Origin of the sequence: Streptomyces chisholmiae (genome assembly GCF_031845445.1) — a bacterium.
Lineage (GTDB): Bacteria > Actinomycetota > Actinomycetes > Streptomycetales > Streptomycetaceae > Streptomyces > Streptomyces chisholmiae.
Map to the genome: position 1 here is coordinate 1 of NZ_JAVREO010000016.1, position 200384 is coordinate 200384.

The 200384-nt window shown below is 73.8% G+C and carries 173 protein-coding genes, 3 tRNA genes, 5 pseudogenes and 1 riboswitch; of the genes and pseudogenes, 46 read left to right on the forward strand and 135 right to left on the reverse strand.

What is annotated here, in order from left to right; genetic code table 11:
* Window positions 1-273 precede the first annotated feature (273 nt).
* The 3 genes from RM844_RS23560 to thyX form a co-directional block, all read right to left on the reverse strand.
* Complete coding sequence (locus RM844_RS23560) at window positions 274-1959, reverse strand: ribonuclease J (RefSeq protein ID WP_311669357.1); 1686 nt, start codon at window positions 1957-1959, stop codon at window positions 274-276.
* Between the two features lie 130 nt (window positions 1960-2089).
* Window positions 2090-2989, reverse strand: coding sequence for a 4-hydroxy-tetrahydrodipicolinate synthase (gene dapA / locus RM844_RS23565; RefSeq protein WP_311669358.1), 900 nt, complete (start codon window positions 2987-2989; stop codon window positions 2090-2092).
* Between the two features lie 178 nt (window positions 2990-3167).
* A complete protein-coding gene (gene thyX, locus RM844_RS23570) occupies window positions 3168-3905 on the reverse strand; it encodes an FAD-dependent thymidylate synthase (protein WP_311669359.1) in 738 nt (245 codons plus the stop codon).
* Between the two features lie 158 nt (window positions 3906-4063).
* On the opposite strand from thyX, the gene RM844_RS23575 reads away from it, so the two are divergent.
* A complete protein-coding gene (locus tag RM844_RS23575; RefSeq protein ID WP_311669360.1) occupies window positions 4064-4285 on the forward strand; it encodes a hypothetical protein in 222 nt (73 codons plus the stop codon).
* 72 nt (window positions 4286-4357) lie between these two features.
* Window positions 4358-4924, forward strand: coding sequence for a PH domain-containing protein (locus RM844_RS23580; protein ID WP_311669361.1), 567 nt, complete (start codon window positions 4358-4360; stop codon window positions 4922-4924).
* A gap of 43 nt (window positions 4925-4967) precedes the next feature.
* Here the strand turns inward: RM844_RS23580 and RM844_RS23585 are convergent, their stop codons facing one another.
* The 5 genes from RM844_RS23585 to rpsO form a co-directional block, all read right to left on the reverse strand.
* Entirely contained in the window at window positions 4968-5456 is a 489-nt protein-coding gene (locus RM844_RS23585) for a hypothetical protein (RefSeq protein ID WP_311669362.1), read from the reverse strand.
* 2 nt (window positions 5457-5458) lie between these two features.
* A complete protein-coding gene (dapB, locus tag RM844_RS23590; RefSeq protein ID WP_311669363.1) occupies window positions 5459-6214 on the reverse strand; it encodes a 4-hydroxy-tetrahydrodipicolinate reductase in 756 nt (251 codons plus the stop codon).
* Window positions 6215-6275: 61 nt separating this feature from the next.
* Window positions 6276-7676 carry a M16 family metallopeptidase gene (locus RM844_RS23595; protein WP_311669364.1) on the reverse strand — a complete coding sequence of 467 codons (1401 nt, stop codon included), beginning with the start codon at window positions 7674-7676 and terminating at the stop codon, window positions 6276-6278.
* Window positions 7673-9907: a polyribonucleotide nucleotidyltransferase gene (locus RM844_RS23600; protein WP_311669365.1), complete on the reverse strand. Its 2235-nt coding sequence runs from the start codon at window positions 9905-9907 to the stop codon at window positions 7673-7675. Before RM844_RS23600 ends, RM844_RS23595 begins: the two co-directional genes overlap by 4 nt.
* 304 nt (window positions 9908-10211) lie before the next feature.
* Window positions 10212-10502 (reverse strand): 30S ribosomal protein S15, encoded by a 291-nt coding sequence (gene rpsO / locus RM844_RS23605; RefSeq protein ID WP_311669366.1) that lies wholly within the window; start codon window positions 10500-10502, stop codon window positions 10212-10214.
* Window positions 10503-10934: 432 nt separating this feature from the next.
* On the opposite strand from rpsO, the gene RM844_RS23610 reads away from it, so the two are divergent.
* On the forward strand, window positions 10935-11222 hold the full coding sequence (locus tag RM844_RS23610; protein ID WP_311669367.1) for a hypothetical protein: 288 nt from the start codon (window positions 10935-10937) through the stop codon (window positions 11220-11222).
* Between the two features lie 124 nt (window positions 11223-11346).
* Complete coding sequence (locus tag RM844_RS23615; RefSeq protein ID WP_311669368.1) at window positions 11347-11610, forward strand: DUF397 domain-containing protein; 264 nt, start codon at window positions 11347-11349, stop codon at window positions 11608-11610.
* A 13-nt stretch (window positions 11611-11623) separates the two neighbouring features.
* Here the strand turns inward: RM844_RS23615 and RM844_RS23620 are convergent, their stop codons facing one another.
* Complete coding sequence (locus tag RM844_RS23620; protein ID WP_311669369.1) at window positions 11624-12322, reverse strand: class I SAM-dependent methyltransferase; 699 nt, start codon at window positions 12320-12322, stop codon at window positions 11624-11626.
* Between the two features lie 269 nt (window positions 12323-12591).
* Between RM844_RS23620 and RM844_RS23625 the strand changes: the two genes are divergently transcribed.
* A complete protein-coding gene (locus tag RM844_RS23625; protein ID WP_311669370.1) occupies window positions 12592-15672 on the forward strand; it encodes an SCO5717 family growth-regulating ATPase in 3081 nt (1026 codons plus the stop codon).
* Between the two features lie 31 nt (window positions 15673-15703).
* Here the strand turns inward: RM844_RS23625 and RM844_RS23630 are convergent, their stop codons facing one another.
* The 8 genes from RM844_RS23630 to rimP form a co-directional block, all read right to left on the reverse strand.
* Window positions 15704-16648, reverse strand: a complete 945-nt coding sequence (locus tag RM844_RS23630) for a bifunctional riboflavin kinase/FAD synthetase (protein WP_311669371.1) — start codon at window positions 16646-16648, stop codon at window positions 15704-15706.
* Between the two features lie 124 nt (window positions 16649-16772).
* The gene (truB, locus tag RM844_RS23635) at window positions 16773-17678 is read right to left on the reverse strand and encodes a tRNA pseudouridine(55) synthase TruB (protein WP_311669372.1); all 906 of its coding nucleotides are present in this window, start codon (window positions 17676-17678) and stop codon (window positions 16773-16775) included.
* Window positions 17679-17686: 8 nt separating this feature from the next.
* Complete coding sequence (rbfA, locus tag RM844_RS23640) at window positions 17687-18190, reverse strand: 30S ribosome-binding factor RbfA (RefSeq protein WP_311669373.1); 504 nt, start codon at window positions 18188-18190, stop codon at window positions 17687-17689.
* Window positions 18191-18241: 51 nt separating this feature from the next.
* On the reverse strand, window positions 18242-18538 hold the full coding sequence (locus RM844_RS23645) for a DUF503 domain-containing protein (RefSeq protein ID WP_311669374.1): 297 nt from the start codon (window positions 18536-18538) through the stop codon (window positions 18242-18244).
* A 75-nt stretch (window positions 18539-18613) separates the two neighbouring features.
* Window positions 18614-21628: a translation initiation factor IF-2 gene (gene infB, locus RM844_RS23650; protein WP_311669375.1), complete on the reverse strand. Its 3015-nt coding sequence runs from the start codon at window positions 21626-21628 to the stop codon at window positions 18614-18616.
* Window positions 21629-21781: 153 nt separating this feature from the next.
* Window positions 21782-22060, reverse strand: coding sequence for a YlxR family protein (locus RM844_RS23655; RefSeq protein WP_311669376.1), 279 nt, complete (start codon window positions 22058-22060; stop codon window positions 21782-21784).
* A 127-nt stretch (window positions 22061-22187) separates the two neighbouring features.
* Window positions 22188-23180: a transcription termination factor NusA gene (gene nusA / locus RM844_RS23660; protein WP_311669377.1), complete on the reverse strand. Its 993-nt coding sequence runs from the start codon at window positions 23178-23180 to the stop codon at window positions 22188-22190.
* A gap of 3 nt (window positions 23181-23183) precedes the next feature.
* The gene (rimP, locus tag RM844_RS23665) at window positions 23184-23699 is read right to left on the reverse strand and encodes a ribosome maturation factor RimP (protein ID WP_311669378.1); all 516 of its coding nucleotides are present in this window, start codon (window positions 23697-23699) and stop codon (window positions 23184-23186) included.
* A 249-nt stretch (window positions 23700-23948) separates the two neighbouring features.
* On the opposite strand from rimP, the gene RM844_RS23670 reads away from it, so the two are divergent.
* Genes RM844_RS23670 through RM844_RS23680 form a run of 3 tightly spaced genes read left to right on the forward strand, consistent with a single transcriptional unit; the run spans window position 23949 to window position 25802 of the window.
* Entirely contained in the window at window positions 23949-24434 is a 486-nt protein-coding gene (locus RM844_RS23670; RefSeq protein ID WP_311669379.1) for a hypothetical protein, read from the forward strand.
* The gene (locus tag RM844_RS23675) at window positions 24431-24889 is read left to right on the forward strand and encodes a ferritin-like domain-containing protein (protein ID WP_311669380.1); all 459 of its coding nucleotides are present in this window, start codon (window positions 24431-24433) and stop codon (window positions 24887-24889) included. Before RM844_RS23670 ends, RM844_RS23675 begins: the two co-directional genes overlap by 4 nt.
* 4 nt (window positions 24890-24893) lie before the next feature.
* Window positions 24894-25802: an aminoglycoside phosphotransferase family protein gene (locus tag RM844_RS23680; RefSeq protein WP_311669518.1), complete on the forward strand. Its 909-nt coding sequence runs from the start codon at window positions 24894-24896 to the stop codon at window positions 25800-25802.
* Window positions 25803-25809: 7 nt separating this feature from the next.
* On the opposite strand, the gene RM844_RS23685 is transcribed toward RM844_RS23680, so the two are convergent.
* The 6 genes from RM844_RS23685 to RM844_RS23710 form a co-directional block, all read right to left on the reverse strand.
* Window positions 25810-26382 (reverse strand): GNAT family N-acetyltransferase, encoded by a 573-nt coding sequence (locus RM844_RS23685; RefSeq protein WP_311669381.1) that lies wholly within the window; start codon window positions 26380-26382, stop codon window positions 25810-25812.
* A 103-nt stretch (window positions 26383-26485) separates the two neighbouring features.
* Window positions 26486-27334: a GNAT family N-acetyltransferase gene (locus tag RM844_RS23690; RefSeq protein ID WP_311669382.1), complete on the reverse strand. Its 849-nt coding sequence runs from the start codon at window positions 27332-27334 to the stop codon at window positions 26486-26488.
* Window positions 27335-27425: 91 nt separating this feature from the next.
* On the reverse strand, window positions 27426-28580 hold the full coding sequence (gene ispG / locus RM844_RS23695) for a flavodoxin-dependent (E)-4-hydroxy-3-methylbut-2-enyl-diphosphate synthase (protein WP_311669383.1): 1155 nt from the start codon (window positions 28578-28580) through the stop codon (window positions 27426-27428).
* A 74-nt stretch (window positions 28581-28654) separates the two neighbouring features.
* The gene (locus RM844_RS23700; protein WP_311669384.1) at window positions 28655-29959 is read right to left on the reverse strand and encodes a M50 family metallopeptidase; all 1305 of its coding nucleotides are present in this window, start codon (window positions 29957-29959) and stop codon (window positions 28655-28657) included.
* Between the two features lie 79 nt (window positions 29960-30038).
* A complete protein-coding gene (dxr, locus tag RM844_RS23705) occupies window positions 30039-31313 on the reverse strand; it encodes a 1-deoxy-D-xylulose-5-phosphate reductoisomerase (protein ID WP_311669385.1) in 1275 nt (424 codons plus the stop codon).
* Window positions 31314-31387: 74 nt separating this feature from the next.
* Window positions 31388-33307 carry an acyl-CoA dehydrogenase family protein gene (locus tag RM844_RS23710; protein ID WP_311669386.1) on the reverse strand — a complete coding sequence of 640 codons (1920 nt, stop codon included), beginning with the start codon at window positions 33305-33307 and terminating at the stop codon, window positions 31388-31390.
* 396 nt (window positions 33308-33703) lie between these two features.
* Between RM844_RS23710 and RM844_RS23715 the strand changes: the two genes are divergently transcribed.
* Window positions 33704-34738 carry a LacI family DNA-binding transcriptional regulator gene (locus RM844_RS23715; protein ID WP_311669387.1) on the forward strand — a complete coding sequence of 345 codons (1035 nt, stop codon included), beginning with the start codon at window positions 33704-33706 and terminating at the stop codon, window positions 34736-34738.
* Between the two features lie 78 nt (window positions 34739-34816).
* Here the strand turns inward: RM844_RS23715 and RM844_RS23720 are convergent, their stop codons facing one another.
* The 5 genes from RM844_RS23720 to RM844_RS23740 are packed head-to-tail and all read right to left on the reverse strand — an operon-like array spanning window position 34817 to window position 41277.
* Window positions 34817-35530: a GH12 family glycosyl hydrolase domain-containing protein gene (locus RM844_RS23720; RefSeq protein WP_311669388.1), complete on the reverse strand. Its 714-nt coding sequence runs from the start codon at window positions 35528-35530 to the stop codon at window positions 34817-34819.
* A gap of 10 nt (window positions 35531-35540) precedes the next feature.
* Window positions 35541-37541, reverse strand: coding sequence for a beta-galactosidase (locus tag RM844_RS23725; RefSeq protein ID WP_311669389.1), 2001 nt, complete (start codon window positions 37539-37541; stop codon window positions 35541-35543).
* A gap of 33 nt (window positions 37542-37574) precedes the next feature.
* Entirely contained in the window at window positions 37575-38513 is a 939-nt protein-coding gene (locus RM844_RS23730; RefSeq protein ID WP_311669390.1) for a carbohydrate ABC transporter permease, read from the reverse strand.
* On the reverse strand, window positions 38510-39571 hold the full coding sequence (locus RM844_RS23735) for an ABC transporter permease (protein ID WP_311669391.1): 1062 nt from the start codon (window positions 39569-39571) through the stop codon (window positions 38510-38512). Before RM844_RS23735 ends, RM844_RS23730 begins: the two co-directional genes overlap by 4 nt.
* A gap of 35 nt (window positions 39572-39606) precedes the next feature.
* Window positions 39607-41277, reverse strand: a complete 1671-nt coding sequence (locus RM844_RS23740) for an extracellular solute-binding protein (protein WP_311669392.1) — start codon at window positions 41275-41277, stop codon at window positions 39607-39609.
* A gap of 304 nt (window positions 41278-41581) precedes the next feature.
* On the opposite strand from RM844_RS23740, the gene RM844_RS23745 reads away from it, so the two are divergent.
* Window positions 41582-44431, forward strand: a complete 2850-nt coding sequence (locus tag RM844_RS23745) for a glycoside hydrolase family 3 C-terminal domain-containing protein (protein ID WP_311669393.1) — start codon at window positions 41582-41584, stop codon at window positions 44429-44431.
* Window positions 44432-44459: 28 nt separating this feature from the next.
* Window positions 44460-45545: a TRM11 family SAM-dependent methyltransferase gene (locus RM844_RS23750; protein ID WP_311669394.1), complete on the forward strand. Its 1086-nt coding sequence runs from the start codon at window positions 44460-44462 to the stop codon at window positions 45543-45545.
* Between the two features lie 12 nt (window positions 45546-45557).
* Here RM844_RS23750 and RM844_RS23755 read toward each other — a convergent pair whose 3' ends face one another.
* The 3 genes from RM844_RS23755 to RM844_RS23765 form a co-directional block, all read right to left on the reverse strand.
* On the reverse strand, window positions 45558-47012 hold the full coding sequence (locus RM844_RS23755) for an aldehyde dehydrogenase family protein (RefSeq protein ID WP_311669395.1): 1455 nt from the start codon (window positions 47010-47012) through the stop codon (window positions 45558-45560).
* 167 nt (window positions 47013-47179) lie between these two features.
* Window positions 47180-48757: a PucR family transcriptional regulator gene (locus RM844_RS23760; RefSeq protein WP_311669396.1), complete on the reverse strand. Its 1578-nt coding sequence runs from the start codon at window positions 48755-48757 to the stop codon at window positions 47180-47182.
* Window positions 48758-48884: 127 nt separating this feature from the next.
* On the reverse strand, window positions 48885-51263 hold the full coding sequence (locus RM844_RS23765; protein ID WP_311669397.1) for an ATP-binding protein: 2379 nt from the start codon (window positions 51261-51263) through the stop codon (window positions 48885-48887).
* 205 nt (window positions 51264-51468) lie between these two features.
* Here RM844_RS23765 and RM844_RS23770 point away from each other — a divergent pair, with 205 nt between their 5' ends.
* Window positions 51469-52830, forward strand: a complete 1362-nt coding sequence (locus RM844_RS23770; protein WP_311669398.1) for an ABC transporter ATP-binding protein — start codon at window positions 51469-51471, stop codon at window positions 52828-52830.
* Between the two features lie 149 nt (window positions 52831-52979).
* Window positions 52980-54338 (forward strand): 4-aminobutyrate--2-oxoglutarate transaminase, encoded by a 1359-nt coding sequence (gene gabT / locus RM844_RS23775; RefSeq protein ID WP_311669399.1) that lies wholly within the window; start codon window positions 52980-52982, stop codon window positions 54336-54338.
* A 187-nt stretch (window positions 54339-54525) separates the two neighbouring features.
* Here gabT and RM844_RS23780 read toward each other — a convergent pair.
* Both RM844_RS23780 and RM844_RS23785 read right to left on the reverse strand, forming a co-directional pair.
* Window positions 54526-54969: pseudogene (locus tag RM844_RS23780) on the reverse strand (hypothetical protein); the annotation flags it as partial.
* A gap of 268 nt (window positions 54970-55237) precedes the next feature.
* Window positions 55238-56155 (reverse strand): DUF4190 domain-containing protein, encoded by a 918-nt coding sequence (locus RM844_RS23785; RefSeq protein ID WP_311669400.1) that lies wholly within the window; start codon window positions 56153-56155, stop codon window positions 55238-55240.
* A gap of 97 nt (window positions 56156-56252) precedes the next feature.
* Between RM844_RS23785 and RM844_RS23790 the strand changes: the two genes are divergently transcribed.
* A complete protein-coding gene (locus RM844_RS23790) occupies window positions 56253-57305 on the forward strand; it encodes an adenosine deaminase (protein WP_311669401.1) in 1053 nt (350 codons plus the stop codon).
* Entirely contained in the window at window positions 57293-58000 is a 708-nt protein-coding gene (locus tag RM844_RS23795; protein ID WP_311669402.1) for a glycerophosphodiester phosphodiesterase, read from the forward strand. Before RM844_RS23790 ends, RM844_RS23795 begins: the two co-directional genes overlap by 13 nt.
* A 64-nt stretch (window positions 58001-58064) precedes the next feature.
* On the opposite strand, the gene RM844_RS23800 is transcribed toward RM844_RS23795, so the two are convergent.
* Window positions 58065-59498, reverse strand: coding sequence for a gamma-aminobutyraldehyde dehydrogenase (locus tag RM844_RS23800; RefSeq protein WP_311669403.1), 1434 nt, complete (start codon window positions 59496-59498; stop codon window positions 58065-58067).
* Between the two features lie 334 nt (window positions 59499-59832).
* Here RM844_RS23800 and RM844_RS23805 point away from each other — a divergent pair, with 334 nt between their 5' ends.
* On the forward strand, window positions 59833-60549 hold the full coding sequence (locus tag RM844_RS23805) for an ABC transporter ATP-binding protein (RefSeq protein WP_311669404.1): 717 nt from the start codon (window positions 59833-59835) through the stop codon (window positions 60547-60549).
* Window positions 60531-61658: a hypothetical protein gene (locus RM844_RS23810; protein WP_311669405.1), complete on the forward strand. Its 1128-nt coding sequence runs from the start codon at window positions 60531-60533 to the stop codon at window positions 61656-61658. Before RM844_RS23805 ends, RM844_RS23810 begins: the two co-directional genes overlap by 19 nt.
* A gap of 101 nt (window positions 61659-61759) precedes the next feature.
* On the opposite strand, the gene RM844_RS23815 is transcribed toward RM844_RS23810, so the two are convergent.
* The 10 genes from RM844_RS23815 to rpsB all read right to left on the reverse strand — a co-directional run bounded on the left by RM844_RS23815 (window position 61760) and on the right by rpsB (window position 73084).
* The gene (locus RM844_RS23815; protein ID WP_311669406.1) at window positions 61760-63322 is read right to left on the reverse strand and encodes a family 10 glycosylhydrolase; all 1563 of its coding nucleotides are present in this window, start codon (window positions 63320-63322) and stop codon (window positions 61760-61762) included.
* Window positions 63323-63443: 121 nt separating this feature from the next.
* Entirely contained in the window at window positions 63444-64490 is a 1047-nt protein-coding gene (locus RM844_RS23820; RefSeq protein ID WP_311669407.1) for an ABC transporter ATP-binding protein, read from the reverse strand.
* A gap of 53 nt (window positions 64491-64543) precedes the next feature.
* Window positions 64544-66151, reverse strand: coding sequence for an ABC transporter permease (locus RM844_RS23825; protein ID WP_311669519.1), 1608 nt, complete (start codon window positions 66149-66151; stop codon window positions 64544-64546).
* 29 nt (window positions 66152-66180) lie between these two features.
* A complete protein-coding gene (locus tag RM844_RS23830) occupies window positions 66181-67263 on the reverse strand; it encodes a thiamine ABC transporter substrate-binding protein (protein ID WP_311669408.1) in 1083 nt (360 codons plus the stop codon).
* Window positions 67264-67499: 236 nt separating this feature from the next.
* Entirely contained in the window at window positions 67500-68606 is a 1107-nt protein-coding gene (gene rlmN / locus RM844_RS23835) for a 23S rRNA (adenine(2503)-C(2))-methyltransferase RlmN (RefSeq protein ID WP_311669409.1), read from the reverse strand.
* A 77-nt stretch (window positions 68607-68683) separates the two neighbouring features.
* Window positions 68684-69583, reverse strand: a complete 900-nt coding sequence (locus RM844_RS23840) for a phosphatidate cytidylyltransferase (protein WP_394814587.1) — start codon at window positions 69581-69583, stop codon at window positions 68684-68686.
* Window positions 69584-69631: 48 nt separating this feature from the next.
* Window positions 69632-70189 (reverse strand): ribosome recycling factor, encoded by a 558-nt coding sequence (frr, locus tag RM844_RS23845; RefSeq protein ID WP_311669411.1) that lies wholly within the window; start codon window positions 70187-70189, stop codon window positions 69632-69634.
* A 40-nt stretch (window positions 70190-70229) separates the two neighbouring features.
* Window positions 70230-70967: a UMP kinase gene (pyrH, locus tag RM844_RS23850; RefSeq protein WP_311669412.1), complete on the reverse strand. Its 738-nt coding sequence runs from the start codon at window positions 70965-70967 to the stop codon at window positions 70230-70232.
* A 207-nt stretch (window positions 70968-71174) separates the two neighbouring features.
* Window positions 71175-72011 carry a translation elongation factor Ts gene (tsf, locus tag RM844_RS23855; RefSeq protein WP_311669413.1) on the reverse strand — a complete coding sequence of 279 codons (837 nt, stop codon included), beginning with the start codon at window positions 72009-72011 and terminating at the stop codon, window positions 71175-71177.
* 170 nt (window positions 72012-72181) lie between these two features.
* Complete coding sequence (rpsB, locus tag RM844_RS23860) at window positions 72182-73084, reverse strand: 30S ribosomal protein S2 (RefSeq protein WP_311669414.1); 903 nt, start codon at window positions 73082-73084, stop codon at window positions 72182-72184.
* A 487-nt stretch (window positions 73085-73571) separates the two neighbouring features.
* Here rpsB and RM844_RS23865 point away from each other — a divergent pair, with 487 nt between their 5' ends.
* The 5 genes from RM844_RS23865 to RM844_RS23885 all read left to right on the forward strand — a co-directional run bounded on the left by RM844_RS23865 (window position 73572) and on the right by RM844_RS23885 (window position 78402).
* Window positions 73572-73958 carry a YraN family protein gene (locus tag RM844_RS23865; protein ID WP_311669415.1) on the forward strand — a complete coding sequence of 129 codons (387 nt, stop codon included), beginning with the start codon at window positions 73572-73574 and terminating at the stop codon, window positions 73956-73958.
* Complete coding sequence (locus tag RM844_RS23870) at window positions 73958-75565, forward strand: YifB family Mg chelatase-like AAA ATPase (protein WP_311669416.1); 1608 nt, start codon at window positions 73958-73960, stop codon at window positions 75563-75565. The genes RM844_RS23865 and RM844_RS23870 overlap by 1 nt, the downstream gene beginning before the upstream one ends.
* Entirely contained in the window at window positions 75562-76716 is a 1155-nt protein-coding gene (gene dprA / locus RM844_RS23875) for a DNA-processing protein DprA (protein WP_311669417.1), read from the forward strand. The genes RM844_RS23870 and dprA overlap by 4 nt, the downstream gene beginning before the upstream one ends.
* Before the next feature lie 143 nt (window positions 76717-76859).
* On the forward strand, window positions 76860-77702 hold the full coding sequence (gene whiG / locus RM844_RS23880) for an RNA polymerase sigma factor WhiG (RefSeq protein ID WP_311669418.1): 843 nt from the start codon (window positions 76860-76862) through the stop codon (window positions 77700-77702).
* Between the two features lie 139 nt (window positions 77703-77841).
* On the forward strand, window positions 77842-78402 hold the full coding sequence (locus RM844_RS23885) for a TetR/AcrR family transcriptional regulator (protein ID WP_311669520.1): 561 nt from the start codon (window positions 77842-77844) through the stop codon (window positions 78400-78402).
* A gap of 143 nt (window positions 78403-78545) precedes the next feature.
* On the opposite strand, the pseudogene RM844_RS23890 reads toward RM844_RS23885, so the two are convergent.
* From RM844_RS23890 to nsdA, 18 genes and pseudogenes are all read right to left on the reverse strand, one after another.
* Window positions 78546-79091, reverse strand: a pseudogene (locus tag RM844_RS23890) (peptidoglycan DD-metalloendopeptidase family protein); the annotation flags it as partial.
* Between the two features lie 109 nt (window positions 79092-79200).
* Window positions 79201-79536 carry a DUF2469 domain-containing protein gene (locus RM844_RS23895; protein ID WP_311669419.1) on the reverse strand — a complete coding sequence of 112 codons (336 nt, stop codon included), beginning with the start codon at window positions 79534-79536 and terminating at the stop codon, window positions 79201-79203.
* Window positions 79537-79549: 13 nt separating this feature from the next.
* Window positions 79550-80317, reverse strand: a complete 768-nt coding sequence (gene lepB, locus RM844_RS23900) for a signal peptidase I (protein ID WP_311669420.1) — start codon at window positions 80315-80317, stop codon at window positions 79550-79552.
* A 57-nt stretch (window positions 80318-80374) separates the two neighbouring features.
* Entirely contained in the window at window positions 80375-81103 is a 729-nt protein-coding gene (lepB, locus tag RM844_RS23905) for a signal peptidase I (RefSeq protein ID WP_394814583.1), read from the reverse strand.
* A 106-nt stretch (window positions 81104-81209) separates the two neighbouring features.
* On the reverse strand, window positions 81210-82532 hold the full coding sequence (gene lepB / locus RM844_RS23910; RefSeq protein WP_311669421.1) for a signal peptidase I: 1323 nt from the start codon (window positions 82530-82532) through the stop codon (window positions 81210-81212).
* Window positions 82525-83238, reverse strand: a complete 714-nt coding sequence (lepB, locus tag RM844_RS23915; protein WP_311669422.1) for a signal peptidase I — start codon at window positions 83236-83238, stop codon at window positions 82525-82527. The genes lepB (RM844_RS23910) and lepB (RM844_RS23915) overlap by 8 nt, the downstream gene beginning before the upstream one ends.
* A gap of 30 nt (window positions 83239-83268) precedes the next feature.
* Window positions 83269-83616, reverse strand: coding sequence for a 50S ribosomal protein L19 (gene rplS / locus RM844_RS23920; RefSeq protein WP_311669423.1), 348 nt, complete (start codon window positions 83614-83616; stop codon window positions 83269-83271).
* Window positions 83617-83747: 131 nt separating this feature from the next.
* Entirely contained in the window at window positions 83748-84557 is an 810-nt protein-coding gene (trmD, locus tag RM844_RS23925; protein WP_311669424.1) for a tRNA (guanosine(37)-N1)-methyltransferase TrmD, read from the reverse strand.
* On the reverse strand, window positions 84554-85123 hold the full coding sequence (rimM, locus tag RM844_RS23930; protein ID WP_311669425.1) for a ribosome maturation factor RimM: 570 nt from the start codon (window positions 85121-85123) through the stop codon (window positions 84554-84556). The genes trmD and rimM overlap by 4 nt, the downstream gene beginning before the upstream one ends.
* A gap of 124 nt (window positions 85124-85247) precedes the next feature.
* The gene (locus RM844_RS23935; RefSeq protein ID WP_122184000.1) at window positions 85248-85487 is read right to left on the reverse strand and encodes an RNA-binding protein; all 240 of its coding nucleotides are present in this window, start codon (window positions 85485-85487) and stop codon (window positions 85248-85250) included.
* A 1-nt stretch (window position 85488) separates the two neighbouring features.
* Window positions 85489-85914, reverse strand: a complete 426-nt coding sequence (gene rpsP / locus RM844_RS23940; protein WP_311669426.1) for a 30S ribosomal protein S16 — start codon at window positions 85912-85914, stop codon at window positions 85489-85491.
* Window positions 85915-86062: 148 nt separating this feature from the next.
* Window positions 86063-86662 carry a hypothetical protein gene (locus tag RM844_RS23945; RefSeq protein WP_311669427.1) on the reverse strand — a complete coding sequence of 200 codons (600 nt, stop codon included), beginning with the start codon at window positions 86660-86662 and terminating at the stop codon, window positions 86063-86065.
* Window positions 86663-86799: 137 nt separating this feature from the next.
* Entirely contained in the window at window positions 86800-88215 is a 1416-nt protein-coding gene (gene proS, locus RM844_RS23950) for a proline--tRNA ligase (protein WP_311669428.1), read from the reverse strand.
* Window positions 88216-88280: 65 nt separating this feature from the next.
* On the reverse strand, window positions 88281-89834 hold the full coding sequence (ffh, locus tag RM844_RS23955) for a signal recognition particle protein (protein WP_311669429.1): 1554 nt from the start codon (window positions 89832-89834) through the stop codon (window positions 88281-88283).
* Between the two features lie 77 nt (window positions 89835-89911).
* Window positions 89912-92389, reverse strand: a complete 2478-nt coding sequence (locus tag RM844_RS23960) for a [protein-PII] uridylyltransferase (RefSeq protein ID WP_311669430.1) — start codon at window positions 92387-92389, stop codon at window positions 89912-89914.
* 43 nt (window positions 92390-92432) lie between these two features.
* Entirely contained in the window at window positions 92433-92771 is a 339-nt protein-coding gene (locus RM844_RS23965; protein ID WP_122399767.1) for a P-II family nitrogen regulator, read from the reverse strand.
* Window positions 92768-94000, reverse strand: coding sequence for an ammonium transporter (locus RM844_RS23970; RefSeq protein WP_394814584.1), 1233 nt, complete (start codon window positions 93998-94000; stop codon window positions 92768-92770). The genes RM844_RS23965 and RM844_RS23970 overlap by 4 nt, the downstream gene beginning before the upstream one ends.
* A gap of 366 nt (window positions 94001-94366) precedes the next feature.
* On the reverse strand, window positions 94367-95881 hold the full coding sequence (gene nsdA, locus RM844_RS23975) for a transcriptional repressor NsdA (RefSeq protein WP_311669523.1): 1515 nt from the start codon (window positions 95879-95881) through the stop codon (window positions 94367-94369).
* Window positions 95882-96179: 298 nt separating this feature from the next.
* Between nsdA and RM844_RS23980 the strand changes: the two genes are divergently transcribed.
* The gene (locus RM844_RS23980) at window positions 96180-96884 is read left to right on the forward strand and encodes a bifunctional DNA primase/polymerase (protein ID WP_311669431.1); all 705 of its coding nucleotides are present in this window, start codon (window positions 96180-96182) and stop codon (window positions 96882-96884) included.
* A 36-nt stretch (window positions 96885-96920) separates the two neighbouring features.
* On the opposite strand, the gene ftsY is transcribed toward RM844_RS23980, so the two are convergent.
* From ftsY to RM844_RS24000, 4 genes and pseudogenes are all read right to left on the reverse strand, one after another.
* Window positions 96921-98129 (reverse strand): signal recognition particle-docking protein FtsY, encoded by a 1209-nt coding sequence (gene ftsY / locus RM844_RS23985; protein WP_311669432.1) that lies wholly within the window; start codon window positions 98127-98129, stop codon window positions 96921-96923.
* A gap of 120 nt (window positions 98130-98249) precedes the next feature.
* Window positions 98250-101813, reverse strand: coding sequence for a chromosome segregation protein SMC (gene smc, locus RM844_RS23990; protein ID WP_311669433.1), 3564 nt, complete (start codon window positions 101811-101813; stop codon window positions 98250-98252).
* 193 nt (window positions 101814-102006) lie between these two features.
* Entirely contained in the window at window positions 102007-102213 is a 207-nt protein-coding gene (locus RM844_RS23995) for a hypothetical protein (protein ID WP_311669434.1), read from the reverse strand.
* Between the two features lie 335 nt (window positions 102214-102548).
* Window positions 102549-102824: pseudogene (locus tag RM844_RS24000) on the reverse strand (acylphosphatase); the annotation flags it as partial.
* 242 nt (window positions 102825-103066) lie between these two features.
* On the opposite strand from RM844_RS24000, the gene RM844_RS24005 reads away from it, so the two are divergent.
* Window positions 103067-103885 (forward strand): CAP domain-containing protein, encoded by an 819-nt coding sequence (locus RM844_RS24005; RefSeq protein WP_311669435.1) that lies wholly within the window; start codon window positions 103067-103069, stop codon window positions 103883-103885.
* Between the two features lie 18 nt (window positions 103886-103903).
* Here the strand turns inward: RM844_RS24005 and mutM are convergent, their stop codons facing one another.
* The 10 genes from mutM to RM844_RS24055 form a co-directional block, all read right to left on the reverse strand.
* Window positions 103904-104764, reverse strand: a complete 861-nt coding sequence (gene mutM, locus RM844_RS24010) for a bifunctional DNA-formamidopyrimidine glycosylase/DNA-(apurinic or apyrimidinic site) lyase (protein WP_311669436.1) — start codon at window positions 104762-104764, stop codon at window positions 103904-103906.
* Window positions 104757-105590, reverse strand: a complete 834-nt coding sequence (gene rnc / locus RM844_RS24015) for a ribonuclease III (RefSeq protein WP_311669437.1) — start codon at window positions 105588-105590, stop codon at window positions 104757-104759. Before rnc ends, mutM begins: the two co-directional genes overlap by 8 nt.
* Before the next feature lie 19 nt (window positions 105591-105609).
* A complete protein-coding gene (rpmF, locus tag RM844_RS24020; RefSeq protein WP_311669438.1) occupies window positions 105610-105783 on the reverse strand; it encodes a 50S ribosomal protein L32 in 174 nt (57 codons plus the stop codon).
* A 2-nt stretch (window positions 105784-105785) separates the two neighbouring features.
* Complete coding sequence (locus RM844_RS24025; protein ID WP_311669439.1) at window positions 105786-106400, reverse strand: YceD family protein; 615 nt, start codon at window positions 106398-106400, stop codon at window positions 105786-105788.
* A 203-nt stretch (window positions 106401-106603) separates the two neighbouring features.
* The gene (locus RM844_RS24030) at window positions 106604-107707 is read right to left on the reverse strand and encodes a cell division initiation protein (protein WP_311669440.1); all 1104 of its coding nucleotides are present in this window, start codon (window positions 107705-107707) and stop codon (window positions 106604-106606) included.
* A gap of 82 nt (window positions 107708-107789) precedes the next feature.
* Window positions 107790-108269 (reverse strand): pantetheine-phosphate adenylyltransferase, encoded by a 480-nt coding sequence (gene coaD, locus RM844_RS24035; protein ID WP_311669441.1) that lies wholly within the window; start codon window positions 108267-108269, stop codon window positions 107790-107792.
* A 26-nt stretch (window positions 108270-108295) separates the two neighbouring features.
* The gene (gene rsmD, locus RM844_RS24040) at window positions 108296-108892 is read right to left on the reverse strand and encodes a 16S rRNA (guanine(966)-N(2))-methyltransferase RsmD (RefSeq protein WP_311669442.1); all 597 of its coding nucleotides are present in this window, start codon (window positions 108890-108892) and stop codon (window positions 108296-108298) included.
* 149 nt (window positions 108893-109041) lie between these two features.
* Window positions 109042-109524 (reverse strand): DUF6227 family protein, encoded by a 483-nt coding sequence (locus tag RM844_RS24045; protein ID WP_394814585.1) that lies wholly within the window; start codon window positions 109522-109524, stop codon window positions 109042-109044.
* 194 nt (window positions 109525-109718) lie between these two features.
* Entirely contained in the window at window positions 109719-111935 is a 2217-nt protein-coding gene (gene recG / locus RM844_RS24050) for an ATP-dependent DNA helicase RecG (RefSeq protein ID WP_311669443.1), read from the reverse strand.
* 82 nt (window positions 111936-112017) lie between these two features.
* Window positions 112018-113658: a DAK2 domain-containing protein gene (locus RM844_RS24055; protein WP_311669444.1), complete on the reverse strand. Its 1641-nt coding sequence runs from the start codon at window positions 113656-113658 to the stop codon at window positions 112018-112020.
* Window positions 113659-113885: 227 nt separating this feature from the next.
* On the opposite strand from RM844_RS24055, the gene rpmB reads away from it, so the two are divergent.
* Entirely contained in the window at window positions 113886-114071 is a 186-nt protein-coding gene (gene rpmB, locus RM844_RS24060) for a 50S ribosomal protein L28 (protein ID WP_097233003.1), read from the forward strand.
* A gap of 192 nt (window positions 114072-114263) precedes the next feature.
* Here the strand turns inward: rpmB and thiD are convergent, their stop codons facing one another.
* Window positions 114264-115067 carry a bifunctional hydroxymethylpyrimidine kinase/phosphomethylpyrimidine kinase gene (gene thiD, locus RM844_RS24065; protein ID WP_311669445.1) on the reverse strand — a complete coding sequence of 268 codons (804 nt, stop codon included), beginning with the start codon at window positions 115065-115067 and terminating at the stop codon, window positions 114264-114266.
* 27 nt (window positions 115068-115094) lie between these two features.
* On the reverse strand, window positions 115095-116084 hold the full coding sequence (locus tag RM844_RS24070; protein ID WP_311669446.1) for a thiamine-phosphate kinase: 990 nt from the start codon (window positions 116082-116084) through the stop codon (window positions 115095-115097).
* Window positions 116085-116219: 135 nt separating this feature from the next.
* Between RM844_RS24070 and RM844_RS24075 the strand changes: the two genes are divergently transcribed.
* Window positions 116220-116453, forward strand: coding sequence for an Lrp/AsnC ligand binding domain-containing protein (locus tag RM844_RS24075; RefSeq protein ID WP_311669447.1), 234 nt, complete (start codon window positions 116220-116222; stop codon window positions 116451-116453).
* Between the two features lie 20 nt (window positions 116454-116473).
* The gene (locus RM844_RS24080) at window positions 116474-117040 is read left to right on the forward strand and encodes a DUF3515 domain-containing protein (RefSeq protein WP_311669448.1); all 567 of its coding nucleotides are present in this window, start codon (window positions 116474-116476) and stop codon (window positions 117038-117040) included.
* A gap of 13 nt (window positions 117041-117053) precedes the next feature.
* On the opposite strand, the gene RM844_RS24085 is transcribed toward RM844_RS24080, so the two are convergent.
* The 3 genes from RM844_RS24085 to RM844_RS24095 are packed head-to-tail and all read right to left on the reverse strand — an operon-like array spanning window position 117054 to window position 120002.
* Window positions 117054-118208 carry a D-alanine--D-alanine ligase family protein gene (locus tag RM844_RS24085; protein ID WP_311669449.1) on the reverse strand — a complete coding sequence of 385 codons (1155 nt, stop codon included), beginning with the start codon at window positions 118206-118208 and terminating at the stop codon, window positions 117054-117056.
* A gap of 34 nt (window positions 118209-118242) precedes the next feature.
* The gene (locus RM844_RS24090) at window positions 118243-119244 is read right to left on the reverse strand and encodes an NAD(P)H-dependent glycerol-3-phosphate dehydrogenase (protein ID WP_311669450.1); all 1002 of its coding nucleotides are present in this window, start codon (window positions 119242-119244) and stop codon (window positions 118243-118245) included.
* The gene (locus RM844_RS24095) at window positions 119241-120002 is read right to left on the reverse strand and encodes a lysophospholipid acyltransferase family protein (protein WP_311669451.1); all 762 of its coding nucleotides are present in this window, start codon (window positions 120000-120002) and stop codon (window positions 119241-119243) included. Before RM844_RS24095 ends, RM844_RS24090 begins: the two co-directional genes overlap by 4 nt.
* A gap of 229 nt (window positions 120003-120231) precedes the next feature.
* Between RM844_RS24095 and cofC the strand changes: the two genes are divergently transcribed.
* Window positions 120232-120963 (forward strand): 2-phospho-L-lactate guanylyltransferase, encoded by a 732-nt coding sequence (cofC, locus tag RM844_RS24100; protein WP_311669452.1) that lies wholly within the window; start codon window positions 120232-120234, stop codon window positions 120961-120963.
* Here the strand turns inward: cofC and RM844_RS24105 are convergent.
* From RM844_RS24105 to leuC, 5 genes are all read right to left on the reverse strand, one after another.
* Entirely contained in the window at window positions 120935-121138 is a 204-nt protein-coding gene (locus RM844_RS24105; protein ID WP_311669453.1) for a hypothetical protein, read from the reverse strand. The genes cofC and RM844_RS24105 overlap by 29 nt on opposite strands.
* Window positions 121139-121425: 287 nt before the next feature.
* Window positions 121426-122010, reverse strand: coding sequence for an HU family DNA-binding protein (locus tag RM844_RS24110; protein ID WP_311669454.1), 585 nt, complete (start codon window positions 122008-122010; stop codon window positions 121426-121428).
* A 126-nt stretch (window positions 122011-122136) separates the two neighbouring features.
* Window positions 122137-122388 carry an SCO5555 family protein gene (locus tag RM844_RS24115; RefSeq protein ID WP_311669455.1) on the reverse strand — a complete coding sequence of 84 codons (252 nt, stop codon included), beginning with the start codon at window positions 122386-122388 and terminating at the stop codon, window positions 122137-122139.
* A 125-nt stretch (window positions 122389-122513) separates the two neighbouring features.
* Window positions 122514-123107, reverse strand: a complete 594-nt coding sequence (gene leuD, locus RM844_RS24120; protein WP_311669456.1) for a 3-isopropylmalate dehydratase small subunit — start codon at window positions 123105-123107, stop codon at window positions 122514-122516.
* A 5-nt stretch (window positions 123108-123112) separates the two neighbouring features.
* Window positions 123113-124537 (reverse strand): 3-isopropylmalate dehydratase large subunit, encoded by a 1425-nt coding sequence (gene leuC / locus RM844_RS24125; protein ID WP_311669457.1) that lies wholly within the window; start codon window positions 124535-124537, stop codon window positions 123113-123115.
* A gap of 163 nt (window positions 124538-124700) precedes the next feature.
* Here leuC and RM844_RS24130 point away from each other — a divergent pair, with 163 nt between their 5' ends.
* Entirely contained in the window at window positions 124701-125435 is a 735-nt protein-coding gene (locus RM844_RS24130) for an IclR family transcriptional regulator (RefSeq protein WP_311669458.1), read from the forward strand.
* A 25-nt stretch (window positions 125436-125460) separates the two neighbouring features.
* Here the strand turns inward: RM844_RS24130 and RM844_RS24135 are convergent, their stop codons facing one another.
* Window positions 125461-125964: a DUF4188 domain-containing protein gene (locus RM844_RS24135; RefSeq protein ID WP_311669459.1), complete on the reverse strand. Its 504-nt coding sequence runs from the start codon at window positions 125962-125964 to the stop codon at window positions 125461-125463.
* 147 nt (window positions 125965-126111) lie between these two features.
* Between RM844_RS24135 and RM844_RS24140 the strand changes: the two genes are divergently transcribed.
* On the forward strand, window positions 126112-126759 hold the full coding sequence (locus RM844_RS24140) for a MerR family transcriptional regulator (protein ID WP_311669460.1): 648 nt from the start codon (window positions 126112-126114) through the stop codon (window positions 126757-126759).
* Between the two features lie 73 nt (window positions 126760-126832).
* On the opposite strand, the gene RM844_RS24145 is transcribed toward RM844_RS24140, so the two are convergent.
* The 13 genes from RM844_RS24145 to RM844_RS24205 all read right to left on the reverse strand — a co-directional run bounded on the left by RM844_RS24145 (window position 126833) and on the right by RM844_RS24205 (window position 139755).
* A tRNA-Glu gene (locus RM844_RS24145) sits at window positions 126833-126905 on the reverse strand.
* A 24-nt stretch (window positions 126906-126929) separates the two neighbouring features.
* Window positions 126930-127002: transfer RNA gene (locus tag RM844_RS24150), tRNA-Glu, on the reverse strand.
* Window positions 127003-127033: 31 nt separating this feature from the next.
* Window positions 127034-127105: transfer RNA gene (locus RM844_RS24155), tRNA-Gln, on the reverse strand.
* 146 nt (window positions 127106-127251) lie between these two features.
* Window positions 127252-128727: a glutamate--tRNA ligase gene (gene gltX, locus RM844_RS24160; protein ID WP_311669461.1), complete on the reverse strand. Its 1476-nt coding sequence runs from the start codon at window positions 128725-128727 to the stop codon at window positions 127252-127254.
* On the reverse strand, window positions 128720-129502 hold the full coding sequence (locus tag RM844_RS24165; protein ID WP_311669462.1) for a fumarylacetoacetate hydrolase family protein: 783 nt from the start codon (window positions 129500-129502) through the stop codon (window positions 128720-128722). The genes gltX and RM844_RS24165 overlap by 8 nt, the downstream gene beginning before the upstream one ends.
* Before the next feature lie 162 nt (window positions 129503-129664).
* The gene (locus RM844_RS24170; protein ID WP_311669463.1) at window positions 129665-130258 is read right to left on the reverse strand and encodes a GTP-binding protein; all 594 of its coding nucleotides are present in this window, start codon (window positions 130256-130258) and stop codon (window positions 129665-129667) included.
* Entirely contained in the window at window positions 130239-130907 is a 669-nt protein-coding gene (locus RM844_RS24175; RefSeq protein WP_311669465.1) for a DUF742 domain-containing protein, read from the reverse strand. The genes RM844_RS24170 and RM844_RS24175 overlap by 20 nt, the downstream gene beginning before the upstream one ends.
* Window positions 130908-131011: 104 nt before the next feature.
* The gene (locus tag RM844_RS24180; RefSeq protein WP_062206445.1) at window positions 131012-131425 is read right to left on the reverse strand and encodes a roadblock/LC7 domain-containing protein; all 414 of its coding nucleotides are present in this window, start codon (window positions 131423-131425) and stop codon (window positions 131012-131014) included.
* A gap of 10 nt (window positions 131426-131435) precedes the next feature.
* Entirely contained in the window at window positions 131436-134417 is a 2982-nt protein-coding gene (locus RM844_RS24185; RefSeq protein ID WP_311669466.1) for a nitrate- and nitrite sensing domain-containing protein, read from the reverse strand.
* 297 nt (window positions 134418-134714) lie between these two features.
* The gene (locus tag RM844_RS24190) at window positions 134715-135323 is read right to left on the reverse strand and encodes a GTP-binding protein (RefSeq protein WP_394814586.1); all 609 of its coding nucleotides are present in this window, start codon (window positions 135321-135323) and stop codon (window positions 134715-134717) included.
* Entirely contained in the window at window positions 135304-135717 is a 414-nt protein-coding gene (locus RM844_RS24195) for a DUF742 domain-containing protein (RefSeq protein ID WP_311669467.1), read from the reverse strand. The genes RM844_RS24190 and RM844_RS24195 overlap by 20 nt, the downstream gene beginning before the upstream one ends.
* A gap of 68 nt (window positions 135718-135785) precedes the next feature.
* Entirely contained in the window at window positions 135786-136199 is a 414-nt protein-coding gene (locus RM844_RS24200) for a roadblock/LC7 domain-containing protein (protein ID WP_311669468.1), read from the reverse strand.
* 19 nt (window positions 136200-136218) lie between these two features.
* The gene (locus RM844_RS24205; protein ID WP_311669469.1) at window positions 136219-139755 is read right to left on the reverse strand and encodes a sensor histidine kinase; all 3537 of its coding nucleotides are present in this window, start codon (window positions 139753-139755) and stop codon (window positions 136219-136221) included.
* 534 nt (window positions 139756-140289) lie between these two features.
* Here RM844_RS24205 and RM844_RS24210 point away from each other — a divergent pair.
* On the forward strand, window positions 140290-140499 hold the full coding sequence (locus tag RM844_RS24210) for a hypothetical protein (protein ID WP_311669470.1): 210 nt from the start codon (window positions 140290-140292) through the stop codon (window positions 140497-140499).
* A gap of 170 nt (window positions 140500-140669) precedes the next feature.
* Here the strand turns inward: RM844_RS24210 and RM844_RS24215 are convergent, their stop codons facing one another.
* The 8 genes from RM844_RS24215 to RM844_RS24250 all read right to left on the reverse strand — a co-directional run bounded on the left by RM844_RS24215 (window position 140670) and on the right by RM844_RS24250 (window position 150261).
* A complete protein-coding gene (locus tag RM844_RS24215; protein WP_311669471.1) occupies window positions 140670-140882 on the reverse strand; it encodes an acyl-CoA carboxylase subunit epsilon in 213 nt (70 codons plus the stop codon).
* Between the two features lie 40 nt (window positions 140883-140922).
* Complete coding sequence (locus RM844_RS24220; protein ID WP_311669472.1) at window positions 140923-142518, reverse strand: acyl-CoA carboxylase subunit beta; 1596 nt, start codon at window positions 142516-142518, stop codon at window positions 140923-140925.
* Window positions 142519-142740: 222 nt separating this feature from the next.
* The gene (cimA, locus tag RM844_RS24225; protein ID WP_311669473.1) at window positions 142741-144357 is read right to left on the reverse strand and encodes a citramalate synthase; all 1617 of its coding nucleotides are present in this window, start codon (window positions 144355-144357) and stop codon (window positions 142741-142743) included.
* Window positions 144358-144679: 322 nt separating this feature from the next.
* The gene (locus RM844_RS24230; RefSeq protein WP_311669474.1) at window positions 144680-145786 is read right to left on the reverse strand and encodes a branched-chain amino acid aminotransferase; all 1107 of its coding nucleotides are present in this window, start codon (window positions 145784-145786) and stop codon (window positions 144680-144682) included.
* A 246-nt stretch (window positions 145787-146032) separates the two neighbouring features.
* Complete coding sequence (locus tag RM844_RS24235; RefSeq protein WP_311669475.1) at window positions 146033-147076, reverse strand: 3-isopropylmalate dehydrogenase; 1044 nt, start codon at window positions 147074-147076, stop codon at window positions 146033-146035.
* 83 nt (window positions 147077-147159) lie between these two features.
* A complete protein-coding gene (locus tag RM844_RS24240; RefSeq protein ID WP_311669476.1) occupies window positions 147160-147366 on the reverse strand; it encodes a hypothetical protein in 207 nt (68 codons plus the stop codon).
* Between the two features lie 272 nt (window positions 147367-147638).
* A complete protein-coding gene (gene pruA, locus RM844_RS24245) occupies window positions 147639-149270 on the reverse strand; it encodes an L-glutamate gamma-semialdehyde dehydrogenase (RefSeq protein WP_311669477.1) in 1632 nt (543 codons plus the stop codon).
* 64 nt (window positions 149271-149334) lie between these two features.
* Entirely contained in the window at window positions 149335-150261 is a 927-nt protein-coding gene (locus RM844_RS24250) for a proline dehydrogenase family protein (protein ID WP_311669478.1), read from the reverse strand.
* Between the two features lie 200 nt (window positions 150262-150461).
* Between RM844_RS24250 and RM844_RS24255 the strand changes: the two genes are divergently transcribed.
* Both RM844_RS24255 and RM844_RS24260 read left to right on the forward strand, forming a co-directional pair.
* On the forward strand, window positions 150462-151586 hold the full coding sequence (locus tag RM844_RS24255) for a PucR family transcriptional regulator (protein WP_311669479.1): 1125 nt from the start codon (window positions 150462-150464) through the stop codon (window positions 151584-151586).
* Window positions 151587-151702: 116 nt separating this feature from the next.
* Window positions 151703-152044, forward strand: a pseudogene (locus RM844_RS24260) (ATP-binding cassette domain-containing protein); the annotation flags it as partial.
* 136 nt (window positions 152045-152180) lie between these two features.
* On the opposite strand, the gene RM844_RS24265 reads toward RM844_RS24260, so the two are convergent.
* Window positions 152181-152546: a YybH family protein gene (locus RM844_RS24265; protein ID WP_311669480.1), complete on the reverse strand. Its 366-nt coding sequence runs from the start codon at window positions 152544-152546 to the stop codon at window positions 152181-152183.
* Between the two features lie 108 nt (window positions 152547-152654).
* Between RM844_RS24265 and RM844_RS24270 the strand changes: the two genes are divergently transcribed.
* The 4 genes from RM844_RS24270 to RM844_RS24285 all read left to right on the forward strand — a co-directional run bounded on the left by RM844_RS24270 (window position 152655) and on the right by RM844_RS24285 (window position 157061).
* Window positions 152655-153599, forward strand: coding sequence for a LysR family transcriptional regulator (locus tag RM844_RS24270; RefSeq protein ID WP_311669481.1), 945 nt, complete (start codon window positions 152655-152657; stop codon window positions 153597-153599).
* Window positions 153600-153769: 170 nt separating this feature from the next.
* On the forward strand, window positions 153770-154786 hold the full coding sequence (locus tag RM844_RS24275) for a glycoside hydrolase family 6 protein (protein WP_311669482.1): 1017 nt from the start codon (window positions 153770-153772) through the stop codon (window positions 154784-154786).
* Between the two features lie 278 nt (window positions 154787-155064).
* On the forward strand, window positions 155065-155832 hold the full coding sequence (locus RM844_RS24280; RefSeq protein WP_311669483.1) for an SDR family NAD(P)-dependent oxidoreductase: 768 nt from the start codon (window positions 155065-155067) through the stop codon (window positions 155830-155832).
* A gap of 188 nt (window positions 155833-156020) precedes the next feature.
* Window positions 156021-157061 (forward strand): NAD(P)-dependent alcohol dehydrogenase, encoded by a 1041-nt coding sequence (locus RM844_RS24285; protein WP_311669484.1) that lies wholly within the window; start codon window positions 156021-156023, stop codon window positions 157059-157061.
* Window positions 157062-157154: 93 nt separating this feature from the next.
* Here the strand turns inward: RM844_RS24285 and serA are convergent, their stop codons facing one another.
* From serA to RM844_RS24315, 6 genes are all read right to left on the reverse strand, one after another.
* On the reverse strand, window positions 157155-158744 hold the full coding sequence (serA, locus tag RM844_RS24290) for a phosphoglycerate dehydrogenase (RefSeq protein WP_311669485.1): 1590 nt from the start codon (window positions 158742-158744) through the stop codon (window positions 157155-157157).
* A gap of 213 nt (window positions 158745-158957) precedes the next feature.
* Entirely contained in the window at window positions 158958-159956 is a 999-nt protein-coding gene (gene ilvC, locus RM844_RS24295) for a ketol-acid reductoisomerase (RefSeq protein WP_311669486.1), read from the reverse strand.
* Between the two features lie 127 nt (window positions 159957-160083).
* Window positions 160084-160608, reverse strand: coding sequence for an acetolactate synthase small subunit (ilvN, locus tag RM844_RS24300; protein ID WP_311669487.1), 525 nt, complete (start codon window positions 160606-160608; stop codon window positions 160084-160086).
* A gap of 50 nt (window positions 160609-160658) precedes the next feature.
* The gene (locus RM844_RS24305; RefSeq protein WP_311669488.1) at window positions 160659-162548 is read right to left on the reverse strand and encodes an acetolactate synthase large subunit; all 1890 of its coding nucleotides are present in this window, start codon (window positions 162546-162548) and stop codon (window positions 160659-160661) included.
* A 235-nt stretch (window positions 162549-162783) separates the two neighbouring features.
* A complete protein-coding gene (locus RM844_RS24310; protein WP_311669525.1) occupies window positions 162784-165693 on the reverse strand; it encodes a putative bifunctional diguanylate cyclase/phosphodiesterase in 2910 nt (969 codons plus the stop codon).
* A gap of 107 nt (window positions 165694-165800) precedes the next feature.
* Window positions 165801-166751 carry a 2-hydroxyacid dehydrogenase gene (locus RM844_RS24315; RefSeq protein ID WP_311669489.1) on the reverse strand — a complete coding sequence of 317 codons (951 nt, stop codon included), beginning with the start codon at window positions 166749-166751 and terminating at the stop codon, window positions 165801-165803.
* 181 nt (window positions 166752-166932) lie between these two features.
* Here RM844_RS24315 and RM844_RS24320 point away from each other — a divergent pair, with 181 nt between their 5' ends.
* Together RM844_RS24320 and RM844_RS24325 are read left to right on the forward strand one after the other, a co-directional pair.
* Window positions 166933-167934, forward strand: a complete 1002-nt coding sequence (locus RM844_RS24320) for an aldo/keto reductase (RefSeq protein WP_311669490.1) — start codon at window positions 166933-166935, stop codon at window positions 167932-167934.
* 107 nt (window positions 167935-168041) lie between these two features.
* Complete coding sequence (locus RM844_RS24325) at window positions 168042-169238, forward strand: PQQ-dependent sugar dehydrogenase (protein WP_311669491.1); 1197 nt, start codon at window positions 168042-168044, stop codon at window positions 169236-169238.
* A gap of 130 nt (window positions 169239-169368) precedes the next feature.
* Here the strand turns inward: RM844_RS24325 and RM844_RS24330 are convergent, their stop codons facing one another.
* Window positions 169369-172365, reverse strand: coding sequence for a helix-turn-helix transcriptional regulator (locus RM844_RS24330; protein WP_311669492.1), 2997 nt, complete (start codon window positions 172363-172365; stop codon window positions 169369-169371).
* A 42-nt stretch (window positions 172366-172407) separates the two neighbouring features.
* Complete coding sequence (locus tag RM844_RS24335; RefSeq protein ID WP_311669493.1) at window positions 172408-172629, reverse strand: hypothetical protein; 222 nt, start codon at window positions 172627-172629, stop codon at window positions 172408-172410.
* A gap of 474 nt (window positions 172630-173103) precedes the next feature.
* Here RM844_RS24335 and RM844_RS24340 point away from each other — a divergent pair, with 474 nt between their 5' ends.
* Window positions 173104-173535, forward strand: a complete 432-nt coding sequence (locus RM844_RS24340; RefSeq protein WP_311669494.1) for an RDD family protein — start codon at window positions 173104-173106, stop codon at window positions 173533-173535.
* A gap of 25 nt (window positions 173536-173560) precedes the next feature.
* On the opposite strand, the gene RM844_RS24345 is transcribed toward RM844_RS24340, so the two are convergent.
* The 10 genes from RM844_RS24345 to RM844_RS24390 form a co-directional block, all read right to left on the reverse strand.
* On the reverse strand, window positions 173561-176566 hold the full coding sequence (locus RM844_RS24345) for a helix-turn-helix transcriptional regulator (RefSeq protein ID WP_311669495.1): 3006 nt from the start codon (window positions 176564-176566) through the stop codon (window positions 173561-173563).
* Window positions 176567-176682: 116 nt separating this feature from the next.
* Window positions 176683-176826, reverse strand: coding sequence for a hypothetical protein (locus tag RM844_RS24350; RefSeq protein ID WP_311669496.1), 144 nt, complete (start codon window positions 176824-176826; stop codon window positions 176683-176685).
* Between the two features lie 253 nt (window positions 176827-177079).
* Window positions 177080-178588, reverse strand: a complete 1509-nt coding sequence (gatB, locus tag RM844_RS24355) for an Asp-tRNA(Asn)/Glu-tRNA(Gln) amidotransferase subunit GatB (RefSeq protein ID WP_311669497.1) — start codon at window positions 178586-178588, stop codon at window positions 177080-177082.
* A 39-nt stretch (window positions 178589-178627) separates the two neighbouring features.
* Complete coding sequence (locus tag RM844_RS24360; RefSeq protein ID WP_311669498.1) at window positions 178628-178855, reverse strand: hypothetical protein; 228 nt, start codon at window positions 178853-178855, stop codon at window positions 178628-178630.
* Entirely contained in the window at window positions 178852-180345 is a 1494-nt protein-coding gene (gatA, locus tag RM844_RS24365) for an Asp-tRNA(Asn)/Glu-tRNA(Gln) amidotransferase subunit GatA (protein ID WP_311669499.1), read from the reverse strand. The genes RM844_RS24360 and gatA overlap by 4 nt, the downstream gene beginning before the upstream one ends.
* Before the next feature lie 5 nt (window positions 180346-180350).
* A complete protein-coding gene (gene gatC / locus RM844_RS24370; protein WP_311669500.1) occupies window positions 180351-180647 on the reverse strand; it encodes an Asp-tRNA(Asn)/Glu-tRNA(Gln) amidotransferase subunit GatC in 297 nt (98 codons plus the stop codon).
* A 244-nt stretch (window positions 180648-180891) separates the two neighbouring features.
* Entirely contained in the window at window positions 180892-183015 is a 2124-nt protein-coding gene (locus RM844_RS24375; protein WP_311669501.1) for a putative bifunctional diguanylate cyclase/phosphodiesterase, read from the reverse strand.
* Between the two features lie 451 nt (window positions 183016-183466).
* Complete coding sequence (gene ligA, locus RM844_RS24380; RefSeq protein WP_311669502.1) at window positions 183467-185797, reverse strand: NAD-dependent DNA ligase LigA; 2331 nt, start codon at window positions 185795-185797, stop codon at window positions 183467-183469.
* A 14-nt stretch (window positions 185798-185811) separates the two neighbouring features.
* Complete coding sequence (locus tag RM844_RS24385) at window positions 185812-186837, reverse strand: methionine synthase (protein WP_311669503.1); 1026 nt, start codon at window positions 186835-186837, stop codon at window positions 185812-185814.
* 26 nt (window positions 186838-186863) lie between these two features.
* Window positions 186864-187553: an SDR family oxidoreductase gene (locus RM844_RS24390; protein ID WP_311669504.1), complete on the reverse strand. Its 690-nt coding sequence runs from the start codon at window positions 187551-187553 to the stop codon at window positions 186864-186866.
* Between the two features lie 42 nt (window positions 187554-187595).
* On the opposite strand from RM844_RS24390, the gene RM844_RS24395 reads away from it, so the two are divergent.
* Window positions 187596-188396 (forward strand): carbon-nitrogen hydrolase family protein, encoded by an 801-nt coding sequence (locus tag RM844_RS24395; protein WP_311669505.1) that lies wholly within the window; start codon window positions 187596-187598, stop codon window positions 188394-188396.
* Between the two features lie 40 nt (window positions 188397-188436).
* On the opposite strand, the gene mnmA is transcribed toward RM844_RS24395, so the two are convergent.
* Together mnmA and RM844_RS24405 are read right to left on the reverse strand one after the other, a co-directional pair.
* Window positions 188437-189624 (reverse strand): tRNA 2-thiouridine(34) synthase MnmA, encoded by a 1188-nt coding sequence (mnmA, locus tag RM844_RS24400; RefSeq protein WP_311669506.1) that lies wholly within the window; start codon window positions 189622-189624, stop codon window positions 188437-188439.
* A 36-nt stretch (window positions 189625-189660) separates the two neighbouring features.
* The gene (locus tag RM844_RS24405) at window positions 189661-190830 is read right to left on the reverse strand and encodes a cysteine desulfurase family protein (RefSeq protein ID WP_311669507.1); all 1170 of its coding nucleotides are present in this window, start codon (window positions 190828-190830) and stop codon (window positions 189661-189663) included.
* 88 nt (window positions 190831-190918) lie between these two features.
* Between RM844_RS24405 and RM844_RS24410 the strand changes: the two genes are divergently transcribed.
* On the forward strand, window positions 190919-191593 hold the full coding sequence (locus RM844_RS24410) for an N-acetylmuramoyl-L-alanine amidase (protein ID WP_311669508.1): 675 nt from the start codon (window positions 190919-190921) through the stop codon (window positions 191591-191593).
* Window positions 191594-191663: 70 nt separating this feature from the next.
* Here the strand turns inward: RM844_RS24410 and RM844_RS24415 are convergent, their stop codons facing one another.
* Together RM844_RS24415 and RM844_RS24420 are read right to left on the reverse strand one after the other, a co-directional pair.
* Window positions 191664-191840 (reverse strand): hypothetical protein, encoded by a 177-nt coding sequence (locus tag RM844_RS24415; protein ID WP_311669509.1) that lies wholly within the window; start codon window positions 191838-191840, stop codon window positions 191664-191666.
* A gap of 58 nt (window positions 191841-191898) precedes the next feature.
* Window positions 191899-192990 carry a peptidoglycan recognition protein family protein gene (locus RM844_RS24420; protein WP_311669510.1) on the reverse strand — a complete coding sequence of 364 codons (1092 nt, stop codon included), beginning with the start codon at window positions 192988-192990 and terminating at the stop codon, window positions 191899-191901.
* 249 nt (window positions 192991-193239) lie between these two features.
* Here RM844_RS24420 and RM844_RS24425 point away from each other — a divergent pair, with 249 nt between their 5' ends.
* Window positions 193240-194181 (forward strand): endonuclease/exonuclease/phosphatase family protein, encoded by a 942-nt coding sequence (locus RM844_RS24425; RefSeq protein WP_311669511.1) that lies wholly within the window; start codon window positions 193240-193242, stop codon window positions 194179-194181.
* Window positions 194182-194361: 180 nt separating this feature from the next.
* On the opposite strand, the gene RM844_RS24430 is transcribed toward RM844_RS24425, so the two are convergent.
* The 3 genes from RM844_RS24430 to RM844_RS24440 all read right to left on the reverse strand — a co-directional run bounded on the left by RM844_RS24430 (window position 194362) and on the right by RM844_RS24440 (window position 196607).
* The gene (locus tag RM844_RS24430) at window positions 194362-194835 is read right to left on the reverse strand and encodes a Dps family protein (protein ID WP_311669512.1); all 474 of its coding nucleotides are present in this window, start codon (window positions 194833-194835) and stop codon (window positions 194362-194364) included.
* A 125-nt stretch (window positions 194836-194960) separates the two neighbouring features.
* Complete coding sequence (locus RM844_RS24435; RefSeq protein WP_311669513.1) at window positions 194961-195731, reverse strand: enhanced serine sensitivity protein SseB C-terminal domain-containing protein; 771 nt, start codon at window positions 195729-195731, stop codon at window positions 194961-194963.
* 108 nt (window positions 195732-195839) lie between these two features.
* Complete coding sequence (locus RM844_RS24440; protein ID WP_311669514.1) at window positions 195840-196607, reverse strand: enhanced serine sensitivity protein SseB C-terminal domain-containing protein; 768 nt, start codon at window positions 196605-196607, stop codon at window positions 195840-195842.
* Between the two features lie 200 nt (window positions 196608-196807).
* A riboswitch (glycine riboswitch) is annotated at window positions 196808-196902 on the forward strand.
* Between the two features lie 158 nt (window positions 196903-197060).
* On the opposite strand from RM844_RS24440, the gene gcvT reads away from it, so the two are divergent.
* The 3 genes from gcvT to RM844_RS24455 all read left to right on the forward strand — a co-directional run bounded on the left by gcvT (window position 197061) and on the right by RM844_RS24455 (window position 200044).
* Window positions 197061-198179: a glycine cleavage system aminomethyltransferase GcvT gene (gene gcvT, locus RM844_RS24445; protein ID WP_311669515.1), complete on the forward strand. Its 1119-nt coding sequence runs from the start codon at window positions 197061-197063 to the stop codon at window positions 198177-198179.
* An 88-nt stretch (window positions 198180-198267) separates the two neighbouring features.
* Window positions 198268-198654, forward strand: a complete 387-nt coding sequence (gcvH, locus tag RM844_RS24450) for a glycine cleavage system protein GcvH (protein WP_311669516.1) — start codon at window positions 198268-198270, stop codon at window positions 198652-198654.
* A 7-nt stretch (window positions 198655-198661) separates the two neighbouring features.
* The gene (locus RM844_RS24455) at window positions 198662-200044 is read left to right on the forward strand and encodes an L-serine ammonia-lyase (protein WP_311669517.1); all 1383 of its coding nucleotides are present in this window, start codon (window positions 198662-198664) and stop codon (window positions 200042-200044) included.
* A gap of 247 nt (window positions 200045-200291) precedes the next feature.
* Here RM844_RS24455 and RM844_RS24460 read toward each other — a convergent pair.
* Window positions 200292-200384 (reverse strand): annotated as a pseudogene (locus RM844_RS24460) (transposase); the annotation flags it as partial.

The following is a 200384-nucleotide window of genomic DNA, read 5'->3' on the forward strand; positions in this document are numbered from 1 at the left end:
TGAATGCTTCAAAAGAAAGCCACCCACAAAGATGCTCGAACATCCTCGCAAATAACTCAAAAATCTGGCATTGACTTTTGGCACGCTGTTGAGTTCTCAAGGAACGGACGCTTCCTTCGAACCTCTTTCGAGGCCCTCCGGGCTTCCCTTCGTACCGCCTCGCGGTGAGGCCCTGGTAGCGAGCTACCCGGGTTCCCCTTGCGGCGATGACGTAAACGTACTGGAGTGGAGCGCCCAGATGCAAATCCGGGCGCTCCACGGGCCGATGAGGCGTCAGACCTCCATGACCACAGGCATGATCATCGGCCTGCGACGGTAGGTGTCGGAGACCCACTTGCCCACGGTTCGCCGTACCAGCTGCTGGAGTTGGTGCGCCTCGACCACGCCGTCCTGGGCCGAGCGGGCCAGGACCTCGTCGATCTTGGGGATCACCGCGGCGAAGGCGGAGTCCTCGATGCCGGAGCCCCGCGAGTGGATGCTGGGCCCACTGACGATCTTGCCGGTGCTGCTGTCCACCACGAGCAACACCGAGATGAAGCCCTCGTCTCCGAGGATCCGACGGTCCTTCAGGCTGGCCTCGGTGACCCCGCCGACGGAGAGTCCGTCGACGTAGACGTAGCCGGCCTGGACCTTGCCGACGATCTTGGCCTTGCCGGCGATCAGGTCGACCGCGACGCCGTCCTCGGCGATCACGATCCGCTCCGCCGGGACGCCGGTCATGGCGCCCAACTCCGCGTTGGCGCGCAGGTGTCGCCACTCGCCGTGCACCGGCATCAGGTTCCTGGGCTGGCAGATGTTGTAGAAGTACAGCAGCTCGCCGGCTGAGGCGTGTCCGGAGACGTGGACCTTGGCGTTGCCCTTGTGCACCACGTTGGCGCCCCACCGGGTCAGGCCGTTGATCACGCGGTAGACCGCGTTCTCGTTGCCGGGGATCAGGGAGGACGCCAGGATCACGGTGTCCCCCTCCACGATCCTGATCTGGTGGTCCCGGTTGGCCATCCGGGACAGCGCGGCCATCGGCTCGCCCTGCGACCCGGTGCAGACCAACACCACCTCGCGGTCCGGGAGATCGTCCAGCGTCTTCACGTCGACGACCAGCCCCGGCGGCACCCTGAGGTAGCCCAGGTCCCGGGCGATGCCCATGTTCCTGACCATGGAGCGGCCCACGAACGCGATGCGGCGGCCGTGCTCGTGCGCGGCGTCCACGATCTGCTGGATGCGGTGCACGTGGCTGGCGAAGCTGGCCACGATGATGCGCTTGTCGGCACGGGCGAAGACCTGGCGCAGCACGCCGGAGATCTCACGCTCCGGGGCGACGAAGCCAGGGACCTCCGCGTTGGTGGAGTCGGAGAGCAGCAGGTCGATGCCCTCCTCGCCCAGCCGAGCGAAGGCCCGCAGGTCGGTCAGGCGCCCGTCCAGCGGCAGTTGGTCCATCTTGAAGTCGCCGGTGTGCACCACCATGCCGGCCGAGGTGCGGACGGCGACGGCCAGGGCGTCGGGGATCGAGTGGTTGACCGAGATGAACTCGCACTCGAACGGGCCGACGCGCTCCCGCTGCCCCTCGCGCACCTGGAGGGTGTAGGGGCGGATGCGGTGCTCCTGGAGCTTGGCCTCAAGGAGCGCGAGGGTGAGCTTCGAGCCGATGAGCGGGATGTCCGGCTTCTCGCGGAGCAGGTAGGGCACACCGCCGATGTGGTCCTCGTGCCCGTGGGTGAGGACGATGCCTTCGATATCGTCCAACCGGTTCCGGATGGAGCTGAAATCGGGCAGGATCAGATCGATTCCGGGCTGTTCCTCTTCGGGGAAGAGGACTCCGCAGTCGATGATGAGTAGCCGTCCGCCGTGTTCGAGGACGGTCATGTTGCGGCCGATCTCGCCCAGGCCGCCGAGCGGGGTAACGCGGAGGCCACCCTCAGGAAGCTTCGGCGGCAGGCCGAGTTCTGGATGGGGATGACTCAAGAGACTCTCCTGACCACGCGCGCCGCCGCCCGGTGACGGGGCGTCCCGACGCGCGTGACTGTGTGCATGGATCGGTATTCAGTTATCACCAATGTGTGCGGCGATGCGCGACGTCTGTCGTGTCCGTGGTCTAGATCTGTACCCCACCGGCGGCGAGATCCTTGCGCAGCTGCTCGAACTCCGCCGCGGCCAGGCCCACCAGGGGCAGCCGCAGCGGACCGCCCGGCAGGCCCTGGGCGTCCAGGGCGGCCTTCGAGGTGATCACGCCCTGGGTGCGGAACATCCCGGTGAAGACGGGCAGCAGCCGCTGGTGGATCTCGGTGGCCTTGGCGACGTCCCCGCCGGTGTGCGCCTCCACCAGGGCCCGCAGCTCCGGCGTGACCAGGTGGCCGACGACGGAGACGAACCCGACCGCGCCCACGGACAGCAGCGGGAGGTTCAGCATGTCGTCGCCCGAGTACCAGGCGAGGCCGGTGGTCGCGATGGCCCAGCTGGCGCGGCCGAGGTCGCCCTTGGCGTCCTTGTTGGCCACGATCCTGGGGTGCTCGGCGAGCCGGACCATGGTCTCGGTGTTGATCGGGACCCCGCTGCGGCCCGGGATGTCGTAGAGCATCACCGGCAGCTCGGTGGCGTCGGCCACCGTGGTGAAGTGCTGGTACAGGCCCTCCTGCGGGGGCTTGTTGTAGTACGGGGTCACCGTGAGCAGGCCGTGCGCGCCGGCGTCGGCCGCCGCCCGCGCCAGCTCGACGCTGTGCCTGGTGTCGTTGGTGCCGACCCCGGCGACCACATGGGCGCGGTCGCCGACCGCCTCGACCACGGCGCGCACCAGGGCGGATTTCTCCTCGTCGGTGGTGGTGGGGGACTCACCGGTGGTGCCGTTGACGATCAGACCGTCGTTGCCGGCGTCCACGAGGTGGCTGGCCAGGCGCTGGGCGCCGTCGAGGTCGAGCGATCCGTCCCCCGTGAAGGGCGTGACCATGGCGGTCAGGATCCGCCCGAAGGGGACGTGAGGTGTGGAGGTCGGAGCCATAGGTTCCACGCTACTCGTAGCTCAGCGTGCCGTGGCCCATCGGGGCTGGCAAGGTGTGGAACCCGGCACTGTCTGCTCGGGGGTTCAAACAGCGCCGGGTCCGTTCAATCACCCTAGATGAACTTCGCGAAATGTCGCAATACGGACACCTCCCCCCGGCCGGGAGCCGCCCCCGGGCTCAGGGCGCGACCCGGCCGTTGTCGTTGAAGGCCGCGTGGGTGACCGGCATCAGCCTGGCCCACTCGGCCTCCATGGCCTGGGCCACCAGCTCGATCTCGCGCTGCGGGAAGGACGGCACCCTGGCCCGCTCGTCCTTGGTGCGCAGCCCCAGGAAGTGCATCAGCGAGCGGGCGTTGCAGGTGGCGTACATCGTGGAGTAGAGCCCGACCGGCAGCGCGGCCCTGGCGACCTCACGGGCCACCCCGGCGGCCAGCAGCTCCTGGTAGGCCGCGTAGGACTGGCGGTAGGAGTCCTCCAGGACCTTGCCGACCAGGACCTGCTGCTCGACCGAGCCGGCGACGAACTCGTACTTCCCCGGACGACCGCGCTGGACCAGCGGACGCTCCGCGTCCGGGACGTAGAAGACCGGGGCCAGCTCGCGGTAGCGGCCGGACTCCTCGTTGTAGGACCAGCCGACCCGGTGCCGGTGGAACTCGCGGAAGACGAAGATCGGCGCGCTGATCAGGAAGGTCATCGAGTTGTGCTCGAAGGGGCTGCCGTGCCGGTCCCGCAGGAGGTAGTTGATCAGCCCCCGGGAGCGCTCCGGGTCCTTGCCCAGCTCCTCCAGCGACCGCTCCCCCGCCGTGGACACGCGAGCGGCGAAGAGCACGTCCGTGTCCGAGGCGGTGTGCTTGACCAGCTCGACGGTCATGTCGCTACGGAAACGGGGCGTCACGGTCTCGGGGGTCTCGCTCATCGGCGTCCTTCCGGGTGGTGCGATCGGAGCGGCACCCACCCTAAGGGGGACCACTGACAGTCCCCCGACCTCGGGGGGCAAATCGGACTGCTCGCCTGGAGTCGGACTCTTCCCCTGATATTTTTGTATCTAGGCCAATCAGGGGAAGGAGCGATCAGATGGCAGAGTCGGACTTCACGGGGTATCCGTGGCTGGACGACCCCGGGATCGCGGTGACCCCGCCCAGGCGGCGCCCCTCCGGAGTGCGGCTGCTGGGCAGCGCGCTGGTCGCCCTGGTGGTCATATCCAGCCTGATCGGGGCGTTGCTGCTGGCCATGCCGGCGATGGAGCCGTCGGACCCGGCCGTTCCCGAGGTGCCGGAGGCGGCCGAGAACCGCTGAGCACGGTAGCCTCACCGTTCGCAGGACCTCATCCCCCATGTGATGCGCTTGTGATACGAACGAGGACCAGCTGTGCCCCTGACTTTTCTCTCGGCTGAGCACGACGCGCACGTCAGCCCCACCGAGGCGCCCCTGCCGCACGGGCAGCAGGACCATTGGCGTCGTCCGTACCGACCGGGCCCGTGGCGGGTGGGTGGGGCGGCGATCGTCCTGCTGCTGGCCGCCTACCTGTTGATCTCCGCGGTGATCATCGCGGCGGCCGGCCCGCCCACGGGCGCCTCGGCCACCGCGGTCTGCGCCGCCGTCGCCATCGCCCTGGCCCTGCGCATGCTGCGGGTCGGGATCTGGGTCAGCCCGCGCGGGCTGCGCCGGGTCGGCCTGCTGCGCACCCAGACGCTGCGCTGGCGCGAGGTCGCCTCGGTGCGCACGGTGCAGCAGCCGGTGCGCTGGCTGGGGCTGCCCAGGAGCGTGCAGGGCCAGGCCCTTGAGGTCCACCCGCGCAAGGGTGAGCCCTGGCGGGCCCTGGTGACCGACCACAGCGCCGACTTCCTGCGCAGGTCGGACGCCTTCGAGCAGGCCGCCGACGTGCTGGAGGCCTGGGCCGCCGAGCACCAGGTCGAGGGCGGCCGACGGCGCTGAAACGTTCCCGCGCGTCGCGCCGGGGGCGTGCCCCCGGCGCGGCTCAGGCGCTTTCCGGCTCCGCGCGCCCCCGCCGACGCGGCGCGCGCGGCGTGCGGCCGGCGTGCAGCGCGATCGCGTGCTCCATCGCGCGGCGAGCCCGAGGGGTGTCCCGGGCGTCGTGGTAGGCGATGGCCAGCCGGAACCAGCAGCGCCAGTCCTCCGGTCGGGCCTCCACCTCGGCACGGCGCTCCGCGAACGCCGCGTCCGCCGCCGCCTGGTCGATCCGCCCGCTGGGCGTGCGCGGCAGGTCGTCCACCGGCAGGCCGCCCGCCGCGTCCAACTCCCGGCCCAGCCGGTTGGCGTGCAGCACGAACCGGAAGCTGCGCCACAGGAACCAGCCGCCGATCAGCGGGAGGGCCAGCACGGCCACCCCGAGGGTCAGCGTCACCCAGGTCCCCTCGCGGATCAGCAGGACCGCCCGGTGCCCGGCCAGGGCCAGATAGCCGACCAGCAGGGCGCTCACCACGAAGTAGCCGACCTTCGCCACCACGGCTAGTCGTCCAGGTCCAGGAAGTGCTCCAGGCCGAAGGTTAGCCCTGGCGTCTCGACCACCCGGCGCACGCCCAGCAGCACGCCGGGCATGAACGAGGACCGGTTCATCGAGTCGTGGCTGATGGTCAGCACCTCGCCCTCGTCGCCGAACCGCACCTCCTGGTGCGCGACCAGGCCGCGCAGCCGCACCGAGTGCACCGGCACCCCGTCGACCAGCGCCCCGCGCGCGCCGTCCAGCGCGGTCATGGTGGCGTCCGGCTGCTCCCCGCGGTCGGCCGCGCGGCGGGCCGCACCGACCAGCTGGGCGGTGCGCACGGCGGTGCCGCTGGGCGCGTCCGCCTTCCCCGGGTGGTGGGACTCGATGATCTCGACGGACTCGAAGAACCGCGCGGCCTGCTGGGCGAAGCGCATGGTGAGCACCGCGCCGATGCCGAAGTTCGGCGCGATCAGCACCCCCGTCGCCGGCGAGTCGGCCAGCCAGCCGCGGAGGCTGGCCAGCCGCTCCTCGGTCCACCCGGTGGTGCCCACCACCCCGTGGATGCCGCGCCGGACGCAGAACTCGAGGTTCTCCAGGACGGCGTCCGGATGGGTCAGCTCGACGGCCACCTGGGCGCCGGCCTCGACCAGTGCGTCCAGTCGGTCGCCCCGGCCCAGGGCCGCGACCAGCTCCAGGTCCTCGGCGGCCGTCACCGCCCGCACGGCCTCGGTGCCCATCCGTCCCTGGGCGCCGATCACGGCCACCCGCAGCTTGCCCATCGTCTGCCTCTCGTCTGTCGATCAGATGCGGTCAGGAATCCAACGGAAGCGACGCCGCCGGTCAGGCGGCGACCGCCGCGGCGAGCCGGCCGGCCTGCCGCTCGGTCAGCCGGCCGATGACGGCGAGCGAGGGCTGCTGCCCGAGCAGCTCGGCGGCCACCGCCCTGACCTCGTCCACGGTGACCCGGGTGATCCGTTCCAGCAGCTCGTCCACCGAGAGCTGCTGCCCCCAGCAGATCTCGCTCTTGCCGAGCCGGTGCATCAGCGAACCGGTGTCCTCCAGGCCGAGCACCGTGGACCCGGCCAGCTGGCCGATCGCCCGGCGGGTCTCGTCCTCGTCGATGCCGTGCGCGGCGACCTCGGCCAGCTGCGCCCGGCAGATCTTCAGCACCTCGTCCACCTGCGCGGGGCGGCAGCCGGCGTAGATGCCGAAGAGGCCGCAGTCCGCGTAGCCGGAGGTGTGGCTGTAGACGCTGTAGGCCAGCCCGCGCTTCTCCCTGATCTCCTGGAAGAGCCGGGAACTCATGCCGCCGCCCAGCGCCGTGGAGAGCACCGAGAGCGCCCAGCGGCGCTCGTCGTGCCGGGAGACCCCGGGCATGCCGAGCACCAGGTGCGCCTGTTCGGTGGCGCGGTCCAGCAGGTCCACCCGGCCGGCCGAGGTGACGGCGAGCCGGCCGCCGCGGTGCGGGGCCGGCTCGGCCGCGGCGTCGCCGCCGAGCGCGCCGCCCCGCTCGAATGCCTCCCTGACCTGGCGGACCACCGCGTCGTGGTCCACCCGGCCGGCGGCGGTGACCACCAGGCGGGTCGGGTCGTAGTGGCCGCGGTAGAAGTCGGCGATCCGGTCCCGGTCCAGGCCGTTGACCGTCTCCTCGGTGCCCAGCACCGGGCGGCCCAGCGGGCTGTCCCCCCAGAGTGTCTGGGCGAAGAGGTCGTGCACCCCGTCCCCGGGGTCGTCGTCGGTCATCGCGATCTCCTCCAGGATGACCCCGCGCTCCGCCTCCACCTCCTCGGGCGCGATCAGGGAACCGGTGAGCATGTCGCAGACCACGTCGATGGCCAGCGGCAGGTCGGTGTCCAGCACCCGGGCGTAGTAGCAGGTGAACTCCTTGGTGGTGAAGGCGTTCATCTCGCCGCCGACCGCCTCGACCACGGAGGAGATCTCCAGCGCGTCGCGGCGCTCGGTGCCCTTGAAGAGCAGGTGCTCCAGGTAGTGGGTGACGCCGTTCAGCTCCGGGGTCTCGTCCCGGGAGCCGACCCGGGCCCAGATCCCGAAGGAGACGGACCGGACGGTGGGCACCGACTCGGTGACCACCCGCAGCCCGCCGGGCAGCACCGTCTTGCGGACCGTGCCGGCGCCCGCGGACGCCTGGGGCAGACCCGTCCCGGAGCCACGCGGACGGGGCACGGCCCGCCCCACCGAGGTGGTGGGGCGGGCCGTCACATCACGAGGTGCACGGGTCACTTCTCGGCTGCGTCCTTCTCGTTCTTCGCTTCGCCGTCCGCCGCTTCCTCGGCCTCGTCGAGGACGGGGATCAGCGACAGCTTGCCGCGCTGGTCGATCTCGGCGATCTCGACCTGGACCTTCTGGCCCACGCCGAGCACGTCGTCGACGTTCTCCACGCGCTTGCCGCCGGCCAGCTTGCGGATCTGCGAGATGTGCAGCAGGCCGTCCTTGCCGGGCAGCAGGGAGACGAAGGCGCCGAAGGTGGTCGTCTTCACCACGGTGCCCAGGTACCGCTCGCCGACCTCGGGCATCGTCGGGTTGGCGATGCCGTTGATCGTGGTGCGGGCGGCCTCGGCGGCCGGGCCGTCGGCGGCGCCGATGTAGATGGTGCCGTCGTCCTCGATGGTGATGTCGGCGCCGGTGTCCTCCTGGATCTGGTTGATCATCTTGCCCTTGGGGCCGATGACCTCACCGATCTTGTCCACCGGGATCTTCACCGTGATGATCCGGGGGGCGTTCGGGGACATCTCGTCCGGAACGTCGATGGCCTCGCTCATCACGTCCAGGATGTGCAGCCTGGCGTCCCTGGCCTGCTTGAGCGCGGCGGCCAGCACGGAGGCCGGGATGCCGTCCAGCTTGGTGTCCAGCTGGAGGGCGGTCACGAACTGCTTGGTGCCGGCGACCTTGAAGTCCATGTCGCCGAACGCGTCCTCGGCGCCCAGGATGTCGGTCAGCGTCACGTAGTGCGTCTCGCCCTCGATCTCCTGCGAGATCAGGCCCATGGCGATGCCGGCCACCGGCGCCTTCAGCGGCACACCGGCGTTCAGCAGGGACATGGTGGAGGCGCAGACGGAGCCCATCGAGGTGGAGCCGTTGGAGCCCAGCGCCTCGGAGACCTGCCGGATGGCGTAGGGGAACTCCTCGCGGGTGGGCAGCACCGGCACCAGCGCCCGCTCGGCCAGCGCGCCGTGACCGATCTCGCGGCGCTTGGGCGAACCGACCCGGCCGGTCTCACCGGTGGAGTAGGGCGGGAAGTTGTAGTTGTGCATGTAGCGCTTGCGGGTCACCGGGGAGAGGGTGTCCAGCTGCTGCTCCATGCGCAGCATGTTGAGCGTGGTGACGCCGAGGATCTGCGTCTCGCCGCGCTCGAAGAGGGCCGAGCCGTGCACCCGCGGGATGGCCTCGACCTCGGCCGCCAGGGTGCGGATGTCGGTGACGCCACGGCCGTCGATGCGGACCTTGTCGCGGATCACGCGCTCCCGGACCACCTGCTTGGTCAGCGAGCGGTAGGCGGCGGAGATCTCCTTCTCGCGGCCCTCGAACTGCGACAGCAGCTTCTCCGCGGCGACCGCCTTGAGGCGGTCCAGCTCGGCCTCGCGCTCCTGCTTGCCGGCGATGGTGAGCGCCTGGGCCAGCTCGGCGCGGACCGCGCCGCTGAGCGCCTCGAAGACGTCGTCCTGGTAGTCCAGGAAGATCGGGAACTCGCCGGTGGGCTTGGCGGCCTTGGCGGCGAGGTCCGACTGGGCGCGGCAGAGCACCTTGATGAACGGCTTGGCCGCCTCCAGGCCGGCCGCGACGACCTCCTCGGTCGGCGCCTGGGCGCCGCCCTTGACCAGCTCGATGGTCTTCTCGGTGGCCTCGGCCTCGACCATCATGATGGCCACGTCACCGTCCGCCAGCACCCGGCCGGCGACGACCATGTCGAAGACGGCCTCCTCCAGCTCGGTGTGGGTGGGGAAGGCCACCCACTGGCCGCGGATCAGCGCGACCCGGGTGCCGCCGATCGGGCCGGAGAAGGGCAGCCCGGCCAGCTGGGTCGAGCAGGAGGCGGCGTTGATGGCCACCACGTCGTACAGGTGGTCCGGGTTGAGCGCCATGATCGTCTCGACGATCTGGATCTCGTTCCGCAGGCCCTTCCGGAAGGAGGGGCGCAGCGGGCGGTCGATCAGCCGGCAGGTGAGGATGGCGTCCTCGGAGGGGCGGCCCTCCCGCCGGAAGAAGGAACCGGGGATCTTCCCGGCCGCGTACATCCGCTCCTCGACGTCCACGGTCAGCGGGAAGAAGTCCAGCTGGTCCTTCGGGTGCTTCGAGGCCGTGGTCGCGGAGAGGACCATGGTGTCGTCGTCCAGGTAGGCGACGGCCGAGCCGGCGGCCTGCCGGGCGAGCCGGCCGGTCTCGAAGCGGATGGTGCGGGTGCCGAAGGAGCCGTTGTCGATCACGGCTTCGGCGTAGTGTGTCTCGTTCTCCACCTTGCTGTTTCTCCTCTTCTTCGCGTCCGCCGCCGTAGGCGGACGCGGGTGGGGTGGAGCACCTCCCGACGGGCCGGCCATCGATCGAAGCTCCCGGGACGCCGCCCGGGGGCCACTACCGAGGACCGGCGACGGTGGTGAAGGCGCTCCGCCTGGTCCTTATGGTCCGTATGGGGTGATGTCCGCTGGGCACCAGCCTACAAAGTGGTCGGTGTCCCAGCCTGTTCTCCGCCGCCCCGGGGGCGATCCCCGGATACGGCGAAGGGAGCGGCCCCACATGGGTGACCGCTCCCTCGGGGGCGTCTTACCGCGCGCCCGCCGCGCCACGGCGGATGCCGAGCCGCTCCACCAGGGCCCGGAAGCGCTGGATGTCCTTGCCAGCCAGGTACTGGAGGAGGCGACGGCGCTGGCCGACGAGCAGCAGCAGACCACGGCGCGAGTGGTGGTCGTGCTTGTGCTTCTTCAGGTGCTCGGTGAGGTCGGAGATGCGCCGCGAGAGCAGCGCGACCTGGACCTCGGGGGAGCCGGTGTCGCCTTCCTTGGTGGCGAACTCGGCGATGATCTTCTGCTTCGTGGCGGCGTCGAGAGACGACACACGTACTCCTTGGGGTGGTAGATCGTCAGCCACCGAGTGCCCCTGGTCTGAACCACAGGGGAGCTTCCGGAACTCGGGAGGCGGGGTCCGCTGAGCGCTTCCTCCAGAGATCTCCGGGGGCGCGTACGCAAACGGCCGTTACGCAGGCTACCTCAGGTCGACCCGCATCAGCACATCGGGCAGTCCGGAGCAAGATGATCATACCTACGCGCGGGCGCGGGCGCGAACCGCGCGCGGGCGCCGGCGTGGACGCGCGGGGTGCGCGGGGCGGGCACGCGGCGCCCGCCGGGGCGGCTCGATGGGGCGGCCGGCGAGCGCCCCGACGTGCCCCCGCGGCGGCCGGCAACTGCCGCCCGTCCGAGCCCCGTTGTGGCTCCACACCGGCCCCCTGCGGCCATTCGACGGCGCAGGGCGACGGCTTATGCTGCTGGGGTGACTTCGACACAGCAGGGCACGCGGCAGGGGCTCACGCCCAGACAGGCCCGCCGGTTGCGCATGGGGATCGCGGCGGCCGCGATGGCCGCGATGGCCGTGGTGCTGGTCGTGCGGCTCGGCGACGGTTCCTCGCTCCAGTCCGTCGGACTCTACGGCGCGGCCTTCGTCCTGTCCGGTGCCGTGATCGAGATGAGTCGCCGGGGACGGACCAGGCTGGGCATGGCGGTGCTGCTGGCCGGCTTCGTGCTGGTGCTGGGGGCCGACTGGTACCTGCCGGGCGTGTAGCCCGGGCGACGGCGGTCGACGGCCGGGTGCGGTGACAGTGCGCCGCGTTACGATCACCTAGCGGTTGGTGTCCGGCCGGCCGTCTGTCTCTCGTCGGGACGCCTGATCAGTGGGGAGCTGGGCTATGGCCACGACCGAAACACCGGAAGAGATCGCCGCCCGCAAGGAGCGCGAGAAGAACGAGCTGTACGCGTTGGACATCTCCGGGGTGGAGTGGCTCAGCGCGCCGGGCGGCCCGGAGGACGAGCGGGTGGAGATCGCCTACCTCCCGGGCGGTGGGGTCGGGATGCGCAACTCCAAGGAGCCGGAGACGGTGCTCCGCTTCACCGCCGCCGAGTGGGAGGCGTTCGTCCTGGGCGCCAGGGACGGCGAGTTCGACATCGACTGACGCCCGGGGCCGGTCAGCGGCGCCGACAGGTGTAGGTACCGAAGAGCCGCCCCGCGTAGTGGGCGTCCACGATCTCGAAGCCGGCGGCCTCCAGCATCGGTTCCAACAGCCAGCGGTAGGTGCTGTGTTCGGTGCGGATGTGCTCGGCGTAGTCCTCGGCGGTGTAGCCGACCGCCGGGTCCCGGCCGGCGCCGGCCAGCCAGCCGGCGAAGACCTCCGCCGCCTCGCCCGGGACGAAGTCGTAGACGAGGTCCCGCAGCCGCAGCACGCCGCCGGGGCGCAGCAGGGCGGCGGCGCGCTCCAGCGCGACGGCCTTCCAGAAGTCCGGCAGTTGGTGCAGCGCGTGCCGGGTGTGCACGGCGTCCACCGGCCCGCCCCGGTGCTGGTAGCTGAGGAAGCCGCCGCGCACACAGTCGAGGTTGGTCAGGCCGCGCTCGGCGATCCGCCGCTCGACCACCGCCACCATGGCCGGCGAGACGTCGACGGCGATCACCCGGGCGAAGACCCCGGCGGCGGCGAGGGCGAAGCGGCCGGTGCCGGCGCCCAGGTCGAGCACGGTCCCCGTCTCCGGCACGCCCTGGGCCCGCAGCGCGGCGAGGTCGTCGGCCGGGTCGGGGAAGCCCTGCTTCCGGTCGAAGTTGGCGACGAACTCCGCGTCGAGGTGCTCCGGCCCGGCGTGGGCCAGTTCATCGATCATCCATGGGGTCGACATGCCCCCGACTGTGCCAGGGCGGACGGCTGTGGCGCGCGGGGTTTCCGGCGGCGGGGCGCCGGCTCCCACCCCGTGGGCCACGGGGATCAGGGGAGGACTAGGGGAGTTGGATCGGGGCGATTAGGGTGAGGGTGGACGCGGCAGGAGACGCGTAGACATCGCCCCGCACCGGTGCCCGGCGGAACCGCTTGGGATACCCGGCCCGTCCTTGCGCACAGCGGCCCCGTGCGGAGCGGAGCAGAGCAGCAAGACCAGCAGCGGGAGGCGTCGTGAACAGCGATCGGGACCAGGTTCGCACCACCGGGGGGTCAACCTCCGGTGCCGAACAGCCCGATGACGAACTCCTTGAGGAGGAGTCCGAGCACACCGGGCAGTTCACCATCGACTACACCCCGCCTGCCTGGTACGCGGGCGGCGGGGCCGCCCAGCCGGGCGACCGGGAGCGGGGCACCGCGGACGGCGGCGACGCCGCTTCGAGCGAGCCGCCCGCGCCGGCCGCGCCCGCCTTCCCCGGCCCGCCGCCGACGCCGCGCCCCGCGCCTCCGTTCCCCGACCCCACGGCCGGCCGCGCCGGTTCCCCCGGTTCGGCTGGTGCTCCCGGCCCCTCCGGGCCAGCCGGTTCGGGCGGTTCGGGCGCTGTGTCCGACGCGCCGCTGGCCCGGGAGTCAGCGGCGGAGGACGACGAGGACGCCGTGGACTCCAGTGCGGGTGAGCTGGTGAGCGGTGCCACCATGCAGATCTCGGCCGCCGCCATCCGCAAGGCGCTGGGTGACCAGGCGCCGACCCCGACCCCCGCCGAGGGTGCCGCACCGCCTCCCGGGCCCACCCCCGCCAGCCCGCCCCCCGAGACGACACCGCCGCCCGCACCGGCCGGCATCACCCCGCCGCCGCTGCCCGAGCCGCCGGCCGCGACCGCGCCACGGCCGGCCGGTCCGCCGGCCGGCGGACTGCCCGGCGGACTGCCGCCGCTGCCGCCGGACTTCCAGCTCAAGCCGCCGACGCCCAGCTCGCCGCCCCCGCCACCGCCCGTGGCGGGCGGCGGCGGGCCGGCCGGGGCCGCCGGTGGAGTGTCCGAGCCACCTGAGATCGAGGTGGAATTCACCAAGCCTCCGGAGGAGCCCCCGTTGAACGCCGGGAAGTCGCCCGAGGACCCTGGCCCCAGCTCGCCGCCCCAGGGCCTGCCGGTGCCACCGCCGAAGCCGGCCGACGCGGACGAGCGGCCCGACCCGTTCACCGGTCGGCCCGGCCCCTCCCCCGACGCAGCCCCGTGGGGCGCGCCGCCGAAGCCCGCCGCTGAGCGGCGGGGTGGTCCCGCCGCCCCGCCACCCAGCCCGGCCGATGCCTGGCCCACTCCGCCCGACCCCACGTCGGGCGGCCTGGTCGCGCAGCCGCCGACGGCGGTCGGCAGCTGGCCGGCGCTGACCCAGGCCGGCGCCGCGCCGGAGAAGGAGCCCGAGCCGGAGGCGCCGCCAGCCGGCCCGCCGGCGCCCTGGGGCGCCCCGCCGGTGGCCAACCAGCCGGCCCCGCCCGGCCCCTGGGGCGCGCCACCCGGGCCGGCCGCCCAGACCCCGCAGACCCCGCAGGCCGAGGAGGGGCCGGCCGCGCCCGGTCCGCCGGCCCCCGGCCCCACGCCGTGGGGCGCGCCGCCGCCCGCGGCCGGCGCCGGCCAGCCGCCGCACCCGGCGGCGCCCCACCAGCCGTCGCCCGGGGTCGCGCCGCAGCTCGGCTTCCCCGGCCCGACCGGGCAGCCGGGCCCGCCGGCGCTGCCGCAGGCCGGGACGCCCGGACAGCCGGCCGGCCAGCCGGGTCAGCCCGCGCTGCCCCAGGGCCAGGGCGCCGAGCAGCAGCGGGCCTACCCGGCCCAGTTCGCGCTCGGCCAGGGCCAGCAGGCGCCGGCGCCGGAGGCGCAGCCCGCCAGCCCGTTCCCGGGCCAGCCTGGTGGGCCGGGCCAGCCAGGGCCGCCGGATCAGCAGGCGCAGCCGGGCCAGTTCCCGGGGCAGTTCCCCGGCCAGCCGGGTCAGCCCGGGCAGCCCGGCCCGTTCGGGGCGCAGGGCGCCCCGGTGGGTCAGCCCTACGCCGGCCCCGGCGGCGAGCCGCCCTACCCGAACCAGGTGCAGCCCGGCGCGCTCGGGTACACGGCGTCCGTCGAGCTGTCCTCCGAGCGGCTGATCCAGAACAAGCGTGCCAACAAGCAGCGTTCGCAGCCGGCGAGCCGCCCGGGATCGCGGTTCCGGCTGGGGGGCAAGGCCGCCGAGGCGGAGCGGCTGCGCAAGCTGCAGATCATCCGCACGCCGGTGCTCTCCTGCTACCGCATCGCGGTGATCAGCCTCAAGGGCGGCGTCGGCAAGACCACGACGACGACGGCGCTCGGCGCGACCCTGGCCAGCGAGCGGCAGGACAAGGTCATCGCCATCGACGCCAACCCGGACGCCGGCACCCTGGGCCGGCGGGTGCGGCGCGAGACCGGCGCGACCATCCGGGACCTCGTGGGCGCCATCCCGCACCTCAACAACTACATGGACATCCGCCGGTTCACCTCGCAGGCGCCCTCCGGTCTCGAGATCCTCGCCAACGACGTGGATCCGGCGGTCTCCACGACCTTCAACGACGAGGACTACCGCCGGGTCATCGACGTGCTCGGGCAGCAGTACCCGGTGATCCTCACCGACTCGGGCACCGGCCTGCTCTACAGCGCGATGCGCGGGGTGCTCGACCTGGCGCACCAGCTGATCATCGTCTCCACGCCCTCGGTCGACGGAGCCAGCAGCGCCAGCACCACGCTGGACTGGCTGGCCGCGCACGGCTACGGGGACCTGGTGCGGCGCAGCATCACGGTGATCTCCGGGGTCCGGGAGACCGGCCGGATGGTCAAAGTCGAGGACATCGTGGCGCACTTCCAGACCCGCTGCCGCGGCGTCGTGGTCGCCCCCTTCGACGAGCACCTGGCCGCCGGCGCCGAGCTGGATCTGGACCTGATGCGGCCCAAGACCCGGCAGGCCTACTTCGACCTGGCCGCGCTGATCGCCGAGGACTTCGCCCGGATGCAGCAGGAGCAGGGGCTGTGGACGCCGGACGGCGGGATGCCGCCGCAGGTGGCGCCGCCGCTGCCGGGCCAGCACCAGCAGCCGCCGGGGTACGGCTACCCGCAGCAGCAGGCCGCGCAGCCCGGCTACGGCTACCCCCAGCAGCAGGCGCCGCAGCCCGGCTACGGCTTCCCGCACCAGCCGCCGCCCCCGCAACAGCAACAACAGCAGCAACCGCCGCCGCCGCAGCCGGGTGGCCCCGGGGGCTACCCGGGGGCGCCCCAGCAGCCCGGCGCCTGGCGGCCGCCGCAGCCGCCGCCGGCCTGAGGCCCGCCCCGCGGGGGCCGGGCCGGCCGGCTCAGCCCTCGCGGGTCAGCTCCCGCACCCGCTCGATGTCGAGGTGGATCTGGTCCAGGAAGCCCTGGAGGGAGTCGAAGGACTCCTGGCCGCGCACGAAGGCGCCGAACTCCACGGCCACCCAGTCCCCGTAGAGGTCCAGGTCGGTGCGGTCCAGGGCGTACGCCTCCACGGTCCGCGCGGTGCCGTTGAAGTGCGGGTTGGTGCCGACCGAGACCGCCGCCGGCAGCCGCTCGCCGGCGGCCAGCAGCCAGCCGGCGTAGACACCGTCGGCCGGCACCGCCGAGTGCGGCACCAGGTCCAGGTTGGCGGTGGGGATGCCCAGGTCACGGCCGCGCCGGGCGCCGTGCACCACGGTGCCCTCCACCCGGTGCGGGCGGCCGAGCACCTCGGCGGCGCCGGTCACGTCGCCCTCCTGGATCAGCCGCCTGGCCAGCGAGGAGGAGAACGGCTCGCCGCCGCCCGCCGCGCCGCTGGCGATCAGGTCGACCACCCGCACCCCGAAGTCGTAGGTCTCGCCCAGCTCGGCCAGCGTGGCCACGGTGCCGGCGGCCCGGTGCCCGAAGCGGAAGTTCGGGCCCTCCACGACCAGCGCCGCGCGCAGCCGCTCCACCAGCACCTTCACCACGAACTCGGCGGGCGACAGCCGGGAGAACTCCTTGGTGAACGGCAGCACCAGCAGCGCGTCCACGCCCAGCTCGGCCATCAGCTCGGCCCGCCGGTGGTGCGGCGCGAGGAGCGGCGGGTGCGAGCCCGGGCGGGTGACCTCCTTGGGGTGCGGATCGAAGGTGACCACCACGGTGGGGAGCCCCAACTCCCGGGCGGCCGCGACCGCCTGCCCGATGATCAGCTGGTGTCCCCGGTGCACACCATCGTAGGAACCGATGGTGACGACGCTGCGCCCCCAGTCCCCGGGGACGTCCGCCATGTCACGCCAGCGCTGCACCGTTCTCGCTCCTCGCCGCATCAGGGGTGTCCTGCCGGTCCAAGGTACCCGGCGCCACTCTTACGGGGGACGTCCGCCTCACCTCAGCCGGGCGGCGGCGGGGGCCGGCCGGCGGCGGACCGGCTCAGACGAAGACGGCCAGGCTCCTGCTGCGCTCGCCGGCGGCCTCCACCAGGGCGATCAGCCGCTGGTCCGGGTCGAAGACCGCGACCGGCCCGGCCGGCAGCTCCGGGGTCTCGATCCGCGCCCCGTTGCCGAGCAGGGTGGCCTGCCGGCTGTCCACGTCCCAGCGGGGGAACGTCGCGGCGGCCGCGTCCGCCAGGGACAACGGCGCCAGCTCGGCGCGGAGTTGGTCCAGGGTGCGGGCGGCCGACACCTCGTGCGGGCCGACCCGGGTGCGGCGCAGCGCGGTCAGGTGGCCGCCGACGCCCAGCGCGGCGCCCAGATCCCGGGCGAGCGCCCGGACGTAGGTACCGGACGAGCAGACCACCCGGGCCGACAGGTCGGTGACCCGGGTCCCGTCGGGCAGGGTCAACTCGCGCGGCTCCCCCACCTCGAAGGCGTGCACGGTGACCGGCCGGGGCGGCAGGACGACCTCCTCGCCGTCCCGCATCCGCTGGTAGGAGCGCTTGCCGTCGACCTTGATCGCGCTGACCTTGGACGGCACCTGGAGCACCGCGCCGGTCAGCCGGGCGACCTCGGCCTCGATCGCGTCCGCGGCGAGCCCGGCGGCGCCGGGCGCCTCGGTCAGCTCCCCCTCGGCGTCGTCGGTGACGGTGTTCTGCCCCAGCCTGATGGTGGCCTGGTACTCCTTGTCGGTGAGCGCCAGGTGGCCCAGCAGCCGGGTGGCCCGGCCGAGGCCGAGCAGCAGCACGCCGGTGGCCATCGGGTCCAGCGTGCCGGCGTGCCCCACCCGGCGGGTGCGGGCGATGCCGCGCACCACGGCGACCACGTCGTGTGAGGTGTGTCCGGCGGGCTTGTCGACCACGACCAGCCCGTCCGGACCCCCCGTCGTCCTGCGACGGCTCATCGGCTCGGTCAGTCCTCGTCCGCGCGGCGGTCCTGCGCGGCCGGCGGCCCGTCGGGCGCCTCGTCCTCGTCCTCGCTCTCGGCCTCGTCCCGGTTGGGCTCCCGGTAGGGGTCGGCGCCGGCCGCGTAGCTGGCGCCGGCCGACTCCTGGCGGAGCCGCTCGTCGCGCTCCCGGGTCTGGTCGAAGAGGCTGTCGAGGTTGCGCGCGGTCTCCGGGAGCGCGTCGGGGACGAAGGTGAGGCTGGGGGTGTGCTTCACCCCGGCGGCTGCGCCCACGGCGGACCGCAGGATGCCCTTGGCGCTGCGCAGCCCGGCCGCCACCTCCTCCCGGTCGGCGTCGTCGCCGTAGACCGTGTAGAAGACGGTCGCCTCCCGCAGGTCCCCGGTGACCCGGGTGTCCGTGATGGTGACCCGGGTGCCGAGGCGCGGGTCCTTGATGTCCCGGTGCAGCTTCTCGGCCACCACCTCCCGGATGAGGTCGGCCAGTCGCTTCGCCCGTGCCTTGTCCGCCACGGTCCTTCTCCTCGCTCTTTCTTCACTGTCAAGCGGCGGCCAACCCGGCCGCTACTCGTCGTCCTCACCGTGGTAGCGCCGCCGTACCGACAGCAGGTCCACCTCGGGGCGGGCGGCCACCAGCCGCTCGCACTCGTCCAGCAGGCCGGCCAGGTGTCCGGCGTCGCCGGAGACCGCGGCCAGCCCGAGAGTCGCCCGGCGATGCAGGTCCTGGTCGCCGACCTCGGCGACGCTCACCCGGAATCTCTTGTGCAACTCGGCCAGGATCGGCCGTATCACGGCACGTTTCTGCTTGAGCGAATGGACGTCGCCCAGCAACAGGTCAAAGGACAGTGTCCCGGTATACATGCCGAAGATCGTAACGGGCAGGGCCGGGACGGCTCGACGCGATAAACGCCCGTCGAGTCGTCCCGGCCCCAGCGGTCAGGCGCGCGGCTTCTCGCGCATCTCGTAGGTGGCGATGACGTCGTCGATCTTGATGTCGTTGAAGTTCCCGAGGTTGATACCGCCCTCGAAGCCTTCCCTGATCTCGGTCACGTCGTCCTTGAAGCGGCGCAGGCCCTCGATGGTGAGGTTCTCCGCGATGACCTTGCCGTCGCGCACCAGGCGGGCCTTGGTGTTCCGCCGCACCTCGCCGGAGCGGATGAGGACACCCGCGATGTTGCCCAGCTTGGAGGAGCGGAAGACCTCGCGGATCTCGGCGGTGCCGAGCTCCACCTCCTCGTACTCCGGCTTGAGGAGACCCTTCAGGGCCGCCTCGATCTCCTCGATCGCCTGGTAGATGACCGAGTAGTACCGGACGTCCACGCCCTCGCGCTCGGCGGCCTGGGTGGCCCGCCCCTCGGCGCGGACGTTGAAGCCGATGACGATCGCGTCCGAACCGGCCGCCAGGTCGATGTCGGTCTCGGTGACCGCGCCGACGCCCCGGTGTAGCACCCGCAGGTCGACCCCCTCGCCGACGTCGAGCTGGAGCAGCGAGGCCTCCAGGGCCTCGACCGAACCGGACGCGTCGCCCTTGATGATGAGGTTGAGCTGCTGGACCTCGCCGGCCGCCAGCACCTTGTCCAGGTCCTCCAGGGAGACCCGGCGGGTGCGCTTGGCGAACGCCGCGTTCCGCTCCCTGGCGGCCCGCTTCTCGGCGATCTGCCGCGCGGTCCGGTCCTCGCCGACCACCAGGAAGTTGTCCCCGGCGCCCGGCACGTTGGTCAGACCCTGGACCAGCACCGGCGTCGCCGGACCGGCCTCCTGGACGTTCCGCCCGGCGTCGTCGAGCATCGCCCGGACGCGGCCGTGCGCGTCGCCGGCGACCATGGTGTCGCCGACCCGCAGCGTGCCGCGCTGCACCAGGACGGTGGCCACGGCGCCCCGGCCCCGGTCGAGGTGCGCCTCGATCGCGATGCCCTGGGCGGCCTGGCGGGGGTTGGCCCGCAGGTCGAGGGTGGCGTCGGCGGTGAGGATCACCGCTTCGAGCAGGCCCTCGATGTTGGTGCCCTGCTTGGCGGAGATGTCGACGAACATCGTGTCGCCGCCGTACTCCTCGGCCACCAGACCGAACTCGGTCAGCTGGCCGCGCACCTTCGCCGGGTCGGCGCCCTCGACGTCGATCTTGTTGACCGCGACCACGATCGGCACGTCCGCGGCCTTGGCGTGGTTGAGCGCCTCGACCGTCTGCGGCATCACGCCGTCGTTGGCCGCCACCACGAGGATGGCGATGTCGGTGGACTTGGCACCGCGGGCCCGCATGGCGGTGAACGCCTCGTGACCCGGGGTGTCGATGAAGGTGATCCGCCGGTCGTCGCCGTTGACCTCGGTCGAGACCTGGTAGGCACCGATGTGCTGGGTGATGCCGCCGGCCTCGCCCTCGATGACGTTGGTCTTGCGGATCGCGTCCAGCAGGCGGGTCTTACCGTGGTCGACGTGGCCCATGACGGTGACCACCGGAGGCCGGGAGACGAGCGCCTCGTCGCCGCCCTCGTCCTCGCCGAACTCGATGTCGAAGGACTCCAGCAGCTCGCGGTCCTCCTCCTCCGGGCTGACGATCTGAACCGTGTAGTTCATCTCGTCGCCCAGCAGCTGGAGGGTCGCGTCGGAGACCGACTGCGTCGCCGTGACCATCTCGCCCAGGTTGAACAGCACCTGGACCAGGGAGGCCGGGTTGGCGTTGATCTTCTCGGCGAAGTCCGTCAGCGAGGCGCCACGGGAGAGGCGGATCGCCTCGCCCTTGCCGCGCGGCAGCATCACGCCACCGATCGACGGGGCCTGCATGGCCTCGTACTCCTGGCGCCGCTGCCGCTTCGACTTGCGGCCACGCCGGGCCGGGCCGCCGGGGCGACCGAAGGCGCCCTGCGTGCCACCGCGGCCACCGGGGCCGCCGGGACGGCCGCCGAAGCCGCCACCCGGACGGCCGGCGAAGCCGCCGCCGCCACCGCCGGGACGGGTCCCGGTGCCGGGACGGCCACCGCCGCCGCCACCACCGAAGCCACCGCCACCGCCGGGACGACCGCCGCCGCCACCGGGACGGCCGGCGAAGCCACCGCCGCCGGGACGGCCACCGCCGCCACCGGGACGACCGCCGGGGCCGCCCGGGCCGCCGGGACGCCCGCCGGCCGAGGGCCGCTGCGGCATCATGCCCGGGTTGGGGCGGTTACCGCCGGGGCCGGGACGCGGGCCCGGGCCCTGCGGCCGAGGCATGTTGCCCGGCGTGGCGCGACCGCCACCAGGAGCCTGCGGGCGCGGCCCGCCCTGGGCCTGGCCGCCGCCGGGACGCGGCCCTGGGCCCTGCGCCGGGCCCGGGCGCGGCCCGGGACGCGGCGCCTGCTGCGGGCGCGCCATACCGGTGGAACCACCGGTGGAGAAGGGGTTGTTGCCCGGCCGGGGGCCGGCGGGGCGACCGCCCGGCTTGGCACCGCCGCCACCCGGCTTGCCGCCACCGGGCTTCTGCTGGGTGCTCGGCTTGGGCGCCGGGCGCACGCCCGGCTTGGGGCCCTGCTGGGCGGGGCGCGGCGCGGGCCGCGACGCCTCGCCCTGCGGGGCGGTGAACTCGGGGGTGGCCGGCGCGCTCGGGGCGGCCGGCGCGGCGGGCGCCGGGGGCGGCGCCTGCGGGGCCGGCGCGGCCGGACCCGGCTTGGGGCCGGGGCGGGGGCCGCCCGGCTTCGGGGCGGAACCCGCGGGCCGGGGCGCGCCCGGCTTCGGGGCCGCGCCACCCGGTCGCGGCGCGCCCGGCTTGGGGGCGGGGCCCCCGGGGCGCGGGGCGCCCGGCTTGGCGGACTTGCGGCCGCCGCCCGCACTCAACGCGTCAGTCAGTTTGCGTACAACCGGCGCCTCGATCGTCGAGGACGCCGAACGGACGAACTCACCCAGCTCCTGGAGTTTGGCCATGACGACCTTGCTCTCAACTCCAAGCTCCTTGGCGAGCTCGTATACCCGGACCTTAGCCACTTCGCTCCTTATACGGTCCGGGGGTCGGTCGTCCGCCGGACCTTCGCTACTTCACGGGCGTACTCATCGCGTACTCATCGAGTGCTCATCGCAATCTCGACCTACTTCCAACTCGCGAGGTACCTACCGTGCGGACCATCCGCACGACGCTTCTTACGGTGCCGCCTGGTCGAGCGCCACGCGCAGTCCGTCGGCATCGGGCGTCACCTGGGCCCGAAAGGCCCGGGGGAACGCCCGGCGACGAACCGCTTGCTCAAGACAGGTCGGCGTGGGGTGCAGGTACGCACCCCGACCGGGCAGCGTACCGCGAAGATCAGGGACACAGCGACCCCCGATCACCACCACACGCAACAGCCCGTCCCGGGCGGAACGCTGCCGGCACCCGATACAGGTGCGCTCAGGGCAGGCTCGTGCATGGCTCCGGCCAGACACTGCCGATTCTACCTCCCCTCGCACCGGCCCAACGAACGGGCCGGGCGCCTCGCTCTCCGCAACGCCGCGGGGCCGCCCGTTCTTCCCGGCGGCCGGCCCGCGGCCGTCTCCCGACCCACCGGCCGGGCTACTCCCCCGGCTGGGTGTCCGGGCGGATGTCGATCCGCCACCCGGTCAGCCGCGCGGCGAGCCGGGCGTTCTGCCCTTCCTTGCCGATGGCCAGGGAGAGCTGGTAGTCGGGCACCGTGACCCGGGCCGACCTGGCCAGCTCGTCCACCACCTCGACCTTGTTGACCCGGGCCGGGGAGAGCGCGTTGGCGACCAGCTGGGCCGGGTCGTCCGACCAGTCCACGATGTCGATCTTCTCGCCGTGCAGCTCGGCCATCACGGCCCGCACCCGGCCGCCCATCGGGCCGATGCAGGCGCCCTTGGCGTTCAGCCCGGACCGCGTCGAGCGGACCGCGATCTTGGTGCGGTGGCCGGCCTCCCGGGCGATGGCCGAGATCTCGACCGAGCCGTCGGCGATCTCCGGGACCTCCAGCTCGAAGAGCTTGCGGACCAGGTTGGGGTGGGTCCTGGAGAGCGTGACGGAGGGCCCGCGAGCCCCCTTGACGACCCGCACCACATAGCAGCGCAACCGCGCGCCGTGGCTGTAGTCCTCCCCCGGCACCTGCTCCTGCGGCGGCAGGATGGCCTCCAGCCGGCCGATGTCCACCAGCACGCTCTTCGGGTCCCGGCCCTGCTGCACCACGCCGGCGACCACGTCGCCCTCGCGGCCGGCGTACTCGCCGAAGGTGACGTCCTCCTCGGCGTCCCGCAGCCGCTGCAGGATGACCTGCTTGGCCGTGGTGGCGGCGATCCGGCCGAAGCCCTGGGGGGTGTCGTCGAACTCCCTGGGCTCGGCGCCCTCCTCGGCGTCCGTCAGGTCCTCCGGGTCCTCCTTGGCCCAGACCGTCACATGGCCGGTCTTGCGGTCCAGCACGACCCGGGCCGAGCGGCGGGAGCCCTCGGTGCGGTGGTAGGCGATCAGCAGCGCCGACTCGATCGCCTCGACCAGCAGGTCGAGGGAGATCTCCTTCTCTCGGACCAGCCCTCGCAGGGCACTCATGTCGATGTCCACGGCCTACGCCTCCTTCAGGCTCTCGTCGCCGGACGGCTGCCGCTCGGCCCTGCGGTTGAACTCCAACTCGACCCGCGCCTTCGCGATGTCGGTGAAGGCGAACCGGCGGGCGGTGGCCTTGCGGCCCTTCTCGCCCGGCACCTCGACGTCCACGCCGTCCTCGTCGACCGCGGTCAGCCGCGCGACGAGGTCGGCGCCCTGGTGCGGGCGCAGCCACAACAGCCGGCCGACGGAGCGGCGGAAGTGCCGCGGCTCGGTCAGCGGGCGCTCGGCGCCCGGGGAGGTGACCTCGAGGACGTAGGCGGGGGCGCCCATGATCTCGGTGCCGTCCAGCGCCTCCGAGATCTCCCGGCTCAGCTCCGCGCACGCGTCCAGGCCCACGCCCTCGTCCGTGTCCACCACGACCTGGAGGACCCGGCGCCGGCCAGCCGTGGTGATCTTCACTTCCTCAAGATCCATCTCGTGCTGGGTGGCCAGCGGCTGGACCAACTCCCGCAGCCTGTCGATCTGGGTGCTCATCCGGGTGACTCCTCGGCCGCGTCTGCTGTTGTCGAAACGGCGCTAGGTTGCTGTCTCGTGACGCCAGCCTATCGTCTGCCGCGTGCTTCGCCGACCGCCCTGGCCTGCGGGCTGGCGCGCCGGGAGGCGGGGTGGCACCGGCTCGGCGGGCGCGCCCGGGTACGCTCACGGGGCGGTGATCTTCCCGGCTCGCACCGGGAGCGCCGGCCGCCCCAACAAAGCGCTCCGACACGGAAACTGCGGGGAACCATGCCCATCGGCCTGCCCAGACGTTCGCTCCTGTCCGCCGGTGTCGCGGCCCCGCTGGTCGCGCTGTTGGCCGGCTGCTCGGCCGAGGCCGGCGTCCGGGCCGGTTCGCGCGGGGTCTCCGCGGTGAGTGTGCAGGGGTTGCGGCGGCGCACCGCCAGGGACAGCGCCGCGCTGCTGGCCAGGTACGAGGCGACCGAGGCGGCGCACCCCGCGCTGGGCGAGGCGCTGACGCCGTTCCGGGAGACCGTGGCGGCGCACCTGCGGGCGCTCGGCGACGACGCGTCGAGCGCGCCCGCCGGGCGGGTGCCCGAGGTGCCGGCCGAGCCGGCGGACGCGGTGGGCGCGCTGGTCGAGGCGGAGCGGCGGACGGCCGACCGCCGGCTGGCGGCGCTGGCCGACTCGCCACCCGAACTGGCCCGGCTGCTGGCCTCGTTGGCGGCGGCCGGGGCGGCGCAGGCGCAGCTGCTGGCGGAGGTGCGGGCATGAGGCGGCGGGAGACGGCGCCGGCGCTGGACGCGACGCAGGCGGCGCTGGCCGCCGAGCACGCGGCGGTCTACGGCTACGGCCTGGTCGGCGCCCTGCTGGCCGACGAGGAGCGGGGCGCCTGGGCCCGGGAGGCGTACGACGCGCACCGCGGGCACCGGGACACGCTCCAGGTGGCGGTGCGGGAGCTGGGGGCCAGCCCGGTCGCCTCGGCCGCCGGGTACGCGCTGCCCTTCGAGGTGGTCGACCAGGCCGGCGCGGTGCGGCTGGCGGCCGAGCTGGAGAGCCGGCTGGCCGGGGCCTACGCGGATCTGGTGCTGGCCGCCGAGGGGAACGCGCGGGCCGAGGCGGCCAGGGCGCTGCGGGACGCGACGGTGCGCGCGGCCCGCTGGTCGGGCCGGGTGGAGCCGTTCCCGGGGCTGGCCGAGTACGGCGAGGAGAGCGAGGGGGATGACTGAGCTGATGGAGTCGGCACGAGGTCTGGTGCCGCCGCGGCGGCTGGTCGAGGCGCAGCCGGCGACCGCCGCCGGGTGGCTGGCCGAGCTGCCGGCGCGGGCGGAGCGGCTGCTGGCGCGGTTCGGGCTGACGCTGGAGCGGCTGGTCGAGCCGGGCGGGCGGGCCAGCGTGGCGCTGCTGGTGCGGCGGGCGGACGGCGAGCGCGCCACGTTGAAGCTGCTCGCGCCCGGCGAACCGGAGCCGGCGGCCCTGGAGTTGGCGGCGCTGCGGCGCTGGGACGGGCTGGGCGCGGTGCGGGTGCTGGACGCGGCGCCTGAGGAGGGCGCGCTGTTGCTGGAGCGGCTGCACGGGGAGACCTCGCTGCGCTCGCTGCCGGACGCCAAGGCGACCCTGGAGGCGCTCTCCACGCTGCGCCGGCTGTGGGTGGCGCCGGGGGCGGGGCACCCGTTCCCCTCGGTGGCCGAGCGGACGGCCGCCGGTCTCGGCGCGCTGCGGGCGACGGCGGACGGCGAGGCGGGGCCGCTGGTGGCGCGGGCGCTGGAGGTGCGGGCCGAGTTGCTGGCCGCGCCGCCCGAGGAGGTGCTGCTGCACGGGGACTTCCGGCAGGGCGCGGTGCTGGCCGCGGACGCCGAGCGGGCGCCCTGGCTGGCGGTGGGCCCCGAACCGGTGGTCGGGGAGCGGGCGTTCGACCTGGCCCGGCTGGTGCGGGACCGGCTGCACGACCTGATGGCCTCGCCGGGGGCGCCGGCCATCGCCAGGCGCCGGGTGACCCGGCTGGCCGGGACGGTGGAGGCCGACCCGGAGCGGCTGCGTGGCTGGGCGCTCTACCGGGGGGTGGCCTCGGGGGTGCGGCAGCTGGCGGTGGGGCGCCGGGCGGACGGCGAGGCGTTGTTGGAGTTCGCCAGCTGGATGTAGCGCCGGCTCAGGGCCGCAGCAGCGGCAGGGGGGCGCCCATCACGGCGTAGGGGCGGGGCGCGGCGGGGAAGACCACCCGGCGGGCCAGGTCCTGGTAGCCGAGCTGGTGGTAGAGGGCGCGGGCCGGGGAGTCGGTGTCGATGGCCGACAGGATCGAGCGGGGCTCGCTGACCTGGTCGGTGATGGTGGTGATCAGCCGCCTGCCTATGCCCCGGTGCTGGTGGGCGGGGAGCACGTGCAGCTCGGTGATGGTGAAGGAGCCGTCCAGCCAGGACTCGTTGCCGGTGCGGCGGAGGTAGGGCTCCACCACGGACGACCACCACTGGCCGCGGTCGTTGGGCTGGCCGTAGACGAAGCCGACCAGCTCGCCGGTGGCGGGGAGGGTGGCGCCCAGGGCGCGGGCGCCCGGGGTGGCCAGATGGCGCAGCACGATGTGGCGGCGGACGTTCACCTCCTCCGGGCTGAGTCCGAACGCCTCGGTCTGGACGGCCAGCGCCTCGTCCACGCGCGCGGCGAGGTCGAGGGGGCCGACGTGCACGTCCTGGGTCTCCGTGCCGGCCTCACCGGGAGAAGGGGTCATGCCCGGAGGCTAACGCGCCGCGCCGGCGACGTCGCGCCCGGGCACCGGGGTCGGACGGCTCGGGGCGGCGCCGCGGCGGGGCGGGCGGGGCCGGGCGTCGGAATCAGAAGAGGACGCTCATCAGGGCGCCGCTCTCGGTGAAGCCGAGCCGCCGGTAGACGGCGAGCGCCGGGGTGTTGAAGTCGTTGGCGTAGAGGCTGACCAGGGGGGCGGTCTCGCCGATGGCGTGCCGCAGCACGGTGGCCAGGCCCCGGGTGGCGAGGCCCTCGCCCCGCCGGTCGGGGGCCGTCCAGACGCCCTGGAGCTGGCAGGTCTGGGGGGTGACGGCGCCGATCTCCGCCTTGAAGACCACCCGGCCGTCCTCCACCCGGGCGAAGCAGCGGCCGGCCCCGACGATCTCGGCGACCCGGGCCTGGTAGGTCAGCCCGCCGTCGTCGGCGTCCAGCGGGGAGATGCCGACCTCCTCGGTGAACATGTCGACCGCGGCGGGCAACACCAGCTCCATCTCGTCGCGGCGCATCCGGCGCACCAGGGGGTCGGGGGTGATGTCGGCCGGCGGGGTGTCGACCACCAGCAGGGGCTGGCGGCGGCGCAGTTCCCTGGCCGGGCCCCAGTGCGGCTCCAGCAGGCTCCACAGCCGGGCGGTCGGGGCGACCGGGCCGACGATGGACGAGCAGCGCCGGCCCTGACCGCGGGCGCGGGCGGCGAAGGCGGTGACGGCCTCGTCGTCGGCCTGGATGGGCACCAGGTTGGCGCCCGCGTAGCAGAGCGCGGCCAGCCGGCTGTCCCGGTAGTGGCCCCACATCTCGCCGCCCAGGTAGGGCGGTTCGAGGCGGGAGTCGAGGACCCGGGCGGTGACGAAGGCGTTGGCCACCGGGTCCTCGTTGAGCACGGCCAGCGCCTGGCCCAGCTCGGCGGGGCCGAGGAGGCGGACGGAAGGGGTGGTCAACACGGGGACGCCTCGCGGTCGCGGTGACGATGGTGCCCGCACTGTACCCCGGTCGCCAGCCGGGCACCCAGGGGTGCCCGGCGGCGGATCCGGCTCAGCTGACGGCCACCTGGGGCTCGCCCGAGGCGACGCCGTCGCGCTCCATCTGCTCGGCGATCTTCATCGCCTCCTCGATCAGGGTCTCGACGATCTTCGACTCCGGGACGGTCTTGATGACCTCGCCCTTGACGAAGATCTGGCCCTTGCCGTTGCCGGAGGCGACCCCGAGGTCGGCCTCGCGGGCCTCCCCCGGGCCGTTGACGACGCAGCCCATCACGGCGACCCGGAGCGGCACCTCCATGCCGGTCAGGCCCGCGGTGACCTCCTCGGCCAGCTTGTAGACGTCCACCTGGGCCCGGCCGCAGGACGGGCAGGAGACGATCTCCAGGCCGCGCTGGCGGAGGTTGAGGGACTCCAGGATCTGGCAGCCGACCTTGACCTCCTCGACCGGCGGCGCGGAGAGCGAGACCCGGATGGTGTCGCCGATGCCCTCGCTGAGCAGCGCGCCGAAGGCGACCGCCGACTTGATGGTGCCCTGGAAGGCCGGGCCGGCCTCGGTGACGCCGAGGTGCAGCGGGTAGTCACACTGGGCGGCCAGCTGGCGGTAGGCGTTGACCATGACCACCGGGTCGTTGTGCTTGACCGAGATCTTGATGTCCCGGAAGCCGTGCTCCTCGAAGAGCGAGCACTCCCACAGCGCGGACTCCACCAGCGCCTCGGGGGTCGCCTTGCCGTACTTGGCCAGCAGTCGCTTGTCCAGCGAGCCGGCGTTCACGCCGATCCGGATCGGCGTGCCGGCCTCGCCGGCGGCCTTGGCGATCTCACGCACCTTGTCGTCGAACTGCTTGATGTTGCCCGGGTTGACCCGGACCGCGGCGCAGCCGGCGTCGATCGCGGCGAACACGTACTTCGGTTGGAAGTGGATGTCCGCGATCACCGGGATCTGCGACTTGCGCGCGATGGTGGCCAGCGCGTCCGCGTCGTCCTGGGTGGGGCAGGCCACCCGGACGATCTGGCAGCCGGACGCGGTCAGCTCGGCGATCTGTTGCAGGGTCGCGCCGATGTCCGAGGTCCTGGTGGTGGTCATCGACTGCACCGAGACCGGGGCGTCACCCCCCACCGGCACGGAGCCGACGTGTATCTGCCGGCTGGCTCGGCGCTCGGCGAGCCTGGTCGGTACGGACGGAATTCCCAGCGAGATGGCTGTCATGGATGCGTGCAACCCCACGGTGCGGATCATGGTCCCGAACTTGGGCGGGCTCCGGCTTCAGAGCCTACGGCACCTCACCCGGCCAGCCGGACGGGGCTGACGATATCGGCCGCCAGCACCAGCAGGGTGAAGCAGATGAACACCCCCGCCACCACATACGCCAACGGCATGAGTTTGGCGACGTCGAACGGCCCGGGATCGGGTCGGCGGGTGAGCCGGGCGGTGTGCCTGCGCAGCGACTCCCAGAGCGCGCCGGCGATGTGGCCGCCGTCCAGCGGGAGCAGCGGCAGCATGTTGAACAGGAAGAGCGAGAGGTTGAACCCGGCCACCAGGAAGAGCGCCGTGGCCACCTGCTGACTGGCCGGAATCTCCAGGGTGAAGATCTCGCCGCCGACCCGGGCGGCGCCGACCACGCCCATCGGGCCCTCCTGGTCGCGCTCCTCCTTGCCGGTGATCGCGTGCCAGAGGTTGGGGATCTTGGACGGCAGGGCGACCATGGCGTCGACGCCGGTGCTCATGATGTCGCCCATGCGGTCCACGGCCTGCGGGAAGTCCTGTCGGACGATGCCGCTGGCCGGGGAGAAGCCGAGGAACCCGGCGGTGATGAACTCGCCCTCGACCAGGCCGCCGGCGCCGTCGGTCTTGCCGACCTGGTTCTCGATGAGGTTGGCGTGCAGGTCCAGCCGCTCGCCGTCGCGCTCCACGGTGATGGTGGCCGGGCCGACGGTGTCCCTGATGCTCTGCTGGAGCGGGCCCCACTCGTCGACCGGCTCGCCGTTGAAGGCGACGATCTGGTCGCCGTTGCGCAGGCCGGCCTCGGCGGCCGGGGCCGGGGTGTCGCCGGCGCGGCAGTCCCTGGGCTCCTCGCTCTGGGCGATCACGCACTCGGAGACGCTGGCCACCGTCGTGGTCTGGGTGCTGATGCCGAAGCCCATCAGCACGCCGAGGAAGATCACCACGGCGAGGATGAGGTTCATCGCCGGGCCGGCGAACATCACGATGACCCGCTGCCAGGGCTTGCGGGTGTAGAAGAGGCGCTTCTCGTCGCCGGGCTGGAGCTCCTCGAAGGCGGCCGCCCTGGCGTCCTCGATCATGCCGCGGAACGGGGAGGTGGAGCGCTTCCTGATGGCGCCGTCCTCGCCGGGCGGGAACATGCCGATCATCCGGATGTAGCCGCCCAGCGGCACCGCCTTGACGCCGTACTCGGTCTCGCCGCGGCGCCGGGAGAAGATCGTCGGCCCGAAGCCGACCATGAACTGCGGCACCCGGACGCCGAACAGCTTGGCGGTCGAGAAGTGTCCCAACTCGTGCCAGGCGATGGAGAAGAGCAGTCCGAAGACGAACAGGAGTATGCCGATGAGGAACATCAGAGCCGTCATACCGTCATCTCCTGGGTCGCCGATCGCCACGGCCGCGGGCGGCCCGCGGGCTCCGGCCAGCTGGCCGGCACCGCGTCGTTCACCGCCGTGCCTCCGTCGTGCTGCCGCCGGGGTGGCTCCCGACCAGCTCGCGGGCGCGCCGCCGCGCCGCGCGCTCCGCTTCGAGGACGTCCGAGAGGGTCAGTGAGGTTCCCGAACCGTCACCGCCCTGCTCGTCCACCACCCGCGCCACGGTGTCCACGATGCCGGTGAACGGCAGCCGGCCGGCGAGGAAGGCGTCCACGCACTCCTCGTTGGCCGCGTTGAACACCGCGGGTGCGGTACCCCCGAGGCTACCGACCCGGCGGGCCAGCGGCACCGAGGGGAAGGCATCGGTGTCCAGGGGGAGGAACTCCCAGCGGTGCGCCGTGCTCCAGTCGCAGCCGGGGGCGGCCTCGGGCACCCGGTCCGGCCAGCCGAGACCGAGCGCGATCGGCATCCGCATGTCCGGCGGGCTGACCTGGGCCAGCGTGGAGCCGTCCACGAACTCCACCATCGAGTGAACATAGGACTGGGGGTGGACGACGACGTCGATCCGGTCGAACGGGATGCCGTAGAGGAGGTGTGCCTCGATCACCTCAAGGCCCTTGTTGACCAGGGTCGCGGAGTTGACGGTGATCACCGGGCCCATCTGCCAGGTGGGGTGGGCCAGCGCGTCCTCGGGGGTGACCTGGGCCAGCTCGGCGCGGCTGCGACCGCGGAACGGGCCGCCGCTGGCGGTGACCACCAGCCGCCGCACCTCGGCCCGGGTGCCGCCGAGCAGCGCCTGGAAGAGGGCCGAGTGCTCGGAGTCCACGGGGATGATCTGACCGGGCTTGGCCAGCTCGGTGACCAGCGGGCCGCCGACGATCAACGACTCCTTGTTGGCCAGCGCCAGCAGGTGGCCGGCGGCGAGCGCGGCCAGGGTGGGGGCCAGCCCGATGGAGCCGGTGATGCCGTTGAGCACGGTGTGGCAGGGGCGGGAGGCCAGCTCGGCGGCGGCGTCCGGGCCGGCGAGCACCTCGGGCAGCGGGACGCCGACGCCGTACTGGGCGCGCAGCGCCTGGCGGAGGGCGTCGGCCAGCTCCGGCCTGGCCACGGCGACCGTGCCCACCCGCAGCCGGTGCGCCTGGCCGGCGAGGAGCTCCAGGCGGTCGCCGCCGGCGGACAGCCCGGTGACCCGGAAGCGGTCCGGGTTGCGCAGCACCACGTCGATGGCCTGGGTGCCGATGGAACCGGTGGAGCCGAGGATCACCACCTCGCGTGGCCCCTCGGGCGGTGGCTGGGCCGGGTACCTGAGATGCGGGTCGGCGAGACAGACGGGGCTCTCGGTCATCTGCCCATTGTCCCCGGGCCGGCGCGCCGTCCCGCGCCGGGGCGGTGGGAACAGTTGACGCGCGGGTGGGCCGCTCAGGCCCGCGGGACGGGGCGGTGCAGGTTGGGGTGCGGGGACGGGCCCTGGCCGGTCTCGGCGACCCAGGGACCGGGGGCGGAGTGGTCCTCGACGCCGGCTTCCAGCCAGGTGTGCCGGCCCTCCAGCACGGCGGTGGCGAGCCGGCCGTCCACGCCGTCGGTGTTGTGCCACAGCCGCGGGAACAGCTCCTCGATCCGCTGGTGCGCCTGGCGGCAGAAGGCGTCAGCGAGCTGGTAGGCCTCCAGGCCGCTCTCGCCGCGGGCGCGGAGCCGCTCGGCGTGCACGCAGGCGGCGGTGCTGGCGAACAGCTCGGCGCCGATGTCCACCACCCGGCCGAGGAAGCCCTGCCGCTGCTGGAGGCGGCCCTGCCAGCGGGTCATCCCGTAGAAGACGGACCGGGCCAGCCGGCGCGCGGTGCGCTCGACGTAGCGCAGGTGGAGCGAGAGGTCGGGGTGGCCGGAGATACGGAAGTCGCCGTAGGAGAGCGGGAGTTGTCCGCGTCCGGTGGCCAGGGTCGGGAGCCAGCGGACATAGAAGCCGCCGGCCGCGACGGCGGCCCGGCGCTTGCGGTTGTGGTTGGCCTCGGGGGCGACCAGGTCGCCGGCGACCCTGAGGTGGGCGTCGACCGCCTCGCGGGCGATCAGCAGCCGCATGATCTCGCTGGAGCCCTCGAAGATCCGGTTGATCCTGGTGTCCCTGAGCAGTTGCTCGACGGGGACGCCGCGTTCGCCGCGGGCGGTGAGCGAGTCCGCGGTCTCGAAGCCGCGGCCGCCGCGGATCTGGACCAGGTCGTCGACGATCCGCCAGGTCATCTCGCTGCCGAAGAGCTTGGCGAGGGCGGCCTCGACGCGGATGTCGGTGCGCGCCTCGTCGGCCAGCTCGCCGGCCAGCTCGACCACGGCCTCCAGCGCGAAGGTGGTGGCGGCGACGAAGGCGAGCTTGCCGGCGACGGCCTCGTGCTGGCCGATCGGGCGGCCCCACTGGACGCGTTCCGCCGACCACTCGCGGGCGATCCGCAGGCTCCACCGGCAGGCGCCGACGCACATCGCGGGCAGTGCCAGCCGGCCGGTGTCGAGGGTGCTCAGGGCGATCCGCAGGCCGGCGCCCTCCTCGCCGATCCGCTGGCCGGCGGGGACCCGCACCCGGTGCAGCCGGGTGACGCCGTTCTCGATGCCGCGCAGGCCCATGAAGGTGTTGCGGGCCTCGACGGTGACGCCCGGCGCGTCGGCCTCGACCACGAAGGCGGTGATGCCGCCGACGTGGCCCGGCGTCTCCGGCACCCGGGCGAGGACCACCAGGAGTTCGGCGATCGGGCCGTTGGTGGTCCACAGCTTGGTGCCGTCCAGCAGGTAGTCGTCGCCGTCGGGGGTGGCGGTGGCGCCGAGCCGGGCGGGGTCGGAGCCGACGTCGGGCTCGGTCAGCAGGAAGGCGGAGACGGCGCCGGCGGCGCAGCGCGGCAGGTAGGCGCGGCGCTGCTCCTCGGTGCCGAAGAGGGCCAGCGGCTGGGGAACGCCGATGGACTGGTGCGCGGAGAGCAGCGCGCCGAGGGCGGGGCTGGCGGTGCCGAGCAGGGCGAGGGCCCGCCCGTAGGTGACGTGGTCGAGGCCGAGGCCGCCGTACTCGGGGGCGATCCGCATGCCGAAGGCGCCCAACGCGCGCAGCTCGTTGACCACCTCGTCGGGGACCCTGGCCGCCCGTTCGATGGCGGCCGGGTCGAGCCGGGTGGTGACGAACTCGGTGAGCCGGGCGAGGAAGCGCTCGCCCTCGGCCCTGGCGCCCACGGTCGGCTCGGGGCCGGGCTGGAGCAGGTCGAGCCGGAGCCGGCCGAGGAACAGCTCCCGGGCGAAGCCGGGGCGGGTCCGGCCGCCGGCGCGGGCCGCCTCGGCGACTCTCCGGGCCTCCTCTTCACTGGTCATCGCTCGGTCACCTCACCGTCGTGGTGGAACGTGGGTGGGACTGGGGCCTCTCTCTCGGGTCCTCGCGGGCTCGCGACGATCCGAGGGAGAGACCCCCGGGCCCCGAACGGGGCGCCCGGCCGGCCGCGGGCCGACACCGACTACCGGTGGCTATGTACCCGTTACGCGGGGGATCGCACCCCTTCCCCGGGGTTTTCCGGGTGTGTGTACCGGGAGTTGAAGCGCTTCAACAGATCTCTGGACACCCCACCGTGGCCGGTCTAAGGTCAACGGCACCACGTGCGGCGAGCTGCCGGGTCGCCCGTCGAAGCGCTTCACAGGAGACGCTTCCCGGAGACCTCCGGCGCCTTCGGTCCGCCGCCCCCCACGGTGCACCGGGAGAGAACGGGAGAGTTTATGGTCACCCTCGCCGAGGTCGCCCGGCACGCCGGCGTCTCCGCCAGCACGGTGAGCTACGTCCTCAGCGGCAAACGGACCATCTCCACCCCCACCCGGGAGCGGGTGGAGCGCAGCATCAGGGAGTTGGGGTACCACCCGAACGCCGGGGCCAGGGCCCTGGCCAGCAGCAAGTCCAACATCATCGCGCTGATGATGCCCCTTCGGACTGACATGTACCTGCCGGTCATGATGGAGATCGCCATCGCGGTGGCCACCACCGCGCGCGAGCACGCGCACGACGTGCTGCTGCTGACCGGCCAGGAGGGCCCGGAGGCGGCCCGACGGGTGGTGGGCAGCGGGTTGGCCGACGCGATGATCCTGATGGACGTCGAGCTGGAGGACCAGCGGCTGCCGCTGGTCCGGGTCACCCCCCGGCCGGCCGTGCTGATCGGACTGCCCTCCGACACCACCGGACTGACCTGCGTCGACCTGGACTTCGCCGCCACCGGCCGGCGCTGCGTCGACCACCTGGCCGAGCTGGGCCACCGGGAGATCGCCGTGGTGGGCGAGGCCGCCGCGGTCTACGAGCGGCGCACCGGCTTCGCCGAGCGGACGGTGCGCGGGGTGCGGGAGCGCGCCGAGGAGCTGGGCACCCGGGTGCTGCACCGGCCGTGCGACGGCTCCTACGAGTCGGTCGCCGGCACGCTCGCCCGGATCTTCGACGAGCGGCCCGGCACCACCGGCATCGTGGTGCAGAACGAGGCGGCGATCGAGCCGCTGCTCAGCCTGCTGCGGCAGCAGGGGCGGGCGGTGCCGGAGGACGTCTCGGTGATGGCCGTCTGCCCCGAGCAGGTGGCGGCCGGCACCTCGGTGCCGCTGACCTCGGTGGCGATACCGGCCCAGGAGATGGGCCGGCTCGCCGTCGAGCTGGTGATGGCCAGGGCCGACGCGGGGGCCGGCCGGGACCAGGCCGCGGTGCCGCCGCGGATCGAGCTGCTGCCGCCAACCCTCACCGTGCGCGGCAGCACGGGCCCGGCGCCGACGCCCCGCTGACCCACGAAAGCGGGCCACCGCCCCGGGGGTTCCCCGGGGCGGTGGTCCGGCCGGCGGTGTCGGTCGGGCGAGGGCGGCTCAGTCGTGGGTGACCCGGAAGTCGTTGGTGACGAACTCCAGGCCGCCGGCGGACGAGGTGATCTCGTAGCCGAACTGCACGTCCCCGATGACCTCGTCCTGGCTCATCCAGCCGCGCTCGGTGATCCAGTCCAGGATCGGCAGGATGTCCACCTCACCCGCGGTGGAGTCGCCGTGCCGGAGGAACGAGTAGACGTTGTTGTGCCCGTTGCTGCCGTGGTAGACGTCCCAGGTGTGGCCGCCGAGGGTGGCCTCCCCGACCGGCTCGCCCAGCGGGCCGACCGGTCCGGTCCAGTTCATCCAGAGCATGATCTCGTGCTCGTAGTTCTCGTCCCAGACGTCGTAGGCCGTGTTGTAGGCCCCGGCGTCCGGGACCGTCACGTCGTAGGCGCTGGTGAGCGTCCCTATCTCGGCGATCGGCTCGCCGACGATCCACTTGGCGTTGGGGTAGGACTTGATGCCGCCGGTGTCGGGGTGGTCGGCGGTCACCGACCAGCTGGCGCCGGAGTCGGCGGCGACACACTGGGTGCCGGCGCCGGAGCCCCAGATGTTGTTGTAGACGATGTAGCCGTCGTCCGTCGTCCAGTTGCCCCACTGTTCGCAGGACTCCCAGACGGCGGCGTTCGCGGTCCCGGCCGACAGGCCGACCACGGTGGCCAGCGCGACGGCGGGGGCGAGCACCAGGGTGCGCGCCTTCGGGATGCGGCGGTTCATTGCGGCTCCTTCACTGTGTGGGGGTGAGGACGGCCGCTCCTCTCCGGTCGAGCGTGACCTCGCGCGGGTGGGAGTGGCCGGTGAGCAGGTCGGTCTGGGGGGACGGGAGGGGAACGGTGACCGGCTCGGTGGTGTGGTTCAGCAGGAACAGCGCCGGGCCGCGGCGGACGGCCTCCACGCCGTCCGGCAGTCCCGGCAGGACGGGGGTGACGCCGGCGGCCCCGGCGGCCTCGGCCAACAGGTCGGCCAGCGCCTCGGGGCGCGGTTGCGTCGACAGGTACCAGGCGGTGCCCGCGCCGCGCCGGGCGCGGGTGACGGCCGGGCCGCCGGCCAGCTCGCCCTCGGCGTAGCGGACCAGCACCTCGGCGTCGGCCGGCTCCAGCTCCTCGCTCCAGCGGACGCCGTGGGCGCCGTCGTCCAGCCGGACGGTGTCGCCGGCCGGCAGCGGCCACCACTCGTGGACGGTCGCCAGGCCGAGCAGCTCGCGCAGCTCGGGGGCCAGCCCACCGGGCCTGATCCGGTCGTCCTGGTCGGCGATGCCGGAGAAGAACCCGCAGACCAGGGTGCCGCCGCCGTGCACGAACTCGACGAGTCCGGCCAGCGCGGCGTCGCTGAGCAGCGGCAGGTGCGGCAGCACCACCATCCGGTAGCCGCTGAGGTCGGCCTCCGGGTGGGCCAGGTCGCAGGTGAGGTTGCGGCGCCAGAGCGCGTGGTGCCACTCGGAGAGCAGCTCCCGGTAGTCGATCTCGTTGGACGGGCGGCCCGGCTGCTGGCTGGCCCACCAGGACGACCAGTCGTGGAGCACGGCGATCTCGGCGTCCCGCACCGGCTCGCCGACCAGCCCGGCCAGCCGCGCCAGCTCCGCGCCGAGGGCCTGGACGCGGCCGAAGCCGCGGGAGCCGGCGCCGGCGTGCGGCAGCATCGCCGAGTGGAACTTCTCGCTGCCCTGCCGGGAGGCCCGCCACTGGAAGAAGCAGACCCCGTCGGCGCCCCTGGCCACCGACTGGAGCGACCACAGGCGGGTCACGCCGGCCGGCTTGGGCCGGTTGACCGGCCGGAAGTTGACGGCGGAGGCGGCCTGTTCCATCAGCAGCCAGGAGCCGCCGCCGGCCTGCGACCTGGTGAGGTCGGCGACCAGCGCGCCGTGCGCCGGGCCGGCCGGGTCGCGCCAGTCCACGGCCGGGTCCGGATAGACGTCGACCGAGATCACGTCCTGTTCCGGCGCCCAGCGCCAGCCGTCCAGGCCGGCGAAGAGCGGCATCTGGTTGGTGGTCACCGGCACGCCCGGGCTGTGCGCGGTCACGATGTCCCGCTCGGCCTGGAAGCACTCCAGCAGCGCGTCGCTGGTGAACCGGCGGAAGTCCAGCGACTGGGTCGGGTTGATCAGGTACTGGGCCCGGCGCGGCGGGATGACCTCCGACCAGTCGTCGTAGCGCTGGCTCCAGAAGGCGGTGCCCCAGGCCTCGTTGAGGGCGTCCAGGTCGCCGTACCTGGCGGCCAGCCAGCGGCGGAAGTGGGCGGCCGTCTCGTCGCAGTAACAGACCGTGCCGTACTCGTTGTTGATGTGCCACAGCCGCAGCGCCGGGTGCTGGCCGTAGCGGGCGGCCAGGTCGGTGGTGATCGCGGCGGCGTGCTCCCGGTAGACCGGGGACGAGGCGCAGAACTGGTTGCGGGCGCCGTACCAGACCACCCCGCCGTGCTGGTCGCGCGGCAGGGTCTCCGGGTGGCGGGCGCCCAGCCAGGGCGGCGGGGAGGCCGTCGGGGTGGCCAGGCAGACCCCGATGCCGGCCTCGTGCAGCCCGTCGAGCACCCGGTCCAGCCAGCCGAACTCCCGTGCTCCCGGGCGGGGTTCGAGGGTGGCCCAGGAGAAGACGCCGACGGTGGCGACGTTGACGCCGGCCTCCCGCATCAGCTTGATGTCCTCGCGCCAGACCGACTCCGGCCACTGTTCCGGGTTGTAGTCGCCGCCGAAGAGCAGCCGGCCGCGGGTCGCGTCCGTGAGCGCTGGCATGGAACCACGTCTCCTGTCGTTCGCGGGCGCCGGTCAGCCCTTGACGGCGCCGATCAGCATGCCCTTCTTGAAATGTCGCTGGACGAACGGGGAGAGTACGGCAACCGGGAGCAGAGCCAGCACCATTACCGCAGTCTGGACAGCCAGGCTGGGGATCTGCCCGGTGCCGATCACCTGGGCCATGCCGGCGGGGCGCTCGCCCTCGATCACGATCTGCTGGAGGACGTTCTGCAGCGGCAGCTTCTCCTGGTCCTGGATGTAGATGAAGCCGTTGAACCAGTTGCTCCAGTAGCCGACCGCGTAGAAGAGGGAGATCACCGCGAGGACCGCGCGGGAGAGCGGCAGCACGATCTGCCACAGGATGCGGAACTCCCCCGCCCCGTCGATCCGGGCGCTGTCCACGATCTCCTGGCCGACGTTCATGAAGAACGCGCGGAGCACCAGGATGTTGAAGACGTTGACCGCCATCGGCAGGATCAGCGCGGCGTAGCTGTTCATCAGGCCGAGGGTCTGGATGAGCAGGTAGGTGGGGATCAGCCCGGCGCCGCCGAAGAACATGGTGGCCAGCAGGGTCATCAGCAGCGGGCGGTGCCACAGCGAGCCCATCCGGGACAGCCCGTAGGCGGCCAGCACCGAGATGGTCATGCTGAACAGGGTGCCGACCACGGTGATGCCCACCGCGATCACCATGGACCGCGCCACCTGCCCGCCGCTGAGCAGTTCCTCGTAGGCGGCGAAGGTCAGCCCGCCGCTGGGCCAGAGCACCAGGCCGCCGGCGTCGGAGATGGCCTGGGCGTCGGAGAGGCTGGTGACCACGACGATCCACAGCGGGAAGAGCACCGCGAGCAGCGCGATGGACAGGATGGCGCCCTTGGCGGCGAGCCCGACCCTGGTGGGCGGCTCCTCCCAGACCGGCCTGCGGCGCTTGCCGATCGTCTCGTCGTCCTCGACCAGGACGCTGGTGTCACTCATCGGCGCTTGTACACCCCCTGCTCACCCATCGCGTGGGCGACTCGGTTGGCGGCCAGCACCAGCACCAGGCTGAAGATGCCCTTGACGATGCCGATGGCCGCCGCATAGCTGAACTGCCCGTTCTGGATGCCGGTGTTCCAGACGTAGGTGTCGAGCACCTCGGCGGCCCCCGGGCCGACGGCGGTTCGTTGGATCATGAACTGCTCCATGCCGACGGTCAGCATGTTGCCGACCTGGAGCACCAGCAGCAGGGCGATCACCGGACGCAGCGCGGGGAGGGTGACGTGCCAGGCGCGCCGCCAGCGGCCGGCGCCGTCCACGGCGGCCGACTCGTACAGCTCCTGGTTGACGGTGGAGAGCGCGGCGAGGAAGACGATGATGCCCCAGCCGGCGTCCTTCCAGATGACCTGGAAGGTGATCAGGAACTTGAAGAAGCCGGGGTCGGTCATCAGGTCGAAGCCGTCGTCCCAGCCGTTGTCCCGCATGGTCTGGGCGACCATGCCGGCGCCGCCGAGGATCTGCTGGAAGACCGTGATCACCAGCACCCAGGAGAAGAAGTGCGGCAGGTAGAGCACCGCCTGGGCCCAGGCCCGGACCTTGCTGTGCAGGATGCTGTTGATCAGGATCGCCAACGCGATCGGAATGGGAAAGAAGAAGAGCAGCTGAAGACCGGAGAAGACCAGCGTGTTCTGGACCGCGTCCCAGAAGTAGCTGTCGTTGACCATCCGGTCGAACTGGTCGAGTCCCACCCAGACGCTGTTGGCCATCGAGTCGAAGAACCCGTCGCCGGCGTACGGACTGAACGACTGGAAGGCGATGACGTTGCCGGCGATCGGGATGTAGGCGAAGACCAACAGCGCGATCACACAGGGCAGCGTCATGGCGATCAGCGGCCAGTCGCGGCGCAGCCGCTGCCGGAAGCCGACCCCGCCCTCCAGCCGGGGGTCGCGGCGGCGCCTGGCGCGCGGCCGGCCGACCGGCCGGCGCCCGGCCGTGGGCCGCTCGGCCGGGCGCTCCTCCTCGGGGGGTGCCGGCCGGGGAACCGTGCTGTGTGACACGGGGGCTCCTCGTGGGTGGTGGGTCGGGCGGCGGATCAGGCGGACTCTTCGTCGCGCAACCGCTGGTACCAGTCGCGCAGCTCGTCGCCGCCGTTGCGGCGCCACTCGGCCGCCGCGTCCTGCACGTCCCGGATCGAGCGGCGCCCGCGCACCACGTCGTCCTCCAGCGCCTCGAACTGGTCGTTGAGGTTGGTGAACTGGTCCGGCTCCTGGATCTGCCGGCCGTAGAAGAGCGGCTCCCGGACGTACGGCATCTGCCGCTTCAGCCAGCCCGTCTGGTCCTCCACCAGCTGCGGCACGTCGGACGCGGCGACGAAGTGCCCCGGCGTGGCGATGAAGGTGTAGGTCTCGGGGACCACCTCCTCCTCGCCCTGCGGGGTGCGCACCCGCTGCTCGTTCTCCACCGTGTAGTGCACGTCCTGCACCCCGTAGGTGCGCAGCAGCTGCTCCCTGGTGCCGTACGGCGCGGCGCAGAAGTTGGCGATCTCCAGCGCCTCCCTGATCCGCTCCTCGGGCAGGTCCTTGTTGACGAACGTCCAGATGGTGGCGCCGTTGCCGGCGTACAGCACCGGGTCGGCACCGCCGACGCCGAAGTAGTCGAAGGCGTTCATCCGGAAGTCGGGGTTGGCGGTGCGCTGTTCGGTGAGCGTGTTGTGCCAGACGCCCTGCCCGGTGTTGAACATCAGCGACTCACCCGAGGTGAAGCGGACCAGCGCGTCGCCCTGCACCGCGACCGCGTCCGGGTGCACCACGCCGGCGTCGTAGAGCCGCCGGGTCCACTCCAGCCCCTCCAGGTAGGCGTCGGTCTCGTACCGGTTGACCAGCCGGCCGTCCACCTCCTCCCAGTACTGCGGCCGCTCCGGCAGCACCCCGTGGATGATCCACGCGGACCACTTCATGTCCTCGCAGGCCCAGACCCGGTTGCGGGCCGAGGTGACGTCCTGGCAGAAGGAGAGGAACTCCTCGGCGTCGGTGGGCGGCGCCCAGCCGTTGGCCTCGAAGATGTCCTGCCGGTAGAAGGGCACCACGCCGCCGATGGGCGGGGAGGGCATCGGCAGGCCGCGCAGCGCGCCGCCGAAGACCGACGCCTCCCAGGCGGCGGTGGGCACCGCGGCGAGGTTGGGGTAGTCGAAGACCCGGTCACCGGAGAGGAAGGGACCGAGGTCGGCGAAGCGGCTGGAGATCGCCCGCGGTATCTGGCCGGTCAGCTCCCAGCCGGGGACGCAGACCAGGTCGGGGATGTCGCTGCCGGCGAGCACCGCACCCAGCTTGTCGCCGTAGGTGTTGCCGTCCTGGGTCTGCCACCTGACCCGGACCCCGATGGCCTCGTCCATCGCGGTCCAGTAGGCGTTGCCGTCGGACGGCGGGGTGCCCCACAGCGGGCTCATCACCCGGTACTCGCCGCCGTTGCCCTTGGGCTGGGGAACGGTGACGCCCAGTTCGTCCTCGGGAATGAAGGATGTGTAGCCGGGGCTCGACCCGTTCTCCGACGGGATGTCGGGCTCGACCGCGACATCGGAGGCCCGGTAGGTCGGCAGGATGCTCTCCAGCTCGTTCTCCGCGACCCTCCCCTCGCCGCCACCGCCGGCCGCGCCGTCCGAGCCGCACGCGCTCAGCAGGGGAATGCCACCCGCCGTCGCCGCCGCGGCAGCCGCCGTCGAGGTGAGGAATCGTCTCCTGCTGGGTGCGGAGGGGGAGTTCGACATGCGGAAACCCTTCAGAGGCTCGGCGCCTACGGCGACCCGCTGACTCACGCTGGTCGAAGCGCTTCGATGTTGCGCCGAGGTTAAGACCCGCCAGCGGGGCGCACAACCCCCGGTTCAGAGAAAGTTGTGGAAGCGCTCCCTCGGTTCAGACCTGAGGAAACGGCCCCGCATTTCCGCCGCTTCCACGTGGGTCTTGACAGGATGCCGACGGGAAACCGAGCATCGAAGCGCTTCGAATTCGACGCGGTAACAAGCCGGCGGACCTCCTGCCACCTGCCGCCTTTCCCTCCCTAAGGACGCTTCTGTGACTGCCCAGCGACCGCCGTTCCGCGACCCCGCGCTGACCGTCGAGGAGCGGGTCGCCGACCTGCTGGGCCGGCTGACCCTGCCGGAACGGGTCGCCCTGCTCCACCAGTTCGCGCCGGCCGTCCCCCGGCTGGGCGTCGGTGCCTTCCGCACCGGGCAGGAGGCGCTGCACGGGGTGACCTGGATGGGACGCGCCACCGTCTTCCCGCAGGCGGTCGGCCTCGGCGCCACCTGGAACCCGGAGCTGCTGCGCGAGGTCGGCGAGGCCGTCGGCCGCGAGGTGCGGGCGATGCGCGCCAAGGACCCCCGGGTGGGCCTCAACGTCTGGTCCCCCACCGTCAACCCGCTGCGCCACCCGCTGTGGGGCCGCAACGAGGAGGGCTACGCCGAGGACGCCAGGCTGACCGGCGAGCTGGCCACCGCCTACACCCGCGGCCTGGCCGGCGACCACCCGGTCTACCGGCGCACCGCGCCGGTGCTCAAGCACTGGCTGGCGCACAACCACGAGGTGGACCGGGACACCGCCAGCACCTCGCTGCGCCCGCGGGTGCTGCGCGAGTACGAGCTGCCGGCCTACGCCGGGCCGCTGCGCGCCGGCGCCGCGGCCGGCGTGATGCCCGCCTACAACCTGGTCAACGGCCGCCCCAACCACCTCTCCCCGCTGCTGGCCGAGCTGCGCGGCTGGCAGGACGAGCCGCTGGTGGTCTGCTCCGACGCCGGCGCGCCGTCCAACATCGCCGGCTCCCAGGGCTACCTGCCCGACCACGCGGCCGGCCTGGCCGCCAGCCTGCGGGCCGGCGTGGACAGCTTCACCGACCACGGCGAGGACTCGGCGCCCACGGTGGCCCGGCTGACCGAGGCGCTGGAGCGCGGGCTGATCGAGGAGGCGGACATCGACCGGGCCGCCGGCCGGCTGCTGGCGATGCGGTTCCGGCTCGGCGAGTTCGACCCGGAGCTGGACCCGTTCGCCGCCGACGACGCCCACGACACCGCCGAACACCGGGAGTTGGCACGGCTGGCCGCCGAGCAGGCGGTGGTGCTGCTGAAGAACGACGGGCTGCTGCCGCTGGCCGCCGGCCGGTCCGTCGCCGTCCTCGGGCCGCTGGCCGACGAGGTCAAGCTGGACTGGTACAGCGGCGCCCTGACGCACCGCGTCAGCCCGCTGGACGGGCTCCGCTCGCACCCCGCGACCGGCGCTGTGACCTGGCACGACGGCGCCGACGTGGTGCGGCTGCGGGCCGGCGACAGCTGGGTGGTGGTGCCGGCGGACGCCGGGGCGCCCACCGCCGACGACGCCGAGGGGGCACTGGACCCGGCGCTGCTGGCCGGCCGCACCGACCTGTCGCCGCTGACCGTCGGCCCGGCCGAAGCGGCCACCGAGCTGCGGCTGGTGGACTGGGGCGACGGGGCGGTCACCCTGAGCGCCCCCAACGGGCGGTACCTGTCGGTCGCCGAGGACGGCCTGCTGCGCGCCTCGGCCGAGCAGCCGGGCGGCTGGGTGGTCCGGGAGGTCTTCACCCTGCGGGCTCACGGTGACGGCCACCTCCTGGTGCATCGGGCGAGCGGTACCCCGGTGGTGGTCGCCGCCGAGGGGCTGAAGGTTGCCGCGCCCGGCGAGGACGGCACCGTGCTGACCGTGGAGACGGTGCGGGCGGGCACCGCCGCGGTGGCCGAGGCCGCGGCGGCGGCCGACGTGGTGGTCCTGGTGCTGGGCAACGACCCGCACATCAACGGCCGGGAGACGGAGGACCGCACCACCCTGACGCTGCCGCCGGCCCAGGAGGCGCTCTGGCGCGCGGCGCACGCCGCCAACCCCGACACCGCGCTGGTGCTCGTCTCCTCCTACCCGTACGCGGTGCCGGCCGCGGACGCGGCGCTGCCCGCGCTGCTGTGGACCGCGCACGGCGGGCAGGCCGCCGGCAGCGCGCTGGCCCGGGTGCTGCACGGCGAGGTGTCGCCGGCCGGCCGGCTGCCGCAGACCTGGTACGCGGACGACGCCGACCTGCCCGACATCCGCGACTACGACCTGATCAGCGCGCGGGCGACCTATCTCTACAGCGACGCCGAGCCGCTCTACCCGTTCGGGCACGGGCTGTCCTACACCCGCTTCGAGCACCGGGAGCTGACGGTGACCGAGGAGGCGGACGGGACGCTGCTCGCCGAGGTGACGGTGGTCAACGTCGGAGAGGTGGCCGGCGCCGAGGTGGTGCAGCTCTACGCCGGCGCCGTCGCCCCCGAACTGCCCAGGCCGCACCGCTGGTTGGTGGGTCACCAGCGGGTCGAGCTGGCGCCGGGCGAGAGCCTGCGGACCGCCCTGCGGATCGCCCCGGACGAGGCGCTGGGCCACTGGGACGTGGCGCACTCCCGCTGGACGCTGCCGCCGGGCGAGTACCGGCTGGCGGTCGGCGCCTCCAGCCGGGACCTGCGGGCCACGGTCTCCTGGCGGGTGGCGGGCGAGCCGGCCGGGCCGCGCCCGGTCCGGGAACTGGGCCTGGCCGCCGCGGACTTCGACGAGGTGTCCGGCGCCGAGCTGGTGGACCGCTCGCCGACCGAGGGGGACGCGGTCGCCCCGGCCGACCCCGCGGTGCCGGCCGAACTCCGCTACCGCGGCTGCGACCTGGCCGGCGGCGTACGCCGGGTGACGGTGTGGGCGGCCGCCCCCGCCGAGGGCGGCACGCTGACCGTGGCGCTGGCCGACGTCGAGGTGTCGGCCCGGGTGCCGGCCACCGGCGACCGGTACCGCTACCAGCCGGTGCCGGTGGAGCTGCCCCGCCAGGCGCGGGGCGTCCGGGAGCTGCGGCTGGTGCTCGGCGGCGCGGTCCGGGTGGATCGGCTGACGTTCGAGTGAGCCGCCGCGCCCGCTAAAATCCGGCGCGATGAACGCCACGCATGACTACGCCCTGCTTCTGCTCCCCTCGCACAACCGGGTCTACGCCCAGGAGTCGGCGCGCCTCGCGCGCGCCGAGCTGCTGGTGCTGGACGAGGCGGTGCTCGGGGGGCGGCTGCGGGACGTCGCGGAGACCACGCTCGGCGGCGTGCGCTACCTCACCTTCTCCGCCCCCCGGCTGACCGGGGACGACCTCGCCCAGCTGGCCAACCTCTCCGGCCTGTACGCCCTCTTCGAGCGGACCGGGCCGGCGCTGACCCCGGTGCCGGTCCGGCGGCTGGACGCCTTCCCCGACGACCTGATCACCATCCAGAAGTACGTCGGAAAGACCAACGAGGACTTCACCAAGCTGCTGCTCAACGTGACGGCCTTCTCCTGCGCCACCCCGGAGCGGCTGCTGACCGGCCGGCTGCGGGTCCTCGACCCGCTCTGCGGCCGGGGCACCACCCTCAACCAGGCGGTGATGTACGGCCTGGACGCGGCGGGCGTGGAGCGCGACGCCAAGAGCTTCGACGCCTACCAGAACTTCTTCCGCCAGTGGTTGAAGAACACCCGGCTCAAGCACCGGGCCAGCGTCGGCCCGGTGCGGCGCGACAGCCGGACACTGGGCCGCCAGCTGTCCGTGACGTTGGGCGTCGACAAGGAGCGGTACCGCGCCGGCGAGACCATCGAGGTCACCGCCGTCAACGCGGACACCACCGCCAGCGGGCGGTTCTTCCGCGCCGGCTCCTTCGACCTGGTGGTGACGGACGCCCCCTACGGGGTGCAGCACGGCAGCCGGTCCAGGGACGCGGACGGCGGGCCGGCGCTCTCCCGCAGCCCGCTGCCGCTGCTGGCCGAGGCGGTGCCGGTCTGGCGGCGGCTGCTGCGCCCCGGCGGCGCCCTCGGCATCTCCTGGAACACCCAGGTGGCCGACCGGGCGGAGCTGACCGCGCTGCTGACCGAGCACGGCCTGACCGTCCGGGAGAGCGAGCCCTACCTGGGCTTCGCGCACCGGGTCGACCAGGCCATCACCCGGGACCTGGTGGTCGCCACCAAGCCGACCCGCCGGCCGGCCGACGAGCCCAGGGGGTAGCGGCCCGGCGGCCTAGAGGTCCAGGCCGGTGAGGACCATGACCCGTTCGTAGGTGTAGTCCTCCATGGCGAACCTGACCCCCTCCCGGCCCACCCCGGACTGCTTGACCCCGCCGTAGGGCATCTGGTCGGCGCGGTAGGACGGCACGTCGCCGATCACCACGCCGCCCACCTCCAGCGCCCGGTGCGCCCGGAAGGCGGCCTGCAGGTCATGGGTGAAGACGCCGGCCTGGAGGCCGAAGGTCGAGTCGTTGGCGGCGGCGAAGGCGGCGGCCTCGTCGGGCACCCGGGTCACCGTGAGCACCGGGCCGAAGACCTCGTCGCAGGCCACCTTCGCGTCCGCCGGCACCCCGGCCAGCACCGTCGGCGCGTAGCTGGCGCCCGTCCGGGTGCCGCCGGTCAGCAGCTCGGCGCCGCCGGCGACCGCCTCGTCCACCCAGTCCGCCACCCGGCGGGCGGCCTCCTCGCTGACCAGCGGGCCGACATCGGTGGCCGGGTCCGACGGGTCGCCGGTGGCCAGCGCCTCGACGGCGGCCACCAGCCGGGGCAGCAGCCGGTCGTGGACGGCGGCGTCGGCGATCACCCGCTGCACCGCGATGCAGGACTGGCCCGCCTGGTAGTTGGCGAAGGTCGCGATCCGCTGCGCGGCCCAGTCCAGGTCGGCGTCGGACGCGTAGTCGGCGAGCACCACGGCCGCGCCGTTGCCGCCCAGCTCCAGGGTGACCCGCTTGCGCGGCACGGAGTCCCGGATGGACCAGCCGACCGGCACCGAGCCGGTGAACGAGATGATCGGCAGCCGCTCGTCCGCCACCAGCTCCGGCATCGCCTCGTTGGGCACCGGCAGCACGCTGAACGCGCCGGCCGGCAGCTCGGTCTCGGCCAGCAGCTCGCCCAGCAGCAGGGCGGAGAGCGGGGTGGCGGGCGCCGGCTTCAGCACGATGGGCACGCCGGCGGCCAGCGCGGGCGCCACCTTGTGGGCGCAGAGGTTGAGCGGGAAGTTGAACGGCGCGATGCCCAGCACCGGGCCGTAGGGGACCCGACGGGTCAGCGCCAGCCGGCCGGCGCCGCCGGCGTCGGCGTCCAGCCGCTGCGCGGTGCCGCCGTTGAACCGGCGCGCCTCGTCCGCCGCCCAGCGGAAGACCGAGCGGCAGCGCGCCACCTCGACGGTCGCCCACTTGATCGGCTTGCCGTTCTCGGCGGAGATCAGCTCGGCCAACTCGTCGGCGCGCTCGGCCAGTCGGGCCCCGACCTGGTCCAGCGCGCCGGCCCGCAGATAGGCCGGGCTGGCGGCGAACTCGGGCGCCACCCGGGCCGCGGCCGCCACCGCCTCCTCGGTCTGCGCCGCGGTCGGCACCGAGGCCACGCCCACCGTACGGCCGTCCCAGGGGGAGGTGACCTCCAGCGTGTGCTCGCCGTGCGCCGCCCGGCCGGCCAGCCAGAACGCCTGTGGGGAAGTGGCTTTGCTCATCACGGTCCGCCCTTTCGAGGTGCCAGACTTGAACCGGGCGAGGGCACCGACCGCTCGCCCCCTCCCACCGTAGGGGGTGCGCCGGCCGCGCCATCTTGTCCGGTTCGTAGCGGCGCGGCGGGCCGACGCGCCAATTGGTAGCGAACGAGCGGGCCCCGCCGGCCGGCTCAGGGGCGCGGCGGGCGGCGGGCGGCCAGGCCGCTGGCCTTGAGCGCCAGCCACAGCTCCATCCGCAGGTCCGGATCGTCCAGCGAACGCTCCAGGATCTCCTCCACCCGGCGCATCCGGTAGCGCAGCGTGTGCCGGTGCACCCCGAGGTCGGCCGCCGCCGCGTCCCACTGGCCGTGCCGGGAGAGCCAGGCCGCCAGCGAGGCCAGCAGGTCGCCCCGGCCGGACCTGTCGTGCTCACGCAGCGCCCGCAACAGGCCGTCGGCGAAGGCCCGCACCGCCTCGTCACCCAGCAGCGGCAGCAGCGAGCCGGCCGCCACCTCGTCGTGCTCCACCAGCGTCCGGCCGCGCCGCCTGGCCACCAGCAGCGCCTCCCTGGCCTGCTGGAAGGCGGTGCAGGTCTGGGCCAGGCCGGTGGGCGCCGACAGACCGAGCACCAGCCCCCACTCCGCCGGCTCCGGCGCCGTCGCGTAGTCGGCGCAGGCGGCCAGCGCGGCGCCGCCGTCGGCCAGCAGCAGCACCAGCCCGTCGCCGTCCGGCGCCACCAGCACCCACTCGCCGGCCCTGGCCGCCGCGTTCTCTATCACCTGCCCCAACTCCGTCAGGCCGGCCGACTCGACGCTCTCCGCGGCGAGCACCCGCAGCGGGGCGTCCAACAGGCCGCCGTACAGCTGCCCGGCGACCGCCCTGGCGTGGTCCGGCTCGCCACTGAGCAGCATCCGCAGCACCGCCTCGCCCAGCCGGGCCTCGGCCCGCTGGTAGGCGACCGACCGCTCGGTCACCAGCGTCAGCAGCGCGACGGCGGCCTGCACCGCGTACCGGCCCGAGGTGCCCAGCGGCGCCGCCGTGCCGATCGCCAGCACCGTCCGGCCCCGTTGGCCGGTGCCGACCAGCTGCAACTCCACCCGGTCGCCGCCGGCCTCCCGGCCGTCGGCCGGCACGGCGCAGACCGTGCTGGCCGGCGCCGGCCGGTCGCCGAGCCGACGGACCTCGTCGGCCAGCAGACCGGCCCGCCTGGCCGCCCAACCGGGCGCCACTGCGGTGACCGCGCCGGCCCGGTCGTACAGCGCGGCCCAGCCGTCCACCTGGCCGGCCAGCCGGCTCAGCAGCGCGCCCGACCCGTCCGGGGCCAGCGCCGCCCTGGTCAGCTCGCGCTGCGCGGCGAAGCCCGCGGTGACCGTGCGGTACTGCTCGGCGGCGATCGCGGCCGAGACCGCCTTGCTGATCGCGATGAACGGCGTCGGCCGCGGCACCTCAAGCAGCGGCAACCCGGCCCCCCGCACCGCCGCCAGCAACTCCGGTGTCACCTCCGGGTGGTGCACCCCGATCCCGAAGCCGAGCCCGACCACCCCGGCCTCGGCCAGCCGCGCCACATAGCGGCGCATCGCCTCAGCGTCGGCGACCGGCAGGTTCAGACCGATGGTCAACAGCAGCTCGCCGCCGTCCAGATAGGGCGTCGGATCGCTCATCTCGCTGGTGTGCGCCCAGCGCACCTCGGTGTCCAACCGGTCCTCCCCGGCCAGGACCCGAAGCCGCAGCGCGGAGTGGTGCACGAGGGCGGCGAGAGTGGGGCGCATGGATCACCTAGGGCAGCCGGGGCGACGTCACCGGAACCGTATCGTGGCCGGTCACGGCGGCCCACGGGCCCTCGGCCCGCGGGGTGCGGGAATCAGCCACCGGGGGCGGGGCGCCGCCCGGCGCGGCTCAGCCGAGCCGCACCAGCACCGGTGGCCCCGGCTCGCCGGCCGCCGACGTGGTGGAGAGCACCGCGTGCCGGGGCGGCACCCGGTGCGCCAGCTCCGAAGCCGACCAGCGCTCGCGCTCCACCCGGCGCACGGTGACCGCGTCGAGCGTGGTCTCCCGCCCGGTGAACAGCTTGCGCACCCCGCGCACCGCCTTGCGGACCAGGCCGCCGGAGCGCTCCGGCGTCCTGGTGACGTCCTGGTCCTCCGTCCAGGCGGTGCCCCAGACCCGGGCGAAGTGCTCGGCGTCCCAGGTGGTGATGCCGGCGAACGCCATCCGGCAGCCCACCGCGCCCAGCAGGCCGGCGCGCAGCTCGGCCGGCACGTCGTCCAGGGTGCGCAGGGCGAGCACCGCGCCGGCGTGAGCGCCGCGCAGCTGCGACAGCCCGCGCACCGTGCCCTGGGTGAGCGCGGCGGTGGCGTCGTCCAGCACCAGGGCGGCGAACAGCGAGCGGTCGGGGCGGCCGAGCGCGGCGGTGGTGAACTGCGCCAGCAGCAGCCGGGTGATGATCCGCCCGGCCTCCGCGTGCCCGGCGGCCGGCAGGTCGATCCGCACCCGCAGCGGATGCACCAGGCCGGCCATCGAGAAGGCCGGCGCCGCCGGCCCGGCCGAGAAACCGGCCCGGTCGAGCACGGCCAGCCGGTCGGCCAGTCGCTGCCCCGGGTCCTCGGGACGGGCCGCGGCCCGCTCCCGGGAGTCCAGCTCCCGCTGCTGGTCGTGGGCCCCGGCCAGGGCCAGGTCCTCGCGCAGCGTGGCCAGCAGCGCGGGCGCCCCGTCCAACATGGCGCGCAGCTCCGGCACGCCGGGCAGCCGGCCGTAGGCCGCGTGGTAGGGGCTGATCAGCTGGACCAGTACCGCCGCCGCCTCCCTGGTCTCGGCCTGGGTGCCGCCGAGCAGCGCCTCGGCCAGCAGTGCCGCGGCCTCGTCGGCGTCGGCGGCGCCCCCGTAGAGCGCGAGCTGGTGGGTGCTGTCCGGGTCGCCGACCCGGACCACGAGGTCGAACGCGGCGTCCGGGCCGAGGCCGCTGGCGGCGCTGCCCACCGCCACCACGGCGGCCTGGCCGGTCAGCGCCCGCAGGCACAGCGACTCCACCACCGGGCGCACCACCCGGCCGGTCTTGCCCGCGCCGGGCGGGCCGACCGCCAGCAGCGAGGTCGCCAACACCGCCGGGTCCAGGGCGATGTCGACGCCCCGGTAGTCGTAGGCGTTGCGCTCCTCGTCCACCGCGGTGCCGACCCGCACCTGCCCGGTCAGCAGGTCGTGCTGGGCGGCCCTGACCGGCAGGTCCCGGTCGCCCGACGGGTGCGTGAAGGCGCCGGCGCCGTGCCGCAGCACCGTTTCCTGGAAGGCCGGCAGCTCGGTGGGCCGGGCCCGGACGGCGCGCCAGCTGTGCTCGATCCGGACGTAGTCCAGATCGCTCATCCGGCCGGCCGCCACCTCCGCGAGCAGCTGCTCGGCGGCGGCCCCGGCGCCGGCCGCGCGCAGCTCGGTGAACTCGGTCAGCCGCGCGAACTCCGCCGCCTCCCGCTCGCCGCCCACCACCGACCGCCCGGTCAGCCGCGCCGGCGGGAACCGGCGCCAGACCCCGAGCCAGCCGCCGACGGCGCCGAAGACCAGCACCAGGACGAGGGCGTAGAGCAGGTAGTAGACGTTGTAGGCGACCACGTAGGCGGTGGTGTCCCCGTCCTCCCACCAGCCGTCGGGCACCAGGCCGTAGAACGGCTCCAGCCAGAAGGTCCACAGGCCGCGGAAGCTGAGCCGCCAGACCGCCCACCCGCCGAGCAGGGCGGCCGCGGCCCGCAGGGTGCGGCGGGGGTCCTGGCGTTCCAGGTCGGCGCGTCCGGTCCAGGCGTTGAGCAGGGTGGGACGCCAGCGCCGCCACAGCCGGGGGGCGTTGCCGAGCCGACCGAAGAGGTAGCAGAGCAGGCAGATCAGCAGCAGCTCGTAGCCGTAGACGACGGTGCCACGGAGGGTGCCGGAGTCCCAGGAGCCGACGTTCATCCAGCTCAACGGCCAGGTGGCCGGCGGGAGATAGCCGTTCTGGTAGAGCGACCACACCAGCAGCCCGGTCAGCAGGGCCAGCAGCGCGCCGCCGTGGAGTTCGCGGTCGTTGAGCTGGTCCGGGTCCTCCGGGGGCTTGCGGACGTGGCCGGCGCGCCAGACGCCGGGCCGGACCTCCGGCCGCGGAGTGCGCAACCAACGCTTGAGCGGCGGGAGTTCGACCTCGTCCGAGGGCTCCCTTGGGGCCGGTGGGGCGGCCGGGGGTGGCGGGACCACGGGGGTGCCGCCCGCCATGTCCTGGGGCGTGCGCCGTGGTTCCGTGGTGCCGTCGCTGTTCACAGTTCCCCATGATGCCAAGCGCCGGGCCCGGCATGTGGGTTGACGTCATGTCGACATCGCTGGCCGGGCCCGCAGGACGCCGACCGGCCGCCCGCGACGAATATGCGAGCGGGCAACTTGTGCGAAACCGTTCCGCTGGGACATCTGGTGCGCTACTTTCCTGGCCCACCTCCTGACTCAAGGACATCCAAACGGGCGGAACGGCATGACGCGCGCCATCTCCCTGCGAGACGTGACCAAGATCTACCCACGCGACGTGGTCGCGGTGAACCGGCTGTCGCTCGACATCGCCCCCGGCGAGTTCCTGGTCCTGCTCGGCCCCTCGGGCTGCGGCAAGACCACCGTGCTGCGGATGATCGCCGGTCTTGAGGACATCACCTCGGGGGAGCTGCTGCTGGACGGCGAGTTGGCGAACGGGATACCGCCGGGCCAACGCGGGCTGGCGATGGTCTTCCAGCACTACGCGCTCTACCCGAACATGACGGGCGAGCAGAACATGAGCTTCCCGCTGAAGATCGAGTCGCCCGGCCGGGACACCACCGCGCAGGTGCGGGAGACGGCGCGGCTGCTGGGCATCGAGGAGCTGCTGGACCGGTTCCCGGCGCAGCTGTCCGGCGGGGAGCGGCAGCGGGTGGCGATGGGGCGGGCCATCGTCCGCCGGCCCTCGGCGTTCCTGTTGGACGAGCCGCTCTCCAACCTGGACGCCAAGCTGCGCACCCGGCTGCGGGCGGAGATCGCCACGCTGACCCGCCATCTGGGCGTGACCACCGTCTACGTGACGCACGACCAGGCCGAGGCGATGTCCCTCGGGGACCGGGTCGCGGTGCTGAGGGACGGGGTGATCCAGCAGGTCAGCGCGGCACGGGAGGTGTACCAGCGGCCGGAGAACGTGTTCGTGGCGGCCTTTGTCGGCACCCCGCGGATCAACCTGCTGCGGGCCACCGTGCACGCCCCGCTGGACGGGCGGCTGAACATCGACTTCGGCACCCAGCGCATCCAGTTGCCGCAGCCGCTCTCCCCCGACCACCAGATGCTGCGGGTGCAGATGGGGCGGGAGATCACCGTGGGGCTGCGTTCGGAGGCGGCCAGGATCGCCGGCCCGCAGGAGATGCGGCCGACCGAGGCGCTGCTCAACGGCGTGGTGCAGCACGTGGAGTTCCAGGGCCACGAATCGCTGGTGCACGTCTCGACGGGCGCCAGGCCGGCCCGTGTCGAGGGCCTTGAGTCGCCACGCCCGCCGACCCGGGGCGGCTCCCGGGCGGCCCGCCGGGCGCGCGGCGCGAACCCGTTGCGGCAGTTGGTCGGCCGGGTGCTGGGGCGCCCGGCGGCGGACCAGGAGCCGGCGGAGCCGCCGGCGGAGGGGCAGCAGCACCCGGGCCAGCCGCCGGCGCCGACCGCGGCGGGCCGGATCAGCGACGGCCTGGTGGTGCGGACGGGGGCCGACGTGCATCCCCGGCTCGGGGAGCGGGTGCCGCTGTTGATCGACCTCGACCAGATGTACGTCTTCGACGAGGACGGCCGGCGCATCTGCCCGGCGCCGCTCCGGCCGGACCGGGCGCGCCCCTGAGCCGCGCGCCTCCGTGGGCCCGGCAGGGTGCCGAAGTGGCCAAAAGGGCGTCCGGTTGACTCCGTGGTGGCGCGTGCCTGTCGCGCCGGGCCGGCCCTAGCCTGCCGGGGAGTGCCCGATGCACCCCCTTCGTGACGAGGAGGCCACTCATGAGCGACCCGACCGAGCCGACCGGCGGACCCGCACTCCCCCAGCGGCGCCGGCTGGTCACCGAGATCCCGGGCCCGAAGTCCCGGGAACTGCTGACCCGCAAGCTGGCCACCGTGGCCCAGGGCGTCGGCACGGTGCTGCCGGTCTTCGTCCGGCGCGCCGGCGGCGGCATCGTGGAGGACGTGGACGGCAACGCGCTGATCGACTTCGGCTCCGGCATCGCCGTCACCTCGGTGGGCAACAGCGCCGAGGCGGTGGTGCGCCGCGCCACCGAGCAGCTGGCCCGGTTCACCCACACCTGTGCGATGGTCACGCCGTACGAGGGGTACGTGGAGGTCTGCGAGGAGCTGGCCCGCCTCACCCCGGGCGACCACGCCAAGAAGTCGATCCTGCTCAACTCCGGTGCCGAGGCGGTGGAGAACGCGGTCAAGATCGCCCGCTACCACACCAGGCGGCAGGCGGTGGTGGTCTTCGAGCACGGCTACCACGGCCGGACCAACCTCACCATGGCGCTGACCGCCAAGGACATGCCGTACAAGCACGGCTTCGGCCCGTTCGCCCCGGAGATCTACCGGGCGCCGATGGCCTATCCGTACCGCTGGCTGACCGGCCCCGAGCGGTGCGCGGAGGAGGCGGCGGCCCAGGTGATCGAGCAGATCAGCAAGCAGATCGGTGCGGACAACACGGCGGCGATCGTGGTGGAGCCGATCCTGGGCGAGGGCGGCTTCATCGTGCCGGCCCCCGGCTTCCTGCCGCGGATCGCCGAGTTCGCCAGGGAGCACGGGATCGTGCTGGTGGCGGACGAGATCCAGTCCGGTTTCTGCCGCACCGGGCAGTGGTTCGCCGCCGAGCACGAGGGCCTGGTGCCCGACCTGATCACCACGGCCAAGGGCATCGCCGGCGGCCTGCCGCTGGCGGCGGTGACCGGCCGGGCGGAGATCATGGACGCCGCGCACGTCGGCGGGCTGGGCGGCACCTACGGCGGCAACCCGGTGGCCTGCGCCGCGGCACTGGGCGCCATCGAGACCATGCGGGAGCTGGACCTGGCGGCCCGGGCCCGGCGGATCGAGGAGCTGATGCTCCCCCGGCTGCGGGCCATGCGGGAACGCTTCCCGGTGATCGGCGACGTGCGCGGGCGCGGCGCGATGCTGGCGATCGAGCTGGTGCGGCCCGGCGGCAAGGAGCCCGACCCGCAGGCCACCGCCGACCTGGCGGCCCGCTGCCACCGGGCGGGTCTGCTGCTGCTGACCACCGGCACCTACGGCAACGTGGCGCGTTTCCTGCCGCCACTGGTCATCGGCGAGGACCTGCTGGCCGAGGGGCTTGACATCCTGGAGGGCGCCCTGGCCGAGCTGTGACCCGGCCCCGGCCGGCGCGGGGAGCGGGGCGGGCGCCCCGCTCCCTGGGCGGTCACCAGGGCCACCGGCCGTCGGCCGCCGGCTCGACCGACCCGGCCGGGGCGACGTCCGGGTCGGCGACGGAGTCGGCGGGTTCGGAGTCGGGTTCGGAGTCGGGTTCGGAGTCGGGGGCGATCGCTCTCGCCCGGCGGGCGCCGGCGACGATCGCCGCGGCCTCGTGCATGGCCAGCTCCAGCAGGGCCGGGTCGTTGAGTGCCCCCGTGCCGTCCGGCGGCACCAGCCAGCGGGCCGCCGGGCCCGAGCGGTCCGGCCGGGGCACCACGATCCAGCTGCCCCGGCCCGCCGCCCGCACCCCGGTGCCCAGCCACCGCCCGGCGGTGCCCGGCGGCACGAAGAAGCCCACCCGACGGTGGCCACGGTCGGCCAACACCGGTCCCGGCGCGGCGACCTGGGCCAGCACCTCCAGGGTGGCCACCCCGAGCCCTCCCGGCAGGATCAGCACGTCCCACAGGCGTCCGGCCGGCAGCAGCGCCACCCCCTGCGGGTGCCGCTCCCACTCCCACCGGCAGACCGCCGGCCTCGGTGCCGCCGAGGCCAGCCACTCCATCGCCGTCCGCCGCTCGCCGCTCATCGCGTGTCCCTTCTCCCGCCCGCCCCGGCCGCTGCCGGGGCCCGTTGGTGCCTACGCGGGGGGAGAGGGCCGAACCATCCGTTCCTTACGCGACTTCGGAGAAGTTCGACGAAGCTCGTGCGAATCCAGGCGGCTCGCGGTCAGGAGCATGCGGGGAAAGGTCCCGATCGGCCCGGAAGCGTCCCGTTTTCGATCAGGGGCGCTCGCCGGCGGTGCTCGGGACCGCTCCCGTCGGTCCCTGGCGGGTCGGGCCGGGGCGCGCCGGCCGTCACACGTCCAGGCTGGTGCCCGGCGGGCCCTCGTCGTCCGGCTCGGCCGGCGGCCGCTCGGACTCCCGCTCGGCGGGCAGGAAGACGAACCAGTAGCCCCAGGCATAGGCGTCGGCCGGCCGGTAGTCGACGGCCAACGCGGTCATCCCCGGGTCCAGCGAGACCCGGTACTCGACCTCCGCCACCTCGCCGGGCGCCACCTCCCCGGCCGCGCCGGGCACCCGGGCGACGTAGTCGCGCGGCAGCATCTCCCCGTCGTCCAGCGCCCGCAGCTCGTCGTCCAGGGTGACGAAGCCGTCGGTGCGGTTGTCCACGGTGACGGTGAGCAGCACCTCGTGCGCGGTCCCGCCCGGCCGGGGCCTGGCCAGGGTGACCACCAGTCCGTCGGCGAAGACCACCTCGTCGCCCGGCTCGGCGAGGTAGTCGGAGCCGGCCGCCGAGTCCACCTCGGTCACCCGCAGCACGTCCACCAGCAGCAGCGTGGTCAGCACCGCGCCGACCAGCGCGGCGCCGGCGCCGGTCCACAGCCCGCCGAGCGCCACCGGCCGGTTGCTGGCCGCCCCGCGCTTGGCGCGGCCGGAGCCGATCAGCCCGAACGCCACGGCCAGCGCGCCCAGCGCCAGGCCGAGCGGGCTGAGGAAGTACGTCCAGCACACCGAGGCGCCCAGCACGCCGAGGACCAGCGCGGCCACCCCCGTGCCGTTCCGCTGCCGCAGCGGCACCGGCGGCGGCGGCCAGGGCAGCGGCGCGCCGTACCCGGCCCACGGGCCGGGCGCGGGGGCGCCGGCCGGCCAGGCCGGCACCGATCCGGGCAGCGGCGTGCCGCGCCCGCCGGCCGGCAGCGACGGCGGAGGCGGGGTGGCGGGCGGCTCCACCCCCGACAGCCGGCTCGGGTCTGGCTGCTGGTCTGTGGTCACGGCACCTCCACGATCGGGCCCCCATACCCTACGGGCCCGCGGCGCCCGGTGCGGCCACGCCTACCATGAGCCTTCGGTCCGTCTTCCAGGAGGGTTCGTGTCCCAGCTGCCGGAAGTCCCAGCCACCAGCGGTGATCTCGCCACGTTCGTCGCGGGACTGCCCAAGGCCGAGCTGCATGTGCACCATGTGGGCTCGGCCTCGCCCCGGATCGTGGCCGAGTTGGCCGCGCGCCACCCGGACTCGCCCGTCCCGAAGGACCCCGAGCGGTTGGCCGAGTACTTCACCTTCCGCGACTTCGCGCACTTCATCGAGGTCTACGTCTCCGTGGTGAGTCTGGTCCAGACGCCGGAGGACGTGCGGCTGTTGACCTACGAGGTGGCCAGGGACATGGCCAGGCAGCAGATCCGCTACGCCGAACTCACCGTCACGCCCTACTCGTTCGGGCTGCGCGGCATCCCCGACGAGGGGATCGTCGAGGCCATCGAGGACGCCCGGGTGGCCGCCGCCCGGGACCTGGGCGTGGAGCTGCGCTGGTGTTTCGACATCCCGGGCGAGCTGGGGCCGCCGGCCGGCGAGGGCACCGTGCGGCTGGCCCTGGAGCAACAGCCGGCCGGGCTGGTCTCGTTCGGCCTCGGCGGGCCGGAAGCGGGCTGGCCGCGGGCGCTCTTCAAGCCGTACTTCGACGAGGCGATCGCCGCCGGGCTGCACAGCGTGCCGCACGCCGGCGAGAGCACCGGCCCGGAGACCGTCTGGGACGCGCTGACCTCGCTGCGCGCCGAGCGAATCGGCCACGGCGTCAACGCGGCGCGCGACCCGGAGCTGCTGGCCCATCTGGCCCGCGAGGGCGTGCCGTTGGAGGTCTGCCCGACGTCCAACGTGGCGACCGGCTCGGTGCCGTCGCTGGCCGAGCACCCGCTGCCGCGGCTGGTGGAGGCGGGCGTCTTCGTGACGGTCAACACGGACGACCCACCGATGTTCGGCACCGACCTCAACCGGGAGTACCTGGTCGCCGCCGAGCTGCTCGGCCTGGACGCGGCCGGCGTCGCCGGGCTGGCCAGGAACGCGGTGACCGCCTCGTTCCTCGACCCGGCTGGCAAGGCGAAGCTGGTCGCCGAGATCGACGCGTACCTGGCCGCATGGGTGGGGTGACGGCGGTCGCCCACCGGGGCGACCCCTACCGCGTCCGGGAGAACACCCTGCCCTCCTTCACCTCGGCGGCCGAGGCCGGCGCCGACGCCGTGGAGTTCGACGTCCGGCTGACCGCGGACGGCGTGCCCGTGGTGGTGCACGACGCCACCCTGGACCGGCTGTGGGGCCACCAGGTGTCGGTGGCCGCGGTGACAGCGGCCGAGGTGCGGCGGCTGACCGGCGGCGGGGTGCCGACGCTGACCGCGGCGCTGGCGCACTGCGCCGAGCTGGGCGTGCGCGCGCTGCTCGACCTGCCGGAACGGTCCGCCTCCGACGCCCAGCGGGTGGTGGAGGTGGCGCGGGCGGCCGATCCGGCGGCCCGGGTCTGGTACTGCGGGGACCCGGGCGCGCTGCGCGCGGTGCGGCGGGCCGACCCGGACGCGGAGATCGCGCTCACCTGGAAGCGCACCGGCGGCCCGCGCCCCTCGCTGCTCGCCGAGGTGCGGCCGCGCTGGCTCAACTACCGCCTGGGGCTGGTCAACGCGGAGACGGTGCGGCGGGCGGCGGACGCCGGGTACCAGGTGTCGGCCTGGACGGCCGACAGCCGCCGGACCATGCGGCGGCTGCGGGACCTGGGGGCGACCGTGGTGATGAGCAACCGGATCGGGGTGCTGCGCTCCGTGCTCGACGAGCGGCGGGACGCCGGGGCGCGCTGAGCCGAGGGGGCGCCGGCGACGCGCGCCGGCGCCCCCTCGGTGGCCGGGGAGGGGCCCAGCGGCCTCAGAGGGCCGTCATCACGTGCTTGACCCGGGTGTAGTCCTCCAGCCCGTAGGCCGAGAGGTCCTTGCCGTAGCCGGACTTCTTGAACCCGCCGTGCGGCATCTCGCCGACCAGCGGGATGTGCGTGTTGATCCAGACGCAGCCGAAGTCCAGTGCCCGGGACATCCGCATGGCCCGGGCGTGGTCCCGCGTCCACACCGAGGAGGCCAACCCGTACTCCACGCCGTTGGCGTAGGCGACGGCCTGCTCCTCGTCGGCGAACCGCTGCACCGAGATCACCGGGCCGAAGACCTCGCGCTGGACGATCTCGTCGTCCTGGGCGCAGTCGGCGACCACGGTGGGGGCGTAGAAGTAGCCGCGCTCGCCCACCCGGTGGCCGCCGGTGGTGACCTTGGCGTGCGCGGGCAGCCGCTCGACGAAGCCGCTGACCTTGGCCAGGTGGTCGGCGTTGTTGAGCGGGCCGTAGGCGCAGTCCGGGTCGGCGCTGTCGCCGGTGCTCACCGCCGACGCGGCCTCGGTGAGCGCGGCGACGAACTCGTCGTAGCGGGTCTCGTGCACCAGCACCCGGCTGGCCGCGGTGCAGTCCTGGCCGGCGTTGAAGAAGCCGGCGTCCCTGATGCCCTCGACGGCCGCCGCCAGGTCGGCGTCCTCGAAGACCACGCAGGGCGCCTTGCCGCCCAGCTCCAGGTGGACCCGCTTGAGGTCGGCCGCGGCGCTGGTGGCGACCTCGGTGCCGGCGCGGACCGAGCCGGTGATGGAGACCATCGCCGGGGTCGGGTGCTCCACCATCAGCCGGCCGGTGTCCCGGTCACCGCAGACCACGTTGAAGACGCCCTTGGGCAGGATGTCGGCGAGCAGCTCGGCGGCGTGGGAGAGCGAGGCGGGCGTGGTGTCGGACGGCTTGATCACCACGGTGTTGCCGGCCGCCAGCGCGGGGGCGAACTTCCAGACCGCCATCATCAGCGGGTAGTTCCACGGCACCACCTGGGCGCAGACGCCGACCGGCTCGCGCCGGACGAAGGAGGTCAGGCCGGCCATGTACTCGCCGGCGGCCTTGCCCTCCAGCATCCGGGCGGCGCCGGCGAAGAAGCGGATCTGCTCCAGCATCGGCGGCAGCTCCTCCGCCCTGGTCAGCTCCAGCGGCTTGCCGGTGTTCCGGCACTCGGTGGCCAGCAGCTCGTCGGCGTGCCGCTCGAAGGCGTCGGCGATCCGCAGCAGCGCCAGCTGCCGGGTGGCCGGGGTGGCGTCCCGCCAGGCCGGGAAGGCGGCCTCGGCGGCCGCCATCGCCGCGTCCACGTCGGCCGCGCCGGAGAGCGGCGCGGTGGTGTAGGGCTCGCCCGTGGTGGGGTCGACCACCTCGGTGGTCCGCCCGTCGGCGGCCTCCCGGAACTCCCCGTCGATGTGGTTCCGCACACGGCGCGGTTCGGTGCTCACACCAGGCCTCCTGCCTTCCGGTCCGATGGCTCGGAACGCTCACCCTATGCCTCCGGCCCGGCGACACAACACCGCGCCGACCACAGATTCGACGCCCAGGCACCTCCGAGACGGGAAGAACGGCTCGAAAACCGCCACCGCGAGGGATTTCCTTCGCCGGGCCGCCGGTCGTTGTCCACCGTCCGGAGGATTCCTCGCACCGGTCGCCGCGCCGCCGAAGGGCGCGCCGGGCGCTGTGTCAGCGTGCAGGAGTGCCGTGCGCGGCCGGATGACCCCGCCTCCGGCGGACGGGGCGGGCGACGGCCGGCGAGACCAGCGGAAGGTGCCCCCGACGATGGCCCCACCCGACAACGACGTGCTCTGGGCGCGCGATCTGGAGCACGCCCACCGTGGCTCACCCGCCCTCCTCGGGGTCTCCCTTGGGGTGCGCCAGGGCGAGATCCTCGCCGTCACCGGACCGCGTGGCGCTGGCAAGACCACGTTGCTCGGCTGCCTCGCCGGACAGCTGCGCCCGGACCGGGGCGAGGTGTGGTTCAACGACGTCCCGGTGCACGAGCTGCCGCCGCCGGCGCGGGAGCGGCTGCGCCGGGAGAGCTTCGGCTGGGTGGGCGAGAGCCCCCAGCTGGTGCCCGAGCTGACCGCCTGGGAGAACGCGGCGCTGCCGCTGCTGCTCGCCGGGGTCGGCGGCCGGCGGGCCAGGGCCGCCGTCGGCGAGTGGCTGGAGCGCCTCGACATCGCCGACTGCGCCCGGCTCCGGCCCGCCGCACTGCGCCAGGCGCAGCGTCAACGGGTCGCCATCGCCCGGGCGTTGGCGCACAAGCCCGACGTGCTGTTCGCCGACGAGCCGACCGCGCCGCTGCACCGGGCGGACCGGGCGCAGGTGCTGCGCACCCTGACGACCGCCGGCCGCACCCACGCCATCACCGTGGTACTGGCCAGTCACGAACCGGAGATCGCCACCCTGGCCGACCGGACGGTGACCCTGGAGGACGGCCGGGCCACCGCGGTCGAGACCGTCGAGGACGAGGTGACATGCTCGCTCTCCGGCTAGCCCGAGGCTCCGACCCGGCGGCGCTGGCCCGCCGCCTGCTGCTGGCCTGCGCCACCGCCGGCGTCGGCTTCCTGCTGCTCAGCGCGCTGGCGCGGGCCGCCGCGCACCCCGAGGACGGCCGGCTGGCGGCGGTGCGGCTGCTGTGGTGCCTGGTGCCGTTGGCCAGCACCGCCCAGCTGGCGGTCGCGGTGGCCAGGGCCGATCCGGCCGGCTCGCCCCGCTCCGGGCTGGCCGCGGCCGGCCTCGGCCCGACCCGGCTGCCGGTGCTGGCCGCGCTGTCCACGGCGGTGGCCGGGCTGCTGGGCAGCGCGCTGGCGCTGCTGGTCTTCCTGCACCTGCGGGGCGACCTGTCCGGGCTGCCGTTCGACGGCGCCGCGACCGGCCCGCTGAACGGCGGTGGCTCGCTGCCGCTGGGCGCCGCGCTGACCCTGCTGGCGGTGGCGCCGGCCACGGCGGCGGGCGCCTCGGCGCTGGCGGTGCGGGGCACGGCGGCGCCGATGCCGGCGCCGGCCGGGCTGCCCTGGGGCACCGCGCTGATCGCCGGCGGGCTGGCGCTGGGCACGCTGGCCGGGGACGCGGCGGCGGAGGCCGGCTCGGGCTGGCTGCCGCTGCCGGCGCCGCTGGACGCGGTGCCGCTGGGGGTGGTGGCCGGCTGGGCGTCGATCGCGGTCGGGGTGGTGCTGACCGGCCCCGGCCTGAGTTTCCTCTGCGGCCGGGCGCTCGCCTTCGGCCAGCCGTCGGCGCTGCGGCTGCTGGCCGGCCGGGGGCTGGCGGAGGAGGCGCGCCGGCTGGGCCGGCCGGTGGCCGCGCTGACGGTGGCGCTCGGCGCCCTGCTGGCCGCCGAACGGCTCGGCGCGCTGGGTGCGTTCGGCTTCTTCGGCGGGCTGGGCGCGGCGGTGGTGCTGGCCGGGGTGGCGGGCACCGTGGCCACGGTCGCCCTTCAGGTGCGGGGCGAGCGGCGGGAGGCGGTCGCCGCCCTGACGAAGGTCGGCACCGGGCGCCGCACGCTGCGCGGCGCGGCGCTGCTGCGGGGCGCCGCGCTGGGCGCGGTCTTCGGGCCGCTGGCCTGGCTGACCGCCGAGTTGCTGCTGCTCGCCGCCCGCGCCTGACCGGCCGGCGCGCGCCAGGCGACGGACGGCGGACGGCCCCCCGAGCGCCGTGGCTCGGGGGGCCGTCCGGGTGCGCCGGGTGACGTCAGGGGAGGAGGACGTCAGTGGCCCGGCAGGGCGAGGTACGGCGGAAAGTCGACCTCGGTCAGCGAGCCGGCGCCGATCCGGGCCGGCAGCAGCGGCACCCCGACCACCCCGTGGGGCAGGCTGACCCGCACCAGGTAGTGGCCGGCCGGCAGGTGGGCGAAGCCGAACCAGCCGGAGCCGTCGGCCACCGCGGTGCGCCGCTCGCCGGCGCCCAGCGGCAGCAGGGTGACCTCGGCGCCGTCCAGCGGGGTGCCGTCGCGCAGCGTCAGCTCGCCGGTGAGGTGGCCGTCGTCGGGCGCCGTCTTCCAGGTCATCTCGGGCACCGCGGCCGGCTCGGCGAACGGCGCGTCCGGGCCGGTGGTCAACGCCTCGACCAGCGCCGCGCGTTCCTCGGTCGCCGGGGTGCCGGGCACGTCGAGCGAGGGGGTGGCGTAGGAGTAGCCGCTCCAGCCGGCGGCGGTGTTGCCGGCGGCGGTCGGGGCCAGCGAGAGCTGGGCCTGCCGGAGGCTGTCGGCGATGGAGTTGAGGTAGAGGGCCGGCCCGTTGACGGCCTGCCGGTCGCCCTGCGCGTCGGCCAGGAACTCGGTCCACTCGGCGAACATCTGGCGCTGCTCGGGCTGCCAGTCGCGCTTGTAGTTCATCGCCACGACGGTGTCGACGATGCCCTCGTCCAGCCAGCCGGCCCAGTCCTGGAGCACCTCGCGGTAGGTGCGGGTCTGCTCGAAGCCGCCGACCGCCTGGGGGCCGTTGGCGTAGGTGATGGCGTTGATCGACAGCCTGGCCCGCGGGTCCTCTTCCCAGATGCCGAGGTAGAGGCGGCGCACCAGGTTGGTCACCTGGTCCCGGCGCCAGTCGCTCCACTGCCCGTCGGCGGGCTCCGGCACGTCGTCCCGGCCGGTGGCGGCCTGGAACCTGGCGACCGAGACCTCGTTGTAGCCCCAGTCGCTGTGGGTGGTCGCGGAGCTGCCGTCGGGGTAGCGGATGTAGTCGAGGTTGACGCCGTCCACGTCGTACTCGCGCACGATGCTGCGGATCGCGGACTCGATGTAGTCCACGGCGGCCGGATGGCCCGGGTCGATGTAGGCGTTGGCACCGACGAACTCGGTGCCGTCCGCCTTCCGGTTGAGCCAGCGGTCGTAGCCCTCGGCGGTCGGCCCGTGCTGGTTGAAGGCGTGCTCCGGCGAGGTGGGCGGAGTCGCGCTGTTCCAGAGGGTGTTGACGTTCACCCAGGCGTGCACCTCGAGGTCGGCGGCGTGCGCCTGCCGGATCACCTCGTCCAGCGGGTCGTAGGGCGCCGGGTCGATCGCGGCGTCGGTGCGGGGGTAGAGCGCGCGGTTGCAGAAGCAGTCGTAGCGGCGGCCGGTCTGGACGATCAGCGCGTTGGCGTTGACCGCCTGGGCGTCCTCGATCAGGGTGGTGACCTGCTGCGGGGTGTAGATCCCGGCGTTGAACGCGTCGACCCAGTAGCCGCGCCACTGGCTGGTCTCGGGCTCGTCGGCCTGTGCCGGGGTCACGGTGGCGAGGGCGCCCAGCAGCAGGCTGAGACAGGCGAGCAGGGTGAGCAGGGTCCGTCTCATGCGGTTCTCTCCAGGGGGAGTTGACGACTGCGCCGACAATTTACTTCGCCAGACGCGGCCCGCATAGACGGAAACTTTCATCTTTTCAAGGAAGTTGATCGGCCGGGCGCGCCGGCCCCGGTCACCGCGTGGACTCCGTACCGGGCAGCACCACGACGTCCTCCGGTTCGAAGGTGACGCCCACCCGCGCGCCCACCTCGGGCGCCGCCCGCAGCGCGCAGCTGGCCTCCCACTCGGGCCCGCCGCCCTCGGGCCGCACCAGCAGCAGGACGTGGTCGCCACGGAAGGTGCGGGCCAGCACGGTGCCGGTCAGCCCGGCCCCTTCGGCCGTCGACAGCCGCACCCCCGAGGGCCGCACCAGCACCTCGCACCGGCCGGCCGGGGCGCCCGCCGGCACCGGCAGCGGCCCCCACGGGGTGTCCGCGACCGCGCCGCGCACCTCGGCGTCGACCACGTTGCGGAAGCCGAGGAAGCGGGCCACGAACGCGTCCGCCGGCCGCCGCCACACCTCGACCGGGCTGCCCAGCTGGACCACCCGCCCGGCCCGCATCACCACCACCCGGTCGGCGAGCGCGAACGCCTCCCCCTGGTCGTGCGTGACGGCCAGCACCGTGCTGCCCAACCGGGCGAAGAGCTGCCGCAGTTCGACCACCAGTCGCTCCCGCAGGTCCCGGTCGAGCTGCCCGAGCGGCTCGTCCAGCATCAGCAGCCGCGGCCCCGGCGCCAACGCCCGCGCCAGCGCCACCCGTTGCTGCTCGCCGCCGGACAGGGTGGCCACCGCCCTCGGCCCGGCGTCCGGCAGCCCCACCAGCTCCAGCAGCTCCGCCACCCGGCTCGCCACCGCCGGCTTCGGGGTCCGTCGCATCCGCAGCCCGAAGGCGATGTTGCCGGCCACGTCCCGCTGCGGGAACAGCTGGTGGTCCTGGAACATCAGGCCGAGGCCGCGCCGGTGCGCCGGCACCCCGCGCTGGTCCCGGCCGGCCAGCCGCACCGCGCCACCGGCCACCGGCGTCAGCCCGGCCACCGCGCGCAGCAGCGTCGACTTGCCGCTGCCGCTGGGCCCCAGCACGCAGACGGTCTCCCCCTCGGCCACCGTCAGCCGGACCGCGTCCAGCGCCAGGCGCTCGCCGTAGCGGACGCTCACCCCGTCCAGTTCCAGCAGGCTCATCCCCGCACCCTCCCGCTCGTCCCGCTCGTGCCGTGCCGGCGCCCCGCGCGCCATCAGAAGGTCCCGGCCAGCCGGCTGGGCGTGAGCCGCTCCAGCAGCAGCAGGGTGAGCGTGCAGACCAGCATCAGCAGCACGCTCAGGGCCATCGCCTGGCCGTAGTTGAGGGCGCCGGCCCGGCCCAGCAGCCGCGCCACCGCCACCGGCAGGGTCGGCTCGTCCGGCCGCGCGATGAAGACCGTGGCGCCGAACTCGCCCAGCGAGACGGCGAACGCGAACCCGGCCGCCACCAGCACCGACCGCCACACCAGCGGCAGGTCCACCTCCCGCCAGGCGCGCAGCGGCGAGGCGCCGAGCACCGCCGCCGCCTGCCGCAGCCGGTCGTCCACCGCGCCGAACACCGGCACCAGCACCCGCACCACGAACGGCACCCCGACCAGCGCCTGGGCCAGCGGCACCAGGATCCACGAGGACCGCAGGTCGAGCGGTGGCGCGTTGAGCGTGATCAGGAACCCGAAGCCGACGGTCACCGCCGAGGTGCCAAGCGGCAGCATCAGCAGCGCGTCGAAGCCCCGGGTCAGCCGCCCGGCGCGCCGGGTCAGCGCGACCGCCGCGCACCCCCCGACCAGCAGCGCGATCAGGGTGGCCACGGCGGCGAACCGCAGCGAGTTGCCGACCGCCTCCCAGGGCGCCACCAGGAACGTCCCGTCGGCGTGCGCCAGCGCCCGGTAGTGGTCCAGGCCGTACCCGTCCGGGGTGGCCAGCGAACGCTCCACCAGCACCCCGAGCGGCAGCGCCAGCAGCAGCGCCACCGTGGTCAACACCCCGGCCAGCGCCGTCCACTGCGCCCAGCCGCGCGGCCGGTGCGCCGTGCCCGCCGGGTCGACCAGCGACAGCGCGCCGGCCCGCCGCCGGGTCACCGCCCGGTGGGTCAGCAACAGCGCCAGCACAGCCGCCAGTTGCAGCAAGGTGAGGACGGCGGCGGTCGGCAGCCGCAGCAGCTGCGCGGTCTGCCGGTAGATCTCCACCTCCAGGGTGGCCTGGGTCGGCGAGCCCAGGATCTGCACCACCCCGAAGGAGGTGAAGGTGAAGAGGAAGACCATCAGCGCGGCGGCGGCCACCGCCGGCGTCAGCGCCGGCAGCGTCACCCGCCACCAGGCCGCGAACCGGCCCGCGCCCAGCACCCGGGCGGCCTCCTCCTGCCGCGGGTCGAGCTGCGCCCACAAGCCCCCCACGGTGCGCACCACCACGGCGTAGTTGAAGAACGCGTGCGCCAGCAGGATCGCCCACACCCCGTTGTCCAGCCGCACCCCGAAGGCGTCGTCCAACACCCCGCCCCGACCCACCAGGGCCAGGAACGCGGCCCCCGTGACCACCGTGGGCAGCACGAAGGGCACGGTCACCGCCGCGTGCAGCAGCCGCTTGCCCGGGAAGCGCAGCCGCGCGAAGACATAGGCCGCCGGCAGCGCCAGCACCAGCGTCAGCAGCGTGGAGGCCGCCGCCTGCCAGCAGGTGAACCACAGCACCCGCAGGGTCGACTCGTCGCCCAGCACCTCGGCCAGCTGTCCGAGCCGCCACTCGCCGTCCACCCGCAGCCCACGACCCACGATCGCGGCCACCGGGTAGCCGAAGAACACCCCGAAGAAGAGCAGGGGGACCGTCAGCAGCGCCCCCCTGACCCACGCCGACCTGGTCACCTGAGGGCCACGTCGGTCCACTCGTCGACCCAGCGGTCCCGGTGCTCGGCGATCGCCTCGGGCGCCAGCTCGTGCACCTCGGCCACCGGCTCCGCGTAGCGGGTGAACTCCTCCGGCAGCTCGGCGTCCACGCGCGCCGGGTGGACGAACATGTTCAGCGGCAGGTCCTCCTGGAAGTCCAGGCCGAGCAGGAAGTCCAGCAGCGCTCGGCCGCCCTCCGGGTTGGCCGCCCCGTCCAGCAGCCCGGCGAACTCGATCTGCCGGAAGCAGGTGCCGGTCGCGACGCCGGTGGGCGCCTGCTCCGGCCGCTCGTCGCCGCCGTAGACCACGCCGGCCGGCGGGCTGGTCGCGTAGGAGACCACCAGCGGCTTGTCCCCGCCCTGGCCGGCGCCGGAGAAGCGCTCGTTGTAGGCCTGCTCCCAGCCGTCCACCACCTCGACGCCGTTCTCCCGCAGCGCCTCCCAGTACTCCGCCCAGCCGTCCTCGCCGAAGGCGGCGACGGTGGCCAGCAGGAAGCCCAGGCCGGGCGACGAGGTGGCGGCGTTCTGCACCACCAGCAGGTCGGCGTAGGCCGGGTCGGTGAGGTCCGCCAGCGTGCTGGGCGGCGTCAGCTGGTGCTCCTCGAAGTAGGCCCGGTCGTAGTTGACGCAGATGTCGCCGGTGTCGACCGGGGTCACCCGGTGCTCCGCGTCGTCCAACCGCAGCTCGGCGGGAACCTGGTCGAGGCCGGCCGCCTCGTGTGGGGTGAAGATCCCAGCCTCCAGGGCGCGGGAGAGCAGGGTGTTGTCCACCCCGAACAGCACGTCGCCCTGCGGGTCCCCGGCGGTCAGCACCGCCTGGTTGACCACCACGCCGGCGTCCCCGGCCCGCAGCACCGAGACGGTGTGGCCGGTCTCCTCGGTGAACCGCGCCAGCACCTCGTCGGAGACCAGGAACGACTCGTGGGTGACCAGCACCACCTCGTCACCGCCCGAGCCGCCGGCCCCGTCGTCGCCACCGTCGGAGCCGCACGCGGTGAGCGCCCCGAGGCCGAGGGCGAGCAGGACGGCCGTCGCCCGGTGGAAGCTGCTGCGCTGCATGATGTCGCTTTCTACGCGCGGGCAGGCGCGGGCAGCACGAGAGAAGGTCCGAACTTCCTACCCAGCATGACCTGGGCGAGGTTCGAGGGTCTGCGGCCGGTGCCGCACTCTCAGCGCTGCGAGCGCTCCCCTGTCGGATCGTGCGCCCCGGCCGTCGTGACCAGGACACACGGGTGTTGTGCACGTGTTCGAAAGCCCACGATATCAGGCAACCCGGGACGAGCGCCCCGGCCGGCTCAGCGCTCCGCCGCCGCCAACTGCCCGCATGCGCCCTCGATCTCCTGCCCCCGGGTGTCCCGCACCGTCACCGGCACCCCCCGGGCCTCCAGCGCGGCGACGAAGGCCCGCTCGTCCTCCGGCCTGGACGCCGTCCACTTGGAGCCAGGGGTGGGGTTGAGCGGGATGAGGTTGACATGCGCGCCGCGGCTCTTGAGCAGCCGCCCCAGCAGGTCGGCCCGCCACTCCTGGTCGTTGATGTCCCGGATCAGCGCGTACTCGATGGAGATCCGCCGACCGGAACGCTCCGCGTAGGTCGAGGCCGCGTCCAGCACCTCGCGCACCTTCCAGCGGGTGTTGACCGGCACCAGGGTGTCCCGCAGCTCGTCGTCGGGGGCGTGCAGCGAGACCGCGAGCCGGCAGCTGAACCCCTCGTCGGCGAACCGCAGCATGGCCGGCACCAGGCCGACCGTGGAGACCGTGATCCCGCGCTGCGACAGGCCCACGCCGTCCGGCGCCTCGTCGGTCAGCCGGCGGATGGCGCCGACCACCCGGCGGTAGTTCGCCAGCGGCTCGCCCATGCCCATGAAGACGATGTTGGACAGCCGCGCCGGGCCGCCCGGCACCTCGCCGTCGCGCAGCGCCTTGACGCCGGCCACGATCTGGTGGGTGATCTCCGCCGTGGAGAGGTTGCGGTCGAGACCCGCCTGCCCGGTGGCGCAGAACGGGCAGTTCATCCCGCAGCCCGCCTGTGACGAGACGCACATGGTGACCCGGTCGGGATAGCGCATCAGCACTGACTCCACCAGCGTCCCGTCGTGCAGCCGCCAGAGGGTCTTGCGGGTCGCGCCCTCGTCACAGCTGATGTGCCGCACCACCCGCATCAGCGGGGGCAGCAGCTCGCCGGCCAGCCGCTCCCTGGCCGCGGCCGGGATGTCCGTCCACTCCGCCGGGTCGTCGGCGAACCTGGCGAAGTAGTGACGGGACAACTGCTGGGCGCGGAACGGCTTCTCGCCCAGCGCCACGACGGCCTCCCGGCGCTCCGCCGGGGTCAGGTCGGCCAGGTGCCGGGGCGGCTTGCTGGCGCCGCGCGGCGCGACAAAGGTGAGTTCTCCGGGTGCAGGCATGATGCTCCCAGTGTCGCAGACTCCCCGAGGTGGGGGCGCCGCCCGCCGGACCGCCCGGCCCCGCCCCGGCCGGGGCGTCAGTCGGCGCCGACGAAGACGGCCAGCAGCAGCCAGACCACCGGGGCGGTGGGCAGCAGGGAGTCCAGCCGGTCCATGATCCCGCCGTGTCCCGGCAGCAGCGAACCCATGTCCTTGATGCCCAGGTCCCGCTTGATCATGGACTCGCCGAGGTCGCCCAGCGTCGCGCTGACCGCCACCCCGAGGCCCAACAGCACCCCCTGCCACCAGGTGCCGCCGTCGATCAGCCAGAGCATCGAGAGGGCACCGGCGAGCGCCGCGAAGAACACCGCGCCGGCCAGCCCCTCCACGGTCTTGCCCGGGCTGATCCGGGGCGCCAGCTTGCGCCGGCCGAACCGCCAGCCCACCGCGTAGGCGCCGGTGTCGCTGACCACGGTCAGGAGTATGAAGACCAGCACCCGGCGATGCCCGTCGTCGGCGGCCAGCAGCAGCGCCACGAAGCTCGCCAGGAACGGCACGTAGAAGGCGGCGAAGACCCCGGCCGTCACATCCCGCAGGTAGTCCTCAGGGGCGGAGAACATCCGCCACAGCAGGGTCGCCAGCACGGTCAGCGCCATGGCCGTCCAGGCGCCGTCGGCGCCCTGCAGGTAGCCGGCGACGACGGTCGCGACACCGCCCACCGCCAGCGGCGGGAGCGGCACCCGGATCTGCTTCCGCTCCACGAGCCGGGTGGACAGCTCCCACAGGCCCACCACCACGGCCGCCGCTATCACGACCAGGAAGGCCGGCCGGTAGACGAAGAGCACGGCGAGCGCCGTGCCCCCCAGCCCCACCCCGACGCCCACGGCGGCCCGCAGGTCACGCCCGGCGCGCTTCTTCTGCGGGGGAGTCGGGGGCCCGACCGGCGCCTGCCCGGTGGCCGGGGCCGGCCCCCAGGTTGATTCGTTCACGGATGACAGCGTCTCTCTCGGTCCTGGTCGGTCGGTCCTACGCGGTGCTACCGACCGTCAGACCTCCAGCAGCTCGGATTCCTTGTGCTTCAGCAACTCGTCCACCTGCGCCACGTACTTGGCGGTGGTGTCGTCCAGCTCCTTCTCACCGCGCCGGCCCTCGTCCTCACCGACCTCGCCGTCCTTGATGGCCTTGTCGATGGTCTCCTTGGCCTTCCGCCGGACCCCGCGGATCGAGATCTTGGCGTCCTCGCCCTTGGTCTTGGCGACCTTGATGAACTCCTTGCGGCGCTCCTCGGTCAGCTCGGGCAGCACCACGCGGATGATGTGGCCGTCGTTGGTCGGGTTGACCCCCAGGTCGGAGTCCCGGATCGCCTGCTCGATGTTGCGCAGGGCGGTCTTGTCGAACGGCGTCACCACGGCCATCCGCGCCTCCGGCACGGAGAACGAGGCGAGCTGGTTGATCGGGGTCATGGTGCCGTAGTACTCGGCCACGATCTTGTTGAACATCGCCGGGTGCGCACGGCCGGTGCGGATCGCGGCCAGATCCTCCTTGGCGACCACGACCGCTTTCTCCATCTTCTCCTCGGCCTCGAGGAGGGCTTCTTCGATCACCACGTGCTCCTGGTTCGATGTGTTTTGCGCTGACGGCCCGTCAGGCCCGCCGGCCCTGGCTGTTGACGAGTGTGCCGATCTTCTCACCCTTTACCGCACGGGCGATATTGCCCTCGGCGAGCAGCTCGAAGACCAGGATGGGCAACTGGTTGTCCCGGCACAGGGTGATCGCCGTCGAGTCGGCGACCCTCAGGTCCCGGGTGATCACCTCGCCGTAGTCCAGGGCGTCGAACTTCACCGCGTCCGCGTTACGGGCCGGGTCGGAGTCGTAGACCCCGTCCACCCCGTTCTTACCCATCAGCAGCGCCTCGGCGTGGATCTCCAACGCCCGCTGCGCCGCGGTGGTGTCGGTGGAGAAGTACGGCATCCCCATGCCGGCGCCGAAGATGACCACCCGGCCCTTCTCCAGGTGCCGGACGGCCCGCAGCGGGATGTAGGGCTCCGCGACCTGCCCCATGGTGATCGCGGTCTGCACCCGGGAGTCGATGCCCTCCTTCTCCAGGAAGTCCTGGAGCGCGAGGCAGTTCATCACCGTCCCGAGCATGCCCATGTAGTCGGAGCGAGCCCGGTCCATGCCGCGCTGCTGGAGCTCGGCCCCCCGGAAGAAGTTGCCGCCCCCGATCACCACGGCGATCTGCGCGCCGTCCCGCACCACGGCCGCGATCTCCCTGGCCATCTTGTGCACGACGTCGGGATCGACCCCGAGCCCGCCACCGCCCGCGAATGCTTCACCCGACAGCTTCAGCAGGAAACGGCGGGGTTTGTCGACCTGGTTCATGGACCTCTCCTCGTGCACACGCCAAGGAGGCCACTGCCAGCGGACCTTGCGGTACCCCTGCTCGGCAATGGCCTCCTCGTCACAACTGCGGTCGCCCGGGCCGCCACGACACCGCGCGCGGCCGGACGGCCTTCCGCCCGACAATAGCGGTGACCCGCCCGGGACGCGGCCGACGGCGCGACCCGGGGCGCCACGCGCCGGGCGGGATCAGGCTCCGACGCGGAAGCGGGCGAAGCCCTCGACCGAGACGCCGGCCTCGGTGACGATCTTCTGGACGGACTTCTTGTTGTCCTTGGCGAAGGGCTGGTCGAGCAGCACCTTCTCCTTGAAGAAGCCGGTGACCCGACCCTCCACGATCCGCGGCAGCGCGCCCTCCGGCTTGCCCTCCTCGCGGGCGGTGGCCTCGGCGATGCGGCGCTCGTTCTCCACCACGTCGGCCGGGACCTCGTCGCGGGTCAGGAACTCGGGCGAGAACGCGGCGATGTGCTGCGCGACGTCCTTGGCCACCTCGGCGTTGGCCTCCGAGAGCTGGACCAGGACGCCGACCTGCGGGGGCAGGTCCGGGCTGGTGCGGTGCAGGTAGCTGCCCACGTAGCCGCCGGAGAGGCGGGCGAAGCGGTCCAGCACGATCTTCTCGCCCAGCGAGGCGTTGGCCTCGTCGACGAAGACCTGCACGGTCTTGCCCGGCTCGATCTCGGAGGCGAGCAGCGTCGCCAGGTCCGCCGGGGCGGTGGCGAAGACGTGGTCCGCGACCTGCTGGGCGACGGCCTGGAACTTGTCGCCCTTGGCGACGAAGTCCGTCTCGCACTTCAGCTCGACCAGCACGCCGGTGGTCTGGTCGTCGGCGATGACGGCGACGACGGCGCCGTTCTCGGCGGTGCGGCTCTCGCGCTTGGCCACACCCTTCTGACCCTTGACGCGGAGGATCTCCACGGCCTTGGTGACGTCACCCTCGGCCTCGTCGAGCGCCTTCTTGCAGTCCATCATGCCGGCGCCGGAGAGCTCACGGAGCTTCTTGACGTCGGCGGCGGTGAAGTTCGCCATGGTTACGTGATTCTCTTCCCGGATCTCGTCGTTGGGGTCGCTGGGCTCGCTTGGCGCTGCCGCCGCACCGACCGGAGACGGCGGTGCGGGGGCCGTCTGTCGAAAGACCCCGCACCGCCCGTGCTCTCTCAGCTGTCTTGCCTACCGGGCCCGGCGGGCCCGGGCCTGCGTCAGGCGTTCTCGCCGGCCGGCTGGGCCTCGGCGGCCTCCGGGGCGGCGGCCTCCGGGGCGGCCTCGGCGGCCGGCGCCTCGGCGGTCTCGGCCGCGGCCTCCTCGGCCGGCTTCTGCTCGGCCTTCTCCTCGGCACCGGTCAGCAGCGCGCGCTCCCACTCGGGCAGCGGCTCACCGGCGGGCTTGTCGCCCTCCTTGGCCTGGCTGGCACCGGAGCGGGCGATCAGACCCTCGGCCACGCCGTCGGCGATGACCCGGGTCAGCAGGGTGACCGAGCGGATCGCGTCGTCGTTGCCCGGGATCTTGTAGTCGACCTCGTCCGGGTCGCAGTTGGTGTCGAGGATCGCGACCACCGGGATGTTCAGCTTGCGCGCCTCGCCGACGGCGATGTGCTCCTTCTTGGTGTCCACGATCCAGACGGCGCTGGGCACCTTCTGCATCTCGCGGATACCGCCGAGGGTCTTCTCCAGCTTGGCCTTCTCGCGGGAGAGGACCAGCAGCTCCTTCTTGGTGAGGCCGGAGGCGGCCACGTCCTCGAAGTCGATCTGCTCAAGCTCCTTGAGGCGCTGGAGCCGCTTGTGCACGGTCGAGAAGTTGGTGAGCATGCCGCCCAGCCAACGCTGGTTCACGTACGGCATCCCGACCCGGGCCGCCTGCTCGGCGATGGCCTGCTGGGCCTGCTTCTTGGTGCCGACGAACATGACGGTCCCGCCGTGCGCGACGGTCTCCTTGACGAACTCGTAGGCGCGGTCGATGTACGACAGCGACTGGAGCAGGTCGATGATGTAGATGCCGTTGCGCTCGGTGAAGATGAAACGCTTCATCTTCGGGTTCCAGCGGCGGGTCTGGTGCCCGAAGTGGACGCCGCTCTCCAGCAGCTCCCGCATCGTGACGACGGCCATGGCCGTTCTCCTTGTGTGCAGACTCGGTTGTCAGCGCCGACCGGAGGGCCAGCGCTCCTGACGCCCCTGACGCGCGGTGCCGAGGCCGCCTTCGTGCGACTGCCACGGACCGAGACGCGCGGCCACCGAACACGCGCCGGGCGGAGCCGGCGCGCCCCCGACGGCGGGGCGTGCGAGGTCGATCCGGAGACCCGGATCGCCACGAGAAGTGTACGGGACCCCGGCAAGGCCGGGCGACAGCCCGTCGACGCCCCTCGACCGACCGCGGTCGGAACCGGCCACCACGCCCCCGCGAACCTCCGCGGGACCGCCCGGCGAGGCCTCCCGCCAGGATGCCCCACACCGGGCGACTCTCACGCAGGGTGATCACCGGGACGCCACCAACCACTCGAAAGGGTGAGGAAGTTATCCACAGGCCCCGGGTTTTCCACCAAGATCCACTTCGCTCGAACGGATCGGTCACAGTGCGTGACGGAGGTGATGCGGCATGAACGAGCGAGGTGCGCTGGGCCGCTTCGGCGAGGAGGTCGCCGTGCGTCGGCTACGCGGGGCGGGGATGGCCGTCCTGGAGAGGAACTGGCGCTGTCGCGCCGGAGAGATCGACATCGTGGCGGTGGAGGACGGCCCGGCCGGCCGGGCCGTGGTGGTGTGCGAGGTGAAGACCCGCCGGGCCAGCGGCTTCCAGGCCCCGTTGGCCGGACTGTCGCCGGCCCAGACGGGCCGGCTGCTCCGGCTGGCCGAGCGGTGGTTGGCCGAGCGCTGGCTGACAGCACACGCGGGCCCGCCGCTCGGCGGGGTGCGGATCGATCTGGTCGGGGTGCTGCTGCCGCGGCGCGGCGCCGCTCTGGTCGAGCATGTCCGGGGGGTGGCGTGATGGGGTTCGCGCGTACCTGTGCGGTGGCCCTGGTCGGGGTCGAGGGCGTGGTGGTCGAGGTGCAGGCCGATCTGGAGCCGGGGGTGGCCGCGTTCTCCCTGGTGGGGCTCGCCGACAAGTCGCTGTCCGAGAGCCGGGACCGGGTGCGGGCCGCCGTGGTCAACTCGGGCGCCCCCTGGCCGCAGAAGAAGCTGACGGTGGGGTTGAGCCCGGCCTCGGTGCCCAAGTGCGGGAGCGGGTTCGACCTCGCGGTGGCCTGCGCCGTGCTGGCGGCGGCCGAGCGGATCGACCCGAGGTCGATCGCCGACGTGATGATGATCGGCGAGCTGTCCCTGGACGGCCGGGTGCGTCCGGTCCGCGGCGTGCTGCCGGCGGTGCTGGCGGCGGCCGAGGCGGGCTACCGGCAGGTGGTGGTGCCGGAGGCGGCCGCGGCCGAGGCGGCGCTGGTGCCGGAGATGGCGGTGCTCGGCGTGCGCAGCCTGCGCCAGTTGATCGCGTTGCTGGCCGACGAGCCGGTGCCGGAGGAGCCGGCCGATCCGGAGCCACCGCTGCCGGGGCCGGGCCTGGGGCGGGGCTGGGCGCCGCCCGGGCCGCTCGGTGCGCACGGCTTGGATGCCGGCGAGTCGCCGGACCTGGCCGACGTGTCGGGTCAGGCGCTGGCCCGCCGGGCCCTGGAGGTGGCCGCGGCCGGGCGGCATCATCTCTTGCTCAAGGGCGCGCCGGGCGCGGGCAAGACGATGCTGGCCGAGCGGCTGCCCGGGCTGCTGCCGCCGTTGAGCCGGCGGGAGTCGCTTGAGGTCAGCGCGGTGCACTCGGTGAGCGGCTCGCTCCCGTCCGGGCGACCGATGATCGACCGGCCGCCGTTCTGCGCGCCGCACCACTCGGCCTCGATGGCCGCGCTGGTCGGCGGCGGCAGCGGGGTGCCGCGGCCGGGCGCGGTGTCGCTGGCCCACCACGGGGTGCTCTTCGTCGACGAGGCCGCCGAGATGAGTTCCCAGGCGCTGGACGCGCTGCGCCAGCCGCTGGAGTCCGGCTGCGTGGTCGTCGCGAGGTCGGCGGGCATGATGCGGATGCCCGCCCGGGTGCTGCTGGTGCTGGCGACGAACCCGTGTCCCTGTGGCCGCCACGGCTCGCCGCTGGGCGACTGCGAGTGCCTGCCGGGGACGGTCCGGCGGTACCGGGCGAGACTCTCCGGGCCGCTGCTGGACCGGATCGACCTGCGGGTGCCGGTGGAGCCGGTCAGCCGGGCGGAGCTGATCGCGCCCGCGGGCGGGGAGCCGACGGCCCTGGTCGCCGGGCGGGTCCTGGCCGCCCGGCGGCGGGCGGCCAGACGACTGGCCGACACTCCCTGGGAGACCAACAGCGAGGTGCCCGGGCACGCCCTGCGTGCCAGATGGGCGCCGACGCCCGGCGCCCTGGCCAGGGCCGAGCAGGACATGGACCGCGGGCTGCTCACCGCCCGCGGTCTGGACCGGGTGCTCCGGGTCGCCTGGACGGTGGCGGATCTGGCCGGCCATGACCGGCCCACCGCCACGGATGTGGACGCCGCCCTCGAGCTGCGTACCGGGGTGCGCCGGGGTGCCGGGCTCGCGGGGAGCCTGCCGTGAGCGCGGAGCGGCTCGCCCGGGCCGCGCTGGCCCGGGTCGTGGAGCCGGGGGACGTGCTGGTCGGGCGGTGGCTCGGGGAGTTCGGGGCGGTGGCGGTCTGGGAGGCCCTCAGCCGGCGGGGCCGGGCGCTGCCGGGGGCGAGCGCGGAGCGCTGGGCCGGCTGGTCGCTGCGGGCCGAGCGGGCGGAGCCGGCCGCCGATCTGGCGCGGATCGCCGAGCTGGGCGGCCGGTTCCTCTGCCCGGGGGATCGGGAGTGGCCTCGGCAGCTGGCGGATCTGGGGCCGGCGGCGCCGATCGGACTGTGGGTGCGTGGCCCCTGCTCGCTGCGCTTCGTCGCGGTCCGGGCGGTGGCCCTGGTGGGCGCCCGTGCCTGCACCGACTACGGCTCCCATGTGACGGCCGAGTTGGCCACCGGGTTGGCCGAGCGGGGGTGGACGGTGGTCTCGGGCGCCGCCTTCGGGATCGACGGGGCGGCGCACCGGGGTGCGTTGGCGGTCTCCGGGGTCACGGTCGCCGTGCTCGCCTGCGGGGTGGATGTCAGCTATCCGCTGGCGCACCGGGAGCTGTTGGACCGGATCGCCCGGGGTGGGCTGCTGGTCGCTGAGTTGGCGCCGGGCGACCATCCGACGCGCGCCCGCTTCGTCCAACGGAACCGCGTGATCGCGGCGTTGACCAGGGGGACGGTGGTGGTGGAGGCGGCGCGGCGCAGCGGCGCGCTGAACACGGCGCGGCACGCGACGGAGCTCGGTCGGCATCTGATGGCGGTGCCCGGCCCGGTGACCTCGGGGCTGTCGGCGGGGGCGCACCGGCTGATCCGGGCCGAGGCCACGCTGGTGAGCAGTGCCGCCGAGATCATCGAGTTGGTCGGGGAGATGGGCGAGTTGGCGGCGCCCGAGCCGGTCCCGCTGGTCCCGCGTGATCTGTTGGCGCCGCGGGCGGCCGCGGTGTTGGACGCCCTGCCGGTGGAGGCGGCCGCGTCGCTGCGGGAGGTGGCCAGGGAGGCGTGCACGGGCGAGGAGGAGGCGCGCGCCAGGCTGGGCGAGCTGGTCGCGCTCGGCTTCGTCGAACGGGTGGGCGAGCACTGGCGGTTGCCCACCGGGTCAACCCGACACGCGCGGGTGGTGATTGCGCGGGCCGCGGGTGGCGCGTAGCCCCAGCGTGCGGGCAGCGGAACGTATCTGCGGACCCGTGGCCGAACGATGCCTGCGCGATGCGACCTCCCAGTCACGCTACGCTCACAGTGTTCTATCGCCAGAACCCCCCAGACCCCCCGCAGAACGGCACAAGACGACGTATGCCCCAGCACTCCCCCGGGCCTTGGCACGTGGCGCAGGCTGCACCGGACGTGGCGGCGGGCGCCACGGTCCCCACGGCGCCCTCCGCGCTCGACGAGCTGTGGCGTGCCTACAAGTCCACCGGCGACGAGCGGCTGCGCGAGCAGCTGATCCTGCACTACTCGCCCCTGGTGAAGTACGTGGCGGGCCGGGTGAGTGTCGGGCTGCCGCCCAACGTCGAGCAGGCGGACTTCGTCTCCTCCGGGGTGTTCGGACTGATCGACGCGATCGAGAAGTTCGACCCGTCGCGCTCCATCAAGTTCGAGACCTACGCGATCACCCGCATCCGGGGCGCCATGATCGACGAGTTGCGCGCGCTGGACTGGATCCCGCGCTCGATCCGGCAGAAGGCCCGCGCGATCGAGCGGGCCTACGCCACGCTGGAGGCGTCGCTCCGGCGGACCCCTTCGGAGGCCGAGGTGGCCCGCGAGATGGACATCCCGCTGGAGGAACTGCACTCCGTCTTCAGCCAGTTGTCCCTGGCGAACGTGGTCGCCCTGGAGGAGTTGCTGCACGCGGGCGAGACCGGCGGAGACCGGCTGAGCCTGATGGACACCCTGGAGGACACCGCGGCGGACGACCCGGTGGAGGTGGCCGAGGACCGGGAGCTGCGACGGCTCCTGGCCCGGGCGGTCAACACGCTGCCGGAGCGGGAGAAGACGGTGGTGACCCTCTACTACTACGAGGGGCTGACGCTGGCCGAGATCGGCGCCGTCCTCGGCGTCACGGAGAGTCGGGTCAGTCAGATCCACACCAAGTCCGTGCTCCAGCTGCGGGCCAAGCTCGCCGACGTCACCGGCTGAGCGGCGCCCGGCGGTCGCCGGACGCGCCGGTCCCGGGGGCCGGCCGCGCGCGGAAGCCGTCGTGCGGCCCGTCGCCCGGCCGTCCGACGGCGCGCGGAGCCCCTAGAGTGGGAAGGTGCCCAGGATTCGAGCGGCCACGGTGGCCGAGCACCGCACGATGCAGCGTGGCGCCCTGTTGGAGGCCGCCCGCTCCCTGCTCGTCGAGGGGGGCGCCCGCGCGCTGACCTTCGCCGCGCTGGCCGAGCGCACCGGCCTGGCCCGCTCCTCGGTCTACGAGTACTTCCCCTCACGCGGCGCCCTGGTCGCCCAGCTGTGCGCCAACGACTTCCCGCTCTGGGCGGCCGAGGTCACCGCGGCGATGGACGCGGCCGACTCCCCCAGGGAGAAGATCGCCGCCTATGTGCGGCAGCAGCTGGCGCTGGCCACCGACCAGCGACACCAGGCCGTGGTGGCGATCTCGACCAGCGAGCTGGACGAGGCGGCCCGCGGCGAGATCAGGGCCGCCCACCGCGGGCTGGCCGAGTTGGTCGTCGAGCTGCTGCGGGAGCTGGGCCACCGGGAGCCGCTGGTGGTCGCCGGGCTGCTGCGCGGGCTGGTGGACGCGGCGGTCAGGGCCGCCGCCGGCCCGGACGCCCCCGCACCCGAGCGGATCGCCGAGCTGGCCGTCGCCGTCGCCCTGGACGGGGTCGCCGGCGCATAGCCGGTCGACGGCTCGGGCACGCCGAGGGTGGGCAGCAGCCGGGCCGGCCCGTGCCGCAGGAGCCGCTCGGGCAGCAGGGACAACGGGTCCTGGTAGGCCGTGCCACGCAGCAGACCCCAGTGCAGACAGGCCGGCCCGCAGTGCGACGCCGTCCCCGCCGTCAGCGTCCCCAGGGGCTGACCGGCGCTGACCCGCTCGCCCTCCCGCACCTGCGGCCGGACCGGCTCGTGGGTCAGCCGCAGCGGCGGCTCCCCCGTCCCGGCCAGCTCCACCGTCACCACGCCGCGCCCGCCCACCGGCCCGGCGAAGGCGACCCGGCCCTCGGCCACCGCCCGCACCGTGGCCCCCGGCGGCGCCGCGAGGTCCACCCCGCGGTGGCCGGCCGCCCAGGGCGTGGCCGGCGGGGCGAAGGCGCGCGTCACGGTGGGCCGGTCCCCGCCGTCCACCCCCGGCACCGGCCACTCCGAGGCCATCGGCTCGACGCGGGCCCCGGAGTCACCCCCGGCGGCGGGCCGGGAGCCGGTGGGGCCGGCCTGGGCCGGTCGGGCCATTCCGGCGCGCTCGCCGGCGAGCCCCCGGTCGGCGGCCGGGGCCAGGGCACGAAGGGCGGGCGCCCCGGCGGAGAGCACCAGCGGGAGCAGGAGCAGCGGGAAGAGCGGGACAGCCAGTCGGCGGGAACACAGACGCATACCCCGCAGCGTGACAGTGCGGCGACCTCAGCAGGGGGCGGAGCGCAAATCTGTGGACAACCAGGGCACTGACCGGAAAGTGCTCACCCGTGAGGGTGAAACCGATGCACTAGCCGCCGCGCCCGCCCCGGAAGCCGGAATCCTCCGGCAGGTCGAGCTCGCTGCGGTTCAGCTCCTCGATGTTCACGTCCTTGAAGGTGAGCACCCGCACCTGGCGGACGAAGCGGGCCGGTCGATACATGTCCCACACCCAGGCATCAGCCATGGTGACCTCGAAAAATACCTCTCCCTGGACCGAGTGGACCTGCATCTCGTAGTCGTTGGTGAGGTAGAAACGGCGCTCGGTCTCGATCACGTACGTGAAGAGCCCGACCACGTCCCGGTACTCGCGGTAGAGCTTCAGCTCCATCTCGGTCTCGTACTTTTCGAGATCCTCGGCACTCATGGCGTGATCCCCTTCAGCCGCGCGTCCCCTCATTGTGCGTCACCGAGGACCCGCGCACGCCATCGCGTCGGGAACGTGTGGTCAGCCGGGCGACCGGGCCGTAGAGACCGCCGAAGACGATCAGCACCGCGCCGCTGCCGGTCGCCCACACCAGGGGCCAGAGGGGCCCGTCGCCGGAGACCCCGCCCGGCTGCCCGGCGAAGCCGTCCGCGTCGGGCAGCGATCCGATCCGGTCGAACGGCCAGAGCGTGGCCGTGACCCGCCCCGAGACGGCCTCCCGCGGCACCGTCCCCGGCTCGCCCTCGGCCAGCAGGCTCCGGGAGTCCAGGGAATCGGAACGGTCGTCGCCCAGCAGGAACAGCTCACCCTTGGGAACCTCGGCGTCAAAACCGGTCGGGGAGGCCGCCCGCTCCCCCTCGTCGAGGTAGGGCTCCTCGATCGGCTCGCCGTTCACCAGCAACAGTCCCGTGTCGTCGTCACAGCAGGCGACCGTGTCGCCACCGACGCCGACCACCCGCTTGATCATCGGCAGGTCACCCCAGTCGGCGTCCCGGAAGACGACCACATCGCCCCGGTGGACCTCGTGCCCCTCGACCCGCTCGGCCAGCACCCGGTCCCCCGAGGCCACCGACGGCGCCATCGAGTCCGTCGGCACCGTGTACGGCTGGTAGAGAAAGGCGGCGAGTACGAAGCCCCCCAGGAACAGCACACAGCCGAGCCCGACGGCCAGATTGGACAGCGCGCGGCCGACCCGCCCACCACGGCGTGGCGTCCCGCTCATCGGCGCCCCCTCCTGATTGTTCTCAGGGGGTGACCCTACCCATCGGGGCGCCGCCGATCAGCCCACCGGGCCTCGCGTCCACGCCGGCTGGCCCGCCGCGGCGCGACGGCGCCGCCAGAGCACCAGCGGCACCGCACCGGCCAACGCCACCGCACCCGGCGCGCCGACGGCGGCCTGACCTGCCAACGCGTCCAGCGAACCCGGCACCGGCAGCGTCCCCCAGCGGCTCACCGGCCAGGCGATGACCACGGCCCGGCCGACCACGTCGTCCTCGGAGACGGTGCCCTGGAAGGCGAGGTTCTGGTGGTAACGGGAGTCGAGCGAGTCCTGGCGGTGGTCCCCCATGACCCACAGCCGGCCCTCCGGCACCTCGATCGGGCCGAACGGACGGTCGTCGCACGGGGTGTTGCCCGGGTAGAGGTAGTCGCTCTCGTCAACGGCCTCGCCGTTGACCAGCACCGAGCCGCCCTTGTGGCACTCCACGGTGTCCCCGCCGACCGCGATGACCCGCTTGATCAGGTCCTGGTCCTCGGCGGACGGCATCAGGCCGATGCCGCTCAGCACGTCCTGCACACGGGCGCCGAAGCCCTCGCTCCGCGGGGCCTCCCCCAGCCAGCCGCCCGGGTCGTGGAAGACCACGACCTCCCCGCGCTCCGGCTTGTTGCCGAACCACGGGGTGAGCTTGTCCACCAGCACCCGGTCACCGCGTTGCAGGGTGTTCTGCATCGAGTCCGAGGGGATGGAGAACGCCTGGAGCAGGAAGGTCTTGATGACGAGCGCCAGCACCACGGCGATGCCGATCAGGATCGGCAGCTCCTTCCAGAAGGAGCGCTGCTTGCGGGGGGCCTTGGGCCGGGCCAGGAACGGCAGCCTCCGGGCGAGGAAGCCCGGCTTACGCCTCCCCTCGGCCCGATGGCCCCCCGTCGGCTCCGTCGGCGACGCGGCATCCGCCGTCCCGGCAGCTCCCGCGCCGGGAGCGCCGTCCGCGCCGGCCCTGGCGGGCGGATCCGCCCCGGGGGGACCATCGCCGGGTGACCCGCCAGCCGGACTCACCGGACGGTCCTCCGGCCCCTCCGCGTCGGATCGAGCACCCACCGCCACATCCCCCACTTCCACTCCTCACGCTACGCGTTGACCGGTCCGCGGGCCGCAGAAGACCCACCACACCCATAACGAGCGGGAGTTCCGCAGGGATCGGGAGGGTGAGCTTTTCCTCGGCGCCGTCCGCGTCCCGGGCCCGCTGGGCCGCCCGGGTCTCGTCGGTGTCCCGGGCCTCGACGGCGTCGGGGTCCGGATCGGGGACCCCGGCGAACGCCTCCGCGTCGCCGAGCCGCTGCCAGTGCCCGAAGGGCCAGGCGATCACCATGGCCCGACCGACGACCAACTCCTCCGGTACCGTACCCTGCCAGCCGTCGTCGAGGTGGTAGCGGGAGTCCGCGGAGTTGGACCGGTGGTCGCCCATCACGAAGAGGCGGCCCTCGGGGACGACCACCTCGAACTCGATCTGCGAGGGTGGGTTCCCCGGGTAGAGGTAGGGCTCGTCCAGCGCGACGCCGTTGACCGTGATCCGGCCGTCCTCGGCGCAGCAGACGACGGTGTCCCCGCCGACCCCGATCACGCGCTTGATCAGGTCCTGGTCGTCCGCGGACGGCAGCAGACCGATCCAGGTCAGGAAGTCCCTGGCCTGTTTGATGCCGACCGGGGGGTCGCCGCCCGAGTCGGCGACCACCTCGGAGTCCAGCCAGCCGCCCGGGTCCTGGAAGACGATCACGTCCCCGCGCGACGCCTCCCAGCCGAACCAGGGCGTGAGCTTGTCGACCAGTACCCGGTCGTCGATCCGGATCGTCTCCTCCATCGAGCCGGAGGGGATCACGAAGGCCTGCACCAGGAAGGTCTTGAGCACCAGCGCGATCAGCAGCGCGGTGCCGATCAGGAGCGGTATCTCCCGGGTGGCGCGCAGCCGTCGACGGCGCTTGATGCGCTTGGCGGCCCGCCGGCGGGCCGCCCGGCCCTCGCCGGGCCCGCGCAGCGTGGCCGGGGGCTCGTCGGCCGCCGGCGAATCGGCCGGGGCCGCGCCGGGCCGGGCCGCGTGTCGCGCCCAGGGCGGCTCCTGGCCGGCCTCGGGCGTGCCGTCCGGGGCCTGGCCGTGCCCCTTCACCGGCCGACGCCCGGGCTCCTCGCCCCGACGCCCGCGCGGCCGGCCTCGCTCACCCATGGTCCGACCGGAGCGACGTCCAGTGACCGATGGGCCAACCCACCCACTCGGCCCGCCCGATGACCTTGTCCTCGGGAACGGTGCCACCCCCCGGGGAGCCCAGATACTCCCGGGAGTCCGCCGAGTCAGAACGGTGGTCGCCCATTACCCACAACCGTCCCTCGGGCACTCGAATATCAAACCTGACATTCGAAGGTTTGTCCCCCGGATACAGATATGGCTCCTCCAGCGGCTCGCCGTTGACCTCGATCCGACCCTCGCTGTCGCAGCAGCGCACCTGGTCCCCACCGATACCGATCACCCGCTTCACGAAGTCGGAGTCGGACGACCTGGCCAGCCCCACCGTGCTGGCGGCCGTCCGCAACAGGCCCTCCAACAGCCCGGGCTCGGCCTCCTCCGCGACGAAGGAGCCCGAGCCGTCGAAGACCACGACGTCCCCGCGCTGTACCTCGCCGCCGAAGCTGTAGGCCAGCTTGTTCACCAGGACGCGGTCGCCCACCCGGAGGGTGTTCTCCATGGAGCCGCTGGGGATCACGAAGGGCTGGATCACGAACCTGCTGACCAGCGAGGTGATCACCACCGTAGCCAACGCCACTGACAGCCAGAAACGCGTCGAGCGCGACCAGCGTCTCCTGGACTTCGGGGAGTCGGAGGGCTGGTCGCGCTCGGGAGGCTCGTCGGGAGCCGGCGCGGGTGAGTCGGTCACGCGGAGATGCTAACCGCCCGCGCGGGCGGGTCAGTTCTCCCGCTTCTCCTTGATCTTCGCGGCCTTGCCACGCAGGTTGCGCAGGTAGTAGAGCTTGGCCCGGCGGACGTCACCACGGGTCACGACCTCGATCTTCTCCGCCACGGGGGTGTGGACCGGGAAGGTGCGCTCGACGCCGACGCCGAAGCTGATCTTGCGGACCGTGAAGGTCTCCCGCACGCCGGAGCCCTGCCGGCGGATGACGACGCCCTTGAACTGCTGCACCCGGGAGCGGTTGCCCTCGATGACGCGCACGTGGACGTTGACGGTGTCGCCCGGCCGGAAGGCGGGCACGTCCTCGCGCAGGGAGGCGCTGTCGATGCTGTCCAGGAGGTTCATGGCCTGCTGCTTTCCTCGTCGCTGCCACAGGTCAGCGACGGAACGTCGAAGAGTGGGTGTGGTCCGGCCCGGCGCTCCGGCGGCGTTGGTCCCCCTGTGGCGGGGTCGCACGCCCGGCGTGGGCCAGCGGTCTATTCTTCCACGGCTTGTGACGCCCGCCAAAATCGGCCGTCCGGCCCCGGCGCCCAGCCCAGCTCGGCCAGCGTCGCCCGGTCGTGCTTGTCGAACCCCGCCGGGTCGCAACCGGCGATCAGGTCCGGCCGGTTGGCGCTGGTGCGGCGCAGCGCCTCGTCCCGCCGCCAGCGGGCGATCCGGCCGTGGTGGCCGCTGCTGAGCACCTCGGGGACGGGCCGGCCGCGCCACTCCGGCGGCTTGGTGTAGACCGGCCCCTCCAACAGCTCGGCCATCGCGCCGGGGGCGAACGAGTCGTCCCGGTGCGAGTCGGCGTTGCCCAGCACCCCGGGCAGCAACCGGGCGATGGCCTCGACCATCACCAGCACCGGGGCCTCGCCGCCGGCCAGCACGTAGTCGCCGACGGACAGCTCGCGCACGTCCAGCCGTTCGCCGTACTCCTCGATCACCCGCCGGTCGATGCCCTCGTAGCGGGCCGGGGCGAAGACCAGCCAGGGCTCGGCCGCCAGCGCCACGGCCTGTTCCTGGGTGAACGGCCGACCGCTGGGGGTGGGGACGATCAGCACCGGCCGGCCGGGGCCCGACCCCAGCACCTCGTCCAGCGCCGCGCCCCAGGGCTCCGGCTTCATCACCATGCCGGGGCCGCCGCCGTAGGGGGTGTCGTCCACCGTGTGGTGCCGGTCGTGGGTCCAGGAGCGCAGGTCGTGGACACGGACGTCGAGCTGGCCGCGGGCCCTGGCCTTGCCGACCAGCGAGACGTGCAGCGGCTCCAGGTACTCGGGGAAGATCGTGATGACGTCGAGTCTCATGCGTCGGCCTCGTCGGCCCGCCCGTCCCGCTCGTCCACGTCGTCGCCCTCGTCCACGTCGTCGAGCAGCCCGGGCGGCGGGTCGATGACCACCAGGCCGCGCTCCAGGTCCACGGTGGGCACGATGGCCTCCACGAACGGGACGAAGGCCTCCCGGCCGTCCGGCCTGGTCACCACCAGCAGGTCCTGGGCCGGCAGGTGGGCCATCTCCCGCACCTCGCCCACCCTGGCCTCGTCGCCGACGGTCACCACCGTCAGGCCGATCAGCTGGTGGTCGTAGAACTCCTCCGGATCGTCGGGGAGTTGGTCCGGGTCGACCTCGGCGACCAGCAGCGTGTCGCGCAGCGCCTCGGCCGCTTCCCGGCTGGTGACCCCGGCGAACCTGAGCAGCAGCCGACCGCTGTGCACCCGGCCGGTCTCGATGGTCAGCGGCCCGGTCTCGGCCGGCTCGGTGGCCAGCACCTGGCCCGGCGCCAGCCGCTGCTCGGGCTCGTCGGTGCGCACCTCGACGGTGACCTCGCCCTTGATGCCATGGGCGCGACCCACGCGCGCGACGACCAGTTGCACTGTGCTTCCGTTCCTCGCTGGATGATGGCCGCCGGGCCCGCGCGGTCGCGGGCCGGGCGGCGGAGATGACGTGAGGGCCGGGTGCGGTTCGCACCCGGCCCTCACGGTGATGCCACGTAACGCCTCAGCGGACCTCGTCCGCGTCGACCAGGTCGACGCGGATGCCCTTGCCGCCGAGCGCGCCCACGACCGTGCGCAGGGAACGCGCGGTGCGGCCGTTGCGGCCGATGACCTTGCCGAGGTCCTCGGGATGCACCCGGACCTCCAGCACACGTCCCCGGCGCAGGGTGCGCGAGGCGACCTGGACCTCATCGGGATGATCGACGATGCCCTTCACCAGGTGCTCCAGGGCCTCTTCGAGCATCTCAGCCCTCAGAGGACTCGGCCGGGGTCTCGGCCTTCTTCTCGGCCTTCTTCGCCTTGGGGGTGATGGCCTCGCCCTTGGGCTCGCCACCCGACTCCTTGGCGGCGGCCTCGAAGGCGGCGCGGCGGTCGGGGCGGGCGGCCGGCTGCTTCAGGGGCGGCGGGGCCGGCAGACCCCGGAACTTCTGCCAGTCGCCGGTGGCCTTCAGGATGGCCAGCACGGGCTCGGTCGGCTGGGCGCCGACACTCAGCCAGTGCTGCACGCGGTCCGAGTCGACCTCGATGCGCGACGGGTTCTGCACCGGGTGGTAGAGGCCGATCTCCTCGATGGCCCGGCCGTCCCGGCGGGTACGAGCGTCGGCGACGATGATGCGGTAGTGAGGCGAACGGATCTTGCCCAGACGCTTCAGCTTGATCTTGACTGCCACGGGTGTGGTGTCTCCTGCGTGATTGACGTGGTGGACCCGACAACGCCGCGTGGGGATGCGGCGGATCAAGGCCCGGTGGACGCGTCAGCCGAAGGAGAGAGGGTCCTGTGCGACTGTCGAGTTCAGCGGCCCATTCTGCCACAGCCGGTCAGGAGGACGCTCCCACGGTGACCGCTTCCACAATCTGGAAGGGCTTCTTGCAGGCTCCGCAGACGATGGGCGCCTGGGCGAGCACCGAGGGCACCACCCGGACGTTCCGACCGCACTCGCAGACCGCCTTGACCCGCACCCCGCCACCGGAGGAGCCGTGGCGGGCCGCCGGCCCGCGGAAGCTCCGCTTGGTGTCGCTGGCGGTGGCGGCCAGGTGGGCCTTGAGCGCCCGCTGGAGCCGCTCGGCGGTGGGGCGGTAACGGCGCTTGGTCTCCGGGCTCATGGTGACCAGGGAGAAGCCGCTGCTGGGATGCGGGTCCTCGGGGTGGTCGAGCCCCAGCTCCTCGGCGATCGCCAGGAAGCGGCGGTTGTGGTAGCGCCCGGCGCGCGAGGTGTCCCGGACACCCCGGGCGGCGGCGATGCCGTGCACCGCCTCGTGCAGCAGGCGTTCGAAGGAGAGTTCCGCGCCACAGGCGGACGAGGACTCCCCGATCAGCGATTCGGGCGCGGCCAGGTCCGGCAGCTCCGGGTGGTGCCTCTGGATGTCGGCCCACGCGTGTGCCAGCTCGGCGGCGAGAACTGGTGGTGTCGTGCTCACGTCGTCCTTAACGAGCGACTCCCCCGCTGTGTTCCGATTCCGGGGCAAGTCTGCGAATTTGCACTTACCCGTCAGTTCGGCGTGTACACGGGACGTGCCCGGGGCGGTGCCTGACCGTCCCGGGCACGTCCTGGGGCTCAGTAGGAACGGCCCACCACGGCGAGGGTGCCGGGGGCGTCGTCGGAGACCGGCACCGAGCCGTCCTCGGCGACCAGGCAGCGCACCGTGGCCGCGTCCTCGGCCAGCCGCTTCTCGCCCTCGGCGCCGACCTCCGACCAGGGCAGCCGGGCCCAGTTGCCGGACTTGGCGGCCTCGGCGGCCTCCTCGATCGTCCGCACGTCGAAGGTGCGGCTCTCCCGACGCTCCCTGGACTGCCGCAGCAGCGTCTCCTGGTCCTCCTCCAGCGCGGTGGGCACCACACTGGGCAGCGCGTCGATCGCGACCGGCTCCTTGCCGCCCGGGATGCGCCGGGCCAGCATCGCCGTGCCGGCCTCCAGGTCGCGCGGGCCGACCTCGACCCGGACCGGCACGCCCTTCAGCTCCCAGTCCACCGCGCGGCGGCCGAACGGCACGTCGGTGCGGTCGTCCACCTCGACGCGCACCCCGGCGGCGGCGAGCTGGGCGCCGATCTCCCGGACCCGGGCGAGCACCGCCTCGTCGCCCTTGATGGCGAGCACCACGGCCTGCACGGCGGCCAGTCGGGGCGGCACCCGCAGCCCGTTGTCGTCGCCGTGCGACATGATCAGCCCGCCGACCATCCGGGTCGAGGCGCCCCAGGAGGTCTGCCAGACCAGCTCGCGCTCGCCGTCCCGGCCCAGGAAGCGGGTGTCGAAGGCGCGGGCGAAGTTCTGCCCCAGCTCGTGGCTGGTGCCCATCTGGAGGGCCTTGCCGTCGCCCATCATCGCTTCCAGCGTGAGGGTGTTGATCGCGCCGGCGAACCGCTCGGACGGCGTCTTCCGCCCCAACACCACGTCGATGCCGAGGATGTTGGTCATCACGTCGGCGTAGACGTCGGTGTGGATCAGCGCCGCGAAGTCCCTGGCGTCCTCGTAGCTGGCGTGCGCGGTGTGCCCCTCCTGCCAGAGGAACTCGGTGGTGCGCAGGAAGACCCGCGGGCGCATCTCCCAACGGACCACGTTGGCCCACTGGTTGATCAGCAGGGGCAGGTCACGGTAGCTCTGCACCCACTTGGCGAAGTACTCGTTGATGATGGTCTCGGAGGTGGGCCTGACGACCGCGGGCTCCTCCAGCTGCTTGCCGCCGCCGTGCGTGACCACGGCCAGCTCCGGGGCGAAGCCCTCGACGTGCTCCGCCTCCTTGGCCAGGTAGGACTGCGGGATGAGCAGCGGGAAGTACGCGTTCCGCGCGCCGGCGGCCTTGATCCGGGTGTCCAGCTCGGCCTGCATCCGCTCCCAGAGACCGTAGCCGTACGGTCGGATGACCATGGTGCCGCGCACCGGGCCGTTGTCGGCCAGCTCGGCCTTGTTGATCACGTCCTGGTACCAGCGGGGGAAGTCCTCCGCCTGGGGGGTGAGTACGGGAGCCTTTGCCATGGCGCAGATGGTACGGGGGAACGGGCCGCAAGCGTGAATCGGTCGGCCCGCTCCCCCGCCCGGCGTCACTTCGGCGGCAGCATGTCCCGGAACTCCTTGGGCAGGTCGAAGTCGCCCGGGTCCTGGCCGGCGCCGGGGATGCCGAAGGTGCCGCCCTCGTCCTGCCGGGTCGCCGCCGCCTGCTCCTCGGCCTGGCGCTTCATCGGGTTGCCGGAACGCCGGCGCCCCTTGGCCTTCTTCTGCTGCTTGCCCTTGCGCTTGCCGGCGCCGGGGCCGCCCATCCCCGGGATGCCCGGCATGCCGGGCACGCCGCCGCCCTGGGCCATCTTGGACATCATCTTGCGGGCCTCGAAGAACCGCTCCACCAGGCCCTTCACGGCGCTGACGTCGACGCCGGAGCCGCGCGCGATGCGGGCCCGGCGGGAGCCGTTGATGATCTTGGGGTCGGCCCGCTCGCCCGGCGTCATCGACTTGATGATGGCGGCGGTGCGGTCCACCTCGCGCTCGTCGAGGTTGTTGATCTGCTCCCGCATCTGCCCCATGCCGGGCATCATCCCGAGCAGCTTGGAGATGGAGCCCATCTTGCGGACCTGCTCCATCTGGGACAGGAAGTCGTCGAGCGTGAACTCCTTGGGGCCCTTGGCCAGCTTGCTGGCGAGCTTCTCCGCCTCCTGCTGGCTGAAGGTCCGCTCGGCCTGCTCGATCAGGCTGAGCACGTCGCCCATGCCGAGGATGCGGGACGCCATCCGGTCCGGGTGGAAGGCGTCGAACTCGTCGAGCTTCTCGCCGTTCGAGGCGAACATGATCTGCCGGCCGGTGACCTGGGCGATCGACAGCGCGGCACCACCCCGGGCGTCACCGTCGAGCTTGGAGAGGACCACGCCGTCGAAGCCGACGCCGTCCCGGAACGCCTCGGCGGTGGTGACCGCGTCCTGGCCGATCATCGCGTCCACGACGAAGAGGATCTCGTCGGGGCTGACCGCGTCCCTGATGTCGGCGGCCTGCCGCATCAGCTCCGCGTCGATGCCGAGCCGGCCGGCGGTGTCGACGATGACCACGTCGTGCTGCTTGTCCCTGGCGTAGGCCACGGAGTCCTGCGCGACCCGGACCGGGTCGCCCACGCCGTTGCCCGGCTCGGGGGCGAAGACCGCCACCTCGGCGCGCTCGGCGACCACGGTCAACTGGTTGACCGCGTTGGGGCGTTGCAGGTCGCAGGCGACCAGCAGCGGGGTGTGGCCCTGGGCCTTGAGCCAGCGGCCCAGCTTGCCGGCCAGGGTCGTCTTGCCCGCGCCCTGGAGGCCGGCGAGCATGATCACCGTCGGCGGGTTCTTGGCGAACCGCAGCCGGCGGGTCTCGCCGCCGAGGATGCCGACCAGTTCCTCGTTGACGATCTTGATGACCTGCTGGGCCGGGTTGAGCGCCTTGGAGACCTCGGTGCCCTGGGCGCGCTCCTTCACCTGCTTGATGAAGGCCCGGACGACCGGGAGGGCGACATCGGCCTCAAGCAGGGCGATGCGGATCTCCCGCGCCGTGGCGTCGATGTCCGCCTCGCTCAGCCGGCCCTTGCCCCTGAGGTTCTTGAACGTCGCCGCAAGGCGATCGGAGAGTGTGTCGAACACGGCGCTGGCGAATCCTTACACATCGGCGGTCTGGTCGGGCGGTGCCCTCCAGCGTATCCGCCCGGCGGGCCAAGGTGTCAGCCCGTGCCGGCGGCACCCCCGTCCGCCAGCGCCCGCTCCAGGTCACGGGCCAGTTCGGTGGCCCTGGCCGGGGACAGCGGGGCGCCGGCCAGGTCCGTGACGTAGAAGGCGTCCACCGCGTTGGCGCCCAGGGTGCTGACATGGGCGCTGCGGACCCGGACCTGGGCGTCCTCCAGGGCCCGGCCGATCCGGTGCAGCAGCCCGGGGGCGTCCTGGGCGCGCACCTCGAGCACGGTGGCCAGCCGGGAGCCCAGCGGGGCCACGGACACCCGGGGCGGCGGGGCGGCCTGCCGCCGGCGGCGCGGGCGCCGGTAGGCGGCCTCCCGCTCGGCGAGCCGGCCGCGCAGGTCGAGCGAGCCGTCCAGCACCCGCGCCAGGTCGGCGCGGAGCCGCTCGGCCCGGGGCAGCGAGCCGTACTCGGCGGCCACCCGCCAGTCGAGCACCAGCACCTGGCCCGATCCGGTGGGGTCCAGCTCCCGCAACTCGGCGGAGCGGACGGTGAGTCGGTGCAGTGCCAGCACGCCGGCCACCGCCGGCAGCACCCCGGGCTGGTCCGGCAGCGCGATCACCAGCTCCACGCCGACCGGCTCGGGGTCGGCGCCATCGGCCGGCGCCGGCCGGTCGGCCTCGCCGGGCCGCGGCCGCAGCGCGAGGACCGGTCCCTGGGTGCGGAACGCCTCGACCGCCAGCCGTTCGGCGGCGACCGACGGCTCCCCGGCCGGCGTCGGCGAGGGGCCGTCCTGGAGGCTGGCGGCGACCCGCTTGACCAGGTCGGCGACCAGCGCGGCGCGCCACCCCGACCAGGCCGCGGGGCCGGTGGCCAGGGCGTCGGCCTCGGTCAGGGCGTGCAGCAGCTCCAGGGTGAGCTGGTCGCCGACCGCCTCGGCGACCAGCGCGATGGTGGCCGGGTCGCCCAGGTCCCGCCGGGTCGCGGTCTCGACCAGCAGCAGGTGGTGGCGGACCAGGGTGCCGAGGACGGCGGTGTCGGTGGCGTTGAAGCCGATCCTGGCGGCCATGTCCCGGGCGATGGTCTCGCCGACGACGGAGTGGTCGCCCGGCCAGCCCTTGCCCATGTCGTGCAGGAGCGCGGCGACCAGCAGCAGGTCGGGGCGGCGGACCCGGCGGGTCAGCGCGGCCGCCCGCACCGCGGTCTCCACCAGGTGCCGGTCGACGGTCCAGCGGTGCACGGGGTTGCGTTGCGGCCGGCAGCGCACCCGCTCCCAGTCGGGGAGCAGCCGGGTGATCAGCCCGCCGGCCTCCAGCGCCTCCCAGACCGGCACCGTGTCAGGACCGGCGCCCAGCAGGGTGATCAGCTGTTCGCGCGCCTCGGCCGGCCAGGGCACCGGCAGCTCGGCCGGCTGGGCCGCGAGCGCGGAGACCGCCGGCAGCGCCAGCGGCAGCCCGGCCTCGGCGGCCGCGGCGGCAGCGCGCAGCGGCAGCACCGGGTCGCGGTCGGGGCGCGCGGCGCGGGCCAGGCCGACCTCGCCGTCTTGCTCGACGACGCCCTCGGCGAGCGGGAGCCGGGTGTCGGGGGTCGGGCCGCCCCGGCCGGCGCGCGACCAGCCGAACCGGCGGCGGGTGGAGCGGGCGCGCAGCACCCGGCTCACCTCGCGCCAGGTGACGTCGGAGGCGTAGGCGACGGTGCGGCCGGCCTCGTAGACCTGCCGCAGCAGGGTGTCGGCGTCCAGCACGCCGAGCGCCTCGGCGACCTGGTCCTGGTCCTGGAGCGCCAGCCGGTCGGTGGCCCGCCCGGTGGCCAGGTGCAGCGCGTCGCGCACGTCGAGCAGGGTGTTGCGGGCGGCCTCCAGGCCCTGGCGGGGCGCGTCGGCGAGCCAGGAGGCGGCGACGGCGCGCAGCGCGGTGGCGTCCCGCAGCCCGCCCCTGGCCTCCTTCAGGTCGGGTTCCAGGAGGAACGGCAACTCGCCCTGGCGGCGGGCTCGTTCGCGGCCCAGCTCGTGGAGTTCCGGGAGCCGGGTGGGGGCCTGGGAGCGCCACTGGGCGAGGACCTCGGTGCGCAGTTCGGCGGTCAGCGCGGCGTCCCCGGCCAGGTGCCGGGCGTCCAGCAGGCCGAGTTGCACCTTGAGGTCGTCGGCGGCGGTGGCGCGGGCCTCCGGGATGGTGCGGACCGAGTGGTCCAGGGCCAGGCCCAGGTCCCAGACGGGGTACCAGAGGCGGTCGGCGACGGCGGCCAGGTCGCCGGGCGCCGCCTTGCCGTCGTGCAGGAGCAGCAGGTCGAGGTCGCTGCGCGGGGAGAGCTCGCCGCGCCCGTAGCCGCCGACGGCGACCAGCGCGAGCCGGCCGGGGCGGGGGGCGGCGCGCAGCAGTCCGGCGAGCCACTCGTCGGTGATCTCGGCGAGCCGGGCACGCCGAGACGGCCCGGGCCGCGCCTCCTCCTGAAGGAGGCGCAGCCGGGCCGAGGCGTAACCGCCGTCGTGGCCCTCTTCCTCGCCGGTGGTTGGTGTCTGGGCCGTCATGCGGTCCACTCCCGTGTGGTTCGGAGGGCGGGCGTCCGGTGGTTCAGAGGGCGTCCGGGCCGCGTTCCCCGGTGCGGACCCGGATCGCGGTCTCGACGGGCAGGCTCCACACCTTGCCGTCCCCGATCTTGCCGGTCCTGGCCGCCTTCACCACGACATCCAGCAGCTGGTCGGCGTCGTCGTCCTCGACCAGGATCTCCACCCGGACCTTGGGCACCAGGTCGACGGTGTACTCCGCGCCCCGGTAGACCTCGGTGTGGCCGCGCTGCCGGCCGTAGCCGCTGGCCTCGGTGACGGTCAGGCCCTGCACTCCGAACGCCTGGAGGGCCTCCTTGACCTCGTCCAGCCGGTGCGGCTTGATCACCGCGACGATGAGCTTCATGCGTCCACCTTCTTCTCACCGGCCGCCACCTCGGCGGACGCGGTCACCGTGCTGCTCGGCACCGAACCGGAGCCGGCCTGGCTGAAGTCGTACCCCGTCTCCGCGTGGTAGGCCAGGTCGAGGCCGGCCGTCTCCTCCTCCTCGGAGGAGCGGAACCCGATGGTGCGCTGGAGGAGTTGGGCGAGGAGGTAGGTGACCACGAAGGAGTAGGCCATCACCGCGACGGCACCCAGGGCCTGCTTGCCGAACTGCTCGAACCCGGCGCCCTCGGTGGCCAGGAAGCCGACCAGGAGGGTGCCGATCACGCCGCCGACCAGGTGCACGCCGACCACGTCGAGCGAGTCGTCGAAGCCCAGCTTGTACTTCAGGCTGACGGCCCAGGCGCAGACCGCGCCGGCCAGCAGGCCGATCAGGATGGCGCTCATCGGGCTGACGTTGGCGCCCGACGGGGTAATGGCGACCAGGCCGGCGATCGCGCCGGAGGCGGCGCCCAGGGTGGTGAACGCGCCGTGCCTGATCCGCTCGTAGATCAGCCAGCCGACGATGGCGGCACCGGTGGCGACCTGGGTGTTCAGCGCCATCATGGCGGCGGGCGAGCCGCTGCCGGTGGTCAGCGCGGAGCCGGCGTTGAAGCCGAACCAGCCGAACCACAGCAGGGCGGCACCGAGCAGCACCATGGGCAGGTTGTGCGGGCGCATCGGGTCGCGCTTGAAGCCGATCCGCTTGCCGACCACCAGGGCGGCGGCCAGCGCGCCGGCGCCGGCGTTGATGTGCACGGCGGTACCGCCGGCGAAGTCGATCACGCCCATGTTGAACAGCCAGCCCTCGTCGGCGGCCCAGACCCAGTGGGCGACCGGGAAGTAGACCACGGTGACCCAGAGGGCGATGAACAGCGCCCAGGTGCTGAACTTCACCCGGTCGGCCAGCGCCCCGCTCATCAGGGCCGGCGTCAGGATGGCGAACATCAGCTGGAAGGCGATGAAGGCGACGACCTCGCCCTGGTCGATGGAGATGTCCCGCAGGCCGATGAACTCCAGGTCACCGATGACCGGGCTGGTGCCGCTGAAGGCGAGCGAGTAGCCGTAGAGGACCCACAGGATGCTGACGACGCCCAGGGAGATGAACGACATCATCAGCATGTTGAGCGCGCTCTTGACCCGGACCATCCCCCCGTAGAAGAAGGCGAGGCCAGGGGTCATGAGCATCACCATGGCGGCGCAGATCACCACATAGGCAACGTTTGTCGCTGATAGCGCTTCTTCAGGACTCAAGGTGGACGTCTCCTCAAAAATGCGACCCGTGCGGGCGGGTTGGGTCAGGATGCGCCACAGGCTCTCTGAGGGCGGTTTCCGTCAGCGCTCCCGCATGTTTCGCGGGCGTGACGATGGCCGAACCCGTGTTACGCGGCCATGAAACGTCCGGCGGCCGGGACCGGGCGCGGCACGGGAACCGGCGCGGCACCGCGCGCCGGCCGGCCGACGCCTGACGGCGACGAGAACCGGCCGTGCCCTGCGCCACCCGGGTGACCTGGCGGGGGAGCCGAGTCGGGCGGTCCTGGGGGGCGGGCACGGCCGGGGTCGGTGGCCGGGCGGCGGTCAGACCGCCCGGCTGGCCTCACTTTCCGGGAGTTCCACGGTCAGCCGCTCGGCCAGGCCGGCGACCGCGCGCACCTCTCCGAAGTCCCGGCGGACGGCGGCGCAGGTGGTGCGCAGCCGGTTGCTGACCCGCTCGGAGCGGAGCCGGCTGGCCAGATCCAGCGCCCGCTCCGTCATCCGCACGCAGGCTTCCGGCTCGCGCGCCAGCAGGTGCACGGTGGCCATCCCGATGAGGTTGAGTGCATACGACCGCTGGTGCCCGCTGTTCGGGTCGGGCTCGCACTCGGCGGCGAAGCCGCGGACCGCCTCCTCCATCAGCGGCCTGGCGCGGCTGACGTAGGTCGGGCTGCGGCCGGCGACGTAGGCCAGGTCCCGGTAGGAGTGGGCGTTCTCGGCGCACAGCTCGGCCCGGCTGAAGAACCCGAGCCACCCCGGGTCGGCGTCGTCGGGGCCGGCGTCGGCGAACGCCTCCTCGGCCAGCCGCACCGCGCGGTGGCACTTGGGCGGCTGGCCGAGCGAGGCGTAGGACCTGGCCTCCAGGGCGTAGAGCAGCGCCTGGGTGCGCGGCGTGGCCTGCTCCCGGCTGCCGTACTGGGCCAGGTGCACCAGCTCCAGCGCGTCCTCGGCCCGGCCCAGGTGGATCATCTGCCGGCTCATCTGGGAGAGGACGAACGCGCCCAGCGGGCGGTCCTCGGCCTCCTTGGCGGCGTGCAGCGCCAGCACGAAGTACTTCTGCGCGATGGGCTGGAGGCCGATGTCGTAGCTCATCCAGCCGGCCAGCTCGGCCAGCTCGGCGGTGACCTGGAAGAGCCGCCGCCGCACCGGCGCCGGATGCGCCTCCTGCAGCAGGTCGGTGACCTCGTGCAGCTGGCCGACCACCGCCTTGCGCCGCAGGCCGCCGCCGCACTGGGCGTCCCAGGCGCGGAACTGGGTGGTGGCCTCCTGGAGCTGCCCCAGCTCGGCGCGGGAGAACCGGACCAGCCGGCGGGACTCGGCGGCGCCGGGGGCGGTGGCCAGAGTGGTCGGCTCCGGCTCCTGGGCGCCGCCGGGGCTGGGCGCCAGCCAGCGCTGCATCGGCTCTATCAGGGCGGGGCCGGCGGACATGGTGAGGGAGGTGCCGAGGAAGCCGCGCCGCCCGAGCATCAGGTCGCTGCGGGAGAACTCGTTGATCAGCGCGATGGTCTGGCTGCTGGCCCAGGGCAGGTCGACGCCGGAGGTGGCGGCGGCGCGCGGGGTGGCGCGCAGTCCGAGGTCCTCCACGCTGACCACGCAGCCGAAGCGTTCGGAGAACAGCTCGGAGAGGATGCGCGGTATCGGCTCGCGTGGCTGCTCGCCGTCCAGCCAGCGCCGCACCCGGGAGGTGTCGGTGCTGACGTGGTGCGCGCCGAGCGTTCTGGCTCGCCGGTTCACCTGTCTGGCCAGCTCGCCCTTGGACCAGCCGCTGCGGTGGAACCACGAAGTCAGCCGCTCGTTCGGCCGCTTGGCGGGGTTGCCGCCGCTGCCGTTCCCGCCCACGCTTTCGCTCCGATCCCGGTAACCCGTGGTGGTGGCGGAGATGCCTGCCGACACGCCGCCTACGGTGCACTGAAAGTAATCCTACGATCACGCGCGTGACGAGACGGCCACGGCAATCGCCACCATTCGCCACCCCTTCGGCGAGAACCTATGGCCCACCTCGCGCGATTCACTTGTACGCACGTTGTTCGATGCCAGGCGGGACGAAGCATTCCGGGGGCGCGCGCTGTTGACCGTGCGCCCCGGGCGCCGCCGGCCAGGGGCGTAACTTCGGCAGACCAATCCCGTTGGAGTGTGCATGGGTTTCACCATCGGCGGAATGCGGGAGCGCGGAGCCCCGCGCCCGATGGCCGGCCGGGCCCGGCGCGGCGCCGGCCGCTCCCGCGGCGACACGGCGGTCGCCGAGTACGTCGGACTCTGGGGATGGGACGTCACCCCCGGCGCCGCGGCCCGGCCCGGTGCGGCCGGCCGGCGCGCCGGGTGCTCCTGCGGCCGGCCGGACTGCCCGGCGCCCGGCGCGCACCCGCAGGCCCGCGCCATCCCGGCCGGCACCCCGCTGGACGAGGCGCTCGACGCCTGGGCCGAGGCCAGGTCGGCCACCCCCGGCGCCACCGTGCTGCTGCCCACCGGCCGGGCCTTCGACGTGCTCCAGGTGCCCGCCGTGGTGGCCCGGGCCGCGTTGCCGCGGCTGGAGCGGCTGGCCCTGCCGCTGGGCCCCGTCGCACAGGCCCCTGACGGCCGCGCCTGGTTCTTCGTCGCCCCCGGGTTCGCCGCCGAACTCCCCACACTGCTCGACGAGTTGGGCTGGGGTGGCCTGCCGCTGCGGCTGACCGGGCTGGGCCGGGGCAGCCATGTGACGGCGCCGCCCTCGTCGGTCGCCGGACTGGGCGAGGTGGTCTGGCTGCGCCCGCCCGACCTGGAGACGGCGGCCGCGCCGCCCTCGGCCAAGCCGCTGCTGGGCGCCCTGGCCAGCCTCTGCCACCGGCTGACGCCGGCCGACTGACGGCCGGCGTCCACCGCGGCGGCGCCGCGCGGGCCGTCAGTCGAGCAGCGCGTCCACGAAGGCCTCGGGCTCGAACGGCGCCAGGTCGTCCGGCCCCTCCCCCAGCCCCACCAGCTTCACCGGCACGCCCAGCTCCCGCTGCACGGCCACCACGATGCCGCCCTTGGCGGTGCCGTCGAGCTTGGTGAGCGCGATCCCGGTGATGTCCACCGCCTCGGCGAAGACCCGCGCCTGCACCAGGCCGTTCTGCCCGGTGGTGGCGTCCAGCACCAGCAGCACCTCGCTGACCGGCCCCTGCTTCTCCACCACCCGCTTGACCTTGCCCAGCTCGTCCATCAGCCCGGTCTTGGTGTGCAACCGGCCGGCGGTGTCCACCAGGACCACGTCCGCGGTGGCCTCGATGCCCTCCTTGACCGCCTCGTAGGCGACCGACGCCGGGTCGCCGCCCTCCGGGCCGCGCACCGTGCGGGCGCCCACCCGCTGGCCCCAGGTCTGGAGCTGGTCGGCGGCGGCGGCCCGGAAGGTGTCGGCCGCGCCCAGCACCACGGACTTCCCGTCGGCGACCAGCACCCGGGCCAGCTTGCCGGTGGTCGTCGTCTTGCCGGTGCCGTTGACGCCGACCACCAGCACCACCGCGGGCCGCTCCTCGCCCTCGACGGAGACCCCGCCCTCGGTGTGCACCACGCGGTCCAGCGACGGGTCCAACTGCGCCAGCAGCTCCTCCCGGAGCAGGGCGCGCAGCTCGTCGGGCGTGCGGGTGCCCAGCACCCGCACCCGCTCCCGCAGCCGCTCCACCAGCTCCTGGGTGGGGCCGACGCCGATGTCGGCGGTCAGCAGGGTGTCCTCGATCTCCTCCCAGGTCTCCTCGTCCAGCCGCTCCCTGGAGAGCAGCGTCAACAGTCCCTTGCCCAGCGAACTCTGCGACCTGGCGAGCCGCGCGCGCAGCCGGACGAGCCGGCCGGCCGAGGGCTCCGGCACCTCGATCTCGGGCGCCTCCGGCTCGGTCACCACCGTCTCGTCCGGGGCCGGCGGCAGCGTGACGTCCTCGACCGTCCGCCGCTCCTCGGTCACCGGCGTGGCCGCGTCGTCCCCGACCCGGGGCTCGGCGGGCGGCGCGGTACCGGTCGCGCCACCGCCACGCCCGGTCGGCGGCGGCGCCTGGCCACGCCGGCGGCCGACGAGCAGTCCGGCGACCGCCAGCACGGCGACCACGGCGATGATGACGACGAGGAGAATGGTGTCCATGGGTTCCCTTGGTGGTGCTCGGCGCGGCCGGGCCGAGCGACGAGAGGTCGGGTGCGTTCGGCTCTAAGGTAGCGCCAGCCACGCGGGGCGGCGCCCGTCGCCCCGCGCCCCGAAGGGACCTCAGGAGAGCCGCTGGCTGATCACTTTGGAGACGCCGTCCCCCTGCATGGAGACCCCGTACAGCGCGTCCGCGACCTCCATGGTGCGCTTCTGGTGGGTGATCACGATGAGTTGGGAGCTGTCCTTCAGCTCCCGCATGATCCGGATCAGCCGCTGGAGGTTGGTGTCGTCCAGGGCCGCCTCCACCTCGTCCATCACGTAGAACGGGCTGGGGCGCGCCTTGAAGATGGAGACGAGCAGGGCGACGGCGGTCAGCGACCGCTCACCGCCGGAGAGCAGCGACAGCCGCTTGACCTTCTTCCCTGGCGGCCTGGCCTCCACCTCGACGCCGGTGGTCAGCATGTCGTTCGGGTCGGTCAGCACCAGCCGCCCCTCGCCGCCGGGGAAGAGCCGGCCGAAGACGCCCTCGAACTCCCGCGCGGTGTCGTGGTAGGCGGCGGTGAAGACCTGCTCCACCCGCTCGTCCACCTCCTTCACCATCTGCAACAGATCGGCGCGGGTCTTCTTCAGGTCCTCCAACTGCTCGCTGAGGAACTGGTGCCGCTCCTCCAGCGCCGCGAACTCCTCCAGCGCCAGCGGGTTGACCTTGCCCAGCTGCTTGTAGGCGCGCTCCGCCGCCCGCAGCCGCTTCTCCTGCTGCCCGCGGACGAAGCGCGTCGGCTGGTTGCGTGGATGCTCCGGGTCCTCGGGCAGCTCCTCACCCTCGGCCGGCGGGGAGGGGGGCACCGGCTGCTCCGGGCCGTACTCGGCGACCAGCGCCGTCGGCTCGACCCCCAGCTCCTCCAGCGCCCTGGCCTCCAACTGCTCGATCCGCAGCCGTTTCTCGGCGCCCAGCACCTCGCCCCGGTGCACCGAGTCGGTGAGCTTGTCCAGCTCCTCCTTCAACTCCCGGCCCGCCGCGCGCTCCTGGTCCAGTGCCCGCTCGCGCTCCGCCTTGGCGGCCTCGGCCGCCCCGCGCTCCGCCTCCGCCCTGGCCAGCGACGCCTCCACGTGGGCCAGCAGCTGCCGGGCGCCGTCCGCCACCGCGCCGGCGGTCTCGATCTCGTGCCTGGCCCTGGCCCGGCGGCGCTCCGCCCTGGCCCGGGCCTCGCGCTCGGCGCGGGCCGCGCGGTCCAGCGCGTCGGCCCGGCCGGCGAGCCCGCGCACCCGCTCCTCGTGGGTCCGCAGCTGGAGCCTGGCCTCCATCTCGGTCTGCCGGGCGTTGGCGCCGTCGGCGGCGAGCCGGTCGCGGACCGCGGTGTCCGGCTCCTCGACCGCCTCGTCCGTCTCCTCGGCCACCGCCAGCCGCTCGGCCAGCTCGGCCGCCTGCTCCGTGGCCCGGGCCAGCTCCCGCCCGGCGCGCTCCACGGCCGCCTCGGCCCGGTCCGCCTCCCCGGCCGCCGCCCTGGCCTGACCGCCGAGCCGGCCCAGGTCCTGCGCCACCCTGGACTTCTCCCGCTCCGCCGCGGTGCGCCGGCCGGCCAGCTCCTCGACGGCCGCCGCCGCGGCGCGGCGCCGCTCGGCGGCGGCCTCCTTCGCCGCGGCCAACTCGGCGCCGCGCGCCGTCAGCCGCTCGAACTCGGCGGCCGCCTCGTCCACCGAGGCCCGCACCTCCAGCAGGCTGGGCGCGCCGGCCGAACCGCCGCCGGCCAGCCCGCGGGAGAGCAGATCGCCCTCGCCGGTCACCGCGGTCAGCGTCGGGTGACCGGTGACCAGCCGGAGCGCGTCGTCGACGGTGTCCACCACCACCACCTCGCGCAGCAGCCGCCGCACGGCCGGCAGCAGTTCGGCCGGGCCACGTACCAGGTCGACCGCCCAGCACCAGGGCGCCGGCGCCGGCTCGGCCGGCGGCGCCGGGGCCTCGCCCTGGCCGCCCAGCAGCAGGGCGGCCCGGCCCGCGTCCCGCTTCCGCAGCAGCCGCAGCGCCTCGACGGCCGCCGCCGGGCCGGCCACCGCGACCGCGTCGGCCGCCGCGCCCAGCGCGGCGGCCACCGGCACCTCGAAGCCGGGGGTGACCGTCAGCAGCTCGGCGGCCGGCCCCAGCACCCCGGCCAGCTCGTCCCCGGCCGACAGCAGCGCGCCGCTGCCGTCCTTGCGGCGCAGGCCGAGCGCCAGCGCGTCGCGCCGCGCCGCGACGGCCGCCCGCTCGCGTTCCACCTCGCCCAGCTGGTCCCGGACGGCGTTCCACTCCGCCTCGGCATCGGCCAGTTCCCGCTTGGCCTGGTCATGCGCCGCGGCCAGCTCGCCGTCGTCAGCCGTCCGCCCCTCGACCTGGGCGCGCAGCTCCTCGTACTCCTCCTGGGCCGCCGTCGCGCGCTGCCGCGCCTCGTCCCGGCTGGCACCGGCACGGTCTATGTCGGCCTGGGCGGCGGCTGCGCGGCTGCGCGCCGCGTTGGCCTGCGCGTTGAGCCGGGCCAGCCCCTCACGGCGGTCGGCGAGCGCCCGGGCGGCGTCCTTCAGCCGGCGCTCCTCGTCGGCCAGCGCGCGCTCCAGCTCCGCGCGGTGCGCCACGGTGTCCTCCAGCGCGGTGCCGGCGGCCTCCTGCGCCGCGGTCAGCTCCGCCTCCTGCTCCCTGATCCGGGCCGCCTCCCGCTCCAGCTCCTCCGGCTCCCGTCCCCGGCGTTCCTCCGCCGGCTGGGCTCGGGCGCTGGTCACCCGGGCGTCGGCCAGGTTGACGGTGCCCCGGACCCGTTCGGCGAGTTGGGAGAGCTGGTACCAGGTCTCCTGGGCCCGGCCCAGTCGGGGCGCCAGGGTGCGCACCTCCTGGGTCAGCTCGCTCTCCCGGCGCAGCGCCTCCTTCAGGCGCCCCTCGGCGGCCTCCTTGCGCTCCTTCAGCGCGGCCTCGTCGGCGATCTCGGAGCGCAACGCCCCGCGGAGGGTGACCAGGTCGTCGGCGAGCAGCCGCAGCCGGGCGTCGCGCAGGTCGGCCTGGATCACCGCCGCGCGGCGGGCCACCGCGGCCTGCCGGCCCAGGGGCTTGAGCTGGCGGCGCAGCTCGTCGGTGAGGTCCTGCACCCGGGCCAGGTTGGCGCGCATCGCGTCCAGCTTGCGAAGCGCCTTCTCCTTGCGCTTGCGGTGCTTGAGTACCCCGGCCGCCTCCTCGATGAAGGCCCGCCGGCCGGTCGGGTCCGCGTGCAGCACCGAGTCCAACTGCCCTTGGCCGACGATGACATGCATCTCCCGACCGATCCCGGAGTCCGAGAGCAGCTCCTGCACGTCCAGCAGCCGGCAGGTGTCGCCGTTGATCTGGTATTCGCTGCCGCCGTTCCGGAACATCGTCCGGGTGATGGTGACCTCGGCGTACTCGATGGGCAGCGCGCCGTCGGCGTTGTCGATGGTGAGGGAGACCTCGGCCCGGCCCAGCGGCGGACGCCCGGTGGTCCCGGCGAAGATGACGTCCTCCATCTTGCCGCCACGCAGCGACTTGGCACCCTGCTCACCCATCACCCAGGACAGCGCGTCCACCACGTTGGACTTGCCGGAGCCGTTGGGACCCACCACGCACGTGATGCCGGGCTCGAAGCGCAGCGTCGTGGCCGAGGCGAAGGACTTGAACCCCCGCAGGGTCAGGCTCTTGAGGTGCACGCCGTCGGACTTTACCCGCCGGTCTTCCGGGATTGGTCGTTTCGACGCGAGGGTTGGGGGGCAGATCAGTGAGTAAGCCAGCCTGGGTCAACACCCGTACTCACAACGTGACAACATGACGAAGGGACGCCGAAGCGTCCCTCGCATGAGTAGAACCGCAAGCGGTGCGCCGATGACCACCTCTCCGTTGAGGTCAGGTCAGGGCGGGCTCCGCCTTGTGCACGTCGATGCCGTCAAGCATCGGGTCGCTCTGCCGAGCGGCGGCGGCCAACGCGTCGTTCTCCGCCTGGACCCGCACAAGCTGGGTCTCCAGGTCCTGGACGCGCTGCTGAAGCCGTCGCATCTCGGCGAGGACTCGGGGGTCGAAACCGCCGACGTGACCGAGAAGCGCCTTTGCCATGATGGATGGTCCTCCACACTGAGTGACCGACCGAAGCCGTTGGTGGGTCGTGAGGGATTACTGCCGCTGCGGACGCTCTGCCTGGTGTTCCAGGGCCAGCGGGCAGAGCCGCGCGGGACTTTCAGCGTCTCACCAAAAAGTGGGACGGTCAACACGATCACACCGCGTATCGCCCGGCGCGCCGCTCGGAGGGCTGGACCGGGGAGGGCGCCCGACATGATCGTCACGAGGGACGGTGGGCGCGCGACAGGCTTCTTGAATCGAGAGCCTTGCACGTCGCAGCGGGGATGGCAAGCAGTATGGGGGATAATTCCGGCCCCCTGGAGCGCGCCGGCTCAGCGGATGTCGAACCCCTCGTAACCCCCGCGGGGTGTGTCCCATATCTCGGTGACGCCCGCCACCCGGCCGGGTGTGTCACCTGAGCGTAGCCAGTCGAGGAGACGCTCGGCCCGCGCCCGCTCCCCCTCGGCGACGAGTTGCACCCGGCCGTCCGAGAGGTTGGCGGCGAAGCCTGTCAAGCCCCCGATCTCCAACGCCCGCGCCCTGGTGTACCAGCGGAAGCCGACCCCCTGCACCCGCCCCCGCACCCAGGCGGTGAGCCGGACCTGTTCCCCGCCGCCCGACGCCGGCTCGGCGGGGACGGAACGGTCGGCGGCGGCGCGGTCGGCGGCCGGCTGTGTCGCGTCCTGCATGTGACGCACGCTATCCGTTCTCTGTCGCGCACAGCTCCTCCGGGTACCACGCCATGCCGTACAGTCACGCGATAAGACATCACCTGTTCGAGTGAAATCACCGCAGAACCGGACGATGTTCCACCAGATCGCCAACTGGACGACACAGAAGGGTGCCACCCATGGGACGCCATCGTCGCCGGCGGGGGCACGCCCGCACCGGGCTCATCGGCGCCTCCGCGGCTCTGGCCGTGGGCGCGGTGGCCGTGGGCACCGGCCTGCTGCCGGGAGTCACCCAGCACTTCACGGGTGAGGACGCCGCGGACTCGAACGCCTCGGGACAGCGTGCGCACTCCCCCCGCGCCTCCTCCGACGACTCCCTGGAGCGTGAGGAGAGCAGGCCGACCAGGAACGCGGAGCGGGAGCCGGTCGAGGAGACCGAGGAGCCCGCCGAGGAGGAGACGCCGACCGAGGAGCCGGAACCCGAGCCGGAACCGGAGCCGGAGCCCTCCCCCACCGAGGAGCCGACCCAGGAACCCGCGCCCGAGCCGGAGCCCGAGCCCGAGCCGGAACCGGAGCCCACCAGGCCACCGGCCGACGAGGACGAGCCCGCCGCCACCCCGGAGGTCGAGGCGGCCGAGGCGGTGCTCGGACTGGTCAACCAGGCACGCGGCCAGGCCGGTTGTCAGCCGCTGCGGCTGGACGCCGGGTTGACCAACGTGGCCCTGGCGCACAGCAGGGACATGGCGGAGCGGGGCTACTTCGACCACACCAGCCCGGACGGCGCCACCCCCTGGGACCGTGCGGAAGCGGCCGGCATCAGCTACATGGGCGGCGAGAACATAGCCATGGGCCAGCAGAACGCCCAGTCCGTGATGGACTCCTGGATGAACAGCGAGGGACACCGCGCCAACATCCTGAACTGCGACTTCACCACCATGGGACTGGGCGCGCAGTTCGGCGGCGGCGGCCCCTGGTGGACCCAGACGTTCGGCTACTGAACGTCGCGCGGCGCCGGGTCAGACCCGGCGGGCCCGGGGCGGCCGCTGGCACGCCGGGCAGAAGTAGCTGGAGCGGTTCATCCACGGGCTGCGACGCACCGGGGTCGCGCAGCGCCGACAGGGCAGACCCTCGCGTCCGTAGACGTCCAGCGAGCGGTCGAAGTAGCCGGACTCGCCGTTGACGTTCACATAGAGGCTGTCGAAGCTGGTGCCGCCGACCGCCAGCGCCTGGGTCATCACCGCGCGCACCTCGGCCACCAGGCCGGCGGTGAGCGGGCGGGTCAGCGTCGCGGTCGGACGCTCGTAGTGCAGGCCGGTGCGCCAGAGCGCCTCGTCCGCGTAGATGTTGCCGACGCCGCTGATCAGCGACTGGTCCAGCAGCGCGCGCTTGACCGTGGTGCGCTTGCGGCGCAGCGCGGCGTGGAACGCGTCCTCGTCGAACTCCGGGTCCAGCGGGTCACGGGCGATGTGCGCGATGACGTCCGGCAGGCCGTCGGCGAGCAGCGGATGCAGCGAGAGCCCGCCGAAGGTGCGCTGGTCCACGAAGCGCAGCTCGCCGCCGGCGGCGTCGGCGAAGCTGATCCGCACCCGCAGGTGCTTCTCGTCCGGGGTGCGCGCCGGCTGCACCAGCAGCTGGCCGCTCATGCCGAGGTGGGCCAGCAGCGCGTGGTCGTCGCCCAGCGGCAGCCAGAGGTACTTGCCCCGCCGGCACGGCGCGGCCACCGGGACCCCGCGCAGCCGGGCGGCGAAATCCTCGGCGCCCGCCGGGTGGCGCCGGACGGCTCGCGGATGCAGTACCTCGGCGGCGGTGATGGTGCGACCGCCGACCCAGCGGTCCAGGCCGCGCCGGACGACCTCGACCTCGGGCAGCTCAGGCAACGGGGGCCTCGCCGGCGGCGTCCTCCGGGGCACCGCCCTGGCGCGCGGCCGCGGCCGCCGCGGCGGCTTCGGCCTCGGCCTTCCGGGCCGTGTCGAGCGCGGACCGGATCGCCCGCCAGGCGGTCTCGGCCGCCTGCTGCTCGGCTTCCTTCTTGCTGCGACCGGTGCCCGTGCCGTAGGTCTGGCCACCGACCCGGGCCGCCGCGGTGAAGGTCTTCTCGTGGTCGGGGCCGCTCTCCCCGATCACGTACTCGGGGACGCCCAGCCCCTCGGCGGCGCTCAGCTCCTGGAGGCTGGTCTTCCAGTCCAGGCCGGCGCCGAGGTTGGAGGAGCGTTCGATCACCGGGTCGAAGAGCCGGTGCACCAGCTCGTCGGCGGCGTTCAGGCCCTGGTCCAGGTAGACCGCGCCGATCACCGCCTCCAGGGTGTCGGCGAGGATCGAGGCCTTGTCCCGGCCACCGGTGCCCTCTTCGCCCCGTCCGAGCCGCACGAAGGCGCCCAGGTCAAGCCCTCTGGCCACCTCGGCCAGCGCCCTGGCCTGCACCACGGCCGCCCGCAGCTTGGCCAGCTGGCCTTCGGCGAGGTCGGGGTGGCGCCGGTAGAGCGTGTCGGTGACCACCAGCCCGAGCACCGAGTCGCCGAGGAACTCCAGGCGCTCGTTGGTGGGCAGCCCGCCGTTCTCGTAGGCGTAGCTGCGGTGGGTCAGGGCACGCACCAGAAGGGCGGGCTCCAGCTGATAGCCGAGCCGCCCTTCCAGCGTCGCGAGAGAGGCGGCGACGTCCGCCGCGGCCTGGGGCTGCGACTGCGACTTCCTGGCGTGTGCCATGACGCCTGTCACCCGCCGATCAGACGTCGAGAACCTGACGACGGTTGTAGGTACCGCAGTTGGAGCACGCGATGTGCTGGAGCCTCGGCTCCTGGCACTGCTCACAACGCACCAGGCTCGGGGCAGCGGCCTTCCACTGCGACCGGCGGTGACGCGTGTTGCTGCGCGACATCTTCCGCTTCGGAACAGCCACGGCTAATTCTCCTGTGGTTCGTCCCCGCCGGGGCGGGGAGCCTTCGCTTGCTTGTCATGCCCGGCGGGCTCCGCCGAGGCATCGGCCTCGGTGAACCCCCGCAGCGCCGCCCACCGGATGTCGACGGGCTCGTCGTGCTGGTGGTCCGGATCCGCCGCGAGCCGCGTCCCACAGTCGGGGCACAGACCCGGGCAGTCCTCCTGGCACATCGGTCGCAGTGGCAGGGCCAACACGACCGCGTCCCGCAGCACAGGCTCCAGATCCAGCAGGTCTCCCTGCAGGAACAGCCTCTCCTCGTCCCCCTCCTCGTCGTCCTCGGTGTCCGCGAAGCGCGGCGAGAACTCGGAGTCCGGGTAGGAGAACAACTCCTGGAAGTCCGCCGTGCCCTCGCGGGCGAGCGGCTCCAGACACCTGACACACTCCCCCGCCAGCGGGAAACGGACGGTGCCGGTGACCAGCACCCCTTCCATCACCGACTCCATGCGCAGCTCAAGCTCCAGCTCGGCGCCCTGCGGGACCCCGATGACCTCGATACCGAAGTCGGCCGGGGCCTCCACGGTCCGCGTCAGCCGCTTGAGCGTACCGGGACGCCGCCCCAGCTCACGTGTGTCGAACACGAGAGGGGCTCGGTGGTCCAGCGGGGCGTTCAGGGCTTTCTGCTTTCTCGCGAGGGGCTGCGGGTGAGCACGCAGGTCGGCTCCGGAGTGGTGGAGCCGAGCGGGCAGCTGTGACCGCCAAGGGCGCCCACAACCGAAGGGCCAGCATACGGCACGGGTCCGTCAGCTCCCAATCCCGCCCCACTGCCCCCGTTCCGCCCTGATCAGGGCTGGCCCTGCTGGTAGTCGCGCAGCTGTCGCTGGTCGATCAGCCCGGTGTCGAAGAGGCTGGTCTCGTCGAGCACCCCGGAGCCCTGGTAGCCGTAACCCTGCTGCCCCGGCACCGCGGCGCCGCCCTGAGCGGCCGGCTGCTGGCCGTAGTCGTAGCCACCCGCCCCGTAGCCCGCGCCGTCGCCGTAGGACTGCTGACCGTAGCCGTCCTGCGGGTAGCCGCCCTGCTGCTGGTAGCCGGGGTCGGCGTAGCCGCCGGCGTAGCCGTCCTGGGGGTAGCCGCCGGACCCGTACGGCTGGGCGGCGGCCTCCACCGGCGCCGGCAGCGCCGGGAGGGCGGGCGGCGCGGGCGGGGGCGGGGGGCCGGCGCCGTGGTCGGTCGGGGCGGGGCGCTGGGACTGCGGGACCCCGAGGTAGGCATAGGTGTCCTGCTCGCCGTCCGGCTGGGTGAAGTAGCCGGCGCCTGGGCCGTCCTCGGCCGCCTCCTGGGCCGCCACGTGCTCGGCCAGCTCGTCGATCGGCCGGTGGCCGGTGAGCTTCTGCCGGCCGCGGCCGACCGCCTCCAGCGTCTTGCGCAGGACGGTCTCGATCGCGCCGAACTGGGCCTCCACATAGGAGTCGGCCTGGCTCAGCAACTCCTCCGGGCTGCCCCGGTCGGGGCCGAGCAGCTTGGTGCGGCCCCGGTCCACCGAGTCGATCGTCTTGCCCAGGACCACCTCGAAGTTGGCCAGCTTGCTGTCCACGTAGTCGTCGGCCTGGGCCTTGATCTCGGCCGCCTCGGCGCGGGCCGCCGCCAGGACGCGGGCCGCCTCGGCCTGCGCCTGCTGGACGATCTCGGTCTGGTCCACCAGGGTGGCGCGTTCGGCGCGCGCGGCCTCCACGACCCGGGCCGCCGCCTCGTGCGCCTCGGCCACCACCTGCTCGCGGTCGCCGAGCACCTCCCTGGCCTGGGCCAGGGAGCCGGGGAGCGCGTCGCGCACCTCCTCAAGGCCGGTGAGCAGCTCGGACCGGTTCACCACGCAGGAGGCCGACATGGGCATGCCCCGGGCGCCGCTGACCGTGGCGACGATCTCGTCGAGTTTCTGCTGTACGTCCACGGAAGCGACTGTAAGGCCAACCGGCCGTTCCCGGGCACCAGTCGACCCGCCCGGCCCGGCGGCCGGGGGCGTACGGGCGCGGTCAGGGGCGCGTGAGCTTGCGCCGCAGCTCGCGCAGGACCGGCTCGGGCACCAGGTGCGAGACGTCACCGCCCCAGGTGGCGACCTCCTTGACCAGGCTGGAGGAGAGGAAGCTGAAGGTGGGGTTGGTGGGCATGAAGAGCGTCTCGACGCCGGAGAGGCCGTTGTTCATCTGGGCCATCTGCAGCTCGTAGTCGAAGTCGCTGACCGCGCGCAGTCCCTTGACGATGGCGGGGATGTCGCGCTGCTTGCAGTAGTCGACCAGCAGGCCGTGGAACGCCTCGACCTCGACGTTGCCGTGCTCCCGCACCGACTCCTCGATCAGGGCGATGCGTTCTTCGATGCTGAACAGCCCCTGCTTGGACTTGTTGATCATCACCGCGATGTGCACCACGTCGTACATCCGCGCGGCCCGCGCCACGATGTCGAGATGGCCAAGGGTGATGGGGTCGAAGGACCCCGGACAAACTGCGCGGCGCAACGGTCTCTCCTCGTTCGGCCGGCCGGTCAGGGCCGGTCACCTGCTTCGCTGGCGTCGTCGGCGACGGACCTGCCGTACCAGAGTGTGCCCTCCCCGTAGCGCCGGGAACGCAGCCCGGTGAACCCGGCCGGCCAGCCGAAGTCGCCACCCCTGGTGGACCGTTCCACGGTGACCAGCGCCTCGTCGGCCAGCCAGCCGGTGGCCCTCAGCTCGGTCAGGATACGGGTCAGCTCCGCGTCCTGGACCGCGTAGGGCGGGTCGAGGAAGGCCAGCTGGTAGGGGGCGGGGGGCGGGCCCGCCTCGACCACCCGCTCGGCCTTGCCGGCCCGGGCCTCGGCGCCGGGCAGCCCCAGAGCGCGGATGTTGGCGCGGATGACGGCGACGGCCTTGGCGTCGGGCTCCACCAGCAGGGCGTGGGCGGCGCCGCGGGAGAGGGCCTCCAGGCCGACCGCGCCGGAGCCGGCGTAGAGGTCGAGCACCCGGCTGCCGTCCAGTGGGCCGAAGAGCGCGGACCAGGTGGAGAAGAGCCCCTCCCGCGCCCGGTCCGAGGTGGGCCGGGTGCCTCGCCCCGGCGGCACGGCCAGCCGCCGGCCACCGGCGGCCCCGGCGATCACGCGGGTCATTCGAGGGTCCTCACAGTGCGCTGTCCGTCGGTCGTGGGACTGCCACGCTATACGGCGGCACCGGACGGGACACCGCGAGGTGCGCCGGTGCGGTGCGGACCCCGGGCGCGACGGGCGGGCGTGGGGACCGGGCGGGGCGGGCGGGCGGCTCAGCCGGCGGTCGGCTGGGCCCGGTGCCGGGCGGCGCGGCTGGCGCTGGCCTCGTCGGAGTAGACCTCGCAGACCAGGCGGCGGTCCTCCGTGAGGTCGTGTTCCAGCTCGTAGAGGCTCACCTCCACACCGTCGGGCAGCAGGAAGGCGTGCTGGTAGAGGGAGCACCAGCCGCGGCCCGAGTAGCCGGCCCGCGGCTCGGCCAGCCGGCCGATGTCGTAGCCGACGGCGGTGGCGAGCAGCTGGGCGGTGTCCTCGCCAGGGCGGTCGGCGTTGACCGCGCGGCGCAGCAGCCGGCGGGCGTGATCGGCCGCGTCCCGGCCCCGGTACTCCCGGCGGCTTCCCGGCCGTCCCTCGGCGGCCAGCGCCCGGTCGAACGCCTCGTCCGGGGGGCCGCCACGCCCCGGCGCCGACCACGGCCGGCCCAGCTCCGATGCTGGTCCCGGCCAGGGTTCGGCCGAGGCCGCAGGCTGTTCGGGCATGCAAGATCCTCCCGAGATGCCGCGCCCCTCAGCGCGGCGGGGGACACACCGTAGACCGCCGGCCGTGGGCTTGGTGCGGGTTTTGCCGAAAACCCGACACCCCGTGCCCAGCGCCCGCCCAGCGCCGCTCCGGAAGCCCGAACACTCCCTGGTACGGCGGGAGTTGGGAGGGGTCACGGCGGGCTGTGACAGGGTCACCCCTTGTCCAGGAACTCCTCCCGCTCGGCGTCCAGCAGGGCGTCCAGCACGGTCCGCAGATCGGGCGCGTCGGCCAGCTCCGGGTCCCGGTCGACGAGCGCGGTGGCCTCCTCTCGGGCCTCGACGATGGTCTCCTCGTCCGCGATGACGGCCAGCATCCGCAGGCTGCTCCGGCCGCCGGACTGCGCCCGGCCCAGCACGTCGCCCTCCCGGCGCTGCTCCAGGTCGATCCGGGACAGCTCGAAGCCGTCCGTGGTGGCGGCGACGGCCGCCAGCCGCTGGCGGGCGGGGCCGCCCTCCGCCGCGTCGGTGACCAGCAGGCACAGCCCGGGGGCGGCGCCCCGGCCGACCCGGCCGCGCAGCTGGTGCAGCTGCGAGACGCCGAACCGGTCGGCGTCCATGATCACCATGACCGTGGCGTTGGGGACGTTGACCCCGACCTCGATCACCGTGGTGGCGACCAGCACGTCCACCTCGCCGGCGGCGAAGCGGCGCATGGTCTCGTCCTTCTCCTCGGGGGCCAGCCGGCCGTGCAGGACGGCCACCCGCAGGCCGCGCAGCGGCCCGCCGGCCAGCTCGTCCGCCACGTCGAGCACGGCCAGCGGGGGCCGCCGCTCCTCGCCCGACTCGGGCGGCGGCTCCTCGGCGGCCTGGTCGGCCGGCTTCTCCGCGTCCTCGCCGATCCGCGGGCAGACCACGTAGGCCTGGTGGCCGCCGGACACCTCCTCGCGGACCCGCTCCCAGGTACGGGCCAGGTAGTGCGGCTTGTCCCGGGCCGGGACCAGGTGGCTGGCGATCGGCGAGCGGCCCGGCGGCAGTTGGTCGAGGACGGAGGTCTCCAGATCGCCGAAGACGGTCATCGCGACCGTGCGCGGGATCGGCGTGGCCGTCATCACCAGCAGGTGCGGCGGGCGCTCGCCCTTGGCCCGCAGCGCGTCCCGCTGCTGGACGCCGAAGCGGTGCTGCTCGTCCACGACGACCAGGCCGAGATCGGCGAACGACACCACGTCCTCGATCAGCGCGTGGGTGCCGATGACGATGCCGGCCTCCCCGCTGGCCACCTCAAGCAGCACCCGGCGCCGCGCCCTGGCCCCCATCGAGCCGGTCAACAGGGCGACCCTGGTGCCGCGTTCGGCGCCGCCCAGCAGGCCGCCCTCGGCCAGCTCGCCCAGCATCTCGGTGATCGAGCGGTGGTGCTGCTGGGCGAGCACCTCGGTCGGGGCCAGCAGCGCGGACTGCCCACCGGAGTCGGCGACGGCCAGCATGGCACGCAGGGCCACCAGCGTCTTGCCGCTGCCGACCTCACCCTGGAGCAGCCGGTGCATCGGGTGCTCCGCGGCCAGGTCGGCGAAGATCTCCGCGCTGACCCGGCGCTGGCCCTCGGTGAGGTCGAACGGCAGCCGCCCGTCGAAGACGGCGAGCAGCCCGTCCGGGGCCGGGCGGCGGGGCCGGGCGGGCAGCTGCGCGCCGGCCCGCCGCCGACGCGCCAGGGCGACCTGGAGGACGAACGCCTCGTCCCACTTCAGCCGGGCTCTGGCGGCGCCGATGTCGGCCCGGCTGGTGGGGCGGTGCACCTTCTCCAGCGCCTCCGGGAGCGGCAGCAGCTCCCGCCGCTGGCGCAGGCCGGCCGGCAGCGGGTCGGCCACCCCGCGCCACTCGGTGGCCGCCAGCGAGTCCAGCAGCAGGTCGACGGCCTTCGCGATCCGCCAGGACTCCAGCTGCTTGCAGGCCGGGTAGATGGGGAGCGGCCGGCCGGCGAACTCCTCGACCGCCGCCGCCTCGTCGCTCTCGTCGAGCAGCTCGTAGGCCGGGTGGGAGAGCTGGAGCTCGCGCTGGAAGCGGGAGACCTTCCCGGCGAACATGCCGCGCCGGCCCGGGCGCAGCACCCGCTCGTGGTGGTGGACCGCGCGCCGGCCGAAGAAGACCAGCCGCAGCTTGCTGCGCCCGTCGGTCAGGGTCACCTCAAGCCGCAGCCCGCGGCCGTTGTTGAACGGGCGGGTGCGGGCGTCGGCGATCTCGGCGACCACCGTGACGTGCTCGTCCAGCGGCAGCGCGCCGAGCGAGGTCAGCTCGCCCCGCTCGGCGTACCGCCGGGGGTAGTGGTGGAGCAGGTCACCGACGGTGTGCAGGTCGAGGTGGGCGGCCATCACCTTGGCGGTGGTGCCGCCGACGACGGAGGCGAGGGGATCGTGCGGCGAGGTCACGGTGCCCATTGCACACCATGGCACCGACAGTCCGCGCGGACCGCCGCCCGTTCCCCGGACACCGTGCCCGCCGCCTCCGCACCCCCGTGGGTCACTCCACGCCGAGCAGCAGCGGCGCGGACTGCTGGCCGGCGCAGACCACGGCGTCCACACCCAGGTGCGCCTGGCGGATGCGGTCGGTCAGCCGGTCGGCGAGGCCGGCCGGGGCGTCGGCGCCCAGCACCAGGGTGACCAGCTCGCCGCCACCGGCCAGCATCCGTTCCAGCACCTCGGCCGCGACCTCGGGCACCGTGCCGCCGATCACCGCGACATCGCCGTCCACCAGGCCCAGCACGTCGCCGCGCTGGCAGACCCCGGCCATCGTCCAGGACTGCCGCTCGGCCACGCTGACCTCGCCGAACCTGGTGGCGCCGGCGGCCGCCGTCATGGCGACCACGTCCTCGTCGAAGCGCCGCTTCGGGGTGTGCACGGCGAGCGCGGCGATGCCCTGGACCGGGGACCTGGTGGGGATCACGGCGACCCGGGCGCCGGCGACCCTGGCCTGCTCGGCGGCGGCCGCGGCGGCGTGCCACAACTCCCGGTCGTTGGGCAGCAACACCACCTCGCTGGCCCGGGTGGCGGCGATGGCCGCCGCCAGCTCACCACCGCCCGGCGCCTCCCCCGGCCGCACGGTGAGGGTGGTGGCGCCGGCCTCGGCGCACAGGCCGGCCAGGCCGGGCCCGGGCAGCACCGCGACCACCGCCCGGCCGCCGGCCTCCGCCGGCGCCGGCGGGGGGCCGGCCGGGGCGAGCGTGGTGATCCGCACCCGGTGTGGCCGGCCGGCGGCGATGCCGGCCTCCACGGCCGGGCCCGCCTGGCCGGTGTGCACGTGGACGTGCCACAGCCCGTCGCCACCGACCACCACCAGGGAGTCGCCCAGCGCGTCGAGCCGGTCGCGCAGCGCGGGGATCGCGGTGTCCTCGGCGTCCAGCAGGTAGGTGACCTCGAAGCCGGCCTCGGCCGGGTGGCCGCCGCAGCCGGCCGCCTCGCCCGGCCCGGCGGCGCCGGCCGGCGACGGGGCGGGGCCGGCCGGCCGGTGCCGGGGCGGCACGGCGTCGGCCGGCGGGCCGCCGAAGAGCGCGGTGTCCAGCGCGTCCAGCACCGTGACCAGGCCGCTGCCGCCGGCGTCCACCACGCCGGCGGCGGCCAGCGCGGGCAGTTGGCCGGTGGTCGCGGTCAGCGCCTCCCGGGCGGCCGCGCGCGCCGCGGCCAGCACCTCGGCCAGCCCGGCGGCCGGCCGCCCGGCGGCCAGGCCAGCGGCCTCGGCCGCCGCCGTGGCCACGCTCAGCATGGTGCCCTCGACCGGGTGGGCGACGGCCTGCCGGGCCGAGGCGGCGGCCCGGGCCAGGGCGGCGGCGAGGGTGGCGGGGGCGGCCGGCGCCGGCTCGGCGGCGAACACCTCGGCCATGCCGCGCAGCAGCTGGGCCAGGATGGTGCCGGAGTTGCCGCGCGCGCCGATCAAAGCGCCGTGCGCCAGGGCGCGCGCCGCCTCCGCGAGGCTCGGCTCGCCGGCCTCGGCGGCGGCCACGGCCTGGGCGGCGGACTCCACGGTGAGGTACAGGTTGGTGCCGGTGTCGCCGTCGGGCACGGGGTAGACGTTGATGGCGTCGATGTCCTCGCGGGCCGCGCCCAGCGCGCGCACGGCCAGCCGGCTCCAGCGACAAACCGCCCCGGCGTCGAGCGGCTGCGGCACGGGGAACCTCCCGGGCTAGGGTGAACGGCGGGTGCAGCTTATGCCCTGGTCCGGCCGCTGGGGCGATTTCGCCCATCGGGAACGCCCGGGGTATGCTGCCCCGGTTGCCCGATATCCCGCGTTGTCGGTTCGGGCCGCACTCGCCAGGGTTCAGGCCCTGGCTTTCCCCGTAAGTTTTGATTGTCTCCCGCGCCTGACGTGGGGCTGACCCGTCTTTGGAGTGACCCGTGGCTGCCAACTGCGATGTCTGCGGCAAGGGGCCGGGCTTCGGCAACAGCATCTCCCACTCGCACCGCCGCACGCCCCGCCGTTGGAACCCCAACATCCAGCGGGTGCGTACGGTGATCGGTGGGACGCCGAAGCGCCTGAACGTCTGCACCTCGTGCATCAAGGCCGGCAAGGTCACGCGCTGACCCGTCGGCGCCCGCGCCGTTAACCGGCCGTTCAAGCCGGCTCACCGTCCCCGGTGGGCCGGCTTTTCGCATGCCCGCACGACACGTGTCCGAGGGCTGACAGCACGCGTGCCCGTGGGTTGACAGCCCGCACGGGGCGGCCCGGACCGCCGGGCGGGCGGCCGCGCGCCGGTCGGCGGCGGCCCGCGCGGCTCAGTCCCGTCGCGCCCGCACGTCCAGGTGCCCGTGGTGGACCGGCCCGATGCCGGCGCCCAGCGGGAAGCCGGCCCGGATCGCCCCGGTCACGTACTCCTTGGCCGCGGCCACCGCCTCGGGCAGCGGGTCACCGTGCGCCAGCCGGGCCGCGACGGCCGAGGCCAGCGTGCAACCCGTGCCGTGGGTATGGCGGTTGTCGTGCCGCGGCGCGCGCAGCCAGTGCGTCTCGGTGCCGTCGGTGAGCAGATCGACCGCGTCCCCCGGCAGGTGGCCGCCCTTGACCAGCACCCAGCGCGGCCCCAGCGCCAGCAACGCCTCGGCCGCCGCCGGCAGGTCGGCCTCGGCCTCGACCCGCACACCGGTGAGCTGTGCCACCTCGGCGAGGTTGGGGGTGACCAGGGTGGCGGTGGGCAGCAGCCGGGCGCGCACCACCTCCAGCGCCTCGGGTGCCAGCAGCGCGTCCCCGTGCTTGGAGACGCCCACCGGGTCGACCACCACCGGCACGTCGACGGTGCCGAGCAAGTCGGCGACGGTCGCGACCAGTTCGGGGCTGGCCAGCATGCCGGTCTTGACCGCCCGCACTCCGATGTCGTCCACCACGGCGCGGAACTGGGCGCGGACCGCCTCGACCGGCAGCTCCCAGAAGCCGCGCACGCCCAGCGAGTTCTGCGCGGTGACGGCGGTGATCACGCTCATGCCGTGGGTGCCGAGGGCCAGCATGGTCTTGAGATCGGCCTGGATGCCCGCGCCACCGCCGGAGTCGGAGCCCGCGACGGTCAGTACGCAAGGAGGTGCCCACATGGTCAGAAGCCTACGGGGCGCCCCGGATCAGCCCGCGAAGTGGTCCCAGCCGCCGGCCTTCTCCCAGGGCGCGCCGTCCACCGTGACCCGGGGCGGGGCCGCCCCGTCGGGGACCGGCGGGGCGCCCCGGCCGCGGCTGGGCAGCACCTCGCCGATCACCCGCCAGCGCGCCGGCAGCTTGGTCTCCGGAGGAAAGGTGGCGACGATGGCGTGGTCCTCGCCGCCGGTGAGCACCCACTGGAGGGGGTCGACGCCGACCGCCTGGCCGATGTCGTTCATCTGGGCCGGCATGTCCAGGGCCGCCGACCTGATGTCGATGCGGACCTTGCTGCCCTGGGCGATGTGCCCGAGGTCGGCGATCAGCCCGTCGCTGACGTCGGTCATCGAGGTGGCGCCCAGCGCGGCGCCGGCCGGCCCGGCCGGGTAGGGCGGCTCGGGGCGGCGGTGCGCCTCCACGAAGGCGCGGGGCGAGCGGAAGCCCCGGGAGAGCACCGCGTGCCCGGCGGCCGACCAGCCCAACCAGCCGGTGACCGCGACCAGGTCGCCCGGCCTGGCGCCCGTCCTGGTGACCGCCTCCCGGCCGCCGAGGTCGCCGAGCGCGGTGATGGAGACGATCACCGTGTCCCCGCGCACCACGTCCCCGCCGGCCACCCCGGCGCCCGCGACCTGGCACTCGTCGCGGATGCCGTCCATCAACTCCACCGGCCAGGTGGCCGGCAGCTCGGCGGGCACCACAAGTCCCAGCAGCACGGCGCTCGGTGTGGCGCCCATGGCGGCGATGTCGGCGAGGTTCTGGGCGGCCGCCTTCCGCCCCACGTCGTAGGCGGTGGACCAGTCGCGGCGGAAGTGGCTGCCCTCGACCAGGATGTCGGTGCTGGCGACCACACGTCGGTCGGGCGCCGCGACCACCGCGGCGTCGTCCCCCGGGCCAAGCCGTACCGCGGGGGTCGCGCTGATCCGGGAAGTCAACTCCCGGATCAGCCCGAACTCCCCGAGCGCCCCCACACTGCCCTTCACTCAAGCTCTCCTCATGCTCTGTGTGCGCCGACCGGTGCCTCGGTCCGCCTGCCCACCCCAGGACCGTCCCTCCCGAGGCGGGTCATGACGCGCTACGGTAGCGCCCCCGCTCCTCGTAGCCGCTGTGGAGGACCCGTGGTACAGGCATACATTCTGATCCAGACCGAGGTGGGCCGGGCGTCCACCGTGGCCGAGACGATCTCCCGGCTGACCGGCGTGATCCAGGCCGACGACGTGACCGGGCCCTATGACGTCATCGTCCGCGCGGAGGCCGAGACGGTGGACTCGCTGGGCCGGCTCGTGGTCGCCGAGGTGCAGCGGGTGCCCGGCATCACCCGCACCCTGACCTGCCCGGTGGTTCATCTGTAGCGCCTCGTTATGCTCGCCGCGTGACCTCCACCGTACGCCGCGCCCTGCCCGCGACCGCCGCCGTCCTGCTCCTGGCCGCCTGCTCGTCGGCCTCGGGCGCCCCGGAGGTCGAGGTGCCCGAGCCGCGGGGCGAGGCGGCCGACGTCTGCCGGGCGCTGGCCGAGGACCTGCCCGAGGTGGTGGACGGGCAGGAGCGCGGGGAGCTGGCCGAGGAGACGCCGTTCGCGGCCGTCTGGGGGTCGCCCGGCATCGTGCTGCGCTGCGGTGTCCCGACCCCGGCCCAACTCGACCCGGCGAGCGACGCCTACGACCCGGTGTACGCCGACGTGGTGGGGGTGAACGAGGTGTCCTGGCTGCTGGAGGAGGAGGCGGACGGCATCCGGTTCACCACCACCGAGCGGACCGTCCCGGTGGAGATGACCGTGCCCGACGCCTACGCCCCGGAGGTCAACCCGCTGTTGGACGTGGCCGAGGCGATCGACCGCCATGTCCCGCTGGACGAGCTGTACCAGCGGGACGAGACCGACGAGACCGACGAGACCAACGAGGACGGGACCGGGGGCGGGGACCCGGGCCACCAGCACTGACCCGGGCGGCGTCCTACCGCAGCCCGGTGGGGCGCCGCAGCGCGGCCTGGATCAGCAGGTCGATCAGCTCCGGGTAGCTCACCCCCGTCGCCTCCCACATCCTCGGGAACATCGAGATGGGGGTGAAGCCCGGCATGGTGTTGATCTCGTTGATGACGAACTCGCCGTCCTCCGTGAGGAAGAAGTCGGCGCGCACCAGGCCCTCGCAGGCGGCGGCCTCGAAGGCCTCGACCGCCAGCCGGCGGACCTCGGCCGTCTGCTCCTCGGTGAGCGGGGCGGGCACCAGACCCTCGGCGGAGTCGATGTACTTGGCCTCGAAGTCGTAGAAGTCGTGGCTGGAGACCGGCGGGATCTCGGCCGGCAGGCTGGCCCGCGGCCCGTCCTCGAACTCCACGACGCCGCACTCGATCTCGCGCCCGACCAGCTGCGCCTCGATCACGACCTTCGGGTCGTGGCGCCGCGCCTCCTCGATGGCGGCCGGCAGCGCCGCGGGCTCGGCGACCCGGGAGATGCCCATCGAGGAGCCGGCCCTGGCCGGCTTCACGAAGACCGGCCAGCCGTGCTCGGCGGCGAAGGCCTCGACCCGGGCGAGCGCCCCGGCCTGGTCGGCGGCCCACTCGCGGGGGCGGATCACCAGGTAGGGGCCGACGGCCAGGCCGAAGGAGGTGAAGATCCGCTTCATGTACTCCTTGTCCATGCCGATCGCCGAGGAGAGCACACCGGCCCCGACGTAGGGCACCCCGGACATCTCCAGCAGGCCCTGGAGGGTGCCGTCCTCGCCGAACGGGCCGTGCAGCAGCGGCAGCACCACGTCCACCCCGCCCAGGTCCTTCGGCACGGAGCCGGGCTCGGTGTAGACCACCTCGCGGCGCTCCGGATCCACCGGCAGCAGCACCCCGCCCTCGCCCGGCTCGGCGATGGCGGCGACGCTCGGCAGGGCGCGGTCGGCGATCGCCATCCGCTCCGGCTCGTCGGCGGTCAGTGCCCAACGCCCCTCCGTGGTGATGCCGATGGGCAGCACGTCGTAGCGGGAGCGGTCGATGGCCCGCAGCACGGCACCGGCGGTCACCACGGAGATGGTGTGCTCCGAGCTGCGGCCGCCGAAGACCACGGCCACGCGCGGCTTGCCGCGCTCGGAAGGGGCGGGGGAAGGGGTCTCGCTGCTCATCACTCTCCGAGATTACCTAACGTGATAGCGGCCGTCAGCGGTGCTCGGCCTTGGCGGTTCGCGACATCAGCTCCTTGACCGCCACCCGCGGCGAGGTGCCCTCGTGGACGATGCCGACGACGGTCTCGGTGATGGGCATCTCGACGCCGTGACGGTGCGCCAGGTCCAGTACGGAGCGGCACGACTTGACGCCCTCGGCGGTCTGCCGGGTGACGGCGATGGTCTCCTCGACGGTCATCCCGCGGCCCAGGTTGGTCCCGAAGGTGTTGTTCCGGGAGAGCGGCGACGAGCAGGTGGCGATCAGGTCGCCCATGCCGGCCAGCCCGGCGAAGGTCTGCGGGTCCGCGCCCATCGCCAGCCCCAGTCGGGAGGTCTCGGCGAGCCCCCTGGTCATCAGCGAGGCCTTGGTGTTGTCGCCCAGGCCCATGCCGTCGGCGATGCCCACGGCCAGCGCGATGACGTTCTTCACGGCGCCGCCCAGCTCGCAGCCGACCACGTCGGTGTTGGTGTAGGGGCGGAAGTACGGCGTGTGGCAGGCCGCCTGGAGGCGGCGGGCGACGGACTCGTCCCGGCAGGCGACCACGGCGGCGGCCGGCTGGCGTTGGGCGATCTCGCCGGCCAGGTTGGGGCCGGAGAGCACGGCGACCCGTTCGGGGCCGACCCCGGCGACCTCCTCGACCACCTCGCTCATCCGCTTGGCCGTGCCCAGCTCCACGCCCTTCATCAGGGAGACCAGCACCGTTTCGGGGGCCAGCGCCCTGGCCCAGCCGGCGAGGTTCTCCCGGAGCGTCTGGGACGGCACGGACAGCACGACGAAGTCGGCGCCCTCGGCGGCCGCCACCGGGTCGGTGGTGGCGGTGACCCCGGCCGGCAGCCGCAGGCCCGGCAGGTAGTCCGGGTTGGTCCGCTCGCCGTTGATGGCGGCGACGATCTCGGCGCGGCGCGCCCAGAGCGTCACCCGGCAGCCGGCGTCGGCCAGGATCATCGCGAAGGCGGTCCCCCAGGAACCGCTGCCGTAGACGGCGACGTGTGTCACTCGGCCTTCTCCTTGTCGGGCTCGCTCGGCTGGACCGGTCGCTCCACCGGGGGCCGGCGGTAGACGAACCGCTGGGCCGGCGGCGGCTCCTCCCGGATCTCGGCGAGCAGCGTGGTGATGGCGTCCATGATGCGGTCCGTCACCTCGCGCAACAGCTCGGCGGTCGGCTCGCGGTCGTAGAACTCCGTGAGGTCCACCGGTTCGCCGGCGGCCACCACCAGTGTCTTACGCGGCAGCAGCCGCACCCGACGCTCCTTGGCGTAGGGCGGCATCGCCCGGTGCGCGCCCCACTGGGCGATCGGGATCACCGGCGCCCGGGTGGCCATGGCGACCCGGGCGGCGCCCGTCTTGCCCTCCATGGGCCACAGGTTCGGGTCCCGGGTGAGGGTGCCCTCCGGGTAGAAGGCGACGCACTCGCCCTCGCGCACCGCGGCCACGGCGGCGCGGTAGGCGTCGGATGCCTCGGACGTCTCGCGGTAGACCGGGATCTGCCGGGCGCCCCGCATGAAGCGGCCGACCAGCCCGTGCTGGAAGAGCGCGTTCTTGGCCAGGAATCTTGGGACCCGACCGGTGTTGTACTGGTAGTGCCCATAGGAGAGCGGATCGAGATACGAGTTGTGATTCACCGCGGTGATGAATCCCCCCTCGGCCGGAATATGGTGCATTCCACGCCAGTCCCGCTTGAAGAAGATCCGCAGCACCGGTTTTACCGAGAATGCTGCGAATCGGTACCAGAAGCCGATTCTGCGGCGAGACACTCCGTCACCATCTCCTCTTGCCCTGTTCCGGCGTGGCCCGCTGCGGACAGCCGCCCGGGGGGTGGCACGCGCCATGGGATCGCCCGTCGCTTCACCGCCGCGTCACCACCGTCACCCGGCACCCTAGTCCGCGCCGGGCCGCCGCACCGCACGGATGTGCGGCCCGGGCGCGCGTCGTCGAGGTGGCCGCGATCGTTCCGGAACGTTCCGATGAGAGGAGAATGATCCGGTGCGTGACTGTGACTGGGCCCTTGTCGTCCCGCTCAAGCCGCTGCGGGCGGCCAAGAGCCGGCTCGCCGGGGCGGTGGGCGACGCCGACCGGCGGGCACTGGCCCTGGCGTTCGCCGAGGACACGGTGGCGGCGGCGCTGCGCTGCCCGGCGGTACGGGATGTGGTGGTTGTCACCAGTGACCCGGAGGCGACGCGGGCGCTGACCGCGCTGGGCGCCGGCGTGGTGCCCGACCGGCCGGACGCCGGGCTGAACGCGGCCCTGGCGCACGGCGCGGCCACCCTCCCCGGCCGGGCGGTGGCCGCGATGAACGCCGACCTGCCGGCGCTGCGGCCGGCGGAGTTGGGCCGGGTGCTGGCGCTGGCGGCCGAGCGGCCGCGGGCGTTCCTGCCGGACGCCGCCGGGGTGGGCACCACGCTGCTGGCGGCTCGGGCCGGCGTGCCGCTGGCGCCGGCCTTCGGCGGCCCGTCCAGGGCGCGCCACCGCGACTCGGGTGCGGTGGAGTTGTCGCCGCCCGGGGTGGCGAGCGTGCGTCGGGACGTGGACACGGTGGCCGACCTGGCCGTCGCGCGAACCCTGGGCGTCGGGCCGCGGACCGCCGCACTGCTCCGCGAACTCCCGTACCTGTCCCGGGCCTTGACACCCCGCCCCGCCGAGCGCCGACCGACCGCCGGCCGTCCGGACGGGCGGCCGGCGCCGGCCGCTAGAACGTCTGGAGCGTCAGGAAGGTGACCCGGCGTTCGGCGCCCTCGCCGCCGACCTCGATCCGGAGCCGCTGCCCCGGCCGGACCAGGCGCAGCCCGCCGGCGTCGAAGGCGGCGGCGTCGAACTCCAGCGGGGTGCCGTCGTCGAGCAGCACGCTGCCCGCGCGGGTCGTCGGATCGAAGGTGTACGCGGTGGCCTGCATGCCACGAGGGTAGAGCCTGGAGGCTCGGGGGGACGTCCGCGGGCTCGCCCCCCACGACCGGCGGGGAACGGGCCGCGCCGGCGACCGCCGGCACGCGCCCCTGACACGACGAACCCCCGGGCCGGGCGGCCGGGGGTGGGTGTCGAGGTCGTCCGGGGCCTGGGGGTCGGCCCGGGTCAGGTCATGTCGGGGCGTCCCGCGGGTCGCGCCCCGGTGGTCGGCGGACAGCTGCGGGCCGGGCTCCGATCCGGGGAGTCCGGCCCGCGGGCAGTCGTGCGGCGAACCCGTCACCTGCGGCGCGAGGTGGCCTTCTTGGCGGTGGTCGCACGGGAGGACGCCCGCTTGGCCGGAGCCTTCTTGGCGGTCGTCTTCTTGGCCGGGGCCTTCTTGGCGGTGGCCTTCTTGGTGGTGGTCTTCTTGGCGGCGGACTTCTTGGCCGTGGTGCTGCGGCTGGTCGTCTTCTTGGCGGCCGAGGTCCGCTTGGCGGTGGCCTTCTTGGCGGCGGCCTTCTTGGTGGCCGCCTTCTTGGCGGTGGTACCGCCGGAGAGGCTGCCCTTGGGGGCCTTCTTCACCGCGACATCGTTCTTCGGGAGCTTCTTCGTCCCGGCGACCAGGTCCTTGAACCCCTGGCCCGCGCGGAACCGGGGCACCGAGGTCTTCTTGACCCGAACCCGCTCGCCGGTCTGCGGGTTGCGCGCGTACCTGGCCGGCCGGTCGACCTTCTCGAACGAGCCGAAGCCGGTGACCGAAACCCGCTCACCCGAGACCACGGAGCGGATGATGGCGTCGAGCACGATATCGACGGCGTCGGCCGCCTGCTGACGACCCCCGAGCTTGTCCGCAATCGCTTCTACGAGTTGCGCCTTGTTCACGTCTTCCCCTTCGCAGGCATTGCTGGAACGAATGTGTTCAAGCTTTTTCGCACGTTAGGCAGATATATTCCGCAAATCAAACGCGAAACGGGCGAATCACCCTTGTGTCGCAACGAACTCGTCCCGTCACGGAGTTCCGTCCCGGCCACCGGTGATGTCCGAGGGCAGTCGCCCCGCCTCCACGTCCGCCATCAGCCGCTCCAGCCGGCGGGCCGCACCGGGCAGATCCTGCTTGGTCGCCGCCGTGATGACCAGCAGCTTCCGGAGCAAGGCCCGCCGTACGTCCTCGGGGACTTGTAGACCACCCACCGTCTGGTGCGCGTCCTTCAGTCGAGCGGCGACGCGGTCGTAGAGTTCGAGTTGACCGTCGCGTTCCATGCGGCCGATTGTGCCACCTTGGGCCGGTTATCGCCCTCTAAGCCCCCCAACGCCCGTGTCGCGCCTGCGATCACGGCTGCGCCCCCGGCGGTCGGACCACCGGGGGCGCGATTGCTGACGCGACGTCAGGCCGCTTGTGTGCGGGGCTTGTAGGCCGGCCGTCCGGCCTCGTAGTCGGCGATGTCGCCCTCGTGCCTGAGGGTCAGTGAGATGTCGTCGAGCCCCTCCAGGAGGCGCCACCTGGCGTTCTCGTCAAGGACGAAATCGGCCTCGATGCCGGGGGCGGTCACCTTGCGGGCGACCAGGTCCACCGTGATCTCACTGGCCGGCTCGCGCTCGACCAGCTCCCACAGCGCGTCCACCGTGGGCTGCGGCAGGACCACCGTCAACAGCCCGTTCTTCAGGGAGTTGCCCCGGAAGATGTCGGCGAAGCGGCTGGAGATCACGGCCTTGAAGCCGTAGTTCTGCAGGGCCCACACGGCGTGCTCGCGGGACGAGCCGGTGCCGAAGTCGGGGCCGGCGACCAGCACCGTGGCATCCCGGTAGGCCTGCTGGTTGAGGACGAACTCGGGGTCCCGGCGCCAGGACTCGAAGAGGCCGTCCTCGAAGCCGTCCCTGGTGACCTTCTTCAGCCAGTGCGCCGGGATGATTTGGTCCGTGTCCACGTTGGAGCGGCGCAGCGGGACGGCCCGGCCGGTGTGGGTGGTGAAAGCTTCCATGCGAGTCAGACCTCCACGGGGGTCGGGGCGTCGGCCAGGTCGGCGGGCGAGGCGAGGCGGCCGGTGACCGCCGTGGCGGCGGCGACCTGCGGGGAGACCAGATGGGTCCGGCCTCCCTTGCCCTGCCGGCCCTCGAAGTTGCGGTTGGAGGTGGAGGCGCAGCGCTCCCCCGGCGAGAGCTGGTCCGGGTTCATGCCCAGGCACATCGAACAGCCGGCGTGCCGCCACTCGGCGCCGGCGGCCGTGAACACCTTGTCCAACCCCTCCTCGACGGCCTGCAGCGCGACCCGGACGGAGCCGGGAACCACCAGCATCCGCACCCCGTCGGCGAGCTGCCGCCCGCGCAACACCTCGGCGGCGGACCGCAGATCCTCGATGCGGCCGTTGGTGCAGGAGCCGACGAAGACCGTGTCGATGGCGATCTCCCGCAGCCGCTGGCCGGCGGTCAGCCCCATGTACTCCAGGGCCTTCTCAGCGGCGAACCGGGCGCTGGGGTCCTCGAACGAGGCGGGCTCCGGAACCGAGTCAGCCAGCGGCGCGCCCTGCCCGGGGTTGGTGCCCCAGGTGACGAACGGGGACAGCTCGGCGCCGTCGATGACCACCTCGTGGTCGAAGACCGCGTCCTCGTCGGTGCGCAGCGTGCGCCAGTAGGCCACCGCCGCGTCCCAGTCCGCGCCCTCGGGGGCGTGGTCCCGGCCCCTGAGGTAGTCGAACGTCGTCTCGTCGGGGGCGATCATGCCGGCGCGGGCCCCCGCCTCGATCGACATGTTGCAGATGGTCATCCGGGCCTCCATGGAGAGCCGCTCGATGGCCTCGCCGCGGTACTCGATGACGTAGCCCTGGCCGCCGCCGGTGCCGATCCTGGCGATGATCGCCAAAATCAGGTCCTTGGCGGTGACGCCGGCCGGCAGCTCGCCGGTGACCGTGACCGCCATGGTCCGGAACGGGGCCAGCGGCAGCGTCTGGGTGGCCAGCACGTGCTCGACCTGGCTGGTGCCGATCCCGAAGGCCAACGCGCCGAAGGCGCCGTGCGTCGAGGTGTGACTGTCCCCACAGACCACCGTGGTACCGGGCTGGGTCAACCCCAGCTGCGGGCCGACCACATGGACCACGCCCTGCTCGGCGTCGCCCAGCGAGTGCAGCCGGACGCCGAACTCCGCGCAGTTCTTGCGGAGGGTCTCCAGCTGGGTCCTGGAGACCGGGTCGGCGATGGGCTTGTCGATGTCCAGCGTCGGGGTGTTGTGGTCCTCGGTGGCGATGGTGAGATCCGTGCGGCGCACCCGACGCCCGCTCTTGCGCAGCCCGTCGAAGGCCTGTGGGCTGGTGACCTCGTGCAGCAGGTGGAGATCGATATAGAGCAGGTCCGGCTCGCCCTCCACCCGTCGGACGACATGGTCGTCCCAGACTTTCTCCGCCAGTGTCCGTCCCATCGCATTCCCTCCGGCTGTGCCGCTGGTCTCACCGTCGCCGACCGCTCCCCGAGCAAGGGCCGATGACCTGCTCGGCGGGCGCCGCCGAGCACCTCACCAAGGGTGGCGCCTATGCCGGGAAATTGGACTTGCGTTTCACACTGTGAGACGCGAATATCGTTGCATGGACAACTCTAGTGGCGACTCCAGCGGAGTGGGCGTACTGGACAAGGCAGCCCTGGTACTGGGCGCCCTGGAGTCCGGACCAGCCACTCTGGCGGGCCTGGTCGGGGCGACCGGGTTGGCCCGGCCGACGGCGCACCGGATGGCGGTCGCCCTCGAATACCACCGGCTGCTGGCCCGGGACATGCAGGGACGGTTCGTCCTCGGGCCGCGGCTGGCCGAGTTGGCCGCTGCGGCCGGCGAGGACCGGCTGCTGGCGACCGCCGGGCCCGTACTGACGCAGCTGCGCGACGTGACCGGGGAGAGCGCCCAGCTCTACCGACGGCAGGGCGACCGGCGGATCTGCGTGGCGGCGGCCGAGCGGCTCTCCGGGCTGCGGGACACCGTGCCCGTGGGCTCCACACTCCCGATGAAGGCCGGCTCCGCCGCGCAGATCCTGCTCGCCTGGGAGGAGCCCGAGCGGCTGCACCACGGCCTGCAGGGCGCCCGCTTCACCGCCACCGCGCTCTCCGGGGTCCGCCGGCGCGGCTGGGCGCAGTCCATCGGCGAGCGGGAGCCGGGCGTCGCCTCCGTCTCGGCGCCGGTACGCGGGCCGTCGAACCGGGTGGTGGCGGCCGTCTCCGTCTCCGGGCCGATCGAGCGGCTCACCCGGCACCCGGGCCGGATGCACGCGCAGGCGCTCCTGGAGGCCGCCGGGCGGCTCACCGAGGCGCTCAAGCGCGGCACCGCCGGCTGAAGCCCCAGGCCGGCGGCGCCCGCCGTCAGCCGTCCGCCGAGGCGCCCCGCGCGGGGCGCAGCCGCTCCGCGAGCCGCTCCCCGCGCGCGCCGGCCGGTATCAGCTCCGTGGCCGCGGCGAGGCCGGACGGCGGCATGTTCCGGTAGATCGCCTCGGCGGAGCCCGCCGGCACCACGAAGGTCTCGTGCCAGAAGCCGATCCGGGAGCCGGCCCTGAGCCGGCGGTTCAACTCGGCCCAGGCCGGGCGGTGCGCCGCGTCCGCCGCCGTGGCGTAGGCCAGCAGCGGCTCGACGCCCGACCAGTACTGCACCACGGTCAACTCCCTGGCGAAGCCGAGGTAGAGCCGGTAGCCCAGCATCCCGCGCGCCCGCTCCCGCGACAGCTCGCGCAGCATCCGCGGCATGGCCAGGAGCACCGGCAGCCACTCGTCGACCCGCCAGAAGCGGGTGATCCGCATCCCCACCAGGAACATCACGATCTCCTCGTCCGCCCGCGCCGTCATGCGCTCCCGGACCACCTTCGCCCCCATCGCGAACCTCCCCTGACCTGCCCACCGGCCCGCCCCGGACGGGCGGCCGGAGCGGGCTCTCGATCCCGCCTGACCATCATTGGATAGCGTCACTATCCATGATTGGATAGTGCCACTCTCCCACCGAGATCGCAAGGGGGTTCGGAGATGCGGCTCGCCGAGTTGAGTCGACGCAGCGGCGTGGCCACGGCGACGATCAAGTTCTACCTGCGGGAGGGCCTGCTGCCGGCCGGGCGCCGGGTCAGCAGCACCCAGGCCGAGTACGACGAGGAACACCTGCGGCGGCTCCAGCTGGTGCGGGCGCTGATCCAGGTCGGCGGGATCTCGGTGGCGGCCGCCCGCGAGGTGCTGACAGCGGTCGACGACTCCTCGGTGGACCAGGTCTCCCGGATGGGCACCGCGGTGGCCGCGCTCCCCCAGCCACTGCCCGGCCCGGCGGCCGACGATCCCGGGGCGGCGACGGCCGACCGGGTGGCGCGGGAGGTGCAGGAACGACTCGGCTGGCGGGTGGTCCCGGAGAATCCGGCCCACCAGGCGCTGGTCTCCGCCATCAGCGCGCTGTTGCGCCTGGGCTACCCCTGCGACGGCGCGGCGCTGCTGCCCTACGGCGAGCTGGCCGGGCGGCTGGCCGAGCACGAGCTGTCGCTGGTCGAGGAGTTCGCCGCGCCCACCACGCAATTGGAGGCGGCCGTCGCGCTGACCGTGCTCTACGAGCCGGTGCTGCTGAGCCTGCGCCGGCTGGCCCAGGCGGAGCAGGCCACCCGTCGGCTGCGGGACGGCATTCCGCCCCGCTGAGGGCCACCGCCGGCCGGCCGGGCAACGCGAAGCGGCCCCCCACCCCTTGGGCGGAAGGCCGCTTTCGATCAAGTACCCCCGACCGGATTCGAACCGGCGCTACTGCCTTGAGAGGGCAGCGTGCTAGGCCGCTACACAACGGGGGCCCCAGCTAGATCCCTGAGGATCCGTACCCCCGACCGGATTCGAACCGGCGCTACTGCCTTGAGAGGGCAGCGTGCTAGGCCGCTACACAACGGGGGCTTGATCTCGCGAGAAGACCCGCAGGATCACGCTGGGCTACCAGGACTCGAACCTAGACTAACTGAACCAGAATCAGTCGTGCTGCCAATTACACCATAGCCCACCAAACCGCAACCCCGAACCGGGGTTTTGCTTGGGTGACCGCTGTTGTTCGGGGTGTTGAGCCCCTCAGCGGCAGAAAGAACATTACCCGATGGGGGACGGTGCACCAAAACGGGATCCGCCCCGCGGGCCCCGCCCCCCGTCGGACTACCCCGCGAGGCGGGCCAGCGCGGCGTCCACCCGGGTCAGGGTGCGCTCCCGGCCCAGGGTCTCCAGCGACTCGAAGAGCGGCAGCCCCACCGTCCGTCCGGTGACCGCCACCCGCAGCGGCGCCTGGGCCTTGCCCAGCTTCAGCCCGTGCGCCGCACCGGCGGCCAGCACGGCCTCCTTGAGCGGCTCGGCGGTCCAGGAGGGCAGCTCGGCCAGGCCCTTCCTGATCTCGGTCAGCACGGCGTCCGCGCCCGGCTTCATCGCCTTGTTCCAGGACGCCTCGTCGAAGACCGGCTCCGGCAGGAAGAGGAAGTCCACGTTGGCGGTGATCTCGGAGAGCACCGTCACCCGGGTCTGCGCCAGCGGCGCCAGCGCCGCGAAGGCCGCCGGGTCGTAGTCCTCCGGCCGCCAGGGCGCGTGCGGGGCGCGCAGCCACGGCTGGCACGCCTCGGCGAACTGCTCGGCCGTGAGCCGCTCCCTGATGTGCGTGGCGTTGATCGCCTCGCACTTCTTGAGGTCGAAGCGCGCCGGGTTGGCGTTCACCGCGCCGATGTCGAACGCCGCGACCAGCTCGTCGAGACCGAAGACGTCCCGGTCCTCGGCCAGCGACCAGCCCAGCAGGGCCAGGTAGTTGAGCAGACCCTCCGGCAGGAAGCCGGCCTCCCGGTAGAGGTTGAGCGAGGACTGCGGGTCCCGCTTGGAGAGCTTCTTGTTCCCCTCCCCCATCACATAGGGCAGGTGGCCGAAGGCGGGCACCAGACCGGGGCCCACGCCGATGTCGGCCAGCGCCCGGTAGAGCGCGATCTGGCGGGGCGTGGAGGAGAGCAGGTCCTCGCCGCGCAGCACGTGGGTGATGCCCATCAGGGCGTCGTCCACCGGGTTGACCAGCGTGTACAGCGGGGCGCCGTTGGCTCGGACGATGCCGTAGTCGGTGACGTTCTCCGCCGCGAAGGTCAGCTCGCCGCGGACCAGGTCGGTGAAGGTGATCGTGGTGTCCGGCATCCGGAAGCGCTGAATCGGCTCCCGGCCCTCGGCCCGGTACGCCGCGACCTGCGCCTCGCTCAGCTCGCGGCAGGCGCCGTCGTAGCCGGAGGGGCGGCCGGCCTCTCGGGCGGCCTCGCGGCGGGCCGCCAGCTCGTCCGGGGTGCAGTAGCAGTAGTAGGCGTGCCCCGCGGCCAGCAGCTTCTCGGCCACCTCGGCGTAGGTCGCCATCCGCTCCGACTGGCGGTAGGGCTGGTGCGGGCCGCCCACCTCGGGGCCCTCGTCCCAGTCCAGGCCGAGCCAGCGCAGCGAGTCCAGCAGCGCCTGGTAGGACTCCTCGGAGTCCCGGGCCGCGTCGGTGTCCTCGATCCGCAGCACCAGGGTGCCGCCGTGGTGACGGGCGAACGCCCAGTTGAACAGGGCGGTGCGGACCAGGCCGACATGGGGGTTGCCGGTGGGCGAGGGACAGAACCGGACGCGGACCTCAGTCACGGCGCACCACCTTGTTGGTCAGGGTGCCGATGCCCTCGATGCTCACGGCGACCTCGTCGCCCACGTGCACCGGGCCCACGCCGGCCGGGGTTCCGGTGAGAATGACGTCCTGCGGCAGCAGGGTCATCGACTCCGTGATGTGCACAATCAGATCCTCCACCGAGCGCACCATCTCGCTGGTGCGCCCCAACTGTCGCTGCTCGCCGTTGACCGTGCACATGATGGCCAGGTCCTTCGGGTCGAGCTCGGTCTCAATCCAGGGGCCCAGCGGGCAGGAGTTGTCGAAGCCCTTCGCCCTGGCCCACTGCTTCTCGCGCTGCTGGACGTCGCGCGCGGTCAGGTCGTTGGCGCAGGTGTAGCCGAGGATCACCTCGTGCGCGCGCTCCCTGGGGACGTCGCGGCACAGCCGTCCGATGACCACGGCCAGCTCGGCCTCGTGGTGCACGTCCTCGGAGATCGACGGGTAGCGGATCTCGTCACCGGAGCCGATGACCGAGGTGGAGGGCTTGAAGAAGGCGACGGGCACCTCGGGCACCTCGTTGCCCAGCTCCCGCGCGTGCTCGGCGTAGTTGCGGCCGATGGCCACCACCTTGCTGGGCAGCACCGGGGGCAGCAGTCTGACCTTGTCCAGCGGCACCCGGTGTCCGGAGCGTTCGAACTCCGCGAATGGGTGGCCCTTGATGATGTCGAGCTGGAGCCCACCGTCGTCGGTGGGCTCCCCCTCCACCACACCGAAGCCGACGGTGCCGTCGATGGAGAATCTGGCGATGCGCACGCGGGTAGTCCCTCACTGGCCTTCGAAGCGGCGAACCCTTGCTGAGCCCGGAAACTTGCGGGCCCCAGCCTAGGACACCCCGGCGTGCGGAAAGGACCGCGCCTCCCGAACCGCGCGTTCGGGAGGCAGGGAGGACGGAACGTGAGGATAAAAGGGGGTGGGTCAGCGCAGGCGGGCCATCAGGGCGTGCTCGACGAGGGTGATCAGACCGCTCTTCGCCTCCGCGCGCTGCCGCGCGTCCGTGGTGATGATCGGCGCGTCAGGACCGATCTGCAACGCCTCCCGCACCTCCTCCGGCGAGTACGGCTGATGCCCGTCGAACCCGTTCAACGCGATCACGAACGGCAGACCACTGTTCTCGAAGTAGTCAACCGCCGGGAAACAGTCCGCCAACCGCCGCGTGTCCACCAACACGATCGCCCCGATCGCACCCCGCACCAGGTCATCCCACATAAACCAGAAACGATCCTGACCCGGCGTACCGAACAGGTACAGAATCAGATCCTGATCCAACGTGATACGACCGAAGTCCATCGCCACCGTCGTGGTGGTCTTGTTCCCCGTGTGCGTCAGATCATCGATCCCCGCCGACGCCGACGTCATCACCGCCTCGGTCCGCAGCGGATTGATCTCCGAAACCGACCCCACAAACGTGGTCTTACCCACGCCGAAACCACCCGCGATCACGATCTTCGCTGACGTGGTCGAACGGGACGGCGCGGTAAGACCCGCCTCGTTAGAGCTTGCGAAGTCCACTGAGCACCCTTTCGAGCAGTGTCACATCTGGCTGACCGCCGGGCTCCCCGTCATGACCCGGCTGATGGATAGCGACGAGCCCGGCCTCGGCCAGGTCGGCCACCAGAATCCGGGCCACCCCGAGGGGAATGGCGAGCAACGCGGAGACCTCGGCGACGGACTTCACCTCGTAGCACAGCTGGCAGATCCGCTGGTGCTCGGGCAGCTGCCCCTGCAGCCGCATCGGATCCGCGGTGGTGCTCACCAGGGCCTCGATGGCCAGCTGGTAACGCGGCCTGGTCCGCCCCCCGGTCATCGCGTAAGGACGCACCAGGGGTTGTGGCGCCTCGCCCTCCGGCGAACGGCGCCGGTTGCCGGCGCGGGGCGCCGACCAGTCGTCGGCCGAGGCCGCGACCGTGGGCTCGGCGCGGCGCCGGGCGCCGGCCGGAGTGGGGGGCACGCCGCCGGACGGGGCGGCGGATGGCTCGTCCCGGCGCGGCGGGTGCGGGTGGGCGGGAGGCTGGGCTTCCGGGTGGCGCCGTGGCTCCGGCGCCGGCCGGTGCTGGCCGCCGCTGGGCGCGGAGGGGAAGTTGAAGCGCCCCAGAGGCCCGCCGTCGTGCGGCTGCCCTGGGTACTCGTCACCGTATGGTCCGCCTGAGGGCGTTGCCACAATTCCTCCTCCGACTGCCTTCGCTGTCCACGGGTACCGCGTTCATCGCCGACCCACGTCCTCGCACCCTATGGTGCACGACCCCAATCCGCACACAGAGCCCGCTAGTTGAGCAGACTTCCCTGGAGTTCCGCACGCAGATCGGGCGTCAGGACCGTACCGGCACGATCCACCAGCAACGCCATCTCGTAACCCACCAACCCGATGTCGGCCTCCGGATGCGCCAACACCGCCAACGACGAACCATCGGAGATGGACATGATGAACAGGAACCCCCGCTCCATCTCCACCACCGTCTGATTCACCGCACCACCCTCGAAGATCCGCGACGCACCAGCCGTCAACGACGTCAGCCCGGAAGCCACCGCCGCCAACTGGTCAGCACGATCCCGCGGAAACCCCTCGGACAACGCCAGAAGAAGACCATCGGCGGACACCACCACCGTGTGCGACACCCCTGGGGTGTTCTCCACGAAGCTGGTGATCAACCAGTTGAGGTTCTGCGCCGCCTGGCTCATCGGGCTCACACTAACGCTCCTGCTCGTAGGTGTGACCGGGACCTGGGCCCGGTTCGTCGTTCTGCGCGCCCCGGCCCGAGCCGGCGCCGCGTCCTTGCTGTACCCCGCGGCGCAGACTGCTCAGCCGGCCGCGGACATCCTGGGGGTCGCGGGAGACCTGCGGTCCGCCGGGAGCGGACTCGGAGGGTGCGTGTTCCGTCAGGTTGGCTTTGGGCACCCGCTTCGGGAGCCCGGCGGACGTGGTGCCGTCGGTGCGCTCCTCGCGGCGCGGCCCGCGTTCCCAGCGCGGTGCCTGGGCCTCGGGGCCCTGCCCCTGGCCGTGTGCCGGTTCCTCCTCGGGCCGCTGGTGACGTGGTACACGACGGGGAAGCCCCTGGTCGCTCGCCGGGCCGCCCTCGGTCTGGACCGGGCCCGACCCAGGGAAGCCTACGCGCTGCGCGCTGTTCCCGGGACCATCGTGGCCGGAATCCGCAGCTGTCGAGAACGCGTCGAAGCGGGGGGCCGCGGGCTCGGGCGCGGGCTGTTGGTACTGGTCCGGCCAGTATTGGCCATCCGCCGCCGGTGCGCCGATGGGGTCGGCCGCGGCCGGCTGGCCCGGCTGCCACTGCGCCGGCACGGCGGCATGCGCCGGTTGGCCGGGGTGCGCCGGTTGGCCGGGGTGTGCCGGTTGGCCGGGGTGCGCCGGGGCGACCGCCGGCCAGTCGCCGGCCGCCGGCGGCAGTGGCGCGGTGTCGACGGGCGGCTGGCCCGGGTGCGCGCCCGGGGCCGGCTCGGTGCCCGGCACCCGGCCGACCGGCGCGAAGTCCGCGTACCGCGAGTCGTCGAAGCCGAGTTCGGCGGCGGTCCGCAGACCGGCCTCGCGCTCGGCCGCGGAGATGCCGCCGGCCTCCTCCGTCATGATCCGGGAGACGGTGAACCGTTCCTCCGTGTCGGGGCGCTGGCCACCGCCGCCGTGGGTGATGGCCTCGGGGAGCATGACCAGGGAGGTGGTGCCCGACTGCTCGCCTGAGGGCCGCAGTTGGACCCGGATGCCGTGTCGGGCGGCCAACCGGCCGACCACGAACAGGCCCATCCGCTGCGAGATGGCGGCGTCCACGGCCGGCGGGGCGGCCAGCCGGCGGTTGATCTCGGTGAAGCCCTCCTGGCCCAGACCGACGCCCTTGTCGTGAATCTCGATCATCACCCGGCCGTCCGGCAGCCGGGTCGCGGTGACCCGGACCTTGGCGTGCGGGGAGGAGAAGCTGGTGGCGTTCTCCAGCAGCTCGGCCAGCAGGTGCACCAGGTCGTTGACGACCCCGCCGTGGATCTCGCACTCGGGGACGCCGGTGGTCTCGATCCGGTTGTAGTCCTCCACCTCGGAGGCCGCGGCGCGCAGCACGTCCACCAGTGGCACCGGCTGGTTCCAGCGGTGCTCCAGCTCCTCCCCGGCCAGCACCAGGAGGTTCTCGCCGTTCCGCCGCATGCGGGTCGCCAGGTGGTCCAGCTTGAAGAGGTTGGCCAGCTGCTCCGGATCGGCCTCGCGGGACTCCAGCTCGGAGATCAGCGACAGCTGCCGTTCGATCAGGCCCTGGTTGCGGCTGGAGAGGTTGGTGAAGATCGCGTTGACGTTCCCCCGCAGCAGGGCCTGTTCGGCGGCCAGCCGGACGGCCTCCCGGTGCACCTGGTCGAACGCGCGGGCGACCTCGCCGATCTCGTCCCGGCTGGAGATGGGGATGGGTGTGACGGCGGTGTCGACCTGGCCGGGGTTGGCCTGCGAGAGCTGGTCGACCACGGCGGGCAGCGCCCGGCCGGCGACCTCGAAGGCGGCGGTGCGCAGTCGGCGCATGTCCCGGCTCATCGCGCGGGCCATCAGCCCGGCCACCACGAAGGCCAGCAGCAGGGCGGCCAGCACGGCGAGCGAGTTGAGCACCATCTCGTTGCGGGCGGACGAGGCCAGCTCGCCCGCCTCGGTCACCGCCTGGTCGACCAGCTCCTGTTCGACGGCGCGGTAGCCGTCGAACTCGGCGGTCGCCGCGGCGAACCAGACGTCCGGGGTGAGGCCCTGCTCGGCCAGCTCCTCGGCGCTCTGCCCGGAGCCGAGCAGCTGGACCAGGGAGAGCAGGCTGCTGCGCTCCTCCGACTCCCCGGCCAGCGCCGAGTCGGCCGCGTCCGAGAGCCGGCGTTCCAGGTACTCCATGTCCTCGGCCGAGCCGGTCGAGGCGTACTCGGCCTTGGCGATCTCCTCCAGGTAGGCGTAGGAGTTGAACGCGGTGAGCTGCACCTGGTGGGCTTCCGCCTCGGGCCCGGGGTCGAGCAGCAGCCGGGTGCCGATGGCCCGTTGCAGCGAGCTGGCGGCCTTGCCGAGGGAGAGGGCGTAGACCGCCCGCCCGCTGGTTTCTAGCCCGTCGACGCCGAGGCCCAGCTCGTTGGCGAAGGACATCAGCGGGTGCTGGATGGTGACGTAGCTCTCCTCCGTCTGCACCCCGACCAGCTGGTCCGTGTAGGCCCGCTCGCGCAGCTCCTCCAGCTGCCACTCGGCGGCCTCGACCTGCTCCATCCGGTGCAGCAGGCCCTCGGTGTGCGGGGTGTCCGCCCAGCGCGCGTGGAACTCCGCGCGCGCCGCGTCGGTGACCCGGCGGGCCTCGCCGACCACCGAGGCCTCGCGGTTGCCCTCCAGCAGCGGTGCGGCGCTGACGTCGCGTTCGTCGATCAGCGCGTGGCTGTAGGCCGTGGAGGCGCGCACCAGTTCGGCGACCCGCTCGGCGTCCTGGGCCTCCTGCCAGGTGCGCAGCGAGTCGTTGACCCGCAGCCCCGCGACCACCAGGGCGACCAGCACCGGGATCAGCAGGATCGCGTTGAGCTTGGTGGCGACACGCCAGTTGCGCGGCGCGAACCGGGAGCCGGGCGCGCTCACCGCCACCGGCACGCCAACCGGCTCGGCCTCGCCCGGTGGGACGGGCCGAGGGTGTTCGGGGTCCCCCGCTGGGGAGGGGGTCGCGCTGCTGCGGCTCACCGCTATCTCACCTCTCGACAGGGAAAGCCGACCGACGACCGGCTGCCGTGACTGTGGAGTCGTGCGATTCCAGCACGCCGAGGGGCGAGTTTCCAATCCCCCTGGTCGTCAGCTTCCTGCCGAGACGAGCCACCCAAATCCGACAATCCCCCACGAGGGGGGTGTTTGCCGGCGAAGCCGCGCGCGGAGTGAGACGGCCCGCTCGCCACGCGTAGACATTCCGGCGGCCGAGCATCCGCCGAATCGTTACCAACTCCCGGCGGGCGCCGGCCCGGCGGCACCGGGCCGCCGTGCCGCTCAGTGCAGCCGCGCGAGCAGGGCGTGCTCGACGAGGGTGATCAGACCGCTCTTCGCCTCCGCGCGCTGCCGCGCGTCCGTGGTGATGATCGGCGCGTCAGGACCGATCTGCAACGCCTCCCGCACCTCCTCCGGCGAGTACGGCTGATGCCCGTCGAACCCGTTCAACGCGATCACGAACGGCAGACCACTGTTCTCGAAGTAGTCAACCGCCGGGAAACAGTCCGCCAACCGCCGCGTGTCCACCAACACGATCGCCCCGATCGCACCCCGCACCAGGTCATCCCACATAAACCAGAAACGATCCTGACCCGGCGTACCGAACAGGTACAGAATCAGATCCTGATCCAACGTGATACGACCGAAGTCCATCGCCACCGTCGTGGTGGTCTTGTTCCCCGTGTGCGTCAGATCATCGATCCCCGCCGACGCCGACGTCATCACCGCCTCGGTCCGCAGCGGATTGATCTCCGAAACCGACCCCACAAACGTGGTCTTACCCACGCCGAAACCACCAGCCACCACGATCTTCGCCGAGGTCGTGGCCGTCGGCGTCGGAGACGTCCCCTGGCCCGGGTGGCCGAATCCGTCAGAGCTTCCGAAGTCCACTGAGCACCCTTTCCAGCAGTGTCACGTCTGGCTGACCGCCGGGCTCTCCGTCATGACCCGGCTGATGGATAGCGACAAATCCGGCCTCGGCCAGGTCGGCCACCAGAATCCGGGCCACCCCGAGGGGAATGGCGACCAGCGCGGAGACCTCGGCGACGGACTTCACCTCAAGGCAGAGCTGGCAGATCCGCTGGTGCTCCGGGAGCAGCCCCTGCAACTGCACGGGGTCCGCGGTGGTGCTCACCAGCGCCTCGATCGCCAGCTGGTAACGCGGCTTCGTCCGGCCGCCGGTCATGGCGTAGGGACGTACCAGCGGCTGGTCGCCCTCGTCGTCATAGGACCCGTAGTTGTGCGAGGCACCGTACGAGCCCTGCGAGGGCGGCGGGGTGTTCATGGCTCCTCCGAGCTAAACATGAGGTTCGACGTGGCGGACGGGTGTGCTCATGTGGGGGGAGCGGGACGTCAGTTCAGAAGGCTGCCTTGAAGCTCGGCGCGCAGATCGGGCGTCAGCACGGTGCCGGCGCGGTCCACCAGCAACGCCATCTCGTAACCCACCAACCCGATGTCGGCCTCCGGATGCGCCAACACCGCCAACGACGAACCATCGGAGATGGACATGATGAACAGGAACCCCCGCTCCATCTCCACCACCGTCTGATTCACCGCACCACCCTCGAAGATCCGCGACGCACCAGCCGTCAACGACGTCAGCCCGGAAGCCACCGCCGCCAACTGGTCAGCACGATCCCGCGGAAACCCCTCGGACAACGCCAGAAGAAGACCATCGGCGGACACCACCACCGTGTGCGACACCCCCGGGGTGTTCTCCACGAAACTGGTGATCAACCAGTTGAGGTTCCGCGCCGCCTGGCTCATCGGGCTCACACTAACGCTCCTACTGATAGGTGGGGCCGACGCCCCGGTCTCTGCCACCGGCCGAAGTGCCGGCCTGGCGCCCCTGCTGGATGCCCCGGCGGAGGTTGGTCAATCGACCGCGGACGTCGTCCGGGCTGCGGGAGACCGACGGTCCCGTGGTGGTCTCCTGCTGCTGCGGCTGGGCCGCCCCGGCGACCAGGTTGGCCCGGGGCACCCGCTTGGGCAGCCCCGAGGTGGTGACGCCGCCCGCGCTCGGCTGCTTCAACTGCTCGGCCTGGCGCCACCGTTCGTCGTTGGGCGAGGTCCGCCAGGCAGCCGGGCCGGCCGCCGGCGACGGGGCCTGCGCGGACGGGGGGACGGCGCTCGCCGGGCTGTCCGGTCGAGTCGTGGGGGCGGGTGCTGCTGGCGCCTCGCGTGGGGCGGGCGGCGCCGTGGGGGTCGAGGGCGCGGCCGGCGGCTCGCCGGCGGGCTGCTGCGGGTAGGCGCGGCGGGTGCCGAACCAGGTGGACTCCATCTCCTCGAAGATCGGGGTCCGCTCCGCCGGCCGGCGCGGCTCCTCGGGGGGCAGCGGCGCGCTCAGCTCGTCCTGCGGGCGCTGCCAGGAGGAGGTCCGCTCGGCGGGGGCCTCCTCCGGGGGCCGCCGGTCGCCGGGGGCCGGCGGCAGGTCGGGGCGGCCGGTCTCGCGGCGCGCCGGGAGACCGCCGGCGGAGTACTCGTCGGGCCGCGCCACCGGGTAGCCGCCGGTGGGGAACTCGCGGTCGGAGTAGTCGGCGATGGCGAAGCCACCCGTGTCCTGCGGGCCGGGCCGGCCGCGCGGCGCCGGCGGGGCGTCGAAGACCGAGGGCTCCGCCAACTCCCCGCCCTGGCCGCGCCCGTCCGGGCGGGGCGCCTGCGGACCGGCCGGGCCGGGCAGGCCCGACCGCGGACCCTGCGGGGTCGGCGCCGCCGGGAAGCCGGCGTCCGGGTACCCGGCGGGTGCCTGCGGACGGGGGAACTCGCCGGTGGTCGCGGGCTCGTCATGGCCGCGCGGGGCGTCCATCGCCTCGTTGATCGCGGGTATTCGGGCCGTGTCGTCGGCGGTGGCCCAGCTCGGCCGGCCGGCGGCCGGGGGCGCCGGCGGCGTGGCGGGCGCCGACTGCGGCTCGGGCCGCTGCGCCGGCGGTGCCGGCGGCGCGGCCGGCGGCTGCGGCGCCTGGGGGCCGCCGGGGCGGCCGTCGCCGCGGGACGGCAGCGCGGGACGGCCGGCGCCGGCGGCGAGGCCGCGCTGCGGCGGCCGGCCGGGCAGCCCGGTCTCGCGCTGGGCGGACTCCGGCTTGCCCAGCGAGGGCCGGCGCACCGGCGGGGTGTCGCGCTGCAGGGTGGCCGAGGTGCTGCCGGTGGGCCGCCCGCCGGGGCGGGGGCCGCCCGCGCCCTGGGCGACCTCGGCCGGCAGCATGACCAGCGCGGTGGTGCCACCGGAGTCGGAGGGCCGCAGCTGGATGCGGATACCGTGCCGCAGGGACAGCCGGCCGACCACGAACAGGCCCATCCGGCGGGAGACGGAGACGTCCACCGTGGGCGGGTTGGCGAGCCGGTCGTTGATCTCCGCCAGGTCCTCGGGCGACAGGCCGATGCCGGTGTCGTGGATCTCCACCAGCACCCGGCCGTCCGGCAGGGCGTGGCCGGTCACCTTGACCTTGGTCTGCGGGGAGGAGAACGAGGTGGCGTTCTCCAGCAGCTCGGCCAGCAGGTGCACGAGGTCGTTGACGACCCGGCCGGCGACATCGTTCTTGGGGACCGCGCTCAGCTCGATCCGCTCGTACTGCTCCACCTCGGAGGCGGCGGCGCGCAGCACGTCCACCAGCGGCACCGGTCGGGTCCACCGGCGGCCGGGCTCCTCACCCGCGAGGACCAGCAGGTTCTCACCGTTGCGCCGCATGCGGGTCGCCAGGTGGTCGAGTTTGAAGAGCGAGGACAGCTGGTCCGGGTCGGCCTCGCGGGACTCCAGTTCGGAGATCAGCGACAGCTGGCGCTGAATCAGGCCCTGGCTGCGGCGCGAGAGGTTGGTGAACATCGCGTTGACGTTGCCCCGCAGCAGCGCCTGCTCACCGGCCAGCCGGACGGCCTCCTGGTGCACGTCGTCGAAGGCCTGCGCGACCTGGCCGATCTCGTCCCTGGTGTGCACGCCGACGGACTCGACTGAGGTGTCGACGTTGCCGGGCTCGGCCTCGGACATCTGCTTGACGACCTCGGGCAGCCGGGTGCGGGCCACCTCGGTCGCCGTGTCCTGGAGGCGGCGCAGCGAGCGCACCATGCTGCGGGCCACCACGAAGGCGCCGACCAGCGAGATGCCGAGCACCAGCAGCGCGATGACACCGTTGAGCATGGCCTCGCGCTGGGCCTCGTCGCGGAGCTGGCGAGCCTGGTCCTGCATCTCGAAGAGCAGGGTCCGCTCGATGTTGCCCATCGCTTCGATCTTGGTGCGGTCCTGGTCGTACCAGTTGCGGTAGGTCCGCTCCTCGGTGCGGATGCCCTCGAGGGCCGAGAAGACCCGCTGGGCGTAGTCGTCGGCGGCGGCGATGTTGGCGATGCCGCCCTCCAGCGGGGCGAGCAGCTCGCTGACCTCGGTCGAGTCGCCGTAGATCTGGGCGAAGTTGTCGAGCGCGACCTCTTCGCTGATCAGGTGGGTACGGCCGAACCGCCAGTCCGCGTTGGACAGCTCGGCCTGGCCGCCGGGCCGCTCGGCGCGCGCCAGACCGGCGGTGATCACCGCGCGCTGGATGGAGGCGTGCTCCTTGGCCGAGGAGAACGCGGCCAGCGCCCGGGTGCTGTTGATCATGTCCGCGTTGCTGGTGGCCTGCGCCATGTCCTGGGAGAGGCTGAGCAGGGCCTCGATCACCTCGCTGTACTGGGTGATCGTCTGGGCCGTGTAGTCCGGGTCGCCGTAGGCGGTGTTGCGGACCTGGCTCAGCTCGTTGAGCCGGCGGCCGATGTCGTGGATGGTCGCCTCGACGCCCCGCATGGACTCGTCGTGACTGGAGACCTGCAGGCGGGCGTCGCTGAAGGCGGTGATCGCCTCGTCGGTGCGCTCCCTGGAACTGACGATCTCGTCGCTGGTCGCGCTCGTGGCCTCGCGGCTGACCAGGGGTCCGGCGGAGCGGTCGCGCTCCTCCTGGAGGGCCGCCGCCAGCAGGGTGGCCTGCTGGGTGATGTCGGTCAGCAGCTGCATGTCCTCCAGCTGGTCGACATTGTCCAGGGACTGCTCGATCCGGAGGGCGCCCATCACCGTCGCCGCGGCCACCGGGAGGGCGATCAGGGACACCAGGCGGGTGCTGATCCGCCAGTTACGCAGGGCGAGTCTGGAGCCGGCGTTGATCGGACGCACCGTCGAGCCACCGGGGCCGGCCCCGGTGGCCTTGCCGTCCGAGGGCTTTCCGGAAGGCTGCTCCTTCCCGCCGGCAGCCGGTGAAGCAGGCTCGGCGCCCGGTGCGGACCCGGCGGAGGAGTCGCGATCCATCGCGCCGCTCCGGCCCGCGTCCCCCGCGGCACCGCCTTCCTTCTTGAAACGTCCCTGCACTAGCGTCGCAACCTCTGGACCAGGCGTCGCACCGCTGGCGCGGTGGACGGTATCGAACCCGGGGCCGTCGCGGCCCCGTAACGATCGTTTGGGCAACCGGCGGGTGAAGGTGTTCGGGGCGGTTCGTGACTGACGCTGGCGTGCGCCCTCACAAAACCCACTGACCCGCTCGGTTCGTGGAATTCCAGCACAGTGACCGACCTCCAACAAGGGCCCGGGATACTCCTGTGACATCTATGACGCTGCGAAGGCGTTTCATCACCTGGCGTGCGTGATACGCGGGAGTAATCGGACCTTTGGCCGCCACATCGTCACCAACCCCTCAGGGGCCCCCAGCCTCCTCGAAGGTGCGGAGTCCACTACGCCCGGAAATATCCGGGTTCGGAGCGGTGGCGAATGTACCGATTCACACGTTATGCCCCTTGCTCCGTGAGGAACCTCACACCCCACGGGCGACTACCACCCCACCTCTGCCGGGTAACCCACGCATAGCCTCGGTTGTACAAAACTTCCCGGACTGACAAGGCTGACACCGTGACGAGCACGCTGATCACCCGCTCCATCGCCAATCCGCGGCGTACCACCCTGGCACACCTGTCGGACGCCAGCGCACTCGCCCCCGCGGAACTGGCCCCGGCCGGCGCTCCCGAGCTGCCGGCCGCCACCGCCAACCCGCGTCGCACGGTGCTGGAGAAGGACCAACTGCCGGCCGCCGCCGGCGGCTTCGCGGCGGTCACCCGCTGACGTCGCCCGCCCGGTCACCGACCGGCTCCGAGCAGGCCCGCTCGGGTACCACGCGACCAACCCCCGGCCCACTGGGCCGGGGGTTTCGTCATGCGGCGTCACGCGGCGACGCGGAGCGACCTGGTGCGCGATGGGGGCGCGTCCCGGTCCGGACGCGCCCCCATCCGTGCTCAGCCCTGCCAGCTGTGCGGGGCCCGGTAGGCGCTGCCGCGCTCCAACCGGCGCCAGCCCGCCGGGGACTGCCCCGGCGCGGACGTCTCGACGGGCGCGCCCCGCTGGGCCGCCCGGGCCATCAGCAGCGCGGTCACGGCGGCCAGCTCCTCGTCGCTGGCGGCACCCTTCTCCACCCGCACCAGACGCGGGTCACTCGGCACAGCAGTCATGGGTGGCTTCCTCACTCGCACACGAAAGGTTCGGATCAGATCACTGGGGCGGGTTGCCGTGCTTGCGGGCCGGCAGGTCCGCGTGCTTGGCGCGGAGCATCTCCAGGGCGTGGATCAGCACCGTGCGGGTCTCCGCCGGGTCGATCACATCGTCCACCAGACCACGCTCGGCGGCGTAGTAAGGGTGCATCAACTCGGACTTGTACTCCTTGACCATGCGGTCCCGCATCGCGTCCGGGTCCTCGGCGGCGGCGATCTGCCGACGGAAGATCACGTTGGCCGCGCCCTCCGCGCCCATCACGGCGATCTCGTTGCTCGGCCAGGCCAGGGTCAGGTCGGCGCCGATGGACTGGGAGTCCATCACGATGTAGGCGCCGCCGTACGCCTTGCGCAACACCAGCGAGATCCGCGGGACCGTGGCGTTGCAGTAGGCGTAGAGCAGCTTGGCGCCGTGCCGGATGATGCCGCCGTGCTCCTGGTCGACGCCGGGCAGGAAGCCGGGGACGTCGAGCAGGGTGACGATGGGGATGTTGAAGGCGTCGCACATCTGGACGAAGCGGGCCGCCTTCTCCGAGGCGTGGATGTCCAGCACCCCGGCCAGCGACTGGGGTTGGTTGGCGACCAGCCCGACGACCTGGCCGTCGAAGCGGGCCAGCGCGCAGATGATGTTCCCGGCCCAGCGCTCGTGGACCTCGAGGAAGTCGCCGTCGTCGACCAGCTCCTCGATCACCACCCGCATGTCGTAGGGGCGGTTGCCGTCCAGCGGCACCAGGTCGACCAGCGACTCGCAGCGCCGGTCCACCGGGTCCTTGGCCGGGACGGACGGCGGGTTCTCCCGGTTGTTCGCCGGCAGCAGGGAGAGGAGGTAGCGGACCTCCTCCAGGCAGGTCTCCTCGTCGTCGTAGGCGAAGTGCGCCACGCCAGAGACCCCGGCGTGCACGTCGGCACCGCCCAGCCCGTTCTGCGTGACCTGCTCGCCGGTGACGGCCTGCACCACGTCGGGGCCGGTGATGAACATCTGGGCGGTCTCCCGCACCATGAAGACGAAGTCGGTCAGCGCCGGGGAGTAGGCGGCGCCGCCGGCGCACGGGCCGAGCATCACGCTGATCTGCGGGATCACCCCGGAGGCCCGGGTGTTGCGCTGGAAGATGCCACCGTAGCCGGCGAGCGCCGAGACGCCCTCCTGGATGCGGGCGCCGGCCCCGTCGTTCAGCGACACCAGGGGCGCGCCGGCCGCCAGCGCCATGTCCATCAGCTTGTGGATCTTGGCGGCGTGCGCCTCGCCCAGCGCACCGCCGAAGATGCGGAAGTCATGCGCGTAGACGAAGACCGTCCGGCCGTGCACCGTGCCCCAGCCGGTGACCACGCCGTCCGTGTAGGGGCGCTTCGCCTCCAGTCCGAACCCGGTGGCCCGGTGCCGGCGCAGCCCGCCCACCTCGTGGAAGGAGTCCTCGTCCAGCAGCAGACCGATGCGCTCACGGGCGGTCAGCTTGCCCTTGGCGTGCTGCGCCTCGGTCGCCTTCTCGGAGGGGCCGCGCAGCGCCTCGGCGCGGATCGCCAACAGCTCCGCCACCCGTCCCCGGGTGTCGGTGGCGGCTGGCGCCTCGGGAGCTGCGGTCTCGGCATGATCGGTCATGTATAGACCCTACGAAACATGGGTCCTCCGTACTCTCGTCGGGTCCACACAGTCTCCTCCGGGAAAACATGGCCGCGCTGTACAGAACCGGAACGCCAGGGAACGGTTGGTGCCCGGACCAGACAGAAGCGTCCCGGAGGGCCTTGGAGGAAGCCCACAGGGAGAACCGGGCTGGCGGCGGCGCCCGCGCCCGCACGCCGGTCGGGCGCCGCCGCGCGCCGGTCAGCCGGCGGGGCGCAGCCCGGCCCGCAGCAGGCCGTAGGTGTACGCGTCGTCCAGCGCCTGCCAGGAGGCGGCGATCACGTTGTCGGCGACGCCCACGGTGGCCCACTCGGCCTGGCCGTCCCCGCTGGTGACCAGGACCCGGGTGGTGGACTGGGTGCCGGACCTGCCCTCCAGGATCCGGACCTTGTAGTCGATCAGCTGGATCCTGGCCAGCTGCGGGAAGGTCCGTTCGAGCGCCGCGCGCAGCGCCTGGTCCAGGGCGTGCACCGGGCCGTTGCCCTCGCCGGTGGCCAGCACCCGCTCCCCCTTGACCCACAGCCGGACGGTGGCCTCGTTGGCCATCCCGCCGTCCGTCCGGTGGTCGGTGATGGTGCGCCAGGACTCCAGCTCGAAGAAGCGGTCCCGGCGGCGCGCCGCCTCGTCCCGGAGCAGCAGCTCGAAGGAGGCGTCGGCGGCCTCGTAGGTGAAGCCGCGCTGCTCCTGCTCCTTGATCCTGGCCACCACCCGGCCGGCGAGGTCGCGGTCGCCGTCCAGGTCGTAGCCCAGCTCCCGGCCCTTCAGCTCGACCGAGGCGCGGCCGGCCATGTCGGAGACCAGCATCCGCATCGAGTTTCCGACCTGCTCCGGGTCGATGTGCTGGTAGAGGTCCGGGTCCACCTTGATGGCCGAGGCGTGCAGCCCGCCCTTGTGGGCGAAGGCCGAGATCCCGACGTAGGGCTGGTGGGTGGCCGGCGGCAGGTTGACCACCTCGGCGATGGCGTGCGAGATCCGGGTCATCTCGGTGAGCGCGCCGGGCGGCAGCACCCGCCGGTCGTACTTCAGCTCCAGGGCGGCGACCACCGGGAAGATGTTGGCGTTGCCCACCCGCTCCCCGTAGCCGTTGGCGGTGCCCTGCACGTGGGTGGCGCCGCCGTCGACGGCGGCCAGCGTGTTGGCGACCGCGCAGCCGGTGTCGTCCTGGGCGTGGATGCCCAGCCGGGCGCCGGTCGCGGCGCGCACGGCGCGCACCACCTCGGTCACCCGGGCGGGCAGCATCCCGCCGTTGGTGTCGCACAGCACCACCACGTCGGCGCCGGCGGCCGCGGCGGTGCGGACCACGGACAGGGCGTACTCCGGGTTGTCGGCGTAGCCGTCGAAGAAGTGCTCGCAGTCGACGAAGACCCGGCGGCCGGCCGCCACCAGGTGGCGCACGGTGTCGGCCACCATGGCGAGGTTCTCGTCCAGGGTGGTGCGCAGGGCCAGTTCGACGTGCCGGTCGTGGGCCTTGGCGACCAGCGTCACCACCGGGGCGTTCGACTCCAGCAGCGCGGCCACCTGCCGGTCCTCGGTGACCGGCAGGCCGGCTCTGCGGGTGGCGCCGAAGGCGACCAGCTGGGCGTTGCGGAAGTCGATCTCCCGCGCGGCGCGCTGGAAGAACTCGGTGTCCCTCGGGTTGGCGCCCGGCCAGCCGCCCTCGATGAAGCCGACCCCGAAGTCGTCCAGGTGGCGGGCGATGGTCAGCTTGTCGGCCACGGTGAGGTGGATGCCCTCGCGCTGCGCGCCGTCGCGCAGAGTGGTGTCGAAGACATGGAACTCGTCGTTCGGGTACTGGGGTCGAGTGGCATCCGTCGTCATGGGCTGGGACTCCTGTGCGTGTGCGTGATCCTGGGGCGGCGTGGTCGCCCTCGCCCGGCGCTCCCGTTCCGGCGTGGGGTGGGCCGGAAAACGAAAAGACCCCTCGCGGGTGCGAGAGGTCTGCGCGCGGGTCTGGGACGGGGTGTCCGCTGCCGCGTGTCCGTGCGGTGTTCAGCGGTCACTGTCGACCGGCGCGCTGGTCACCAATAATGATGGCGAACGAGAGCACGCTGGCAGTCTGCCACGCCCCGGCCGGGGCGCCCATCATGTCTCACCATCCGGACCCCGGCCGGCTGGCCGGGGTCCGGGCGGTGCGTACGGGTCAGCGGATGGCGTGCATCCAGCCGTACGGGTCGGGTCGGGCGCCGGTCTGCAGGCCCAGCAACTCCTCGCGCAGCCGCTGGGTGACCGGGCCCGGCTGGCCGTCGCCGACCGTCCAGTCCCCCTCGGCGGAGCGGACCGAGCCGACCGGGGTGATCACGGCCGCGGTGCCGCAGGCGAAGACCTCGGTGATGGTGCCGTCGGCGTTGCCCTGCCGCCAGTCGTCGGTGGAGATCTTGACCTCGCCGGTGGAGTAGCCCAGGTCGCTGGCGATCCGCAGCAGCGAGTCCCGGGTGATGCCGGGCAGCAGGGTGCCGGTGAGCTGCGGGGTGACGATCTGCGCGTCGGCGCCGGAGCCGCGGACGAAGTAGAGGTTCATCCCGCCCATCTCCTCGACCCAGCGGCGCTCCACCGCGTCCAGCCAAACCACCTGGTCGCAGCCGTGCCGGGTGGCCTCGGCCTGGGCGACGAAGGTCCCCGCGTAGTTGCCGCCGGTCTTGGCCTCGCCGGTGCCGCCTGGCGAGGCCCGGACGTACTCCTTGGAGAGCCAGACGGAGACCGGCTTGATGCCCTTGGGGAAGTAGGCGCCCGCCGGGGAGGCGATCACCATGAAGAGGTATTCGTTGGCCGGCCGGTTGATGCCGAGCCCGACCTCGGAGGCGATCATGAACGGCCGCAGGTAGAGCGACTGCTCGCCGCTCGCCGGGACCCAGGCCTCGTCCTGCCGGACCAGCACGTCCATGGCCTCGACGAAGGTCTCGACCGGGAGTTCGGGCATGGCCATGCGGCGGGCCGAGCGCTGGAAGCGCTCGCCGTTGGCCTCCGGCCGGAAGACGGCGACCGAGCCGTCCGCCTGCCGGTAGGCCTTCAGGCCCTCGAAGATCTCCTGCGAGTAGTGCAGGACCATGGTCGCCGGGTCGAGCGACAGCGGCCCGTAGGGTTCGAGCCGCGCGTCGTGCCAGCCCTGCCCCTCGGTGTACCTGATGGTGACCATGTGGTCGGTGAAGTGCCGGCCGAAGCCGGGGTTGGCCAGGGCCGCCTCGCGGTCCGCGGCGGGGAGCGGATGGGCGGACGGCTTGAGGTCGAAGGGGAGGGGAGACGTCGTCATGGTGAGCGCGTTCCTTCACTGAGTGTCGAGGCGGACCGCGACCCGGGTTCGGTACTAGGAAGTCCGAGCATCGGGACACACCAGGGTGACACACCCGGCGCACCTTGGACACCGCGGGGGCCGCAGCTCGACGCGGTGACGGGGCGTCCGGGGGTGGACGCGGTCCTGGATAGGGTTGCGAGGCACCCAGCGGACCGGGGTCGACCAGCCGCCGGGCACCATGCCCGGCGGCCAGGGGCCGGCGGGCTAGCCGGCTACTCGGGCGGCCAGCGCGTCGCCGATGGCCGCGGTGGTGCGCGGCGCGGCCGCGTCCCGCTCGGCCAGGTCCGCCGTGACGGCGTCCTCGATCCGGGCGGCCTCGGCCTGGTAGCCGAGGTGGCGCAGCAGCAGGGCGACCGAGAGCACGGTGGCGGTCGGGTCGGCCTTGCCGGTGCCGGCGATGTCCGGGGCCGAGCCGTGCACCGGCTCGAACATCGAGGGGAAGGCGCCGGTCGGGTTGATGTTCCCGGAGGCGGCGAGGCCGATGCCGCCGGTGATGGCGGCGGCCAGGTCGGTGAGGATGTCACCGAAGAGGTTGTCCGTGACGATGACGTCGAACCGCTGGGGCTGGGTCACGAAGAAGATGGTCGCCGCGTCCACATGCAGGTAGTCGACGCTGACCTGCGGGTACTCCTCGGCGATCCGGTCCACCGTGTTCTTCCACAGGTGTCCGGCGTGCACCAGCACGTTGTTCTTGTGGACCAGGGTGAGCTTCCTGGCCGGGCGGGCGGCGGCGCGCTCGAAGGCGTCCCTGACGACCCGCTCGACACCGAACGCCGTGTTGAGGCTGACCTCGGTGGCGACCTCGGCCGGGGTACCGGTCCGCATCGAGCCGCCGTTGCCCACGTAGGGGCCCTCGGTGCCCTCGCGGACCACCACGAAGTCGATCTCGGGGCGGCCGGCCAGCGGCGAGTCGGTGTTCGGGAAGAGCCGGCTGGGGCGGAGGTTGACGTAGTGGTCGAAGGCGAAGCGCAGCTTCAGCAGCAGCCCGCGCTCCAGCACCCCGGAGGGCACGGAGGGGTCGCCGATCGCGCCGAGCAGGATCGCGTCGTGCTCCTTCAGCCCGGCCAGCTCCGCCTCGGGGAGGGTCTCACCCGTGCGGTGCCAGCGGCTGGCCCCCAGGTCGTAGGTGCTGGTCTCCAGCTTCACCTCGGAAGGCAGCACGGCGGTCAGGACCTTGAGTCCCTCCGCGACCACCTCAGGGCCGATGCCGTCGCCGGGAATCACCGCGAGATCGATGCTGCGAGCCATGCCGGGAACCCTACGCCCCGTCCCACTGTTCGAGGAGACGCGTCCACCATGCGGACGGGGCCGGCCCGGGAGACCGGATGGGCTCAGTCGTCAGCGACGCCGCCGTTGTCCCGGCGGTCGATGGCGGACTGGAGCGCGGCGGCGGCGTGCCGGCGGCTGGCGAGCCGCGCCGCCCGGGCCTCGGCCCTGGCCCGGCCGCGGGCGCTGGGGCGGGCGGCCGGCAGCTCGGGGGCGGGCCGGACGGTGACGGCGGTGGCGGCTGGGGCGGAAGTGACTGCGGTGGCGTCCATGGCGGCCTACTCCAGGTGGGGAAGGGACTGCGCGCGGGACGAGAGCGCCCCGGCTGCGGACGGCTGTGATGCGGACGGCTGTGGGGTTTCGACAAAGCCAGCCGAGCCCCAGTGGAACCTCCCCTCAAAAATAGCCCGCCGACGCCGTGCTGTCTGCCCAAATGCTTGACCGTCCTACTATCTGAGACGCCGACGGCCCCCCGCCCCGACCAGCGGGGCCACTGGGGCCCGTGGGACGGGTGGGGGGCCGAAGACCGGCCGCCGGGTGCGGATCAACCCATGTGCGGATAGCGGTAGTCGGTGGCGGCGACCCAGGTCTCCTTGATCACCCGCGGCGAGACCCAGCGCAGCAGGTTGAACTTCGAGCCCGCCTTGTCGTTGGTGCCGGAGGCCCGGCCGCCGCCGAACGGCTGCTGCCCGACCACCGAGCCGGTGGGCCGGTCGTTGAGGTAGAAGTTGCCGGCCGCGAACCGCAGCCGCTCGCTGGCCGCGGCGGCGGCCGCCCGGTCCCGGGCGAGGAACGCGCCGGTCAGCGCGTAGTCGGCGACCGACTCCATCTGGTCGAGCATGGCGTCGAAGTCCTCGTCCGGGTAGACGTGGACGGCGATGATCGGCCCGAAGTACTCGTGGGTGAACACCTCGTTCTCCGGGTCGGAGCAGGTCAGCACCGTGGGCCGGACGAAGTAGCCGACGCTGTCGTCGTACTCGCCGCCGACCACGATCTCGCAGCTGGGGTCGGCCTTGGCCCGCTCGATGGCGTCCCGGCACTTGGCGAAGGCCCGGTCGTCGATCACGGCGGCCATGAAGTTCCCCAGGTCGGTGGGGTCGCCCATGGTCAGTCCCGCGACCTCGGCGACCAGCTCGTCGCGCAGGCCGCCCTCCCAGATCGAGGCCGGCACGTAGGCCCGGGAGGCGGCGGAGCACTTCTGGCCCTGGTACTCGAAGGCGCCCCGCACGATCGCGGTGCGCAGCACCGCCGGGTCGGCGCTCGGGTGGGCGACGATGAAGTCCTTGCCACCGGTCTCCCCCACCACCCGCGGGTAGTTGCGGTAGCCGTCCAGGTGCTCGGCCACCCCCCGCCACAGGGTTCGGAAGGTCGGGGTCGAGCCGGTGAAGTGGATGCCGGCCAGCTCCGGGTGCGGCAGCGCGACCTCGGAGACGGCCCGCCCGTCGCCGGTCACCAGGTTGATCACCCCGGGCGGCAGCCCGGCCTCCTCCAGCAGCCGCATCAGCAGCACGGCGGAGTGCGTCTGGGTGGGCGACGGCTTCCAGACCACCACGTTGCCCAGCAGCGCCGGGGCGCTCGGCAGGTTGCCGGCGATGGCGGTGAAGTTGAACGGGGTGACCGCGTAGACGAAGCCCTCCAGCGGGCGGAAGTCCGTCCGGTTCCAGACGCCCTTGGGCTGCACCGGCGGCTGCTCGGTGAGGATCTCGCGGGCGAAGTGGACGTTGAACCGCCAGAAGTCGATCAGCTCGCAGGGCGCGTCGATCTCCGCCTGCTGCACCGTCTTGGACTGGCCGAGCATGGTGGAGGCGGCGATGGTGGCGCGCCAGGGGCCGGAGAGCAGCTCGGCGGCGCGCAGGAAGACCGCCGCCCGGTCGTCGAAGGACAGCGCGCGCCAGCCGGGGGCGGCGGCCAGCGCCGCGTCGATCGCGTCGCGCGCGTCCTGCTCGGTGGCGTTGCCGTAGGTGCCGAGCCGGGCCGCGTGCCGGTGCGGCTGCACCACGTCGAAGCGCTCACTGCCGCCCATCCGGCGCTGGCCGCCGATGGTCATCGGCAGGTCGACGGGGTGTTCGCTCAGCTCCTTCAGCGCGCGCTCCAGTCGGGCGCGCTCCGGGGAGCCGGGTGCGTAGCCGAGCACCGGCTCGTTCACCGGCGTCGGGACCTGGGTCACAGCGTCCATGGCCGTTCGTCTCCTTACTGCTGACCGGGTGGGATGGGTGGGGCGGTTCGCGGGCCGTCGCGGCCTAGCCCCTGGTGACCAGGGAACGGGCGAAGAACGTCAGGTTGGCGGGGCGTTCGGCGAGCCGGCGCATGAAGTAGCCGTACCAGTCGGTGCCGTACGGGACGTAGACCCGCACCCGGTGGCCGCGGGCCGCCAACCGGCGCTGTTCGGCGTCGCGGATGCCGAACAGCATCTGGAACTCGTAGTCGTCCGCCGCCCGGCCGGCCCGTTTCGCCAGCTCCTCGGCGATGGCGATCAGCCGGGGGTCGTGGCTGCCCACCATCGGGTAGCCGTCGCCGTCCATCAGCAGCCGCAGGCAGCGGACGTAGGCCAGGTCCACCTCGGCCCGCCGCTGGAAGGCGACCTCGGCCGGCTCCCGGTAGGCGCCCTTGACCAGCCGGACCCGGGCCCCGGCGGCGGCCAGCGCGCGACAGTCCTCCTCGCTGCGGAACAGGTAGGACTGGAGGACCGCGCCGGTCTCGGGATGGTCGGCGCGCAGCGCGCGGTGGACGGCCAGGGTGGAGTCCACCGTGCGGTGGTCCTCCATGTCGAGGGTGACCGCGGTGCCGGCGGCGCTGGCCGCCGCCACCACCCGGGCCACGTTGCGGTGCGCGATGTCGTGGCCGTCGGGCAGCGCCTGGCCGAAGGCGGAGAGCTTCACGGACAGCTCGGCGCGCTCGGCGATCCCGGCGGCGGCCAGCTCGTCGACCAGGGTCAGGTAGCCGTCGCGGTTGCGCGTCGCCTGGGCCGGGTCGGTCACCGACTCGCCGAGCCGGTCGAGGGTGACGGTCAGCCCCTGGTCGAGCAGCCCGTCGGTGGTGTGCAGCGCGTCGGCCAGCTCCTCGCCGGCGACGAAGCGGTCGACCACGGGACGGGTGAGCGGGGTGCCCGCCACCAGACGTCGCACGTGGTCGCTGCCGGCCGCGGCCAGCAGTACGGGTCCCAGCACGGGCACCTCCCGGGATCGGCCGGAGCGAAGCGGCGAACCAGTACCTGATCGGTCACCGCCAAGGTAGAACCGGCACGGCCGGGCGCCTATCGACAGCTGTCGAGGGACGGGGCGCCGGAGTTCAGACATCTGTATGGGGCTACAGGAGAATGGTCCCCAAGCACCGGCGCCGACGCGAGACGGGAGGTGACGAACGAGGGATGCGTTCCGCCTATCAGGAACTGATCGACGAGGTCTGCGCCCTGCTCGGCACCCCGGCCACCCTGGAGGGCCGGGACTTCGGGCTGATCGCCTTCGGCGCCCACGACCAGGACGACGACCGGGTGCTCGACCCGGTCCGCACCCGCTCCATCCTGGGGCGCGGCTCGACCGCCCCGGTGCGCGCCTGGTTCGAGGGCTTCGGCATCACCACGGCGCGCGCCCCGGTGCGCATCCCGCCGGAACCACGGGCCGGCGTGCGCACCGGGCGGCTGTGCCTGCCGGTGCGCCACGGCGGGGTGGTGCGCGGCTACATCTGGCTGCTCGACGACGGGGCACTGGCGCTGGACGACCCCCGGCTGGCCGAGGCGCAGGCCATCGCCCGCCGGGTCGGCGCGCTGCTCGCCGAGGAGGCGCGGGTCGGCGCGCGGCTCGGTGAGGCGCTGCGGGCGCTGCTGGTCGGCCCAGGGGAGGAGCGGGGCGCGGCCGGCGCCGCGCTGGCCGAGGCGCTGGGGCCGGCGGCCGACGGACCGCTGGCGCTGCTGGCCGTGGCGCCCTGGGAGGCCGCGCGCGAGCTGCCGGCGGCGCCGGCCGGCGTGCTGGCGCTGGCCCAGCTGCCGGCGCAACGGACCGACGGGGCCGGGGCGTTGGCCGCGCTGCTCCGGCCGGCGGCGGGCCGGTCGGTGGCCAGGCGGCTGGGCGCCGGCGCGGCCGGCGGGCCGGCCGCCGGGTTGAGCGCGCCCCGGGAGGCGGTGGCCGAGCTGCCGGCGGCCTGGCCGGAGGCGCTGGGCGCGGCCCGGGCCGCGGCCGCCTCGGGCCGGTTCGGCCCGCTCGCCGACTGGGCGGCGATCGGCCCCTACCGGCTGCTGGCCGCGCTGCCCCGGGGGCTGCCGCCGGACCCGGCGGTGGCGCCGCTGCTCCAGCCCGTGCACCGGGAGTTGGCACACACCGCTGAGGTCTTCCTGGACCACGCCGGCCAGGCGACGCGGACGGCGGAGGCGCTGGGCATCCACCGGCAGACCCTGTACTACCGGATCTCCCGGATCGAGCACCTCACCGGGCTCAACCTGAACGACGGCGAGGACCGCCTGCTGCTGCACCTGGCTCTGAAGACGGCCGGCTGGTAGCACCGCGTCGCCGCCCCGCGGCCCGTCGGACGGCGCGGCCGGCGGGGCGGACGCCGGTGTCCGCGTCGGCAGCGGCGTGCCAGGGCGGTGTCAGGACCGGCCGCCACGGTAGGGGCATGAACAGTGCGGCGATCGCGGTCACAGGACTTCGGAAGACATACGGGGACCGGGTCGTGCTCGACGGCGTCGACTTCGAGGTGCCGGCCGGCTCGGTGTTCTCCCTGCTCGGCCCGAACGGGGCGGGCAAGACGACGACGGTGAGCATCCTGACGACGCTGCTCGGCGCGGACGCCGGCACGGTGCGGGTCGCCGGGCGCAACGTGGCGACCGAGACCAGGGCGGTGCGCGCGGCGATCGGGGTGACGGGGCAGTCCGCCGCCGTGGGCGAACTGACGGGTCGGGAGAACCTCCGCCTGATGGACGGCCTGCCCCGGCCGCAGCGCGAGCGCGACCAGCAGGCCGCGCAGCCGCGCGCCGAACACCGCCACCAACCCGCCGTCCGCGCGGACCTCGAACGGACCCAGCACCCCGATCTGCCCCCGCGGTTCCTCCCACGGGCGTTCGACCAGGCCGCCCCGCCGCCCGAGGCCCGGCCTAACTGCCGGGGGCCACGAACTCGGGCTGGTCGAGCACCCGCAGCCAACTGCCGTCCGGCTGGCGCCTGGCGACCTGGGCGCGGGCCCCGCTGCCGTCGCGTGGCGGGGTCGCGGTGAGCGCGAGGTCGCCGCTGACCAGCGTCGGCAGCGGCGGCTCCGGCTCGAAGCGCGGCCGGTCGGCGAGCACCCGCTCCCACAGCTCCCGGATCGCCGCCCGACCCACGGTCTGTCGGCCAGGCGGGTAGGCGAGGACCGCCCCCTCCTCGTAGAGCGCCGCGACGCCTGCCGCGTCACCGGCGTTGGACCGCTCGACGAACAGGCGCGTCAGGTCCTCGGGGCGCTCGGCCCGCTCGTGATCCGGCATGGGAGCCTCCTACTGGTGGGTTGGACGGGGGTAGAACATGTCCCAGCGTGGTCGGCCCAGAACCAGAAGTCCAACAGCTGGTTCTGCTGGCAACTAGCATGGCTATTCATGGATTTGAGGCAGCTGGAGTACTTCGTCGCGGTCGCCGAGGAGCGGAACTTCACCCGGGCCGCGGCGCGGGTGCACATCAGTCAGTCCGGGGTCAGCGCCCAGATCCGGCAACTCGAACGGGAGTTGGGCGCCGAACTGTTCGACCGGTCCGCCCGCACCGCCACCCTCACCGTCGCCGGACAGGCCGCGCTCGACCACGCCCGCTCGGCGCTCGCCGCGGCCCGGGCGGTCGGCCAAGCGGTGGGCGAGGTGACGGGCCTGCTCCGGGGGCGGCTGCGGGTCGGCATGGTGATCGGCTGCACAGTCGCCCCGCTGTTCGACGCGCTGGCGGCCTTCCACCGAGCGCACCCGGGGGTGGAACTGTCGCTTCAGGAGGACGGCTCCGACCGGCTGGTCGCCGCGGTGCGCGCCGGGACCCTCGACCTGGCCCTGGTCGGAACGGCGCACGCGACGCCCGAGGGGCTGGCGGGCCTGACCGTCGTCAGCGAGCGGCTGGTGGTGGCGGTGCCGGCTGACCATCCGCTGGCGCGGGCCCGCCGGGTCACGCTCCGCGACCTGATCCGCCACCCGATCGTCTGCCTGCCGCCGGGGACCGGACTGCGCACCCTCCTCGACGACGTCTGCACCGCCCAGCGGCTCCAGCCGACCATCGCCCTCCAGGCCAGCGCCGCGGACGCCGTCGCCGACCTGGCGGCACGCGGCCTCGGCGTCGCGGTGCTCAGCGCGTCGATGGCGGCGAGCCACCGCGAGCGGCTCACCGCCCGGGTCATCGAGGATGTCCGGGCGCCGGCCCTGCTCGCTCTCGTCTGGCGGGAGCCGCACGGGCCGGCCGTCCGCGCGGCCCTCGCGCACAGCCACCGCGCCTTCGGCCGCGAGGCCGGCGGGGCCGGCGGGGCGGACACTCCCCACGGGGCCAAGCCGGCCGACGCCGACCGCGGCTGAGGGCCCAGCCCCCTGACGGCCGGCCCTCGTTCCGGGCTCCGGGCGCGCGGTTCCCGCGCGAACGGTTTACGTACCCGCCGCGAGCGGCTATGTTCTGGCGAACGAAATGGGAGCGCTCCCACCGCTCCTCAGCACGCCCCACGCCATCGTCCCGAGAGGAACGATTCATCGTGCGCACCCCCGAGCAGACCCCCACACCCCCCGACCGCCGGCGCGCCCGGCGCCGGCGGGCGCCGCTGGCGCTGGCCGCCGCCGCGTCCGTCGGCGGCCTGCTGGCCGGCGTCGCCTTCGCCGCCCAGGCGTCCGGCGCCGAGGCCGCCGCACTACCTGACGACACGGTGTTCCACAACTACCCGGCCAACGTGCACACCTGGGTCGAGGAGAACCCTGACGACCCCAGGCAGCCGCTGATCGCCGAGCGCATCGCCAGCCAGCCGCAGGCCGTCTGGTTCGCCAACTACGAGCCCGAGACCGTCACCGAGGAGGCCGCCGCCGTCACCGGTGCCGCCTCGGCCGCCGGCGAGGTGCCGGTGCTCGTCTCGTACATGATCCCCAACCGGGACTGCGGCGGCGCCTCCGCCGGCGGCGCCCCCGACTTCCCCGCCTATCTGGACTGGGCCGAGGACTTCGCCGCCGGGCTCGGCAGCGAGCCGGTGCTGGTGGTGCTGGAGCCCGACTCGCTGGCGCTCACCACCTGCCTGGACGACGGCGAGCGGGCCGAGCGGTTCTCCTCGCTGGCCCGGGCCGCCGACCTGATCCACGCCGCCAACCCGGCGGCCCGGGTCTACTTCGACGCCGGCCACTCGGCCTGGCACGAGCCGGCCACCATCGCCGGGACGCTGCGCGAGGCCGGCATCCTGGAGAGCGGGGACGGCATCTACAGCAACGTCTCCAACTACCGGGTGACCGGCGAGGAGAACGCCTTCGTCGAGGCGGTGCTGAACGAGCTGGGCGACCCGGAGCTGACCGCGGTGATCGACACCAGCCGCAACGGCAACGGGCCCGACGGCGAGGAGTGGTGCGACCCGCCCGGCCGGCTGGTGGGCGAGAACCCCACGGCCAACACCGGTAACCCGCGGATCGACGCCTACCTGTGGGTGAAGCTGCCGGGTGAGCTGGACGGCTGCGCCGGGCCCGCCGGCTCCTTCTCCCCCGAGATGGCCTACGGGCTGGCCGGGGGCAACTGACCGGCCGCGGTGTCGGGGCGACGCCGCCCGCCGGTCGACCGGTGTCACCCTCCCGCCCGGGGGTGACACCGGTCCTTCCCGTTCGAGGCCCGAGTCGGGGCCCGGGGCCCGGAGTCGGGCCCGGGTGCCGGCGGGGTTCGGGCAGAAGTTGGCCGGGGACTGGCCAGACGAGACCAGCACAGCGGGCGAATACTACAGAAGATGACAACTTCTGTCGTGTAGGGACATAAGCCTTAGCGTGGAGGGGAGACCACCCGAGCAGCTGAGGATCGTGCCCCATGAGCGTCCCTGACTACCGCACCGAGTTCGCCGACCGGACCGTCCTGGTGACCGGCGGCGCCTCCGGCATCGGCCGGGCCGTCGCCGACCGGCTGGCGGCCGGCGGCGCCTCCGTGGTGATCGCCGACTTCAACACGGACGGCGCCGCCGGGGCGGCCGAGGAGATCGTGGCCGGTGGCGGCCGGGCCTCGGCGGTCCGGCTCGACGTGACCGACCCGGCCTCCGTGGAGGCCGCCGTCGGCTTCGCGACCGACACCTACGGTGCGCTGCACCTCGCGGTGAACAACGCGGGCCTGGGCGGCGCGAGCGCGCCCACCGCCGACTACCCGCTCCAGGAGTGGCAGCGGGTGGTGAACACCAACCTCAACGGGGTCTTCTACTGCCTGCGCTACGAGCTGCCGGCGCTGCTGGCCGCCGGCGGCGGCGCGGTGGTGAACATGGCCTCCATCCTCGGCACCAACGGCTTCGCCGGCTCCTCCGCCTATGTGGCGGCCAAGCACGGGGTGGTCGGGCTGACCAAGTCCACGGCCCTGGAGTACGCCGACCGCGGGGTGCGGATCAACGCGATCGGCCCCGGTTTCATCGACACGCCGCTGCTGCACAAGACCGAGTCGATCGACTTCGAGCAGTTGGTGTCCCTGCACCCGGTGGGCCGGCTGGGCACGGCGGCCGAGGTGGCGGAGCTGACCGCCTTCCTGCTCTCCGACCGGGCCTCCTTCGTGCAGGGCAGCTATCACCTGGTTGACGGGGGGTACTCGGCCCGCTGACCGAGGCGGGCCACGCCCCACCGAGCCGCAACGCCGGCCAACCGCCGGGCCAACCGCGGCCCCCGAACGCCGGGCCAACCACCGGGCCCGCGCCGGCGGCCCAACCGCCGACCGTGAACGCCGAGCCACCGCGGGGGACGCCGCAGGGGCGCCGCACCAGCGGCGCGCCGACCGAAGGAGGTCACCGAATGAAGGCCGTGCAGTATCGGGAGATCGGAGCCGCGCCGGAAGTGGTGACCGTGCCCGACCCGGAGCCGGGTCCCGGACAGGTCCTGCTACGGGTCGCGGCGGCCGGGGTGTGTCACTCGGACATCGCCCTGATGAGCTGGTCGGCGGAGAGCTTCCCCTACCCGCTGCCGCTGACCCTCGGCCACGAGGGCGCCGGCACGGTGGTCGCGCTCGGCGCCGGCGTGCACGGCGTGACGGAGGGGGACAGCGTCGCCGTCTACGGCCCGCAGGGCTGCGGCCGGTGCGTCAAGTGCGCCCAGGGGCGGGAGAACTACTGCCTGCGCGCCGCCGAGCTGGGCATCTTCCCGCCCGGCCTGGGCGCGCCCGGCGCGATGGCGGAGTACCTGCTGGTGAACGACGCGCGCTTCCTGCTGCCGCTGGGTGAGCTCGATCCGGTGACGACCGTGCCGCTGACCGACGCCGGGCTGACCCCCTACCACGCCATCCGGCGGGCGCTGCCCAAGCTGGTGCCGGGCAGCACGGCGGTGGTGATCGGCACCGGCGGGCTGGGCCACGTGGCCATCCAGCTGCTGCGCGCGCTCACCCCGGCGCGGGTGATCGCGCTGGACGTCACCGAGGAGAAGCTGGCGCTGGCCGCGTCGGTCGGCGCCCACGAGACGGTGCTCTCGGACGAGAAGGCCGCCGACCGGGTGCGGGAGCTGACCCGCGGGCTCGGCGCCGAGGGCGTCTTCGACTTCGTGGGGGCTCAGCCGACCACGGCGCTGGCCGGCTCGGTGGCCGCGGTGGAGGCGGACGTGGCGATCGTCGGCCTGGGCGGCGGCGCACTGCCGGTGGGCATCAACACCACCGCCTTCGACGTGGCCGTGGCCGCGCCCTACTGGGGCAGCAGGAGCGAGCTGGCCGAGGTGCTGGCACTGGCCAGGGACGGCGCGATCGAGGTGCGGGTGGAGACCTACGGCATCGACGAGGCACCGGCCGCCTACGAGCGGCTGCACGCCGGGAAGATCAACGGCCGCGCGGTGATCGTGCCGAACCCGTAGCGCGCGGCGCTCGGGCCGACGAACGGCCGGCGGCGGGTGGACCTGTCCGGCCCACCCGCCGCCGGCCGTCGCGCGACAGCGGGCCCGAGGGCGTCAGGGCATCAGGTCGACACCGCGGGCCGAGGTGGCGCCGATCTCCTCGGCGACCTCGTTGAGCACGGCGGACGGGATGGTGCCGTCGACGGTCAGCACGATCAGCGCCTCGCCGCCCTCCTCGGCCCGGGCCACCTGCATCCCCGCGATGTTGATCTCCGCCTCGCCCAGGATGCGGCCGAGGGTGCCGACCACGCCGGGCCGGTCGGTGTAGCGGAGGAACGCCATGTGGTCGGCGACCGCGAGGTCCACGGTGTGCTCGCCGATCCCGACGATCTTCTGCTGGTGCTTCGGGCCGGCCAGGGTGCCGGAGACCGAGATCACGTCGCCGCTGGTCAGGGTGCCGCGGACGGTGATCAGGTTCCGGTGGTCGGGCGACTCGGAGCTGGTGGTCAGCCGCACCTCGACGCCGCGCTCCTGCGCGAAGAGCGGCGCGTTGACGTAGGACACGGTCTCCGCGACGACGTCTTCGAAAACGCCCTTGAGCGCGGAGAGTTCGAGCACCTTGACGTCGTGCTGGGTGATCTCGCCACGGACCTCGACGTCGAGTCGCTGGGCGACCTCGCCGGCCAGCGCCGTGAAGATCCGGCCCAGCCGCTCGGCCAGCGGCAGCCCGGGCCGCACGTCCTCGGCGATCACGCCGCCCTGGACGTTCACCGCGTCCGGCACCAGCTCGCCGGCGAGCGCCAGCCGCACCGACCTGGCCACCGAGATGCCGGCCTTCTCCTGCGCCTCACCGGTCGAGGCGCCCAGGTGCGGGGTGCCCACGACCTGGTCGAACTCGAAGAGCGGGGAGTCGGTGCAGGGCTCGCTGGCGTAGACGTCCAGGCCGGCGCCGGCCACCCGGCCCTCCTTGAGGGCGCTGTGCAGCGCGGCCTCGTCGACGATGCCACCGCGGGCCGCGTTGACGATCCGCACCGAGGGCTTGACCTTGTGCAGCGCCTCGTCGCCGATCAGCCCCAGGGTCTCCGGGGTCTTCGGCAGGTGCACGGTGATGAAGTCGGAGGTCTCCAACAGCTCGTCGAGCGTGAGGAGTTTGACGCCCAGCTGGGCGGCGCGCGCGGCCTGCACGTAGGGGTCGTAGGCGACGATCTTCATGCCGAAGGCCGCCATCCGCTGCGCCACCAGCAGGCCGATCCGGCCCAGCCCGACCACGCCGAGGGTCTTCTCGGACAGCTCGACGCCGGTGTACTTGCTGCGCTTCCACTCGCCGTTCTTCAACGCCGCGTTGGCCTGCGGGATGTTCCGCGCGGTGGCGACCAGCAGGCCGCAGGCCAGCTCCGCCGCGGTGACGATGTTGGAGGTGGGCGCGTTGACCACCATCACGCCGGCCTTGGTGGCGGCGGCCACGTCCACGTTGTCCAGGCCGACACCGGCCCGGGCGACCACCCGCAGCCGGGTCGCCGCGGCGATGGCCTCGGCGTCGACCTTGGTCGCGCTGCGGATCAGGATGGCGTCCGCCTCGGCGATGGCGCTCAGCAGTTCGGCGCGGTTCGCGCCGTCGCAGTGCCGGATCTCGAAGTCCGGCCCCAAGGCGTCAACGGTGGCGGGGGAAAGCTCTTCGGCGATGAGTACGACGGGCTTGCTCACTTGGTCTCACTGGTCCTTTGCGGAAGGCCGCGTCCCGACGGCCGTCGACGGGGTGGAGAGGTAGGCAGCCGCGTGGAGACGCACGACGCTGTGAGCCTGTGACGCGCTTGTGTCTGGCAGTGTATCGGCGCCGCGCGGGCCCGGCGGTAGCCCGCCGGACCCGCCGCTCTGACGAGCGAACTCCCGCGACTCGGACGGAGATCCGCCCGAGGCTCAGGCCTCCTCGTCCACCCAGCTCATGAGCTTGCGCAGCTCCTTGCCCGTGGTCTCGAGCAGGTGGTCGGCGTCGGCCTTCCGGTACTCGTTGTACCGCGGCAGACCGGCGTTGTACTCGGCCATCCAGTTCTTGGCGAAGGTGCCGTCCTGGATCTCGCCGAGGATGCGCTTCATCTCGGCCTTGGTGTCGGCGTTGATGAGCCGCGGGCCGGAGACGTAGTCGCCCCACTCGGCGGTCTCCGAGATCGACCAGCGCATCTTCTCCAGGCCGCCCTCGTACATGAGGTCCACGATCAGCTTCAGCTCGTGGAGGCACTCGAAGTAGGCGATCTCCGGCTGGTAACCGGCCTCGACCAGGGTCTCGAAGCCGGCCTTGACCAGCGCCGAGGTGCCACCGCAGAGCACCGCCTGCTCGCCGAAGAGGTCGGTCTCGGTCTCCTCGGTGAAGGTGGTCTTGATGACCCCGGCGCGGGTGCCGCCGATGGCCTTGGCGTAGGACAGCGCCAGCGCGAAGGCGCTGCCGGAGGCGTCCTGCTCGACCGCCGCGATACACGGCACGCCGCGGCCCTCCTCGTACTGGCGGCGGACCAGGTGGCCCGGGCCCTTGGGGGCGACCATGCAGACGTCCACCCCGGCCGGCGGCTTGATGAAGCCGAACCGGATGTTGAAGCCGTGGCCGAAGAAGAGCGCGTCGCCCTCCTTCAGGTTGTCCCGCACGGACTCCTCGTAGACCTTGCCCTGGATCGGGTCAGGGACCAGGATCATCACCACGTCGGCCTCGGCCGCGGCCTCGGCCGGGGTGACCACCCGCAGGCCCTGCTCCTCGGCCTTGGCCCTGGACTTGGAGCCCTCGTGCAGGCCGACCCGGACGTCGACGCCCGAGTCCCGCAGGGACAGCGCGTGGGCATGGCCCTGACTGCCGTAACCGAGGACCGCCACCTTGCGGCCCTGGATGATGGACAGGTCGGCGTCGTCGTCGTAGAACAGCTCGGCCACTTCGGTTCTCTCCTTGGGTTTTCGCTGGTGGTCCGCCACCTCGGGGAACCACCGTATGACATGGGCCGCCTCCGGCCGTGCGCGGCCGGAGGCGTCGCGTGGACGTAGGGACACGCCCCGCCCTGGGTCAGGCGGAACGTTCCAGGGCACGCAGCGACCGGTCCGTGATGGACCGGGAACCACGACCGATGGCGATGGCGCCGGACTGCACCAGTTCCTTGATGCCGAACGGCTCCAACATGCGCAGCATCGCCTCCAGCTTGTCGCTGCTGCCGGTGGCCTCGATGGTGACGGCCTCCGGCGCCACATCCACGGTCTTGGCGCGGAAGAGGCGGACGATCTCCACGATCTGGGACCTGGTGTCGTTGTCGGCCCTGACCTTCACCAGCACCAGCTCACGGTGGATGGCGGCGGACGGCTCGAGCTCGACGATCTTCAGGACGTTGACCAGCTTGTTGAGCTGTTTGGTCACCTGCTCCAGGGGCAGCTCCTCGACGCTGACCACGATGGTGATCCGGGACACCTCGGGGTGCTCCGTGGTGCCGACGGCGAGGGAGTCGATGTTGAAGTTCCGGCGGGAGAACAGGGCCGTGATCCGGGAGAGCACCCCGGGCTTGTTCTCCACCAGAACGGAGAGCGTGTGCTTGGACATGGCGGTTCTACCTTGTCGATGGCGGGTCGGCGGGCGGGCGCTGGCGGCGGTCAGTCGGTGGCGTCGCCGAAGTCGGGACGCACACCGCGGGCCGCCATGACCTCGTCGTTGGAGGTGCCGGCGGCCACCATCGGCCAGACCATGGCGTCCTCGTGGACGATGAAGTCCACCACCACCGGACGGTCGTTGATGGCGTTGGCCTTCTCCAGCACGGCGTCCAGCTGGTCGGCGCGCTCGCAGCGCAGGCCGACGCAGCCCATCGCCTCGGAGAGCTTGACGAAGTCGGGCACCCGGGTGCCGGTGTTGGTGGCCGAGCCCACGCCGGCCGCCGAGCCGCTGTAGTCGCCGGCCTCGCCGCCGTCCCGCAGCACGGTGTTGGAGTAGCGCTGGTTGTAGAAGAGGGTCTGCCACTGCCGGACCATGCCCAGGGCGCCGTTGTTGATGATGGCGACCTTGATCGGGATGTGGTTCAGCGCGGCGGTGACCAGCTCCTGGTTGGTCATCTGGAAGCAGCCGTCGCCGTCGATCGCCCAGACCGGGGCCTCGGGGCGGCCCGCCTTGGCGCCGAGCGCGGCCGGCACGGCGTAGCCCATGGTGCCCAGGCCGCCGGAGTTGAGCCAGGTGCCCGGCTGCTCGAAGGAGAGGTAGTGCGCGGCCCACATCTGGTGCTGGCCGACGCCGGCGGTGAAGATCGTTCCCTCGGGGGCCAGTTGACCGATCCGCTCGATCACCTGCTGGGGCGAGAGGGTGCCGTCCTCGGGCAGGTCGTAGCCGAGCGGGTAGGTCTCCCGCCAGGTGTCCAGCTGGCGCCACCAGGCGGCGTACCGCTCCCTGGCGTCCGGGCCGCTGGCCTCGGCGGGCTCGACGGCGGCCAGCAGGTCGGTCATGACCTCCTTGACGTCCCCCACGATCGGGACGTCGGCCAGCCGGTTCTTGCCGATCTCGGCCGGGTCGATGTCGGCGTGCACGATCTTGGCGTGCGGGGCGAAGGAGTCGAGCCGGCCGGTGACCCGGTCGTCGAAGCGGGCGCCCAGGGCGACGATCAGGTCGGACTTCTGGAGGGCGGTGACGGCGGCCACCGCGCCGTGCATGCCGGGCATCCCCAGGTGCTGGGGGTGGCTGTCGGGGAAGGCACCGAGGGCCATCAGGGTGGTGGTGACCGGGACGCCGGTGCGCTCGGCCAGGGCCCGCAGCTCGGCGGCGGCCCCCGCCTTGATCACCCCGCCGCCGGCGTAGAAGACCGGACGCCTGGCCTCGGCGATCAGCCGGGCGGCCTCCTTGATCTGCTTGGCGTGCGGACGGCTCACCGGGCGGTAGCCGGGCAGCTCGGTGGTGGGCGGCCAGCTGAAGGTGGTCTGCCGCTGGAGGGCGTCCTTGGTGATGTCCACCAGGACCGGGCCGGGCCGGCCGGTGGCGGCGATGTGGAACGCCTCGGCGATGGTGCGGGGGATGTCGGCCGGGTCGGTGACCAGGAAGTTGTGCTTGGTGACCGGCAGCGTGATGCCGCAGATGTCGGCTTCCTGGAAGGCGTCGGAGCCGATGGTCGCCGAGGAGACCTGGCCGGTGATGGCGACCAGCGGCACCGAGTCCATGTGGGCGTCGGCGATGGGGGTGACGAGGTTGGTGGCGCCGGGGCCCGAGGTCGCCATGCAGACGCCGACCTTGCCCGTGGCCTGGGCGTACCCGGTGGCGGCGTGGCCGGCGCCCTGCTCGTGGCGGACCAGGATGTGCCGCACCGCGGTGGAGTCCATCAGCGGGTCGTAGGCGGGGAGGATCGCGCCGCCGGGAATGCCGAACACCGTGTCGGCGCCGACCGCCTCAAGGGAGCGGATGAGCGACTGCGCGCCGGTGACCTGCGCGACAGTGGGGGTGGGCTGGGGTGCTCCGCCTCGGGGGGCCCGTGGTTGCGGCTTCGGTGCCCCGGTGGCCTGCTCGGTCATCACGTTCTCTTTCGGGGGATGCGGATGCTGACACCGCGTGGGACGCGGGCGGTTGTCGGGTGGGGGGAGGGCTGGGGGTCTTCGTGCAACAAAAAACCCCCCGTGCCGTCAGGCATGCGAGGGGAAGCGCGTCGCTGGGGGCCGCAGGGGGTGCCTGGGGTCAGCCGACGCGCCGCGAAAGTACGAGAATTCCGGTGTGCATGGCACAGACATTGCTCTCCTCCGCCACTGCCTGTCAAGCGCGCGGGATAGAAGTCTCAGTATGTGGGCGACCCGGCTGGATGGTCTCCGGGGGGCCGAGCCGGGCCTTCTGTGGCCCGGCGGAGGCCGTCCGACCTCGGGGAATGGCGGGCGCCACGGCGGCCGGCTGGGCGGGCAGGGCGAGCCGGCCCTGCTCCAGCAGGCGGCGCAGGGCGGGCGCCTCCAGGGGCGGGCTGAAGGCCAGCCCCTGCGCCCAGCGGCAGCCGAGCGCGCGGAGCGCGGCCGCCTGCTCCGGCACGTCCACCCCGTCGGCGAGGGTGTCCACGCCGAGATCGTCGGCGATCCGCAGCAGGCCGGCGACGATCTTGCTCAGCACCGGGGAGTCCCCCACGCCGGCCACCAGCTCGCCGTCCAGCCGGACCAGGTCGACCGGGAGCCGGTGCAGGGCGGCGATGGCCGTGCCCGGGCCGCCGAAGCCGCCCAGCGCGACGCCCACGCCCAGCCGGCTCAGCTCCGTCAGCCGGTGCCGCAGCTCCTCGGAGGCGAGCACCGGATCGGCCGCCGGCAGCTCGATCAGCAGGGCGCCGGGCGGCAGCTGGTGCTCCTGGAAGCGGGCCTCCAGGGCGCGGGCGGCCAGCGCCCGGTCGGCCAGCCGGCCGCCGGGGACCCGGAGGGTGACCGGCGGGGTGTGGCCGGCGCGGTGCCGGCGGGCGGCGGCGGCGATGGCCTGCTCGACCAGCCAGCCGGTGAGGTCGGCGGCCGAGTCGGGCGGGCCGTCGCCGGCGGGCGGTGGGGGGAACTCCCAGTGCCCGTCGCGCAGGAACTCCAGCGGGGTGGAGAGCGGGCCGTGCGAGGAGCGCCAGCGGGCCTGGGCGCAGACCGCCACCACCCGGCCGTCGGAGAGCTGGACGACCGGCTGGTGCAACAGGGCGAACTCGCCGGCGTGCAGGGCGCGGCGCAGCCGGGCGGCCAGCTCGGTACGGCGCACCGCCTCGGCCTGGAGCTGCGGGGCGTACAGCTCGACCCGGGCCTTGCCGGCCTGCTTGGCCCGGTACATCGCCAGGTCGGCGTTGCGCATCAGGGCGGCCGGCGTGGCGCCCGGCTCGGCGAAGGCGACGCCGATGCTGGCGGCGACCCGCAGCTCCCGGCCGTCCACCAGGTAGGGGCGGGAGAGGGCGACCCGGACCCGCTCCGCGATCTCCAGGATGCGGTACTCGCGGGGCTGGTGCCCCAGCCCGCCGTCGCCGGTGATCAGCGCGGCGAACTCGTCCCCGCCGAGGCGGGCCGTGGTGTCGTCGGCGCGGACCGCGTCGCGCAGCCGGCGGGCGGCCTGCACCAGCAGCTCGTCCCCGGCCTGGTGGCCGGCGGAGTCGTTGACCGCCTTGAAGCCGTCGAGGTCGATGAAGAACACCGCGGCCCGCGGGTCGGCGCCGCGGCCGGCGCCGAGCGCCTGCCGGACCCGCTCGGTGAACAGCGCCCGGTTGGGCAGGTCGGTCAGCGCGTCGTGGGAGGCGCTGTGCTGCAACTGGGCCTGCAGCCTGACCCGTTCGGTGACGTCCCGGCTGTTGAAGATCAGGCCGCCCTCGTGCCGGTTGACGCTGGACTCGACGTTGAGCCAGTGGCCGTCGCCGTGCCGCACCCGGCACTCGACGCGGGTGGCCGGCTCACAGCTGGGCGGCACGGCGAGGAAGCGGCGCAGCTCGTGCAGCACCCGGCCGAGGTCCTCCGGGTGGATCAGGGTGGACAGCTCGCTGCCGATCAGCCGGCTGGGCTCCTGCCCGTAGACGCCGGTGGCGGCGGGGCTGACGTACCGGAGCTTCCCGTCGGGCGCGGCGATCATGATCACGTCGCTGGAGCCCTGGACCAGGGACCTGAAGTAGTTCTCCTTCTGGGTCAGCTCCCGGGTGAGCGAGATGTTCTCCATCAGGGTGATGCCCTGGCGGACCAGCAGCGCCAGCACCACCGCGCAGGCCAGGTAGACCACGGCGGCGTCCACCCGGCGCCCGGAGATTATCGTCACCAGCACGCTCAACACGCAGACAGCCGCCGCGAGGTAGGGCGCCAGCGCGGAGAACGAGCCGGCCAGCGGGCCGCCCGGCGCGCTCCGGCCCTCCCGGGCCGGCTGCGCCTCGGGCGCGCCGGGCGCGCGGCCGGCCGTCCAGGGGGCGGCGGCGAGCAGCAGCGAGCCGGCGAACCAGCCGGCGTCCAGCAACTGGCCCGAGCTGTACTGCTCGCGCAGCGGCGGGCTGGTGAACAGGGCGTCGCACAGGACCGTCAGGGCCAGCGCGCCGATCGCCGAGTTGATCGCCGGGCGGTGCCGGGCGCTGCGCCGGAAGTGCAGCACCACGACCATGCTGACCAGCACGATGTCCAGCAGCGGGTAGGCGAGGGCCAGGGCCGCCCGGCTGACCGACTCGGCCCGCAGCTCGGCCGTGTGGGCCAGGGCGACGCTCCAGGAGAGCGTCATCAGGGAGCCGCCGATCAGCCAGACGTCCAACCCGAGCCGGACCCAACCCGTCCGGGTGCGGGGGCGGTTGGCGAGGAGCAGCAGGCCGACGACGGCCAGCGGCGCGAAGAGCAGGAAGGCGATGTCGGCCAGCGAGATGGCGGGCACCGGACGGCGGAGCACCACCTCGTACCAGCCCCAGGTGGCGTTCCCCAGGCCGATCATGACCGAGGAGAGGCCGAACATCGTCCAGGCGCCGCGGAACTCCTCGGCTCGGCGCCGGGCGTACCACAGGCAGGAGGCCGCGGCGGCGAAGGCCGCGGCGCTCAGCCCGAAGTCGCCCATGATCCTGGCGAACCGGGGCGAGCCCCAGCCCGTCAGGGCCCCCGCCGCGTAGCAGGCGCAGACCGCGGCGAGTGCGAGTTGTGGGAGCGGGCCGCCGAACGGCGGGCCCGCCGGGACGTGACGCGATCGCCGCCGCGTCCATGGGTGGTGCATCGCCATCGCCCCCCTCTCGTTCCGGGCTCACCCCGAACCGGACGATACACCAGAACAGTCACTCAGCGACATAGATACATCACCCATAGTGATGGTTTGGGGCGAGGCTAACGCTCCGAACCACCGGTCGCCACCACGTGCCGCAGCTCCTCACCTGCGGCGAAGCGCGTCAGCTGGGCCCGCAGCAGCCGCTTGGCGCGCGGCTCGAACGCGGTGGACGGGCCGCCCACATGAGGGGTGATCAGCACTCCGGGCGCCCGCCACAGCGGGTGGTCGGGCGGCAGCGGCTCCGGGTCGGTGACGTCCAGGGCGGCCCGCAGCCGACCACCGGACACCTCGGCCAGCAGCGCCTCGGTGTCGATCACCGCGCCGCGCGCCACGTTGACCACCAACGCGCCGTCGGGCAACAGGGCCAGCTCCCGGGCACCCAGCAGCCCGCGGGTGGCGTCGGTCAACGGCGTGGCCACCAGCACCACCTCGGCTTCCGGCAACAGCCGGGGCAACTCGCTCGACGCGTGCACCGGGCCGCGCGGCGCGGTCCTGGCCCGGCCGGCCACCCGCACCACCTCGGCCACCTCGAAGGGCAGCAACCGCTCCTCGATCGCGGCGCCGATCCCCCCGTAGCCCAGGATCAGCACCCGGCGGTCGGCGAGCGAGGGGTGCATCGCCGAGGCCCACGTCCCGGTCAGCTGGTCCCGGGCCGCCCGGTCCACGCCGCGCAGCGCCGCCAGCGTGAGCGCCAGGGCCAGCTCGGCGGTGCTGGTGTTGTGCAACTCCCCCGCGTTGCAGAGCAACGCCCCGGCGGGCAGCCGGGGTACCTCGGGCAGCATGTGCTCGACCCCCGCGGTCAGCGTCTGCACCACCCGCACCCCGGTCATCTCGGCCAGCGGCCGGACGGCGACCGCCGCCCCCTTGAGATAGGGCACGGTGTAGAAGACGCAGTGCGCCGGATCGCCCGGATAGGTGTCCTCACCGCGCCAGAAGCGGTAGCGCAACGAGTCGGGCAGGGGAGCCAGTTCGGCCGCCGGGTAGGGCAGCCACACCTCGGGAGTCGTCATGCCGCCAGGCTAGCCGCGCCGCCACCGGCTGGTCGGGGCCCGTCGGCGACTGTCGGCGGCACGGGATACGTTGGGACATCACGAGGACGGCAGAGGACAGCGGGGGACGACGGGGACGGCCGGGCCGGGCGCGGAGCGGATCCGGTCGGCGCGGGCGCGGGGAAGGGCGAGGACAGGCCAGGTGCGGTACCGGACGCTGGGTGCCGGGGCGCTTGATGTGGGCGCCGTCGGGCTCGGTTGTATGCCGATGAGCTGGGGGTACTCGGCCTCCGAGCGGGGCAGGGAGACCTCGCTGCGGGCGCTGCACGCCGCGCTGGACGAGGGCTGCTCGCTGCTGGACACGGCCGACATGTACGGCCCGTTCACCAACGAGCGGCTGCTGGCCCGGGTGTTGCGGGAGCGGCGCGGCGACGCCCGGGTGGCCACCAAGTGCGGGCTGCTGGTGGGCGAGGGGCATCTGGTGGCCAACGGCAGCCCGGCCTACGTCCGGCGCGCCTGTGACGCCTCGCTGCGCCGGCTGGGCACGGACGTGATCGACCTCTACCAGCTGCACCGGGCGGACCCGGAGGTGCCGGTGGAGGAGACCTGGGGCGCCATGGCCGAGCTGGTCCGCGCGGGCAAGGTGCGGGCCCTTGGCTGGTGCGCGCTGGAGCCGCGGGACGGGCGGCGCGACCGGGGGGCGGTGGGGGCGCACCGGCGGACCCTGGAGTCGCTCTCCCGGGTGCAGCAGGTGTTCCCGGTGGCCGCGGTGCAGGCCGAGTTCTCGGTCTGGGCGGCGGAGGCCGGTGCCGAGCTGCTGCCCTGGTGCGAGGCCCGGGGCATCGGACTGCTGGCCGCGATGCCGCTGGGCAGCGGCTTCCTGACCGGCACGCTCGTGCCGGGCGGCGGCTTCGAGCCGGACGACCTGCGGGCCCGGCATCCCCGGTTCACCGCCGAGATGATGGCCGCCAACCAGCCGGTGGTGGCCGGCCTGCGCCGGGTCGCGGCCCGGCACCCGGGGGCCACTCCGGGGCAGGTGGCGCTCGCCTGGGTGCTGGCGCAGGGCCGGCACGTGGTGCCGCTGCCCGGCACCAAGCGGGAGCGCTGGGCCAGGGAGAACGCGGCGGCGGCCGAGTTGGACCTGACGGAGCGGGATCTGGCGGAGATCGCGCGGCTGCCCGCCGCCCGGGGTTCCTGGGGCTGACGGGCGGGCCGTCGGGGCCCGGATCCGAGCGGGGTGGCGCCGGCCGCGCGCGGGCGCGCGATGTGGTGTGCTGGAGGGAGCCGTGCCCCCACCTCACGGAGGTCCCGATGCGTGTCCGACCGATCGCCGGCTCCCTGCTCACCCTGGCCTTCGCCGCGCCGCTGCTGGCCGGCTGCTCGGCGGCGGACGACACCTCCCCCGAGCCCGCCGAGGAGTCGGCGGCCGCACCCGGGGGCGAGGGCGAGCGGGAGGCGGCCGACGAGGTGGAGCCCGAGGACTCGCCGGCGCCGGCCGCCGGCGAGGTGGAGGTCGTCGAGACGCTGACCGAGGGACTGGACTCGCCCTGGGGCCTCGCCCAACTGCCGGACGGCGAGGTCCTGGTGGGCTCCCGGGACGCTGGCACCCTCACGGTGATTCCCACCTCGGGCGCCGAGGCCGGTGAGCGCACCGAGCTGGGCGCGGTGCCGGGGGTCAGCGCCAACGGCGAGGGCGGGCTGCTCGGACTGGCCGTGGACCCCGAGTTCGAGACCAACGGCCGGGTGTACGCCTACGCCACCACGGCCTCGGACAACCGGATCATCCCGCTGGAACTGGACCCGGCGGCGCCGGAGGGGCAGCGACTCACCGCCGGCGACCCACTGCTCGACGGCATCCCGCGCGGCCAGGTGATCCACAACGGCGGCGGCCTGGCCTTCGGCCCGGACGGCATGCTCTACGCCACCACCGGGGACGCGGCCGAGCCCGCGCTCGCCCAGGACGCCGACTCGCTGGCCGGCAAGATCCTCCGGATCGACCCGGCGACCGGGCAGGCCCCCGAGGACAACCCCGACCCGGACTCGCTGGTGTACTCCTCGGGCCACCGGAACGTGCAGGGGCTGGCCTGGGACGCCGAGGACCGGCTGTGGGCCGCCGAGTTCGGCGACGACAGCTGGGACGAGCTGAACCTGATCGAGCCGGGCGGCAACTACGGCTGGCCGGAGCACGAGGGCGAGGGCGGCGCGGACGACGGGTTCCGCGACCCGGTGGCCGTCTGGCCGCCGTCCGAGGCCTCACCCAGCGGGCTGGCCTACAGCCAGGGCTCGCTCTGGCTGGCCACGCTGCGCGGGGAACGGCTCTGGCGCGCGCCGCTGGACGGCACCGAGCTGGTGGCCGAGCCCGAGGCCTTCCTGACCGGCGACTACGGGCGGCTGCGCGGGGCGCTGGCGGTGGGCGAGGACGAGCTGCTCGTCGTCAGCAACGAGACGGACGGCCGCGGCACCCCGGAGGCCGGCGACGACCGGCTCCTCCGGCTCCGCGTCCGCTGAGGCCGGACGCCGGGGCCAGGGCCGGGCCGGGACCCGGCCGATCTCGAAGCCGCAGCCGGGGCCGGGACCTGGACCGATCTCGAAGCCGGAGCCGGGGACCGGGCGGCCGCGCCGTGCCGGCCGGCCCCGGTCAGCTGGCCCGCTGCGACGCGCCGACCAGCCCCAGACGGTGCGCCAGCGCAGCCGCCTCACCTCGGCTGGCCACCTCCAACTTGGCCAGGATGTTGGAGACATGGACGCTGACCGTCTTGGGCGAGATGAACAGCTCCTCGGCGATGCGGCGGTTGCTCCGGCCGGCCGCCACCAGGGCCAGCACGTCCCGCTCCCGCGGCGTCAGCGCCGGGCCGCCCGGCCCCGCGGGCGCCGCCGACTCGCCCAGCGGCAGCCGCCCCCGGGCGGCCAGCCGCGCCCCCTCGGCCACCAGCGGGGCCGCGCCCAAGCCGACGGCCAGGCCGTGCGCCTCGGCGAGCGCCGCGGCGGCCCGCTCCCGCTCCCCCTCGGCCAGCAGCGCCTCGGCCCAGCGCGTCCGGCTCCACCCCTCCTCGTAGGGGCGCGAAAGCGCCGCGAAGGCGTCCACCACCGCCGCCCAGTCGGCGGCCGTGGACCGGCCCTCGGCCCGGCGCAGCTCGGCCTCGACCAGCAGGCCGTACCCGATCCACACCGGATAGTGCCGCGCCAGGGAGTCCGCGTACCGCCGGACCAGCGCGACGGCCGCGGCGCGGCCGGGCTCGGCGGCCGGCACGCCCACCGACTCGGACTCGGCGCGCGCCGCCTGCCACACCAACGGCCAGGTGTAACAGCCGGTGCCGGTGGGGCGGTTGATCCGCACCACCTCGGCGAACAGGGCCCGCGCGTCCAGGACGCGGCCCTCGGCCGCGGCCAGCACCACCCGGTGCTCGACCGCCGGGTGGGCCGTCTGGGCGGCGGCGCCCTCCTGCTCCTCGTGGCCCCGCTGGAGCGCCAACTGACGTGCGGCCTCGGCGAACTGACCGCGCGCCACGGCCAGCCGGGCCCGCCGCTGGGCGATCAGCCCCCTGGACACCGGGGTCTGCGCGATGCGCGACGCCTCGGCACAGGCCGACTCGACCTCCGCCCAACGCCCCAGCGAGAAGAGCGAGTCCGCGCGGTTCCCCAGGATCCAGGCGCGGGTGTCGGCGACGCCGTAGCGGTGCGCCAGGGCCAGCGCCTCGTCCGCCACCGCCAGCGCCGCCTCGGAGCGGCCGATCCCCTCAAGCTGCGACTGGAGGTTGACGTGGCTGCGGGTGAAGACGGCCACCCGCTCCTCCCGCACCACCCGGTCGGCCACCTCCCGCATCTCGGCCAGCCCGCGCTCGGCCTCCCCCACGTCGACCAGCAGACCGCCCCGGCTGATCAGGGCGTTCAGCAGGGCGTCCGGGCCACCCACGGTGCGCGCCAGCCGCACCGCGCGCTCGGCCGTGGCCAGGCTGCCGGGCCCGGGCGCGAAGATCACCCGCCAGCCGGCCGCCTCGGTCAGCACCAGCGCGTGCACCGGGGAGTCGGGGAAGCCCTCCAGCTGCTCCTCGGCGCGGGCCAGCTCGGGCCAGCCGTCACCGCGCCCCAACTGGCGCAGCAGCCGGGAAAGCTGGGTCCAGAACCAGGCGGCCCGCAGCGGATGCCTCTCGCCCTCCAGCAGACGCAGCGCCCGCCTGGCCACCGAGACCCCGCGCTCCTGCTCACCGGCGAGCCGGGCGGCCAACGTCATCTCGGCCAGCAGGTCCAGGAAGCCCAGCAGTTCGTCCGGACACGCGCAGATCGGGTAGGACTCCGTCTGGGCGCCGACCCGCAGCCGCCGCCGCTCCTCGGCCGGCACGTCGTCCCACAGCGCGGCGGCGCGCTCCAGCAGCTGCAACTGCTCGGCGTAGGCGTGCCGGCAACGGGCCTCGCCGGCCGCGTCGAGCACCGCCGGCAGCGCCCTGCTCGGCTCGTGCGCGTGGTACCAGTAGCTGGCCAGCCGGGTGGCCCGCTGGTCGGCCGGCACCAGCTCGGGCGCGGCCTGGAGCGCCTCGGCGTACCGCCGGCTGAGCCGGGACCGCTCGCCGGGCAGCAGGTCGTCGTCCACCGCCTCCCGGGTGAGGGCGTGCCGGAAGCGGTACGTGTCGTCCTCGCCGACCCGCAGCACGCCGGCCTCGACCGCGGCCCGCAGCGCCTCGAACTGCTCCTCCTCGGAGAGCCCGACCACGGCGCGGAGCAGGCCGAACTCCACCCGGGAGCCGCCCTGGGCGACGACCCTGACCACCCGCTGCGCCGTCTCCGGGAGCGCCTCGACGCGCAACAGCAGGAGATCGCGCACGGACTCGCTGAGCGTCCCCTGGCCGCCGTCGCCGGTGATGCTGGCCAGCTCCTCGACGAAGAAGGCGTTGCCGTCCGAGCGGCGGTAGACCTGCGCCAGCCGCTCATCGGACGGGGTCTGCCCCAGGATGCCGGTGAGCTGCGCGCACACCTCGTCCCTGGTGAGGCGGGGCAGCTCGATCCGGACCACGGTACGCAGCCGGTCCAGCTCGGCGAGGAACGGGCGCAGCGGATGCCGGCGGTGGATGTCGTCGGAGCGGTAGGTCGTCACCATCAGGAGCCGGCAGTCGCGCACCACCCGCAGGACGTAGCCCAGCAGCTCCCTGGTGGAGCGGTCCGACCAGTGCAGATCCTCGATGACCAGCACCAGCGTGCGCTCCTGGGCGAGCCGCTCCAGCAGCCGGGCCGTCAACTCGAAGAGCCGGCCGCGCATCTCCTCGTCCCGCGCCGAGCGCTCGCGGGCGTCCGGCGCGCCCAACTCGGGGAGCAGCCGGGACAGCTCACCCTCGAAGCCGGCCGCGGCCGCCGTCAGCTCCTGCCCCAGCTCCCGGTGCAGCACCCGCAACAGGCCGGAGACCGGCGCGAACGGCAGCCCGTCGGCGCCGACCTCCACACAGGCCCCGACGGCGGTCAGCGCGCCGCCGGCAGCCGCCGTCAGCAGGAACTCCTCCACCAGCCGGGTCTTGCCGACGCCGGCCTCACCGCCGACGAGCACCGCCTGCGGGGCACCGCCGGCCGCGAGCCCCAACGCCTCAGCGAGGGCGGCACGCGGCGCGACCCGGCCGACGAAGACGGGGCTGACGGTTCTCGTGCGCATGTCCCGAAGGATGGCACACGGCTCTGACAGCGCCACCGAGAATCACGCCCCGGCCCCGCGGCCCGGCAGCCGTAGCCGCCAGGCCAGGCCGGATCTCCCGGCGGCTGGGGCCCGCTCGCCGCGCGCCGAGCGGGCGCCAGCCGCGGCCTCTTCGGCGCGGCGGGCCCGGGCGGCGGCGACCGCGCGGCGGACCAGCCGCTCCCGCTCGGCCTCCCGCAACAGGGTCGCGCGGCGCTCTCGAATGGCCAGCATCTCCTGGTACATCGGGACTCCCTCGGTCCGCCGACCGCTCGGGCCGGCCGCCGAAGCCCGGTGCTTCGGCGATGACTCCACGGTCGTCTGCCAGGAGGCCCGGCCACATCGGAAGGTCTCCGCAGTTTTTCGGGCCCCGGGGTCCTTAGGCCGTCCCGTCCGGCTCTCTAAGGCCCGACCGGGAGGCCCCGGCGCGGCACCGGCCCGCGGCAGCGGCCGGCCGGCCGGGCAGGCAGGCTCCCGCAGGGTGCGCGGCATCGGGGCACGCTCACGGCCTGTCGACGGCGCGCGGGCGCCCCCACGTCCCGCGGCTCGGCGGGTGCCGGGGGGCCTCGCCGGGACGGCTGTCGACCGAGTCCGGGCCGACCCCGCAGGGCGCCCCACCGGTTCGGCCGCTGTGGTCATTCCGTGACGGGGCGATCATCGGGCAGTCGCCGGCGGTCCCGTAGATTCCCGACAACGAGCCGCGTAGCAGGGGGACTTAGCATGACTGTGCCGCAGGCAGCCGACGATGATCGAGTGCTCCTGGCGACGACCACCGATGTGGCGCTCGCGTGGGGGGCCGGGTTCGCCAGCGGGGCGGCGCTCGCGCCGGACGGGCTCGGTCTCCCCCTGGGATACCTGGCGGCGTTCTTCGGCGCGGGGCTGGCCGCCTCCTTCGTCAACCACGTGCTCGGCATGTGGCTGCTGCGCGCCAGCCTCGGCAAGCTGCTGTTCGGCCTGCGGGTGGTCCGGGTGCTCGACGGTCGGCGCCCGGGGTTCTGGCGGTCGGCGCGTCGATGGCTCACCGGCCTCTTCTTCCTCGCGCTGATGGTGCTGACCGAGGAGGGCGACGGCGTCGCCGAGGCCGCCGGCCTGCGCACGGTGCGCTGGCGCGACCTGCGCGGGTACGGACCGGACGGCCACTACCGGGTCTGACGAACCCCCGCCCCGCCCCCACCGGCTAGCGGGGACCCGACGGGAGCAGGCGCAGCCGGTGGGCGACCGCGGCGGCCTCGCCGCGGCTGCGCACCGCCAGCTTGGCCAGGATGTTGGAGACATGGACGCTCGCCGTCTTGGGCGAGATGAACAGCTCCTCGGCGATCTGGCGGTTGCTCCGGCCGGCCGCGACCAGCCCCAGCACCTCACGCTCCCGGGAGGTCAGGCCGAACGGCTCGGCGGGCGACGGCTGCTGGGCCGGCGCCGCGCCGGAACCGAGGGCGGGCTGGGCCGCGAGATCCAGCCGGGCGCGCTGGGCCAGCCGCGCCATCCGCTCCCGGAGCGGCCCGGCGCCCAGCCGCTCGGCCAGCTCGCCGGCGCGGCGCAGCCGCTCGGCGGCCAGCGCCCGGCCGTCCGGCGCGCCGGCGGCGAGCAGCGCCTCCGCCCAGCCGTAGTACGCCTCGGCCAGGTGGTAGGGCAGGAGCAGCGGCTCCAGGGCGGCCACCGCCGCCGCCCACTGGTCCGGGGTGTCCCGGCCCTCGGCCCGGGCCAGCTGGGCGTCGACCGCGGCGCCCAACGCCTCCCGGGCCGGGACGTTGCGCGGCAGCCGGTGCGCCAGGGCCCTGATCTCGGCGACCGCCGCCACCCGCCCCTCGGCCGCCTCCGGCAGCCCGCGGGCCTCCGCCTCGGCGGTGGCGGCGGCGAAGGCCAACGCCCAGGCCAGCAACGAGGAGCCCAGCAGCGAGCCGAAGCGCGCCGCGCCCGGCAGGACCTCCCGTGCCGCCAGCGGCCGCCCCTCGGCGAGGGCCAGGTCCACCCGCAACCGGGCCAGGTCCCAGTGCAGCATGGCGCCCAACTCGGCCGAGTCGACCTGCTCGGCGGCCCGCTCGGCGGCCGCCCGCGCCGCCGGCAGGTCGCCCCGGTAGGCGGCGAGCTGGCCGGCGGCCACCGCGCAGAACTGCCGGTTGTAGGCGTGCGTCGCCAGCCGGGCGGAGTCCTCGATCGCCGTCGCGGCCTCCGGCCAGCGCCCCATCACGGTCAGGGCGACCGCCTGGTTGGCCCGCAGCCAGCCCTGGGCCTCCACCAGGCCGTGCCGCTCCGCCAGCCGCAGGCTCTCCTCGATGTGCGCCAGGCCGCGCGCCAACTCCCCGGAATCCATCAGCACCGCGCCGAGGTTGATCAGACAGCGCCCCAGCAGACTGACCTCGCCACGCCGCAGCACGGCCGCCAGCACCGCCTCCATCTCCTCGACGGCCCCCGCGCCGTCCCCCGCGTCGGCCTGGAGGGTGGCCAGCGTGAAGCGGGCGTACGACTCGGTGCCGGTGGCGCCGACCGCGCGGGCCAGCGAGACCGCCTGCTCGGCTATCTCCAGGACCTCCGGGTCCGGCCCTCGCCTGGCCCGGACCGCGGCCTCCAGGGCCAGCACCCGGGCGTGCACCTCGGACGGTGGCAGGCCGCGCACCAGCTCCTTGGCGCGGCTCAGCTCGGCCGAGCCGTCCCCACTTATCAGGCGCTCCGCCAGGCTGGCCCGCTGCGTCCAGAACCAGGCCGCGTGCAGCGGGAGCCGGACGACGTCCAGGCCACGCAGCGCGCGCCGGCAGAGCGCCGCGGCCCGCTCCTCGAAACCGGCGAGCGAGGCGGCGCCGACCGCCTCGGCCATCAGGTCCGCCCAGCTCACCGGCTGGGCCGGCGCCGGCACCGGATAGCCCCAGATCGGCTGGACCGGGCGCAGCCCGACGCGCTCCTCGGGCCGCACCGCGTCCCACAGCTCCAACGCGCGCTCCAGCAGGCGCAGCTGCTCGGCGTAGGCGAACCTGCGGCTGGCCGCGGCGGCGGCCGCGAGCACCGCCGGCAGCGCCCTGGCGCGGTCCCCCGCGTGGTACCAGTGGCTGGCGAGGCGGGTGGGCAGCTCCTCGGCGGCGACCGAATCCGGGGCGGCCTGGAGGATCTCGGCGTACCTGCGGTTGAGCCGGGCGCGCTCGCCCGGCAGCAGGTCGTCGGTGACCGCCTCGCGGGTCAGCGCGTGTCGGAAGCGGTAGCCGTCGCCCTCGTCGGTGGCCACCAGCAGCCGGGCGCCGACCGCGGCCCGCAGGGCGGCCAGCAGCTCGGGCTCGGGCAGCGCGGCGACCCGGGCGAGCAGCCCGTGCTCCACGGACGCGCCGCCCTCGGCCACGATCCGTAGCACGTCCTGCACCTGCTCGGGCAGCGCCTCGACGCGGACGAGCAGCAGGTCGCGCAGGCTCTCCGTCAGCTCGCCGCCGCGCGGGCCGCCGGCCGTCAACTCCTCGACGAAGAACGGGTTCCCCTCGGTGCGCTCGTAGACGGAGCGGGCCAGCCGCCGCTCGGGCGGGGCCCCCAGGATGCCCGCCATCTGTGCCGCGGTCTGCTCCCGGCTGAGCCGACCCAGCTCGATCCGGACCACGGTGCGCAGCCGGTCCAGCTCGGCGAGGAAGGGCCGCAGCGGGTGCCGGCGGTGGATGTCGTCCGTGCGGTAGCTGGCCAGCACCACCACCCGGGCCGCGTGCACCGAGCGCAGGTAGTAGGCCAGCAGCTCCCGGGTGGACCGGTCGGCCCAGTGCAGGTCCTCGAAGACCAGGACCAGGGTGCGCTCCTGGGCGAGCCGCTCGATCAGCCGGGTGGTCAGCTCGAAGAGCCGCGCCCGGTCCAGCGCGTCCCCGTCCACCGGCGGGGCACCGCCGGGCTCGCCCAGCTCGGGCAGCAGCCGGGCCAGCTCGCCCGGGCCGTGCGCCGCCTCGACCAGCTCCGCGCCCAACTGCCGGTGCAGCGAACGCAGCAGCGTGGCCAGCGCGGCGAACGGCAGCCCGTCGGCGCCCAGCTCGACGCTGGCCCCGACCGCCGCGACGGCACCCGCGGCGCGCGCCGCGGCCAGGAACTCCTCCAGCAGCCGGGTCTTGCCGACCCCGGCCTCACCGCCGAGGACCACCGCCTGCGGCGTCCCGCCCTCGGCCGCGCGCAGGGCCGCGGCCAGCGCCGCCAACTCGCCCTGCCGCCCCACCAACACGGGGCTCACGTTGCGTGATTCCACAGGGTCGAGGATGACACGCGGCAGTGACAACACGACATGCCCTTCGCTGTCAGCCGACCCGGCACCCTGGTCGGGGCCGGACGGCGACGGGCGGCACGCGATCACCCGGCCGGCTTCGGCTCGTTGACGCGCGGGACGGCGCGCCGCCGGCGGGGCAGGCGGGCGCGGCGCCGCTCACGCCGGTAGGCACTGGCTGCGCTCTCCAGCTCCGCTGACCGCTGACGGTGCAGCTCGTACTCCAACATGGTGGGCTCCCCTCGGACGCACAAGTGGATGGTCGACGGAGGAGGCCGGCCGCCACTCTCCGTCGTCCACCACGATCCGCGCCCAGGTACCCGCCCCACATCGGGCGTTCGCCAGGTTCGCCCTCGGTCCGGCGCCCGAGTACCGCGAAGGCCCCCGGCGTCGCTCGACGTCGGGGGCCTTAGCTCAGGCGGTGGGGGCCTTAGCCAGGGCGGCGGGCCGCCCTAGGCACCCTGGAGGAACCGATCCCGCGCGTTACTCGGCGACGCCGAGCCGCTCCAGGATCAGCTGCCGGGCCCGGGCCGCGTCGGCCTGGCCCCTGGTCGCCTTCATCACGGCGCCGACCAGGGCCCCGGCGGCCGCCACCTTGCCGGCCCTGATCTTGTCGGCGACGCCGGCGTTGGCCGCGATGGCCTCGTCGACCGCCTGCCCCAGCGCACCGTCGTCGGAGACGATCCGCAGGCCGCGCCGCTCGACCACGGCGTCCGGCTCGCCCTCGCCGGCGAGCACGCCCTCGATGGTCTGCCGGGCCAGCTTGTCGTTGAGCGCGCCCTCGGCGACCAACGCGGCGACCCGCGCCACCTGCGCCGGGGTGATGGCCAGCGCCGACAGCTCGACGCCCTGCTCGTTGGCCCGCCTGGCCAGCTCGCCCAGCCACCACTTGCGCGCCGCGGCCGACTCGGCGCCGGCCTCGACGGTGGCCACGATCAGCTCGACGGCGCCCGCGTTGAGCGCCGACTGCATCTCGTGCGCGGAGATGCCCCACTCCGCACGGAGCCGGTTGCGCCGGTCCAGCGGCAGCTCGGGCAGCCCGGCCCGCAGCTCCTCGACCCACGCGCGGTCCGGGGCCACCGGGACCAGGTCGGGCTCGGGGAAGTAGCGGTAGTCCTCCGCCTCCTCCTTGACCCGCCCCGAGGTGGTGGAGCCGTCCTCCTCGTGGAAGTGCCGGGTCTCCTGCACCACCGAATCGCCGGCGTTCAGCACGGCGGCGTGCCGCTGCGCCTCGAACCGGACGGCCCGCTCCACGCTGCGCAGCGAGTTGACGTTCTTGGTCTCGCTCCGGGTGCCGTAGGCCTCCCGGCCGTGCGGGCGGAGCGAGAGGTTGACGTCGCAGCGCAGCTGGCCCATCTCCATCCGGGCCTCGGAGACGCCCAGCGACCTGATCAGCTCGCGCAGCTCGGCGACGTAGGCCCGGGCCACCTCGGGGGCCCGGGCGCCGGCGCCCTCGATCGGCTTGGTGACGATCTCGATCAGCGGGATGCCGGCGCGGTTGTAGTCGAGCAGCGAGTGCGAGGCGCCGTGGATCCGGCCGGTCGCGCCGCCGACGTGGGTGGACTTGCCGGTGTCCTCCTCCATGTGGGCGCGCTCGATGCCCACCCGGAAGACCTCGCCGTCCTCCAGCTGCACGTCCAGGTAGCCGTTGAAGGCGATGGGCTCGTCGTACTGGGAGGTCTGGAAGTTCTTCGGCATGTCCGGATAGAAGTAGTTCTTCCGGGCGAAGCGGCACCACTCGGCGATCTCGCAGTGCAGCGCGAGGCCGATCCGGATGGCGGACTCGACGCCGACGGCGTTGACCACCGGCAGCGCCCCGGGCAGGCCGAGGCAGGTGGGGCAGGTCTGCGCGTTCGGGTCGGCGCCGAGGGTGGTGGCGCAGCCGCAGAACATCTTGGTCTTGGTGCCCAGCTCGACATGGACCTCCAGGCCCATGACGGGGTCGTAGGACGCCAACGCGTCCTCGTACGACACCAGTTCGGTGACGGTCACGGGGTGTACCTCTCGGATGTTCGGGGACGCTGGGGCGCGTCAGTCACTGAGGACGTCGTCCCCGTCACGCTGCATGCGCCGCAGCTCGCGGGTGAGCAGCGCGATGGTGGTGACGATGGCGGCGGCGGACACGGCGGCGTCCACCAGGCGCAGCGTGTCCTGCTCCTCGCGGGCCTCGCGCACCTGCTTGACGACGCCGAACGCGCCGATCAGCGAGCCGCCGATGGAGAAGTAGGTGGAGATCTTGGACTTCGGCTTCTTGCTCACAGCGCCGGTGCCTCCTCAAGAATCGGGTGGCCCCAGCGTGCCTCGAAGGCGGCCTCGACCGCCGCTCCGACGCGGTAGAGCCGGTCGTCCGCCATCGCCGGGGCGATGATCTGGAGGCCGACCGGGAGGCCGTCCTCGGGGGCCAGGCCGCAGGGCAGCGACATGGCGGCGTTGCCCGCGAGGTTGACCGGGATGGTGCACAGGTCGGCGCGGTACATCGCGATCGGGTCGTCGGTGCGCTCGCCGAGCGGGAACGCGGTGGTCGGCGTGGTCGGCGAGATCAGCACGTGCACGTCGGCGAAAGCTCGCTCGAAGTCGCGGCTGACCAGCGTCCGCACCTTCTGGGCACTGCCGTAGTAGGCGTCGTAGTACCCGGAGGAGAGGGCGTAGGTGCCCAGCATCACGCGGCGCTTGACCTCGGGGCCGAAGCCGGCCGCGCGGGTGAGGGAGGTGACCTCCTCGGCCGAGCGGCCGCCGTCGTCGCCGACCCGCAGCCCGTAGCGCATGGCGTCGAACCTGGCCAGGTTGGACGAGCACTCGGAGGGCGCGATCAGGTAGTAGGCGGCCAGCGCCAGCTCGAAGGACGGGCAGGACACCTCGACGATCTCGGCGCCCAGCTCGCGCAGCACCTCGACCGACTCGTCGAACCGCTGGAGGACACCGGCCTGGTAGCCCTCGCCGCGGAACTCCCGGACCACGCCGATCCGCAGCCCGGCGACCGAGCCGTTCCTGGCGGCCTCGACCACACCGGGGACCGGGGCGTCGATGGAGGTGGAGTCCAGCGGGTCGTGGCCGGCGATCACCTCGTGCAGCAGGGCCGCGTCCAGCACCGTGCGGGCGCAGGGCCCGCCCTGGTCGAGGGAGGAGGAGAAGGCCACCATGCCGTAGCGGGAGACGCCGCCGTAGGTCGGCTTGACGCCGACCGTGCCGGTGACGGCGGCCGGCTGGCGGATCGAGCCGCCGGTGTCCGTGCCGATGGCCAGCGGGGCCTGGAACGAGGCCAGCGAGGCGGCCGAGCCGCCGCCGGAGCCGCCGGGGATCCGAGTGAGGTCCCAGGGGTTGCCGGTGGGGCCGAAGGCGCTGTTCTCGGTGGAGGAGCCCATGGCGAACTCGTCCATGTTGGTCTTGCCGAGGATCACCACACCGGCGTCCTTCAGCCGCCTGGTCACCGTGGCGTCGTAGGGCGGGATCCAGCCTTCGAGGATCCTGGAGCCGACCGTGGTCGGCACGCCCTCGGTGGTGAAGATGTCCTTCAGCGCGAGCGGGACGCCGGCCAGCGGGCCGAGCCGCTCGCCCGCGGCGCGCCGCTTGTCCACCGCCGCGGCCTGGGCCAGGGCGCCCTCACGGTCCACGTGGAGGTAGGCGTGCACCTTCTCGTCCACGGCCTCGGTCCTGGCCAGGTGGGCCTCGGTGACCTCGACGGAGCTGACCGAGCCGTCGGCGACGGCGGCGGCGATCTCGGCGGCGGTGAGCCGGGTCAGGTCTGCCATCTCGCTCACTCCTCCCCCAGGATCTGGGGCACCTTGAACCGCTGCTGCTCCTGTGCGGGGGCCCCGGCGAGGGCCTGCTCGGGGGTGAGCCCCGGGCGTACCTCGTCGGGACGCATCACATTGGTGAGCGGCAGCGGGTGGGAGGTCGGCGGGACGTCCTGGGCGGCGACTTCGGAGACGCGGGCGACCGCGCCGATGATGTCGTCGAGCTGACCGGCGAAGTGCGCTAGCTCCTCGGCCGATAGCTCCAGACGCGCCAGCCGGGCGAGGTGGGCGACCTCCTCGCGCGTGATGCCGGGCATGTGGCGATCCTCTTGCTCGTCGCGGGCTGTTCGATGGCGACGGGGCCGGCGGGTCCGATGCGCTGACGGTTGCTGCCCGGGCGCCGGGTGGCGCCGGCCGCCGCGTGCTGGACAGGCGGTCCCGTGTCCGCCCAATCCTAGGACGCGGCACCGACTGCCCGCGCCCGGCCGCCGCCCCGCGCGGCCGGCGGGCCGGCGGGCCGGCTCCCGGGCGACGCGTCGCGACGGGGCGGGCGGCGGCCGGTCAGCGGAGGGAGGCGCGCCGGCCGGGCCCCTCGGCGGCGGCCGGGCGGGCCGGTGGCGGCCCGACCGGGCGGCCGTCGGGCGGCACCGAGTCCCTGGCCCGCAGCCAGGCGGTGGCCTCGGCGACCGGCATCGCGGCGGCCACCAGCCAGCCCTGCACGGCGTCGCAGCCGAGGTCGCGCAGCCGCTCCCAGGTCTCGTCGTCCTCCACGCCCTCGGCGACCACCAGCAGGCCCAGCGAGTGCGCCAGATCCACCGTGCAGCGGACGATCTCGGCGTCCTGCGCGTCGACCGTGAGCCGGGCGACGAAGGAACGGTCGATCTTCAGCTCGCTGACCGGGAGGCGGCGCAGGTGGACCAGCGAGGAGTAGCCCGTCCCGAAGTCGTCCAGGGACATCCGCACGCCGTGCCCGACCAGCGCGGCCAACGTGTCGGCGGCGCGCCGGGGGTCGGCCAGCATCGCGTGCTCGGTGATCTCCAGCTGGAGCGCGGCGGGCGGGACCTGGTGCCGGGCGAGCCGGGCGGCGACGGCGCCGGCGAAGCCGGGCGCGTGCACGTCGCGCGGCGAGACGTTGACGGCGACGGGGACGGCGAGCCCGGCGGCGTGCCAGCTGGCGACCTGGCGCAGCGCGGACTCCAGGACGTACTCGGTGAGCCGCGGCATCAGCCCGGAGGCCTCGGCGATGGCGATGAACTCGTCGGGCGGGATGCGGCCGCGCTCCGGGTGCTGCCAGCGGATGAGCGCCTCCAGGCCGGCGACGGCGCCGTCGAAGCGCACCTTGGGCTGGTAGTGCAGCTCCAGCTGGCCGGCGTCCAGGGCCCGGCGCAGGTCGCTCAGCAGGGCCAGCCGGTCGGGGGTGTTGCGGTCCCTGCTGGCCTCGTACACCTCGACGCCCGTGCGGTCCCGCTTGGCCAGGTACATGGCGACGTCGGCGCGGCGCAGCAGGCCCTCGGCCTCGGTGGCGTGCTGCGGGTGCACCGCGACGCCGGCGCTCGCCTCCACCATCAGGCTGAGTCCTTCCAGCTGGAGCGGGGCGTCCAGGGCGCCGATCACCGAGCGGGCGGTGCGCTGGGCGGCGGTGGCCGAGCCGGCGTCCGGCAGCAGCACGGCGAACTCGTCGCCGCCCAGGCGCACCAGCTGCGCGCCCGCGGGCAGCCGGGTACGCACCCGGTCGGCGATCCGCAACAGCAGCCGGTCGCCGGTCAGATGACCGAGCGTGTCGTTGATCGCCCGGAAACTGTCCAGGTCGATCAGGATCAGCCCGACCCGGCGCTGCTCGTCCGTCGGCTCGGCCAGCAGCTCGGTGGTGCGGGCCAGCAGCCACTGCCGGTTGGGGAGCCCGGTCAACGGGTCGAGCAGCTGGTCGGCGGCGCGGGCGTTGGCCATCCAGAGGGTCGACTCAAGGGCGAGCAGCGGCACAGCGAAGAGCGGCAGCAGGGCCGGGGCGGTGTCGGCGACCACCGCGACCAGCGGCGCGGTGGTGAGCAGCGCCAGCGCCACGCCGAGCTGGCGCGGCCAGAGCGTCGGGGACGGGGGCGCGGCGGCCGGCTGCTCGCCGGTCGGCGGCCGGTCGGTCAGCCGGCGCAGGCCGTGGGCGGTGCCGAGGTAGGCGGCCGCCGCCAGTGCCAGCTGGAACGGCATGCCGGGGCCCCAGTCGGTGGGCGCCCAGGGCCGGTCGACGGTGGGCGTGCTCCCGCAGACGGCCAGCGCCCCGGCGGCCGCGCCCGAGGCCAGCACGGCGATCGCGCCGTCCCCCAGGATGCGGGCGCGGTGGTCCCGGCGGACGGCGGCGACCAGGGCGGGCAGCACGAGGGTGATCAGCAGCGCCGGCAGCCAGCCGTACCCGAGCAGCGCGGCGAGCGCCAGCACCGGGCCGGCGCAGCTGTCCCGGCCGCGCCGGTCCAGGCCGGTGACGACCAACTGGGCGGCGACCAGCAGGGTCAGCACCAGGAAGCCGTAGCCGACGTGGTCACCGGGGAACAGCGCCTGGCCGGCGCCGAGGGCGCTGCCCACCGCGCCGGCGGTCAGCAGCCCGGCCGAGCCGAACACGGCGGAGCGGACCCAGCGGCGGGACCTGAGACGGTCACGCCGTGAGCTGACTGACCCCGGCGGGGTGGACGGCATGCGGGAACCTCTCGCGGCGGCTCGCCCCGCACGCCGGTCGAGCGAGCGGGTCCTGACCACCCTAGGCCGCCAACAGCCAGCTCTGGCACGGAACTTGACGGGTTACCGAAAGCCGTCCAACGTAGCCTAGTCCTCTGGTATATGCCATCGGGCCGAGGCCAGTGACCGCGACCGAGCCACGGGAAGCGTGCGGGGGCACCGCCCCCGGAACGCCACCGCGAAGGCGGGGGGGGCGGCGGCGCTCGCCCTCCTGACCGGGTCACACTCGGGCCACCCGGTGGCCGGGACCGGGTGCGCGGCGCCCCGGAGGGCCACCGCGCCGGACGCCCGCGTCGATCGGTTGTTCGCCCGGTGAGCGCGGCGTCCGGGCCGACCCGCCACCGCCGCGCGGCACTCCGCCCCGGTGTCCCTCCTCGGCGCCGGCCGACGAACGCGCCGCCGCTCCCTCGCCCTAGGAGGCGGCCTCCGCCGAGCCGCCGGCCTCCGCCGCACCCGTCTCCCCGGCCGGCGCCCGACGCGCCCCGTCGCCCTTCTCCCCGCCCGTCTCCCCAGCCGTCTCCCCAGCCGCCTCCTCGCTCTTCTCCTCAGCCGTCTCCTCGGCCGGCCGCACCGCCACCGCACGGGCGGCGTCCGGCCCCTCGGCGAGCAGCACGCCGAACCCGGCCTCGTCGAGGACGGGCACCTTCAGCTGCATCGCCTTGTCGAACTTCGAGCCAGGACTGTCTCCAACTACCACGAAATCCGTCTTCTTTGAGACAGATCCCGTCACCTTGGCGCCCTGGGTGCGCAGCGCGTCCTGCGCGCCGTCCCGGGTGTAGTCCTGGAGCGTGCCCGTGACCACGGCCGTGATCCCGGCCAGCGGACGCGGCGCCTCCTCCCGCTCCGCCGTCTCCGCCAGCCGCACCCCGGCCGCCCGCCAGCGCTCGACGATCTCCCGGTGCCAGTCCACCGCGAACCAGTCCTTGAGGGAGGCGGCGATCGTCGGACCCACCCCCTCCGTGCCGGCCAGCTCCTCCTCGCTGGCCTCGGCGATCCGGTCCAGCGAACGGAACTCCCGGGCCAGCGCCTCGGCCGCCACCGGCCCGACATGGCGGATGGAGAGCCCCGCGATGACCCGGGCCAGCGGCCGCTCCTTGGCCGCCTGGATCGACTCCAGCATCGCCAGCGCGTTCTTCTTCGGCTCGCCCTGCTGGTTGGCGAAGAAGGTGACCACCTTGGGCTCGCCCGTCTCCGGGTCCGTCTTGGGCAGCCCCGTGTCCTGGTCCAGCACGTAGGACCGGATGGGCAGCAACTCCTCCACCGTCAGTTCGAAGAGCCGCGCCTCGTCCCGCAGCGGCGGCTCGGCCGGCTCCAGCGGCTGGGTCAGCGCGGTGGCCGCGACATAGCCGAAGTGGTCGATGTCCAGGCAGCGGCGGCCGGCCAGGTAGAAGATCCGCTCCCGCAGCTGGGCCGGACAGGAACGGGAGTTGGGGCAGCGCAGATCGATGTCCCCCTCCTTCATGGGCATCAGCCCCGTGCCGCACTCCGGGCACTCCGCCGGCATCACGAACTCCCGCTCGCTGCCGTCCCGCAGGTCGGCGACCGGGCCCAGGATCTCCGGGATCACGTCGCCGGCCTTGCGCAGCGCCACCGTGTCCCCGATCAGCACCCCCTTGGCCTTGACCACCTGCTGGTTGTGCAGCGTGGCGAACTCCACCTCGGAGCCGGCCACCGTGACCGGCTCCACCACCGCGTACGGCGTGACCCGGCCCGTGCGGCCGACACCGACCCGGATGTCCACCAACCTGGTGTTGACCTCCTCCGGCGGGTACTTCCAGGCGATGGCCCAGCGTGGCGCTCGCGAGGTGTGGCCCAGCCGGCCCTGGAGCGGGATCTCGTCCAGCTTGACGACCACCCCGTCGATCTCGTGCTCCACCGCGTGCCGGTGCTCGCCGTAGTAGGCGATGAACTCCCGCACCCCGGCCAGCGACGTGACCACCTTGCTGGCCCGGGCCGTCGGCAGGCCCCACTCGGCGAGCAGCTCGTAGGCCTCGGAGAGCCGGCCGATGTCGAAGCCCTCCCGGGCGCCGACGCCGTGCACCACCATCTGCAGCGGGCGGCTCGCGGTGATCTTGGGGTCCTTCTGCCGGAGCGAGCCGGCCGCCGCGTTCCGTGGGTTGGCGAAGGGCTTCTCACCGGCGGCGACCAGCCGCTCGTTCAGCTCCTCGAAGCGCTCCATCGGGAAGAAGACCTCGCCCCTGATCTCCACCAGCTCGGGCACCCGCTCCCCCAGCAGGCGGTTGGGCACCTCGCTGATGGTCCGGACGTTGGGCGTGATGTCCTCCCCGGTGCGGCCGTCCCCCCGGGTGGCGGCGCGGGTCAACCGGCCGTGCTCGTAGGTGAGGTTGACCGCGAGGCCGTCGACCTTCAGCTCGCACAGGAAGTGGTGCGGGATGCCCGTCAGCTCCTCGGCGACCCGCTGCTCCCAGGCGGCCAGCTCCTCGTCGTCGAAGGCGTTGTCCAGGGAGAGCATCCGCTCCCGGTGCTCGACGGAGGTGAACTCCGTCTCGTAGGCGCCGGCCACCTGCTGGGTCGGCGAGTCCGGGGTGCGCAGCGCCGGATGCTCCTCCTCCAGCCGCTGCAGCTCCCGCAGCAGCGCGTCGAAGGCCGCGTCGCTGATCACCGGCGTCTTCACGTAGTAACGGAAGCGGTGCTCCTCCACCTGCTCGGCCAGCCGGGCATGCCGCTCGCGCGCCTCGGGAGGCACCGACGACTCGTCTTCCAGGGGGCGTTCGCCAGCCACAGTCCTGTCTCCCGTCACTCAGGGTTGTCCGCGAGGGATCTCGCCGCCCGGACGCAGTGGGCCAGCGCGGCGCGCGCGTACGTCGGCGACGCGCCCGCGAGCCCGCAGGCCGGGGTGACCACGACGGACTCGGCAAGAAGTCCGGGCGACAGCCCCAGCCTGCGCCAAAGCGACCTGACGGGAGTGACAGTACCGGCCGGGTCTGACAATTCACTTCGCGTCACCCCGACCCCGGGCACCACCCCGGCGAAGAGGGCGACGCCCCCCTCCACGGCCTCCCCGACCGCCTCGTCATCACGCTCGGTGACCAGCGACAGGTCGCAGGAGACCGCGCCGAAGCCGGCCCGCCGCAGCAGCCCGAACGGCACCCCCGGCGCGCAGCAGTGCGCCACCGTCGGCGCCTCGCCCGCCACCTCGACCAGGCCGCGCAGGGTCTCCTCGACCACCGCCCGGTCGACCGCCCGGTGGGTGCGGTAGCCGCTGGCCGTCCGCACCCGGCCGGCCAACACGGCGGGCAGCGACGGCTCGTCGAACTGGGTGACCACCGTCGCGCCCGGCACCCGGCGCCGCACCTCGGCCAGGTGCCAGCGCAGCCCCTCGGCCAACGACTGGGCCAGGTCCCGGCAGGCCCCCGGGTCGCCCAGCATCGCCTCGCCGTTCCGTCGTTCCAGCGCGGCCGCCAGTGTCCAGGGCCCGACCACGGCGACCTTGAGCACCCCCTCGTATCCCTGGGTGAACTCCTCGATCGCGTCCAGGTCCTCCCGCAGCCAGGCCCGGGCCCGCCGGGTGTCCCGGCCCGGGCGGTCGCCGATCCGCCAGCCGCTGGGCTCCACCCGGGCGTACAACTCGGCGAGCAGGCCGGCCGTGCGGCCCACCATGTCGGCGCCCGGGCCACGGGCCGGCAGCTCCGGCAGGAACAGCGGCGTCTCCAGCTCACCGGCGACCATCCGGGCCGCGTCCCTGGCGTCCTCGCCGGGCAGCGAGCCGACCCCGGTCGCCGCGGCCGGGCCCCAGGGGAACGTGTGCGTCTTCTCTGTCACTCCGGCAGGGTACGGAACCCGGGGGGTCAGCCGGCCGGGCGGACCTGCAGATCGGTGATCTCCGCGTCCCGCGGCAGATCCAGCGCGGCGAGCACCGTGGCGGCCACCGAGGCGGGCGTCATCCAGCGCTCCGGGTCGTACTCCCGGCCCTCCTGCTGGTGCACCTTGCGCTGCATGGGCGTCGCGGTGCGCCCCGGGTAGACCGTCGTCACCCGGACCCCGGCGGCCCGCTCCTCGCCGCGCAGCGCGTCGGCCAGCGCGCGCAGCCCGTGCTTGCTGGCGGCGTAGACGCTCCACTGGGGGTGCGCGGTGAGCCCGGCCCCCGAGTTGACGAAGACCACCTGCCCGCGGGCGGTGCGCAGTTGCGGCAGCAGCAGCCGGGTCAGCTCGGCGGGCGCCACCAGGTTGACGGCCAGCACCGACTGCCAGGTCCTGGGCGTCAGGTCGCCGACGTCCGCCAGCTCCACCACGCCGGCGCAGTGCACCAGCCCGTCGATCCGGTCCGGCGGCGCCTGGTGGCCCAGCGCCCAGGACAGGCGCTCGGGCTCGGCAAGGTCGCCCACCAGCGACCGCGCGCCGGGGAAACGCTCCCGCAGCTCCTTCGCGCGCCCCGCGTCGCGCGCCCAGAGCCACACCTCGTCCCCGCGCTCCAACAACCGCTCGGCCACGGCGGCGCCGATGCCCGACCCCGCCCCTGTGATCACGTGTGTCGCCATTGCACCATGGTCCCAAGAGCCCGCGACGGAAGGACACCGCCCATGCGGATCGCGCTGAGCCAGCTGGCCGCCGGGGTCTCCCCCGAGCAGAACCTGCGCACGGTCGTCGAGCAGACGGAACGGGCCGCGCGGCAGGGCGCCGAGCTGGTGGTCTTCCCCGAGGCGACGATGGCCAGGTTCGGCGTCCCGCTGGCGCCGCTGGCCGAGCCGCTGGACGGCCCGTGGGCGCGGGGCGTCCACGAGGTCGCCGCCCGCACCGGCGTGCTGGTGGTGGCCGGGATGTTCACCCCGCACGCGGACGGCCGGGTGCGCAACACGCTGCTGGTCACCGGCCCCGACGGGAGCACCCACTACGACAAGGTCCATCTCTTCGACGCCTTCGACTTCGCCGAGTCGGCCACCGTGGCGCCCGGCGAACGGCTGGTGACCGCCCCGCTGGGCGAACTGCCGCTGGGCTTCGCCACCTGCTACGACGTGCGGTTCCCGGAGCTGTTCCGGGCGCTGGCCGACCGGGGCGCGCGGGTGGTGGTGCTGGCCGCCTCGTGGGGCGCCGGGCCGGGGAAGCTGGCGCAGTGGGAGGTGCTGGTCCGGGCCAGGGCGCTGGACAGCGGGTGCTGGGTGCTGGCGGCCGGGCAGGCCGACCCGGCGACGGTGGGCGAGCCCCCGGCCACCGGCGCGCCGACCGGGATCGGCCACAGCATGGTCGTCTCGCCGCTGGGCGAGGTGGTCGCGCGGCTGGCCGGCGCGCCCGGGCTGCTGCTGGCCGACCTCGACCCGGCCGCCGTGGACGAGGCCAGGCGGACCGTGCCGACGCTCCGCAACCGCCGCCCCGAGCTGTACTGAACCGCCGGCCCACCGGCCCACCGGCCGCAGCGGCCAGCGGCTAGTTGGCCGCGCCGGTGGTGTGGCTGAGGGCGCTGGTGGTGCGGGCGATGGTGGCCGAGCCGACCACCCGGGTGCCGTCGTAGAGCACCACGGCCTGGCCGGGCGCCACCCCGCGGACCGGCGCGTCGAACGTCACCCGCACCTCGCCGTCCAGCACCTCGGCGGTGACCGGGGTCTCCGCGCCGTGCGCCCGCAGCTGCGCCGTGTAGCGGCCGGGGCCGGCGGGGGCCGTGCCGCCGCACCAACGGGGGCGGATCGCGGTCAGCTCGGCGATGTCGAGGGCCTCGGCCGGGCCGACCGTCACCGTGTTGTCGACCGGCGAGATGTCCAGCACGTAGCGCGGCTTGCCGTCCGCGGCCGGGTGGCCGATGCGCAGCCCGCGGCGCTGGCCGATGGTGAAGCCGTGCGCGCCCTGGTGGGTGCCGACCGGGGTGCCGTCCTGGTCGAGGATCTCGCCCTCGGCCGAGCCGAGGTGGCGGGCCAGGAAGCCCTGGGTGTCGCCGTCCGCGATGAAGCAGATGTCATGGCTGTCGGGCTTGCGGGCGACGGCCAGCCCGCGGCGCTCGGCCTCGGCCCGCACCTCGTCCTTGGTGGCCTCGCCCTCCCCCAGCGGGAACATCGCGTGCGCCAGCTGCCGCTCGTCCAACACGCCCAGCACGTAGCTCTGGTCCTTGCCGGGGTCGCTGGCCCGGTGCAGCTCACGGGTGCCGTCGGCGGCCAGCCGCACGCTGGCGTAGTGGCCCGTGCAGACCGCGTCGAAGCCCAGCGCCAGCGCCCGGTCCAGCAGGGCGGCGAACTTGATCTTCTCGTTGCAGCGCAGGCACGGGTTGGGGGTGCGGCCGGCCCGGTACTCGTCGATGAAGTCCTCGACGACCTCGGCCCGGAACCGCTCGGCCAGGTCCCACACGTAGAAGGGGATGCCGATCACGTCGGCCGCGCGGCGGGCGTCCCTGGAGTCCTCGACGGTGCAGCAGCCGCGGGCACCGGTGCGAAAGGACTGGGGGTTGGCGGAGAGCGCGAGATGGACGCCGGTCACCTCGTGCCCGGCCTCGGCGGCCCGGGCGGCGGCGACCGCCGAGTCCACCCCGCCGGACATCGCCGCCAGCACGCGCAGCCGGGGGCCCGTGCGGGGGCCGGTGGGGGCACCGGGAAAGTCTGCTGCGGAGGCACCGGGGAAGTCACTCATAACCCGTCCAGGGTACGGCCCCGGCCGGGCGGCCCGTCAGCTGAGGCCGGCCGCCCTGGCGCGGGCCACCGCCGGGCCGATGGCGCGGGCCACCGCCGCGACGTCGGCGGCCGTCGAGGTGTGCCCGAGGCTGAACCGCAGGGTGCCCCTGGCCAGCTCCGGATCGGCGCCGGTGGCCAGCAGCACGTGGCTGGGCTGGGCGACGCCCGCGGTGCAGGCCGAGCCGGTGGAGCACTCGATGCCCCGCGCGTCCAGCAGCAGCAGCAGCGCGTCCCCCTCGCAGCCGGGGAAGGCGAAGTGCGCGTTGCCCGGCAGCCGACCAGCCGGGTCCGGGTCCCCGCTGAGCAGCGCCTCGGGGACGGCCGCGCGCACCTCGGCGACCAGCAGGTCGCGCAGCGCGCCGATCTCCCTGGCGAACTCCGGCTGCCGGCCGACGGTAAGCCGGGCCGCGGTGGCGAACGCGGCGATGGCCGGCACGTCCAGGGTGCCGGAGCGCACCTCCCGCTCCTGACCGCCGCCGTGCAGCACCGGGACCGGGGTGATGTCCCGGGAGAGCAGCAGCGCGCCCACCCCGATCGGGCCGCCGATCTTGTGCCCGGAGACGGTGAGCGCGGTCAGCCCCGAGGCGCCGAAGTCGACCGGCAGCTGACCCACCGCCTGCACCGCGTCGGCGTGCAACGGCACCCCGAACTCGGCGGCCACCGCGCTCAGTTCGGCGATCGGCTGGACCGTGCCGATCTCGTTGTTGGCCCACATCACGGTGGCCAGGGCCACCTCGTCCGGGGCCCGCTCGATGGCGGCGCGCAGGCCGTCCGGGTGCACCCGGCCCAGCGGGTCCACCGGCAGCCACTCCACGGTGGCGCCCTCGTGGTCGGCGAGCCAGTGCACCACGTCCAGCACCGCGTGGTGCTCCACCGGGCTGGCCAGCAGGCGCGTCCGGCGCGGGTCGGCGGCGCGGCGGGCCCAGTAGACGCCCTTGACCGCGAGGTTGTCCGACTCGGTGCCGCCGGAGGTGAAGACCACCTCGCTGGGGCGGGCGCCCAGCGCGCTGGCCAGCTCCTCCCGGCCCTCCTCCACGGTGCGGCGCGCCCGGCGGCCCGCCGCGTGCAGCGCGGAGGCGTTGCCGGTGCGACCGAGGTGGGCGGCCAACACCGCCTGGGCCTCGGGCAGCATGGGCGTGGTCGCGGCATGGTCGAGATAGGGCATGGTGTCGCCGATTCTATGAGCCGGCCGCCGCCCGGGTGGCAGCGGAACCCCTCGCGGGTATCGGGCGTTCTTCCCCCCGGAGGCGACCATGGGTGAACACGCGGCGGACAAGTCGGAGCCGGACCGGCGGGCCGGCCTGCCCCGAAGAGCGCTGCTGGCCGGCGGCGCCGCCGGCGCGCTGGGGGTGGCCGGCTTCGCCGGTCGGGACCAGCTCAGCGCCTGGTGGTGGCGGTACTCGGGCTCGTCGGTGCCGCGGGAGGAGGGCGAGGTCGACCACCCGGGCGCCGAGTGGGTGCCGGCCTCCTCGGCCAACTACCGCCGGGCCAACCGCCCGCGGGACTACCGGATAGACCGGGTGGTGATCCACATGCCGGAGGCGACCTATCCGGTGACGCTCCAGGTCTTCCAGGACCCGGGGCACGGCGCCGCCACCCACTACGTGGTCCGCTCCGAGGACGGGCACGTGGCGCAGCTGGCCCGCGAGCTGGACGTCGCCTTCCACGCGGGGAACCAGAGCTTCAACGAGCGCAGCATCGGCATCGAGCACGAGGGCTGGCACGACCAGCCGGAGTACCTGACGGACGCGCTCTACGCCTCCTCCGCCCAGCTGGTGGCCGGGATCTGCGCGCGGCACGAGATACCGGTCGACCGGCAGCACATCGTGGGCCACAACGAGGTCCCCGACGTGGTGCGGCTCTGCCCGGGCCCGCACTGGGACTGGGACCGCTACCTCACGATGGTCACGGACGCCGGCGCCGCCTGACGCCCCCCACCACCACGACGACCGGCGCGGTACGGGCTCGCCGGGGCGGCGAAGCCCCGGCGAGCGGGCCCTAGTTGAGCGTGCCAAGGCGGGTCAGCTCCAGGGCGCAGCGGCGGGCGTCCGTCTCGCGTTCGAAGAGGGCGGCGCGGAGTTGCTGGGTGTCGGGGTCGGGGACATGGGCCAGATGGCCCTCGTCGGAGACCACGTACCAGCCGCGGGTCTCGCTGTGGCGTGCTTCGTAGCGCATGGTGACCACGGTAGTACCGACCGCTGACACCGGGGTCGCCCGCGGCCCCGGAATCCGGTCAGGTGCCCCAGTAGAGCGTCTCGGCGCGCACGTAGTCGATGGTGATCGGCTCGTCCCCGTGCTGGGCGACCTCGACCCGCAGCCGGCGCGAGCCGGAGAGGTGGCCGTTCCAGGCGTAGGTGAAGTGCGCGTCGCCGCCGTCGTGCACCGGGGAGTTGATGGGCATGCCGCCGGAGCGTTCCCAGCCGCCGCCCTCCTTCTCCGCGTAGTGCGCCACCCGGATCTGCAGCTCCTGCCCCCGGCTCAGGCCGGTGGCGCGGACCGCGACCGTGGTGGAGTAGTAGCAGGCGCCGAAGGCGATGGAGGGCTCGGCCTCCTTGGTCTCCCATGCCTTGCCGTTGTGCCGGCGGTCGAACCTGAGGGTGGTCCAGGAGCCCGGCTCAAGGGTCTGGGTGAAGTCGCCCGTGGTGCCGTACAGGGTCCGCTTGGGCACGTCGTCCTCCTCGTTGGGCGGGTTGGAGCCCCCGGGGCTCCAGTCGGCCGGATGCTTGAGTCGTTCGCTGACCCGCTTGCGGACGTCGCCCATGGTGATCCCCGGTCCGCGCGGGTCGACTTTCCCCGGCTGCCATTCCAGGTGGCCGATCACGGAGGTGTCGCCGGACTTCCCCCATCCGTGCGCGCGCAGGATCGCCGCCGAGGCGCGCACGATCGCCTCGACCTGTTCGGCGGGCCAGGGGTCCTTGTTGTCCCCGAGATTGACGCACTCGAATCCGTAGAACCGCGCGTTCCCGTCCGTGTCGGCCTCGTTGTCGGTCGGCAGCGGGCGCTCGTCGATCACCGCGTCGAGCACGTCGCCGTCGCCCGAACCCGCGTGGTTGGCGCGGCCGTTGCCGACGAGGTAGACCGTGCCGTCCTTGGCGATCACGCCGTGGCACAGCGGTCCGGGGAGATCGGATCGGCCCTTGTAGCAGAGGTCGACCGAGGACGAGGTCCCGGAGGTCACGGTGTGATGGATCATCACGCCGTGCACCGGCCCCCAGGCGCCCGCGCTGTTGCGATTGTGCGTTCGCCATTCCTTGTGTTCGACTATTTTCACTCCCTCGTCCTTCAGGGCCCGCACCAGTTTGTCGGCGGAGAGTGGCGTTGCCATACGGTGACCCCCCGGAATTCCTCGACTCTTCCCGAGGGTATTCCCGTCCTGTCCGGCCGCACGCCGGATGGTGAAGGAAAAGCCGGCCGTCGTCGGGGCTTTCAACGGGGTGCGCCGCTCGGGGCGCGCCGGGGAGCGGGTGCCCGGCGATGTTCGACGGATGTTCCCTCCGCCGTCGTCCGCGCTCCGGGGACACCACACGAACGAGTACGACAGTCCTTGCCCGAACCATCTCGGAGGAGGACTGTGATGACCGTGTCACGGAGAACGGTGTTGGGCGCCGCGGGTGCCACCGGCCTGGTGGCGGCCGGCGCCGCCCTGAACGCGCCGGGGGCGCTCGCGCAGGGGCCGGCCGCCGGCGAGCGTGGCCGGCCGCGCGCGCTGATCGGGCGGGCGCGCGGCGACCGGCTGCACGTGGTCGCGTTCAACATCCGGATGGACGCCGACGCGGCGCCCGGCACCCCGGACTCCTGGACGGACCGGCGCCCGGTGCTGGCGGACTTCCTGGCGGTCGAGCGGCCCACCGTGCTGGGGGTGCAGGAGGCGCTCTACCACCAGGTCAAGCAGGTGGACGCGGACCTGCCCAGGGAGTACGACTGGATCGGCCTGGGTCGGGAGGGCGGCGGCCGGGGCGAGTTCATGGCGATCTACTTTGACACCGATCGCCTGGAGCCGCTCGACTACGACCACTTCTGGCTCTCCGACACCCCGAACGTGATCGGTTCGGCGTCCTGGGGGAACAGTGTGGTCCGGATGGTGACCTGGGCGCGCTTCCGTGACCGGCGCACCGAGCGGGAGTTCATCCACGTCAACACCCACTTCGACCACCAGTCGGAGCACGCCAGGGTGCGCTCCGCCGCCCTGGTAAGGGACCGGATCGCGGACTTCGACCCGGCCCTGCCCGTCGTGCTGACCGGCGACTTCAACACCCCCGCCGAGTCCTCCGAGTCCTACCGGCTGCTGGTCACCGAGGGCGGCCTCACCGACACCTGGACGGCGGGCCGCCAGCTGACCCCGGCCTGGGGCACCTTCCCCGGCTACGGGGAGCCGGTGGCGGACGGCCCCCGGATCGACTGGGTGCTGGCCGGCGGCCCGGTCGAGGTGCGGGAGGTGGCGATCAACACCTTCCGGGTGCGGGGCCGTTACCCGTCCGACCACGCCCCGGTCCAGGCCCTCGTCCGGCTGGTCTGAACCGCCCGGGGTCCGGCCTGCCCCGGGGGTCCGGCCCGTACCTGGCCCGGCCGGCCGGTCCGACTCCCGAGCCGGGCCGCCGGCCGGCCGCGCCCGGCCCGCACGGCCGCGGCGGACGGCCACGCCCCCGCCGGGGGGACGCGGCCGTCCGCCGCGGCGGCGCCCGGTGCGAACGCCGGCTCAGCCGGCGTTCTCGGCCTGGAACATCCAGTGGTGCTTCTCCAGGTCCCTGGTGATCTGGATCAGCACGTCCTCGCTCACCGAGTCGACCGGGCCCACCTCGTCCAGCCGCTCCCTGGTCCGGACGATCACCGCGCCCAGCGCGTCGACCATGGTGCGGACGGCGTCCCCGTCCCGCAGCCAGCCGTCGGGCACCTTCGCGATGCCGCTCCCGGCCGCGACCGTGCCGGCCCGGCCGTCCGGCGGGACGCCCACCGCGGCCGAGCGCTCCGCGACCGTGTCGGAGTGGGCGCGGGCGGTGGCCACCACGTCGTCCAGTTGCAGGTGGATCGAGCGGAAGCGCGGCCCGACGACGTTCCAGTGCGTCTGCTTGGCGACCAGGGACAGGTCGACGAGGTCGACCAGGGCGCCCTGGAGCGCCTCGCCCACGATCTTGCGAGTGGTGTCCGGGAGCGTGCTCCTCACGGTGCTCATACGGCGGCTCTCCTCTCGGCGGCCACCCACCCGCCGTGCTGCGCACCGGGCGGGCGCCGCTGGCGCGACTTTCGCCCCGGGTACCCCGGTCGGCCGCCGGCTACCCGGGGTCGCGGCCGACTTTCTCAGTAGCCCCCGGGATAGCCGTAGCCCAGCCGGTCCGGATCGCCGGCGCGGCCCACGCCGGCGGCGTCCCGGTCGTAGAACGGGCGGGTGTTGGCGCGCAGCCACATGGCCACCGGGTCGTAGCCGTCGGCCATCGCGACGGTGCCCACCGTGAGGCCGTCCGGCACCTCGACGACCGCCTCCCGCATCATGGCGCGCACGGCGTCGGCGCCGTGCTCCGGTGGCCCGTCCACGTCCAGGCCGATGGCCAGGTAGGAGGAGCCCAGCGCGGGGCGCACCCAGGCACGCCACAGCGCGCGGAGCACCGGCGTGCGCTGGGCGAGTGCGACCAGGCGCGCGTAGAAGGTGTCCACGCCCACGCTGGGCTCACTGATCCGCAGCGGCCCGGCCGGCAGCCGGTCCAGGCCGCCGGCGATCCGCCGCAGGTCGAGCCAGGGCACGCCGAGGCCGCCGCCCGGCGCGTGCGGGTTGAGCCAGAGCCCCCAGTGGTCGGGGTAGAGGGCGGCGGCGATGTCGCGGCCCGGCAGCACCTCGTAGGCGCGGTTCCAGCCGCTGGCCGTCAGCTGCCCGGCCGAGGTCACACACGGCGCGTAGCCGTGGCCGGCCAGCTCTATCCCGCCGTAGTGGGCGTCCGGCTCACCGGGCGCGCCCTGCCACAGCAGCATCCAGACCTCGCTGTCGGCCAGCGCGCCCAACAGCTCCTCGTAGGTCTCCAGCCGATCCGCCGTCACCCGGGTGAGCAGCTCCTCGACAGCCTCTTCGGCACTCACCTGGGCCCGTCCTCCTCGCGCTCGGCACACCTCGGTCCGTCAACCGCCTCGCACCCACCCGCACAGCAGCTTGCGAGCCAGGTCGCCGGCTGACAAGGTGCCCCGTGCTCAGGCGGCACGCGAGTAGAACGGCGCCACACACTCCCGCAGCCAGTCCACCACCGGGTCCTGCGCGGCGTCCAACAGCACCAGCTGCACGGGCCACTTCACCGCGTGCCGGGCCAGCGCCCGCCCCAGGGCCGCGTTGACCGCCTCCCGGGTCTCGTCGTCCACCTGTTCCAACTCGACGCCGACGAAGAGTGCCGGCTCGGCGCCCTCCGCGCTGGCCAGGCCGCGGCGCGCGGTGCGCACCGGCCAGAGCGCGGCCAGCTCCGCGGCGGCCGTGGTCAGGAAGTCGACCGGGTCCTCCTGCCAGTCCGGCTGGAAGAGCCGCATCCGGGCGCCGCTCGGCACGCCGGGCGTGCGCTCCCCCGGGGTGCCGCGGCACAGCTCGCCGACGGCGCCGGGGGGCACCGGGATGCCGACCGTGCCGCCCGGGTTCACGGCTATGCCGACCTGGGGCGGCAGGCCGCGGGCGAACTCCCAGGCCGGCGCGACGGTGAACGGCAGGTGCGCCGCGCCGCCCAGCCGCAGCTGCTCGGCCGAGCTGAAGACCGGGACGTAGACGCCGCCGGCCAGGTCGATGGTGGGCAGGTCCAGGGTCTGGCTGTCCGGGCCGCCGCCCTCGGGCAGCGGCACCCAGACGGCGCTGCGGGAGAGCACCTTGAGCAGCTTGGGGGCCGCGTCGGGAACGCCGACCGAGGCGGCCAGCGCCTCCTCCAACTCGTTGCCCGGCCAGCCGCCGCCGAAGCCCGGCACCGCCCTGCGCTCACTCATCCGCGTTCCACTCCGTCCTGCCTGGTCTCGCCGCCCGGGCGTTCGTCTCCCGCCGGGGCCGTCCGCGCGGGCCGGCCGGCCCGTCCGGAGCCGTGCCCCGACGTGGCCGAGCGGCCCCAGCGAACCCTAGCGGTGATCGGCTGCCGCCCGGCCCGGCATCCGTGCGATGATGGCCGGGCCACAACCACATACCGGCCGTTTGACCGCGCGCGGGAGAGTCCCCGGCAGTTGTCCGGGGCGCCGAAGGAGCAAGTCCTCCCTTGAATCTCTCAGGCCCCGTTACCGCGCGCGGAAGGCAAGTCTGAAAAGCGGGTCGCCGGCTGGCGGCCCCACCCACGGTGCAAGCCGTCGCCCCCCTGGGCGCACGGCGAACCTCTCAGGTGCCGATGACAGAGGGGGAGGGCACGGTGCGCGGCCGCGCGCCGCCTGCCGCCCGACCCCTGGAGCGTCTCCATGTCCGACACCCCCCGTGTCACCGCGCTGGACGCGGTGCACCGCGCGCTCGGCGCCACCATGACCGACTTCGCCGGCTGGTCGATGCCGCTGCGCTACGGCAGCGAGCGCGCCGAGCACCAGGCGGTGCGGACCGGCGTCGGCCTCTTCGACCTGTCCCACATGGGCGAGATCACGGTGCGCGGCGCGGACGCGGCCGCGCTGCTGGACCACGCGCTCGTCGGCAGGCTCTCGGCGGTCCGCCCGGGGCGCGCCCGCTACACCATGATCTGCGCGGCCGACGGCGGCATCCTGGACGACCTGATCGTCTACCGGCTGGCCGACGACACCTTCCTGGTGGTGGCGAACGCGGCCAACGCGGAGCGGGTGCTGGCCGCGCTGCGGGAGCGCGGCGCCGGGTTCGCCGCCGAGGTGCGGGACGACCGGGACGCCTACGCGCTGCTCGCCGTGCAGGGCCCAGCCGCCGCCGGGGTGCTGGCCCGGCTCACCGACGCGGAGCTGTCGGGGCTGCGGTACTACGCGAGCCTGCCGGCGACGGTGGCCGGCCGGTCGGTGCTGATCGCCCGCACGGGGTACACCGGGGAGGACGGTTTCGAGCTGTTCTGCGCGCCGGCCGACGCGGAGCCGCTGTGGGCGGCGCTGGCCGAGGCGGGCGCCGGGGACGGGCTGGTGCCGTGCGGCCTGTCCTGCCGCGACACCCTGCGCCTGGAGGCGGGGATGCCGCTGTACGGGCACGAACTCACCGAGCGGACCACCCCGTTCGACGCCGGCCTCGGCCGGGTGGTGAAGTTCGACAAGCCGGGGGACTTCGTGGGGCGCGCGGCGCTGGAGCGCGCCGCCGAGCGCGCCGTGAGCGACCCGCCGCGGGTCCTGGTGGGCCTGGTGACCGACGAGCGCCGGGTGCCGCGCGCCGGCTACCCGGTGGTGGACGCCACCGGCGCGGTCATCGGCGAGGTCACCTCGGGCGCCCCCTCCCCCACCCTGGGCCGGCCCATCGCCATGGCCTACCTGGACGCCGCGCACGCCGAGCCGGGGACGGCGGGCGTGGCGGTGGACATCCGGGGCACCGCCGTGCCGCACTCGGTGGTGGCCCTGCCCTTCTACCGGCGGCAGGACTGAGCGCGCCGCGCGTCCCGCACGCCCCCTCCGTGGTCCGCGCGCCGCGTCGGACTCGTCAGCACCTCACCTTCCAGGAGAATCAGCAGCCATGAGCAACCCCGAGCACCTCCGTTACACCCGGGACCACGAGTGGCTCTCGAAGCCCGCCGACGGCGTGGCGACCGTGGGCATCACCGAGTACGCCGCCGGCAAGCTGGGCGACGTGGTGTACGCGCAGCTTCCCGAGGTCGGCACGCCGGTGACGGCCGGCGGCGCCTGCGGCGAGCTGGAGTCGACCAAGGCGATCAGCGACCTGTTCTCGCCGGTGGACGGCGAGGTCATCGAGGTCAACCAGGCCGTGGTGGACGACCCTGAGCTGGTGAACTCCGCCTCCTTCGAGGGTGGTTGGCTGTTCAAGGTGCGCGTCGACGACGCCGTCTGGGACTCCGCCGACCTGCTCTCGGCCGAGGAGTACACCGCGTTCTCCGAGGGGTGAGCCCGGCGTGGCGCTCTCCGCTTTCGACCTGTTCAGCGTCGGCATCGGCCCCTCCAGTTCGCACACCGTGGGGCCGATGCGCGCGGCGCTGATGTTCGCCCACGCGCTGAAGGACGCGGGGGCGTTGGCCGACACCGCCGCCGCACGGGTCGAGCTGTATGGCTCGCTGGGCGCCACGGGGCATGGTCACGGCTCGCCGAAGGCCGTGTTGCTGGGCCTTGAGGGCCACGCACCGGACACGGTGGACGTCGCCCGGGCCGAGGACGAGGTGGCCCGGGTCCGGGCCGACCGGCGGCTGCGGCTGCTGGCCACCGAGATAGGGCCGGCGCACGAGATCCCGTTCGACCCCGACCAGGACCTGGTGCTCTACCGGCGCCGTTCGCTGCCTGGGCACGCCAACGGGATGATCTTCCGGGCGCTGGACGCGGCGGGGCGGCCGGTGCTGGAGCGCACCTACTACTCGGTGGGCGGCGGCTTCGTGGTGGACGAGTCGGCCGAGGGGCCGGCCCGGATCGTGCCGGACGAGCGCCGGCTGCCGCACCCGTTCCGCACCGGCGCCGAACTGCTGGAGCTGACCCGGGCCACCGGCCTCTCGGTCTCGGCGCTGATGCTGCGCAACGAGACCTCCTGGCGTCCCGAGGAGCGGGTCAGGTCCGGTCTGCTGGACATCTGGGCCGTGATGCGGGAGTGCGTCGAGCGGGGCCTGACCGAGGAGGGCATCCTGCCCGGCGGCCTGAAGGTGCGCCGCCGGGCGGCGGCCTCGGCCCGCCGGCTGCGCGCCGAGACCGGCGGCGCGGCCAACGAGCTGGAGTGGGTCACGCTCTACGCGATGGCGGTCAACGAGGAGAACGCCGCCGGTGGGCGGGTGGTGACCGCGCCCACCAACGGCGCGGCCGGCATCATCCCGGCCGTGCTCCGCTACTACCTGGACTTCGTGCCCGGCGCGAACGCCGACGGCGTGGTCCGCTTCCTACTGGCGGCCAGCGCGGTGGGCATGCTCTTCAAGGAGAACGCCTCCATCTCGGGCGCCGAGGTCGGCTGCCAGGGCGAGGTCGGCTCGGCCTGCTCGATGGCCGCCGGCGGCCTGGCCGAGGTGCTGGGCGGCACACCGGAACAGGTGGAGAACGCGGCGGAGATCGGCATCGAACACAATCTGGGCCTCACCTGCGACCCGATCGGCGGCCTGGTGCAGATTCCGTGCATCGAGCGGAACGGGATGGCCGCCGTGAAGGCCATCACCGCGGCCCGGATGGCGCTCCGCGGCGACGGCCGCCACCACGTCTCCCTCGACAAGGCCATCGCCACCATGAAGCAGACCGGCGCCGACATGTCCGTCAAGTACAAGGAGACAGCCCGCGGCGGGCTCGCCGTCAACGTGGTGGAGTGCTGACTGCACTTCCTCTGTCCTGGAAGAATGACTCTTTCACTGCTGTCCAGCCCTTCCTGGCTTACACGGCGGAAAGTCCCTGAGAAGTCCCTCCGACAGGGCAGAAAGTCCCTGGAACCTCCCCGAGGGCCAGGTCGCTGACCAGCATGTACGCAAGGCCTCCAGCAGGAGCCTGCCTCCTCGAAGGCGGTCCCACGACCACAACGCGCCCCCGCCTACTGAGGTTGAACTCGTGATGTCGCATGGTTGCTCAGGTGGGCCGGATGGTCAGGCCGGTCTCGGCGAGGCAGCCGTCTATCAGGTCGCTGCGGTACTGGATGTGCCGTAGGCCACGTCGGATGCG

Coding starts and splice junctions, on each gene's coding strand:
- dapA (WP_311669358.1), bottom strand. CDS start 2,989: ATGGCTCCGACCTCCACACCTCACGTCCCCTTCGGGCGGATCCTGACC.
- thyX (WP_311669359.1), bottom strand. CDS start 3,905: ATGAGCGAGACCCCCGAGACCGTGACGCCCCGTTTCCGTAGCGACATG.
- RM844_RS23575 (WP_311669360.1), top strand. CDS start 4,064: ATGGCAGAGTCGGACTTCACGGGGTATCCGTGGCTGGACGACCCCGGG.
- dapB (WP_311669363.1), bottom strand. CDS start 6,214: ATGGGCAAGCTGCGGGTGGCCGTGATCGGCGCCCAGGGACGGATGGGC.
- RM844_RS23615 (WP_311669368.1), top strand. CDS start 11,347: ATGGCCACGACCGAAACACCGGAAGAGATCGCCGCCCGCAAGGAGCGC.
- RM844_RS23620 (WP_311669369.1), bottom strand. CDS start 12,322: ATGTCGACCCCATGGATGATCGATGAACTGGCCCACGCCGGGCCGGAG.
- truB (WP_311669372.1), bottom strand. CDS start 17,678: ATGAGCCGTCGCAGGACGACGGGGGGTCCGGACGGGCTGGTCGTGGTC.
- RM844_RS23645 (WP_311669374.1), bottom strand. CDS start 18,538: ATGTATACCGGGACACTGTCCTTTGACCTGTTGCTGGGCGACGTCCAT.
- rimP (WP_311669378.1), bottom strand. CDS start 23,699: ATGAGCACCCAGATCGACAGGCTGCGGGAGTTGGTCCAGCCGCTGGCC.
- RM844_RS23670 (WP_311669379.1), top strand. CDS start 23,949: ATGCCCATCGGCCTGCCCAGACGTTCGCTCCTGTCCGCCGGTGTCGCG.
- RM844_RS23675 (WP_311669380.1), top strand. CDS start 24,431: ATGAGGCGGCGGGAGACGGCGCCGGCGCTGGACGCGACGCAGGCGGCG.
- RM844_RS23680 (WP_311669518.1), top strand. CDS start 24,894: ATGGAGTCGGCACGAGGTCTGGTGCCGCCGCGGCGGCTGGTCGAGGCG.
- RM844_RS23685 (WP_311669381.1), bottom strand. CDS start 26,382: ATGACCCCTTCTCCCGGTGAGGCCGGCACGGAGACCCAGGACGTGCAC.
- ispG (WP_311669383.1), bottom strand. CDS start 28,580: ATGACAGCCATCTCGCTGGGAATTCCGTCCGTACCGACCAGGCTCGCC.
- RM844_RS23700 (WP_311669384.1), bottom strand. CDS start 29,959: ATGACGGCTCTGATGTTCCTCATCGGCATACTCCTGTTCGTCTTCGGA.
- dxr (WP_311669385.1), bottom strand. CDS start 31,313: ATGACCGAGAGCCCCGTCTGTCTCGCCGACCCGCATCTCAGGTACCCG.
- RM844_RS23710 (WP_311669386.1), bottom strand. CDS start 33,307: ATGACCAGTGAAGAGGAGGCCCGGAGAGTCGCCGAGGCGGCCCGCGCC.
- RM844_RS23715 (WP_311669387.1), top strand. CDS start 33,704: ATGGTCACCCTCGCCGAGGTCGCCCGGCACGCCGGCGTCTCCGCCAGC.
- RM844_RS23720 (WP_311669388.1), bottom strand. CDS start 35,530: ATGAACCGCCGCATCCCGAAGGCGCGCACCCTGGTGCTCGCCCCCGCC.
- RM844_RS23725 (WP_311669389.1), bottom strand. CDS start 37,541: ATGCCAGCGCTCACGGACGCGACCCGCGGCCGGCTGCTCTTCGGCGGC.
- RM844_RS23730 (WP_311669390.1), bottom strand. CDS start 38,513: ATGAGTGACACCAGCGTCCTGGTCGAGGACGACGAGACGATCGGCAAG.
- RM844_RS23740 (WP_311669392.1), bottom strand. CDS start 41,277: ATGTCGAACTCCCCCTCCGCACCCAGCAGGAGACGATTCCTCACCTCG.
- RM844_RS23750 (WP_311669394.1), top strand. CDS start 44,460: ATGAACGCCACGCATGACTACGCCCTGCTTCTGCTCCCCTCGCACAAC.
- RM844_RS23755 (WP_311669395.1), bottom strand. CDS start 47,012: ATGAGCAAAGCCACTTCCCCACAGGCGTTCTGGCTGGCCGGCCGGGCG.
- RM844_RS23760 (WP_311669396.1), bottom strand. CDS start 48,757: ATGCGCCCCACTCTCGCCGCCCTCGTGCACCACTCCGCGCTGCGGCTT.
- RM844_RS23770 (WP_311669398.1), top strand. CDS start 51,469: ATGACGCGCGCCATCTCCCTGCGAGACGTGACCAAGATCTACCCACGC.
- gabT (WP_311669399.1), top strand. CDS start 52,980: ATGAGCGACCCGACCGAGCCGACCGGCGGACCCGCACTCCCCCAGCGG.
- RM844_RS23795 (WP_311669402.1), top strand. CDS start 57,293: ATGGGTGGGGTGACGGCGGTCGCCCACCGGGGCGACCCCTACCGCGTC.
- RM844_RS23805 (WP_311669404.1), top strand. CDS start 59,833: ATGGCCCCACCCGACAACGACGTGCTCTGGGCGCGCGATCTGGAGCAC.
- RM844_RS23810 (WP_311669405.1), top strand. CDS start 60,531: ATGCTCGCTCTCCGGCTAGCCCGAGGCTCCGACCCGGCGGCGCTGGCC.
- RM844_RS23815 (WP_311669406.1), bottom strand. CDS start 63,322: ATGAGACGGACCCTGCTCACCCTGCTCGCCTGTCTCAGCCTGCTGCTG.
- RM844_RS23820 (WP_311669407.1), bottom strand. CDS start 64,490: ATGAGCCTGCTGGAACTGGACGGGGTGAGCGTCCGCTACGGCGAGCGC.
- RM844_RS23830 (WP_311669408.1), bottom strand. CDS start 67,263: ATGCAGCGCAGCAGCTTCCACCGGGCGACGGCCGTCCTGCTCGCCCTC.
- rlmN (WP_311669409.1), bottom strand. CDS start 68,606: ATGCCTGCACCCGGAGAACTCACCTTTGTCGCGCCGCGCGGCGCCAGC.
- pyrH (WP_311669412.1), bottom strand. CDS start 70,967: ATGAACCAGGTCGACAAACCCCGCCGTTTCCTGCTGAAGCTGTCGGGT.
- tsf (WP_311669413.1), bottom strand. CDS start 72,011: ATGGCGAACTTCACCGCCGCCGACGTCAAGAAGCTCCGTGAGCTCTCC.
- rpsB (WP_311669414.1), bottom strand. CDS start 73,084: ATGGCCGTCGTCACGATGCGGGAGCTGCTGGAGAGCGGCGTCCACTTC.
- RM844_RS23865 (WP_311669415.1), top strand. CDS start 73,572: ATGAACGAGCGAGGTGCGCTGGGCCGCTTCGGCGAGGAGGTCGCCGTG.
- RM844_RS23870 (WP_311669416.1), top strand. CDS start 73,958: ATGGGGTTCGCGCGTACCTGTGCGGTGGCCCTGGTCGGGGTCGAGGGC.
- whiG (WP_311669418.1), top strand. CDS start 76,860: ATGCCCCAGCACTCCCCCGGGCCTTGGCACGTGGCGCAGGCTGCACCG.
- RM844_RS23895 (WP_311669419.1), bottom strand. CDS start 79,536: ATGAGTGCCGAGGATCTCGAAAAGTACGAGACCGAGATGGAGCTGAAG.
- lepB (WP_311669420.1), bottom strand. CDS start 80,317: ATGAGCGGGACGCCACGCCGTGGTGGGCGGGTCGGCCGCGCGCTGTCC.
- lepB (WP_311669421.1), bottom strand. CDS start 82,532: ATGGGTGAGCGAGGCCGGCCGCGCGGGCGTCGGGGCGAGGAGCCCGGG.
- rplS (WP_311669423.1), bottom strand. CDS start 83,616: ATGAACCTCCTGGACAGCATCGACAGCGCCTCCCTGCGCGAGGACGTG.
- trmD (WP_311669424.1), bottom strand. CDS start 84,557: ATGAGACTCGACGTCATCACGATCTTCCCCGAGTACCTGGAGCCGCTG.
- RM844_RS23935 (WP_122184000.1), bottom strand. CDS start 85,487: ATGCTCGAAGAGGCCCTGGAGCACCTGGTGAAGGGCATCGTCGATCAT.
- proS (WP_311669428.1), bottom strand. CDS start 88,215: ATGGCAAAGGCTCCCGTACTCACCCCCCAGGCGGAGGACTTCCCCCGC.
- RM844_RS23960 (WP_311669430.1), bottom strand. CDS start 92,389: ATGACGGCCCAGACACCAACCACCGGCGAGGAAGAGGGCCACGACGGC.
- RM844_RS23965 (WP_122399767.1), bottom strand. CDS start 92,771: ATGAAGCTCATCGTCGCGGTGATCAAGCCGCACCGGCTGGACGAGGTC.
- RM844_RS23980 (WP_311669431.1), top strand. CDS start 96,180: ATGGGTTTCACCATCGGCGGAATGCGGGAGCGCGGAGCCCCGCGCCCG.
- ftsY (WP_311669432.1), bottom strand. CDS start 98,129: ATGGACACCATTCTCCTCGTCGTCATCATCGCCGTGGTCGCCGTGCTG.
- RM844_RS23995 (WP_311669434.1), bottom strand. CDS start 102,213: ATGGCAAAGGCGCTTCTCGGTCACGTCGGCGGTTTCGACCCCCGAGTC.
- RM844_RS24005 (WP_311669435.1), top strand. CDS start 103,067: ATGGGACGCCATCGTCGCCGGCGGGGGCACGCCCGCACCGGGCTCATC.
- rnc (WP_311669437.1), bottom strand. CDS start 105,590: ATGGCACACGCCAGGAAGTCGCAGTCGCAGCCCCAGGCCGCGGCGGAC.
- rsmD (WP_311669442.1), bottom strand. CDS start 108,892: ATGACCCGCGTGATCGCCGGGGCCGCCGGTGGCCGGCGGCTGGCCGTG.
- RM844_RS24045 (WP_394814585.1), bottom strand. CDS start 109,524: ATGCCCGAACAGCCTGCGGCCTCGGCCGAACCCTGGCCGGGACCAGCA.
- recG (WP_311669443.1), bottom strand. CDS start 111,935: ATGGGCACCGTGACCTCGCCGCACGATCCCCTCGCCTCCGTCGTCGGC.
- thiD (WP_311669445.1), bottom strand. CDS start 115,067: ATGTGGGCACCTCCTTGCGTACTGACCGTCGCGGGCTCCGACTCCGGC.
- RM844_RS24085 (WP_311669449.1), bottom strand. CDS start 118,208: ATGAGCAGCGAGACCCCTTCCCCCGCCCCTTCCGAGCGCGGCAAGCCG.
- RM844_RS24105 (WP_311669453.1), bottom strand. CDS start 121,138: ATGCAGGCCACCGCGTACACCTTCGATCCGACGACCCGCGCGGGCAGC.
- RM844_RS24115 (WP_311669455.1), bottom strand. CDS start 122,388: ATGGAACGCGACGGTCAACTCGAACTCTACGACCGCGTCGCCGCTCGA.
- leuD (WP_311669456.1), bottom strand. CDS start 123,107: ATGGAAGCTTTCACCACCCACACCGGCCGGGCCGTCCCGCTGCGCCGC.
- leuC (WP_311669457.1), bottom strand. CDS start 124,537: ATGGGACGGACACTGGCGGAGAAAGTCTGGGACGACCATGTCGTCCGA.
- RM844_RS24130 (WP_311669458.1), top strand. CDS start 124,701: ATGGACAACTCTAGTGGCGACTCCAGCGGAGTGGGCGTACTGGACAAG.
- RM844_RS24135 (WP_311669459.1), bottom strand. CDS start 125,964: ATGGGGGCGAAGGTGGTCCGGGAGCGCATGACGGCGCGGGCGGACGAG.
- RM844_RS24140 (WP_311669460.1), top strand. CDS start 126,112: ATGCGGCTCGCCGAGTTGAGTCGACGCAGCGGCGTGGCCACGGCGACG.
- RM844_RS24180 (WP_062206445.1), bottom strand. CDS start 131,425: ATGAGCCAGGCGGCGCAGAACCTCAACTGGTTGATCACCAGCTTCGTG.
- RM844_RS24195 (WP_311669467.1), bottom strand. CDS start 135,717: ATGAACACCCCGCCGCCCTCGCAGGGCTCGTACGGTGCCTCGCACAAC.
- RM844_RS24200 (WP_311669468.1), bottom strand. CDS start 136,199: ATGAGCCAGGCGGCGCGGAACCTCAACTGGTTGATCACCAGTTTCGTG.
- RM844_RS24215 (WP_311669471.1), bottom strand. CDS start 140,882: ATGACTGCTGTGCCGAGTGACCCGCGTCTGGTGCGGGTGGAGAAGGGT.
- RM844_RS24220 (WP_311669472.1), bottom strand. CDS start 142,518: ATGACCGATCATGCCGAGACCGCAGCTCCCGAGGCGCCAGCCGCCACC.
- cimA (WP_311669473.1), bottom strand. CDS start 144,357: ATGACGACGGATGCCACTCGACCCCAGTACCCGAACGACGAGTTCCAT.
- RM844_RS24230 (WP_311669474.1), bottom strand. CDS start 145,786: ATGACGACGTCTCCCCTCCCCTTCGACCTCAAGCCGTCCGCCCATCCG.
- RM844_RS24235 (WP_311669475.1), bottom strand. CDS start 147,076: ATGGCTCGCAGCATCGATCTCGCGGTGATTCCCGGCGACGGCATCGGC.
- RM844_RS24240 (WP_311669476.1), bottom strand. CDS start 147,366: ATGGACGCCACCGCAGTCACTTCCGCCCCAGCCGCCACCGCCGTCACC.
- pruA (WP_311669477.1), bottom strand. CDS start 149,270: ATGGACGCTGTGACCCAGGTCCCGACGCCGGTGAACGAGCCGGTGCTC.
- RM844_RS24255 (WP_311669479.1), top strand. CDS start 150,462: ATGCGTTCCGCCTATCAGGAACTGATCGACGAGGTCTGCGCCCTGCTC.
- RM844_RS24265 (WP_311669480.1), bottom strand. CDS start 152,546: ATGCCGGATCACGAGCGGGCCGAGCGCCCCGAGGACCTGACGCGCCTG.
- RM844_RS24270 (WP_311669481.1), top strand. CDS start 152,655: ATGGATTTGAGGCAGCTGGAGTACTTCGTCGCGGTCGCCGAGGAGCGG.
- RM844_RS24280 (WP_311669483.1), top strand. CDS start 155,065: ATGAGCGTCCCTGACTACCGCACCGAGTTCGCCGACCGGACCGTCCTG.
- RM844_RS24285 (WP_311669484.1), top strand. CDS start 156,021: ATGAAGGCCGTGCAGTATCGGGAGATCGGAGCCGCGCCGGAAGTGGTG.
- ilvN (WP_311669487.1), bottom strand. CDS start 160,608: ATGTCCAAGCACACGCTCTCCGTTCTGGTGGAGAACAAGCCCGGGGTG.
- RM844_RS24305 (WP_311669488.1), bottom strand. CDS start 162,548: ATGACCGAGCAGGCCACCGGGGCACCGAAGCCGCAACCACGGGCCCCC.
- RM844_RS24310 (WP_311669525.1), bottom strand. CDS start 165,693: ATGCACCACCCATGGACGCGGCGGCGATCGCGTCACGTCCCGGCGGGC.
- RM844_RS24315 (WP_311669489.1), bottom strand. CDS start 166,751: ATGACGACTCCCGAGGTGTGGCTGCCCTACCCGGCGGCCGAACTGGCT.
- RM844_RS24325 (WP_311669491.1), top strand. CDS start 168,042: ATGCGTGTCCGACCGATCGCCGGCTCCCTGCTCACCCTGGCCTTCGCC.
- RM844_RS24330 (WP_311669492.1), bottom strand. CDS start 172,365: ATGCGCACGAGAACCGTCAGCCCCGTCTTCGTCGGCCGGGTCGCGCCG.
- RM844_RS24335 (WP_311669493.1), bottom strand. CDS start 172,629: ATGTACCAGGAGATGCTGGCCATTCGAGAGCGCCGCGCGACCCTGTTG.
- RM844_RS24340 (WP_311669494.1), top strand. CDS start 173,104: ATGACTGTGCCGCAGGCAGCCGACGATGATCGAGTGCTCCTGGCGACG.
- RM844_RS24350 (WP_311669496.1), bottom strand. CDS start 176,826: ATGTTGGAGTACGAGCTGCACCGTCAGCGGTCAGCGGAGCTGGAGAGC.
- gatA (WP_311669499.1), bottom strand. CDS start 180,345: ATGGCAGACCTGACCCGGCTCACCGCCGCCGAGATCGCCGCCGCCGTC.
- gatC (WP_311669500.1), bottom strand. CDS start 180,647: ATGCCCGGCATCACGCGCGAGGAGGTCGCCCACCTCGCCCGGCTGGCG.
- RM844_RS24375 (WP_311669501.1), bottom strand. CDS start 183,015: ATGCCGTCCACCCCGCCGGGGTCAGTCAGCTCACGGCGTGACCGTCTC.
- RM844_RS24390 (WP_311669504.1), bottom strand. CDS start 187,553: ATGGCGACACACGTGATCACAGGGGCGGGGTCGGGCATCGGCGCCGCC.
- RM844_RS24395 (WP_311669505.1), top strand. CDS start 187,596: ATGCGGATCGCGCTGAGCCAGCTGGCCGCCGGGGTCTCCCCCGAGCAG.
- mnmA (WP_311669506.1), bottom strand. CDS start 189,624: ATGAGTGACTTCCCCGGTGCCTCCGCAGCAGACTTTCCCGGTGCCCCC.
- RM844_RS24405 (WP_311669507.1), bottom strand. CDS start 190,830: ATGCCCTATCTCGACCATGCCGCGACCACGCCCATGCTGCCCGAGGCC.
- RM844_RS24410 (WP_311669508.1), top strand. CDS start 190,919: ATGGGTGAACACGCGGCGGACAAGTCGGAGCCGGACCGGCGGGCCGGC.
- RM844_RS24415 (WP_311669509.1), bottom strand. CDS start 191,840: ATGCGCTACGAAGCACGCCACAGCGAGACCCGCGGCTGGTACGTGGTC.
- RM844_RS24420 (WP_311669510.1), bottom strand. CDS start 192,990: ATGGCAACGCCACTCTCCGCCGACAAACTGGTGCGGGCCCTGAAGGAC.
- RM844_RS24425 (WP_311669511.1), top strand. CDS start 193,240: ATGACCGTGTCACGGAGAACGGTGTTGGGCGCCGCGGGTGCCACCGGC.
- RM844_RS24430 (WP_311669512.1), bottom strand. CDS start 194,835: ATGAGCACCGTGAGGAGCACGCTCCCGGACACCACTCGCAAGATCGTG.
- RM844_RS24440 (WP_311669514.1), bottom strand. CDS start 196,607: ATGAGTGAGCGCAGGGCGGTGCCGGGCTTCGGCGGCGGCTGGCCGGGC.
- gcvT (WP_311669515.1), top strand. CDS start 197,061: ATGTCCGACACCCCCCGTGTCACCGCGCTGGACGCGGTGCACCGCGCG.
- gcvH (WP_311669516.1), top strand. CDS start 198,268: ATGAGCAACCCCGAGCACCTCCGTTACACCCGGGACCACGAGTGGCTC.